At 53.1% G+C, this 230,686-nt stretch carries 212 protein-coding genes, 1 tRNA gene, 3 other RNA genes and 2 pseudogenes (2 of these 218 cut by a window edge); 118 read left to right on the forward strand and 100 right to left on the reverse strand.

Features of this window, described 5'->3' with window-relative positions; translation table 11 throughout:
- The 3 genes from NXS97_RS22125 to NXS97_RS22135 all read right to left on the reverse strand — a co-directional run.
- Positions 1–116, reverse strand: the 5' end (the start) of a protein-coding gene (locus NXS97_RS22125; RefSeq protein WP_014593955.1) for a glycosyl transferase. The gene continues 1,105 nt to the left of window position 1, outside the view; 116 of the gene's 1,221 nt are visible here — the first part of the coding sequence; it begins with the start codon at positions 114–116; its stop codon lies off the left edge, out of view.
- Between the two features lie 40 nt (positions 117–156).
- Positions 157–945, reverse strand: a complete 789-nt coding sequence (locus NXS97_RS22130; protein ID WP_116219958.1) for a mannosyl-3-phosphoglycerate phosphatase-related protein — start codon at positions 943–945, stop codon at positions 157–159.
- A 353-nt stretch (positions 946–1,298) separates the two neighbouring features.
- Positions 1,299–1,523 (reverse strand): DUF2525 domain-containing protein, encoded by a 225-nt coding sequence (locus NXS97_RS22135; RefSeq protein ID WP_014605561.1) that lies wholly within the window; start codon positions 1,521–1,523, stop codon positions 1,299–1,301.
- Between the two features lie 308 nt (positions 1,524–1,831).
- Between NXS97_RS22135 and NXS97_RS22140 the strand changes: the two genes are divergently transcribed.
- Both NXS97_RS22140 and dsrB read left to right on the forward strand, forming a co-directional pair.
- Entirely contained in the window at positions 1,832–1,990 is a 159-nt protein-coding gene (locus NXS97_RS22140) for a YqaE/Pmp3 family membrane protein (RefSeq protein ID WP_014605562.1), read from the forward strand.
- A 62-nt stretch (positions 1,991–2,052) separates the two neighbouring features.
- Entirely contained in the window at positions 2,053–2,247 is a 195-nt protein-coding gene (gene dsrB, locus NXS97_RS22145) for a protein DsrB (RefSeq protein ID WP_014593953.1), read from the forward strand.
- Between the two features lie 130 nt (positions 2,248–2,377).
- On the opposite strand, the gene NXS97_RS22150 is transcribed toward dsrB, so the two are convergent.
- The 15 genes from NXS97_RS22150 to fliF all read right to left on the reverse strand — a co-directional run bounded on the left by NXS97_RS22150 (position 2,378) and on the right by fliF (position 16,224).
- The gene (locus NXS97_RS22150) at positions 2,378–4,084 is read right to left on the reverse strand and encodes a methyl-accepting chemotaxis protein (RefSeq protein ID WP_105076882.1); all 1,707 of its coding nucleotides are present in this window, start codon (positions 4,082–4,084) and stop codon (positions 2,378–2,380) included.
- A 135-nt stretch (positions 4,085–4,219) separates the two neighbouring features.
- Positions 4,220–4,855 (reverse strand): transcriptional regulator RcsA, encoded by a 636-nt coding sequence (gene rcsA, locus NXS97_RS22155; protein WP_014593952.1) that lies wholly within the window; start codon positions 4,853–4,855, stop codon positions 4,220–4,222.
- A gap of 628 nt (positions 4,856–5,483) precedes the next feature.
- On the reverse strand, positions 5,484–6,269 hold the full coding sequence (gene fliR / locus NXS97_RS22160; protein ID WP_014593951.1) for a flagellar biosynthetic protein FliR: 786 nt from the start codon (positions 6,267–6,269) through the stop codon (positions 5,484–5,486).
- Positions 6,269–6,538 (reverse strand): flagellar biosynthesis protein FliQ, encoded by a 270-nt coding sequence (fliQ, locus tag NXS97_RS22165; protein ID WP_014605563.1) that lies wholly within the window; start codon positions 6,536–6,538, stop codon positions 6,269–6,271. Before fliQ ends, fliR begins: the two co-directional genes overlap by 1 nt.
- Before the next feature lie 25 nt (positions 6,539–6,563).
- Positions 6,564–7,295: a flagellar type III secretion system pore protein FliP gene (fliP, locus tag NXS97_RS22170; protein WP_105087499.1), complete on the reverse strand. Its 732-nt coding sequence runs from the start codon at positions 7,293–7,295 to the stop codon at positions 6,564–6,566.
- Positions 7,295–7,693 carry a flagellar biosynthetic protein FliO gene (fliO, locus tag NXS97_RS22175; protein WP_014593949.1) on the reverse strand — a complete coding sequence of 133 codons (399 nt, stop codon included), beginning with the start codon at positions 7,691–7,693 and terminating at the stop codon, positions 7,295–7,297. Before fliO ends, fliP begins: the two co-directional genes overlap by 1 nt.
- 1 nt (position 7,694) lies before the next feature.
- Positions 7,695–8,108, reverse strand: a complete 414-nt coding sequence (gene fliN / locus NXS97_RS22180) for a flagellar motor switch protein FliN (protein ID WP_013026182.1) — start codon at positions 8,106–8,108, stop codon at positions 7,695–7,697.
- Positions 8,101–9,108 carry a flagellar motor switch protein FliM gene (gene fliM, locus NXS97_RS22185; protein ID WP_013026181.1) on the reverse strand — a complete coding sequence of 336 codons (1,008 nt, stop codon included), beginning with the start codon at positions 9,106–9,108 and terminating at the stop codon, positions 8,101–8,103. Before fliM ends, fliN begins: the two co-directional genes overlap by 8 nt.
- Before the next feature lie 4 nt (positions 9,109–9,112).
- The gene (fliL, locus tag NXS97_RS22190; protein ID WP_013026180.1) at positions 9,113–9,598 is read right to left on the reverse strand and encodes a flagellar basal body-associated protein FliL; all 486 of its coding nucleotides are present in this window, start codon (positions 9,596–9,598) and stop codon (positions 9,113–9,115) included.
- 129 nt (positions 9,599–9,727) lie between these two features.
- Complete coding sequence (locus tag NXS97_RS22195; protein WP_105076883.1) at positions 9,728–10,996, reverse strand: flagellar hook-length control protein FliK; 1,269 nt, start codon at positions 10,994–10,996, stop codon at positions 9,728–9,730.
- Positions 10,993–11,436 carry a flagellar export protein FliJ gene (gene fliJ / locus NXS97_RS22200; protein WP_013026178.1) on the reverse strand — a complete coding sequence of 148 codons (444 nt, stop codon included), beginning with the start codon at positions 11,434–11,436 and terminating at the stop codon, positions 10,993–10,995. Before fliJ ends, NXS97_RS22195 begins: the two co-directional genes overlap by 4 nt.
- A gap of 28 nt (positions 11,437–11,464) precedes the next feature.
- Positions 11,465–12,826 carry a flagellar protein export ATPase FliI gene (gene fliI / locus NXS97_RS22205; protein ID WP_014593947.1) on the reverse strand — a complete coding sequence of 454 codons (1,362 nt, stop codon included), beginning with the start codon at positions 12,824–12,826 and terminating at the stop codon, positions 11,465–11,467.
- Positions 12,826–13,524, reverse strand: coding sequence for a flagellar assembly protein FliH (fliH, locus tag NXS97_RS22210; RefSeq protein WP_014593946.1), 699 nt, complete (start codon positions 13,522–13,524; stop codon positions 12,826–12,828). Before fliH ends, fliI begins: the two co-directional genes overlap by 1 nt.
- Positions 13,517–14,509: a flagellar motor switch protein FliG gene (fliG, locus tag NXS97_RS22215; RefSeq protein WP_105076884.1), complete on the reverse strand. Its 993-nt coding sequence runs from the start codon at positions 14,507–14,509 to the stop codon at positions 13,517–13,519. The genes fliH and fliG overlap by 8 nt, the downstream gene beginning before the upstream one ends.
- Positions 14,506–16,224, reverse strand: a complete 1,719-nt coding sequence (fliF, locus tag NXS97_RS22220) for a flagellar basal-body MS-ring/collar protein FliF (protein WP_259232801.1) — start codon at positions 16,222–16,224, stop codon at positions 14,506–14,508. Before fliF ends, fliG begins: the two co-directional genes overlap by 4 nt.
- Positions 16,225–16,458: 234 nt before the next feature.
- On the opposite strand from fliF, the gene fliE reads away from it, so the two are divergent.
- Positions 16,459–16,770 (forward strand): flagellar hook-basal body complex protein FliE, encoded by a 312-nt coding sequence (gene fliE, locus NXS97_RS22225; RefSeq protein ID WP_013026173.1) that lies wholly within the window; start codon positions 16,459–16,461, stop codon positions 16,768–16,770.
- Between the two features lie 842 nt (positions 16,771–17,612).
- Complete coding sequence (locus NXS97_RS22230; RefSeq protein ID WP_147301587.1) at positions 17,613–17,903, forward strand: hypothetical protein; 291 nt, start codon at positions 17,613–17,615, stop codon at positions 17,901–17,903.
- Positions 17,904–18,194: 291 nt separating this feature from the next.
- Here the strand turns inward: NXS97_RS22230 and NXS97_RS22235 are convergent, their stop codons facing one another.
- Positions 18,195–18,395 carry a hypothetical protein gene (locus NXS97_RS22235; RefSeq protein ID WP_116219959.1) on the reverse strand — a complete coding sequence of 67 codons (201 nt, stop codon included), beginning with the start codon at positions 18,393–18,395 and terminating at the stop codon, positions 18,195–18,197.
- Between the two features lie 284 nt (positions 18,396–18,679).
- On the opposite strand from NXS97_RS22235, the gene NXS97_RS22240 reads away from it, so the two are divergent.
- Complete coding sequence (locus NXS97_RS22240) at positions 18,680–18,946, forward strand: hypothetical protein (protein ID WP_013026170.1); 267 nt, start codon at positions 18,680–18,682, stop codon at positions 18,944–18,946.
- A gap of 38 nt (positions 18,947–18,984) precedes the next feature.
- Here the strand turns inward: NXS97_RS22240 and NXS97_RS22245 are convergent, their stop codons facing one another.
- Positions 18,985–19,224, reverse strand: a complete 240-nt coding sequence (locus NXS97_RS22245) for a DinI-like family protein (RefSeq protein WP_013026169.1) — start codon at positions 19,222–19,224, stop codon at positions 18,985–18,987.
- A gap of 175 nt (positions 19,225–19,399) precedes the next feature.
- Here NXS97_RS22245 and iraP point away from each other — a divergent pair, with 175 nt between their 5' ends.
- Complete coding sequence (iraP, locus tag NXS97_RS22250; protein ID WP_014605567.1) at positions 19,400–19,696, forward strand: anti-adapter protein IraP; 297 nt, start codon at positions 19,400–19,402, stop codon at positions 19,694–19,696.
- A gap of 135 nt (positions 19,697–19,831) precedes the next feature.
- Here iraP and NXS97_RS22255 read toward each other — a convergent pair whose 3' ends face one another.
- Positions 19,832–20,155, reverse strand: coding sequence for a DUF6388 family protein (locus tag NXS97_RS22255; protein ID WP_014605568.1), 324 nt, complete (start codon positions 20,153–20,155; stop codon positions 19,832–19,834).
- A 243-nt stretch (positions 20,156–20,398) separates the two neighbouring features.
- On the opposite strand from NXS97_RS22255, the gene yedD reads away from it, so the two are divergent.
- Entirely contained in the window at positions 20,399–20,857 is a 459-nt protein-coding gene (yedD, locus tag NXS97_RS22260) for a lipoprotein YedD (protein WP_014593943.1), read from the forward strand.
- Between the two features lie 82 nt (positions 20,858–20,939).
- Here the strand turns inward: yedD and amyA are convergent, their stop codons facing one another.
- From amyA to fliD, 4 genes are all read right to left on the reverse strand, one after another.
- Positions 20,940–22,421 carry an alpha-amylase gene (gene amyA, locus NXS97_RS22265; protein ID WP_014593942.1) on the reverse strand — a complete coding sequence of 494 codons (1,482 nt, stop codon included), beginning with the start codon at positions 22,419–22,421 and terminating at the stop codon, positions 20,940–20,942.
- A gap of 104 nt (positions 22,422–22,525) precedes the next feature.
- Complete coding sequence (gene fliT / locus NXS97_RS22270) at positions 22,526–22,885, reverse strand: flagellar protein FliT (RefSeq protein ID WP_013026163.1); 360 nt, start codon at positions 22,883–22,885, stop codon at positions 22,526–22,528.
- Positions 22,885–23,295 (reverse strand): flagellar export chaperone FliS, encoded by a 411-nt coding sequence (fliS, locus tag NXS97_RS22275; RefSeq protein ID WP_014605569.1) that lies wholly within the window; start codon positions 23,293–23,295, stop codon positions 22,885–22,887. The genes fliT and fliS overlap by 1 nt, the downstream gene beginning before the upstream one ends.
- A 14-nt stretch (positions 23,296–23,309) precedes the next feature.
- Positions 23,310–24,707 carry a flagellar filament capping protein FliD gene (fliD, locus tag NXS97_RS22280; protein ID WP_014593941.1) on the reverse strand — a complete coding sequence of 466 codons (1,398 nt, stop codon included), beginning with the start codon at positions 24,705–24,707 and terminating at the stop codon, positions 23,310–23,312.
- A gap of 253 nt (positions 24,708–24,960) precedes the next feature.
- On the opposite strand from fliD, the gene NXS97_RS22285 reads away from it, so the two are divergent.
- The 17 genes from NXS97_RS22285 (at position 24,961) to NXS97_RS22365 (ending at position 48,297) form a co-directional block, all read left to right on the forward strand.
- Positions 24,961–25,893 (forward strand): flagellin, encoded by a 933-nt coding sequence (locus tag NXS97_RS22285; protein WP_105079421.1) that lies wholly within the window; start codon positions 24,961–24,963, stop codon positions 25,891–25,893.
- A gap of 307 nt (positions 25,894–26,200) precedes the next feature.
- Positions 26,201–27,133 carry a flagellin gene (locus NXS97_RS22290; protein ID WP_014593939.1) on the forward strand — a complete coding sequence of 311 codons (933 nt, stop codon included), beginning with the start codon at positions 26,201–26,203 and terminating at the stop codon, positions 27,131–27,133.
- A gap of 353 nt (positions 27,134–27,486) precedes the next feature.
- Positions 27,487–28,419 carry a flagellin gene (locus tag NXS97_RS22295; RefSeq protein ID WP_105079421.1) on the forward strand — a complete coding sequence of 311 codons (933 nt, stop codon included), beginning with the start codon at positions 27,487–27,489 and terminating at the stop codon, positions 28,417–28,419.
- Positions 28,420–29,283: 864 nt separating this feature from the next.
- Entirely contained in the window at positions 29,284–30,189 is a 906-nt protein-coding gene (locus NXS97_RS22300) for a flagellin (protein ID WP_259232802.1), read from the forward strand.
- 189 nt (positions 30,190–30,378) lie between these two features.
- Positions 30,379–34,071, forward strand: coding sequence for a glycosyltransferase (locus tag NXS97_RS22305; RefSeq protein WP_028715248.1), 3,693 nt, complete (start codon positions 30,379–30,381; stop codon positions 34,069–34,071).
- 125 nt (positions 34,072–34,196) lie between these two features.
- Entirely contained in the window at positions 34,197–37,652 is a 3,456-nt protein-coding gene (locus tag NXS97_RS22310; RefSeq protein ID WP_240678559.1) for a glycosyltransferase, read from the forward strand.
- 85 nt (positions 37,653–37,737) lie between these two features.
- On the forward strand, positions 37,738–38,883 hold the full coding sequence (locus tag NXS97_RS22315; protein ID WP_013026154.1) for a DegT/DnrJ/EryC1/StrS aminotransferase family protein: 1,146 nt from the start codon (positions 37,738–37,740) through the stop codon (positions 38,881–38,883).
- 404 nt (positions 38,884–39,287) lie between these two features.
- Positions 39,288–39,938 carry a NeuD/PglB/VioB family sugar acetyltransferase gene (locus NXS97_RS22320; RefSeq protein ID WP_116219779.1) on the forward strand — a complete coding sequence of 217 codons (651 nt, stop codon included), beginning with the start codon at positions 39,288–39,290 and terminating at the stop codon, positions 39,936–39,938.
- Between the two features lie 26 nt (positions 39,939–39,964).
- Positions 39,965–41,068, forward strand: coding sequence for an FkbM family methyltransferase (locus tag NXS97_RS22325; protein ID WP_014593935.1), 1,104 nt, complete (start codon positions 39,965–39,967; stop codon positions 41,066–41,068).
- Between the two features lie 34 nt (positions 41,069–41,102).
- Positions 41,103–41,339 carry a hypothetical protein gene (locus tag NXS97_RS22330; protein WP_013026151.1) on the forward strand — a complete coding sequence of 79 codons (237 nt, stop codon included), beginning with the start codon at positions 41,103–41,105 and terminating at the stop codon, positions 41,337–41,339.
- Positions 41,340–41,347: 8 nt separating this feature from the next.
- Positions 41,348–42,091 carry an SDR family NAD(P)-dependent oxidoreductase gene (locus tag NXS97_RS22335; RefSeq protein ID WP_019105012.1) on the forward strand — a complete coding sequence of 248 codons (744 nt, stop codon included), beginning with the start codon at positions 41,348–41,350 and terminating at the stop codon, positions 42,089–42,091.
- A gap of 10 nt (positions 42,092–42,101) precedes the next feature.
- Positions 42,102–42,845, forward strand: coding sequence for an SDR family NAD(P)-dependent oxidoreductase (locus tag NXS97_RS22340; RefSeq protein WP_014593933.1), 744 nt, complete (start codon positions 42,102–42,104; stop codon positions 42,843–42,845).
- Positions 42,842–43,669, forward strand: coding sequence for a transketolase (locus NXS97_RS22345; protein WP_014593932.1), 828 nt, complete (start codon positions 42,842–42,844; stop codon positions 43,667–43,669). The genes NXS97_RS22340 and NXS97_RS22345 overlap by 4 nt, the downstream gene beginning before the upstream one ends.
- On the forward strand, positions 43,663–44,628 hold the full coding sequence (locus tag NXS97_RS22350) for a transketolase family protein (protein WP_116219778.1): 966 nt from the start codon (positions 43,663–43,665) through the stop codon (positions 44,626–44,628). Before NXS97_RS22345 ends, NXS97_RS22350 begins: the two co-directional genes overlap by 7 nt.
- Positions 44,629–44,632: 4 nt before the next feature.
- The gene (locus NXS97_RS22355) at positions 44,633–46,042 is read left to right on the forward strand and encodes an AMP-binding protein (protein ID WP_116219777.1); all 1,410 of its coding nucleotides are present in this window, start codon (positions 44,633–44,635) and stop codon (positions 46,040–46,042) included.
- A complete protein-coding gene (locus tag NXS97_RS22360; RefSeq protein WP_072136873.1) occupies positions 46,026–47,105 on the forward strand; it encodes an acyl-protein synthetase in 1,080 nt (359 codons plus the stop codon). Before NXS97_RS22355 ends, NXS97_RS22360 begins: the two co-directional genes overlap by 17 nt.
- Positions 47,095–48,297 carry an acyl-CoA reductase gene (locus NXS97_RS22365; RefSeq protein ID WP_019105011.1) on the forward strand — a complete coding sequence of 401 codons (1,203 nt, stop codon included), beginning with the start codon at positions 47,095–47,097 and terminating at the stop codon, positions 48,295–48,297. The genes NXS97_RS22360 and NXS97_RS22365 overlap by 11 nt, the downstream gene beginning before the upstream one ends.
- 259 nt (positions 48,298–48,556) lie before the next feature.
- On the opposite strand, the gene NXS97_RS22370 is transcribed toward NXS97_RS22365, so the two are convergent.
- Genes NXS97_RS22370 through rfbA form a run of 4 tightly spaced genes read right to left on the reverse strand, consistent with a single transcriptional unit; the run spans position 48,557 to position 51,679 of the window.
- Complete coding sequence (locus tag NXS97_RS22370; protein WP_104933436.1) at positions 48,557–49,399, reverse strand: WcbI family polysaccharide biosynthesis putative acetyltransferase; 843 nt, start codon at positions 49,397–49,399, stop codon at positions 48,557–48,559.
- Between the two features lie 12 nt (positions 49,400–49,411).
- On the reverse strand, positions 49,412–50,278 hold the full coding sequence (gene rfbD / locus NXS97_RS22375) for a dTDP-4-dehydrorhamnose reductase (RefSeq protein ID WP_022623283.1): 867 nt from the start codon (positions 50,276–50,278) through the stop codon (positions 49,412–49,414).
- The gene (gene rfbC / locus NXS97_RS22380) at positions 50,278–50,811 is read right to left on the reverse strand and encodes a dTDP-4-dehydrorhamnose 3,5-epimerase (protein WP_014593928.1); all 534 of its coding nucleotides are present in this window, start codon (positions 50,809–50,811) and stop codon (positions 50,278–50,280) included. Before rfbC ends, rfbD begins: the two co-directional genes overlap by 1 nt.
- Position 50,812: 1 nt before the next feature.
- Positions 50,813–51,679 carry a glucose-1-phosphate thymidylyltransferase RfbA gene (gene rfbA, locus NXS97_RS22385; protein ID WP_022623282.1) on the reverse strand — a complete coding sequence of 289 codons (867 nt, stop codon included), beginning with the start codon at positions 51,677–51,679 and terminating at the stop codon, positions 50,813–50,815.
- A 334-nt stretch (positions 51,680–52,013) separates the two neighbouring features.
- Here rfbA and NXS97_RS22390 point away from each other — a divergent pair, with 334 nt between their 5' ends.
- The 8 genes from NXS97_RS22390 (at position 52,014) to NXS97_RS22425 (ending at position 59,266) form a co-directional block, all read left to right on the forward strand.
- Positions 52,014–52,982: an HNH endonuclease signature motif containing protein gene (locus tag NXS97_RS22390; RefSeq protein WP_014593927.1), complete on the forward strand. Its 969-nt coding sequence runs from the start codon at positions 52,014–52,016 to the stop codon at positions 52,980–52,982.
- A gap of 143 nt (positions 52,983–53,125) precedes the next feature.
- A complete protein-coding gene (locus NXS97_RS22395) occupies positions 53,126–53,848 on the forward strand; it encodes an RNA polymerase sigma factor FliA (RefSeq protein WP_006118887.1) in 723 nt (240 codons plus the stop codon).
- Between the two features lie 51 nt (positions 53,849–53,899).
- A complete protein-coding gene (gene fliZ / locus NXS97_RS22400; protein ID WP_013026139.1) occupies positions 53,900–54,403 on the forward strand; it encodes a flagella biosynthesis regulatory protein FliZ in 504 nt (167 codons plus the stop codon).
- A gap of 203 nt (positions 54,404–54,606) precedes the next feature.
- Positions 54,607–55,593, forward strand: coding sequence for a D-cysteine desulfhydrase (locus tag NXS97_RS22405; RefSeq protein WP_013026138.1), 987 nt, complete (start codon positions 54,607–54,609; stop codon positions 55,591–55,593).
- Positions 55,594–55,726: 133 nt separating this feature from the next.
- The gene (gene tcyJ, locus NXS97_RS22410) at positions 55,727–56,527 is read left to right on the forward strand and encodes a cystine ABC transporter substrate-binding protein (protein WP_014605583.1); all 801 of its coding nucleotides are present in this window, start codon (positions 55,727–55,729) and stop codon (positions 56,525–56,527) included.
- Positions 56,527–57,195: a cystine ABC transporter permease gene (tcyL, locus tag NXS97_RS22415; protein WP_013026136.1), complete on the forward strand. Its 669-nt coding sequence runs from the start codon at positions 56,527–56,529 to the stop codon at positions 57,193–57,195. Before tcyJ ends, tcyL begins: the two co-directional genes overlap by 1 nt.
- On the forward strand, positions 57,192–57,944 hold the full coding sequence (gene tcyN, locus NXS97_RS22420) for an L-cystine ABC transporter ATP-binding protein TcyN (protein WP_013026135.1): 753 nt from the start codon (positions 57,192–57,194) through the stop codon (positions 57,942–57,944). Before tcyL ends, tcyN begins: the two co-directional genes overlap by 4 nt.
- A 236-nt stretch (positions 57,945–58,180) precedes the next feature.
- A complete protein-coding gene (locus NXS97_RS22425) occupies positions 58,181–59,266 on the forward strand; it encodes an acyltransferase family protein (protein WP_014605584.1) in 1,086 nt (361 codons plus the stop codon).
- Positions 59,267–59,444: 178 nt separating this feature from the next.
- Here NXS97_RS22425 and NXS97_RS22430 read toward each other — a convergent pair whose 3' ends face one another.
- Positions 59,445–60,053: an NUDIX domain-containing protein gene (locus NXS97_RS22430; RefSeq protein ID WP_013026133.1), complete on the reverse strand. Its 609-nt coding sequence runs from the start codon at positions 60,051–60,053 to the stop codon at positions 59,445–59,447.
- A gap of 929 nt (positions 60,054–60,982) precedes the next feature.
- On the opposite strand from NXS97_RS22430, the gene NXS97_RS22435 reads away from it, so the two are divergent.
- Entirely contained in the window at positions 60,983–62,065 is a 1,083-nt protein-coding gene (locus NXS97_RS22435; protein ID WP_116219776.1) for an acyltransferase family protein, read from the forward strand.
- A 101-nt stretch (positions 62,066–62,166) separates the two neighbouring features.
- Here NXS97_RS22435 and NXS97_RS22440 read toward each other — a convergent pair.
- A pseudogene (locus NXS97_RS22440) lies at positions 62,167–62,394 on the reverse strand (respiratory nitrate reductase subunit gamma); the annotation flags it as partial.
- Positions 62,395–62,468: 74 nt separating this feature from the next.
- A complete protein-coding gene (putA, locus tag NXS97_RS22445) occupies positions 62,469–66,413 on the reverse strand; it encodes a trifunctional transcriptional regulator/proline dehydrogenase/L-glutamate gamma-semialdehyde dehydrogenase (protein WP_116219775.1) in 3,945 nt (1,314 codons plus the stop codon).
- Between the two features lie 443 nt (positions 66,414–66,856).
- Here putA and putP point away from each other — a divergent pair, with 443 nt between their 5' ends.
- The 5 genes from putP (at position 66,857) to phoH (ending at position 73,185) form a co-directional block, all read left to right on the forward strand.
- Positions 66,857–68,341 carry a sodium/proline symporter PutP gene (gene putP / locus NXS97_RS22450; RefSeq protein WP_014593920.1) on the forward strand — a complete coding sequence of 495 codons (1,485 nt, stop codon included), beginning with the start codon at positions 66,857–66,859 and terminating at the stop codon, positions 68,339–68,341.
- Between the two features lie 190 nt (positions 68,342–68,531).
- Positions 68,532–69,359: an iron uptake transporter permease EfeU gene (gene efeU, locus NXS97_RS22455; protein ID WP_013026128.1), complete on the forward strand. Its 828-nt coding sequence runs from the start codon at positions 68,532–68,534 to the stop codon at positions 69,357–69,359.
- A gap of 49 nt (positions 69,360–69,408) precedes the next feature.
- Positions 69,409–70,530 carry an iron uptake system protein EfeO gene (gene efeO / locus NXS97_RS22460; protein ID WP_116219774.1) on the forward strand — a complete coding sequence of 374 codons (1,122 nt, stop codon included), beginning with the start codon at positions 69,409–69,411 and terminating at the stop codon, positions 70,528–70,530.
- Positions 70,530–71,819 carry an iron uptake transporter deferrochelatase/peroxidase subunit gene (gene efeB / locus NXS97_RS22465; protein WP_028715243.1) on the forward strand — a complete coding sequence of 430 codons (1,290 nt, stop codon included), beginning with the start codon at positions 70,530–70,532 and terminating at the stop codon, positions 71,817–71,819. Before efeO ends, efeB begins: the two co-directional genes overlap by 1 nt.
- Before the next feature lie 577 nt (positions 71,820–72,396).
- On the forward strand, positions 72,397–73,185 hold the full coding sequence (gene phoH / locus NXS97_RS22470) for a phosphate starvation-inducible protein PhoH (protein ID WP_013026125.1): 789 nt from the start codon (positions 72,397–72,399) through the stop codon (positions 73,183–73,185).
- A gap of 68 nt (positions 73,186–73,253) precedes the next feature.
- Here the strand turns inward: phoH and NXS97_RS22475 are convergent, their stop codons facing one another.
- The 5 genes from NXS97_RS22475 to ssuD form a co-directional block, all read right to left on the reverse strand.
- Positions 73,254–74,456, reverse strand: coding sequence for an acyl-CoA dehydrogenase family protein (locus NXS97_RS22475; RefSeq protein ID WP_024471527.1), 1,203 nt, complete (start codon positions 74,454–74,456; stop codon positions 73,254–73,256).
- Positions 74,449–75,909 carry an MFS transporter gene (locus NXS97_RS22480; RefSeq protein ID WP_259232803.1) on the reverse strand — a complete coding sequence of 487 codons (1,461 nt, stop codon included), beginning with the start codon at positions 75,907–75,909 and terminating at the stop codon, positions 74,449–74,451. Before NXS97_RS22480 ends, NXS97_RS22475 begins: the two co-directional genes overlap by 8 nt.
- Before the next feature lie 233 nt (positions 75,910–76,142).
- Positions 76,143–77,552, reverse strand: a complete 1,410-nt coding sequence (locus NXS97_RS22485; protein WP_116219773.1) for an LLM class flavin-dependent oxidoreductase — start codon at positions 77,550–77,552, stop codon at positions 76,143–76,145.
- Between the two features lie 68 nt (positions 77,553–77,620).
- On the reverse strand, positions 77,621–79,033 hold the full coding sequence (locus tag NXS97_RS22490) for an FAD/NAD(P)-binding protein (RefSeq protein WP_022623270.1): 1,413 nt from the start codon (positions 79,031–79,033) through the stop codon (positions 77,621–77,623).
- Between the two features lie 15 nt (positions 79,034–79,048).
- A complete protein-coding gene (gene ssuD / locus NXS97_RS22495) occupies positions 79,049–80,221 on the reverse strand; it encodes an FMNH2-dependent alkanesulfonate monooxygenase (protein WP_259232804.1) in 1,173 nt (390 codons plus the stop codon).
- Between the two features lie 278 nt (positions 80,222–80,499).
- Between ssuD and NXS97_RS22500 the strand changes: the two genes are divergently transcribed.
- The 4 genes from NXS97_RS22500 (at position 80,500) to NXS97_RS22515 (ending at position 84,488) form a co-directional block, all read left to right on the forward strand.
- Positions 80,500–82,386 carry an aliphatic sulfonate ABC transporter substrate-binding protein gene (locus NXS97_RS22500; RefSeq protein ID WP_174260818.1) on the forward strand — a complete coding sequence of 629 codons (1,887 nt, stop codon included), beginning with the start codon at positions 80,500–80,502 and terminating at the stop codon, positions 82,384–82,386.
- A 94-nt stretch (positions 82,387–82,480) separates the two neighbouring features.
- Positions 82,481–83,428 carry a sulfonate ABC transporter substrate-binding protein gene (locus tag NXS97_RS22505; protein ID WP_015700094.1) on the forward strand — a complete coding sequence of 316 codons (948 nt, stop codon included), beginning with the start codon at positions 82,481–82,483 and terminating at the stop codon, positions 83,426–83,428.
- Between the two features lie 324 nt (positions 83,429–83,752).
- Positions 83,753–84,145: a type II toxin-antitoxin system RelE/ParE family toxin gene (locus NXS97_RS22510; RefSeq protein ID WP_089517249.1), complete on the forward strand. Its 393-nt coding sequence runs from the start codon at positions 83,753–83,755 to the stop codon at positions 84,143–84,145.
- Positions 84,135–84,488: a DNA-binding transcriptional regulator gene (locus tag NXS97_RS22515; protein ID WP_089517250.1), complete on the forward strand. Its 354-nt coding sequence runs from the start codon at positions 84,135–84,137 to the stop codon at positions 84,486–84,488. Before NXS97_RS22510 ends, NXS97_RS22515 begins: the two co-directional genes overlap by 11 nt.
- A 90-nt stretch (positions 84,489–84,578) precedes the next feature.
- Here NXS97_RS22515 and NXS97_RS22520 read toward each other — a convergent pair.
- The 7 genes from NXS97_RS22520 to pmrA all read right to left on the reverse strand — a co-directional run bounded on the left by NXS97_RS22520 (position 84,579) and on the right by pmrA (position 88,021).
- Positions 84,579–84,702: non-coding RNA, RtT sRNA (locus NXS97_RS22520), on the reverse strand.
- Between the two features lie 41 nt (positions 84,703–84,743).
- Positions 84,744–84,867, reverse strand: a non-coding RNA gene (locus NXS97_RS22525) — RtT sRNA.
- Between the two features lie 42 nt (positions 84,868–84,909).
- A non-coding RNA gene (locus NXS97_RS22530) (RtT sRNA) lies at positions 84,910–85,033 on the reverse strand.
- Positions 85,034–85,074: 41 nt separating this feature from the next.
- Positions 85,075–85,162: transfer RNA gene (locus NXS97_RS22535), tRNA-Ser, on the reverse strand.
- A gap of 206 nt (positions 85,163–85,368) precedes the next feature.
- Positions 85,369–85,908 (reverse strand): peptide-methionine (S)-S-oxide reductase MsrA, encoded by a 540-nt coding sequence (gene msrA, locus NXS97_RS22540; protein WP_116219770.1) that lies wholly within the window; start codon positions 85,906–85,908, stop codon positions 85,369–85,371.
- A 362-nt stretch (positions 85,909–86,270) separates the two neighbouring features.
- Positions 86,271–87,338 carry a two-component system sensor histidine kinase PmrB gene (gene pmrB / locus NXS97_RS22545; protein ID WP_013026114.1) on the reverse strand — a complete coding sequence of 356 codons (1,068 nt, stop codon included), beginning with the start codon at positions 87,336–87,338 and terminating at the stop codon, positions 86,271–86,273.
- Complete coding sequence (pmrA, locus tag NXS97_RS22550) at positions 87,335–88,021, reverse strand: two-component system response regulator PmrA (protein ID WP_014593911.1); 687 nt, start codon at positions 88,019–88,021, stop codon at positions 87,335–87,337. The genes pmrB and pmrA overlap by 4 nt, the downstream gene beginning before the upstream one ends.
- 885 nt (positions 88,022–88,906) lie before the next feature.
- Here pmrA and otsB point away from each other — a divergent pair.
- From otsB to NXS97_RS22635, 17 genes are all read left to right on the forward strand, one after another.
- Entirely contained in the window at positions 88,907–89,695 is a 789-nt protein-coding gene (gene otsB, locus NXS97_RS22555) for a trehalose-phosphatase (RefSeq protein WP_078828734.1), read from the forward strand.
- Positions 89,692–91,128: an alpha,alpha-trehalose-phosphate synthase gene (gene otsA / locus NXS97_RS22560; protein WP_013026111.1), complete on the forward strand. Its 1,437-nt coding sequence runs from the start codon at positions 89,692–89,694 to the stop codon at positions 91,126–91,128. Before otsB ends, otsA begins: the two co-directional genes overlap by 4 nt.
- 992 nt (positions 91,129–92,120) lie before the next feature.
- Complete coding sequence (gene flhD, locus NXS97_RS22565; RefSeq protein WP_006120236.1) at positions 92,121–92,471, forward strand: flagellar transcriptional regulator FlhD; 351 nt, start codon at positions 92,121–92,123, stop codon at positions 92,469–92,471.
- Positions 92,471–93,049, forward strand: a complete 579-nt coding sequence (gene flhC, locus NXS97_RS22570) for a flagellar transcriptional regulator FlhC (RefSeq protein ID WP_013026109.1) — start codon at positions 92,471–92,473, stop codon at positions 93,047–93,049. Before flhD ends, flhC begins: the two co-directional genes overlap by 1 nt.
- A gap of 130 nt (positions 93,050–93,179) precedes the next feature.
- The gene (motA, locus tag NXS97_RS22575) at positions 93,180–94,067 is read left to right on the forward strand and encodes a flagellar motor stator protein MotA (protein WP_006120238.1); all 888 of its coding nucleotides are present in this window, start codon (positions 93,180–93,182) and stop codon (positions 94,065–94,067) included.
- Positions 94,064–95,338: a flagellar motor protein MotB gene (motB, locus tag NXS97_RS22580; RefSeq protein WP_112900329.1), complete on the forward strand. Its 1,275-nt coding sequence runs from the start codon at positions 94,064–94,066 to the stop codon at positions 95,336–95,338. The genes motA and motB overlap by 4 nt, the downstream gene beginning before the upstream one ends.
- Before the next feature lie 11 nt (positions 95,339–95,349).
- On the forward strand, positions 95,350–97,344 hold the full coding sequence (gene cheA / locus NXS97_RS22585; RefSeq protein WP_029568857.1) for a chemotaxis protein CheA: 1,995 nt from the start codon (positions 95,350–95,352) through the stop codon (positions 97,342–97,344).
- A 23-nt stretch (positions 97,345–97,367) separates the two neighbouring features.
- A complete protein-coding gene (cheW, locus tag NXS97_RS22590; protein WP_259232805.1) occupies positions 97,368–97,865 on the forward strand; it encodes a chemotaxis protein CheW in 498 nt (165 codons plus the stop codon).
- Positions 97,866–98,133: 268 nt separating this feature from the next.
- Positions 98,134–99,696, forward strand: a complete 1,563-nt coding sequence (locus tag NXS97_RS22595) for a methyl-accepting chemotaxis protein (protein ID WP_014605658.1) — start codon at positions 98,134–98,136, stop codon at positions 99,694–99,696.
- A 111-nt stretch (positions 99,697–99,807) separates the two neighbouring features.
- Positions 99,808–101,484: a methyl-accepting chemotaxis protein gene (locus NXS97_RS22600; protein ID WP_014605659.1), complete on the forward strand. Its 1,677-nt coding sequence runs from the start codon at positions 99,808–99,810 to the stop codon at positions 101,482–101,484.
- A gap of 82 nt (positions 101,485–101,566) precedes the next feature.
- A complete protein-coding gene (gene cheR, locus NXS97_RS22605) occupies positions 101,567–102,439 on the forward strand; it encodes a protein-glutamate O-methyltransferase CheR (RefSeq protein ID WP_013026103.1) in 873 nt (290 codons plus the stop codon).
- A complete protein-coding gene (locus NXS97_RS22610) occupies positions 102,439–103,488 on the forward strand; it encodes a chemotaxis response regulator protein-glutamate methylesterase (RefSeq protein ID WP_014605660.1) in 1,050 nt (349 codons plus the stop codon). Before cheR ends, NXS97_RS22610 begins: the two co-directional genes overlap by 1 nt.
- 40 nt (positions 103,489–103,528) lie before the next feature.
- A complete protein-coding gene (cheY, locus tag NXS97_RS22615) occupies positions 103,529–103,918 on the forward strand; it encodes a chemotaxis response regulator CheY (RefSeq protein ID WP_013026101.1) in 390 nt (129 codons plus the stop codon).
- Between the two features lie 9 nt (positions 103,919–103,927).
- Positions 103,928–104,569 carry a protein phosphatase CheZ gene (cheZ, locus tag NXS97_RS22620; protein WP_014593904.1) on the forward strand — a complete coding sequence of 214 codons (642 nt, stop codon included), beginning with the start codon at positions 103,928–103,930 and terminating at the stop codon, positions 104,567–104,569.
- A 202-nt stretch (positions 104,570–104,771) separates the two neighbouring features.
- Entirely contained in the window at positions 104,772–105,923 is a 1,152-nt protein-coding gene (gene flhB, locus NXS97_RS22625) for a flagellar biosynthesis protein FlhB (protein ID WP_014605661.1), read from the forward strand.
- A complete protein-coding gene (gene flhA, locus NXS97_RS22630; RefSeq protein ID WP_014593902.1) occupies positions 105,916–108,009 on the forward strand; it encodes a flagellar biosynthesis protein FlhA in 2,094 nt (697 codons plus the stop codon). The genes flhB and flhA overlap by 8 nt, the downstream gene beginning before the upstream one ends.
- Entirely contained in the window at positions 108,006–108,398 is a 393-nt protein-coding gene (locus tag NXS97_RS22635) for a flagellar protein FlhE (RefSeq protein WP_013026097.1), read from the forward strand. Before flhA ends, NXS97_RS22635 begins: the two co-directional genes overlap by 4 nt.
- A 95-nt stretch (positions 108,399–108,493) precedes the next feature.
- Here NXS97_RS22635 and aqpZ read toward each other — a convergent pair whose 3' ends face one another.
- Positions 108,494–109,189: an aquaporin Z gene (gene aqpZ, locus NXS97_RS22640; protein WP_022623264.1), complete on the reverse strand. Its 696-nt coding sequence runs from the start codon at positions 109,187–109,189 to the stop codon at positions 108,494–108,496.
- Between the two features lie 304 nt (positions 109,190–109,493).
- Positions 109,494–111,224, reverse strand: coding sequence for an arginine--tRNA ligase (argS, locus tag NXS97_RS22645; RefSeq protein ID WP_013026095.1), 1,731 nt, complete (start codon positions 111,222–111,224; stop codon positions 109,494–109,496).
- 629 nt (positions 111,225–111,853) lie between these two features.
- Here argS and NXS97_RS22650 point away from each other — a divergent pair.
- Entirely contained in the window at positions 111,854–112,414 is a 561-nt protein-coding gene (locus NXS97_RS22650) for a VOC family protein (RefSeq protein WP_013026094.1), read from the forward strand.
- On the opposite strand, the gene NXS97_RS22655 is transcribed toward NXS97_RS22650, so the two are convergent.
- Complete coding sequence (locus NXS97_RS22655) at positions 112,411–113,553, reverse strand: MalY/PatB family protein (RefSeq protein WP_013026093.1); 1,143 nt, start codon at positions 113,551–113,553, stop codon at positions 112,411–112,413. The genes NXS97_RS22650 and NXS97_RS22655 overlap by 4 nt on opposite strands.
- A gap of 86 nt (positions 113,554–113,639) precedes the next feature.
- Between NXS97_RS22655 and cutC the strand changes: the two genes are divergently transcribed.
- Positions 113,640–114,392: a copper homeostasis protein CutC gene (gene cutC, locus NXS97_RS22660; protein WP_259232806.1), complete on the forward strand. Its 753-nt coding sequence runs from the start codon at positions 113,640–113,642 to the stop codon at positions 114,390–114,392.
- A 242-nt stretch (positions 114,393–114,634) separates the two neighbouring features.
- Positions 114,635–115,480 carry a hypothetical protein gene (locus tag NXS97_RS22665; RefSeq protein ID WP_014605666.1) on the forward strand — a complete coding sequence of 282 codons (846 nt, stop codon included), beginning with the start codon at positions 114,635–114,637 and terminating at the stop codon, positions 115,478–115,480.
- Positions 115,481–115,483: 3 nt separating this feature from the next.
- Here NXS97_RS22665 and NXS97_RS22670 read toward each other — a convergent pair whose 3' ends face one another.
- Positions 115,484–116,578: a glycerol dehydrogenase gene (locus tag NXS97_RS22670; RefSeq protein WP_014605667.1), complete on the reverse strand. Its 1,095-nt coding sequence runs from the start codon at positions 116,576–116,578 to the stop codon at positions 115,484–115,486.
- 146 nt (positions 116,579–116,724) lie between these two features.
- On the opposite strand from NXS97_RS22670, the gene NXS97_RS22675 reads away from it, so the two are divergent.
- Positions 116,725–117,348: a LysE family translocator gene (locus tag NXS97_RS22675; protein WP_033770444.1), complete on the forward strand. Its 624-nt coding sequence runs from the start codon at positions 116,725–116,727 to the stop codon at positions 117,346–117,348.
- 3 nt (positions 117,349–117,351) lie between these two features.
- Here NXS97_RS22675 and cmoB read toward each other — a convergent pair whose 3' ends face one another.
- The 4 genes from cmoB to NXS97_RS22695 form a co-directional block, all read right to left on the reverse strand.
- Positions 117,352–118,320, reverse strand: coding sequence for a tRNA 5-methoxyuridine(34)/uridine 5-oxyacetic acid(34) synthase CmoB (gene cmoB / locus NXS97_RS22680; protein WP_013026088.1), 969 nt, complete (start codon positions 118,318–118,320; stop codon positions 117,352–117,354).
- Positions 118,317–119,045: a carboxy-S-adenosyl-L-methionine synthase CmoA gene (gene cmoA / locus NXS97_RS22685; protein ID WP_014593893.1), complete on the reverse strand. Its 729-nt coding sequence runs from the start codon at positions 119,043–119,045 to the stop codon at positions 118,317–118,319. The genes cmoB and cmoA overlap by 4 nt, the downstream gene beginning before the upstream one ends.
- A 79-nt stretch (positions 119,046–119,124) precedes the next feature.
- Positions 119,125–119,520: an MAPEG family protein gene (locus tag NXS97_RS22690; protein WP_041457678.1), complete on the reverse strand. Its 396-nt coding sequence runs from the start codon at positions 119,518–119,520 to the stop codon at positions 119,125–119,127.
- A gap of 54 nt (positions 119,521–119,574) precedes the next feature.
- Entirely contained in the window at positions 119,575–120,396 is an 822-nt protein-coding gene (locus NXS97_RS22695; RefSeq protein ID WP_014605671.1) for a DUF72 domain-containing protein, read from the reverse strand.
- A gap of 220 nt (positions 120,397–120,616) precedes the next feature.
- On the opposite strand from NXS97_RS22695, the gene aspS reads away from it, so the two are divergent.
- The 6 genes from aspS to ruvB all read left to right on the forward strand — a co-directional run bounded on the left by aspS (position 120,617) and on the right by ruvB (position 126,097).
- Positions 120,617–122,395, forward strand: coding sequence for an aspartate--tRNA ligase (aspS, locus tag NXS97_RS22700; protein ID WP_024472105.1), 1,779 nt, complete (start codon positions 120,617–120,619; stop codon positions 122,393–122,395).
- On the forward strand, positions 122,395–122,826 hold the full coding sequence (gene nudB / locus NXS97_RS22705; RefSeq protein WP_116219769.1) for a dihydroneopterin triphosphate diphosphatase: 432 nt from the start codon (positions 122,395–122,397) through the stop codon (positions 122,824–122,826). The genes aspS and nudB overlap by 1 nt, the downstream gene beginning before the upstream one ends.
- Positions 122,827–123,065: 239 nt before the next feature.
- Complete coding sequence (locus tag NXS97_RS22710; RefSeq protein ID WP_013026080.1) at positions 123,066–123,809, forward strand: YebC/PmpR family DNA-binding transcriptional regulator; 744 nt, start codon at positions 123,066–123,068, stop codon at positions 123,807–123,809.
- Between the two features lie 36 nt (positions 123,810–123,845).
- Complete coding sequence (gene ruvC, locus NXS97_RS22715) at positions 123,846–124,373, forward strand: crossover junction endodeoxyribonuclease RuvC (RefSeq protein ID WP_013026079.1); 528 nt, start codon at positions 123,846–123,848, stop codon at positions 124,371–124,373.
- Between the two features lie 96 nt (positions 124,374–124,469).
- The gene (gene ruvA, locus NXS97_RS22720) at positions 124,470–125,084 is read left to right on the forward strand and encodes a Holliday junction branch migration protein RuvA (protein ID WP_013026078.1); all 615 of its coding nucleotides are present in this window, start codon (positions 124,470–124,472) and stop codon (positions 125,082–125,084) included.
- Positions 125,085–125,092: 8 nt separating this feature from the next.
- On the forward strand, positions 125,093–126,097 hold the full coding sequence (gene ruvB, locus NXS97_RS22725) for a Holliday junction branch migration DNA helicase RuvB (protein WP_259232807.1): 1,005 nt from the start codon (positions 125,093–125,095) through the stop codon (positions 126,095–126,097).
- Here ruvB and znuB read toward each other — a convergent pair whose 3' ends face one another.
- Positions 126,098–126,883 (reverse strand): zinc ABC transporter permease subunit ZnuB, encoded by a 786-nt coding sequence (znuB, locus tag NXS97_RS22730; RefSeq protein ID WP_013026076.1) that lies wholly within the window; start codon positions 126,881–126,883, stop codon positions 126,098–126,100.
- The gene (gene znuC / locus NXS97_RS22735) at positions 126,880–127,635 is read right to left on the reverse strand and encodes a zinc ABC transporter ATP-binding protein ZnuC (RefSeq protein ID WP_041457677.1); all 756 of its coding nucleotides are present in this window, start codon (positions 127,633–127,635) and stop codon (positions 126,880–126,882) included. Before znuC ends, znuB begins: the two co-directional genes overlap by 4 nt.
- 77 nt (positions 127,636–127,712) lie before the next feature.
- Between znuC and znuA the strand changes: the two genes are divergently transcribed.
- From znuA to lpxM, 3 genes are all read left to right on the forward strand, one after another.
- Entirely contained in the window at positions 127,713–128,660 is a 948-nt protein-coding gene (gene znuA / locus NXS97_RS22740; protein WP_013026074.1) for a zinc ABC transporter substrate-binding protein ZnuA, read from the forward strand.
- Between the two features lie 14 nt (positions 128,661–128,674).
- Positions 128,675–130,006, forward strand: coding sequence for a murein DD-endopeptidase MepM (gene mepM, locus NXS97_RS22745; protein WP_013026073.1), 1,332 nt, complete (start codon positions 128,675–128,677; stop codon positions 130,004–130,006).
- A 113-nt stretch (positions 130,007–130,119) separates the two neighbouring features.
- Positions 130,120–131,094, forward strand: coding sequence for a lauroyl-Kdo(2)-lipid IV(A) myristoyltransferase (lpxM, locus tag NXS97_RS22750; RefSeq protein ID WP_259232808.1), 975 nt, complete (start codon positions 130,120–130,122; stop codon positions 131,092–131,094).
- Positions 131,095–131,123: 29 nt separating this feature from the next.
- Here lpxM and NXS97_RS22755 read toward each other — a convergent pair whose 3' ends face one another.
- The 3 genes from NXS97_RS22755 to NXS97_RS22765 all read right to left on the reverse strand — a co-directional run bounded on the left by NXS97_RS22755 (position 131,124) and on the right by NXS97_RS22765 (position 135,042).
- Positions 131,124–132,356: an MFS transporter gene (locus NXS97_RS22755; RefSeq protein WP_014593881.1), complete on the reverse strand. Its 1,233-nt coding sequence runs from the start codon at positions 132,354–132,356 to the stop codon at positions 131,124–131,126.
- 85 nt (positions 132,357–132,441) lie between these two features.
- Positions 132,442–133,884 (reverse strand): pyruvate kinase, encoded by a 1,443-nt coding sequence (pyk, locus tag NXS97_RS22760; RefSeq protein WP_013026070.1) that lies wholly within the window; start codon positions 133,882–133,884, stop codon positions 132,442–132,444.
- 294 nt (positions 133,885–134,178) lie between these two features.
- Complete coding sequence (locus NXS97_RS22765; RefSeq protein ID WP_116219768.1) at positions 134,179–135,042, reverse strand: MurR/RpiR family transcriptional regulator; 864 nt, start codon at positions 135,040–135,042, stop codon at positions 134,179–134,181.
- Between the two features lie 370 nt (positions 135,043–135,412).
- Here NXS97_RS22765 and zwf point away from each other — a divergent pair, with 370 nt between their 5' ends.
- A complete protein-coding gene (gene zwf / locus NXS97_RS22770; protein ID WP_013026068.1) occupies positions 135,413–136,888 on the forward strand; it encodes a glucose-6-phosphate dehydrogenase in 1,476 nt (491 codons plus the stop codon).
- Between the two features lie 186 nt (positions 136,889–137,074).
- The gene (locus tag NXS97_RS22775; protein WP_015700167.1) at positions 137,075–137,713 is read left to right on the forward strand and encodes a bifunctional 4-hydroxy-2-oxoglutarate aldolase/2-dehydro-3-deoxy-phosphogluconate aldolase; all 639 of its coding nucleotides are present in this window, start codon (positions 137,075–137,077) and stop codon (positions 137,711–137,713) included.
- 54 nt (positions 137,714–137,767) lie between these two features.
- On the opposite strand, the gene purT is transcribed toward NXS97_RS22775, so the two are convergent.
- Entirely contained in the window at positions 137,768–138,946 is a 1,179-nt protein-coding gene (gene purT / locus NXS97_RS22780) for a formate-dependent phosphoribosylglycinamide formyltransferase (protein ID WP_014593878.1), read from the reverse strand.
- A 170-nt stretch (positions 138,947–139,116) separates the two neighbouring features.
- Here purT and NXS97_RS22785 point away from each other — a divergent pair, with 170 nt between their 5' ends.
- Together NXS97_RS22785 and NXS97_RS22790 are read left to right on the forward strand one after the other, a co-directional pair.
- Complete coding sequence (locus tag NXS97_RS22785) at positions 139,117–139,761, forward strand: tellurite resistance TerB family protein (protein WP_041457676.1); 645 nt, start codon at positions 139,117–139,119, stop codon at positions 139,759–139,761.
- A 115-nt stretch (positions 139,762–139,876) separates the two neighbouring features.
- Entirely contained in the window at positions 139,877–141,949 is a 2,073-nt protein-coding gene (locus NXS97_RS22790; RefSeq protein WP_014605680.1) for a prolyl oligopeptidase family serine peptidase, read from the forward strand.
- Here the strand turns inward: NXS97_RS22790 and exoX are convergent.
- Complete coding sequence (gene exoX / locus NXS97_RS22795) at positions 141,933–142,604, reverse strand: exodeoxyribonuclease X (RefSeq protein WP_181134743.1); 672 nt, start codon at positions 142,602–142,604, stop codon at positions 141,933–141,935. The genes NXS97_RS22790 and exoX overlap by 17 nt on opposite strands.
- A complete protein-coding gene (locus NXS97_RS22800) occupies positions 142,604–142,834 on the reverse strand; it encodes a DNA polymerase III subunit theta (RefSeq protein WP_019105100.1) in 231 nt (76 codons plus the stop codon). Before NXS97_RS22800 ends, exoX begins: the two co-directional genes overlap by 1 nt.
- Positions 142,835–142,984: 150 nt before the next feature.
- Between NXS97_RS22800 and copC the strand changes: the two genes are divergently transcribed.
- Genes copC through NXS97_RS22815 form a run of 3 tightly spaced genes read left to right on the forward strand, consistent with a single transcriptional unit; the run spans position 142,985 to position 144,614 of the window.
- The gene (copC, locus tag NXS97_RS22805) at positions 142,985–143,359 is read left to right on the forward strand and encodes a copper homeostasis periplasmic binding protein CopC (RefSeq protein ID WP_024472112.1); all 375 of its coding nucleotides are present in this window, start codon (positions 142,985–142,987) and stop codon (positions 143,357–143,359) included.
- A 4-nt stretch (positions 143,360–143,363) separates the two neighbouring features.
- On the forward strand, positions 143,364–144,239 hold the full coding sequence (copD, locus tag NXS97_RS22810; protein WP_105080286.1) for a copper homeostasis membrane protein CopD: 876 nt from the start codon (positions 143,364–143,366) through the stop codon (positions 144,237–144,239).
- A gap of 27 nt (positions 144,240–144,266) precedes the next feature.
- On the forward strand, positions 144,267–144,614 hold the full coding sequence (locus NXS97_RS22815; RefSeq protein WP_014593872.1) for a YebY family protein: 348 nt from the start codon (positions 144,267–144,269) through the stop codon (positions 144,612–144,614).
- A gap of 352 nt (positions 144,615–144,966) precedes the next feature.
- Here the strand turns inward: NXS97_RS22815 and NXS97_RS22820 are convergent, their stop codons facing one another.
- Positions 144,967–146,511, reverse strand: a complete 1,545-nt coding sequence (locus NXS97_RS22820; protein ID WP_029568847.1) for a methyl-accepting chemotaxis protein — start codon at positions 146,509–146,511, stop codon at positions 144,967–144,969.
- Positions 146,512–147,000: 489 nt separating this feature from the next.
- The gene (locus NXS97_RS22825; protein WP_013026057.1) at positions 147,001–147,705 is read right to left on the reverse strand and encodes a GntR family transcriptional regulator; all 705 of its coding nucleotides are present in this window, start codon (positions 147,703–147,705) and stop codon (positions 147,001–147,003) included.
- A 279-nt stretch (positions 147,706–147,984) separates the two neighbouring features.
- Here NXS97_RS22825 and NXS97_RS22830 point away from each other — a divergent pair, with 279 nt between their 5' ends.
- The 3 genes from NXS97_RS22830 (at position 147,985) to NXS97_RS22840 (ending at position 151,672) form a co-directional block, all read left to right on the forward strand.
- On the forward strand, positions 147,985–149,607 hold the full coding sequence (locus NXS97_RS22830; protein WP_013026056.1) for an alpha-glucoside-specific PTS transporter subunit IIBC: 1,623 nt from the start codon (positions 147,985–147,987) through the stop codon (positions 149,605–149,607).
- On the forward strand, positions 149,604–150,926 hold the full coding sequence (locus NXS97_RS22835) for a 6-phospho-alpha-glucosidase (RefSeq protein WP_116219767.1): 1,323 nt from the start codon (positions 149,604–149,606) through the stop codon (positions 150,924–150,926). Before NXS97_RS22830 ends, NXS97_RS22835 begins: the two co-directional genes overlap by 4 nt.
- A 272-nt stretch (positions 150,927–151,198) precedes the next feature.
- Positions 151,199–151,672 (forward strand): MEKHLA domain-containing protein, encoded by a 474-nt coding sequence (locus NXS97_RS22840; protein ID WP_181901418.1) that lies wholly within the window; start codon positions 151,199–151,201, stop codon positions 151,670–151,672.
- A gap of 38 nt (positions 151,673–151,710) precedes the next feature.
- On the opposite strand, the gene NXS97_RS22845 is transcribed toward NXS97_RS22840, so the two are convergent.
- Positions 151,711–153,255, reverse strand: coding sequence for a methyl-accepting chemotaxis protein (locus NXS97_RS22845; RefSeq protein WP_013026053.1), 1,545 nt, complete (start codon positions 153,253–153,255; stop codon positions 151,711–151,713).
- Between the two features lie 550 nt (positions 153,256–153,805).
- Between NXS97_RS22845 and NXS97_RS22850 the strand changes: the two genes are divergently transcribed.
- Positions 153,806–154,000 (forward strand): hypothetical protein, encoded by a 195-nt coding sequence (locus tag NXS97_RS22850; protein ID WP_014605687.1) that lies wholly within the window; start codon positions 153,806–153,808, stop codon positions 153,998–154,000.
- 38 nt (positions 154,001–154,038) lie between these two features.
- Here NXS97_RS22850 and NXS97_RS22855 read toward each other — a convergent pair whose 3' ends face one another.
- Positions 154,039–155,172, reverse strand: a complete 1,134-nt coding sequence (locus NXS97_RS22855) for an acyltransferase (protein WP_014605688.1) — start codon at positions 155,170–155,172, stop codon at positions 154,039–154,041.
- Positions 155,173–155,353: 181 nt separating this feature from the next.
- Between NXS97_RS22855 and NXS97_RS22860 the strand changes: the two genes are divergently transcribed.
- Positions 155,354–156,100 (forward strand): SDR family oxidoreductase, encoded by a 747-nt coding sequence (locus tag NXS97_RS22860; RefSeq protein ID WP_014605689.1) that lies wholly within the window; start codon positions 155,354–155,356, stop codon positions 156,098–156,100.
- A gap of 37 nt (positions 156,101–156,137) precedes the next feature.
- Here NXS97_RS22860 and NXS97_RS22865 read toward each other — a convergent pair whose 3' ends face one another.
- Positions 156,138–157,055, reverse strand: a complete 918-nt coding sequence (locus NXS97_RS22865; protein ID WP_116219788.1) for a LysR family transcriptional regulator — start codon at positions 157,053–157,055, stop codon at positions 156,138–156,140.
- Between the two features lie 82 nt (positions 157,056–157,137).
- Here NXS97_RS22865 and NXS97_RS22870 point away from each other — a divergent pair, with 82 nt between their 5' ends.
- Complete coding sequence (locus tag NXS97_RS22870; protein WP_013026048.1) at positions 157,138–157,551, forward strand: GNAT family N-acetyltransferase; 414 nt, start codon at positions 157,138–157,140, stop codon at positions 157,549–157,551.
- 34 nt (positions 157,552–157,585) lie between these two features.
- On the opposite strand, the gene mdtI is transcribed toward NXS97_RS22870, so the two are convergent.
- The 5 genes from mdtI to betI form a co-directional block, all read right to left on the reverse strand.
- Entirely contained in the window at positions 157,586–157,915 is a 330-nt protein-coding gene (gene mdtI / locus NXS97_RS22875; protein ID WP_013026047.1) for a multidrug/spermidine efflux SMR transporter subunit MdtI, read from the reverse strand.
- Positions 157,902–158,252, reverse strand: a complete 351-nt coding sequence (gene mdtJ / locus NXS97_RS22880) for a multidrug/spermidine efflux SMR transporter subunit MdtJ (RefSeq protein WP_014593863.1) — start codon at positions 158,250–158,252, stop codon at positions 157,902–157,904. The genes mdtI and mdtJ overlap by 14 nt, the downstream gene beginning before the upstream one ends.
- A gap of 398 nt (positions 158,253–158,650) precedes the next feature.
- Positions 158,651–160,333 carry a choline dehydrogenase gene (betA, locus tag NXS97_RS22885; protein WP_116219766.1) on the reverse strand — a complete coding sequence of 561 codons (1,683 nt, stop codon included), beginning with the start codon at positions 160,331–160,333 and terminating at the stop codon, positions 158,651–158,653.
- 23 nt (positions 160,334–160,356) lie between these two features.
- Positions 160,357–161,829, reverse strand: a complete 1,473-nt coding sequence (gene betB, locus NXS97_RS22890; RefSeq protein WP_013026044.1) for a betaine-aldehyde dehydrogenase — start codon at positions 161,827–161,829, stop codon at positions 160,357–160,359.
- Positions 161,830–161,846: 17 nt separating this feature from the next.
- Positions 161,847–162,440, reverse strand: coding sequence for a transcriptional regulator BetI (gene betI, locus NXS97_RS22895; protein ID WP_014593862.1), 594 nt, complete (start codon positions 162,438–162,440; stop codon positions 161,847–161,849).
- Positions 162,441–162,696: 256 nt separating this feature from the next.
- On the opposite strand from betI, the gene NXS97_RS22900 reads away from it, so the two are divergent.
- From NXS97_RS22900 to NXS97_RS22910, 3 genes are all read left to right on the forward strand, one after another.
- The gene (locus NXS97_RS22900; RefSeq protein WP_014593861.1) at positions 162,697–164,727 is read left to right on the forward strand and encodes a choline transporter; all 2,031 of its coding nucleotides are present in this window, start codon (positions 162,697–162,699) and stop codon (positions 164,725–164,727) included.
- 131 nt (positions 164,728–164,858) lie between these two features.
- Positions 164,859–166,226 carry an MFS transporter gene (locus tag NXS97_RS22905; protein ID WP_019105112.1) on the forward strand — a complete coding sequence of 456 codons (1,368 nt, stop codon included), beginning with the start codon at positions 164,859–164,861 and terminating at the stop codon, positions 166,224–166,226.
- 96 nt (positions 166,227–166,322) lie between these two features.
- Positions 166,323–166,541, forward strand: coding sequence for a DUF1272 domain-containing protein (locus NXS97_RS22910; protein WP_013026040.1), 219 nt, complete (start codon positions 166,323–166,325; stop codon positions 166,539–166,541).
- Positions 166,542–166,687: 146 nt separating this feature from the next.
- Here the strand turns inward: NXS97_RS22910 and rsmF are convergent, their stop codons facing one another.
- The 3 genes from rsmF to yebS all read right to left on the reverse strand — a co-directional run bounded on the left by rsmF (position 166,688) and on the right by yebS (position 172,045).
- On the reverse strand, positions 166,688–168,115 hold the full coding sequence (rsmF, locus tag NXS97_RS22915) for a 16S rRNA (cytosine(1407)-C(5))-methyltransferase RsmF (protein WP_181416448.1): 1,428 nt from the start codon (positions 168,113–168,115) through the stop codon (positions 166,688–166,690).
- A 77-nt stretch (positions 168,116–168,192) separates the two neighbouring features.
- The gene (locus NXS97_RS22920) at positions 168,193–170,832 is read right to left on the reverse strand and encodes a PqiB family protein (protein WP_015700191.1); all 2,640 of its coding nucleotides are present in this window, start codon (positions 170,830–170,832) and stop codon (positions 168,193–168,195) included.
- Positions 170,801–172,045: a membrane integrity lipid transport subunit YebS gene (gene yebS / locus NXS97_RS22925; RefSeq protein ID WP_013026037.1), complete on the reverse strand. Its 1,245-nt coding sequence runs from the start codon at positions 172,043–172,045 to the stop codon at positions 170,801–170,803. Before yebS ends, NXS97_RS22920 begins: the two co-directional genes overlap by 32 nt.
- Positions 172,046–172,256: 211 nt before the next feature.
- Here yebS and NXS97_RS22930 point away from each other — a divergent pair, with 211 nt between their 5' ends.
- The 4 genes from NXS97_RS22930 (at position 172,257) to htpX (ending at position 176,751) form a co-directional block, all read left to right on the forward strand.
- A complete protein-coding gene (locus NXS97_RS22930) occupies positions 172,257–172,757 on the forward strand; it encodes a GAF domain-containing protein (RefSeq protein WP_013026036.1) in 501 nt (166 codons plus the stop codon).
- Positions 172,758–172,853: 96 nt separating this feature from the next.
- The gene (gene proQ, locus NXS97_RS22935) at positions 172,854–173,555 is read left to right on the forward strand and encodes an RNA chaperone ProQ (RefSeq protein ID WP_013026035.1); all 702 of its coding nucleotides are present in this window, start codon (positions 172,854–172,856) and stop codon (positions 173,553–173,555) included.
- Positions 173,556–173,574: 19 nt separating this feature from the next.
- A complete protein-coding gene (gene prc / locus NXS97_RS22940) occupies positions 173,575–175,620 on the forward strand; it encodes a carboxy terminal-processing peptidase (protein WP_014605697.1) in 2,046 nt (681 codons plus the stop codon).
- Between the two features lie 249 nt (positions 175,621–175,869).
- The gene (htpX, locus tag NXS97_RS22945) at positions 175,870–176,751 is read left to right on the forward strand and encodes a protease HtpX (protein WP_013026033.1); all 882 of its coding nucleotides are present in this window, start codon (positions 175,870–175,872) and stop codon (positions 176,749–176,751) included.
- Positions 176,752–176,799: 48 nt separating this feature from the next.
- Here htpX and NXS97_RS22950 read toward each other — a convergent pair whose 3' ends face one another.
- A complete protein-coding gene (locus tag NXS97_RS22950; protein WP_013026032.1) occupies positions 176,800–178,161 on the reverse strand; it encodes an MFS transporter in 1,362 nt (453 codons plus the stop codon).
- A gap of 185 nt (positions 178,162–178,346) precedes the next feature.
- Here NXS97_RS22950 and kdgR point away from each other — a divergent pair, with 185 nt between their 5' ends.
- The gene (gene kdgR, locus NXS97_RS22955) at positions 178,347–179,141 is read left to right on the forward strand and encodes a DNA-binding transcriptional regulator KdgR (RefSeq protein ID WP_013026031.1); all 795 of its coding nucleotides are present in this window, start codon (positions 178,347–178,349) and stop codon (positions 179,139–179,141) included.
- Positions 179,142–179,171: 30 nt separating this feature from the next.
- Here the strand turns inward: kdgR and NXS97_RS22960 are convergent, their stop codons facing one another.
- Positions 179,172–179,408 (reverse strand): YobH family protein, encoded by a 237-nt coding sequence (locus tag NXS97_RS22960; RefSeq protein ID WP_013026030.1) that lies wholly within the window; start codon positions 179,406–179,408, stop codon positions 179,172–179,174.
- A gap of 221 nt (positions 179,409–179,629) precedes the next feature.
- Between NXS97_RS22960 and NXS97_RS22965 the strand changes: the two genes are divergently transcribed.
- From NXS97_RS22965 to rlmA, 5 genes and pseudogenes are all read left to right on the forward strand, one after another.
- Positions 179,630–179,902, forward strand: coding sequence for a YebO family protein (locus NXS97_RS22965; RefSeq protein WP_033765958.1), 273 nt, complete (start codon positions 179,630–179,632; stop codon positions 179,900–179,902).
- An 18-nt stretch (positions 179,903–179,920) separates the two neighbouring features.
- Complete coding sequence (locus tag NXS97_RS22970; RefSeq protein WP_072138808.1) at positions 179,921–180,925, forward strand: MBL fold metallo-hydrolase; 1,005 nt, start codon at positions 179,921–179,923, stop codon at positions 180,923–180,925.
- Between the two features lie 528 nt (positions 180,926–181,453).
- A pseudogene (locus tag NXS97_RS22975) lies at positions 181,454–181,572 on the forward strand (DUF2627 domain-containing protein).
- A 37-nt stretch (positions 181,573–181,609) separates the two neighbouring features.
- Positions 181,610–181,819 carry a transcription antiterminator/RNA stability regulator CspE gene (gene cspE, locus NXS97_RS22980; protein ID WP_001062678.1) on the forward strand — a complete coding sequence of 70 codons (210 nt, stop codon included), beginning with the start codon at positions 181,610–181,612 and terminating at the stop codon, positions 181,817–181,819.
- Between the two features lie 137 nt (positions 181,820–181,956).
- On the forward strand, positions 181,957–182,766 hold the full coding sequence (gene rlmA, locus NXS97_RS22985) for a 23S rRNA (guanine(745)-N(1))-methyltransferase (RefSeq protein ID WP_145031169.1): 810 nt from the start codon (positions 181,957–181,959) through the stop codon (positions 182,764–182,766).
- Here rlmA and NXS97_RS22990 read toward each other — a convergent pair.
- The 4 genes from NXS97_RS22990 to manX form a co-directional block, all read right to left on the reverse strand.
- On the reverse strand, positions 182,763–183,221 hold the full coding sequence (locus NXS97_RS22990) for a DUF986 family protein (protein WP_014593854.1): 459 nt from the start codon (positions 183,219–183,221) through the stop codon (positions 182,763–182,765). The genes rlmA and NXS97_RS22990 overlap by 4 nt on opposite strands.
- Before the next feature lie 89 nt (positions 183,222–183,310).
- The gene (locus NXS97_RS22995; protein ID WP_013026024.1) at positions 183,311–184,156 is read right to left on the reverse strand and encodes a PTS mannose transporter subunit IID; all 846 of its coding nucleotides are present in this window, start codon (positions 184,154–184,156) and stop codon (positions 183,311–183,313) included.
- A 15-nt stretch (positions 184,157–184,171) separates the two neighbouring features.
- Positions 184,172–184,972: a PTS mannose/fructose/sorbose transporter subunit IIC gene (locus tag NXS97_RS23000; RefSeq protein ID WP_026020938.1), complete on the reverse strand. Its 801-nt coding sequence runs from the start codon at positions 184,970–184,972 to the stop codon at positions 184,172–184,174.
- Between the two features lie 44 nt (positions 184,973–185,016).
- On the reverse strand, positions 185,017–185,991 hold the full coding sequence (gene manX, locus NXS97_RS23005) for a PTS mannose transporter subunit IIAB (RefSeq protein ID WP_014605701.1): 975 nt from the start codon (positions 185,989–185,991) through the stop codon (positions 185,017–185,019).
- Positions 185,992–186,492: 501 nt separating this feature from the next.
- On the opposite strand from manX, the gene NXS97_RS23010 reads away from it, so the two are divergent.
- On the forward strand, positions 186,493–188,061 hold the full coding sequence (locus tag NXS97_RS23010) for a TerC family protein (protein ID WP_022623238.1): 1,569 nt from the start codon (positions 186,493–186,495) through the stop codon (positions 188,059–188,061).
- A gap of 81 nt (positions 188,062–188,142) precedes the next feature.
- On the opposite strand, the gene NXS97_RS23015 is transcribed toward NXS97_RS23010, so the two are convergent.
- From NXS97_RS23015 to pabB, 4 genes are all read right to left on the reverse strand, one after another.
- The gene (locus NXS97_RS23015; protein ID WP_042676956.1) at positions 188,143–189,705 is read right to left on the reverse strand and encodes an EAL domain-containing protein; all 1,563 of its coding nucleotides are present in this window, start codon (positions 189,703–189,705) and stop codon (positions 188,143–188,145) included.
- A gap of 213 nt (positions 189,706–189,918) precedes the next feature.
- Positions 189,919–191,283, reverse strand: coding sequence for an L-serine ammonia-lyase (locus tag NXS97_RS23020; protein WP_014593850.1), 1,365 nt, complete (start codon positions 191,281–191,283; stop codon positions 189,919–189,921).
- Positions 191,284–191,469: 186 nt separating this feature from the next.
- Entirely contained in the window at positions 191,470–192,033 is a 564-nt protein-coding gene (locus NXS97_RS23025) for a CoA pyrophosphatase (RefSeq protein ID WP_013026018.1), read from the reverse strand.
- The gene (pabB, locus tag NXS97_RS23030) at positions 192,034–193,392 is read right to left on the reverse strand and encodes an aminodeoxychorismate synthase component 1 (RefSeq protein WP_019105118.1); all 1,359 of its coding nucleotides are present in this window, start codon (positions 193,390–193,392) and stop codon (positions 192,034–192,036) included.
- 109 nt (positions 193,393–193,501) lie between these two features.
- Between pabB and NXS97_RS23035 the strand changes: the two genes are divergently transcribed.
- Entirely contained in the window at positions 193,502–193,687 is a 186-nt protein-coding gene (locus tag NXS97_RS23035; RefSeq protein ID WP_013026016.1) for a YoaH family protein, read from the forward strand.
- A gap of 15 nt (positions 193,688–193,702) precedes the next feature.
- Here the strand turns inward: NXS97_RS23035 and NXS97_RS23040 are convergent, their stop codons facing one another.
- On the reverse strand, positions 193,703–194,047 hold the full coding sequence (locus tag NXS97_RS23040) for a RidA family protein (RefSeq protein ID WP_014605705.1): 345 nt from the start codon (positions 194,045–194,047) through the stop codon (positions 193,703–193,705).
- A 152-nt stretch (positions 194,048–194,199) separates the two neighbouring features.
- On the opposite strand from NXS97_RS23040, the gene NXS97_RS23045 reads away from it, so the two are divergent.
- The 6 genes from NXS97_RS23045 (at position 194,200) to rnd (ending at position 200,890) form a co-directional block, all read left to right on the forward strand.
- The gene (locus NXS97_RS23045; RefSeq protein WP_013026014.1) at positions 194,200–194,367 is read left to right on the forward strand and encodes a hypothetical protein; all 168 of its coding nucleotides are present in this window, start codon (positions 194,200–194,202) and stop codon (positions 194,365–194,367) included.
- Positions 194,368–194,479: 112 nt separating this feature from the next.
- On the forward strand, positions 194,480–196,390 hold the full coding sequence (locus NXS97_RS23050) for an ATP-dependent DNA helicase (protein ID WP_014605706.1): 1,911 nt from the start codon (positions 194,480–194,482) through the stop codon (positions 196,388–196,390).
- 45 nt (positions 196,391–196,435) lie between these two features.
- Complete coding sequence (gene tsaB / locus NXS97_RS23055) at positions 196,436–197,134, forward strand: tRNA (adenosine(37)-N6)-threonylcarbamoyltransferase complex dimerization subunit type 1 TsaB (RefSeq protein WP_015700197.1); 699 nt, start codon at positions 196,436–196,438, stop codon at positions 197,132–197,134.
- Between the two features lie 60 nt (positions 197,135–197,194).
- Positions 197,195–197,788: a Slp family lipoprotein gene (locus NXS97_RS23060; RefSeq protein ID WP_013026011.1), complete on the forward strand. Its 594-nt coding sequence runs from the start codon at positions 197,195–197,197 to the stop codon at positions 197,786–197,788.
- A 204-nt stretch (positions 197,789–197,992) separates the two neighbouring features.
- Positions 197,993–199,669, forward strand: coding sequence for a long-chain-fatty-acid--CoA ligase FadD (gene fadD / locus NXS97_RS23065; protein WP_147301583.1), 1,677 nt, complete (start codon positions 197,993–197,995; stop codon positions 199,667–199,669).
- Between the two features lie 99 nt (positions 199,670–199,768).
- Positions 199,769–200,890: a ribonuclease D gene (rnd, locus tag NXS97_RS23070; RefSeq protein ID WP_013026009.1), complete on the forward strand. Its 1,122-nt coding sequence runs from the start codon at positions 199,769–199,771 to the stop codon at positions 200,888–200,890.
- Positions 200,891–200,941: 51 nt separating this feature from the next.
- On the opposite strand, the gene minE is transcribed toward rnd, so the two are convergent.
- From minE to minC, 3 genes are read right to left on the reverse strand one after another with little or no spacing between them, the layout of a single operon-like run.
- Complete coding sequence (gene minE / locus NXS97_RS23075) at positions 200,942–201,211, reverse strand: cell division topological specificity factor MinE (protein WP_010616394.1); 270 nt, start codon at positions 201,209–201,211, stop codon at positions 200,942–200,944.
- Positions 201,212–201,214: 3 nt separating this feature from the next.
- The gene (gene minD, locus NXS97_RS23080; RefSeq protein ID WP_014593844.1) at positions 201,215–202,027 is read right to left on the reverse strand and encodes a septum site-determining protein MinD; all 813 of its coding nucleotides are present in this window, start codon (positions 202,025–202,027) and stop codon (positions 201,215–201,217) included.
- A 33-nt stretch (positions 202,028–202,060) separates the two neighbouring features.
- A complete protein-coding gene (gene minC, locus NXS97_RS23085) occupies positions 202,061–202,759 on the reverse strand; it encodes a septum site-determining protein MinC (protein ID WP_116219763.1) in 699 nt (232 codons plus the stop codon).
- A 153-nt stretch (positions 202,760–202,912) separates the two neighbouring features.
- Here minC and NXS97_RS23090 point away from each other — a divergent pair, with 153 nt between their 5' ends.
- The 3 genes from NXS97_RS23090 to NXS97_RS23100 all read left to right on the forward strand — a co-directional run bounded on the left by NXS97_RS23090 (position 202,913) and on the right by NXS97_RS23100 (position 204,653).
- The gene (locus tag NXS97_RS23090; protein WP_013026005.1) at positions 202,913–203,188 is read left to right on the forward strand and encodes a YcgL domain-containing protein; all 276 of its coding nucleotides are present in this window, start codon (positions 202,913–202,915) and stop codon (positions 203,186–203,188) included.
- Between the two features lie 295 nt (positions 203,189–203,483).
- Entirely contained in the window at positions 203,484–204,143 is a 660-nt protein-coding gene (locus NXS97_RS23095; protein WP_014593843.1) for a fumarylacetoacetate hydrolase family protein, read from the forward strand.
- A 63-nt stretch (positions 204,144–204,206) separates the two neighbouring features.
- Positions 204,207–204,653: a YcgN family cysteine cluster protein gene (locus NXS97_RS23100; RefSeq protein WP_013026002.1), complete on the forward strand. Its 447-nt coding sequence runs from the start codon at positions 204,207–204,209 to the stop codon at positions 204,651–204,653.
- A 41-nt stretch (positions 204,654–204,694) separates the two neighbouring features.
- Here the strand turns inward: NXS97_RS23100 and dsbB are convergent, their stop codons facing one another.
- Entirely contained in the window at positions 204,695–205,225 is a 531-nt protein-coding gene (gene dsbB, locus NXS97_RS23105) for a disulfide bond formation protein DsbB (protein ID WP_024472129.1), read from the reverse strand.
- 380 nt (positions 205,226–205,605) lie between these two features.
- On the opposite strand from dsbB, the gene fadR reads away from it, so the two are divergent.
- Complete coding sequence (gene fadR / locus NXS97_RS23110; protein WP_013026000.1) at positions 205,606–206,325, forward strand: fatty acid metabolism transcriptional regulator FadR; 720 nt, start codon at positions 205,606–205,608, stop codon at positions 206,323–206,325.
- 39 nt (positions 206,326–206,364) lie between these two features.
- Here the strand turns inward: fadR and NXS97_RS23115 are convergent, their stop codons facing one another.
- Entirely contained in the window at positions 206,365–207,900 is a 1,536-nt protein-coding gene (locus NXS97_RS23115) for a SpoVR family protein (protein ID WP_116219761.1), read from the reverse strand.
- A 503-nt stretch (positions 207,901–208,403) separates the two neighbouring features.
- Here NXS97_RS23115 and NXS97_RS23120 point away from each other — a divergent pair.
- Together NXS97_RS23120 and dadX are read left to right on the forward strand one after the other, a co-directional pair.
- A complete protein-coding gene (locus tag NXS97_RS23120) occupies positions 208,404–209,705 on the forward strand; it encodes a D-amino acid dehydrogenase (protein WP_116219760.1) in 1,302 nt (433 codons plus the stop codon).
- 18 nt (positions 209,706–209,723) lie between these two features.
- Positions 209,724–210,794: a catabolic alanine racemase DadX gene (dadX, locus tag NXS97_RS23125; protein WP_014593840.1), complete on the forward strand. Its 1,071-nt coding sequence runs from the start codon at positions 209,724–209,726 to the stop codon at positions 210,792–210,794.
- Here dadX and NXS97_RS23130 read toward each other — a convergent pair.
- The 6 genes from NXS97_RS23130 to yeaG form a co-directional block, all read right to left on the reverse strand.
- Positions 210,787–211,980, reverse strand: coding sequence for a multidrug effflux MFS transporter (locus NXS97_RS23130; RefSeq protein ID WP_104933416.1), 1,194 nt, complete (start codon positions 211,978–211,980; stop codon positions 210,787–210,789). The genes dadX and NXS97_RS23130 overlap by 8 nt on opposite strands.
- 121 nt (positions 211,981–212,101) lie before the next feature.
- Positions 212,102–213,568, reverse strand: a complete 1,467-nt coding sequence (gene wbaP / locus NXS97_RS23135; RefSeq protein WP_014605710.1) for an undecaprenyl-phosphate galactose phosphotransferase WbaP — start codon at positions 213,566–213,568, stop codon at positions 212,102–212,104.
- Positions 213,569–213,944: 376 nt separating this feature from the next.
- Positions 213,945–214,178: a DUF1480 family protein gene (locus NXS97_RS23140; protein WP_013025994.1), complete on the reverse strand. Its 234-nt coding sequence runs from the start codon at positions 214,176–214,178 to the stop codon at positions 213,945–213,947.
- Positions 214,179–214,254: 76 nt separating this feature from the next.
- Positions 214,255–215,982 (reverse strand): potassium/proton antiporter, encoded by a 1,728-nt coding sequence (locus tag NXS97_RS23145; protein WP_013025993.1) that lies wholly within the window; start codon positions 215,980–215,982, stop codon positions 214,255–214,257.
- A gap of 246 nt (positions 215,983–216,228) precedes the next feature.
- Positions 216,229–217,503 (reverse strand): YeaH/YhbH family protein, encoded by a 1,275-nt coding sequence (locus NXS97_RS23150; protein WP_013025992.1) that lies wholly within the window; start codon positions 217,501–217,503, stop codon positions 216,229–216,231.
- Between the two features lie 92 nt (positions 217,504–217,595).
- A complete protein-coding gene (yeaG, locus tag NXS97_RS23155) occupies positions 217,596–219,530 on the reverse strand; it encodes a protein kinase YeaG (RefSeq protein ID WP_014593835.1) in 1,935 nt (644 codons plus the stop codon).
- Between the two features lie 420 nt (positions 219,531–219,950).
- Between yeaG and NXS97_RS23160 the strand changes: the two genes are divergently transcribed.
- Together NXS97_RS23160 and NXS97_RS23165 are read left to right on the forward strand one after the other, a co-directional pair.
- On the forward strand, positions 219,951–220,700 hold the full coding sequence (locus tag NXS97_RS23160) for a MipA/OmpV family protein (protein WP_013025990.1): 750 nt from the start codon (positions 219,951–219,953) through the stop codon (positions 220,698–220,700).
- 70 nt (positions 220,701–220,770) lie between these two features.
- Positions 220,771–221,622: an aldo/keto reductase gene (locus NXS97_RS23165; protein WP_015700202.1), complete on the forward strand. Its 852-nt coding sequence runs from the start codon at positions 220,771–220,773 to the stop codon at positions 221,620–221,622.
- A gap of 8 nt (positions 221,623–221,630) precedes the next feature.
- Here the strand turns inward: NXS97_RS23165 and NXS97_RS23170 are convergent, their stop codons facing one another.
- Both NXS97_RS23170 and gapA read right to left on the reverse strand, forming a co-directional pair.
- A complete protein-coding gene (locus tag NXS97_RS23170; RefSeq protein WP_015700203.1) occupies positions 221,631–222,509 on the reverse strand; it encodes a D-hexose-6-phosphate mutarotase in 879 nt (292 codons plus the stop codon).
- A 72-nt stretch (positions 222,510–222,581) separates the two neighbouring features.
- The gene (gene gapA / locus NXS97_RS23175; RefSeq protein WP_014593833.1) at positions 222,582–223,580 is read right to left on the reverse strand and encodes a glyceraldehyde-3-phosphate dehydrogenase; all 999 of its coding nucleotides are present in this window, start codon (positions 223,578–223,580) and stop codon (positions 222,582–222,584) included.
- Positions 223,581–223,920: 340 nt separating this feature from the next.
- Between gapA and msrB the strand changes: the two genes are divergently transcribed.
- Positions 223,921–224,331, forward strand: coding sequence for a peptide-methionine (R)-S-oxide reductase MsrB (gene msrB, locus NXS97_RS23180; protein ID WP_013025986.1), 411 nt, complete (start codon positions 223,921–223,923; stop codon positions 224,329–224,331).
- 2 nt (positions 224,332–224,333) lie between these two features.
- Entirely contained in the window at positions 224,334–224,615 is a 282-nt protein-coding gene (locus NXS97_RS23185; protein ID WP_013025984.1) for a YeaC family protein, read from the forward strand.
- Between the two features lie 83 nt (positions 224,616–224,698).
- Here the strand turns inward: NXS97_RS23185 and pncA are convergent, their stop codons facing one another.
- The 3 genes from pncA to sppA form a co-directional block, all read right to left on the reverse strand.
- Positions 224,699–225,307, reverse strand: coding sequence for a bifunctional nicotinamidase/pyrazinamidase (gene pncA, locus NXS97_RS23190; RefSeq protein WP_013025983.1), 609 nt, complete (start codon positions 225,305–225,307; stop codon positions 224,699–224,701).
- A 16-nt stretch (positions 225,308–225,323) separates the two neighbouring features.
- Positions 225,324–226,337 (reverse strand): asparaginase, encoded by a 1,014-nt coding sequence (gene ansA / locus NXS97_RS23195; RefSeq protein WP_013025982.1) that lies wholly within the window; start codon positions 226,335–226,337, stop codon positions 225,324–225,326.
- Positions 226,338–226,422: 85 nt separating this feature from the next.
- On the reverse strand, positions 226,423–228,285 hold the full coding sequence (sppA, locus tag NXS97_RS23200; protein WP_014605713.1) for a signal peptide peptidase SppA: 1,863 nt from the start codon (positions 228,283–228,285) through the stop codon (positions 226,423–226,425).
- Positions 228,286–228,458: 173 nt separating this feature from the next.
- Between sppA and NXS97_RS23205 the strand changes: the two genes are divergently transcribed.
- Positions 228,459–229,010 carry an NAD(P)H nitroreductase gene (locus NXS97_RS23205; RefSeq protein WP_112900350.1) on the forward strand — a complete coding sequence of 184 codons (552 nt, stop codon included), beginning with the start codon at positions 228,459–228,461 and terminating at the stop codon, positions 229,008–229,010.
- A gap of 249 nt (positions 229,011–229,259) precedes the next feature.
- Positions 229,260–230,686 carry the 5' portion of a DNA topoisomerase III gene (locus tag NXS97_RS23210; RefSeq protein WP_116219759.1) on the forward strand. It continues 490 nt past the right edge of the window, so the window shows 1,427 of its 1,917 coding nt (coding positions 1–1,427); its start codon is at positions 229,260–229,262; the stop codon falls past the right edge of the window.

The following is a 230,686-nucleotide window of genomic DNA, read 5'->3' on the forward strand; positions in this document are numbered from 1 at the left end:
AATCCCATTTTGCGCTTACGGGCAAAACGCACCATTTCTTTTTCCAGCGACTCAACGCTGCGGTGCGTAAGATTATGAAAGTTAGTAATTACGCCATTCTGAAAGAAATCACTCATTGCATCATCCTTATGGTTTTGCGAGAGGAACAACAGCCTTTCATGGCTGAGTCAAAAAATGGTCCAGCCCTTCACGCCAGCCTTCAGGGCCGTGATGTGTCGTGCGGAATACGTTGGCATCTTCCGCGCGCTGTAAGGTAACCGGTGTTTTACTGAAGCCTTTGATCACCACGGCATAGTCAACCGCATCCAGCATCGGGGCATCGTTCGGGCCATCGCCCAGGCCAAGGGTGGTAACGTCTTCCCGGTCGGTGTGAGACAGTAGCCAGCGCAAGGCTTCTCCTTTGCCGCTTCTGGCAGGCATGACATGCCAGAAGCGGCCGCCCTGTGTCAGGGAAAGATGATAGTCGGCCAGCGCCGTGCGAAAGCGGCCAAAGGCCTCATCGGTATCCCGCCAGACAATCACCTCTGAGGCATCACGCTGACGGGCGAGGGCGGCATCCGCTTCACTCAGGCCGGTCATGGCGGAAACATCGACATCGCTGAAGTCATGGAAGCCAGTAAAGCGAAACTGCTGTTGTAACGCTGCCAGCACCCGGCAGATTGCGGCATAGTTCATCTTGTCGTCCGGAATGCGTACGCTTTTACTCTCGTTGAGGTACAGCACGGCGCCGTTTTCAGCAATAAAAGCGGTGCCGGCAATACCGAGCTTACGCTGCAGTGGCAGAATCTCAGCGGCGGTTTTGCTGGAGCAAATAATTAAGGGAATGGCGTGCGCGTTGAGTGTATCAAGCCAGTCTGCTGCGGCATCCCAGTTATAGTCGTGGTGGTCAAGCAGCGATCCATCGAGGTCGGTCACTATCATTAGCGATTCATTCAGATTCGGCATCCTGATCTCCTTCACTCCAGTTCGACATTAGTTTTAGTGTAGTTGAGTCTACAGCAGGCTTAGCATTGCGCACCGCAACCCCTATAACCAGGAGGATTCCTAAAACCCGAAGGATAAAATCGGCGATGCCGTCATTTCGTGCAGCGAATATCGCTGAAATAACAAGGCTCAGGGTGAAAGTGGCCAGTTTGAGTTAGGGCGAAATGAGTGAAACGCGCACGGGAAAGGCTTGTTTTGGCGAACGGGAAGCGTACTCTAAACGAGCAATATGAATTCCCTGGTGTAACGAATTGACTGCTTACCTGGCTCGCGCCGGGTATTTTTTTGCGCCGAATTCAGTGCTGCTGCGCTGCCTAGCGGTTTATCTCTGTATAACGACAATCATGAATATCCATTTCAAACTGCTCCGCAGGTTCACGGCACAGCCCTGGCCGAGGGGCATCCGCCCCCGTCACTGACTGCGAGTGTGGGGAAAAGTAGTCCTGCAGTTCACCGGTGCTACCGGGTTCAATAGCCTGCAGCAGGGCGTCCATTTCTTTATCCCGCTCATGCTTTTCGGCTGGGTGGGGAAGCGACATCGCAAACCTCCATCGGCTGGATTGGGTAATAAACATACAATTTAGCGGAAAATGAGAGGGCGGGACAGAAAAAAAAGCCCGCGCTGCGCGGGCAAATGATCCTTGTTACTTTGGGTGTGTTGTATTTCCTGGGGAGGAAAGCAACGAAAAAAAGTTTACCTGTTGTACCTGTTAAACGTCTCGCAGTGAAGTGTCAGGAAACTGAAAATGCGTATTACTCAGATTTACCTGACTTTCTCAGTAATCTGCTAAAAAGGGACTATATTTGATAACAAAACGGTTTTTTATCAATACCTAAAGGAATGGTTATGGACTTACTTCGAATTCTAATCGCAATCTTACTCCCCCCGCTTGGTGTTTTTATGCAGGTAGGTTTTGGGGGAGCATTCTGGCTTAACATCCTGCTGACCCTGTGTGGATACATTCCAGGCATCATTCACGCCGTGTGGGTCATCGCGCGTCGCTAACGCCTGCATTACCCAGGCTCTTCGATTAAACTGTTAACAGGAATGTATCGGGAGAGTGGTAAATGAAGGTAGACGATCGCGTCAGTGTGAAAACGGATGGTGGGCCCCGTCGTACAGGCACCATCCTGGCTGTTGAGCCATTTAGTGAAGGCACCATGTTTCTGGTGGCCCTGGAAGATTACCCGCAGGGCATCTGGTTCTTTAACGAGAGCGGTCATCAGGACGGTGTGTTTGTCGAGCCTTATCCTGCCGACTGACCTTGATATTTAACTGCCAGACCATCACAAAAACGCCCTCTGGCCTGTTCGGCTCAGAGGGCGAGTGTTATTGACAGCGCCGTCAGGCAACGCGCTTCAGCGACGTCGCTGACTCACCGGTCTGCTTTGGCTAAAACGTTTCCCAGTTCTCATTGCCGCTTGTGGCGGCAGCGGGGCGCAAGACAGGCGCAGGCGCCTTAGGTGCGCTATCGGACTGTTGAACAGGTTTTGCTGCTGGCGTATCCTGCAAACGGAAAGCCGCAACCGCCTTGGTCAACTTACCAGCCTGATCTTCCAGAGAGGCAGCCGCAGCCGAGGCTTCCTCAACCAGTGAGGCGTTTTGCTGCGTCACGTTATCCATCTCTGTAACGGCCTGGCTGACCTGCTGGATACCCCGGCTTTGTTCGTCGGACGCGGCGGCAATTTCCGACATGATATCGGTCACGCGACGCACGGCCTCAACAATTTCGCTCATGGTCGTCCCGGCTTCACCTACCTGATGTGAACCGCTGCTGACTAACTTCACTGATTCAGCAATCAGCGATTCAATTTCTTTTGCCGCCTGCGCACTGCGCTGAGCCAGGTTACGGACTTCGCTGGCGACCACGGCAAAACCGCGGCCCTGTTCGCCCGCGCGGGCAGCCTCGACGGCGGCATTTAGCGCCAGAATGTTCGTCTGGAAGGCAATACTGTTGATCACGTTAGTGATCTCAGCAATTTTCTTCGAACTACCGGAAATATCGTTCATGGTTTTTACCACGCCGCTCACCATGTCGCCGCCGCTGCGCGCCTTGCCGGACGCATCTGCTGCCAGTTGGCTGGCGTGATGGGCGTTATCCGCGTTCTGTTTCACCGTCGCGGTAAGCTGTTCCATGCTGGCCGCAGTCTGCTCAAGCGCGGCTGCCTGTTGCTCGGTACGCGATGACAGGTCGGTGTTACCCGCAGAAATCTCACTTGATCCCTGGTAAATGGCGATAGCCCCTTCACGCACCGTGCCAACCGTTTTGACTAGCGATTCCTGCATGCGCTGTAAATTGTCCAACAGTAAGCCAATTTCGTTTCGCCCGTGCGCTGCCGGAGGCGCGGTCAGGTCACCCTGCGCGATACGCTCAATATGGGCCACCGATTTACGTAAAGGATTGATCACAACACGACGGAGAAAAACAAAGGTTATCAGGACCAACACTAGGGAAGCCACGAACGCACAACCCATCGCAATAAAGCCAATTCGGGACTGCTCAGCTGCTGTACTGTTTATCGATGCAGAACGTGAGTCTCGATACTTTATTGCCTTTAAAATCAATATCTTGTAAGCGTTGTCTAGTTTTCGAGTATTGTCGGTTTCCTGCGCGATTATACTTTCAAAACTTCCTTGCTTAGCTGCCTCTATTGCCGGCATAACACCCTTTTCAAGGTACTCCTTAAAACTGGTTTTTAACGGCTCATCTAGCTTAATATCTTCTTGCGTTTTAACACTACGGTTCAAATAAGTGTTAAGGCCACTTTTCGCGTCTTTGATTCGCGCATTAGCTGAATCAAGATTGGCAGCATATGCATCCATTTCTCCAATGCGAGCAGCTGCACCAGCCTGAATGATATTTAATCTTGCTGAACGCATGTGAGATGTACTATCGAAAAGACCGTTACGAACCTGAATTTCATTGGTTGCATCTTTAAGCGATTGATTGCTGAGAACCAGAAAATAACTGGCCAAAGCTATACAGAGCGCGAACAGAAAAAGTATGCCGCCGAAAATCAAACTAAAGAGCGGGACCAGTCTGAGATTTTGCCAAAAACTGACGTTGTGATGTCCTTCATTAACCAGCGTTGTCTTCATTTCCTTGCTCTCTAAAAGGGGCCTGATGAAAAAAACATCGGCAGGAGCAGGAAAAGGTTTACCTCAAAATTGAGATCTGGATCGCTAATCCATAAAAAAACCGGCCTTTTGGGCCAGTTCTTAGAGGGGAGGAGGTTACCTTACGTTGACATAGATACCGGACGTCACATTATCGGTTAAACGCACCACATGATAGATCACTTGCTTATTATGCGTTTTAATTTTTCGCTTTATATTGCCTTTATGCGACGAAACGGTTTTCGCTTTAATTTGCATTTTATCTGATATCTGAATGGTATCATGGCCTGACATCCACATTTTCAGCATATTTGACTCTGTCTGACTTAGCGTAAGAGGGTGGACATCAAGACCCGAAGAAATACGCGGCGACATATTGAGTTTTTTCTGCAAATAAGTACTTAACAATGAATCCAGCGTCGAAGGCTTAATTGCTTTAGATGTAATAATCAAATTTTTTCGAACATACAAATATTCTTCAAAATGAATATTACTAATGGCCATAAAAATAAAAAACAATGTTTCGGGATGCTGGTTAATAACGCTGCGAATGCGCTCGCTGGAGTCGGTTTCATGAATGAAACAGTCTTCGTTAATAAAGACGACGCCAGGTTTTAACTGCTCACATCTTTGCTGTAATTGCTCAATGTCAGATACAGAAGTAATATTTTTCTTCTTAACTCCCTTAGAAGACATATAATCTGATAATCCCAGGCGTGTGTAGTTGCAGGAATCCATAATAATCGTTGGCATGTTAGCGACCCTCACCAATTTGTTATCCGTTTAAATCAACGATGAATTACGCGTTGCGGTACGAGAAGATTTCCAAAGCGCTTTTTTTTATTCTGCTGATGCAGCGTGGCAATGGGCAATAGCCCATAAAAGTCCTCTTCCCTGACCCGGTCTGCAAAAAATTTGTGTTGCTCTGACCTCACACCTGACCTGATATCAACATGATAAGTCGATACAAAGTCGGACTGAGCGAAATGCAGTTTTTTGGGAGCGCTGTCACTATCGCTGAAAACCCAGAGTTTTCTGATAGGACAAATCTTAAAAACATTTATTTCACGAAAGTGTGAAGTCGGTTAGCGAGTTGACAATGCCGGAAAAAACATTTTCTGACAAGAAAAATCACATAAAAATTTTTCTTTAGTAATTTCAACGCATTGCCGATTTTGTCACCAAAACAATCTTGTTGATGACTCGGTTAACCGCCTGACTAAAATACGCGAAGCGCGGTTTAATAAGAATAATTTTAAGACTTTCCGCACGTTTATCAGAATATCCTTAGTTGATTTCTGGGAAATGTGGTTTGAAAAATGTGCGGATAGTTATGCGTTTCTTAAGTATCAAATCAGGATAATAGTTAGATACTTAATGTTCAGACAGGGGACAGTTCTGTCAGGAACTGGGCCAGAAGATCGAATATTTCGCCGAACAGGTGCTCGCAGAAGGGGGCAAGGAGAGGCATCAGCAGGCTGATGGTCAGAATGCCTACTGATAAGGTAATCGGGAAGCCGATCGCGAAGATTGATAACTGTGGTGAAAGACGGTTTAACAAACCCAGGACCATATTTATCGTGAGTAGCAAAACGATCAACGGCAGCGCTAACATCATGCCATTAAGGAAAATCATGCTGCCGGATTTCACCAAAGCCATAAAGGCATTTGCCTGAAGAGGCTCGCCGCCGATAGGCAACGTATGAAAACTGTCCGACAGCAGGGAAATAAGCCACAGGTGACCGTTGAAAGTCAAAAATAAAAGCATCGCCAGCATGTCGAGAAAGCGCGCAAGAACGGGCATATTCAGTCGACTGGCGGGATCGAAAAAGGTGGCGAAAGACAGACCCATCTGCAATCCAATCAGTTCACCGGCGGTACGAACCGCGGCAAAGGCGAACTGCATGGTAAAACCAATGGCAATCCCAATCAGCATCTGCTGAATCAGCAGCATAAAGCCGGCAGGTGAAAACAGCGTCACGTTCACCGGGGGTAAATTTGGGATCAGTATCCAGGTGATCATGGCGGCAAGACCAATCTTCACCCGTTTACTCACCGCTTTTTCACTCAGTACCGGCGCGGTAGCAAGCAGTGCCAGAATACGCACCAGTGGCCAGAAAAACTGACTGACCCAGTGTACGAGTTGGCTACTGTCGAGAGTGATCATCAGCCGATGATATAAGGCAGATTAGAAAAGACGGTGCGGATGTAATCCAACAGCACGTTCAGCATCCAGGGGCCGGCAATGATACCCGTGGTGGCCACTGCAATAATTTTTGGAATGAAAGACAGCGTTTGTTCGTTAATCTGGGTCGCTGCTTGCAGCAAACTCACCAGTAAACCGCTGACCAGCGCGGCCAGAAGCATAGGGGCAGCCAGCAGCAGGGCAACGCGCATGGCTTCCTGTCCCATTACCATTACCGATTCAGGTGTCATGAATTTCTCCTGTGCAATAGAGAGGTCAGGAATAGAAACTTTGTGCCAGCGAGCCAACCAGCAATTGCCAGCCGTCCACCAGAACAAACAACATTAATTTAAACGGCAGCGCAATTGTTGCCGGGGGAACCATCATCATCCCGAGTGCCATTAACACGCTGGCAACCACCAGGTCGATAATTAAAAAAGGAATAAATACGGTAAAGCCAATCTGGAATGCGGTTTTTAATTCACTGGTCACGTAAGCCGGCAACAGAATACGCATAGGTACGGCTTCCGGACCCTCAATCGGCGCTGTATTTGCCAGGCGGGCAAATAACGCTAAGTCAGCCTCACGGGTTTGCCGCAGCATAAATTCCCGCAGCGGCTGTGCGCCTTTATCGATCGCCACATCCATGCTGATTTTATCCTGGCTAAACGGCAGGTAGGCATCCTGATAAATCTTATCGAAGGTTGGCGCCATAATAAAAAACGTTAAAAATAAGGTCAGGCCAAGTAATACCTGGTTAGGCGGCGCGGAAGGCGTGCCCAGCGCATTACGTAGCAGGCCGAAAACAATAATGATGCGGGTAAAGCTGGTCATCATTAACAGAATGGCTGGCAGGAATGTTAACGAGGTAATAAAGACCAGCGTTTGTACCGGCAGTGACCAGCTTTGGCCACCGTTAGCTAATGGCTGACTAACCAGGCCCGGCAACTGGGCATGGGCAACCGGTGCCAGCAACAGCAGCGGCAGAAGAGGGAGCAGTCGACGCATCATGGATTTTTTCCGGGACGTTTAACCAGATTTTGTAATAGCTGACGAAAATCCTGCGGCGCTGCTTTTACCGGTGCGGTTTCATCAGGTGCACCTGGCGGCAACGTATGCAGGTGAGTAATTTGCTGAGCTGTCACGCCCAGTACCAAACGCGCATCCGGCGTATCAACAATCACAACGCGTTCGCGCTGGCCGACCTGCACACTGGCCGTGAGTGTCAGCTCACGGCTGCCCACTTTCTTAGGGGCAAAACCCATGCGGCGTGCCAGCCAGGCACATGCCAGAATCAACAGAATAATGACGACCAATACGCCACTGACCTGGGTCAATACTGAACCTGCCGAAATGGGCGGTGCCTGAGGTGTGGCAGGTTGCAGCGTATGATTCTGGTTATTCATCTTAACGGCTCAGACGACGCATACGCTCTGACGGCGTAATGATATCGGTGATGCGAACGCCATATTTATCGTTGACCACGACGACTTCACCCTGTGCGATCAAATAACCATTGATCAGGATGTCCAGCGGTTCACCCGCCAGCCCATCCAGGGAAACCACGGAGCCCTGCGTCAGACGCAGCAGTTCTTTAATGGTCATTTTGGTGCGGCCAAGCTCGACGGTGAGCTTCACCGGGATATCCATAATCAGGTCGATATCCTGCAACGAACCTGACGCATTACTCGTTTCAAAGCTTTTAAAAACGTCATCACTCTGTGAGGCAGTCGTAGCGGAGCCAACCTGCTCATTCATTGCTTCAGCCCACAGATCGTCCGCAGAGATAGTATCATCGGACGGTTTCTTGCTGTCAGTCATGGGGCTGTTCCTCGTTAAGCGAATTCAAAATCGGGTTAATCAAATGTTCAACACGCAGGGCATACTGGCCGTTAAGCGTGCCATACTGACTGGTTAAAACGGGCACACCGTCCACATGGGCAATAATGCGCTCTGGCTTTTCAATCGGCAGAACATCACCGGGTTTCAGCTGTAAAACGCGCGACAGGCGCAGCGACGTTTCGGCGAAATGGGCAATCAGTTCCAGCTCAGAGTGCTGAACCTGCTTCACCAGATTGTCGCGCCAGTGTGTATCTTCTGACCGCGAGTTTTCCAGCGGTGGATTCACCAGCATTTCACGCAGCGGTTCAATCATCGAAAACGGAATACAGATGTTGAACTCACCCACAAGGTTACCGATTTCAACCTGGAAAGGCGTATTCACAACAATATCGTTAGGTGATGTGGTGATGTTGGTGAATTTCACCTGCATTTCCGAACGCACATACTCCACATCCAACGGATAAATGGCTTTCCACGCATCGCTGTATCCGTCAAGCGCCAGCTTCAGCATGCGGCGAATGACACGTTGCTCGGTATGGGTAAACTCCCGTCCTTCAACTTTAGTCGGAAAGCGGCCATCACCGCCAAAAAGGTTATCGACCGCAATAAACACCAGGCTTGGCGAAAACACGACTAATGCCGTACCGCGCAGGGGCTTCAGATGGATCAGGTTCAGGTTGGTTGGCACCGGCAGATTGCGTGCAAACTCATGGTAAGGCTGAATCTTGATCGCGCCTACGCTGATATCCGGGCTACGACGCAGCAGGTTAAACAGCGCCATACGGAAACTACGGGCAAAACGCTCGTTAATAATTTCCAGCGCCTGCAGACGCTCGCGCACCACGCGACGCTGGGTATTCGGATCATAAGGGCGAATATCGCCCTCAGGTCCGTTTTGTTTCTTTTCTTCTTCCGCGCTGCCGCTGTCGCCGTTAAGTAGCGCGTCAATTTCAGCCTGGGAGAGAATGCTGTCGCCCATTGATTCACCTCAAAATGAAGGCAGTAAACAGTACGTCGTCTACGACCTGCGGAGGTTGACCTTTTACCAGTGGTGGTGCCAGCGCCTGTTTGATTTGATCAACAAGCGCTTGCTTTCCTTGCTCCGTCGCCAGTGCAGCTGCGTTCTGACGAGACAGCAGCAGTAACAGACGACTGCGAACCTCAGGCAGGTAGTCACTCATCCGACGACGCGTTTCTTCATCCGGCAGACGTAGCGTAAAGCCTACGTACAGTACGCGGTCTGGGTCGTTGTCGGGATTGACCAGGTTAACCGTAAATGTATCAAGTGCAAAAAAGACCGGGGCGGGAGGCGGTTCAACTTTCGCGACCTCCGGCTTATCACCCTCATGTTTATTCATCATTCGCCAGACTGCATAGCCTGCCACGCTGCAAGCGGCCAGCGCGACAATCAGTAACACTGGTATTAAAAGTTTTCGTTTGCGGCCTTTGGCTTTCGCGTTATCAGACATTTTTGCAGTAACTTCCTGTGAATTATGGGCAAGCCTCTCGGCTTGCCTGAACAGATTATCGCGTGTCTTAAGTCAAACAATGGCAAGAAAAGACACGGGTTTTACGCTTACCTTCAGCGTTTGTCGCTGTCAGGCAAATGTGTCGACTGCGCCTTTGCCGGTTAACCGGGCCTGAAGAGACTGCGGTACGGCAATGGGCGTAATGTCGTTATCACTGTCCTGGGTGAGGGAGAAGCTGCCGTGCTGTCCGTCGCGACGCGCCTCCTGTTGCTGCTGGAAGCTCTGTCCCTGCGAGAAACTCTCACTGCTTACCTGACTCTCACCCAGGTTAATCCCGCTTTCCGCCAGGGCATGACGCAACTGGGGAAGCGCAGCTTCCAGCGCGGCCCTGACATGGCTATGGCTGGAAACCATATTTAACTGTGCCTGATCGTTATTCAGTTTCAGGCTGATCTGAATCGCCCCCAGGTCTTCAGGATGCAATCGCAGCTCTGCATTCTGCTGGCCATTACGGCTGAACATCACAATTTGCTGCCCCAGTGCCTGCTGCCATTCGTTGCTGCCCAGGTGGGCATTCAGCGTCGGCGTTGACGGTGAGTTCATCGTCGCTGAGGCGCCAGATGACTGCAGCAAGCTACTGGTACTGCTCACCGGCGCGCTGAGAATGGCCTGATTATCGCTGGCTGCCGCTAACGGACGATCGTCCTGCTTACTGACGCTGCTCAGTATCTGCTGAAAACTGCCGTCGGTGGTCAGAGCCGCAGGCGTCACCGCGGTGTTATGACTTGTCGCGGCGGTTGGGCCGGTCACGCTCTGGCTAACCAGACTGGCTTTATTGGCCAGGTTGCCGTCCTGCACCTTCGTGTTTTGGCTCTCTTTGCCATCACCTGTTAGTGCCGTAGTGACCGCCTGCGTCAGCGCTGACAGCGCTGAACGGGGCGCATCCCCTTGCAAATCCGCACCACGGTTCGCTGCGTTGTCTTTCACCGCCTGCTGCAGTCCCGTCGCGGGTAGCATGGCAAAGAGCGCCTGTATATTCTGCATGTCGCTATTGTTAAGGACGGTGGCTGTCAGCTCATCTTTATCATCGGCTGATTTTGTGCCGGCTTTAATCTTTTCCGGTGCAAACAACGCACTAAGCGCAGTCGGCGTTTCCAGCGAAGAGAGTAATGCATTCAACGAGGTGGCCGTTTTATGCTCCGTCTCTGTCGTGACATTTTTATCTGTAGCCGCAGGGTTTTTACCGTGCAGCTTCGCCAGGGAAAGCAGCTGATTTCCCAGGGCGGTGATAAAGTCCTGTGGCAGCGTCTCACCACTGCCTGGCAGGTCTGTGGTGCCTGCTGTGTCAGCAGTGCCGATGGCTTTCGTCGTCAACGCGGTGTTTGGCAGCGTAATCATTCGCCTTTCCTCAGTGCGGCCCGTTGGGCAAATTCATCCATCCGTTTCTGGTCGAGACGGTTTTCTTGTCGTAATGCATTTTCCTCTGCCCGGGTGATCAGAGTTTGATAGGCGTTCAGGCGCTGCTGTTTCTCACGCCAGTTGACCAGCGCCTGTTCCAGCCGTTGGTTCCATTGCTGTAGCTGACTGCGGTGTTGCTCAATCGCCTTCTCCAGCGTCTGGATAAACTGGTGATAGTTGGTCCAGCGATTGCTGGCAATTCCGCTGGACATGTCACTGTTCAGCTTATTGCGGTACTCGTCCTGGTAATCGAGCAACATGGAGAGCTGCTCGTTAGCCGCCTGCTGACCCCGGCGCATATCGCCCAACAACACGGCGGCGCGCTCCAGGTCCTGCTCCGCTAAATCGCGAAGCGTGTCAATAGCATTGGCTGTTTTCATTACGATGTCCTCGTATCAAACGCGCTGACTAGCCAAACAAGGCGTGCAAATGCAGGCAGGCGTCGTCGTACTCACTGCGTTCAAAAATGCCTTGTTGCAGGAAGGCTTCCATCTGCGGGTAAAGCTGAATAGCTTTGTCCAGCATGGGATCGCTGCCTGCGGCATAGGCGCCGACGCTGACCAGGTCACGGTTGCGCTGAAAACTTGAAAGCAACTGCTTGAACTGGCGTACGCGTGCATAGTGATTTTCATCAATCAGTGATGTCATGGCACGACTGATTGACGCTTCAATATCAATAGCCGGATAGTGTCCGGCCTCCGCGAGGCGACGTGACAACACGATGTGTCCGTCGAGGATTGCGCGGGCAGAGTCTGCAATCGGATCCTGCTGGTCGTCGCCTTCGGTCAGAACGGTATAAAAAGCCGTAATGGAGCCGCCGCCATCGATACCGTTACCGGCGCGCTCAACCAGGGCCGGGAGCTTAGCGAAAACAGACGGTGGATAACCTTTAGTGGCCGGTGGCTCACCGATTGCCAGGGCAATCTCACGCTGGGCCATGGCGTAACGCGTCAGGGAGTCCATGATTAACAGGACGTGCTTACCGCGATCGCGGAAGTCTTCTGCAATACGTGTGGCATAGGCTGCGCCCTGAAGACGCAACAGCGGGGAGACATCGGCCGGCGCCGCAATCACCACGGAACGGGCACGGCCTTCCGCGCCTAAAATGTTTTCAATAAAGTCTTTAACTTCACGACCACGCTCACCGATTAACCCGACAACGATCACATCGGCCTGGGTGTAACGCGCCATCATGCCGAGCAGCACGCTTTTACCCACGCCTGAACCGGCAAACAGGCCCATACGTTGACCACGGCCAACGGTGAGCAGGGCGTTGATAGCCCGAACGCCCGTATCCAGGACATCAGTGATGGGCGTGCGCTGTAAGGGGTTAAACGGCGGAGTATTTAGCGCCGCACGGTAGCCAGTTTCCGGTGACGGTAAGCCATCAAGCGGCCGTCCGCTGCCGTCAAGGACACGGCCCAGCAGTTGCGGACCGAGTAAAAGCTGCTTTCCGGCCTGCGGGTTTTCACCGGTAGCCCGGGCATAAACGCGCGCCCCCGGCAGAATGCCGTCCACTTCTTCCAGCGGCATCATCAGCAGTTTCTGACCGTTGAAACCGACGACTTCACTTTCGATTTCGCTGATGCTCTTACCGTCGTTGCGCTCAATCACACAGGTTGAACCCAGGGGCAGCTGCAGGCCGGTCGCCTCCAGTACCAGGCCGGTGGCACGCGTCAAACGCCCATAACGACGAATCGGTTGTACCTGAGAAATACGACTCTCAAAGGCATCAAGCGAGCCAAGCCAGCGGTTCAGACGTGTGGTCATTAAAATTCTCCCGGCGCCGCCAGGCGACACAGTTCCTGCCAGCGAGTGGCGACGCTGGCGTCGAGATCGCCATCTTCGGCGCTGAGCTTGCAGCCGCCAGGGTGCAACGTGTTATCTGCCAGTAAACGCCAGCCGTGAAGATCAAGCGTCGGACCTAAGGTTTGTTCGATTCTCAGCAGATCGTCCGGATGAACGCGCAGTTGAGGTTTACCGCTAAACATCGGCTCCTGCTGAAGCAGGCCCTGGATCTGCCGAAGCAGGGCGCTGCCATCCACCGTTGTTGCCTGCCCAATGACTGAGCGTGCGGCTTCCAGCGCCAGCTGCATCAGACGGGCGGCGATCACGCTGTCCAAAGATTCCAGCGTGTTCTGGAATTCGGTGACCAACTGCTGCATGCGTGCCTGTAAAGGCGCTTGCTGCTGCTGTGCATCGGCCAGACCTTGCTGAAAGCCCGCGTCGTAACCAGCCTTCTGGCCTTCAGCAAACCCCTGCAGATGACCTTCGCTATAGCCTTGCCCGTGCGCCTCTTTACGCAACTGCTGCTGCATATGTTCAAACTGCTGCTGTTGCTCATCTTCTTCAGATTCAAAGATGGTAACCTCGGCTGGCTCTGCTGACATGGCAACGGGCTCTTCTGGACGCCCCAGCTCAACCGGCTGCCACAGCTGCCATGGACGGGCAGAAAATGCATCAGACATAGGTTTCCTCGCCACCACCGATTACCATCTCGCCGGACTCTGCCAGGCGACGAACCACCAGCAGGATCGCTTTCTGTTCGTTCTCGACCGCAGACATACGCACCGGGCCACGGTTGGCAAGATCGTCGCGCAGAATATCTGCTGCACGTGCCGACATGTTTTTGAGGAACTTCTCGCGCAGAGGCTGCTCTGCACCTTTCAGGGCGATCAGCAACTGCTCGGACTCCACTTCCTGCAACAGACGCTGGATACTGCGATCGTCCACTTCCACCAGGTTTTCGAACAGGAACATCTCGTCGATGATTTTCTGTGCCAGCTCGCCGTCGAAGTCGCGAACCGCTTCGATGACCGCCTCTTCCTGATGTGTTTTCATCAGGTTGATGATTTCTGCCGCCGTTCTTACGCCGCCCATCTTCGCGCGCTTGAGGTTGGTGCCGTCGAGCAGGCTGTTCAACACTTCGGTCAGCTCTGCCAGTGCGGCAGGCTGTACGCCACCGAAGGTCGCAATACGCAGCATGACGTCATGACGCAGGCGTTCATCAAACAGCGCCAGGATATCTGCAGCCTGACCCCGTTTGAGGTGTACCAGAATGGTCGCGATAATCTGGGGATGCTCGTCGCGAATAAGGTCGGCAGCCGCCTGCGGCTCCATGAAGTTAAGCGTTTCCATCCCGCTGGTGGTATCACGGGTTTCAAGGATATCCTCCAGCAGGCTTGAAGCACGTTCTTCACCCAGCGCACGGGTCAACACGGAGCGCAGGTAGTCGTTGGAGTTCAGGCTCAGCGCCGCGAACTGCTCGGCATCGGCTTCGAACTCACGCAGCACTTCAGTCAGCTGCTTATGGGATACCTGACGCATGCTGGCCATTGCCGAGCTCAGGTGCTGCACTTCGCGTTGGTTCAGATGCTTAAACACTTCCGCCGCGCGTTCTTCGCCAATGGTCATCATCAGAATGGCGCTTTTTTCAGTACCGGTCAGACTCATAGTTCGTTACCCATCCATTCACGAATAACCAGCGCCACGACGCGCGGATCGTTTTCAGACATGTCGCGGATACGCTGGCTCATGACTTCAGCGCTCATGCGGTTATTAGTTTTGCGTTCCTGCTCCATCTCATCTTTGCTGAGCTGGACGCTGTAAGCTTCCTGATCGTTTTGCTGTGCAGCACGGGCAGCCATCGCTTCTGCAGCCGCTTTCTCAGCTTCTTTCTTACGCAGTACGTGTGGACGAACCGTTTTGCGGTACAGGATGAAGGCAACCAGTGCCACCAGCAGCCACTTACCTGCACTTATCAGCTGGTCAAAGAAGGACTGCTGTTGCCAGAAGGGCAGTTCGCTGACAGTAGGTTCGGTGGTATTGAACTGCGAGTTCACCACGTTGACGCTGTCACCACGTTGTTGTGAATAGCCCATGGCTTCACGCGTCAGGTCTTCAATCTGCTTCAACTGCTGCTCGTTAAGTGCAAGCGCTTTGCCTTTATCATCTTCGCGATAGTTCACCACCACGGCGACGGACAGACGCTGCACATCTCCCACATTCATTTTGGTATGGCGAATGGTGCGATCCAGCTCATAGTTCACCGTGTCATCGCGGCGAGAGTTGGTTGGCACGCTGCTGGCCGAGGCGGTACTGTTACGCTGGCCATTCGCGGCATTGTTCTGGCCATTCGCATTCTGCCCGTTGGCCGCGTTGGTGTTCGGCGCATTGACCGGCGCAGTATTCGCGGGCGCTGGCTGATTAGACAGCGCGCCAGGCACGCCGCCAGGATAAGGGCTGCCAGACTGCTCGCTGGTGCTTGTCTGCTGTGAGCGGATTGACGCATTTTTTGGGTCGCCATTTGGCTGATACTTCTCGTCTGTCTGCTCGCTGGTATCAAAGTTAATCTGCGCGGTAACCTGTGCATGCACGTTGCCCTGGCCCAGAATCGGATTCAGGATAGCTTCAATGCGTTGCTGATAACGGGCTTCCACTTCGGCAGCATATTTAAGTTGTGCGTCATTCAGGTCACGACCCACCGCATCAGAACGCGTTAACAGATGACCGCTCTGATCCACGACGGTGACGTTGCCCGGTGGTAAACCCGCCACGCTGCTGGAAACCATGTGGGTAATCGCCTGAATCTGACCTTCGTCCAGTGCGCGACCCGGTTGCAGCGTTAAGGTTACGGACGCAGAAGGGGCCTTTTGCTCACGCACAAACAGGGTCGGTTTAGGCATGGCCAGATGCACGCGCGCGGTTTTAACCGGCCCCAGTGATTCGATGGTACGTGCCAGCTCGCCTTCGAGTGCGCGCTGGTAGTTAACCTGCTCACTGAACTGGCTGATACCGAACTTCTCTTTATCCAGCAGCTCAAAGCCGACGTTGCCACCCTTAGGCAGGCCCTGTTCAGCCAGACGCAGACGCAGTTCATGCACTTTGTCTTCAGGGACCATCAATGCGCCACCGTTATCGGCAAAACGATAAGGTACATTCATCTGCGTCAACTGCGTGACAATGGCGCCGCCATCCTCGTTTGAGAGATTGCTGAACAGCACGCTGTAGTTAGGTGTCTTGGCCCAGAGGACCAATGCAAACACCACTGCAATAGCAGCGGCGGCGGCGACGATTAAAGGTATGCGTGGATTAGCACGCAGGCGAGCGAGAAGGTCACCGAAGCCTTTCTTGTCTTGATCTTGTGTGGCGGCTGCACTCGCATTCATGACCGATTCCTGCCTGACGTAATTGACCGGGTTAGTTGTGATGGCAAAACAGACTCCCTGACCTGCATAAATAAAATTTCCACTTCAATGCCTGGCATTATTTGATGAAACGCAAAATTCGATGGGTGAATAAGCCACGGTTTTTAGCGCCATTTAGGGGCTTTGTCTTATTGACAATGTGTTAACTTCTCCGCACATCAAAAATCTTCATCTCTTTTCAGTGAGGTAACAGCCATGTCAGTGCAGGCAATCGAGGGTGTTTTACAGCAGTTACAGATGACGTCGCTCCAGGCCAACAACAAGAGTAACGACGTCACCAGCCATATCGACTTCGGTGCGACCATGAAGGCCGCGCTGGATAAAATCAGCGAAACGCAGACTTCTGCACGCACCCAGGCGCAGGATTTCGAAATGGGTAAGCCCGGGATCGCGCTGAATGATGTGATGGTCGATCTGCAGAAATCATCCATCTCGATGCAGATGGGGATTCAGGTCAGGAACAAGCTGGTTTCGGCTTATACCGACATCATGAATATGCAGGTGTAGTCACGTCACTGACGGGGGAATATCAGGTTCGTGCAAGGTGGGCTTTGGGTTGTGGTAGAGCCAGGGCAGAGTGCGTGTTTGTGATAGGGCATCCAGCGCTGCTTTTTCTTATCCTTATTCCTTATCCACGCCGTCATACACCTGATAACCCCTCAGTGAAGGAGTTTGCCGCGGCTGACTGGCGAACAAATTCAAAAGTGTAAAGCGATAAAAACAGACTGACCGACCCCTATACTGGCCACTAAGCCGGTTAACTCACGTCTGGCAACCCGCCAAACGTACGCCTTAAAATTTATTGCCTCCGTAAGAGATAACCTTTATTTACATCACCTGTGCTATCGCAAAAAAAAAGAATTTTTATCCTGACTGGAATTAACGCGCCTGAGTGAAAACAATTATCCTTCACAGGGTTTTGTTTAATTTTCATTTAACTTCCAAACTATTTTTCAAGAGTGTTGCCGCGGTGTCTCGAACAGCAATATAAGGTTTTCTTCAGTTTCAATCCGATGACATCGCTGAGAACAGAAAGATATTTTTCGATAATAAATAAGAAGGGTCGCGGCGGTACGAATGAAAAATGGCTTGGTTTATTTAAACTCCTTTCGATAAAAACGCCGTGTTAATGTGGGTGGCGGTATAGAGGTAAGGCTGTGAACATGTTGCCTCATCCCGCAGTGAAGGCACCTCTGGCAGGGCGTGAGCAGTAAGCCAGGCACGGCCTGTCAGCATAAAGTGAGAATGAGCAGGTTTATAAGAAATAATATCTGATTAAAAGATTTAACTTTTTAAAACAAGTGCTCCGCGTTAATGTAATATCCTTGTTCACCCATCCTTTGGTTAAAATGAAATACTTAATTCAAACTCTGCTCGCTAACTCAAATAGCGGGGGGCAGATTAAATATGAGATTTATTCTGACGTTCAAGGCTCTGACTGTTTAAGCAAGATCCCTGAAGGCACATGCAGGGTGATTTCATATAAGCTGGTCAAGGGCTCTATTCAGTTACTGGATGACGATTTGGATTTGCAGGCGTTATTTGATGCTAACCGACCGGCGCAGGGCGTGTTTTATCCAGATGGGCCTCACCGGGTTAATCTTGAAATGCTGGTGGACTACCTTCATAAACAATCCTGAGTGACGGCGAGCCGTATTTACTTAAAAAGGCGTGATGGCATGCTAACGGGATGCAAACACATCGTTGCGCTTTTTTTTGGCTTTGTAATCTAAATTGCATGCCTCACTCTTCATGCATTTCCTGGCGATAAGGATTACGTCAGGCGAAGTTAAAAATGATACAGGTCTGTTACTGCAGGGACGATACGGATGTAAATATAGGGTATTCGATGACGTGCTTTTTAATGATGAGGCATTGATTGAGCAGGTAAAAGCATGCCCCGGCGCGGAACATGCTCGCGATAAAACCACTCAGGACGCTTTAAAAGGGTCTTTTTTATCATCCTGACTGTCATCATTTTTTCTCGGGACTTCCCCGTGATCCTTAGGTGCATCCTTAGCGGGATGATCGTCTTCCTCATAGGCATTACCTGCATTAGGTGCCGCTTCGGGTAAACCTTTGCTGACATCACCCTCATGTTTACGCTGTTCTTTACTGTTATGTGTATGCATGCTTCGCTCCTTTTTGAGTCTGTTAAGTCTAGTCCAGCTAAACCAGACCGTCACAATTCCCCTCAATCAGTGGGGCTCGCTCAAAAATGGGCACCCTTACTGATAGCGACTAAGCTTACGCATTGACGCTTTGCTTTCATGGTGCTCACTCATCCCCCGTCTTCCGCTCATGTCACTCACGCCAGTGAGTTCCGATTATTCCTAATGCAAAGTCGCTATATTGTTCTACCTTTAAATCTCCAGGCGACATTTTCATTGGATAAACAACCATAAGGAAACACAGCATGACTGATTCAATCGAAACCAAAAGCAAAACAGATTATCTGCGTGACGTGGCATCTCAGCTGAAAGAAATGCGTCACTATGCACAGACGAACACTGAGACGCTTTCTGCACATTGGTTAGCCTTTGACGCCGGCGAGTATAAAGATGAAGGAAACGCAGCCCGCATTGACGCGCTGCTGAACAAACAGGGTACGTTACTGGAAGATCTGGAGACGGCCATTCAGGATATCGAAATCGAAATTAACCACAGCGAGCAGGAGAGTTAAGCGATCCCCCGCTGACTGAGGCGGTGGCGGTTAACGGATTAATCAGCCACCAGCCAGAATTCTGCTTCATCAAACATCTCTTCCACGAGGCGCGCTATTGTCGCCTTCTCGTTCTTACTGAGATCGGTCTCTATCGCATTCCGCTCCATAGGCTTGACCTTAACCTCGATGTCAGGGAACACGCGATGCACCCGTTTCTCTAATTCTGCTAAAATCATCTCACGCGCTCCTGGCAGGCCCGCGACATTACGTTTATCGTAAATTAACTCTACAAACATGTTAACAATCCCTTAAGGGCAAAATCGCTTCGCCATTTTACTGTAAATAAAAACAGTATCAAGCTGATGTTTATCTTAATTCGTTTTTTCCGCGTCGCGTAGAAAAGCACCGTCATCTGGTTTACTCTGAGTGCGTTCACAACACTAAGTGCGCTCACTCACCAGGAGAAGTGCAATGCGACAATTGGTTATAGATATTCTGCTCAAACTAGCAAAAATGGATGTCGACGCTAAGGAACTGACTGCGCAGATAGAAGCACAGTCATTGTTGGTGGCAGCTTTATTGGTCCAGGCGAAACAAGATAACGCATTAACCATCTCCGAAACGGTTCAGGATGCGATAGTGACGGCTTCACGTTCATCATCTGAATTTATGCAGTCGGATATTGATTTACTGCTTACTCACATTAACCGGCTGCTGGCCGTCGCTAAGTATGTTGAAGTGAGAGGCAAAATGGCGCAGGAAGAGTAATGGCAAACGCTGGCGATAAGTGCGTTGTCTGTCGCCAGCGACGCCGAAAAAAGGAGAGGCTCAACGAACCGATCCTGATCATTAACAGGGCGACGAGATCCGCTGTATTTTCATTGTCCCGTTAAGACCTGCTCACTACAGTTCATTTTTAATACAGAATTCTTCCCAGCTCATTCCCAGTGATTCCGCATGCGATCTGAGATAACGTTCTATGGCCTCGGCAGCGACGGCTTTATCCGGCTCAGCCAGCTGGATCGAGAAAATCATACCATCAAGGTTCTTCTGGCGTAAAAAAGCCGCGTAGATGCGTTCAGCATGCCATTCACGTAGTTCACGCAGTGACATATTGGCGGCGCGGGCATCGCTCTCTGTGAGTTCGTCTAATGCTGCCTGGAAATCCGCGTGGGCGGTAAAAAACAGGGCGCGAGCCTCGGCGTAATAAGCTTCTGGAGTTTTCATTGCAGGTTTCCTGATAGGTAGTGCAGGGCGACAGTGTAGCCTGTTGCGTCTGGCTTGTCAGGCTAAGCAGGGCAGGATGAAAAACGGTCAGTTCGCGGTGCTGATATTGATAAATGTTGCCCGTGCGCGATGAAAGCGTCAGAAAATGCAGTTTTACGCTGAGGGCAGCATTCAGATAGCTTGCGCACCTTACCGTAAAAATTATAACGTAGCCGCCATTGACCGGATTTTAGGGATTAAAAAATGAAAAACTGGATGCTGATTGCCACTCTGGCGCTGAGTGGCTGCGCACAAATCAATAGTTATGAGAGTGCGGTGCAAACGCCTGCTCCGGCAAATTTGCAGGGTAACTGGCAGACAGTAGGGCCACAAAGCGATCTGATTAGCGATAAGGCGATTGCCAGTCTGATCGTCAATGCCGATGGCAGCACTCTGGATTGCCGCCAGTGGCAGCGTGTCATTGCAAAACCAGGCAAGCTGACGCAACTCAATGGCGATTATGTCAATGTGACGCGTCAGGTGCGGGTAATGCCGCTGGACGTCGATAACGGTGAGCTGGAATACGATGGTCTTACCCTGCGCAAGGTCGAAAAGCCGACCGTTGAATGCCAGAAAGCAGAGCAGGAAGTGGCAAAACAGCCTAATGCCGACGTTATTCAAAATATCGAGCCTGAAATTATGCGGCCGGCATTAGCAAAATAATTGGCTGAATGCGGTCCAGAGACCGCACTCAGCATAGTCACACGGGTGAATCAGTCAATCTGGTGGCGTTGGCAACCTCTGTTTATGCTTCAACAACCCAGACGCTCACGCTGCCACCATTACAGCTAAACAGCGCGCTGCCATTATCATCGGTGGTAATGGTCTCTGACTTATGCCCAAGATAGTCACGCCACACTTTTCCGGCATAGCCTTCGCCCATCGCAATATGTTTTTCTCCCGCCTCACCGTTTGACATGATCACCACGCAACCGGGCTTTTCCGCCGTGCCGCTTCGGCTAAAGGCTACACAGTTTGGATGATCGAAATAATCGGTTTGTGCGCCCCAGCCAAATAGCTGGCGGGCTCGGATCAGACCTTCGAGTTCGGGAATAACGGGCATATCGACCTGGTGAACGTCGCCATCACCGCCCTCATCCTGATAGCTGGCACCGAAAAGATCGGGATAGAACACTGTCGGTACACCTTGCTCACGTAATAGAATAAGCGCGTAAGCGAGCGGTTTAAACCAGGCTTCAACAGGGGCTTCCAGCGACTGTAACGGTTGCGTATCGTGGTTTGCGACGATGGTTACGGCATGCCAGGGATCGGCCAGAACCAGTGAGTTATCAAAGATTTTGCTCAAGTCGTAGGCGCTGCCCGCTTTAGAGGCCTGATGAAAGTTCATATGCAGTGGTGCATCAAAGAGCATCGTTTTGCCGTCAACCTGGTGGATATATTCCTGCAGTTTGTCGGTTTCAAAAGACCAGTATTCCGCCACGATAAATAAAGGTTCGTTGGCGACTTCCTGAACGTGGTCGATCCACGCTTTATAAAACCACGCCGGGATATGTTTTACGGCATCCAGTCGGAATCCGGTGCAGGGCACCTGTTCCATCACCCAGCGCGCCCAGTATTTAAGCTCTTCGCTTACGGCATTATTACGGAAGTCAATATTGGCACCCATCAGGTAATCGAAATTACCGAGCTCGCTGTCTACCTGGTCGTTCCAGCCCTCTGCGGTGTAATCGTTGATGATCTTAAAAACGCCATTTTCATCGGGGTTTTCAATATGATCGACACCGCTGAAACATTTATAGTCCCAGATGAATTTAGAATACTGTCCTGCCCGGGCAGGGAAGTTAAATCGTGTCCAGGCTTCACACTCTATAACATCAGGGTATATTTCATCGCGATTATCGGGATTAACCCGATTGACCCGAATCTGCTCTTTTTCGTCAGCGCCCATTTTATGGTTCACCACAACATCCAGCAGTACGCCGATATCGTGACTGCGTAACGCATTTACCGCATCCAGTAATTGCTGTTTATCACCGTATTTTGTGGCTTTACTGCCTTTTTGTTCGAACTCGCCTAAATCGAACAAATCATAGCTGTCATAACCCACCGAATAGCCACCGGATTCACCCTTATAACAGGGGGGGAGCCATACCATGTTGATGCCTATATCATTGAGCAGTGAGGCTTTTTCCGTAACTTCCGGCCACAGTTTGCTGCCATCGGGATAATACCAGTGGAAAAACTGCAATAGGGTTGGGTTGTGCATGACGCGTTTCCAGTCAGAGGAGAGGGAACTGGAAGTATGGGATAAGAGTGGAGAAATTACGCGGGTGAATTAAAAATATAGTTTCCACCCGCTAAAGCCGGGCTTTACTGCTCTTTAGGATAAAGAATATTGCCTGCCATATTACCGTAAGAGGTCATAATGTTCTGTTGCTGCGTTGACGTCGTGACCAGAGAGCGCAGCTCTTGCATGCGCTCACCTAATAAGGTTTTCAGCGTAGTTTCGTTATTGAGAATTTGCTCAAGTACGGGGCGAATCTGTGCCCGTTGTAACGCCGAAAGCACACCGGCATCGTTATCACGAGCCACACGCTCGACGCTGCTAACATAGGTGGATTCACAACTCAGTAATGCCTCCCATTGCCCTTGTCTGGCATTTTCCAGCATAGCATTACTGAGCGTGAGTAATTCCTGATACTCTTTTAGCAGCGCGAGTGGGTGACTCATTAAAACGTATCCTGCTGTGGCTGATAGTTAGGACCAATCTGTTTCCAGGCATCGGCGATGTTATTCAGCAAGCCTTCGACTTCTGCAATGGCTTCAACGTCATTATTGAGGTTGGCCTGTAACAAACGGCGGGTCATATATTCATACAGGTTATCAAGGTTGGCAGAAATCTCACCGCCTACTTCATGATTCAGGCCTGCACGTAAGCCATTAGTGATGATATTAATGGCTTTAGATAAGGCGTTTCCTTTACCCGGGATATCGCCTTGCTCAATTAAGATAGCTGCTTTTTTCATGGCGCTCAGCGCGCCATCAAACAGCATCACAACCAGCTGGTGCGGGCTGGCGCTTAACACCGCGCTCTCCACGCCGACCTGGGCATAGGCCTGGGTACCGGACTTAGCGTACATGCTTACCACTCCTGTTATAGTTTAGCGAACTGCTGGGTCAGATAGTTGCCGGTCTGCGTCATAGAGCTGACGAGCGTTGACAGGCTGGTGAACTGCGTTTTATAACGCGCCATCGTTGCAGCGATTTGGCTGTTCACATTGTCATATTGATCCGACAGCTTTTTCAGTGACGTATTAATGCCGTTGGTGGCATTTTGTACCTGTCCGTCGCTGGCCAGAATTTGTGTCAGCTTGTTATTGGTTTGGGTTGCAAAACCGGTGGTTTTACCGTCACCCGTCAAAAAGTTCAGAACATCTGTCGGCTGATTGGTCAGGGCGTTATTCAGCTTGGTGCTGTCTACGGTCAGCTTGCCGTTGACATCCTGCGTGATGCCGAGCTGTGACAGGGTGGTCAGGCTGCCGCCAGACTGTGCGCTGGATAACTGACTGCGCAGGCTGGTCTGAATATTACGCAGCGTGTTATCCCCTAACAAATCCCCATTGCCCGTACTCTGCGACTCACCCGCTTTAACGGCAGTGTATTTCGTTTGATTACCGATCGTGGTCTGCAGCGAATTGTACGCATCAACGTAGGCCTGAATCGCCGCGGTCATGGGCTGATTATCCGTGGCCACCGTTAAGGTTTCTGGCGTATTCGCTGCGGTGGTTTTCGTCAGGTTGAGCGTGACGCCTTCGGGGGCATCAGTAATGGTATTGCTGCTGCGTGTGATCGACACGCCGTTAATCTTTAACTGTGCATCTTTTGCGGCAACCTGTTCGGTCATCGCGTTACTGCTGCCGCCCTGACTGTAATTAATATACTGCGACAGACTGCCATCATTTGAGCTTACCGTCATGGCATTCGCCGTGCCGCTGTCACGCGCAGTCAGGGACAGATAATAGGTATTATCATCGGCTTTAATGATGCTCGCGTTGACGCTGCCTTGCTGCTTATTAATCGCATCGCGAATATCAGCCAGGCTGGTTTGATCCTTGGTCAGTGTCACGGTTAGCGGTGATTTTTGACCGGACTGCGAGATGGTAATGGTGCGTGAAGCCAGGCTCTGATCGCCCAGATCGGTATCTTTACTGGTGGCAGCTTTAGACAGCAGGGACTGAGAAGAGGCCAGCTGGCTCACTTCTACAGAATAGTTACCTGCGGAGGCTTTACTCGCCAGCGTGGCAGTAAACGCGGTGTTTGTGCTGGTCACTTTAGTGGCGGCAATAGTCGATGCATTTTGCAATGCCGCAGCAGCGGTCTGGAATTTTGACAGGCCTGTTTTCACCACGCCCCAGGCGGTAAGCTGGGCATTGTAAGAGGACTGTTGCTTAGTAATTGGCGTCAGCTTAGTCTGTTCAGCTGTTTCCAGACTCGTGTACAGAGTATTGAGATCGAGGTTAGTACCAGCACCGAGTGAACTTATACTTGCCATGGGTTAATCCTTTACGGGTTATACGCTAAGTAGATTGGGTATCGGCAGCGAGTGGCAAAAGATTAGCCTGTTTTTGATAAATTTAATGCGCCAATAAAGGACGCTTCTTTAATTGTCTTCGCGGATTTGCCTGCCAGAAAATTCCTGAAATTTTTCCCTAAAGGTTGCTCAGAGGCTGACGATAATCAGGTTGTCGGTGAGCAAACCGAATTCAGACGCCTTAATCTGGCTCAATTTTTAAAGGAAAAACATCATGGCAGTGATTAACACTAACACCCTGTCTCTGGTTACTCAGAACAACCTGAGCAAATCTCAGTCTTCACTGGGTACTGCGATTGAGCGCCTGTCTTCCGGCCTGCGCATCAACAGCGCAAAAGACGATGCAGCCGGCGAAGCGATCGCTAACCGCTTCAGCTCTAACATCAACGGCCTGACCGTTGCTGCCCGCAACGCCAACGACGGTATCTCTCTGTCGCAGACCGCTGAAGGCGCGCTGACCGAAGTCAACAACAACCTGCAGCGCGTACGTGACCTGACCGTTCAGGCACAGAACAGCTCTAACTCAGCGTCTGACATCGACTCGATTCAGGCTGAAGTTAACCAGCGTATGCAGGAAATCGACCGCGTCACCAAGCAGACCGACTTCAACGGCATCAAAGTGCTGAACACCGGTTCAGGCAGCAGCACCTACAACTTCCAGGTTGGCGCCAAAGACGGTGAAACCATCGGTATCACCATCAGCGCAAGCGACGGTTTTGACCTGGCCTCAGCCGGTCAGTCTGGTACCACCCAGAACACCCGCGCAATGACCTCGGGCGACACTGTAAACGGCAACGCGCGTACCACTTCAGCGATCGGTTTCGACGTGCTGAAAGGTGCCGTCACCGGTGGTACTGGTGGTGCAGCAGCAGGCACCACGCCGCTGGCCGATATCGATAAAGCGATCAAAGCGGTCGACAACCAGCGCAGCCTGCTGGGTGCGTCTCAGAACCGTTTTGAGTCCACCATCAGCAACCTGAACAACACCGTAACCAACCTGACCGCGGCCCGCAGCCGTATCCAGGATGCGGATTACGCAACGGAAGTGTCGAACATGTCCCGCGCGCAGATCCTGCAGCAGGCCGGCTCTTCTGTACTGGCCCAGGCCAACCAGGTTCCACAGACCATGCTGTCTCTGCTGCGTTAATCGCCGCAAAACCTGTATTAATAAAAACGCCCTCAGCAATGAGGGCGTTTTTTTTATTGCCGCGGCAGGCTGATCACAACCTCAACGGATTTAGGCGCGCGGTAAGGTATTGAACAGCGTTTTGAGGCTCTTTTTGTACGAAGTGATGTCCGCTTTAGCAGCACAGACTTAGGTTTTTACGGCAAAGTAATAAAAAAACGACACGAAGAATTAAAGTTTCAACCAGAGCGGGCGATAACAATATTGAAGGCGATAAAGCCGCAGGCCAAATACCTGACCCTGACTTTCTTATTAAAGGACATTCATCATGGCAGTCATTAATACCAATACCCTGTCTCTGGTTACTCAGAACAACCTGAGCAAATCTCAGTCTTCACTGGGCACTGCCATTGAGCGTCTGTCTTCCGGCCTGCGTATTAACAGCGCGAAAGACGATGCAGCCGGCGAAGCGATCGCTAACCGCTTCAGCTCTAACATCAACGGCCTGACCGTTGCTGCCCGCAACGCCAACGACGGTATCTCTCTGTCGCAGACCGCTGAAGGCGCGCTGACCGAAGTCAACAACAACCTGCAGCGCGTACGTGACCTGACCGTTCAGGCACAGAACAGCTCTAACTCAGCGTCTGACATCGACTCGATTCAGGCTGAAGTTAACCAGCGTATGCAGGAAATCGACCGCGTCACCAAGCAGACCGACTTCAACGGCATCAAAGTGCTGAACACCGGTTCAGGCAGCAGCACCTACAACTTCCAGGTTGGCGCCAAAGACGGTGAAACCATCGGTATCACCATCAGCGCAAGCGACGGTTTTGACCTGGCCTCAGCCGGTCAGACTGGTACCACCCAGAACACCCGCGCAATGACCACGGGCGACACTGTAAACGGCAACGCGCGTACCACTTCAGCGATCGGTTTCGACGTGCTGAAAGGTGCCGTTACCGGTGGTACTGGTGGTGCAGCAGCAGGTACCACGCCGCTGGCCGACATTGATAAAGCGATCAAAGCGGTCGACAACCAGCGCAGCCTGCTGGGTGCGTCTCAGAACCGTTTTGAGTCCACCATCAGCAACCTGAACAACACCGTAACCAACCTGACCGCGGCCCGCAGCCGTATCCAGGATGCGGATTACGCAACGGAAGTGTCGAACATGTCCCGCGCGCAGATCCTGCAGCAGGCCGGCTCTTCTGTACTGGCCCAGGCCAACCAGGTTCCACAGACCATGCTGTCTCTGCTGCGTTAATCGCCGCAAAACCTGTATTAACAAAAACGCCTTCAGTTATGAAGGCGTTTTTCATTTGTGTCATATAAATATTCTTCTCAAACGTGTTTGCTCCCGTTTTGCTTTTCCCTCATCCATTGCTTTTTGTGTCGGGCATTCATAGCCCAATGCGGAACAGCGCAATGGCCTTTATGTTGCTGATGAGGTTATTCAGCTACGCCTGAGATTCCATCTCAACAGGTTTTCCAACAGACGATTAAAAAAAACCGTGTCCTGCGTAAAGTTTTGCTCATGACGGGCGATAACAATATTGAAGGTGATGAAGCCGCAGGCCGAATCCAAACCCTGTAATTTTTATATAAAGGATAATTATTATGGCAGTTATTAATACCAATACCCTGTCTCTGGTTACTCAGAACAACCTGAGCAAATCTCAGTCTTCACTGGGTACTGCGATTGAGCGCCTGTCTTCCGGCCTGCGCATCAACAGCGCAAAAGACGATGCAGCCGGCGAAGCGATCGCTAACCGCTTCAGCTCTAACATCAACGGCCTGACCGTTGCTGCCCGCAACGCCAACGACGGTATCTCTCTGTCGCAGACCGCTGAAGGCGCGCTGACCGAAGTCAACAACAACCTGCAGCGCGTACGTGACCTGACCGTTCAGGCACAGAACAGCTCTAACTCAGCGTCTGACATCGACTCGATTCAGGCTGAAGTTAACCAGCGTATGCAGGAAATCGACCGCGTCACCAAGCAGACCGACTTCAACGGCATCAAAGTGCTGAACACCGGTTCAGGCAGCAGCACCTACAACTTCCAGGTTGGCGCCAAAGACGGTGAAACCATCGGTATCACCATCAGCGCAAGCGACGGTTTTGACCTGGCCTCAGCCGGTCAGTCTGGTACCACCCAGAACACCCGCGCAATGACCTCGGGCGACACTGTAAACGGCAACGCGCGTACCACTTCAGCGATCGGTTTCGACGTGCTGAAAGGTGCCGTCACCGGTGGTACTGGTGGTGCAGCAGCAGGCACCACGCCGCTGGCCGATATCGATAAAGCGATCAAAGCGGTCGACAACCAGCGCAGCCTGCTGGGTGCGTCTCAGAACCGTTTTGAGTCCACCATCAGCAACCTGAACAACACCGTAACCAACCTGACCGCGGCCCGCAGCCGTATCCAGGATGCGGATTACGCAACGGAAGTGTCGAACATGTCCCGCGCGCAGATCCTGCAGCAGGCCGGCTCTTCTGTACTGGCCCAGGCCAACCAGGTTCCACAGACCATGCTGTCTCTGCTGCGTTAATCGCCGCAAAACCTGTATTAATAAAAACGCCCTCAGTGATGAGGGCGTTTTTTTATTGCCTGAAAACATGATGTCTTCATGGCTGTGGGTGAAAAAGTGAAACGCTTGCTTGAATGTTAGAGGGATTCATACGGCATTTCACGTCGGTGAGTCTCTGGCAGGTCAGCTCACAGCGTTGAGTATCGAACGCTGACGTAAGGGAATAGACAGAAATATGCTGCGTTGAGGGCCTGGGCTAAAACAGGTGCATATCCTGATGCTGATTCGTTCCTGAAAGTGGTTCTGGCAGGCACGGCTATGACATCTTGCGTTATATCCGTTCATGTTCAGGCCGACTGGCTTTTAAAAGGGAAGCGGTTTGACATGAGATGATGAATAGTAATTATTAACGCAATGTTATTATCACGCCTTTCTGGGAATGGATTATTGAAGATGGAATGCTGAAACAGGTTGCCCGAACAGGCACTGAGATATCACGATGTTTCTTTATTGCAGAAATAACATTTTGTCTCGGTGGTGGCATCATATTAAAGCGGAGACACTTTTCAATAAAACCAGTAAGTGAAAGGTTTTAATACGGAATAAATAGGCGAAAAAATATAACCGCCTATTTAATAACGTTTTTTAATACAGGGGAAAGTGAGCAGGGGAGCGCCTGCTGCCAGGAATACGGTAAGTTTACGCTTCAGTACGTCCCGACCTTGACCTGGGAAGCCTTTTGTAAACAAATTTCAGTTGTCCTCTTTGGTAAAAAAAAAGACTAAAGCATAAAGTTTTAAGCCAGGGGGGCGATAACAATATTGAAGGCGATGAAGCCGCAGGCCAAATCCGAACCCTATAATTCTTTTATGAAGGATAATTATTATGGCAGTTATTAATACCAATACCCTGTCTCTGGTTACGCAGAATAACCTGACCAAATCTCAGTCATCACTGGGTACTGCGATTGAGCGCCTGTCTTCCGGCCTGCGCATCAACAGTGCAAAAGATGACGCAGCGGGTCAGGCGATTGCCAACCGCTTCAGCTCTAACATCAACGGCCTGACCGTTGCTGCCCGTAACGCCAACGACGGTATCTCGCTGTCACAGACCGCTGAAGGCGCGCTGACCGAAGTCAACAACAACCTGCAGCGCGTACGTGACCTGACCGTTCAGGCACAGAACAGCTCTAACTCAGCGTCTGACATCGACTCGATTCAGGCTGAAGTTAACCAGCGTATGCAGGAAATCGACCGCGTCACCAAGCAGACCGACTTCAACGGCATCAAAGTGCTGAACACCGGTTCAGGCAGCAGCACCTACAACTTCCAGGTTGGCGCCAAAGACGGTGAAACCATCGGTATCACCATCAGCGCAAGTAACGGTTTCAACCTGTTCAATACCTCTGGTGCGACGTCTCAGACTACAGGTCAGACTATCAATGGCAACGCCCGTACTACCGCTGCAGAAGGCTTTGACGTACTGAGCGGTACCGTAACAAGCGGTGGCAGCACTGATGGTGCGCCGCTGGCCGATATTGATGCTGCCATTAAAGCAGTCGATAACCAGCGCAGCCTGCTGGGTGCGTCTCAGAACCGTTTTGAGTCCACCATCAGCAACCTGAACAACACCGTAACCAACCTGACCGCGGCCCGCAGCCGTATCCAGGATGCGGATTACGCAACGGAAGTGTCGAACATGTCCCGTGCGCAGATCCTGCAGCAGGCCGGTTCTTCTGTACTGGCCCAGGCCAACCAGGTACCACAGACCATGCTGTCTCTGCTGCGTTAATCGCCGCAAAACCTGTATTAATAAAAACGCCCTCATTTCTGAGGGCGTTTTTTTGCTTAATCGCTTTAATTAGCCCGGTTTACTGTAGCTAATGTCCCGCTAAGTTAGTCGCTTACACTTCTACAATAGTCTGATATGGGTGATCTATGTGCGTGCAGATTTTGCTGATGCACAACCAGAGGATATCAGATGAGCAGGCTTTTAATTAGCATCGACAGATTCGAGCACTTTTCCATTCACGTTAATGAAGCGCTCGATATCATTGATGTTTTTTTGTCCTTAGGATGGCAGGTTGACGTCGTTACCAGTACGTACGGTAAGACGGTGTCATTTGAACTGGAAAGGCTCAGACAGAATCCAGACTTTCGCATCATCAGCGAAAAGCTGGGCACTTTGGCCGATGAGTATGGGCTTATCCTGGTTTACAAAGGTTTTTTTAGCCAGAAACTCCTGTCTTCTGTTGGGTTATTTTCCAGAACCGCGCCCGTTATTTTCCGGCATTTTTACGACTATCACGATGTTTATATGCCATGGGGCGTTGAGCTTGAGAATCAGCTTGCTTCACTCTCTCTCAGCCTGTCGCCGGCGATCTCTGAGCGATTACTCCAGAACGGCCTTCTACCCGGTCAGGTAGAGGTTTTACCCTATACTTTCTCCCCTGCATTCAATGCATTCGGGCAGCGTAGGATTCGCACAGAATTGAAAAAGGTGCTTTATTTTGCGCCTGATATTTCTGCCGAAATGTATGAACTGCAGCAGCAGCTCAAAGCACAAGCAATTAGCCTGGAATGGTTCGATTGCAGCCAGCCTGTTAGCCGTATTGAGCCTGAGTGGCTCAATAATTATGATGCCGTTATCGGTAGTGATGAGATTGTGGCGAAATCACTCATCCTCGGTATTCCTGTGTTTCTCGCCTCTACAAATTATGTTGAAGGCTATTTAGGCGAGCATAATTTTAGTGAGTTCGATAAATCACATTTTACTGTCGTTAACCTGCAGTTTTGTCCTGATGCGGATGAATGGATTGAATTACTCAAACGTGGCTTCAAGGATGCACTGCAGTGGACGCTTGCAAATGAAGACCGCTTCCGGAATCAGTGGGACCTGTCTTGTGCCATCGACAAAATCATTAGCCTGCCACTTGTAGCCAAAAAATGGTCCATGGATGAACGCGCGCATCACGCTTTGCGTTTCCATAGCCAGTCAGTGTTGTCATGGGTAGACAAAAACTATTCTATAGAGCAGTGGCTTAAAGAGAGGCGTATTACGGACGCCCGTCGGGCAGCATTACTCTCGTTTATTGGAGCCGTTCCAGAAAGTGGTCACATCGGCGTCGTCATCGTTAATGAAAAAGGCAACGCAGCTGACTGCAAACGTTCTCTGGCTGCGGTCAGGGAGCAAACACTGCCGCCCTCGACAATAAGCTTATTAAGCGATGATGATGTCGTTTTAGATGAAGGAACTTTTGCGCGATGTGAAAAGGGCTGGCTGGCTGAACTTAACCACTTGCTCAAAGACACAAGTGCGCCTTCCGCATTTATTGTTGTCATGGCGGGAGATGAGCTTTTACCGGATGCCTTGTTGCTCATGGCTGAACACCGTTTGCGCTATCCGGATACCGCCTTCTGGTATTGCGATGAGAGCTTTAACGATGAAAACAATGAACCCGGCGTCATACTGCGACCCGCGCCTAATATCGATCTGTTAAGAAGCACGCCTTACGTGGGCCGCACGCTGATGTTTGACAAACATAAGGCGCAGGCAGCAGGGGGGATCACCGATGAAATGAATCCCCTCGGACTTTATCAACTTCTTTGGCAATGCATTGAACAGCAAGGGCCGGGTGCACTTGGTCATCTGTCAGAAGTGGTGGTAAAGAGCAGTAAAGATAACGGCCGCTGGTTCGAGGAAAGCCATTACAGCGCAGCCTATCAGGACGTTGTTAAAGCACATTTACAACGTTTAGGGATTACGGCATCACTTGACGCCGGGATGAATCTGGGCACGATGCGGGTGCGTTATCACTGGGATGCTAAACCGCTGGTTTCAATTATTATTCCCACCCGCGACCACGCCGCCTTATTACGTACCTGTATTGATACGTTGATGGAGAAAACGCGCTATCCCTATTATGAATTGCTGATTGTTGATAACCAGTCAGTGGACGAACAGGCGTGTGCATTTCTTAACGATCTTGAAAAATTAAATATCGAACAAATCAAGGTCCTACGCTACGACGCGCCGTTCAACTTTGCAGCCATAAATAATCGTGCTGCGGAACAGGCACGAGGCGACATACTGCTGTTTCTCAATAACGACTGCCAAATTACCCATCCGGACTGGCTTGATGCACTGCTCGAACATGCCTTGCGTCCGGAAATTGCCTTGGCGGGCGCTCGTCTGGAGTATCAGGATGGCCGGATACAGCATGGCGGCTTTCTGCTCGGCGTACAGAATGGTGTAGACAGCCCCTGGGATGGGGTTGATGGTGAAGCCAGAGGCTTCCAGCGTTATCTGCAAACTGAGCACAACCTGGCCGCGGTAAGCGCATCTTGCATGATGGTTCGCAAATCGGTCTTTTTTAGTCTGGGTGGATTTGCTGAACAAGAGTATCCCCTGTATTTCGCGGATGTTGATCTGGGCCTACGCGCTTTACAGCAAGGTTACCTGAACGTCTGGACACCATGGTCGCGCGTTCGTCATATGGGCGGAGCAACCCGACTGATGACGGAAAAATTCCATGTGCAGGAAAGACCTTTTCTTCACGATTACAGCAAGCTTCGCAGCCAATGGCGATCGATGCTCTTGCGGGATCCCAGCAATAATCAACAAATGCAGCGGGCAGGTAAAGCGTTCACGCTTGGCGCAGGAACGGCGCGTTTCCAGCAGCCGTTACCGGGGCGCCCCTTGCCGGTTGTGTTAGCGCATCACGTTGACTGGCAGGGATGTGGCAATCACCGTATCGTCCAGCCATTTAAAGCGCTGGAAAGTAATCTGCTGTTAGAAGGCGGTATGACCCAGCAGATTCCCGGCGTCATGGAAGTGGCGCTTCTGCAACCAGACATCATTTTGCTGGAGTCATTAAGTGGAAGCCGCTTCCCTTCAATTATGAAGCAGTATCGGGACGTCAGCGACGCGAAGATCGTGGTGGAATATGATGATTTCCTGCTGAACGTGCCGTTAAAAAATGGCAACCGCAACCACTTTCCCCAGCAGATCGTCAAAAATCTTCGCAAAGTGATGGAGTCCGCAGACTGGGTTGTCGTTTCCACGGCGCCACTGGCTGAGGCTTACAGCCGCTTTCACGCCGATATACGGATCGCGCAAAACCGACTGGCGGAAGCACAGTGGGGGCACTTATTGAGTCAACGTGGTGTCGGGCGTAAGGTGCGTATCGGCTGGGCAGGCGGCAGCACGCACACGGGCGATCTGCAAATTTTATTGCCAATTATCAAGGAGCTGGAAGATAAGGTTGAATGGGTGTTCATGGGGATGAAGCCCCGGGGCGTTCACTGCGAATTCCATCCAGGCGTGCCTTTTGAGATGTATCCAGAAAAACTCGCCAGCCTCAACCTGGATCTGGCGCTGGTTCCTCTTGAAATCAACCAGTTTAATGAATGCAAAAGTAACCTTAGGCTGCTGGAGATTGGCACCTGCGGCGTGCCCATTATCGCGACCAGTATCGAGCCTTATCGCTGTGGATTGCCTGTGACCCTGGTTGAAAACCGGTTTAAAGACTGGATGGGCGCTATCCGCTCGCACTTAGGCGACATGGAGGCCACTTATCATCTGGGCGATCAACTTCGCGCGGCGGTCCATCAGGACTGGTATCTGCGAGAGCATGGACTGAATGAATGGCAAAAGGGTTGGTTAACGCAGTAGCGTTTGAACATCCGAATAAACAGGCACCGCGTTATCGCCAATGACAGAGTCAGCAAGCGTCATTGTGCTTTAGGTGCCTTCAATATCGTTAACAGTGTTACCGCGCCGTACAGGTTGAAACCAGAATGGATAAATTTACCTACCCTTACTTGTTATTGTCCCCTGATTATCGTGAATCTTCACTGGGTATTCAGGTCATGCATCGACTCTGTCATATGATAAATGAGCAAGGCGGTAAAGCCTGGATGGTGAACTGTGAAGTTAATCCTGAATGGAATACGCCGCGCCTGGACGAAAAACAATGGAATGATATTCAGAATAGTGGCCAACCCTGGATAGCCGTTTATCCAGAAGTTACCTCCGGAAATCCGTTATCTGCCCCAGTTAGTGTTCGTTATATGCTGAACAGGGAAGGGATCATCATGAAAAACAGGCTGGAAGCCGGCCCAGACGATCTTTTTTTCTGGTATCGCAGTGAATTTGCAGAGAAAGCCGTTAATCCTGAAATTCTGTGTCTTGAAGCTTACGATCTTGATGTGTTCCGTGACGATAATCCGCATAAAGATTTGCACGTTCTTTATTTGAATCGCATCCCGAAATCGGCTGTTGATTTCAGCCAGCTTCCAGCAGACATACAGATTTTGTCAATGGAAAATCCGCTCACCCTGTCGGAACTTGCACAGTTACTAAAACGGACCAACGTTCTCTACTCTTATGAGTCGTCTGGAACCTGTGCGCTGGCGATTTTGTGCGGAAGCCCTGTTGTAGCACTGAGGGCTGCAGGCTATGAGCACCTTGCTATCAATACGATCACGATACGTGATAATGATGGTGCTGGTATCACGCTAGAAAACTCAGCGGAAGGGATTGCCCGTGCGCGTCAAACCCTCGGCAAAATGCGGGAAAATATATTGGCGCGCCGGGAGACGGGGCAGCGTCAGTTTGAGCGTTTCGTCGCATTGACGCAACAGCAGGCCGCGCAAAAGGATGCAGAAAAACAGCAACACAGTTTGACCCACTGGTTACAGCATCGCAGCGTGCCGCAAACATTATGGCCGGCAACACCTGAGAACATCCCCCGCTTACTGATTGTTATACAGCAGCATGAGGGCGGTGACATACAGCAAACACTTAATACTTTGCTGCCTCAATTTGAACACGCTATTGGCAGTCAGATAGTGATAGTTTCCTCTGATTCAGCTAATACTAAACCGAACTCGCCCTTAAATTATTGCCCTCCTGAACGTTTACTGTCCGTCGTTAACAGCCTGGCAGAGCAAAACGCATTTGACTGGGTTCAGTTCATTCCCGCGGGATGTGATTACAGTGCTCAGGGTATAAGACTGGCTATTGATGCATTACAGGATATCCATCATCTGGCCCTGGTCTATGCCGACGAAGCGATTAAAGAAGTCAATGGTGTGCTGAGCCCGCACTTTAAACCTGCTTTCAATCTGGATCTTTTTTTAAGCGCCCCACATCTCTATTTGCAACGCGGCTTCTTTCATCGTGAAGCCCTTATGGCCATTGGCGGTCTGGACACCGACTATCAGCGTTGTTTTGAACTTGATGCGATTTTAAAGCTACTCATTCGGTTTGATATTGGCGCTATCGGACATTTATCGGATGTCATAGCGCTGATACCGAAAGAGGTCTGCACTGCTACTGCGTCTCAAGAGCAACAGCAACTGCTTCAGCGTTACCTTTTGCAGAGAGGATTTGATCAGGGAAGTGCTACTGCTCAGCCAGGCAAACCGTGGCAGATACAATATGGTAGGAACATCACGCTCTCACTGTCAGTGATTTTGGTAGCGGGAGATAATTTGCCCGCTCTCCAGCGCTGCTTCACTACACTTTATCAGCAAATGCCAACCCAGGCATTTGAGATGCGCGTTGTCGTTCAACCGCACACGTCTGACGAGATTCGAGCCTGGCTCGACTGGCTGGTAAAAAACAATACGGCCGTAATCCACATTGTTGAAAGCCATGAAAGGTCAGACATGATGGCGATTAACAGGGCGAGTCAGCATGCAACGAGTGAATACCTGCTCTTGCTCAATGCCAATACCGCCTTCGTCAGCAGTACCTGGTTTACGGGACTGGTAAACCACGCTCTTCGTCCAGAAGTCGGTTGCGTGGCGCCACAACTGATCAATTTTGATAATCAGATAGTCTGTGCGGGTTATCTTTTAGGGATAAATGGCCTTGCTTTTCCGATGGGATATGGTGAGAACTGGGGCCGTGCAGGTAACCTTTCGCGGCTGCTCAGCGATTGCGATTATTCGGCACTGAGTAAAGATTGTTTACTGATCCGCAACAGCCTGTGGCAACAAACTGGCGGATTTGACACACAGTTTACTCAGCCCTTGTTAGCCAGTCTTGACTTAGGGCTGCGCATTCGCGAAACCGGGCATCTATCGATCTGTACGCCTTACAGTGTGGTAGCAAAAGATCATGTCATCACAGGCTATCCGTCCGAGTGTTTGCCTCAACCTTCATCAGAACTCACTCTTTTTTACCAACGCTGGTTGGCGGTTATTGCCCAGGATCCCGTTTACAGCCTTGGGTACAGCTTGAGTCAACGGCTCTTTCAGCCAGATACAACGTTGAGTGCCAGCTGGAATCCGTTGCATCACCACGGCGTACCTAATGTGGTCTTGATTGTCGGTGGGCAACAAGATGCTACTGTGCAACGTCTGATTTTAACGCTGGAAATGCTTGCGTCAGCGTGCGCACTTCATTTATTACTGCTTGAACGTGTTCCAACGGCACCTGAGTTGTACAGATTAAAGCCCGATGTGCTGCTGATCGCGGGAGAAGTGAATAACGATCTTTGCCAGTGCGTAAAACAGTTCAAACAGCATAGCGCCTGCCAGATAAGCTATGCCCTCAGTGATGACATCAACAGATTTAATCTCAAAATTCTATTTGAAAATGAACTCATCAGCACCTGGCTGACGTCAAGTAGCGCTTATGTCAATTGGCTCAAAAAGCGGCATAAAATGGCCGTTATTCTGCCTAATATTCTTTCAGAGCAATGTCATGATAGAGAAAACCAGCAACATAGCGCAAAACCGCGTGTGCTTTGTATCACCCATTATCTGGAAGAAAAAGATTGCCAGCTGCTTGATGCTGCGATTGTAAGTTATTCAGACCAACTTGACTGGATAATACTGGGCGACTCGCCCAAGGCGTGGTTGCCCTATATTGCTGAAACACATCGTTATTTTGATGAGCGTCGTCTGGTTAAGCAACTGGCATCGCTTTCGATTGATTTCGCTGTCGTACCGCGAAGTAGCATTGATGAAAACCGTTTTAAAGATAATTTTTGCCTGATGCAGTTAGCCGCGTGCTCAATTCCAGCTGTAAGCAGTGATGTGCCTTCTTTAGCGTGTTCACTACCGGGCTGGAAAGTTAAAAACAATGCAGATGCCTGGAAAAAGGCGATTCATTTGCGATGTGAGGCGCCAGACGAAACCATACAGACTGCAAGCCAGTTACAGGCCTCACTTTCTGCGCTTATCGACAGCGAGGACGCTAAAGCGTGCTGGTTTAAAGCATTAGGGTTGAGCAAAAAATAACGGATAACAAGAACCTGTGCCACAGCGGTAAGTCAGCGAGGCGGGTTCTTTATATGAAGCAAAATTAACAGCGGGTGCTTACAGTATGCAAAATAATGGCCAATCGAAAAATGTACTCGTAACAAGCCCGCTTTTGCCGCCGCTTGAAGAGTTTTTACCCTATCTGGAACAAATTTGGCAGAGCAAACAGCTAACGAATGGGGGGCCTTACCATCAGGAGTTAGAAAAAGCGCTCGCCGAGTATCTGGGTGTTGAACATATTTGCCTGTTTGCTAACGGTACACTTGCGCTGGTCACCGCCTTACAGGCGTTACGTGTGACGGGGGAAGTGATTACGACACCCTATTCATTTGTTGCGACATCACACTCGCTTTTGTGGAACGGCATTAAGCCCATTTTTGTCGATATTGATCCTGTCACCTGCAACATGGACCCGGCAAAAATTGAGGCCGCCATTACACCTAATACCAGTGCGATTCTTCCCGTTCACTGCTATGGCATTCCTTGCGATGTAGAGGGTATTCAGCGTATCGCGGACAATTATGGCTTGAAGGTGATCTACGATGCTGCTCACTGTTTTGGCGTTAAGCAGGATGGAGTAAGCGTTCTGAATCATGGTGATTTATCTATCCTTAGTTTCCATGCCACTAAAGTATTTAACACATTTGAAGGTGGGGCGATCGTTTGCCCTAATGCAAGTGTTAAACGCCGCATCGATTTTCTTAAAAATTTCGGTTTCGCTGACGAAACTACGGTAGTGGCTCCGGGTATAAACGGCAAAATGAATGAAGTTCAGGCCGCATTTGGGTTGTTACAGCTCAAGCATCTTGATAATGCATTTGCTCGTCGGGCTGATGTTTACGAAAAATATGTCGCGGCATTGGGTTCGGTGGAAGGGCTGTCGTTCAGTCATCTTCCGCAAGGATTAACATGGAACTACTCATACTGTGCCGTGTTTATCGACGAGCAGTATTTTCCAATGAGCCGCGATGCGCTGTATCAATTATTTAAGCAACAAGATATTTATGTTCGTCGCTATTTCTACCCACTCATTTCAGAATTTCCAATGTATAAAAGTTATGCTTCATCACATCCTGGCAATCTGCCTGAGGCAACGCGCCTGTCTCATCAGGTGCTTTGTTTGCCGATACATCCGAGCCTCAGTGTCGACGATCAAAACAAAATTATTGAGATCATCCTGTCTGTTAGCCAGATGAAAACGGTGGCCTGATTCAGCAGCAGTTATGGATGTTAATAAATAAACATGCCAGAGGTGCGCGTATCTGGCATGTTTGTCTCCTTTACCCCAACTGAGCAACAGGGCCGGCTGGAGATTAGATACCTACGTCCAGACTATTTTTAAAGGGGACAGACAGAACGTTGACCCTCTTTCTCACATGCCAGATGCGACAGCACAACACCATTTTCTGAGCAGCACGATCATTCTGTTCAGCATCACAGCACTCTTTCCCCAGCCTTTTCAGCAAAGCCATGCATTGACTACCTGCTTTTCACTGCCTCCTGAATTATTCAATGTCTTAATTAACGACAGAAAACGTACGGTATTCCCAGCCAGAAACTTGAATCTGGTCTGGTAAATTAGTGCTATTCAGTTTGAGTTAGGTAAAGCAGACAGTGAAATTAGCGATCTATGGTGCGGGTGGACTGGGAAGAGAAGTCTTACTTCTTGCTCAGCAGATTGAAAAACAGGCTCATCGTTGGGATGGTCTGATTTTCATTGATGATATTTCGCCCAATCGTGATGTTAAAGGTATCCCGGTTGTTAGTTTTGACCAGGCGCTGACGCAGCACATTGAAGTGGTTATTGCGGTGGGCGAGCCGTTACTCCGTGCGCAACTCGCTGATAAAACTGCCTCTCATCACCTGGCACTTGCCACGCTTATTCATCCCGATGTTACCGTTACCGAATGTACCCGCGTTGGGCCTGGTTGTGTGCTCGCAAAAGGCGTTTATCTTTCCTGTGATGTGACGCTTGGCAGTAACGTTTATATGCAACCTAACGCCAGCGTGGGGCACGACGCTCAGGTGGGCGATCACGTTGTGATATCTACGTTTGTTACGACTGGTGGCAATGTCGTGATCGGCGATCGCGTATTTATTGGCATGAGTGCGGTCTTACAGCAGAAAATTACTGTAGGTAATGACGCTATTATCGGTATGGGTGCGGTCGTCTTTAACGATATCCGTGAAGAAGGTATTGCGTTGGGGAATCCAGCTCGGGTGATGCGCAATAATGATGAAAAGCGGGTTTTTAAATCACTGTGAACTGCGCTACAGACTCTGAGGTAAGAATGAATTTTTTGTCAGAAATTACAGAACGAGAACACTATTTTTTATCTGCTATCGCGCGGTTCCGCAAAAATGGCCTTCCTGTTGTGCTTTGCGGTAATGGGTATGTCGCCAATGTTTTTAAGAAATTTTTAGATAAGCAGGGTGTGAGTTTATATTGCTCAGCGCTAACGCTTGAGTATATGCCTAACGAAAAACATGAACACATTGAAGTCCGCGCTATTGAAGAGCTGGTTGACCTACCCCAGCGATTTAATTATATAATTGGTTTTCAGACCTGTACTGATTTTTTGATAGAAAAGCTACAAAAAAATGCTGAAGAATTGATAATTTGTGATCCTTCTTCAATCGAAATGTTCAGTGCAGGCATGATTGATTACGATTTTTGTTTTGATAATCGTGACAGCCTTCAGGCTTTATACGACTCGTTCGGTGATGATTTTTCACGGAAAACATTTACAGCTTACCTTAATCAAAGAATTTGCGGTCAGGTTGGTCATCTACTCCCTTATCATAGCGATAATGCTTACTTTAATGATGAACTCGTGACACTTGGGAACGATGAGATTTTTGTTGACTGCGGTGCTTATGATGGCGATACAGTCCTTTCGTTTGTAAAGAATTTACGCGAACTCAACCTTGCACCAGCGAGAAAAATTTATGCATTTGAACCTGACTCAAAAAACTTTAAGAAATTGGTGAGCAATACTAATCATCTGTCAAATGTTTCGTGTATTCATTCTGGCGTGTGGTCGAAGAATGACGAACTGAGTTTTAATGAAAGTGGTGACCAGAATTCAGGGATTGTTGAAGGGGGCAGTCATCATAAAATTTCAGTCTCGAGTATTGACCGTGTTGTAAATGATGAACCTGTTACATTTATAAAGATGGATATTGAGGGTGCTGAACAGCAAGCGCTTAAAGGTGCCGAGGCCACGATTTTAAAGCATAAACCATTACTTGCACTTAGCTTTTATCATCGGCTGGACGACTTGTTTATTATCCCGTCCTACATTAAAGCTTTGCATGACGACTATCGTTTTTGTTTGCGTTGGCATCACCGTAAATATGCATATGACCTTGTTCTTTACGCCTTGCCATATTAACAAAGTACGCTAAAAAGATAATGAGAGAAATACTATGTCTAATATCGAACGTTACAATGCTATTTTTGTAGAAACCTTTGAAGTCGATGCATCCATCCTGCCGGATTACAAATATCAGGATACACCATCCTGGGATTCCGTTGGGCACATGAGCATGATCGCCGCACTCGAAGATACCTTCGATATCATGCTGGATACCGAAGATATTATTGCCTTCTCTTCCTGGTCTGAAGGCAAAGAAATCCTGAAAAAATACGACGTAGAATTATAGGAGTTATTATGCTTCTTGCTGGAAAATGGGCAGTCATAACGGGATGTCTGCAAGGTATCGGCAAGGCAACGCTTGCGACGTTCGCCGCGTCAGGCGCATCAGTTTTTGCCTGTTGCCAGCATGAAGATCCTGATTTCATGTTTTTCATCAAGCAGTTAATGGATGAAAACGACGTTGAGATTGTCCCTGTTTATTTTGATTTACTGAGTGATGAGTCGGTTAAGGCCGCGGCACAACAGATTCAGAAAGCCAAAAAGCCTGTTGAAATATTAATTAATATTGCCGGTGCTAATTTTGATGCGCTTTTTCCCATGATGACGAACGAGCAACTTCATAAAACATTTAGCATCAATTTGTTTTCTCAGCTTGTGTTTACCCAATACATCACGCGTCTGATGCTGCGTAATAAAAAAGGCAGCATCGTTAATATTTCCAGCATTTCAGCACTTGATGGAAATGTCGGCCAGTTGGCGTATTCCGCTTCAAAAGCGGCGTGGTTAGCAGCAACGAAAACACTCTCGGCGGAGCTTGGTCCACAGGGTATAAGAGTGAATGCCATTGCGCCGGGCGTCATCAGCACGCAAATGACGTCAACATTACCGACAGAGGTCATGGCGCGTCAGATGGCCCGCTGCGAATTAAAACGTCCCGGACTGCCTGACGAAGTTGCCAATACATTGCTATGGCTTGCATCCGATAATGCAAGCTATGTAACAGGACAGGTCATTCGTGTCGACGGCGGAATGGGTTGAGGGCACTAGCATGTTGATGAAAAATAAAACGGTATTAATTACCGGCTGCCGTCGCGGTATGGGACGTGCAATGGTTGAAATTTTTGCGGCCAATGGCGCAGACATTTATGCGCATGCCAGAGCAGAAACGGCTGAGTTTCTGGCTGACATGGCGCAATTAGCCGAGAAGTATCAGGTGAACATATGGCCATTATGTTTTGATATGACAGACCATGTCGCAATGAAGCTAGCTGTAAAGCGGCTGATTGCTGATAAATGCTGCCTGGATGCCGTGATTAACAATGCCGGTATTACCCATAACAGCCTTTTTCAAATGACAACTGAAGCACAGTTACGCCAGCAGTTTGAAGTTAACTTCTTTGCGGTGTATTTGTTCAGCCAGTTTATGGTCAAGCTGATGATGCGCCATAAAAAAGGCAGTCTGGTGAATATCGCGTCTACGGCCGGGGAAGATGGCAACCCAGGCAAGTCAGCCTATGGCGCCTCTAAAGCGGCATTGATCGCGATGACAAAATCTGTGGCCGCCGAATTGGGTGAGCATGGCATTCGCGCGAATGCTATCGCGCCCGGTATCACCGATACCGACATGCTGCTAACCATGCCCGAACATATCGTTGAAGCAGCACGTCAAAGCACCGATTTACGCCGGCAAGGGTTGCCTGCCGAAATCGCTGAAACGGCGTTGTTCCTCGCTTCCGATTTATCCAGCTATATCACCGGGCAAACGCTTCGCGTTGATGGCGGTCTGAAATGAATATGTCCATCCAGCAGCTAAAAAAAACCGCGACGGCTACCCGCATTACTATTCTTAAAGCCGCGTATCAGGCACCAAGTGATGGCGTACATATTTCCCCAGCGCTGTCTATGACGGACGTGCTCACCGTGCTGTTTAGCACTGTTATGCGCTATCAACCCGATCGAATCACAGATAAACAACGCGACACCTTTATTTTGAGTAAAGGCCATGCCGCACTTGGGCTCTATGCCACTTTGCACCATCATAAAATCATTACTGAACAGCAGCTGAATAGCTTTGAAATCAATGGTTCCGTGTTACAGGTCCATCCTACCCGGCATGCAGCCTTTGGTATTGATTTTTCAGCCGGCAGCCTGGCGCAGGGAATGAGTTTTGCTATAGGTTTGGCGTTAAGTCGTCGCTTGCAACAGCAGCCGTGGCAGACGTTCGTCGTCGTGGGGGATGGTGAGTGCAATGAAGGGGCGATTTGGGAAGGCGCTTTCATGGCTGCACAGCAAAAGCTGGATAATCTGACGGTCGTTGTTGATCAAAATGGCCTGCAGTCAGATGGATTCACTGCGGATATTATGCGAATGAACCTTCCTGCCTTGTGGTCCGCCTGCGGCTGGCAAACGCTGGAATGTGATGGTCATGATTATCAGGCGCTTATTGATGCTTTTAATGCTCCTCATGAAGGTAAGCCCAAAGTGATTATTGCCCGAACACTGAAGGGTAAGGGCGTTTCATTTATGGAAAATAATAAAGACTTTCATCGCAACCGTTTAAATGAGCAACAAATGCAGCAGGCATTAAGCGAACTTGAACAGGAGGCACCATGCTGAACATTAAACCCGTCTCAGTGCGTTCATGGGCCATGCTAGGTTCCCGCGGTACCTTTGGTCTTGCTCTGCTTGAACTGGCAGCCGACCATCCTAAAATCGTCGCATTATCAGGCGATCTCTGCAAATCGTCTGGGCTTGATCGTTTTGCAAATACCTATCCTGACCGTTTCTTTAATGCCGGCATCGCTGAGCAAAATATGGTTGGTGTGGCGGGTGGACTTGCTGCGGGTGGATACGTACCTTTTGTCACCTCATTTGCGAACTTCCTGACTTTTCGTGCCGCTGAACAAGTGCGACTGAATCTTGGCTACATGGAAGAGAATGTCAAACTGGTCGGACTGGCCTCAGGCCTGGCGACAGGTATGTTCGGAGCCACGCATCATGGTATAGAAGATCTGGCGGCTCTACGCGCTGTCTCAAATATCACCATTCTGTCACCTGCTGACTGTACTGCAACCGCGAAAATGACGGAAGCCGCTTTCCACCATCCGGGCCCTGTCTATCTCCGACTGACCGGCAATATGCGTGCACCTGTTGTTTATAAAGAAAATTTTGACCTGAAGATTGGGCGCGCCATTACCTTAAAAATGGGTGATGAGGTAGCGCTGGTTGCCACGGGCACGATGGTGAGTGTTGCCTTGCAGGTTGCAGATGAACTGCAAGCGAAAGGGATTAATACGGCCGTTATTGACATGCATACCATCAAGCCGTTGGATACTGAAACACTTGATCATTTATTGAATAACAAGCTTGTTGTTACCCTTGAAGAGCACAGTGAAATTGGCGGTTTAGGCAGTGCCGTTGCTGAATATTTCGCACCTAAAAGCACGAAACCCGCTCAACTTATTATCGGTATACCGCAGGGTTATCCACATGCAGGGGATTACAACTGGATGCTTGAGCAGGCCGGACTGACGGCAGCACAGATCACTGACCGTATTCAGACGGAACTGAGGTAAGCCAATGTCTTTCTGGCGCATTGAACAACATGATCCCCGGCAACTCGCTGTGATTGACGATAGCGGTTTACGCTGGCGTTACGCTGAGCTGTTAACGGAAGTGACGCAAATGGAAGGCAGACTTAAGTCTGGACTGCTGATATTCATTCTGTGTCGGAATACCACTGCAACGCTTATTGGCTATCTGGCTTGTCTGCGATGTGGGGCGGTTCCTTTACTGCTTGATGCGGACCTGGATAGCACGCATCTTGCTGAGTTGATTACCACTTACCGGCCGGCGTTTCTTTGGGCTCCCACTGGTCAAGTTCAGGGTGAAAGCCATTATCAAACGCTGGATTATCAGCTCACTGCGACAGGTAAGGCCCCTCAGCAATTACATCCTCAACTCGCCCTGTTGGTTACGACCTCAGGCTCAACAGGAAGCCCTAAACTGGTTCGTCTGAGTCAGCAAAACCTGCAAAGCAACGCCACCAGTATCAGTGAATACCTGGCACTGGATGAAACTGAAAAGCCTCTGGTCCATTTGCCGCTCAATTACGTATTTGGTTTATCTGTTGTTAATAGTCATTTACTGGTGGGAGCGACGCTGATACTGACGCGCTATGGTCTTATGCAGCGTGAGTTTTGGCAGCAGATGGCGTCTGAAAACGTGACTTCTTTGGCAGGGGTTCCCTATACGTTTGAAATGCTGCATCGCTTGCGCTTTTCGCGTATGTCGTTTCCTGCCTTACGCACGCTGACTCAGGCAGGTGGTAAGCTTTCAACTGCGATGCATCAATTTTTTGCCGATTATGCACAGCAGCACAGTAAAAAGTTTGTCGTCATGTATGGCGCGGCAGAAGCGACAGCGCGTATGGCATGGTTGCCTGCTGAGCTTGCACAGTCAAAATGTGGCTCAATTGGTCTTGCCATCCCGGGAGGGAAATTAACACTTCATCGCGAAGATGGGAGTCTGATTACCACTATGGGTGAACAAGGTGAGCTTTATTACCATGGCGATAATGTGATGATGGGATATGCTTCGGACGGAGACGACCTTCACCGAGGTGACGATCTCAACGGGCTGTTAATCACAGGTGATATTGCCACCCAGCACGCGGATGGTTGCTTTTATATTGTGGGGCGAAAAAAACGGTTCCTGAAAATATTTGGTAATCGCGTTGGCTTAGATGAGATGGAGCAGCTCCTCAAAACGCATTTTATTGGACTTGATTGCGCCTGCGTGGGACGTGACGATCAACTTACCGTTTTCATTACCCAACCCGATTTGGCAGATGAAGTAAAACGTTTTGCCTCACAGGTGACAAAACTTCATACCTCTGCCTTCAAAATCAATGTCGTCGACACCCTGGTAAAAACATCCTCAGGTAAAACCCATTACGAGAGGCTCATGGCTGATGAAACCGGGATTTGAAGAGGGATTTATCCCTGCGCCGTTTTCATTACCCAAAGCGGAGAAAAAGGCGTTACTCTTTAAGCGACTGCATGAACTAAGCGTCCATCATCAACGAGATTGTCTGGCCTATCAGCGCATTCTGGCCGCGCAGCAGTGCGATCTCGCATCATTATCTGAACCCGATGCTTTGCCTTTTTTACCCGTTTCACTCTTCAAACAACTTACTCTGAGTAGCGTGCCAGAGGACCATATCGTTAAAACGATGACCTCTTCTGGAACCAGTGGCCAGCAAGTATCACGCATCTATCTCGATAAAAGCACGGCGGCACTTCAACAGAAGGTGTTGATAAAGATTGTCAGTGATTTCATTGGCGCCGCCCGTTTACCGATGCTGATAATTGACTCACCTGCTGTGATGAAAGATCGCGCCATGTTCTCTGCTCGAGGGGCCGGCATTCTGGGGTTTTCCATGTTTGGAGCAGACAGGGCCTACGCGCTGGATGAAGAGATGAATCTCAATCACGATGTGCTGGCTACCTTTCTGCAGAAGCATGCCGGTAAGCCGTTGTTGCTGTTTGGCTTCACGTTTATGATCTGGCAGCATTTTTATAAAGCGCTTGAGGCCTGCGCTGGCCGTTATGATTTATCTCAGGCCACACTTATACACGGTGGGGGATGGAAAAAGCTACAGGCCCAGGCCATTTCTGCGTCCGCGTTTGCGCAGCGCTTAAATTCAGTGTGCGGCATTACCCGCGTTAGTGACTATTACGGCATGGTTGAGCAAACAGGCTGTATCTATATGCAGTGTGAATACGGTCATCTTCATGCCAGCCTTTATTCCGACGTTATTATTCGCGATCCGCAGGATTTTTCAGTGTGTCCTGTTGGGCAGGCAGGCATTATTCAGGTTCTGTCTGCGCTGCCCGAGTCCTACCCGGGACACTCTTTGCTTACGGAAGATGAAGGCATTTTGCTGGGAGAGGATGATTGTTCCTGTGGTCGTATGGGGAAATATTTTCAGGTATTAGGGCGTCTTAAAAATGCTGAGATCAGAGGATGCAGTGATACCTATGGCGGATAAATTCGAACAGGTCACATTCCTGATTGGCGATGCCCAGCGGTTGGCAATGCTTAATAAAGTGCCGGCCTATAAGCCATTTGCGCCAGAAATTATGGGGTTTATTGACACCTTCTCTCAATATCTTTTTCAGTTACCGGACGTTAAGCAATGGAGTGATGTCGCAAGCCTGGCATTCTGGTGTCGACCGGCCTCGCTACGTCAAATGCAATCCCGCTATGCCGGCCTTGAGCACCGGTTAGGCAGAGGGGCGGCATTTCACATCGCGCCGGCGAATGTTGCAGTGAATTTTGCTTATTCACTGCTTGTGGGCTTACTGGCGGGAAACGCCAATGTCGTTCGTCTACCAGGTAAAGATTTTGTCCAGATTTCGATGATCTGCACGGCCCTCAGGCAGGCGCTAAATGACCATCCCCATATTGCCCCCTATATCGTGCTGGTGCGCTACGATAAACAGAAAGACGTGAATGATGCGCTTTCACTGCTCTGTCAGACAAGGTTAATTTGGGGAGGGGATAATACGATAGCGATGCTGCGTCAGTCCCCTTTAGGCCCAAGAGCGCTGGACATCACTTTCGCCAATCGACACTCGTTTTGTGTTATTGGAGCTCAGGGGTATCTTGATGCTGTCAATAAAGAACGCATTGCTAGTGATTTTTACAATGACACATTACACAGCGATCAAAATGCCTGCTCTTCACCTGGATTAGTCGTCTGGCTGGGTGAGAATGCAGAGATTCGCGAGCAAGCTCAACGTATATTCTGGAAACATTTTGACCGAATAGTACAAGAGCGATACACATTGCAAGCGGCGAGTGCAGTTCAGAAGTTGACGCAATTCTGCCTGCTCAGCGCGCAAGTTGACGGGGTAAAACGCTACCCGTTGAGCCATAATCGGTTGATGCGTGTTGAGCTTCCTGCGTTGTCTTCAGAAAGTTTATCTCACAGCGGGACGTGCGGCTATTTTCTTGAATATCAAATTAACACGTTGTGCGAGATTTTACCGTTGTGTAGCGGGACCTGCCAGACGCTGTCATATTATGGAATGGAATCTGCAGCACTGGCTGAATTTATCATGGCGTACAGGCCAGCAGGCGTAGATCGCCTTGTCGAAATAGGTCAGGCTCTTCAATTCACCTTGCAGTGGGATGGCTTTGATTTAATCTATATGCTTACACGCATTGTTAATGTTTGAATCTTTTATATTGTGGGTTCATTCATAACGTACGTAACCAGCTGACAAGACTGCGCGGGTTGTATGGTAAAAAGGTGCTAATAAAGCACCTTTTATATTATTAACAATGGCGTGTTGTAGTTACCCATATTTTTTGAATCTGTTGTTACTCAGAGGGCGATTATTTGATTCGCCTCAGGGCAGATATTCTTATGCAATGGCCTGTAGTGTGCAACACGCGAACTACGCTAAAACATTATCGAATCAGGATAAGCCGTAATTAAACATTCTGGAATTCAGCCTGTAATCCCTGATAATAGGCCGACTTTAGCAAAGATTTTTTCAATATCTCATCGTTTTGGGAAGAGAAAAATGAGTAGTTGATTTTACCCGCCAGAGAAAGTCCTGTGTCGCGCATCATCAGATAACTCTGGTCACCACTTCCAATCTCAGGGGCATAATAATTATTGAGTAAATCGTTACCATTGAGATCAAAGTTTTTATTTTCTTTGAAAAGATCATAAAAGATAGCACTCAAAAAAACGCTCAGATGCTTATTGTTTGGATGACTAACGGTACTATAGCACTGCTTATTTTTAAGCATTGATTCCTGATAAAAGTGGGAATAGTCAAATGCGACTTTCTCTTCCTGAAAAAGTTTGTGATAACGCTTTGCGTCTTCAATGACCATATTATGCTGCTTCTGATTATCATAACTCACTTTATGATATTGAGAAACTGCATCCCCGTGCTGATGGCCTGTTAAATAAAGATGCAGGAAGCGATAATCTACATAGACCATTAACTCCGGGACAGGCGCAGGAAAATAACCTAGTTGAGGGGTGGATACACGGGACTCCATCGTCGGCAGAATACGGATGTCGAAATATGCTGCCAGCTTATCAGTTGAAAGCATCCCCCAGCGTTCTGAGTGATACTGCATATAGATATGATCACAACTTTCAAGTTCATGCATAAGATTGATAACATCCCGTTGCGCATCAAGCTTATAAATGGGCGTATTTACCACCTGCTTAATGGCACCGCGATGAAGATCAGAATAATTACTTAGCAACTGGCCGACAATTTCAAGTTGGCAGTTGCCAATGGTGGCGACTTTCATTGGCTTTAATCCTTACAAAATGCTGGCATATGAAAAAGGAGTTGACTGAGGTTTTAAACAGGTTATCAGTTGCTCCTGCCAGTCGGATGCAGTTATTCCTGCAGAGGTAATATGTTCTGTGTTCAATATACTCCGTGCGGGCCGCGTTGCTGCGGAAGGATATTGTGAACTGGTTATTCCGCGTACGTTAACCTCTTTTTCTGCCGCAACAAAGATGGCTTGAGCAAATTCACACCAGCTCACCGCAATATCGCCACAGTAATGATAAATACCCATATTTTCTGGCGAACCAGCAAGGTGAATCATCGCCTCCGCTAAATCACCCGCGTAGGTCGGACAGCCATACTGATCGTTCACCACATGTAACTCGGAACGCGTCTGCGCCAGACGAAGCATGGTACTGACGAAGTTATTGCCATACTCGCTGAACATCCATGAGGTTCTAATCACAATGGCTTCTGGCAATGCCTCAAATACACGCTTTTCACCTTCCCACTTGCTTAAGCCATAGAAATTAATCGGGCAGGGCGGATCATTTTCGCTATAAGACGTTTTCTTTAACCCATCAAAAACATAGTCAGTCGATATATGAATCAGGCGTGCGTTGACCAGTTTTGCTGCTTGTGCCAGATTTTCAGGACCAATCGCATTCACCTTCAGCGCGCGGGTACGATCGGTTTCTGCTTTATCGACGGCCGTGTAGGCCGCAGCATTCATGATGACATCAGGTTTGAATTTTTTGACGACGCGCATAACCGCACAGCGGTCAGTAATATCCAGCTCTGCCGAACCACACGCCAGCGTGATCCAGTCAGCGGGAAAACGATCCAGCAAGCAACGCCCTAATTGGCCATAAGCCCCTGTAAGTAAAACGCGCATTACACCAACTCCTGCAGTGATAGTCCTTGTTGATCTTTTACCGACAATATCGGCTGTTCTACAGGCCATTGAATTGCAACATCAGGGTCATTCCACATCAGGCAGGCTTCATCCTTAGGGTTGTAATATTGAGTACATTTGTATTCAAAGTCAGCGACGTCCGAAAGGACGACAAAACCGTGCGCGAGTCCGGGGGGAATCCACAGCTGCGTTTTATTTTCTTCAGAAAGCAGAATACTCTCCCACTGACCAAAGGTCGGAGAACCGGGACGGATGTCGACTGCAACATCGAATACTTCGCCCCGCACGACGCGCACCAGCTTGCCCTGGGGCTCTGTTTTCTGAAAATGTAAGCCGCGTAATACATGTCGGCCTGAGCGCGAATAGTTGTCTTGCACAAATTCGAGGTGGGTTTCAAGTAACTCCTGATAGCGACGTTTTTCAAACGTTTCCAGGAAAAAACCACGATCGTCACCATAAACCGCTGGCTGGATGATTTTAACATCGGCAATTTTAGTGGCTTTGACCTTCACGCTATTCCTCCACCAACATTTTTAAATACTGGCCATACTGCGTTTTCCCAAGATATTGAGCGCGTTTTAACAGGGCTTTGTGATCTGTCCAGCCTTTACGCCAGGCAATTTCCTCAAGACAGGCAATTTTAAAGCCCTGACGCTTTTCAATGGTGTGGATGAAGTGTGACGCTTCAAGCAAGCTTTCATGCGTGCCGGTATCCAGCCAGGCAAAACCACGGCCCAGTATTTCGACGTTTAATAATCCATCGTCGAGGTACATTTGGTTTAGCGTAGTGATTTCCAGTTCGCCGCGTTCAGAAGGGCGAACCTGTCGGGCCATGGCGCTCACATTGCTGTCGTAAAAATACAGGCCCGTCACCGCATAGTTTGATTTTGGCGTTGTGGGCTTTTCTTCAATAGAAAGTGCACGGAATTGTTTGTCAAATTCGACAACACCAAAACGCTCAGGGTCCATTACCTGATAACCAAATACGGTGGCACCAAGCTCACGAGTAACAACATCTTCTAGCTTTTTACCGAAGCTTTGACCAAAGAAAATGTTATCGCCCAACACGAGTGCGCAGCGTTCTCCAGCGATAAACGACTCACCAATAATAAAGGCCTGCGCCAGACCGTCTGGCGATGGCTGCACAGCATACTGAAGATTGACGCCAAAATGTGAGCCATCACCGAGTAAGCGTTGAAACCCTGCGAGGTCTTCTGGAGTGGTAATGACCAGGATATCTCTAATCCCTGCGAGCATAAGCACCGAGAGCGGGTAATAGATCATAGGCTTATCGTAGACGGGGAGTAACTGTTTGGAGACGCCGCAGGTTACAGGATGTAATCGAGAACCTGTTCCACCAGCCAGCACTATGCCTTTCATCATTCACTTCCTCTATACCCGATCTGCATCTGCAGAGTGATGGTGAAAGAATACGAGTGTGCAAGTGAAATTAATGGCAAGAATAACCGATAAAAAAGCAGGTAAAGTAAAGGATAAGAACACCGCGCGCCCCTGAACAGAGAGGGAGATAAAACAAACAGGCGTGTTTTGTGTTGCACTAATGCAAATGTTGCAGGGCAAAACGAACGGATTTTGGTCTGGGCCGTAAACAATAAAAAAGTGAACTCAGCGTTACAGTTCATCTCCGCTATGCCGATAATTCCCTTCAGAATGGCTCTAATTTTGATATTACTTTTCATGTTCTGGGGTGGTTATGCGCTTTAACTATGACCTGCTACCGGGCGAACGTCTCTCATTTGAAGAGATCGCCCTACGTTATGCACAACAATACCCTGATGAGAAAGAACTGACCGCGCGTGCGTTGCTGAGTCCTTCAACCAGCTATCGGACGTTAAAAATTCGCGCTGTCTTTGCTCAGGAAGAGAGTAACAGTCCGCTGGAAGACCTGTTGTTCATCGCCAACGATAACGAACGAAAAAATTATCTGCGCCGTTTTGAGCACTATTTGAAACAGCAGCAGCCTTTTCACTATTTTCGTCGGGGACACGAGGATAAAGAGAACAACCGGTGGAAAGTGATTGGGCAGAGCTACGTCTATGCGATGGTCGATCCGCACTCCGCTCAGGCGCAAAACCTGATCAACAGCCGGGGCTATAAGCTGGTTCTGATGCGCGAGGACGAAGAGGATGCCTGGTGGCAGCTGTTCAACGTTCAGTCTAATCCTTGCTTTCCACAGTCACGCCGTATCCAGTTTATTGTGGTACTAAGCACGCCTGAGCACAGAACGCCCGCTGCAGTTATGCCTGGTACGGAAGTCGGGCGGCGGGTGAAAGCCAAAGTGTTGCAGAAGGCCAGCCAGTCAGAGTTTATGGCGGCGGTTAAGGCGCGCTATGGGGCCTGTATCATTACCGGAACCAGCCTTCTCGATCAGCATCAATGGCCCTGGGTCGAAGCCTGCCATATCGATACGCGCGAAAACGAAGAGGGATTTCTCGCAGACAATAGCGTGGATAATGGGCTGTTCCTGCGCAGCGACTTACAGCGGCTTTTCATCAACAGAATGATTAGTATTGATGGTGATTCCGGGCAGGTCCGTTTTCACACGGATGATAAAACACGTGAAAGCATTAGCCCGTTTTATCAGGAGATGGAAGGGCGGGTTTGCGCGCTATGGGAAAACGTTCCCGTAGCCACACGGCAGCGTTTGCTGACATTACGTTAGCCTTCCTGTTCAGAGCGGAGACTTCCGCTCTGAAACATCACAAATTTGAAATAACCTCGGTTTATCCCGCCTATTCTGCCAATCAAAAGCCCTACAGAATTGCATAATCATGCCGATAACTTCATTAACGCAGGGTAGTCAACGTGAACGATCTCTATACCGCCGAAGGCGTGATGGACAAACATTCGCTCTGGCAGCGCTACGTACCACTGGTACGTCATGAAGCACTGCGCTTGCAGGTCCGCCTGCCAGCCAGTGTTGAACTTGACGATCTGCTTCAAGCCGGGGGCATTGGTCTGTTGAATGCGGTGGAGCGCTATGACGCACTCCAGGGTACCGCCTTTACCACGTATGCAGTACAGCGCATCCGTGGAGCCATGCTTGATGAGCTTCGCAGCAGGGACTGGGCACCACGTAGCGTCAGACGAAATGCTCGCGAGGTTGCGGGAGCCATGCATCAGGTTGAACAGATGCTGGGCCGCGCTGCCTCTGAGCAGGAAGTCGCGCAACAGTTGAATGTTTCGATAGAAGAGTACCGGCAGATTCTGTTGGATACCAACAACAGCCAACTCTTTTCGTACGACGAGTATCGGGAAGAACACGGTGACAGTGCGGAACTGGTGACGGAAGGGCACGAAGAGGCCAATCCACTTCATCAGTTGATGGAAGGGAGTCTGCGTGAACGCGTCATTGAAGCGATCGAGGCCTTGCCCGAACGCGAAAAGATGGTGCTGACACTGTACTACCAGGAAGAACTGAATCTGAAAGAGATTGGCGCGGTTCTTGACGTGGGGGAATCCCGAGTCAGCCAACTGCACAGTCAGGCGATAAAACGCTTGCGTGCCCGACTTACGGGAGCGCGCTAGAAGGCTCAGTTCCTGGCGATCTATAAATAATAAGAAATCGGGGACTCAACAGTGGGAGCCAAAACCAAAGCCAGACCTTTAAGTCGTTATCTTAAAGACTACAAACACAGCCAAACCAATTGTTCACACTGTGGCAAAGTTTTAGATCGTATGGCGCTGGTCTTCCGAGGTCAGATCATCAATAAAGAGGCCATCGCACGCATGGACCAAATGATTGATGAGCCGCTTTGGCTAAAACTTCAGCCTGAATTAACGGCGCTTTGCCGTTTTTGCAGCGATATTTTTTGTAATACACATCCTAACTACTTTGACATTATGGCGTTTAAACAATATCTGTTCGAACAGACGGAAATGAGCCCGAGCACGATTCGTGAATACGTGGTTCGCTTACGTCGGCTTGACGATATGCTGAAAGCCAGAAACTTTCCGGCTGAAAAACTGACAGGCAATAGCTGGCATCAATGCCTGGAAGAAGACTTACCTGATGCTGGCAATAATAATTATCGTATTGCGCTGCGAAAGTACGACCAGTTTTTAGGCTGGCAGCAACGTTAAGGGACACAGTGAAATGTCAGAGAGCGTTGCCACTGACATGATGTCTCCCACCCCCATTTTTCCCACTTCGCGGGGGAAAATGGGGATGTTGCGCTGCAGCAGGCTGCCCTCTCTTTTCCCGCGCATTTGAATTCAGGATGATCCTTTCCGCATCTTCTGTAACACTGTAAAGATCACTGCCTTGTGCCCAACGGGAGGCCGCATTGTCCTTACATCTTATCCATCAGTTTCCTCGTATCGAACTTCTGGGCGCGCCCACGCCGCTGGAATATCTGCCGCGTTTATCTGACTATCTTGGTCGTGACATCTTTATCAAACGTGATGACGTGACACCGCTGGCTATGGGCGGTAACAAGCTGCGCAAGCTGGAATTTTTAGCCGCGGATGCCCTCCGTGAAGGCGCTGACGTGCTGCTGACCGCTGGCGCCATTCAGTCTAACCATGTGCGTCAAACGGCGGCCGTTGCAGCCAAACTCGGCCTGAAATGTGTGGCCTTGCTGGAGAACCCGATAGCAACGCACAGTGAAAACTACCTGACCAATGGCAACCGCCTGATGCTGGATCTCATGGATGTCGAGGTGGTGATGGTCGATGCGCTGACCCAACCTGCCGCGCAACTGGCGGAACAGGCGGAGCGGCTTGAAGCGCAGGGCTTCCGGCCTTACATTCTGCCGGTGGGCGGTTCGAATGCGCTGGGGGCGCTGGGCTATGTGGAATGTGCCCAGGAGATTGCTCATCAGAGCGAAGGGGTGGTGGATTTTGCGGCAGTCCTGGTCGCATCAGGCAGTGCCGGAACGCATGCCGGTCTGGCGGTTGGGCTGGAACAGCTGCTGCCGGAAACTGAGCTGGTTGGCGTAACCGTATCGCGTAACGTCGCTGAGCAACGGCCTAAGGTTGACGCACTACGCCAGGCCCTGGCAACGCAGTTAGCCCTAGAGGCGAAGGCACCGGTCACGCTATGGGATGACTATTTTGCTCCGCGCTACGGCGAGCCGAATGAAGAAGGCATGGAAGCGATCAAACTGCTGGCGCGTCTCGAAGGGATTTTTCTCGATCCTGTTTATACCGGTAAAGCCATGGCGGGCCTGATCGATGGTATCAACCAGAATCGTTTTCGCCGGGAAGGGCCGCTGTTGTTTGTGCATACAGGCGGCGCGCCAGCGTTATTTGCTTATCACCCTTCGGTCTGAGACGCAGCGCAAAAAAGGGTTATAATTCAGCCGTTATTTTAACGCCTTAGGTAAAATAACGCCCATAATGACAGAGCGGCAGGCCGTGATGCGCCGCTCAACAGCTCACTTACAAATAATAAACGGGGTAAACATGGCTTTCTCACAGATTCGTCGCCAGGTGGTGACGGGAATGATGGCGGTTGCGCTGGTGGCAGGCTTCAGCGTTAAAACGTTTGCGGCAGACGATTTACTGGCGCAGGTTAAAAGCAAAGGCGAGCTGCGCGTCGGTCTGGAAGGCACCTATCCTCCTTTCAGTTTTCAGGATGAAAAGGGCAAGCTGACGGGCTTTGAAGTGGAGTTTGCTCAGGATCTGGCCAAACACATGGGGGTTAAAGCCGTCCTGAAGCCAACCAAGTGGGATGGCATGTTAGCGGCGCTGGATTCGAAACGCATCGATGTGGTCATCAATCAGGTGACGATCTCCGATGAGCGTAAAAAGAAATATGATTTCTCTACGCCGTATACGATTTCTGGCGTGCAGGCGCTGACGCTGAAGAAAAACGCGGGCAGCATCACTAAGCCAGAAGACCTCGCAGGGAAGAAAGTCGGTGTGGGCCTGGGGACCAACTACGAGCAGTGGCTGCGCGCGAACGTAAAAGGTGTGGATATCCGCACTTATGATGATGACCCAACCAAATATCAGGATCTGCGTTCTGGTCGCGTTGATGCGATTCTGGTGGATCGCCTGGCTGCTCTGGATCTGGTGAAGAAAACGGGCGATACCATGGCGGTAGCCGGTCCGGCATTCTCGCGTCTGGAAGCGGGCGTTGCGCTGCGTAAGGGCAACGAAGATTTACTGAAGGCGATCGATCAGGCCATTGCGGAAATGCAGAAAGACGGCACCCTTAAAAAGCTGTCAGAAAAATGGTTTGGCGCGGACGTTACTAAATAATGCAGGAAAGTTTACAACTGGTGCTGGACTCAGCACCCTTTCTTCTTAAGGGCGCGCTGTTCACGCTGCAGCTCAGTATTGGCGGTATGTTTTTCGGGCTGATACTGGGCTTTTTGCTGGCGCTGATGCGCCTGTCCCGCTTCTGGCCCGTGAACTGGCTGGCGCGTATCTACGTGTCCATCTTTCGTGGCACGCCGCTTATCGCCCAGCTGTTTATGATCTACTACGGTCTGCCGCAGTTTGGCATTGAGCTGGATCCCATTCCCTCGGCGATGATTGGGCTGTCGCTTAACATGGCGGCCTATGCCTCAGAATCGCTGCGCGGCGCGATTGCGGCCATCGAGCGCGGCCAGTGGGAAGCGGCGGCCAGTATCGGCATGACGCCGTGGCAAACGCTGCGTCGGGTTGTTTTACCGCAGGCCGCCCGTACCGCACTCCCGCCTTTGGGTAACAGCTTTATCAGTCTGGTAAAAGATACTTCGCTGGCTGCCACGATCCAGGTTCCGGAACTGTTTCGTCAGGCGCAGCTGATTACCTCACGCACGTTGGAGGTGTTCACCATGTATCTGGCGGCTTCGCTGATCTATTGGGTGATGGCAACCGTACTGTCAGCATTGCAGAACCGACTGGAAGCGCACGTTAATCGTCAGGATCAGGAGGCGAAATGAGTGCTATTGAAGTTCGCCAGTTGGTGAAAAAGTTTAACGGACAAACGGTACTGCACGGCATCGATCTTGATGTCGCCCCGGGCGAAATCGTCGCGATAATCGGCCCCAGTGGCTCAGGTAAAACCACGCTGTTGCGCAGCATCAACCTCCTTGAGGTCCCGGATGCTGGCCGCATTAAAGTGGGTGATATCACCATTGACGCCAGCCTGGGCATGAACAGACAGAAAGAGCGGGTGCGGCTGTTGCGTCAGCAGGTGGGTTTTGTCTTTCAAAACTTCAATTTATTTCCGCATCGTTCGGTGCTGGAAAATATTATTGAAGGTCCGGTGATTGTGAAGCGGGAAGCGAAAGCGGACGCGGTTGCCCGCGCGCGCAGCCTGCTTGAAAAAGTTGGACTCAATGGCAAGGAAGACAGCTACCCACGGCGCCTGTCCGGTGGTCAGCAGCAGCGTGTCGCCATTGCCCGCGCGTTGGCGATGCAGCCAGAAGTCATTTTGTTTGATGAACCGACCTCTGCGCTGGATCCGGAACTGGTGGGTGAAGTACTGAACACCATTCGCGCACTGGCTCAGGAAAAACGCACCATGGTTATCGTGACGCACGAAATGAGCTTTGCCCGCGACGTCGCCGACCGCGCCATTTTTATGGATCAGGGCCGTGTTGTTGAACAGGGCCCTGCTAAGGCACTCTTCAGCGATCCTCAGGAGCCGCGTACCCGGCAGTTTCTGAATAAATTTCTTAATCAATAAACCCGGTGCCGCCAGAAGTTGGCGGCGCTTATTGCGCTGTCTCCCACCTTTATTCTTCTCAGTTTCTTCCGAAAATTTACATTTTGCATAGATTTAATTAACTGATTTTAAGGGTTATTTGTCATCATCTCGCGTCCTGAGGTAACAGATTGTAACTTTTAAGAGCCGCCTGATTTAGACTTCCCGCTAAATATTAATAATTCTTCACAAATTCATTGCACGATCGGGAAGACATAATGAACCAACCCAGGAAGGAAATCCTCTGGATCAATACCCTAAAAGGGGGATGCATTTTACTTGTGGTACTGCATCACTCCATCATTACAACCTTCGCGCCAGCGCTTCATCATTTGACAGCCGGTATCGTACCGGCTCATGCGTGGGTGGCGTTTAATACCTGGCTTTCCCCCTTACGGATGCCGGCATTTTTCTTTGTATCCGGCCTGCTGGCCAGTAACTCGGTGATCAATAAACGCTGGAAAGCGGTCTTCACTAAAAAGTTCAGCAACATCGTTTACCTGTATCTGCTGTGGGGCGTAATCCAGTGGCTGAGTATCCACTACATTTCAACCCACCTGGGCGAGCGGCTGTCCAGCAGCAAAAACGCCGCCTATGCGGATTCGCCAATGGAGTTTATTAAACTGCTGATGCTGTCGATGACCAGCCTGTGGTACCTGTATGCTCTGGCGGGGTTTTTTCTGGTCACTAAACTTTTCCATCGGCAGAAGATGCTGCTGGTGGCTGCGGCAATAGCGGCAAACTACGCCGCGCAGTTTAGCCTGATCCCCGGATGGGGCCCGGCCAGCGTGGCACAGAACTATCTCTATTTCTTACTGGGCGTATTTTTTAGCGCAACGTTAATCGAACTGAGCGGTTTAAAAGGTCGTCACTGGCTCTGGTTGGGCGCAATCGCGGCGATCGGCATTGCCCATCATCTGGGCGGCATATATAAAAACCCGTTCTACAGCCTGCTGACCATCGTCTTTGGTATTGTGCTGTGCCGTTTTCTTAATGCGCATTTCAATATGGCGTGGCTGAACTATATAGGGCGTAACACGCTGCAGATTTATGTTTTGCACCGTATCTTTATCGAACTGGTGGGGCTGAGCGCCATCTCACTGGCGCTGCACTACGGCTGGTTTGGCAACGCGGGTTTTAGCTGGGCATGGGCGTTGCTGATGCCGTTAACCGGCGTGGCAGTCTGCACGCTCCTGTCTTTGATGGTCTGGTCGCTGCTGAACCGGGGGCCGGGACGGATGCTGTTTATTCATCCACGTTTAATCAGTAAACGGCAGCCAGAAACCCAAGCCTCATCATCCTGACGTACCGGGCCAGCATGCTGGCCCGTTTCGTATCCTTTCTCTGGCGGGCACCGCAGGGAGTGAGCATTTCTCCCCCGTTAGCCTGTTCCTGTCGCGTCAGCTGACAGGGCGAGAAGCCTCAGTCGCCTCTGGTCGGGGAAGGGACACTGCATGTTGAGGCTGCTCTTCGCGTGCCGTGTTATGCCGGGAGACAAATGCCTTTGATGACCAGGTGCTGAATCAGAATAATGGTTTTCGCGTCAATGATGATGCCGGCATCAATCATCGCAAGCGCCTCTTGAATCGGCACCTCAATGACTTTGATATCTTCACCTTCAGCAGCAAGGCCTCCGCCCTCGTTAATCCGCATTTCGCGGGTAAAAGGGGCGATGAAAAAGTGCAGACGCTCAGTAACGGAACCCGGGCTCATGAATATCTCGCCAATCTTAGTGACCTCATTCAGCTTATATCCGGTCTCTTCTTCGGCTTCACTTCTTATTGCCTGAATCGGGTCCCGCTCATCAAGCAAACCGGCGCAGGCTTCAATCAGTTCGTAGTGATGACCGATCAAAAACGCAGGCAGGCGGAACTGGCTGGTAAGGATGACCGTTCTGTCATCGCGGTTGTAGAGCAGAATAGTCGCACCGTGGCCGCGATCGTAAGCTTCACGCGTGAAACGCTGTTCTGTCCCATCGGAACGGACATAGGTCATATCGTATTTGGTCAGGGTGCCCCAGTCGTTTGCCAGTATCTGCTGGTTGTTAACGGTCGCGGTGGTGGAAACGGGCGTATAATGCGCATGCTTCATATTGAGATTCCATTGGTAAGTAAGTCTGGAAGAGCCATTCAGACACAGCGTGCCGAGTCGACATTAAAAAAATCACCCCTAAACCTAAACCTAAACCTAAACCTAAAAATGCACTTTTCACCTGTCAGCGATATTTCCGAAAGGAACACCTAAGCGAATAACGTTTAGCGGTGTTTTATCCACGCCCTGTCTTTTTTAAGGTGATATTCGAACCTGAAATAAAGATACAGGCAATATTGCAGGGAAAAATTTAGCCGAAAAGGGCATAAACGAACGATTTTACCTGGCTGAATAAGTCACTCGCGCTAATCAAACACGCACAGTAACGTTACCTGTACTTAAGATGAGTCACCTGACCTGACATAAAGCCAGAAATAAGGTTAAGCAAGCGTTGAGTGTGAAAATTCGCCGGGACGTCATCGTGCGGTGTGGCATCGCGCGATGAAACGTTTATCTGTTGCCGCAACGATAAAGTCATGGATCTGAGGGGCAGGATGCGCGGGGCATTGGGGCCTTTGCGGCAGGATGCCTGCATAGCGCCGCACGGCTTTTGCAGCGCGCGTTCACGCAACAGCGTAGGGCCAGGGAATAAAATACCTCGCCTGTCCTGCGCGACCCAGGCCAACTGATTTAATAAGTGACCTGATGCTTAACGGGCACCAACACCTGGACATTTCTTATTTATTCAGATAAGAACACCTTATTTATTCCGTCGTCTGACAACGATTACCTGCGTTGAAATTAAATCCGGGATAAATGTCAGAAAACATCCTGTATTGTAAAGTACGGTTTTAAACCCTTCCTGGAGGGGGACTTTAAGACTTTCGCTACATTCAGGAGTGCGAGCATAGGGAATACTTTTCGTATAATGATAACGTCGGCAGTTCGAATAACTTGTTTGCACATGACACAGCGACGGAAAAAGCCTGATGACGAAAAGTGAAAAAAAAGATATTGCATGGATTAATACCCTAAAGGGAATCTGTATCCTGCTGGTCGTCCTGTATCACACGGTGTTACCCGGTTTTGAAAGCCGGGTGAAAGATCTGGCCGCAGGTGAATGGGTGGCAGAGATGTGGGTGCAGTTTAATACGTTATTATCGCCGCTGCGCATGCCCGCGTTTTTCTTTGTGTCGGGTTTACTGGCCAGAAATGCCATCATTGACCGCCCCTGGATACATATCGCGACCAGCCGGATGACAAATCTGTTTTATCTCTATCTGCTGTGGGGAGCCATTCAGTGGGGGGCCATTACGGGCATTTCAACGGAAATTACCGGGCAGCGTATTTCACAAAATATCAATGCGGCCTATGCGGGAACCTTTTCTGAGTTCCTGACGCTGACGTTTCTGGCGATGAGCACCTCATGGTATTTATATGCCCTGGGGATCTACTTTCTTCTTGCCAAACTTTTTCAACGTTACAGCTTGCCTTTATTGCTTATGGCCGCAGTGCTTAATTATCTGGCGGTTGAAAAAATCATTCCCTACTGGGGCCCGCAGAGTCTGGCGCAATATTTTGTTTTCTTCATGCTAGGCACGTTCTGGTGTTCGCAGATACTGCGTTTAAGCGAGTGGCGAAGGCAAAACGGACTGCCGTGGTTGTTACTGCTGCTGCTGCTGGCGGGCCTGCCCGCTCTGTTCGATTTCGACAGAAGCCTCTTCTTATCTGTTCTTGCCATCCTCATCAGCGTGGCGGCCTGTCGCGGGTTAAATCAGGTCAGTAGCATGGCGTGGCTCAACTGGATTGGCCGTCACACCTTGCCTATTTACGTCCTGCATCGCATCTTTATTGAGTATTTCGGCATGACGGCCATTTTGTTTGCGCAGCGCCACCAGCTCTTTGCGCTGGCATGGTTTTCGTGGCTGTGGGCCTGCCTCTATCCGCTGGTCATTGTCGCCCTCTGCTCACTGGCGTCCGTTGCCGTCTGGTCGCTGACAAATCATGGCGTCGGGCGCGCGTTGTTTCGCTTCCCGACGCTGATAAAACGGCCTGCGTACCCGGCGGCGTAACCGGGGCAGGGCACGCAGGATGCGGGAACAGAAAAAGGCGTGATGTAAAAAGCGCAATGAACCCGGCCGCTGATAGCGGGACGGGTTGCGGTCAGGCTTAGTTACGCGCGTACCACCTGATAGCGTCGCGTGAAATACTCGACCGGCGCGCTCCAGATGTGCATAAGCCGGGTAAACGGAAACACCAGAAAAATCGTCACTCCCAGAATCAGGTGAATACGATCAATCCCTTCCACCCCGTCAAGCCAGCGTGAGGCGTTGCCCCGCAACATGATCACCACCTGTGCCCAGCCGACCTGTTTCATCATGCCAGGGCCGTCCATATATCGCCCAATGCTCCGCGCAAAAAAAGGGTTCATGCCCGGGCATGAACCTTTAACGTAAGCGATCGGTCTGAAGGACGTTACCCGATTGTCATCAGGCTGGCATTGCCGCCCGCGGCTGCGGTGTTAACGCTGAGCGAACGTTCAATCAGCAGACGTTCCAGCAGCAGATTAGTTTCGCCGCGCGCAAAACCCTGCACCGACACGATGGCACCTTCGCGCGCCGCAACCTGTTCGCACAGGTTGCGGAGCTGGTCGGCATCACCGTGATAGATAACGGCGTCAAAATGCGCAGACAGGGGATCGTTGGAGAGCGTAATGCGGTTTTTCACCGCCGCCGGTAAGGTGCCCAGCAGTGCGCGGTGCAGCTCATCGTCCTGCCACAGTGCCTGGCTGCCTACGCTGGTGACCGCCGCCAGTTGAATCAGAGCATCCTGCTCGTTATCCGCCAGACAGAGTACCTGCTCACGCGGCAGCAACAGGAAGGTATTGCGTTCGCCTGTTGGACCGGGCAGCAGGCGTACCGTGCCTGCCTGAGCCAGCTCGGCATAATGCTGGCACAGTGAAGACAGCTGAGGCTTATCTTTTGCCCACTCGTTCAATGCCTGATGCGCTGCCAGCAGCAGCTGACGCTGGGCATGGTCGGCCGGGCGCTCAGCATCCTGACGGGCGAGGGTGGTGCTGAGTGCGTTGTCCGGGCGATTCGCCAGCAGGCGATACAGATAAAGCGGGCCACCCGCTTTCGGACCGGTACCGGATAACCCCTCGCCGCCGAATGGTTGCACGCCCACCACCGCGCCAACCATGTTGCGGTTAACGTACAGATTGCCCACTTTGGCCGCTGCGGTGACCTGCATGATGGTTTCGTCAATGCGGGTATGGACGCCTAACGTCAGCCCATAGCCCGAGGCGTTAATCTGTTCGATCAACTGCGGCAGGCCACTGCGGGTGAAGCGTACAACGTGCAACACCGGACCAAATACCTCTTGCGTCAGATCGCTAACCTTATCCAGTTCAATCAGCGTCGGTTTCACAAAAGTTCCGGTTGCCCACTCTTTGCTGTCCTGTGGATGATCCTGCGCCGTTTGGAACACCTTAAAGCCTTTATTGCGCATGGCCTGAATATGGCGCTCAATGTTGGCTTTGGCCTCTTTATCGATCACCGGGCCGATATCGGTGGACAGGCGCTCCGGATTGCCCATACGGCACTCCGCCATCGCGCCACGCAGCATTTTCAACGTATGTTCCGCGACGTCCTCCTGAACGCACAGCAGACGCAGCGCAGAGCAGCGTTGACCCGCGCTGTCGAAGGCCGAGGCGACGATATCTATCACCACCTGTTCTGTCAGGGCGGATGAATCGACAATCATGGCATTCATGCCGCCGGTTTCAGCAATCAGCGGAGTGGGGCGGCCTTGGGGATCCAGCCGACCTGCCAGATTACGTTGCAACAGGGTGGCGACCGCCGTGGAGCCGGTGAACATCACGCCACGAATGCGTTCGTCTCCGGTGAGCTGTGCGCCCACGGTTTCACCGAGGCCCGGCAGCAGTTGCACGACGCCAGCCGGGACACCGGCACTCAGTAAGATCTCAACGGCCTGCGCGGCAATCAGCGGCGTCTGCTCGGCAGGCTTCGCCAGCACGCTGTTTCCGGCCGCCAGCGCGGCTGCGACCTGACCGGTAAAAATGGCCAGCGGAAAGTTCCACGGGCTGATACAGACCACAGGTCCCAGTGGGCGGTGCGTTTCGTTGTCAAAATCAAGGCGGACGATGCCAGCATAGTAATAGAGGAAGTCCACGGCCTCACGCACTTCGGCAATGGCGTTGCTGTAGGTTTTACCGGCTTCGCGCACCAGAATGCCCAGCAACTGCTGTAGCTGACCTTCCATTAACTGGGCTGCACGCTCAAGGATGGCCGCGCGCTCCTGCGGCGGAGTGGCAAACCAGATAGGACCGGCATTGACCGCCGCCTCAATGGCCTGGGAAACCTCCTGTTCTGAGGCATGGCGAACGGTACCGACGACGTCCGACGGCGCGGCCGGATTCACCACATTCTGGCTTTCTCCGCTACCAGCAGGGCCGTCAATAAGCGGTTGTGCCAGATAAGGCTCACTCGCGCCGCTCAGCAGAGCACTGGACAGGGAAGCAAGGCGGTGCTCGTTAGCCATATCCAGACCCGCAGAGTTAACCCGGTCGCTGCCATATAAGTCTCGCGGCAGCGGGATCTTTGGATGTGGCAGGCCCAGGGTGCCTTCGCTGGCACCCAGTTTTTCAATTTCACTCACCGGATCGGCGACCAGCTCGTCTATCGGCATGGACGTGTCGGCAATACGGTTAACAAAGGAGGTATTCGCACCGTTTTCCAGTAGGCGACGCACCAGGTAAGCCAGCAGGGTTTCATGTGTACCTACGGGGGCATAGATGCGGCAGGGACGATTGAGTTTGCCGTCTGCCACTTTGCCTACCACCTGATCGTAGAGCGGTTCACCCATGCCATGCAGGCACTGGAACTCATACTGTCCGGGATAATAGTTATTGCCCGCCAGTTGATAGATCGCGGCCAGCGTGTGCGCGTTATGTGTGGCAAACTGCGGATAGATCAGATTGGGCACTGCCAGCAGTTTACGGGCGCAGGCCAGATAAGAAATGTCGGTGTACACCTTACGGGTATAAACCGGATAGCCTTCCAGCCCTTCCACCTGGGCGCGTTTGATCTCGCTGTCCCAGTAAGCGCCTTTCACCAGGCGAATCATGAGACGACGACGGCTGCGTTGGGCCAGATCTGTCAGCTCATCAATCACAAACGGGCAACGCTTCATATAAGCCTGAATCACGAAACCTATGCCGTTCCAGCCTTCAAGCTCGGGTTCAAAACACAACCGCTCCAGCATATCGAGAGACAGCTCTAAACGATCGGCCTCTTCCGCATCAATGTTAATGCCGATGTCGTAAGAGCGGGCCAACAGGGTCAGCGACTTCAGAATCGGATACAGTTCATCCATCACCCGATCATACTGCGCGCGGCTGTAGCGCGGATGGAGTGCGGACAGCTTGATAGAAATGCCCGGGCCTTCATAGATGCCCCGACCGTTTGAGGCTTTACCAATGGCGTGAATCGCCTGCTGATAAGAAACCAGATAGGCTTTGGCATCGCTGGCCGTCAGGGCGGCTTCACCCAGCATATCGTAGGAGTAACGGAAGCCTTTTTCTTCAAGCTTGCGGGCGTTGGCCAGGGCTTCGGCGATGGTTTCACCGGTCACGAACTGTTCGCCCATCAGGCGCATCGCCATATCCACGCCTTTCCGGATGAGCGGCTCGCCGCTCTTGCCAATAATTCGGTTGAGCGAGCGCGACAGGTTGACTTCATTGTGCGTTGAGACCAGACGGCCCGTAAACAGTAGTCCCCACGTCGCGGCGTTCACAAACAGTGACGGGCTGCGGCCAAGATGTGACTGCCAGTTACCGTTGCTGATCTTGTCGCGGATCAGCGCATCGCGGGTGGGCTTATCCGGGATACGCAACAAAGCCTCGGCCAGGCACATTAATGCCACACCTTCCTGAGAGGAGAGTGAAAACTCCTGCAGCAGGCTTTGCACCATGCCGGCACGGCCGGTCGCCCCTTTTTGGTGCCTCAGCTTGTCGGCCAGCTGGTGCGCCAGCTGCTGCGTTTTTTCTGCCAGTGCGGCGGGAAGGCGCGCTTGCTCAAGCAACATGGGAACCGCATCAGTTTCAGGACGGCGCCAGGCGGCTGTCACCGCAGAGCGGGCGACCGACTGCGGCAAAATGTTTTCGGCGAATTCAAGGAAGGGCTGAACCATCTCTTCCGGGGCAAGCTCATCGGACGCTGAGTCGTTAAGCTGCAGGGGGATCTCATCCACCGTTTCACCCGCATCTAACTGGGTCAGATAATTAAAGATCGCCTGTTTAATCAGCCAGTGAGGCGTGCGATCGAGTTTCTGCGCCGCCAGTTTAATACGGTTGCGGGTGGCTTCATCCAGCTTCACCCCCATGGTTGTTGTTCCCATGATTTTCTCTTCCTTAAAACGGTTTTGACCAGAGCATGGGCTGCACTATTACCCATGTTGCAACTTTGTGCAACCAGGTTAAATGTGACCTCGGTTGCACACTTTGAAACCCCTTTTTTAATTAACATTTAAAAGCGGCACAAATCTTGCTGCAAAAAACTCGCCAAAGTTGCAACCCCATTCAATTTAAAGGGTGAAATCATTGCAAAGGTGCAACTTTATTGTGAGCGGGCGCAACCTGTGAGCATTAAAAAGGGATTGAGAGGTGAAACTGATGTGACGGATGTGTTAAATGCATTGTGTGCGCCGTGCCTTTACGGCAGGATACCGCGCCTTAAGGGAAATCGCTTTCTCTTGATGCGGTAACAGCCTGACGCCTTCACGTTCCGAGGGGGGCAGGAAAAAGATTTCTCTCAAGAGATCGGATAATAACGGAGAAACAAATGACAGTAAGTACGCCAATGTTGGTGACCTTTTTAATTTATATCCTTGGGATGGTGCTGATCGGTTTTATTGCCTGGCGCTCAACGAAAAACTTCGACGACTATATTCTGGGCGGACGCAGCCTGGGCAGTGTCGTGACTGCGCTGTCCGCTGGAGCCTCCGATATGAGTGGATGGTTGCTAATGGGATTGCCGGGTGCCATTTTTCTTTCCGGTATCTCTGAAAGCTGGATCGCTATTGGCCTGATTATTGGTGCATGGTTTAACTGGAAGATTGTCGCGGGGCGCTTACGGGTTCAGACGGAACATCATGATAATGCCCTGACGCTGCCTGACTTCTTTACTAGCCGCTTTGAAGATCGCAGCAAAATCTTGCGGGTCATTTCTGCCGTGGTGATTCTGGTGTTTTTCACTATCTACTGCGCATCAGGCGTGGTAGCGGGCGCGCGTCTGTTTGAAAGCACCTTTGGTATGGATTACTCCACCGCCCTCTGGGCCGGTGCCGCCGCCACCATTCTGTATACCCTGGTGGGCGGATTCCTGGCGGTGAGCTGGACGGATACCGTTCAGGCCAGCCTGATGATCTTCGCGCTGATCCTGACGCCAGTCATCGTGGTCATCGCCGTGGGTGGCTGGAGCGATTCGATGGCAGTGATTGAGGCCAAAAACGCTGAAAACGTGGATATGTTCAAAGGCCTGAATTTCGTGGCCGTGCTGTCACTGCTGGGCTGGGGACTGGGCTATTTCGGTCAGCCTCATATCCTGGCACGTTTTATGGCGGCGGATTCACATCGTTCCATTCGTACCGCGCGCCGTATCGGCATGGCGTGGATGATTCTCTGTCTGGCGGGCGCGGTGGCCGTGGGCTTCTTTGGGATCGCCTATTTCCACAATAATCCTTCTCTGGCTGCGGGCGTTTCACAGAATGGAGAGCGCGTCTTTATTGAGCTGGCACGTATTCTGTTTAATCCGTGGATTGCCGGTATTTTACTGTCTGCCATTCTGGCGGCGGTCATGTCCACGCTCAGCTGCCAGCTGCTGGTCTGCTCCAGTGCGCTGACGGAAGATTTGTACAAAGGCTTTTTACGCAAGAATGCCAGCCAGAAAGAACTGGTTTGGGTAGGGCGCCTCATGGTGCTGCTGGTAGCGTTAGTGGCCATCGCGCTGGCGTCGAATCCCGAAAATCGGGTGTTAGGCCTGGTCAGCTACGCATGGGCCGGTTTTGGCGCGGCATTTGGACCGGTAGTCCTGTTTGGCGTGTGCTGGAAACGCATGAACCGCAACGGTGCGCTGGCGGGAATGATTGTCGGTGCGGTCACGGTACTGGTATGGAAACAGTATGGCTGGCTCGGCCTGTATGAAATCATTCCGGGCTTTATTTTTGCCAGTATCGCCATTGTGGTCTTCAGCCTGGCAGGCCGGGAACCTTCTGCAGCGGCCATTGAACGCTTCGATGCTGCCGAGGCAGAATTCCAGACTAAATAAGGCGCGAACGTGTTGAAAAGCCTGCCCTGTAAAGGGCGGGCTTTTTTTTGGCCTGCGTCTGGCACAGACAGTTACGAAATTATTTCACGGAGGAACTTGTTTTTTTCTGAGTGGTAATGATAATCGGTATCGTTCGTTTTTACGTAAATTTACGTCCCATTGACGCTGCTTAACATTCAAGAGGTCGGCGATGTTTGTTCCCTTTCTCATCATGCTGCGTGAAGGCCTGGAGGCAGCGCTCATCGTGAGCCTTATTGCCAGCTACCTGAAAAGGACGCAGCGCACACAATGGTTCCCTGCCATGTGGGCGGGCGTGTTTATTGCCGCTGCGCTTTGCCTTGCGCTGGGCATCGTCATCAACCAAACCACAGGGGAGTTTCCTCAGAAGCAGCAAGAGCTTTTTGAAGGCATTGTTGCGGTGGTCGCGGTCGTCATCCTGACCTCAATGGTGTTCTGGATGCGCCGGGTGGCGCGCAATATCAAGCTGGAACTGGAGCAGGCGGTCGATCAGGCTTTACAGAAATCAGCCGGGGGCGGCCTGGCCCTGGTCCTGATGGTGTTTCTTGCCGTCGCCCGGGAGGGGCTGGAGTCAGTGTTCTTTTTACTGGCCGCCTTCACTCAGGACGTCGGTTATGCGCCGCCGCTGGGGGCCGTGCTTGGCCTGGCGACGGCCGTTGTGCTGGGCATGTTGATCTACTGGGGCGGGGTTCGTCTGAATATGGCGCACTTTTTCCGCTGGACCAGCCTTTTTATTCTTCTGGTGGCCGCGGGGCTGGCAGCTGGCGCTATCCGTGCCTTTCATGAAGCCGGGCTGTGGAACCATTTTCAGCAGGTGGCGTTCGATATGAGTAACACCTTATCGACCCATTCACTGTTTGGCACGCTGCTTGAAGGCATTCTGGGTTATCAGGAAGCCCCCAGCGTAAGTGAAGTGGCCGTCTGGCTGCTTTATTTGATTCCGGCATTATTACTGTTTGTTATGCCTGCACGTGCTGGAACCTCAGCCGCTGCGCGCTAACGCGTTTACCAGGCGCGTCAGGCGCGCCTCTGACTGAATAGGGAAAAATATGAAGAAGCGTTTTCGTCGTCACGCGGTGCTGGCTTCGCTGCTGGCGGTTTCCGGCTCCACACTGGCTGCAGCCATTCCACAGGTTAGCGTGAGTGTCACGGACAAGCAGTGTGAACCGATGTCACTGACGGTTCAGGCGGGCAAGACTCAGTTTCTGATCAAAAACAACAGCCAAAAGGCGCTGGAATGGGAAATCCTGAAAGGGGTGATGGTGGTTGAGGAGCGCGAAAATATTGCGCCCGGCTTCAGTCAAAAACTGACCGCCAACCTTGAAGCGGGCGAATATGAAATGACCTGCGGCCTGCTGACGAATCCGAAAGGCAAGCTGATTGTCCAGGGCGGCGCGGGCAAAAACGTGCAGAAAGGTAAAACAGAACTGATGCAGCTGGCGGGGCCAATCAACGCCTACAAAGCCTACGTGACGGACGAAGTCAACCAGCTGGTGGCGGGAACCCAGGCCTTTACGGATGCGGTGAAAGCCGGAGATATCGAAAAAGCCAAAGCGCTGTTTGCCCCCACGCGCCAGCATTACGAACGTATAGAGCCGATAGCTGAGCTGTTCTCCGATCTGGATGGTCGCATTGACGCCCGTGAAGATGATTATGAGAAAAAGGCTGAAGACCCGAAATTCACCGGTTTTCACCGGCTTGAGAAAGCGTTGTTTGCCGATAATAGCACCAAAGATATGGCGGGCTATGCCGAGCAGTTAAACAACGACGTGCGCGATTTGCAGAAACGCGTTAGCGAGCTGGCGTTCCCCCCGGCCAAGGTCGTAGGCGGCGCCGCAGGGCTGATCGAAGAAGTGGCTTCCAGTAAAATCTCCGGCGAAGAAGATCGTTACAGCCGTACCGACCTGTGGGATTTCCGGGCGAACGTGGATGGCGCGCAAAAAATTGTCGAGCTGTTGCGCCCAGTCCTGAAGCAGGCAAATCCAGCGCTTCTGGCAAAAGTGGATGCCAATTTCGCGAAAGTTGACGCGATTCTGGATAAATACCGCAGCGGTCAGGGTTATGAATCGTATGAAAAACTGAGGCCAGCCGATCGAACCGCGCTGAAAGGGCCGATTACTGCCCTGGCGGAAGATCTTTCTCTGCTGCGTGGCACCTTAGGCCTGGATTGATGATGGATAAGGATAAGGCGTTAAGCCAGCCATCGCGCCGCCGTTTATTGAAAGGACTGGGGATGCTGGGCGGCGCGGCGGCCGTCAGCGGTGGGTGTCCGTTTCATGCTGCGGCCGCCGAAAACCCGGACAGCTTTTCGCCCGGCACGGTAACGCCGAACGCGCGTCAGCAAGTGCAGCCCTTTTATGGCGTGCATCAATCCGGCATTACGACGCCACAGCAGGCGTCAATGATGCTGGTCGCGTTCGATGTGCTGACCCGCGATAAGCAGGAACTGCAGCGTTTGTTCAAACTGCTTACGCAGCGCATCGCGTTTCTGACCCGGGGCGGGATGGCGCCCGCGGTGACCAACCCACAGCTGCCGCCGCTGGATTCAGGCATTCTGGGGGCCGAGATTGCCCCGGACAACCTGACGATGACGGTTTCCGTCGGTCATTCCCTGTTTGATTCGCGCTTTGGTCTGGCGGCGCTTAAGCCGGCCAAACTGCAGGCCATGAGCCGTTTCCCTAACGACTCTCTGGATGCAAATCAGTGCCACGGCGATCTGCTGTTGCAAATCTGTGCTAACACGCAGGACACGGTGATTCATGCACTCCGTGATGTGGTGAAACATACGCCCGATTTGCTCGGCATTCGCTGGCGACGGGAAGGTTTTATTTCCGATCATGCCGCGCGCAGCGCGGGAAAAGAAACGCCCATTAATCTGCTGGGTTTTAAAGACGGCACGGCCAATCCCGATACGCATAACATGGCGTTGATGGATAAGCTGCTGTGGGTAACGGAAGAGCAGGCGGAACCCGCGTGGGCCCGTCACGGCAGTTATCAGGCAGTAAGGTTGATCCGTTTTCATGTGGAAATGTGGGATCGCACGCCATTGGGTGAGCAACAAACGATCTTTGGTCGCGAGAAATTAAGCGGCGCACCACTGGGCATGAAAAACGAGCACGACGTGCCGGATTATCGCCAGGATCCTGATGGCGATGTCATTGCGTTGGATGCGCATATTCGGCTGGCGAACCCGCGCACGCCTGCGACCGAAAGCAGCCTGATGCTGCGCCGGGGCTACAGTTATTCGGCGGGTATTTCAGCGTCAGGCCAGTTGGAAATGGGCTTGCTGTTTGTTTGTTATCAACATGATTTAGAATTGGGTTTTCTGACCGTACAAAACCGTCTGAATGGTGAAGCGCTGGAAGAGTATATACGTCCCTTTGGCGGCGGATACTTTTTTGTATTACCCGGCGTTATCAATGAAAATCATTATTTGGGCCAGTCCTTACTTGAAAGCTGATTAAATTTTAATCACGGCATTCTGTGCCTGACCGCCCAGCGTGCCGTATTTCTGTCTCAGGTTTTTTATCCCCCGCCTGTGTTTTCGCGCTCCGTTTTAAACCGTTGATGCCGCATTGAAAAATAAACTAACTCTCTGTAATACTTGCGTAATTTAATTTAAGTAAGGTTGGCGTTAACGCAGGGTTGAATATTTATTTTTCAATAAAGTGAAAATACTGTTGCAAAATACCAATAAGATGGTTCACTTTACTATGAAAGCGTAATCGGGCGTGTTGATGTCTCACACTGGAGTTCGCGCATGGATAGATGTTTTTACAGCCGTTCAGCAGTAAAAAATATCGCATTTACCCGTGAGGAGGTTTCTTCCTCAACCGCTTTTACACCGCAATGTGTTTTCTCTTTTCAACCTCACTCCTTTTTTACCGGTATACGGCCTGGCTGTTTTGCTGCCGGATATCAATCGTCATGGCCTGTCACGGCTCTAAAGGAAGCCAACTGAAACCTCTAAAGCGTTCACGTAATCGCATCGGGCTTGTTGCCTGAGCGGGAAATGAAACCAACTGTAAGGTGCCACTATGGGAAGACAGAAAGCAGTGATCAAAGCGCGTCGAGAAGCAAGACGAGTGCTTCGCAATGACTCCCGCAGTCATCGTCAGCGTGAAGAAGAATCGGTCACTTCGCTGGTGCAAATGGGTGGGCTGGACTCGATTGGCATGGCGCGCGATGTGCGCGATCGTGCTCCGATTGAAGCCCGCAATGAAGCTCAGGCGCACTATCTCAACGCCATAGAATCAAAACAGCTTATCTTCGCTACCGGCGAGGCAGGCTGCGGCAAAACCTGGATTAGTGCTGCGAAAGCGGCAGAGGCCCTGATTCATAAGGATATCGACAGGATTATCGTTACGCGCCCGGTGCTGCAGGCGGATGAAGATCTGGGATTCCTTCCCGGGGATATCTCAGAAAAATTCGCCCCGTATTTCCGCCCGGTTTACGACATTCTGGTTAAACGTCTTGGCGCATCCTTTATGCAATATTGTCTGCGTCCCGAAATTGGCAAAGTTGAAATCGCGCCCTTTGCTTATATGCGCGGTCGTACCTTTGAAAATGCAGTGGTGATTCTCGATGAAGCGCAGAACGTTACCGCTGCGCAAATGAAAATGTTTCTGACCCGCCTTGGCGAAAACGTCACGGTGATTGTTAACGGCGATATAACCCAGTGCGATTTGCCCGCTGGGGTGCCTTCTGGTCTCGCGGACGCGCTGGCGCGTTTTGAAGAGGACGAGATGGTGGGCATTGTCCGTTTTGGCAAAGAGGATTGCGTGCGTTCCGCGCTGTGTCAGCGCACTTTGCATGCTTACAGCTAGCGTTCGATTGAGTCATGTAGCGACCAAAACCCGGCTTCGGCCGGGTTTTTTATCTCCGTTATGGGGCGCTATTCGCCGCTGCCGATTTGCCAGATAAAGGTAGGATCGCGCCCGTTGACTTCCCAGTCGCCCACGTTACGGCTTTTATAGATCACCGGATTGTGCGAGCCAATCGTTCGGGCATTGCGCCAGTGACGGTCCAGCGCTTTACTCACTCGCGTATCTGACGCGCCAAGCGCGTTAAACAGCTCACTGGCCGCACGCGTCACCCAATCCACGGCCACGACCTGCGCCTTCGCAGCCTCCACTTCTGCCTGGACGTTGGCGGCATGAATCTGCGTTTCATCTTGTCCCTGAATGTGCGTATCAAAAGCCTGTTGCAGCGCGTGCGTGGCCCGCTGCACGGCGGCATCTGTTGCCCATATCCAACTGCTGATCTGTCCCACCACCTGTAAGACCTGCACGTCCTGGCTGACGTGACGGGCATTACCGTGGCTGTAGATTCGTTTTCGGTTTGCTACGCCCTGTGACACGTCCCGCACGATAGCCCGGCCGATCCCGGCCAGCGTCGCCAGTAAGACATGCTGATAGAAGGCGGTTTGATATCGGAAGCGCTCGCTGAAATCATAGACATGGGCAGGTTCCACAACGGCCTGATGAAAACGCGTGGTTCCGCTACCGGTAAGACGTTGACCAAATCCGTCCCAGTCATCCTCTCGCACTACCGCATCCTGATGTGTACTGACCACCGCAATGACATCGCGCTGGTTGTCCGTACGCTTAGCGTAAACATCAATCCAGTCGGCATACAGCGTGCCGGTGCTGTAAAATTTTTCGCCCTCAAGCAGCCAGCCGTTGGCGGCGGGCGACACCTGCGTATTCACGTCTCCTAATCGAACGCTGCCTGTTTCACTCCAGCCGCTCCCGACAATATCACCGTCGATAAACCGATTAAACCAGCGCTGGCGCGCCTCACTGTCGGGCTGGTTAAGACGATCCTCGACAAAGGCCATGTGCGCGCGCAGCGCCTGAGGCAGGTTAGAATCCGCTTCTGCCAGCTCGGTCAGTAAGCGGAACAGTTGTGGCAGCGAGGCACCCAATCCGCCGTTTGCTTGTGGAATACGCAGCGTGCCAAAACCCGCCGCCTTCAGCCAGCGAACCGGCTCGTGAAGCAGGGTACGATTCCGTTCGCGATCGGCAGCGCCTTCGGCGATGCGGGCAAATATGGGGCGGAAACGCGCCGCCAGTGAGGTGTAATCGGGCTCAGACATGGTGTTCTCCGTGTGTTGACTGGTCATCGATATCGTGACGAGTGGGTTCAAACCGGACGACTAACAGGAAAATGATGGGAATAAGGGCGGCCAGTGACACGATCCAGAACATATTGGTGCCATAAGCCGCCTGCAATATGGGCAGAATGAACAGCGCCAGCGCGCTCCCGATGCCCGAGACGGAACGACTAAAACCGACGCCGGTGGCCCGAATGTGCGTGGGATAGGAGAGGGCGGGATAGATCATTAACTGCGCTCCTGGCCCAAAGCCCTCAGCAAACAACCACAGCCCCAGCAGTAAAATGGCAAATACGACGCCGTAGGTTGCAACAGGATGGCCAATCAGAGCCAGTGAGATCAGCGCAATAAACTGCAGGGCAAATCCGGCAATCGCAACATGGCGTGACGGAAATCGCCAGGCCAGACGCATGCCAAGCAGGCCGCCGGTAAAGGCGAACAGCGCGTTAAGTCCTAGCGAGGCGGAGATCGTTTCAAAGACGCCCGCCCCCAGAAACTGCGCCAGGATAGAGGGCAGGAAAAAGGCGACCGCCGTATATTCGAATGAAATACAGGCGTTCATCACCGCCGCCACAACGGTGCGCTCCCGGTAAGGTTTTTGAAACAAGACGCGAAAACTGACCGTCTGGGCGACGGGTTTGGCCGCCGGCTCAGCGCGCTTATCTTCGTGCGCGTGAATGCCGTACGAATCGCGCAGGATTCGCACTGCGCCGCTTAAATCCCCCTGGTTTGCGGCCCACAGCGGAGATTCATTCATAAACCTGCTGCGCACAGCAATGATGAGCAGGGCAGGCACTGCGCCAAACAGCAATGAAGCGCGCCACAGCCAGTCGAGGTGCTCTGCAGGCAGCAGAAAGTAAAGGCCAAAAATAATCAGAAAGCACACCGAAGACGCGGCATACCACATGGGGCACCAGGCGGCGAGCCGCGACGCTTTATTCCCTTTTCCGGAAAATTTCGAAAATTCGGCCAGACAGGCCATCGCGACAGGCAAATCGATGCCCACACCAACGCCCATCAAAAAGCGCGCGCCAATCAGTACCCAGACGTTCGGCGCCAGGCCGGCCGCAATAGCGGACACCACAAAAAAAAGCATGTCCGCCATAAAGACGGAATAGCGGCCATATTTATCCGTCAGCCAGCCCCCGACCAGATTACCGACAATGGTGCCAATCATAATGGATGAGGTGACCAGTCCGGTTAATGTGGGCGTTAAGCTGAATGTTTTCACGACATCATCAATGCCGTAAGACAGGGTGGTCAGGTCGTAGGCATCCAGAAATACGCCGCCTAACGCCAGAAACACGATCCAGCGTGCGTAGCTGTTTTTCTCACTTTGCGTATTAATCAACTTTGCAACGTCGCTGACGGAGCGAATGGGCGTTGAGTGAGGTAAGGGGATCGCGGCATCGTCATCGATATTTAATGTGCTCATTTTATCCTCGTTATTGTCTGTACAGGTGACGCCTTTATATGCAGGAATCGCGATGTAAACAAACAACAAAAAGTGATAACTATTACTTTAATTTCAATAAGTTAATTTGATTTTTGTAGATAAGGGAAATACCGGGTGCGCTGTGACGCATCCGGTAAAATAAGCGGGCAAGGGGACGTGGTGTCAGTCTGCTCAGCGGCAGACGGGCTATCCGAACAGATCGTTAAATCCCTTCATGATGCCTCCGCAGGCACAACCCGGCCTGATACCGAGGTTGTGCGTCGATATCCTGCGCCGGGATGAGGATGTTCAAGGCGGGCGCCCTTAGCAAACAGCTTCTCCCGCAGCGTACCGGGTTGGTAATCCTGTTTATAAACGCCACGTTTTTGCAGTTCCGGCACCAGCAGATCGACGACATCAGCAAAGGTTTCATGCGTGAGGGCATAGGCCAGATTAAAGCCATCCACGTCCGTCTCCTCCACCCAGCTTTGCAGTTCATCGGCAACGGTTTCTGTGCTGCCCACCAGCAGGGGACCAAAGCCGCCAATGCCCACCCAGTCGGCCATGTTTTGCACCGTCCATTCACGCTGCGGATCGGCTGTGGAGAAGCTCTCTACAACAGACTGAATGGCATCGGTATGCAGATGCTTAAAAACCTGATCGGGTTGGTACTGACTGAAATCGATGCCGGTCCAGCCGGAGATCAGCGCCAGTGCGCCTTCATGGCTGACATAGCGTTTGTAATCCTGCCACTTGGCCTGGGCTGCTTTATCGGTTTCCCCCACAATGATCGTTTGCATGTTGAAAATCAGAATACTGCGCGGATCGCGGCCGGCCTCCTCTGCACGACGACGTATATCGGCCACGGTTTTCTTCAACAGCACTTTAGACGGCGCGGCAACAAATACGCACTCGGCGTGTTGTGCGGCGAAGGCTTTACCGCGGCTGGATGCGCCTGCCTGATACAGCACAGGCGTGCGCTGGGGCGAAGGCTCACACAGATGAATGCCCGGTACCTGGAAAAACGTTCCCTGATGATTAATGGGATGCACCTTATTGGGATCGCTGAAAATATGACGCTGGCGATCGCGTATCACGGCATCATCCTCCCAACTGCCTTCCAGCAGCTTGTATACCACCTGCAGATATTCGTCGGCGTAGTCATAACGCGCATCGTGGCTGGTTTGGCTGACCTGTCCCAGATTGCGGGCTCCGCTTTCCAGATAGGAGGTAACAATATTCCAGCCGATCCGACCTTTGGTCAGATGATCCAGCGTCGACATGCGCCGGGCAAACGGATAGGGATGCTCAAAAGAGAGTGATGCGGTCAGGCCAAAACCGAGGTGCTTTGTCACCATCGCCATCGGCGTAATCAGAGCCAGCGGGTCATTGACCGGTACCTGGGCGGCACTGCGAAGAGCAGCATCATTATTTCCGTTGAAAACATCGTAAATCCCCAAGACGTCGGCGATAAACAGGCCGTCGAACTTACCGCGTTCCAACAGGACCGCCAAATCTGTCCAGTATTCCAGATCTTTGTATTGCCACGAGCGGTCGCGAGGGTGCGCCCACAGGCCAGGTGACTGGTGACCCACACAGTTCATATCAAACGCATTAAGGCGGATTTCACGTTGTTTAGGCATAGCAAACTCCTGAGCGGATGCGGCACTGTCGGGCCGCCCACTTCGTTGGGATGAAAAAGGGGGGTAAATTAATTAGTCAGAGAAAGGGGACATCGCTCATGACGCGTGTCATCAGTGAGGTTGAGCAACTGGCGCGCGACGGCCTCAGCATGTGTGGCAACCTGCGGCAGGCCCATTAATTCACCAAAACGTCCGCGCGCCGCAGGCCCGACCACATACAGGTGAGGATTCGCCTGGCCCTGGGGGTTTAGCGTCTGTGACCGGGCATTGACATGAATTCCCAGCGCCAGCGGATCGGACTGAATAACGCCATCCTGAGCCAGCTGGTTGAGTAACGCATCGCGCTCAATCAACGCGCCATGCGCAGGACCGGTGGTGACGATGATCTTGTCCACCTCCAGCGCCTGTACGCCGCCGGAACGCGGTTGCAGGCTGAGCCTGACGGCAGAAGGCAACGCCGCCGCCGCGGTCAGTCGTGCGGCGAGCACGCGGAGTGTGCCGCTGCGTTGGTGGTGCTTTAACACCTGCCCAACCTGGGGGGCAATCCGATAACGGTGAACGTCCCACCATGGCCGCAGATGTCGCAGGAAACGCCGTTGTTCATCCAGCGACAGGCTTTGCCAAATCGCCTGACCGTTGTGACGGACCTCATCGAACACCACCTGCCACGGGATGTGCCTGGCCGCCGCCTGGCGAATTTCCTGTCTGATCCGGCGTAGCCATGCGCGAACGCCCAGAGGTTTGCTGAAATCAATACCAAGATGCCAGCTGAAATTGTCCTCAGTGAGGCTGGAACGCGGAAGCTGACCGCGTCGGGAAAAGACGGTGACTGGCCCGCGATGTCCCTGACGGTCCAGGGTCGCAACCATGTCTGACATGGTTAAGCCGGTACCCACAATGGCAACCCGGTCGTCAGGCGCAATCTGTGACAGGGCACCTTCCCGCCAGGGATCGGCAATCAGTGCAGGGTGAGGTGCCAGCGAAGCCAGGGCTGAGGGAAGTTGAGGCGCGGGATGGCTGATGGCCAGTACCACGATATCAGCATCGAGATGTGCGCCGGATGCGGTGCTGACCGTACCTTGTCGCAGCGCAACGGCGCGGTCCTGCACATGCAACAGCTCAACAGGGGAATGCTGTTTTACTGCACTAAACTGTTCACTGACCCACTGGCCAAACTGCCTGCGCTGCGGAAAAACCGTGCCGTCGTGCCATTCAGCCGCCGCATCCCTGGCAAATGCGGCAGAGGCACGGAACCAGCGCTCAAAGCTGCCTTCCTCGTCGCCGGCGAGTTGCATACGCGAGGCGGGCACGTTGGTGCGATGCGCCGGATCGGTGGTCGAGTAAGCTACGCCCTGGGCCAGCTGCGCGCGGGGTTCGATGACCGTGACGCGCAGGCCCGGGCCGCCCAGACGACCAAGATGAACGGCCAGCGCCGTTCCGCTGAATCCTCCACCCACAATGACAATATGCTGCTCGGACATACACTGCCTCTCTGATTAGCTTGCACTGGCCTGTTTTTCGGGACGACGGTCGCCTCCGATGATTTCGCCAAAAGGACCGGTATTAACCGTGCGCTGTTTATTTCCCGCAGGGGTTGAAAGCGGCAACAGCGGCATCAGCAAATCGGCAACCCGGTGTGCTTCTTCGAGATGCGGATAACCGGACAGAATAAAGTTATCAATGCCCAGCGCCTGGTATTCCCGAATCCGTTCCGCGACCTGCTGCGGATTTCCCACCAACGCGGTACCCGCGCCGCCGCGTACCAGACCGACGCCAGCCCATAAGTTGGGACCGATGCGCAGTCCATCACGCGAGCCACCGTGGAGTGCGCTCATGCGAGCCTGTCCGGTCGAATCCATTCTGGCAAAGATTTTCTGGGCGGCGGCGATGGTGTCTTCATCCAGATGTGCGATCAGCTTATCCGCCGCGGCCCAGGCTTCTTCCTCGGTTTCCCGCACGATGACGTGCAGACGAATACCGTAGGAAAGCGTCCTGCCGCGTTCCTCTGCGCGCTTCCGCACCCCTTCAAGTTTAGCGGCAACCTGCGCTAAGGGTTCGCCCCAGGTCAGATAGGTATCAACCTGACGTGCTGCAACGTCAACCGCTTCATCGGATGAGCCGCCGAAATAAAGTGGTGGACCTTCGGCCTGTACCGGTGGAAAGAGAATTTCAGCCCCTTCCACGTGAATATGTTCCCCGTGATAGTCCACTTTCTCTCCTTTAAGCAGGCGGGAATAGACATCAAGAAACTCACGGGTGACCTGATAACGTTCTGCGTGGCTGAGAAAAATGCCGTCGCCCTTGTTTTCAACCGGATCGCCGCCGGTCACCACATTGATCAGCAAACGTCCTTCAGACAGACGATCCAGCGTAGCCGCCATGCGCGCCGCCAGGCTGGGTGGCTGCAATCCCGGCCGGACGGCTACCAGATAACGAAGCTGTTTGGTAATCGGCACCAGCGCAGAGGCTACCAGCCAGGCATCTTCGCAGCTTTTTCCGGTGGGAATTAAAACGCCATAGAAACCCAGATTATCGGCGGCAAGGGCTACCTGTTGCAGATAGGGCAGGTCTACCGCTCTGCCGCCCTGGGTAGTTCCCAAATAACGCCCGTCACCATGTGTCGGTAAGAACCAAAAAAGATTGATGTTTTTTTCAGCGGTATCAGGCATTAGTAGATTCCTTTATAACGATATTTGAAATTGGCAATTAGAAAATTAATTTTCAGTTATATAGCTTTAAGCAGGATACGTGCCAACAGGTTAAGTTTTTTTTATTTTTTAATATCAATAAGATAGATTTTTATTGCGGCGGCGGCGACTGCTGCAAATGCAGCAATGTGTGAAGGATACTGCTGTATTTGCAGCAAATCACGCTGGGCAGCGGCTCGTTTCTGGCCGCAACAAGGGATATCTTTAGCGCTCTCTCACTCACTCAGCAGGAACGCGCTATGCAACACGCTGGCCCCGATTTAATTGACCCTGCTTCCCTGGCGTTCAGGCATATTCTGGATCAGCTGGCGCCCACGGACGCGACCGTATTAATCATTGGTGAAACCGGCACGGGCAAAGAGGTGATGGCGCGCTATCTGCATCATCACAGCCCGCGCCGCCATGCGCCCTTTATGGCAGTGAACTGCGGTGCGCTAACGGAGAGCCTGGCAGAATCAGAACTCTTTGGTCATGAGAAGGGGGCATTTACCGGCGCGACCGACCGTCATCGTGGCTGGTTTGAGGCCGCGCAGGGCGGGACGTTACTGCTGGATGAAATCGGCGAGCTGAGCCTGCCCCTTCAGGTCAAACTGCTTCGCGTACTGCAGGAAAGGGAAATTACCCGCGTGGGATCTTCTCGCGCAGTAAAGGTTGACGTCCGGGTGATTGCCGCGACGAACCGCGATCTGACGACTGCGATAGCCGAGCGGCGGTTTCGCGAGGATCTCTACTACCGGCTAAACGTCGCCAGCGTTGCCTTGCCGCCGCTGCGCCAGCGGTGTGAGGATATCCCGGTTCTGGCTAACTATTTTCTGCAAAGCTATGCGCGCCGACTGGGGCGACCGCAGCTGCGCCTGAGCGACGAGGCAATGGAAACGCTCAAGGCCCATTCCTGGCCAGGGAATATACGGGAACTGGAAAATACATTGCACAACGCGGTGCTGCTCTGTGAAACACCGCAGGTAGAACCACAACAGCTGCGGCTGGGCACGGTGACGGGCACGGGGCGGGTACAAAAGCAGGATGCGCTTGATGATTTTATTCGCCAGCAGATCCAGTGCAGTGACACGCCACTTTATCCCCGCGTCATTGAGGCACTGGTGAGAAATGCCTATGAACTAAGCCAGGGCAACCAGTTACAGGCCGCGGCGTTGCTGGGGATTAGCCGTAACAGCCTGCGTACGCATCTTGGCCATTACGGCATCATCAAGCCGCGTCGCAGCCTGACGTCAACCCTTTGCACCGCGTCAACAACGGGCGCGCAGGAGCGCGAGTTGCGCATTGGTTATCAAAAGTTTGGCAACCTTGGCATCCTCAAAGCGCGCCAGCAGCTTGAACAGCAGTTGGCCGGGCAAAACGTCAGCATCCTGTGGAGCGAATTTCCCGCCGGGCCTCAGCTGCTGCACGCGCTGAGCCATCGGGAAATTGATTTTGGCACCACCGGCGAAGTACCGCCTTTATTTGCCCAGGCCAGTCACTGTTCTCTGGTGTACGTTGCCTGGGAGCCGCCCGCGCCACAGAGCGTGGCGTTGCTGGTGGCTAAGCACAGTCAGATAAACCAGATGGCAGACTTAAGAGGCAAACGTATTGCCGTAAATAAAGGTTCCAACGTGCATTTTCTGCTGCTGCAAATCCTTGATGAGGCGGGGATGACGCCAGAGGACGTGCGGATTGTGTACGCACCGCCTAAATACCCGCTCACGCCCAGCGATCTGAATGCCGTTGATGCATGGATGATGTGGGATCCTCTGCTGAGCGAGGCAGAAAAAGGGGAACAGCTCCGGGTCATTGCCGACGGCGTAGGACGGGTGAATAACCATCAGTTCTATCTTGCCGATCGCCACTTCGCGAACCAGTCTCCAGACCTTTTAGAAATACTGGTAACCGCGCTGGAGCAGACGGGGCGCTACATTGATGCCCATCCTAAAGAGGCCGCCGGGCTGCTGGCCGGGGAGCTGGGGATGTCTGATCGCGCGCTGCGCCTGGCACTGGCCCGGCGGAGCCACCAGACGCAACCAATGAATCTGGCGATCATTCGTGAGCAGCAAAGAATCGCGGATCGTTTCTACGCGCTGGGCCTGTTTCCCCGCGCGATTAACGTACGTGACGCGGTGTGGTCGCAATGACGTTTTATGACTAAAGATAGAAGTTTTACGCATTAAGGCGTTGAGGCCTGGTTTGCTATGTTGCGCTGACGACAACACCACTCAGGAAAGAGACATGAAAAAAATCATATTCAGCGCACTGCTTGCGGTTGCGCACATTAGCAGCATCGTGACGGCACACGCAGAAGAGAAACCCAGGGTAGTGAATATCGGTTTTCAGAAAGCCAACATTTTTGCCTTACTGAAATACAGGGGCACGCTCGACAGTGAATTCAAAAAGCAGGGGATTGCCGTGCACTGGGTGGAATTTCCGGCGGGACCGCAAATGCTTGAAGGGCTCAACATAGGCAGCATCGATCTGGCCGCAACGGGCGATGCGCCGCCAACTTTTGCGCAAGCCGCACAGGCTGACCTGGTTTATCTGGGCCATTCACCGGCAAATCCACAAACCGAAGCCATAGTGGTGCCTGCGGATTCGACGATAAAAAGTGTCAAGGATTTAAAAGGCAAGCGCGTCGCCCTGAACAAGGGATCGGATGTGAATTATCTTCTGGTATCAGCCCTTGAGCAGGCGGGGCTAAAATACAAGGATATCACGCCGGTTTATCTTCCTCCTGCCGATGCGCGAGCGGCTTTCCAGCGAGGCGCTGTAGATGCATGGGTCATCTGGGACCCTTACCTGGCGGAAGTAGAAACCACCGCCGGCGCGCGGCTGCTTAAAAATGCCGAGGGGCTGGTACCGCACTACACCTTTTATCTGGCCAGCCGCAAATTTGCGGAAGGTCATCCAGACGAGGCCAAAGAGGTTCTTTCAGAGCTGCAAAAGCTGAGCAGCTGGGCCAATAAAAACCAGGGCGAAGCCGCGAAAATTCTGTCTGGCTCGACTGGCCTGCCCGAACCTATCTGGCAGCGCGCGCTGGCAAGAATGCCCTTAGGGGCCGAGCGCATGACGCCGGATGTTTTCAAAGAGCAGCAGGCACTGGCAGATAAATTTACACAAATCGGTTTATTGCCGGTGAAGGTCGATGTCCGCAGCGCGACATGGTCGCTGGATAAAAAGTAACGGGTGAATGTGTTAAAGGGCCTGCCGGGTACACCGGCAGGCCCTTTGTATTGGTAGGGGATACATTTCGTAGTGCGTAATTTTTTGGGGAGCGGCTCGCACTTCGCGTACGCAAGGCGTGAACAGGTGAGTGGGGAATCTGAATCGCTGATAGTGTGGGCGGGTGTTATTCATGGCCAGCGGTAATGGCGATGCGCACCGATTGGATTTCTTGCTTTTTTACAAATAGCTTTAGATCCATTTGGACGTAAGACCAGGGGCCTTTGGCTTGTGAAGTGTAGTAATCATTACTATAATTCTCGCCATAACGAAAAGGGACTTTTCATGGGTTTTACGCTTTATGTTCATAAACGTTTTGACAGAGTGTTTAAAAAAACGCGTCTGACAGACAGCGTCCTGTGTTACGCAGCAGGTGACGTTTTTACTGGCGTGTTTGAGGCTGACTTAGGCGGTGGCGTTATTAAAAAGCGTCTTGCTCTTCACCAAGGCAAGCGTGGCGGCGCGCGAACGGTCATCTTCTTCAGACAAGGCACCAACCTGGTTTATTACGATGGATGGGTTAAAAACTTGTCGAGGAAATACGCTAAAGAAATCGATGAAGATCAGCTGGATACCTACAGGGATGTGGCAAGAATGTTTTTCCGTGCAAATAGTGAAGTGATGAGCCTGCTCGTCAGAAGCGGAATGGTCAGAGAGGTTAAATGTAATGAAAACTGAACCCGCCGAATTGAGTGAACTACTTGAAGATGCGAAAGCGTTTCACGCGTTAGGACTGGCAACAGATGAAGAATTGGAGTCCATAGCAAAGCGCGCAAAAAATCGTGAACTCCGTGCCCGTATTGCATCAGTAAAGCCCATGACAGCAAATGAAATCAAAGACGTGCGCATGCGTTGGGGAATGTCGCAATCGCTTGTGGCGCTCTCATTTGGCATGACGGTCGATAGCGTATCGAAATGGGAGCGAGGTGAAATCACACCGAGCCCACCGGTGATGCGGATGCTACAACTCCTTCGCGATAACGGCCCTGAACTCTTTACCTCTAAGCATCAAGGTATCTAGACGCCGAACCCCGGTCGGGGCTTCTCATCCCCCTCGGCGGAGAATATGTAAAAAAAAGCCTGAACGTGAGTTCAGGCTCTTCTTTGAAGATGGCGGTGAGAGGGGGATTCACTCGCTGCGCTCGCCCTGCGGGTGGCCTGCGGCCATGCAAAACGGCGGGCCGTTTTGTCGAACCCCGGTCGGGGCTTCTCATCCCCCTCGGCGGAGAATATGTAAAAAAAAGCCTGAACGTGAGTTCAGGCTCTTCTTTGAAGATGGCGGTGAGAGGGGGATTCACTCGCTGCGCTCGCCCTGCGGGTGGCCTGCGGCCATGCAAAACGGCGGGCCGTTTTGTCGAACCCCGGTCGGGGCTTCTCATCCCCCTCAGCGCAGAATATGCAAAAAAAAAGTCCAGAGGTTAGTCTGGACTCTTCTTTGAATGTGGCGGTGAGAGGGGGATTCACTCGCTGCGCTCGCCCTTCGGGTGGCCTGCGGCCATGCAAAACGGCGGGCCGTTTTGTCGAACCCCGGTCGGGGCTTCTCATCCCCCTCGGCGGAGAATATGTAAAAAAAAGCCTGAACGTGAGTTCAGGCTCTTCTTTGAAGATGGCGGTGAGAGGGGGATTCGAACCCCCGATACGTTGCCGTATACACACTTTCCAGGCGTGCTCCTTCAGCCACTCGGACACCTCACCGCAAATTGTTGCTGACCGCGCTGGGTCAACGGGGCGCTACTATAGGGAGTCGGCCTGAAACGGTCAAGCACTATTTTTCTCTTTTTTTCTATTCGCTTAAGCTCTGAACGAATCGCGTTAAGGCTGCGCAAATCGCGTTTTTTTGGCGCCAAAAACGCGATATTGCACAGCGTAACAGAAGGGGATATTCGCTGCGTTGCCTGAGCTTACTGCGCGCTTTTTACGCGGTTGGCAAAACTCTTGCGCAGCTTTTGCAGTTTGGGGGGAATCACCGCCATGCAGTAACCGTTTCGCTGACCGGCGCCTTCCCAGTAATCCTGATGATAACCTTCAGCGGGATACCAGGCTTTTAACGGTTCAATGGTGGTCACAACAGGCTCAGCATGATCCTGTTGGGCACGCGCGATGGCCGCTTTGGCTTCGGCTTCCTGCTCCGGCGTCTCAACAAAAATCGCGGAACGATACTGTGTACCGATGTCATTGCCCTGACGATTGAGCTGGGTCGGATCGTGGGTCGCAAAGCTGATGTCCAGCAAATCGCCATAGCTGATCTTTTCAGGATCAAAACCAATACGAATGGCTTCGGCATGACCGGTTGCGCCGCTGCACACCTGCTCGTAGGTGGGATTAGGGCGCGCACCGCCGGTATAACCACTTTTCACTGACTCAACGCCGATCACATCTTTAAAGACCGCTTCTGTACACCAGAAACAGCCGCCTGCGATCACTGCATATTGGATAGCCATAAAATTACTCCTGTCTGGTCTGAAGGAAAGAGGTGGGGATGAGATCGATCGTTTTCAACGTCACACAAGGCATTTCAGGCCATTGCCAGGTTTTAGCGGGGCGATGGCATGGCGTGAGACGAATGATTTAGCGTAGCAGGGATCGATCGCCTGCGCCTGGCGGGCAGCCTGAAGGCGCGGCAGGTTAATGTTTCCTTAATATAAGAAAGCGATACTGCATGAAACATCACTGGAGAGATCGATGAAAACCCCCACCGTATCCGTCAGTTCTGTTCCGTCTCGCAGCCTCAGCGAATATCTAGCCGTGATTATTGCCGCCGGCACAGTGATTGCGTTTCTGGTCTGCTGGTTCAACGGCTAAATCACGCAGTAGCGAAGTTTACCCTGGCGCGGCAGCCTGAACGATCTGGGCGATTTTCCAGCAGGAATTGTCCGCCATGGAGCTGGACAATCCGGCTGACAATACTCAACCCCAGGCCAATGCCGCCGTAGCCGGTATCCATGCGTACAAAGGCTTTACTCAGTTCACCGCGCATACTTTCATCAATGCCGTTCCCTTCATCCTCAATGATGAGCGACAGCCCGGCTGTTGCCTCAATGCGCACAGTAATGTTTCCGCCCGATGGACTGTAGCGATGAGCATTCTCTACCAGGTTACGCAGTAGCATTCTCAGCAAGATGGCATCGCCCTTCACCCGGAACATGTCCTCGACCTCCAGGGTCAGTGTCTGCTCGCGCGTCTCCAGCATTGCACTCAACTCAGCCTCCATCGGCAGGATGACTTCCTCTACTATTTCCACATTCTGATAGCTGCCAGAGGTGAACTGCTGACCTGCACGCGTGAGCTGCAACAGTTGAGAGACATTGCCAGACATCTGATCAAGCCGCTGTAATAACGGTTGTGTATCGACGGCCTGGTTGCGCTGTAACAGTTCAAGATGTAAACGCAGCCCAGCGAGCGGCGTACGCAGTTCATGAGCAACATCGGCAGTAAAGAGGCGTTCGCGTTCAAGACTGGCGGTCAACCGCGCAACAAGTCGGTTAATGGACTGCGTGACGGCATCAATCTCCTGAACGGAGCCTTCAAAGATAATCGGCTCGAGGTTCACCTCACTCCGGCTTTCCAGCTCATGCTGCAGTTGATAAAGCGGGCGCGTGATCCATCTTACCGCCTGATAGCACAGCAGTAGCGTCAGGCTAATCATGACCAGGCTGGGCAGCGCCAGGCTCAGGATGGCTTCACGGACCTCTTTATCCACGTGCTTATCCATGTTGCGGTTAAGCAGGTTGGCTTCCACCAAAAACTGCACCTGCTCTTTACTCTCATGCCAGAGCCAGGCCACGCTGATCAACTGAAAAAACAGCATGATCATGCCAATCGTGAGCATCAGCCGGAAACGCATGGTATTGCCAGAACGGTAGGGATTCATTCGGGTGATGACTCGTTTTCTGCGCGCGGCTGAGATAAGGCATAGCCAAAACCGCGAACCGTTCGGATCGTGGCTTTGCCCACCTTGTCGCGCAGGTTATGAATATGGACTTCCAGCGTATTGGTGGAGGGCTCATTATCAAAGTTGTAGATGTCCTGATACAGCAACTCACGGTGAACCGGATGGCCTGCTTTCAACATCAACCGGGACAGAATGGAAAACTCTTTGGGCGTCAGGTCGAGCAGCACGTCATCCAGATGAATCTGGCGGTGGGTCATATCCAGTGACAGATTACCCACTTCGAGGCGGGAATCGCCCTGGTTGACGTGACGCCTGATCAGCGCGCGAATCCGTGCCAGCAACTCATCCAGCGCAAAAGGCTTAATCAAATAGTCATCAGCGCCGGCATCGAGTCCGGCTATGCGCTCTTCAATGGTATCGCGTGCGGTCAGGATTAAAACGGGCTGCATCTGCTTTTGACGACGCAGGCGTTGCAGTAAATGCAGGCCGTCTTCGTCCGGCAGGCCGATATCCAGCAGCACCAGGCTGTAAAGTCCGCTGGCAAGGTGGGCTTCGGCAGAACGGACCGTTGAAACACCATCGCACACGTAGCCTGCACCTTCCAGCGCCAGTACCAGCCCCTGAAGTAGCAGGGCATCGTCTTCAACAATCAATATTTTCATAAGTTCTGAAACCCTTTACGAATCGGCGCTGGCAGTGAGAAAGGCAGATAAAGCGTGTTTGAGTCCCCATCGCGGGGGTGAACAGGACAAGCGCCCCGGCTATTGTGACCGAAAGCAACGTAAACGCCTATTGCGTCAGGGAATCTCACCCTATTAATCGATGGCAAACGACGCGTAACCTTTACCGAATGCCGCGATAACGCTGAGAGACTGCCTGACGCAATGCCACATTCAGACGAATGGCAACGCCGTATGACGAAAACCTTGCCAGGGCAATAAAGCTGTCGCGATATAGCAAAACATAAAATGCCGCATTGCCAAAAGGACGTAATCAGTAATAGGGGAAAGCGACGCCCAAAAAATGATTTCATACGGAAAGGAATTATTAATCCAGGACGGATGGAAAGTCATTAATTACTATTATCACCGATTAAAAAGCGTTCATGAAACCAACAAAATACCGCCCATCCGTGTACGCGCGAATGAGTTGACAATAATTTTAAACAGTCTGCTGATTAAAGATTAAGAAAACCTTAAACAGGGCCATTTATTACACTTTTATTTCACTGTTGAGCGCTTGATAAAAAGACGGTATGCGCTCAGGGATCGGTCCGGGCCAGTCCAGGGCATTGGAAAGCGAGACGGCTGGCACAGGAAATGCATATTCCTGGCAGAACGAAATTTAGCGACTACACTTTATGGGGCGACAATAGCAGCCAGCGGATTTATCAGCATCAAAACACATTTGTTTTTTGAAAAAGGGTTGTTGAATTGCAGGGTTTTACCACGCAGTCTCCTTACTTCACATGGCCTTGAGCCAACCTCTTGCTGAAACGTCCTCTGCTGTGATGTCCTGATGATGAACCTATTTACAGGAGAAGACACGTGACCCAGATGGCAGATAGTGATGCCTCATTTCCGTCATTGAGCGGCGGTCTGTATGCCTTCTTTTTTGATGTCGATGGCACGCTGGCAGCGATTCAGTCCCAGCCCGATGCTGTATTCATTCCAGAAAATGTCGTCGCAGAACTGCAACGGCTCTCATCGTTATGCCATGGCGCAGTGGCGCTGGTTTCTGGCCGACCTGTCGAACAACTGGATGCGCTGGCGGCGCCTCTGCGGGCACCGGCAGCAGGCGTGCATGGTGCTGAACGGCGCGATGCGACAGGCGAACTGCATCGGGTGACTTTGCCAGATGATGTTGAACGTCCGCTCAAACGCCTGCTTGAGGAGGCGATGGAGCAGTGGCCGGGTACGCAGTTGGAAGCCAAAGGCATGGCTTTCGCGCTTCATTACCGTCGCGCGCCGCAGCACGAACAGGATGTTATGCAACTGGCTCAGGCTGCGGTGGCGCGTTTTAACGGTCTTGCGCTGCAACCCGGCAAATGCGTTGTAGAAATCAAACCCACCGGGATTGATAAAGGCGCAGCCGTCCATAAATTTATGCAGGAAGCCCCATTCTCAGGCCGTATCCCGGTGTTTATCGGGGATGACCTGACCGATGAGAAAGGATTCGCTGCGGTGAATGCCCTGCAGGGAATCTCTATAAAAGTGGGGGAAGGCCCCAGTCAGGCGCATTATCGTTTACATGACGTTACGGATGTCTATGCCTGGCTTGAAACAACACGATTACAATTAGAGCAAGACAACATTGGTAAGGAGTGTAGGTTATGAGTCGTTTAGTGGTTGTATCTAACCGTATCGCCATGCCAAATGGGAACAAAACCGGTGCTGGCGGCCTGGCCGTCGGCATTCTGGACGCGCTGAAGAGCACGGGCGGACTCTGGTTTGGCTGGAACGGTGAGATCAGTGAGTTTTCAGGTGAAGAAGAAAATCCGGTATCGGTAATGGAACATGACGGTATTGAATATGCCTCTTTCCCTCTGAGCCAGAACGAATACGATCTTTACTACTGCCAGTTTTCAAACACCGTTATCTGGCCCGCCTTTCACTACCGGTTAGACTTAGTTCAGTTCCAGCGCGAAGCCTGGGAAGGCTACTGTGAGGTCAATGATGCGGTCGCGCAGCGATTAAAGCCGCTGATTAAGCCGGATGACATTCTGTGGATCCACGATTACCACTTTTTACCTTTTGCCGCTGCATTGCGTCGGGCTGGCATTAACAACCGTATCGGCTTCTTCCTGCATATTCCTTTCCCTACGCCGGAAATTTTCAACGCGCTGCCTCCTCATAAGGAACTGCTGGAGATGCTGTGCGAATACGATCTGCTGGGCTTCCAGACAGAATCAGATCGTGTGGCTTTCCTCGACAGTGTCAGCCAGTTGACCCAGTTGCAGAATAAGGGTGACAAGAAACACCGCGCCTATGGCAATACCTTTATGACAGAGGTCTACCCGATAGGGATTGAACCCGACAGCATTAAAGAGATGGCTGAAGGGCCGTTGCCACCGAAGATGGCCGCGATGAAAAAAGAGCTGGGCGATGCCCGCAACATAATCGCCTGTGAGCGTCTGGACTACTCCAAGGGGTTACCAGAACGTTTCCTGGCTTACGAGGCGCTGCTGGAAAACTTCCCTCAGCATCACGGCAAAATTCGCTATTCCCAGATTGCGCCCACGTCACGCGGTGATGTGCAGGCTTACCAGGATATTCGTCATCAGCTTGAAACCGAAGCAGGGCGCATTAACGGTAAATACGGGACACTGGGCTGGACGCCGCTGTACTACCTTAACCAGCACTTTGACCGTCGTCTGTTGATGAAAATCTTCCGTCTGACCGACGTGGGGCTGGTGACGCCGTTACGTGATGGGATGAACCTGGTTGCGAAAGAGTATGTTGCGGCACAGGACCCGGATGACCCGGGCGTACTGGTACTGTCCCGCTTTGCCGGTGCGGCGAATGAGCTGACCTCGGCATTGATCGTGAATCCCTATGACCGGGATGAGGTGGCCGCTGCGCTGGACAAGGCCATTACTATGCCGCGCACGGAAAGAATTTCTCGCTATAACGATATGATGGCGGTTCTGCGTAAGAACGACATCACCGCATGGCGCGAAAGCTTCCTACGCGATCTCGAAAAGATTGCGCCACGTAGCGCCGATCATGGAATGGCGAATAAAGTGGCCACATTTCCAAAACTCGCCTGATGCCGCAGCAAGCCAGGGATGGCTTGCTGTTTGTCGTATTTGACCCTCGCTTGCCGTCTGCAAACTCTCCTTATGTTTTAATCAGTTACCCTTAACTCAAAGGCGGTCCTGTACCGCGGCAGGACACTATTCCGGCACTTTTGCAGTCAAAATGACCCATTAAAATGTCAAAACACTATTTTTACCTGGTTAAGCTAAAGTTTTGGCGATCCGCGCCGATACTCTTAGTGCACAAATCTATCTTGCCTGCAATTCATTCACGTTATTAATGTAACTCCTTGTTACATCGACGATCACCCTCTAAACACCTTGCTGTCACCCTTTACAACGGATTGCCAGAACGCGCCTAATCCCCATCGCCTGCCGGACATGGCTGTTGCCCCTTACTCTGCAGTAAAACGCTAACTGACTAATTTAAAAACAAATAATTGTTTCTGCTGGCAGCACATTCCACTGCTTTTATGGTTTTGAATGGTTCTAAATAGGGTACAAATTGCATTCGTGAACATAAACCTGACCTCAACGGTCTGATTTGGCTTTTGCGGCAGTTTTGTTGCTAATTAAGTCCTGGTTAGGACAAATCCCTACAAAAAAAACGTAATTTCGCTCAAAAAACACACAGTCAAAATGTGATCATAAAGTATTTCTGAAGAAAAAAGGCTCAAAAGTGTGACCTGTGTCACACTTTATCCAAAATTTCACTGAACTGTCGTTGTATGTGAGGATCAGACGATATAGATTTGCCTTGTTTTCGGATTAGTCTTAAAAAATGTATGAAGGCCTCACGGAAGAAGGTTGAAGACTTAAGAATAAGGTGGACTGAAAAAATTGACTTCTGACCCAAAACACAGGGTCGTAAAAAGAAGCAGCACTCAGAACCATTTGCCTTTTATGTTTAATTATTTTTGCCATCTTTAGATTTACCAACCAGCAGCTCGATACGCAGAGATGTTATCTGCGGTAAGTTACGTCGCGTCTCTCAGGATGGAAAAATGGGTACATCTGAATTACTAAAACATATTTACGATATCAACTTGTCATATTTACTGCTCGCGCAGCGATTAATTAACCAGGAAAAAGCTTCGGCAATGTTTCGCCTCGGGATCGATGAAAAGATGGCAGATGCGTTGTCAGAATTAACCTTACCTGAAATGGTAAAATTAGCTGAGACCAATCAACTTGTGTGTCAGTTTCGTTTTACCGATAGCACCGTTATTAATCGCCTGACGCAGGAATCTCGCGTGGATGATTTGCAACAGATCCACACCGGGATTTTGTTATCCAGCCGTTTATTACGCAGCGCGTCTAAAGACGCCGCGCCTACTAAAAAGAGGGCGGTATAATGGGTGAAAAAAGTATTGTTCAGGAAGCGCGCGATATTCAGCTCGCCATGGAGCTGATTACCCTGGGTGCGCGGTTACAAATGCTGGAAAGCGAAACGCAGCTGAGCCGCGGTCGCCTGATTAAACTGTATAAAGAGTTGCGTGGTAGTCCACCACCTAAAGGCATGTTGCCTTTCTCTACTGACTGGTTCATGACGTGGGAACAAAATATTCATGCTTCCATGTTCTGTAACGCCTGGACTTTCTTACTGAAAACCGGTTTGAGCAAAGGTATTGATGCGGTAATCAAAGCCTACCGCCTCTATCTTGAGCAGTGCCCGCAATCGGACGAGGGCCCGCTGTTGGCGCTGACACGCGCCTGGACCCTGGTGCGATTCGTCGAAAGCGGTATGCTGGAATTATCGGATTGTAAAAGCTGCAACGGCAGCTTTATTAATCATGCACATCAGCCTGTTGGCAGCTTTGTCTGCAGCCTGTGCCAGCCACCATCACGTGCCGTAAAAAGACGTAAACTTTCTGCAGATACTGCCGATATCTTTCCACAACTGCTGGATGAACAGGTTAAACACGCCGTTTAAATTTGTTCGCAATGTGGAAGTCATCCAGCAGCGGTTAATCCCGCTGCTTTTTTTTTGCCTCCACGTGGTGAACATCACCTGGGTTTCTGGCTTAACGTCGACCAACACGTTACGGACGTAAGGATTTTTTGTGCTGATAATTTTAGGTTACATCGTTGTATTAGGTTCCGTGTTGGGCGGATACGCTTTAGTGGGCGGCCATCTTGGCGCGCTTTACCAGCCTGCAGAACTGCTGATGATCGCCGGGGCGGGCGTCGGTGCGTTTCTGGTGGGCAACAACGGTAAATCGATCAAGAAGACCCTGAAGGCCCTGCCGCTCCTGTTTCGTGGCTCGAAATACAACAAAGCGGTCTATATGGATTTGATGGCGCTGCTGTATCGCCTGATGGCGAAATCACGCCAGCAAGGCATGTTGTCACTGGAGCGCGATATTGAAGATCCCGCTCAGAGCGAAATTTTTGCTAATTATCCCCGCATCTTAGCCGATAAACAGTTAGTAGATTTCATCACTGACTATTTACGCCTTATGGTCAGTGGCAACATGAATGCCTTCGAAATCGAAGCATTGATGGATGAAGAGATTGAAACCTACGAACACGAGTGTGAAGTTCCTGCGCAAAGTATCGCAGCAGTGGGCGATGGTCTGCCGGCTTTCGGTATCGTCGCCGCGGTGATGGGCGTAGTGCATGCCCTGGCGTCAGCCGACCGCCCAGCCGCAGAGTTAGGTGCGCTGGTTGCCCATGCAATGGTGGGAACCTTCCTCGGGATTTTACTGGCATACGGTTTTATTTCGCCGCTGGCGTCAGTGTTACGTCAGAAATGTGCAGAAACAACCAAGATGATGCAGTGCGTAAAAGTGACGCTGCTTTCAAGCCTGAACGGCTATGCGCCACAAATCGCCGTCGAGTTTGGCCGTAAAACGCTTTACTCCGCCGAGCGTCCTTCGTTCAGTGAACTGGAAGAGCACGTACGCAACGCGAAGAACCCGGCTAAACAGACTTCGGATCAGACCTCATGAAACATGGCAATCGCCCAATTGTGCTGATTAGAAAGCGCAAACATAAGAAACATGAAGGAGGGCATGGTTCATGGAAAATCGCTTATGCCGACTTCATGACGGCGATGATGGCATTTTTTATGGTGATGTGGCTGCTGTCGATCGCCAGCCCACAGCAGTTGATTCAGATAGCGGAATATTTTCAGACGCCCTTAAAAGTGGCGCTGACGGGTGGACAACGTAGCAGCGACAGCAGCAGCCCTATCCCGGGTGGCGGTGATGACCCAACGAAGAAAGAGGGTGAAGTTAAGAAGGTTGTGGATATGGATGCGCAGAAACGCAAGCTGGATGAGATTCGCCTCAACCGGTTACGTGAAAAGCTCGACCAGCTGATTGAAGCCGACCCGCGCCTGAAAGCACTGCGTCCGCATTTGATCATCAACATGGTGGAAGAGGGGCTGCGTATTCAGATTATCGACAGTCAGAATCGCCCAATGTTTAAAACCGGCAGCGCAGAAGTTGAACCTTATATGCGCGACATTTTGCGCGCGATTGCCCCGGTTCTGAACGACATCCCAAACCGAATCAGTATCGCGGGGCATACGGATGATATTCAGTACGCCGGTGGTGATAAAGGCTACAGCAACTGGGAGCTCTCTGCTGACCGCGCCAATGCGTCACGTCGGGAACTGGTGATTGGCGGACTGGATGGTGGAAAGATTCTTCGTATTGTCGGCATGGCTGACACGATGAAACTGAAAAACCGCGGGGGGGATGATGCCGTGAACCGCCGTATTAGTTTGCTGGTGTTGAACCACGATACCGAAGCCGCCATTGAAAAAGAGAATGCTGAAAGTGATGCCGTGCAGGTTAGCGATCCGGCTGCGTTTGAGAAAATTACCGAACCTTCAGCCTCCATCGGTTCAGCAGCAGATAAAGCGGGTGCAGTGAAAACCGCAACCTCAGCACCGTCCGCCTCGGCAGGCGGTGCGATGAAAACGACAGCGTCTTCGCCGTCCGCCCCGGCGAACGGCACAGTGAAAACAGGCACTTCCACGCAGCCCGCGTCTTCAGCGGGTGCGGTGAAAACAGCAACGTCCGCACAACCAGCGTCTTCGACTGGTGCGGTAACAACCGTATCTCCCGCGCCGTCAGCCTTATCGACGGGTACGGTGATAACAGTAACCTCTGCACCGCCAGCGTCATCGGCTGGTGCGGTTAAAACAACCTCCGCGCCGTCAGCTTCGTCGGCTGGTGCGGTCACTACAGCAGCCCCCTCACAGCAGAGGTGATTCCCGTGAGCATGGACATCAGCGATTTTTACCAGACGTTTTTTGATGAAGCCGATGAGCTGTTAGCGGATATGGAGCAACACCTGTTGGGACTCGATCCCCAGGAACCTGACTCTGAACAGCTTAACGCCATCTTCCGCGCCGCCCACTCCATTAAAGGCGGGGCAGGAACCTTTGGTTTTACGGTTTTACAGGAAACAACCCATATCCTGGAAAACATTCTGGATGGTGCTCGTCGCGGCGAAATGCAGCTCAGCACCGACATCATCAATCTGTTTTTGGAAACTAAAGATATTATGCAGGAACAGCTCGATGCTTATAAAACCGCGCAAGAGCCTAACGCGGAAAGCTTCAAGTATATCTGTGAAGCATTACGCCAGCTGGCGTTAGAGGCTAAAGGTCTGCCGGTTGAAGCGCCGGTGGTGGTTGCCCTTGATGCACCGGTCAGTCAGGCAGAGTCCGCGCAAGCAGGCGCCGACGGCGTTCATCTGCAACTGGTCGATCTGAAAGAAAAAGACATTGATTTGATGCTGGAAGAGCTGGGTAACCTCGGCACAATCAGCGATGTCAAGAAAGGCAGTAACTCGCTTGAGTGCCACATTACGGGCGTTGGCAAAGACGATATCGTCGCCGTGCTCTGTTTTGTGATTGATGAATCCCAGATTCGTTTCCCGGAGGCGGGCGACGCAGCCCCAGCCGCGACAGCGCGCGCCGCTGAGCCTGAGGTGGCCGAAGTACAGACCGCGACCGTTACCGAATTGCCCGTTGCCGCAGCCAAACGCGAAAGCAAGCGTGTTGCCGCACCGGCGAAGACCAGCGAATCCAGCAGCATCCGTGTTGCCGTTGAGAAGGTCGATCAGCTGATTAACCTGGTGGGTGAGCTGGTGATCACGCAGTCAATGCTGGCACAGCGCTCTGGCGAACTGGATCCGGTGGCGCACGGCGAGTTGCTGAACAGCATGGGCCAGCTGGAGCGTAATGCGCGTGACCTGCAAGAGTCGGTGATGTCGATTCGTATGATGCCGATGGAATACGTATTCAGCCGCTTCCCGCGTCTGGTTCGCGATCTGGCCAGTAAACTGGGCAAAGAAGTCGAACTGACCTTACTCGGCAGCTCGACCGAACTGGATAAGAGCCTGATTGAACGCATTATCGATCCGTTAACGCACCTGGTGCGTAACAGCCTGGACCACGGCATTGAATCGCCTGATAAGCGTATTGCCGCAGGAAAAGTCGCGACGGGCAACCTGACGCTGTCCGCAGAACATCAGGGCGGCAACATCTGTATCGAAGTCTCCGATGACGGTGCGGGCCTGAACCGTGAGCGTATTCTTGCTAAAGCACTGTCATCCGGTCTACCGGTTCATGAAAACATGAGCGACGAAGAAGTCGGCATGTTGATTTTCGCGCCAGGCTTCTCCACCGCAGAACAGGTCACGGACGTGTCCGGCCGCGGCGTGGGCATGGACGTTGTGAAACGGAATATCCAGGAAATGGGTGGTCATGTCGAAATTGCCTCTAAACAGGGCAAAGGCACCACAATCCGTATCCTGCTGCCGCTGACGCTGGCCATCCTTGATGGCATGTCTGTACGCGTCGCGGATGAAGTCTTTATTCTGCCGCTGAATGCGGTGATGGAATCATTGCAGCCTCGCGCAGAAGAGTTGAAACCGCTGGCGGGTGGCGAATGTGTTCTGGAAGTCCGTGGCGAATATCTGCCGCTGGTTGAACTGTGGAACGTCTTTGATGTGAAAGATGCCAAAACAGAAGCGACACAGGGCATCGTGGTCATTTTGCAAAGCGCGGGCAAACGCTACGCCCTGTTGGTAGACCAGTTAATTGGTCAGCATCAGGTTGTTGTTAAAAACCTGGAAAGCAACTATCGCAAAGTACCAGGGATTTCAGCCGCCACCATCCTCGGCGATGGCAGCGTGGCGCTGATTGTTGACGTTTCGGCGTTGCAGTCACTTAACCGTGAAAAACGTGTGGCCGGCGCTGCCGCCTGATTGATAACGAAAGGGTAAATAACATGAGTGGAATGGCAACCGTGACAAAAATTGCTGGCGAAACCGTGGGCCAGGAGTTCCTGGTGTTCACGCTGGGTGATGAAGAGTACGGCATCGATATTCTTAAGGTTCAGGAAATTCGTGGTTACGATCAGGTAACCCGCATTGCCAACACGCCGGATTTTATTCGCGGCGTAACGAACCTGCGTGGCGTGATTGTGCCTATCATCGATCTGCGTGTGAAATTTGCACAGGCAGACGTTGAGTACAATGAGAATACGGTCGTAATCGTTCTTAATCTGGAAAACCGCGTCGTCGGTATCGTTGTTGATGGCGTGTCTGACGTGCTGTCGTTGACGCAGGAACAGATCCGTCCTTCACCTGAGTTTGCCGTGACAATGTCCACCGAGTACCTCACCGGTCTGGGTGCGCTCGGCGACCGCATGTTGATTCTGGTTGACATCGGGAAGCTGCTCAGCAGCGAAGAGATGGCGCTGGTCGACAACCTGCGTACGGCATAAGCCTTCTTCACGGGTCAGCCCAGGCTGGCCCGTGAGATTCTGTGTCTTGTGTGCAGCCTGAATCAGTATGATCCGCTTAACCCACGCATCGCTTCCACCTCTCATTTTTCCCCTGTTGTCTGTGACCTGAGCCACTAAAAAACACCCTCAGCTGATATCAATAATTACAAAAGCCCTAATTGCCGCTTTTTTACTGAAGCTGACTAAACCCTCTCTCTTTCCCGCCGATACAGCCCCTGCACTTTACTTTTTATGCTCGGGGAAAAAGATGTTAAAACGAATAAAAGTCGTGACCAGTCTTATCGCGGTACTGATGCTTTTCGGTGCCATGCAGCTGCTGTCAGGCAGCCTGTTCTGGTCAGCGCTGAATAATGATAAAGAGGCCTTTGCACTGTCACAAATTTCCACCCGGAACGTTGCGGCGATGACCGATGCCTATATGGCGCTGAACCAGTCTCGTACCACCCTCAACCGCGCAATGTTGCGCCTGCAAACCAGCCTGGCGTCTCAAATGAACGGCGGCCAGCTGGACAGCCTGACAGAGAAAGCCGTTAACGAGGCGAATAAAGGTGAGCAGTACTTGGCAGAATTTAACGCGATTCCGGAAACACCGGGCGCAGATACGGAAATGCGCGATCGACTGCAAAACGATTTTAAGGCCTATCTGACCGGTCTGCGCGGCATGATCGCCAGCCTGAAAGCGAAAGATCTGGAAGGCATGTTTAAACAAAATATTGAACAGAAGCAGCAGGCGATGCAGGCCACTTATTCCGCATGGCGCCTGAAGCAAAGCGAACTGTCCGCACACGGCGCAGAGCAGAATCAACAGGCCTTCACGCAGATGATGTGGATGCTCGGCATGGTGGGCGTGCTGGTGATTGTGGTTATTCTGGGCTGCTGGTTTGGACTGCGTCAGCTCTTGATTCAACCGCTTCAACGTCTGCTGGTGGATATTCGCACCATTGCTTCTGGCGACCTGACGCAACCCATTCTGGTGGAAGGCCGCAATGAGATGAGCCAACTGGCCGCCGGCATCCATGAGATGCAGCATTCTTTGGTATCGACCGTGGGTGAGGTTCGCAGCGGGTGTGATGCCATTTTCACCGGCGCCAGTGAAATCGCGGCCGGGAATAACGATCTGTCTGCGCGTACGGAAGAGCAGGCAGCTTCGCTTGAACAAACGGCAGCCAGCATGGAGCAGTTAACGGCGACGGTAAAACAGAACGCAGATAACGCACGTCAGGCTTCTCAACTGGCACAAACCGCATCCGAAACCGCGCTGCAGGGCGGTAAAGTGGTGGATGGCGTGGTGACCACCATGCAGGAAATTGCCGGCAGTTCGAAGAAAATCGCAGACATTATCAGCGTTATCGACGGCATTGCTTTCCAGACCAATATTCTGGCGCTTAACGCTGCCGTAGAAGCGGCGCGTGCCGGTGAGCAGGGCCGTGGCTTTGCCGTGGTGGCGGGTGAAGTCCGCAGTCTGGCACAGCGCAGTGCTCAGGCAGCAAAAGAGATCAAAGGGTTAATCGAAGATTCAGTGGCGCGCGTTAACAGCGGCTCGCTTCAGGTTGAAAGCGCGGGCAGCACTATGAATAACATCGTGGGCGCGGTAACACGCGTGACCGATATCATGGGCGAAATCGCTTCTGCATCTGACGAGCAAAGTCGCGGCATCGATCAGGTGGGCCAGGCCGTAACAGAAATGGATCGTGTGACACAGCAGAACGCCTCGCTGGTCGAAGAGTCAGCCGCCGCGGCCGCCGCGCTGGAGCAACAGGCCAGCGCACTGTCCCAGGCCGTATCCGTCTTTAAAATCTCGCGCGTTTAAGTTTCCCCAACCTCTTTTTACGGCCAGCGTGAACCTGTCTTCACGCTGGCCGTAAAGTTCCGCACGTCCGGGCCGATAAACAGAATCGAATTGCTAATGAATGAGGTTTCTATGTTTAGTCGAGTACGTGTTGTCTCCGGTCTTCTCTGTGTATTGGCACTGTTCGCGCTACTGCAAATTTTTTCGGGTGGCGTGTTCTATAAGACGGTGACAGAAGATAAAGAAAATTTTGCCTATAACCAACGTCTGAGTACGCTTCAACGCGCCATGGGCACCTCTTGGGTCGCACTGGTACAGGCGCGAAATACCTTAAACCGCGCCGGGATCCGTTATTTGCAGGATGGGCAAATGGCCGGCTCAGGTGCCACCGTTAAAGAGCTGGTGGCGCTGGCAGATAGTGAATTAAAGCGTGCGGAAGAAGGCTATGCCATGTTCAATGCCAATCTTTCTGAGAAAGGCAAAAGTGCAGAAAACGTACTGACGCTGCAGGCAAACTATAAGCAATTCCATGACGGACTCGCGGAACTGATCGTATTTCTTGGCAACGGTAACTTTAAAGGGTTTGTAGACCAGCCGACACAGAGCTATCAGGACAAATTCCAGAAAGACTACGATGCCTGGCTTAACTACAACCTTCAACTCAGTCAGCAGGGCGTGGATGCCAACAATGCCGCCTATCAACGCATGATTATGCTGGTTGTAGGGACGCTATTGGTCACGCTTTTGGTGATTGTGCTGGTCTGGAATCTGATGCGCAGCCTGCTTATTCGACCGCTCAAAGAGAGCATTGAACATATTCAGCACATCGCAGGCGGCGATCTCACGCAGCCCATCAACATTAGCGTACGTAATGAAATTGGCGATCTGCTGACCTCGCTGCAGGACATGCAACGTTCTCTGGTGCGCACCGTCAGCACCGTGCGAGACGGCGCAGATGCAATTTATACCGGGGCCAGCGAAATCGCCGTCGGTAATAACGATCTTTCTTCCCGAACCGAACAGCAGGCAGCATCGCTGGAGCAAACGGCGGCCAGCATGGAAGAACTTACCGCGACCGTAAAACAAAATGCGGAAAATGCCCGTCAGGCTTCAAAGCTGGCGCTGAATGCCTCTGAAACCGCGCAGCAGGGCGGCAAAGTCGTTGATGGCGTGGTCACGACCATGAAAGAAATTGCCGGCAGCTCACGGAAAATTGCGGACATTATCAGCGTCATTGATGGTATCGCTTTCCAGACCAACATTCTGGCGTTGAACGCAGCGGTTGAAGCCGCGCGAGCTGGCGAACAGGGACGAGGCTTTGCCGTGGTAGCTGGTGAGGTTCGTAACCTGGCCCAGCGCAGCGCACAGGCGGCAAAAGAGATTAAAGGCCTGATTGAAGACTCCGTTGGTCGCGTTAACACCGGCTCAGTGCTGGTTGAGAGCGCGGGCGATACCATGAATGAGATCGTCAGTGCGGTGACGCGCGTGACCGACATCATGGGTGAAATTGCTTCTGCGTCGGACGAACAGAGCCGTGGTATCGACCAGGTCGGTCAGGCGGTGACCGAGATGGATCGCGTAACACAACAGAACGCCTCGCTGGTGGAAGAGTCTGCTGCAGCCGCCGCGGCGCTGGAAGATCAGGCCAGTAACTTAAAACAAGCGGTTTCTGCCTTCAATATTGGTAAAGAAATTGTCACGCAGGCCGTTAACAAGACTACGGCGGCAAAAAATTTACGTTTAGAAAGTCCGTCAGAAGGCATTCGCCAGCCATCACCGCGCGGTGATGAGAACTGGGAAACCTTTTAATTGCCTGGATGGCCCAGCCGCTGAGACGCGGTTGGGCGTAGCAGCAGATGTTCAACAGGTTTAGTTCAGGCCAGGTGCAAAGATGAAGAAATCGACGTTATTAGATCAACCGGAAGCGACGACGCTGCTGTCACAAATGGTGCAGCGTCTGCCCCTGTCCGATACCCATTTTCGCCGTATCAGCCAGCTCATCTATCAGCGTGCGGGTATCGTGCTGGCCGATCACAAGCGCGAGATGGTTTACAACCGTCTGGTTCGTCGTCTGCGCACGCTGAATATCGATGATTTTGGTCGCTATCTGGCCCTGCTGGAAAATGATCCAAACAGTGCTGAGTGGCAGGCGTTTATTAATGCGTTAACCACTAACCTGACAGCGTTTTTCCGCGAGGCGCATCATTTTCCAATCCTTGCGGAGCATGCACGTAAACGTCAGGGAAATTTTAGCGTCTGGAGTACGGCAGCGTCCACCGGCGAAGAACCTTACTCTATCGCGATTACGTTGGCTGAAACCTTAGGCATGGGACCGGGTAAATTCCAGGTACATGCCAGCGATATCGATACCCAGGTTTTGGAGAAAGCCGTGGCGGGCGTTTACCGCCAGGAAGAGCTGCGTACGCTGTCGCCCGCGCAGTTACAGCGTTTCTTTTTACGCGGTACAGGTCCACATGCTGGCATGGTTCGTGTCCGTTCCGAACTGGCGAACATGGTGAACTATACCCAGCTTAACCTGCTGGCAAATGACTGGGCCTTACCGGGACCGTTCGATGCGATCTTCTGCCGCAACGTAATGATCTATTTCGATAAAGAAACACAAGAAAAAATTCTACGTCGTTTTGTTCCTCTGCTTAAGCCCGGCGGCATTCTCTTTGCCGGACACTCAGAGAACTTCAGCCAGATTAGTAAAGAGTTTTGGCTGCGTGGGCAAACCGTGTATGGACTGACGAAGGAAAGATGATGAGCAAAATTACCGTGATGTGCGTAGATGACTCTGCGCTGATGCGGCAACTGATGACCGAAATCATCAACAGTCATCCTGATATGGAAATGGTGGCTACGGCCCCGGATCCGTTAGTGGCACGCGATCTGATTAAACAGTTTAATCCGCAGGTGTTAACGCTGGATGTTGAAATGCCGCGCATGGACGGCCTGGACTTTCTTGAAAAACTGATGCGTTTACGGCCCATGCCCGTGGTCATGGTGTCATCCCTGACGGGACAGGGCTCAGAAATCACGCTGCGCGCGCTGGAGTTAGGTGCGATCGATTTCGTGACGAAGCCGCAGTTAGGCATTCGTGAAGGCATGCTGGCCTACAGCCAGATGATTGGCGACAAAATTCGCGCGGCGGCCCGGGCGCGCCTGCATGTTCGTAACGTTATGCCCGCGCCGGTCACGCTGAAAGCCGGCCCGTTGCTGAGTAGTGAAAAGTTGATTGCCATTGGTTCATCAACCGGCGGCACAGAGGCGATTCGCCACGTTTTACAGCCGTTACCGGCCACCAGTCCGGCACTGCTGATTACGCAACATATGCCACCGGGCTTTACCCGATCTTTTGCCGAGCGGCTGAACAAGCTGTGCCAGATCACGGTGAAAGAAGCGGAAGATGGCGAGCGTATTCTTCCCGGCCATGCCTACATCGCGCCTGGCGCAATGCACATGGAACTGGGGCGCAGCGGGGCGAACTACGTGGTGAAGCTGAATGAAGGCCCCCCGGTTAACCGGCATAAACCTTCAGTGGATGTCTTGTTTAAATCGGTTGCGATTAACGCCGGGCGTAATGCCGTCGGCGTCATCCTGACCGGTATGGGTAACGATGGGGCAGCAGGCATGCTGGAAATGCATCGTGCCGGCGCCTGGACCATCGCGCAAAATGAAGCAAGTTGTGTCGTTTTTGGCATGCCACGCGAGGCGATAGCCAGCGGTGGCGTGAGCGAAGTAGTAGATTTAAGCAACATCAGCCAGCACATGCTGGCGAAAATTAGCGCCGGACAGGCATTGCGTATATAACCAGGCCCGTCCTGCCGGGCGAGATAACACAGGAGTAGATATGGCTGATAAAAACATGCGCTTTTTAGTAGTGGACGACTTCAATACGATGCGTCGTATTGTACGTAACCTGCTGAAAGAGCTTGGTTTCAATAACGTAGAAGAAGCGGAAGACGGCGTTGATGCGCTAGGCAAGCTGAAAGCAGGTGGTTTCGATTTCGTTATCTCTGACTGGAACATGCCAAATATGGATGGCCTGCAACTGCTGCAGACTATTCGTGCCGATGCTGCCATGGCGAGCCTGCCAGTTTTAATGGTGACGGCAGAAGCGAAGAAAGAAAACATTATTGCTGCCGCTCAGGCGGGTGCAAGCGGCTATGTAGTCAAGCCGTTTACTGCAGCCACGCTTGAAGAAAAGCTGGGCAAAATTTTTGAAAAACTGGGTATGTAAGGAGATGTGATGAGCGACCTTCCGAAATCAGCTGAGCAAGCCGCGGCACACGATATCATTTCCCGCATCGGTTCACTGACCCGCATGCTGCGTGACAGTCTGCGTGAGCTGGGGCTGGATCAGGCCATTGCAGAAGCTGCTGAAGCCATTCCTGACGCCCGCGACCGTCTGGACTATGTAGTGCAAAAGACCGCTCAGGCGGCCGACAGGGCGCTGAACAGCGTCGAAGCAGCGCAACCGCACCAGGACAAAATGGAAGCGGGCGCGATTGCGCTGAAAGGACGCTGGGATGCGTGGTTTGAAAATCCAATTGAACTTGCCGACGCGCGCGAGCTGGTGACGGATACGCGTGAGTATTTAGGGGAAGTGCCTACGCACACCTCTTTTACTAACAAGCAGTTGCTCGACATCATGATGGCGCAGGATTTCCAGGACCTTACCGGTCAGGTCATCAAGCGCATGATGGATGTGATCCAGGAAATCGAGCGCCAGCTGTTGATGGTGCTGCTGGAAAACATGCCAGAAGTAAGCGCCGAGAAACGTCAGGTTGGCACCACGCTGCTTAACGGACCTCAGGTCAATGCCGCTGCGCCAGGCGTCGTGGCGAATCAGGACCAGGTTGATGACCTGCTGGACAGCCTGGGTTTCTAACCGCGAGTCTGTCTGGTCATCGCCGATCCGTTAACGGTTGGCGATTGCCGCCCCTTCTAAGATGGCCTGTTTCTGACAGGCCACTTCTCTTTTCTCTTTTGCCATCCGTGAAAGAGCGCGCATTTTTCACGTTTTATCCACGCTTTAACCAAACCCAAATTTGGCATTCTATGCTCAGAATTCCTGCCAACCGAGGTTTGTGGTGTCAGAAAATAGCGACGAAGAAAAAACAGAATCGCCCACGGCCCACCGACTTGAGAAAGCACGTGAAGAAGGCCAGATTCCGCGTTCGCGCGAGTTGACCTCATTACTGATGCTGTTAGCCGGCATCATGATTTTATGGGTCGGCGGTGCCATGATGGCCCACCGGCTGGCCGCGATGGTGTCAACCGGATTACGATTTGACCATGCCATGGTGACCGATGACAAAATCATCATTGCGCATGTGGGCAATCTGATTATGCAGGCCATTGCGGCGCTGCTCCCGCTGCTGGGCGGGCTGGTTCTGGTCGCGATTGCCTCGCCAATGCTGCTGGGCGGCGTGGTGATCAGTGGAAAATCCATTAAGGTCGATTTTGGCAAACTGAACCCGCTGTCTGGTTTAAAGCGTATGTTTGCCGCTCAGGCCTGGACCGAACTGTTTAAAGGCATCCTGAAGACTATTCTGGTCGGTTGTGTTGCAGGCTGGTACGTCTGGAGCCACTGGCCCGATATGCTGCGTCTGATTGCCGAATCACCGACAACGGCACTGATTCACGGCATGGATATGATTGCCATCTGCTGCTCGCTGGTCATGCTCGGGTTGATCCCCATGGTGGGGTATGACGTTTTCTGGCAACTGTACAGCCATTTTAAAAAGCTGCGCATGTCGCGTCAGGAAATTCGTGATGAACACAAACAGCAAGAGGGTGATCCGCACGTGAAAGGGCGCATCCGCCAGCAGATGCGCGCAGCCGCCCGACGTCGCATGATGGCCGATGTTCCCAAAGCCGATGTTATCGTCACCAACCCAACGCACTACTCGGTTGCCTTGCAATATAACGAGAAAAAGATGAGCGCGCCGAAGGTCATCGCCAAGGGCGCAGGGGATATTGCCTTACGCATTCGTGAACTGGGCGCGGAACACCGTATTCCGGTTCTGGAAGCGCCGCCACTGGCGCGTGCGCTGTACCGACATACTGAAATTGGACAACACATTCCGGGTGCGCTCTATGGCGCCGTCGCGGAAGTGCTGGCCTGGGTCTGGCAGCTACGTCGCTGGAAGCGCGAAGGTGGCCTGATCCCGGTAAAACCTAAAGACCTGCCGGTCCCGGCAGAGATGGACTTTGCAGGAGAGAACACAAACGATGGCTAATCTGGCCGCTAAATTACGCCTACCGGGCAACTTCAAAGATATGCAGTGGCAGGTGCTTGCTGGCCCGGTACTGATCATCATGATTTTATCGATGATGGTTCTGCCGTTACCGCCATTCATCCTTGATCTGTTGTTCACCTTCAACATCGCCTTGTCGATCATGGTGCTGCTGGTGGCGATGTTTACCCAGCGCACGCTGGAGTTTGCGGCGTTTCCAACCATCCTGCTGTTTTCGACCTTGCTGCGCCTGGCGCTTAACGTTGCCTCAACCCGTATCATTTTACTGGACGGCCACACCGGGGCCGCCGCCGCCGGACGGGTGGTGGAAGCCTTTGGCCACTTCCTGGTCGGGGGCAACTTTGCCATCGGTATTGTGGTGTTTATCATCCTGGTGATTATCAACTTTATGGTTATCACCAAAGGTGCTGGCCGTATCGCTGAAGTGGGCGCGCGCTTTGTTCTTGACGGGATGCCCGGTAAGCAGATGGCCATCGACGCCGACCTGAATGCCGGTCTGATTGGTGAAGATGAAGCGAAACGCCGCCGTGCTGAAGTCACCCAGGAAGCCGACTTCTACGGTTCAATGGACGGTGCCAGTAAGTTCGTACGTGGTGATGCCATCGCGGGCATTTTGATCATGGTAATCAACGTGATTGGCGGGCTGTTGGTCGGTATCGTGCAGCACGGCATGGATGCAGGACATGCGGCAGAAACCTATACGTTGCTGACTATCGGTGATGGTCTGGTTGCTCAGATCCCGGCGCTGGTTATCTCGACTGCGGCGGGTGTTATTGTGACGCGCGTGGCAACCGATCAGGACGTCGGCGAGCAGATGGTTGGCCAGCTGTTTAAAGATCCTCGCGTACTGATGCTGAGCGGCGGCGTAATCGGATTGCTGGGCCTGGTGCCGGGCATGCCGAACTTCGTTTTCCTGCTGTTTACGGCGGCCTTACTGGGGCTGGCATGGTGGTTACGCGGCCGCGAAATGCAGCCGAAAAAGAGTGTCGAATCACCCAGCAGCCTCACCAAATCTATGGAAACACCCGCATCGGCCGAGGCGTCCTGGACCGATGTTCAGCTGGAAGATACCCTGGGAATGGAAGTGGGCTATCGCCTGATTCCGATGGTCGATCATAATCAAAACGGTGAACTGCTGGGGCGTATCCGCAGTATCCGTAAGAAGGTGGCGCAGGACGTCGGCTTCCTGCCACCGGTGGTGCATATCCGTGACAATATGGAATTACCGCCGGCCCGCTATCGCATTTTGATGAAGGGCGTAGAAATTGGCAGTGGTGACGCGTATCCGGGGCGCTGGATGGCGATTAACCCCGGCACCGCAGCGGGCACCTTGCCGGGTGAAGCCACCGTCGATCCGGCGTTTGGCCTGGCGGCCGTGTGGATTGATGGCGCGCTGAAAGAGCAGGCCCAGATCCAGGGCTTTACCGTGGTCGAAGCCAGTACGGTGGTGGCAACCCATCTTAATCATCTGATTGGTCAGTATGCCAGCGAGCTGTTTGGTCGCCAGGAGGCGCAACAGCTGCTAGATCGCGTCTCGTCTGAAATGCCTAAACTGACTGAAGATCTGGTGCCGGGCGTCATTACCCTGACAACCCTGCATAAAGTGCTGCAAAACCTGCTGGTGGAGCGCGTCTCTATTCGCGACATGCGCACCATCATTGAAACGCTGGCAGAGCACGCGCCGGTTCAAAGCGATCCGCAGGAGTTGACCAGCGTGGTGCGTGTCGCGTTGGGTCGTGCAATCACCCAACAATGGTTCCCGGGCAACGGTGAAGTTCAGGTTATTGGCCTGGATGCTACGCTGGAACGCCTGTTACTGCAGGCTCTGCAGGGCGGTGGTGGACTGGAGCCGGGGCTTGCCGATCGTCTGCTGGCCCAGACGCAGGAAGCCTTACAGCGTCAGGAGATGATGGGCGCGCCGCCGGTCTTACTGGTAAACCATCCATTACGTGCTTTACTGGCGCGCTTCCTGCGTCGCAACATGCCGCAGCTGGTGGTGCTGTCCAACATGGAATTAAGCGACAATCGTCAGATTCGCATGACCGCCACCATCGGAGGCAAACAATGAGATCGATGATGCTGTTTGCACTGCTCCTGCCGCTGTCTGCCCAGGCCGCTGACGGCGCCTGGAGCGCCAGCGCGGCGGGCCCGCTGATGGCCAATCGCGGTAGCTGGCAATCCTCACAGCCCTTAACGCCGCCGGGCGACGTAAAAGGGGCAATGACCGTGGTGAACTGGCGCTATCAGCTCACCCGGCCTGCGCCATCGGGCCTGCAGGTCCGGCTTTGTGCGGCGCAGCGCTGTACCGAACTGGACGGTGCCAACGGCGCGACGCGGGGTCTGACCGGCGTGACCGCGGATGAAACATTGCATATGGTGTTTGGTTTCGCTGGAAGCGGCAGCTTACCGCCCGGGCTGAAAGTGGTCAGTACAGACGTGACGGTTAATTACCAGTAAGCCTGATTATTTCATTGTTAAGACAGACCGGCAGCGATCGTGCAGGCGTGCACGATCGCTGCCGGTCTGCATAATGAAGTCATTTTCGCATTAAATCAGTCTGTGCTTCGCAGCAAAAAACGAGAGATCAACCCGCCAGCCACACCGCCCACCATCGGCACCAGCCAAAACACCCACAGCTGCTGCAAGGCCCAGGTTCCCTGGAACAGCGCCATCGCCGTACTGCGCGCCGGGTTTACCGACGTATTGGTCACGGGGATGCTAATTAAATGAATAAGCGTTAAGGCCAGGCCAATGGCGATGGGCGCGAAACCCGCGGGCGCGCGTTTATCGGTCGCCCCCTGAATAATGATCAGGAAAAAGGCGCTGAGTACCAGTTCAGTGACCACTGCTGCACAAAGGCTGTAGCCCCCGGGAGAGTGTTCGCCAAAGCCGTTAGCCGCGAACCCGCTGGTGGTGGCATCAAAATCAGACTGACCACTTGCAATCACATACAGCACGGCCGCCGCCGCGATACCGCCCGCGACCTGCATAATGATATAGGGCAAAATGGCCTGATATCCGATACGGCCGCCCGCCCATAAACCCAGCGTGACGGCAGGATTAAAATGGCCGCCCGAAAGATGACCAACAGCAAAAGCCATCGTCAGTACGGCAAGGCCGAAAGCCAGAGCCACTCCGGCAAAGCCAATCCCGGTTTGCGGAAAGGTTGCCGCCAGCAGGGCGCTTCCACAACCTGCCAATACTAACCAGAATGTGCCGATGAATTCGGCAAACGCTTTTTTAATCATCAACTTAGTTTCCTTTCTCGTTAACAGGTCAAGACCTGATGAAATGCGGGCTTATAGTAGAGCGCGCGCATCAGAAAGGAATAACCCCATGATCTTACGCAGATAAACAGGACATTATGGCGGCATGGGCCAGTTTGTCCGTTGCTATGCATCATGATGTCTGGTTTTCAGGCGATAGCGGGCCGATTCATATCGTGGGCAGAGCAGGCGGCGAAAACAACGGTCGCGGAAATCATGACGCGGCGGCGGGGAAGGCAGCGAAGGCAGGCGCCGGGCCACGGTGGGCACTCAGCGCCTGAAGAGGTTACATGCGATCGACGGTTTTGATACCCAGCGTGTCCAGCCCCAGTTTCAGGGTTTTGGCGGTCAGGGCAGCAATCTGTAACCGGCTCTGACGGGTCGCTTCATCTTCGGCCGCCAGAATCGGGCAATGCTCGTAGAAGCCGGAGAACAGGCCAGCCACGTCATAGAGGTACGCACACATCACATGCGGCGTGCCGTCACGGGCAACCTGAGTAATGACTTCTTCAAACTGCAGTAGGCGTGTAGCCAGCAGGGCTTCACGATCGTCCGTCAGGGTGATGTCGGCCTGAATCGCGTCGGCTTCAATACCGGCCTTACGGAATACCGACAGGACACGCGTGTAAGCGTACTGCATATAAGGCGCGGTGTTACCTTCAAACGCCAGCATGTTGTCCCAGTCAAAGATATAATCCGTGGTGCGGCTCTTTGACAGATCGGCATATTTTACAGCGCTGACGCCGACGACTTCCGCAAGTGCACGCCGCTCTTCTTCGCTCATCTCCGGGTTTTTTTCGCTGACCAGCGAGTAAGCACGATCGTAAGCTTCATCCAGTAGATCCGAAAGTTTGATGGTGCCGCCGCTGCGGGTCTTAAACGGACGACCGTCTTTACCCAGCATCATGCCAAATGCATGGTGCTCAAGCGGCACAGATTCAGGCACATAACCGGCTTTACGCACGATGGTCCACGCCTGCTGTAAATGCTGATGCTGGCGCGAGTCGATGTAATAAATCACCCGATCGGCATGCAGCGTTTCGTAGCGGTATTTGGCGCAGGCAATATCGGTAGTGGTGTAAAGATAGCCGCCGTCTTTCTTCTGAATGATGACGCCCATAGGCTCACCTTCTTTATTCTGGTATTCATCCAGAAAGACCACGGTCGCACCTTCGCTCTCAACGGCTAACCCTTTCGCTTTGAGGTCGGCAACAATACCCGGCAGCATGTCGTTGTAAAGGCTCTCGCCCATGACATCTTTGCGGGTCAGCGTGACGTTAAGGCGGTCATAGATATGCTGGTTCTGGCTCATGGTGATATCAACCAGCTTTTTCCACATCTGACGGCAGTAGTCATCGCCGCCTTGTAACTTCACCACGTAGCGACGTGCGCGCTCAGCAAATTCCGGATCTTCATCGTAGGTGCGCTTGGCTTCACGGTAAAACCCTTCTAAGTCAGCCAGCGCCATTTCGGCATGGTTTTCGTTCTGCTGTTTCTCAAGGAAAGCTATCAGCATACCGAACTGCGTTCCCCAGTCGCCAACGTGGTTGGCACGGATGACGTTATGGCCCAGAAACGCCAGAGTGCGGACAGCGGCATCACCAATAATGGTGGAGCGGACGTGGCCGACGTGCATTTCTTTCGCGACGTTCGGGGCAGAGTAATCCACGACGATAGTCTGAGGTTCAACGCAGGCAACGCCGAGTCGCGGATGCTGAAGGGCATTCCTGGCATGTTCTGCCAGCCAGCCACGATCGAGAAAGATGTTAATAAACCCGGGTCCGGCAATCTCAACCTTGCTGGCAATACCGGTAAGATCCAGATGTTGAATAACAGTTTCAGCTAATTGTCGCGGCGCCTGGCCCAGTTTTTTAGCCACGGCCATGATGCCGTTTGCCTGATAATCACCAAACTGAACTTTGGCCGACTGGCGAACCTGAGGTTCGCAATCGGAGGGAGCACCAGCCAGCACCATAGCCTGACTGACTTTTGCGGAAAGAAGCGCCTGAATATTCACCGGGTTACCTTACATATGCTAAGAAAAGCACGCTGACAGCGCAGCGCGCTTCATCCTCATTCTGCCGGAGGCGATAACCAGAGTAATCACCAGGCAGAACGGAAAAAAATGAGGGGAAAAGTATACGTGAATTGTCAGCTTGAGTCAGTAACTGGATAAACGCGGAGAAACAGAGCTGAGGATGTTTCCCAAAGGATTAGCGGCGGCGCGCGCGGCGCGCATTTTTAACGCTTTTGTCTTCTCGCACCTTCCAGTGGCGCGCAAGGGCAAATCCCATCAGTGCGATCAATGTTGCCACTACGATGAGCATAGTCATAAAAACTTTCCTTATAATGGTATTGATGCAAATTTATAAGAAAGGTGACGCGGCTGCAATCATGTTGGCGGTAAATGGGAATTGTCTTATGGTATTAATTAACGTCAATTTAAACAGATGGTTAGGTGGTTTATGTCAACTTAAGGGTGGATCTAAAAAGAAGATAAGTCTGAATTGAAAGCGTAATTTATCTGCTTTAATGGAAAAGAATCACGTAAATAAGATGAATCTCACCATTATGTCGTTTAGGATTTAATGCTAACAATGAGTTACGATATTTAAGTCTGTAAATTTTAGAGGGGCAGAGGCAACCGTGAGCACCACCTTTCCATCAGAACTGGACGATTTACGCGAAGATTTGGCCGCTTTCGAACAACGGTTACAAAGTTTTTCACAGCGACTCGGATTAGATAATGCCGGACTCGATGTCGATCATGTCGCGGTTCGCTGTCACCAAAACACCACCGCCGAACGTTGGCAGCAGGGTCTGGCGAAAATGGGCCAGCAATTTTCGGCAGCGATGATCAATGGTCGTCCTGTCTGCCTGTTCAAACTGCATCAGCCGCTCCAGATTGCCGGCTGGCATATCGACGTGGTGGAGTTACCCTGGCCCGGCGAGAAACGCTATCGCCATGAAGGCTGGGAGCATGTGGAAGTGGTATTAAGGGGCGAGCCAGAAACGCTTGGGATGCGGGCAATGGCGTTGCTGTCCGACCATGCACTGTCCCAACCCGGTATTTCGTTCAAGACCAGCTCGCCAAAAGGGGAAAATGAACGTTTGCCTAATCCTACCCTCGCAGTAACCGACGGGGAAACCACGATAAAGTTTCACCCGTGGAGCCTGGAAGAGATCGTGGCCAGTGAGCAGTCTTAACCCAGGGCGTCAACCGCGCGTTTAAGCCGCTTTGCCGCTTCTTCCAGCAGCGCGCGTGGGCAACCGAAGTTGATACGCACGAAACGATCATCGCCAAAATCGCGACCCGGTGAGAAACCCAGCCCGTACTTTTCAAAATAGAGTGCCGGGCTGGCAACCGGCAATGCGCTGGCATCAATCCAGCCGAGATAGCTGCCTTCTGGTGACACCATCGAGAGTCCGGGGAGCGCATTGACCTGTTCAACCAGCCAGTCACGATTACCGCGCAGATAGTCCAGCTGTGCATCAAGCCAGTCATCATTGTCGCGCCAGGCAACCTCTGCGGCCACCAGTGCCAGAATATCAACCGAGGGAACGATGCCCTGGCGGACGGCGTTGAAACGTTCACGCAGTGCCGGGTCAGGGATGATGGCGACGGATGCGCCCAGGCCTGCGATGTTAAAGGTTTTCGAGGGCGAAAGCAGCGTGACGCTGCGCCGCGCGGCATCGTCGCTCAGGGAGGCGAACGGGATGTGCTGCAGGCCCTGTGTTAACAGCAGGTCGCAATGGATTTCGTCAGAACAGACAATCAGGTCGTGCTGCTGAGCAAACGCCAGCTGGGCCTCCAGCTCTTCCCGGCGATAAACCGTACCGCCAGGATTCTGGGGATTACACAGCATCAACAGCTTTTTGTCCTGCATTTTCCCTTCGGCCGCGCTCAGGTCCATGACCCAGCGCCCGTCCTGTAATATTAATGGCAGACTCAGCTGGTCGCGTTCCGCCAGTTTAGCGGCAGAGCGAAAAGGGGGATAAATCGGTAAGGGTGCCACGGTACCTTGCGGTGGCTGAGTAAAGGCGCGGACCGACAGATTTAAGCCGCAGACAACGCCGGGCAAGACAACAACCCATTCGGGATCGACCTGCCAGTGATAACGTGATGCACAGCGGGCGATAAGGGCCGCAATCAACCCCTGGGGCTTATCGCCATAGCCGAAAACGCCGTGGTCAACGCGGGCTTTAATGGCTTCAATGATACGCTCAGGCGATCGGAAATCCGTATCGGCGACCCACAGTGGCAGAATATCCTGACCCGCATATTTGTGCCATTTAAGACTATCACTGTGACGGCGGTCTATCCGTTGGTCAAAATTGAATGTCATAGTTAGTTTTCCACGTAAACTGTTCTAAGGGATAAGCGTACCTGACGAATTTGGCGTGAACAGGAAGCCATGTAAAGGAGAAGACAATGACGACACTGGAAATTTGTTGCTATGGGGTGGATTGTGCATTAACCGCCCAGCAGGCGGGAGCCGATCGCATAGAGCTTTGCGCCGCGCCGCGTGAAGGCGGGCTGACGCCTTCTGCAGGCATGCTGGAGGTCGCCCGTCGTGACATTTCAGTTCCGGTGCATCCTATTGTTCGCCCTCGCGGTGGCGACTTTTGCTATTCCAGCCGTGAATTTGAAACGATGAAGTCAGACGTGGCGCGTATCCGTGAGCTGGGTTTTCCCGGCATCGTTCTGGGCATGCTGGATGAAGATGCCAATATCCATGCCACTCAGATGCGACAAATCATGGCCCTGTGCGACGGGATGGCGGTGACTTTTCACCGCGCCTTCGATCTGTGCCATCGGCCCAAGCGTTCGCTTGATGTGCTGACGGATTTTGGCGTCAGGCGCATCCTGACATCTGGCCAGCAACAAAGCGCGGAAAACGGAATTGCATTATTGAGGGAACTTAATGAATACAGCGCAGGTCCAATCATTATGGCCGGTGCTGGCGTTCGCCTCAGCAACCTGCAAAAGTTTCTGGATGCGGATATTCGCGAGGTACACAGCTCGGCCAGCCACCTTGTGGCATCCCCGATGCGCTACCGTAAAGTGGGTGTTTCCATGTGTTCCGAAGCCGAAATTGATGAGTTCAGCCGCAACTGCGTCGATGGCGATGTCGTTGAGGCAATGAAAAGTGTGATGCAAATGAATACCGCCCGGGTGGCCTGACTCATGACCAGTTTTGCCGCGCAGCACGCCGATTGATGACGTGATGTTTGCAAGTACCAAACCCCAGTAAATTTGCTGGGGTATTTTTTGCCCAAAATTCCTTCAGCGCCCTTTATCGTCGTGCCCGCGAGGCTGAATTCAGTCGCTGCTGGCGCTGAGAGAAGAATTCCACTTTCCATCATCCGTCGGTTCCTGCTATTTAGGGTAAACCGTTTACGACATTGACGTCCGAGGTGCACACCATGCGATGCGTTCTGCTGTCCGCTGTGATTACGTTATTCTCCTTTCCCACCGCATGGGCCGCAGCCTCATGTCAGCCATACAGTAAAGCGGTGACCAACAGCAATAACTGGATCCTGCTGGGCGGCAGTGCCAAAGGTCAGGTGCGTCAGGTGATCGCCGGCGAGTTTGGTAAAGACGTCAACTCACAGAAACGGGTACTGGGGCAGTTTGATCGCTGTGGCGATCTGCTGGTGGCGGACATCAGCTATGACAAAAATGAGCGTAACGTCATCCTGAGCATGGAACAGCACCTGGTTCGGGTTCAGGACGGCTGGGTTGCGGAATATGCCTATCTGGTTAAAGTCATCAAGCAGGGCAGTGAAGTGGTGGTCGATAACCGTCAGGGCACCATTCAGTGGCAGAAGGGCAAAAACGGCAACATCATCAGCGCATCGGATAAATTTATCAGCATGGGTAAAGACGGGTTTACGGATACGACTTACCGTTATGATAAACGTTTCCACTTACTAAAAAGTATTGCGCGAGGTACCGATCCCGTCAGCAACGGGGAATACCGTTATGAGTGGAATCCACAAGGCCTGGTCACCCGTTCGACCTCTGCCCGCCGCAAAGATACCTACACCTATGATAACCAGTGGCGGGAACGGCGCCTGAATGGCACCGCAACGACAGACGTCAGCACATTGCGCACCGTGGATGAATGCCAGTTCTGGGATGAGAAGGGCAACTGCACGCTGAGTTATCTGAATGAAACGGAAGTGTTCGAGAAAGGGACGATTCAACGCCACCTCAGCGCAGTCTATAAATACCAGTACTGGGATAAACCCGCTGAGGTGACGGAATAGCCGTTATTTTACCGTTTGACTGAACGCATCCAGCCCCAGCAGCGCATGGGCAATTTGCTCCGGTGCTAGGTTGGGGTTAAGGTTTTTCAGCGTATCGCCTTCACTGTTTGCCAGTGCGCCTATTTTCACCAGATTTTCCCAGCTTTCGCCCTCCAGATGCATCTCTTTCAGGGTGGTGGGCATCTTGATCGAGCGATAGAAACGGATGTAGCGTGCGATCTCCTCGTCCGGACGCTGCTCCAGCACCATCTGGGTTAAGGTACCGTAGGCCACTTTCTCGCCGTGGGTGAGATGATGGATATCGCCTTCAATAGCAGTAAAACCATTGTGAATGGCGTGCGCAGCTGCCAGGCCGGCATTTTCGAATCCCAGGCCCGACAGCAAGGTATTCGCTTCCACCACCGCTTCCACCGCCGGCGTCACGCGTTTTTCCGAAACGGCAACATAGGCACTGTAACCCCAGGTCAGCAGGGTTTCCTCACAGGCACGGGCGATGGCTAGCCCGGCAATGGTCGGATCGCCATTGACCATCGATTTGGCATGGCTGCGGGCTACCGCCTGGGCTTCCACCCAGGTTGCGAGGCCATCCGCAATGCCCGAGGCAAACAGGCGGGCAGGCGCAGCGGCACAGACGGCGGTATCCACCAGCACCAGATCGGGGTTCTTATTGTAGAAGCGATAGCTCTCAAACACGCCGCTGTCAGAATAGATAACGGAGAGTGCGCTACAGGGCGCATCGGTAGAGGCAATCGTGGGAACGATCACCACCGGTTGTTGGATCTCATCAGCCACTGCCTTAACGGTATCCAGCGTTTTACCGCCGCCCAGCCCGATGACCACGTTGCAGTTCTGCTGTTGCGCCTGCTGGCTCAACCGGGTGATTTCATTACTGGACGCCTCGCCATTGAACTGCTGGCGCACCACGTTCACGCCCGCCTTTGTGAGCGTGGCCTGAGCCCGTTCACCGATCAGTCCCCAGACGACATCGTCCGCGACCACAAAAGCCTGAGTACCCAGTTCGGTGACGTAGCTCCCCAGTTCATCGAGTACGCCTGCACCTTGCACATATTTGCGCGGTGACGAGAAAATAAATTTCATAAACGTTGCTCCTGGTTGCATAAATCATGGCCGTGATCGGCCCGTTGATAAAGCCCTTAAAAGGGTAGCAGCTAATGGGGGTTTGCTGGCTGTACAGACAAAAAACCGCTTGTTATTGTGAGCGGATGTTTACCGGGGATACGCTTATGACGGCTTCGTTGCTCTCTTTCCTGCTGGCTATTATTATTTTGACCCTGACGCCGGGCTTTGATACGGCGTTGATCCTGCGATCGGCCGCCGCACAGGGCTGGCAGCGTGCCAGTGCCACGGCGCTGGGCGTGGCAACCGGCTGTTTGCTCTGGGGCATTGCGGTAGGGCTGGGATTAGGCGCGCTGCTGCTGGCGTCGGAGATGGCTTATAACCTGCTGAAGTGGGCTGGCGCCGCTTACCTCCTCTATCTGGGCATTAAGCTGCTGTGGCATCCGCGCGCCCAAAGCGTGTCAATGCATGCCGAGGCCGCGGCTCAGCAACGTCATCTTGCCTGCTTCACGCGTGGATTATTGGGGAATCTGCTGAATCCCAAGGTGGGCGTTTTCTATGTGACTTTTTTGCCCCAGTTCATTCCGCAGGGCGCCTCTGTCCCGATCTGGTGCAGCCTGATGGCGTTGACGCACATGCTGGTGGGGTTGGCCTGGAGCACGGTGCTGATCGGCAGCAGCCACTATTTTGCTGAGCAGTTAAAACGGCCACGGATAGTCAAAATCATGGACCGTTTAACGGGCTGCGTCTTTATTGGTTTTGCGGCGAAACTGGCGCTGTCTCGCCGCTGAGGGTCAGGGTTTGGTGGCAACCAGAACGGCACGCAGCGGTGCGGGATAACCTTCAATGGTTTTGCTGCTGTCGTCAGGATCCAGAAATTCGGCCAGTGATTCACTGGTCATCCAGCTGGTACGACGTTGCTCTTCCGTCGAGGTCAGGGCAAAGTCGACAATGCGCACGTTAACAAAGCCACACTTCTCCAGCCAGCTTTTCAGACCCTCGGCTGAGGGAATAAAATAGACGTTGCGCATCTGCGCATAGCGTTCGCCCGGCACCAGCACCTGGTTCACATCGCCTTCGATCACCAGCGTTTCCAGTACCAGCTCGCCGCCGCTGACCAACTGATTTTTTAGCTGAAGGAGGTGATCAAGGGGGGAGCGGCGATGATACAGCACGCCCATCGAAAAGACCGTGTCGAACGCCTGGAGCGCCGGCAGTTGTTCAATGCCCAGCGGCAGTAAATGGGCGCGACGGTCATCATTCAACAGCTTACGCACGGCTTCGAACTGGCATAAAAACAGCTGCATGGGATCGATACCGACAACCAGATGCGCACCCGCACCGATCATCCGCCACATGTGGTAGCCGCTGCCGCAGCCGACATCCAGCACGGTTCGTCCGGCCAGCGAGGAAATATGAGGCAGCACGCGCTCCCATTTCCAGTCAGAACGCCATTCGGTGTTAATCTCCGTTCCGTACAGGGAATAAGGGCCTTTGCGCCACGGCATCAAATTGCGTAGTAGTTTCTCAATGCCCTGACGATGACGATCGCTGATGTCATCCCGATCGGCGCTTACGCTGTTCAGCAGGTCCAGCCGCTGGGGTTCCAGCAGCGGTAAGTATTCCAGCGACTTGTACCAGTCACGGAAGTGCCCGTGCAGATTCTCCCGCTGCCAGTCGCTAATCTGTGCAGGCAGCACGTCAAGCCATTTTGCCAGGGGGCCAACGGCGATTTGCTGATAAAAACGGCCAAAGTCGATCATTTTAATGCCACCAACGAACCAAAATTAAAGCACTGAAACCATAATTCAGCGTGCGAAAAGCCCGCCTGCTTAAGACGAGCCTTATGCGCTTCCACACTGTCGGTCAGCATGACGTTTTCCAGCATGCTGCGCTTCTGGCTAATCTCCAGTTCGCTGTAGCCGTTGGCGCGCTTAAAGTCATGATGCATGTTAAACAGCAGTTCGCCGACGTCACGATCTTCAAAGCTGAATTTCTCCGAGAGGACCAGGGCTCCGCCGGGATTCAGCCCCTGCCAGATTTTACTGAGCAGCGTAAGACGGGCAGGCGGCTCAAGAAACTGCAGGGTGAAATTGAGCACCACCAGAGAGGCATTCTCAATCTCAATGTCACAGATGTCCGCTTCCACCACGGTAACCGGCGTGTCGGCGCGAAAGGCATCGATATGGCGGCGGCAGCGTTCGACCATGGCCGGAGAGTTGTCTACGGCGATAATCTGGCAGCCTGGCACGTGAATATTACGACGCACCGAAAGTGTGGCGGCACCGAGTGAGCAGCCCAGGTCAAACACCTGGCTGTTGGGCTGGACGAAGCGTTCTGCCAGCATGCCAATCATCGAAATGATATTGGAATAGCCGGGCACCGAGCGCTGAATCATGTCAGGAAACACTTCAGCGACACGTTCGTCAAAGGTCCAGTCGCCCAGTTTTTCAATGGGCGCAGAAAAGAGTTGATCGCGATCAGACATATCGAAAATCCGAAGAGACGGCGGAAAGGGCGCTATTCTGGCAGAAACTGCCGCGGCCTGCACCCTTTAAGCCGCAACATTAATGCAGGCTGAGCACCAGTTGCCAGGGGAGATAGATGAGGTTAAAAATCACCATTCCACTCAGGCCAAACAGGGTCAGCATCATGCCGTATTTGCGTCCACTCATCACGTCTTTACGCAGGCCATAAGCATGCAAAAAACGGCCAACAAAAAACACGATGCCCGTCAGGTGAACCATCCAGACATCCGCCCCGTTCATCTCAAGCGTGATCAGCAGCAGCAGTGCCAGGGGAATGGTTTCAACGGCATTGCCATGAATGCGGATGGCCCTGTTCAGGTCGTGATGACCGCCATCCCCAAAAGCAACATGATGTTTACGCCGAAAGCGGACGACATTGAGGGTGAACTTCATTATCAGTAACGCACCGATAACCACATATAACGCGCTAATCATCATGGATTCCTTTTTTATTCATATCACCAGAGGGGGCGAGGCTGCCCATCGCTATCAGAATAGCGAATCCTGTTGCGGCCAGTCAGGTCCGGGACCGATGCTGGCATCAATTTTTTGTAATGCCGGCCAGAGCGCCTGCACCAGCGGAAACACCTGTCCCATATCGGGCGTGTGGATAAACACCAGAGGGTCACTTTGCGTGTGCCATTCGGCCAGCTTGGCCAGCCAGATTTGAAACAGTGGCAGGCTTTCTTCCAGGTTGTCGCTGCCGACAAAACGGATCATGGGGCGCGACCCGGTTAACAGTGCATGCGGCGGAACGCGAGGCTTTTGCTGGCGGGCGTGAAGTGCCGCCGGGCTTTGCGAGGTTGAGGCATGAACCGGACGGCTGTCCAGCACCACACGATTGACGCCGCGCTGCAGCAGGCCGCGATTCAGCGCGCGCTCAGCCTCGCCTTTGGCAAAAAAGGCGGCATGGCGGACTTCGACGCCGTAAGAGAAATGGGTGGGCAGGCTGTCCAGAAAGCGCCAGAGATCGTTCAGTTGCGCAGGGGAAAAGCTGGCGGGCAGCTGCAGCCAGTACTGACCCATGCGGTCGGCGAGCGGTGCCATCAGGCGAAAAAAATCCGTTACTAAGTCGTCGGTATTTTGCAGGGCGGCCTGATGGCTGATGCTGCTGGGAAATTTAAAACAGAAACGAAACTGGTCATGGGTCATATCCCGCCAGCGCAGGACCGTTTCCGCATCAGGCAGCGCATACAATGTGGTATTGCCTTCCACCGTGCCGAAATAACGCGCATAGTCAGCCAGGGTTTCGATTCCCCATCGCTTCCAGTGCGCGTGATGCCATTGTGGCAAACCAATACGAAGTGTCACGCCTGATTCCCGCCTTTGAGTGTGATGGTAATTATCCTGTAACGCAGTATATTGACGCAAACAGGTGAAAAGCGAACAGGAAATGCCGCGCTTTAACGTGGCTCCACTTATCCTGTTTGCCTTTTTCCATTATAATAGCGGCCTTTTTTGCGACAGCACCCCACAAGGTGACGCGGCCTGGTGCTGTCAGCTGCAGCGGCGAAGTTAAAAGGATAGTGTTATGCGTACAGAGTATTGTGGACAGCTCAATCTGTCTCATGTAGGTCAGCAAGTCACGCTTTGCGGCTGGGTCAACCGTCGTCGCGATCTGGGAAGCCTGATTTTTATCGATATGCGTGACCGTGAAGGCATCGCACAGGTTTTTTTCGATGCCGATCATCAAGACGCTTTCCAACTGGCATCTGAACTGCGTAACGAATTCTGTATCCAGATTACCGGCACCGTGCGTGCCCGTGACGAAAAAAACAGAAACAGCGACATGGCCACGGGTGACGTAGAAGTCTTTGCCCACGCGCTGAACATCATCAATCGTGCTGAACCGCTGCCTCTGGATTCTAACCAGACCAACAGCGAAGAAGCACGTCTGAAGTACCGTTATCTGGATCTGCGTCGTCCTGAAATGGTTGAGCGCTTAAAGACTCGCGCTAAGATCACCAGTTTTGTCCGTCGTTTTATGGATGACGCTGGCTTCCTGGATATCGAAACGCCGATGCTGACGAAAGCCACCCCGGAAGGCGCGCGCGATTACCTGGTGCCGAGCCGCGTGCACAAAGGCAAATTTTATGCGCTGCCTCAGTCACCGCAGCTGTTTAAACAGTTGCTCATGATGTCGGGTTTCGATCGCTATTATCAGATTGTTAAATGTTTCCGTGATGAAGACCTACGCGCAGACCGTCAGCCCGAATTTACGCAGATCGATGTGGAAACTTCCTTCCTGACCGCACCTCAGGTGCGTGAAATTATGGAGCGCATGATTCGCGAACTCTGGCAGAGCGTGAAGGGCGTGGATCTGGGTGAGTTTCCGCAGATGACCTTTGCCGAAGCCATGCATCGCTACGGTTCAGACAAACCCGACCTGCGTAATCCCATGGAGCTGGTGGACGTGGGTGATCTGCTGAAAACCGTTGAGTTCCAGGTATTTTCTGGCCCGGCTAACGACGAGAAAGGCCGTGTTGCCGCGCTGCGTGTTCCCGGCGGCGCGCAGCTGAGCCGTAAGCAGATTGATGAATACGGCAAATTTGTTGAGATTTACGGTGCCAAAGGCCTGGCCTGGATGAAGGTAAACGAACGTGCGAAGGGCCTGGAGGGCGTACAGAGCCCGGTAGCGAAATTCCTTAATGCCGATATCGTTGAAACCCTCCTCAGCCGCACGAGCGCGCAGGATGGGGATATCATCTTCTTTGGTGCCGACCGTGCCAAAGTGGTGGCCGATGCGCTGGGCGCACTGCGCCTGAAAGTGGGACGTGACCTGCAAATCACCGACGACAAAGCCTGGGCGCCGCTGTGGGTTGTCGACTTCCCGATGTTTGAAGAAGATGACGAAGGTGGGCTGGCTGCCATGCACCATCCGTTTACGGCACCGAAAGAGATGAGTGCGGAACAGCTGGCAGCCGATCCAACCCAGGCCGTAGCGAATGCTTACGACATGGTGATCAACGGTTATGAAGTCGGCGGCGGATCTGTGCGTATCCACAACGGTAACATGCAGCAGACCGTGTTTAGCATTCTGGGCATTGAAGAGCATGAACAGCGTGAGAAGTTCGGCTTCCTTCTGGATGCACTGAAGTACGGCACGCCGCCGCATGCAGGCCTGGCATTTGGTCTGGATCGCCTGACGATGCTGTTAACCGGCACCGACAATATTCGTGACGTTATCGCGTTCCCGAAAACCACGGCAGCGGCCTGCATGATGACGGAAGCGCCAAGCGAAGCGAATCCGGCGTCACTGCTTGAGTTAGGCATTCAGGTCGTCAAGAAAGATAAGCCTGAGACGAAGTAATGCCGTATAAACATCCGGTTTCTGTGTTAGTGGTGGTTGTGGCGCAGGATAGTGGCCGGGTGTTAATGCTGCAGCGCCGTGATGACCCGGATTTCTGGCAATCGGTCACCGGCAGCCTGGAAGCGGATGAGTGTCCGCTGCAGGCGGCCGAGCGAGAAGTCGGTGAGGAGCTGGGGATTGATGTAAAGGCCGAGCAGCTAACGATTGAAGACTGTCAGCGTGAAATCGACTTTGAGATTTTCCCGCACTATCGTCATCGTTATGCGCCGGGCACGACGCACAACCGTGAACACTGGTTCAGGCTGGCCTTGCCTACAGAGCGTGATCTGTTGCTCACCGAGCATCTTGCCGCGCGCTGGCTCGATCCCGCCGCCGCCGCTGCCCTCACGAAATCCTGGAGTAATCGCCAGGCGATTGAAGAATTTATCTGAATGCTCGCCGCTGCGCGTTTTTCCCGTGGCGAAGGCATTAGGTTTTATGAATCGGGTGGGTTTTCAATGAACGCACCGAACAATATCGACAGTCAGGCGTAATCGGCGCCGCGAGGGTGTCCACCGCCAGCGCACCGCAACGGATCGTACTTCTGTACGTGGGAATTGCGGGTACGGCCTGGGGACACGTTCGCACGTAAGATAGCCTGCACCCAGTAAAAGATCGGAGAAAATGCAACATGGCTGGACACAGTAAATGGGCGAATACCAAGCACCGTAAGGCCGCTCAGGACGCCAAGCGCGGTAAAATCTTTACGAAGATCATTCGTGAGCTGGTCACGGCTGCCAAACTGGGCGGCGGCGATCCGGGCTCCAACCCGCGCCTGCGTGCGGCAATGGATAAAGCGCTGTCTAATAACATGACGCGCGATACCATGAACCGTGCCATTGCACGCGGCGTAGGTGGCGAAGATGACTCCAATATGGAAACCATCATTTATGAAGGTTACGGTCCGGGCGGATCGGCCATCATGATTGAGTGCCTGAGCGACAACCGCAACCGTACCGTGGGCGAAGTGCGTCACGCCTTCACCAAAACGGGCGGCAACCTGGGTACCGATGGCTCCGTCGCCTATCTGTTCAGCAAAAAAGGCGTAATCTCCTTCGCACCCGGTCATGACGAAGATGCGGTGATGGAAGCGGCGCTGGAAGCGGGCGCAGAAGACGTGGTCGGTTACGATGACGGCGCGATTGACGTGTTTACCGCATGGGAAGAGATGGGCACGGTGCGCGATGCGCTGGAAGCGGCGGGCTTTAAAGCCGACTCCGCCGAAGTGGCCATGATCCCCTCGACCAAAGCCGAAATGGATGCGGAAACCGCGCCTAAACTGCTGCGCCTGATCGATATGCTGGAAGACTGTGACGACGTGCAGGAGGTTTACCATAACGGCGAAATCTCCGACGAGGTGGCGGAAACGCTTTAATGCTGTACCGCTGCACGCTCAGGCTGGAGACGCGTCATGTCGATTATTTTAGGGATTGACCCTGGCTCACGCGTGACCGGTTATGGGGTGATTCGTCAGACTGGCCGCCAGCTCACTTATCTGGGCAGCGGCTGTATTCGTACCAACACAACAGAGTTGCCTGCGCGTCTGAAGCTGATCTATGCCGGAGTATGCGAAATCATTACGCAGTTCTCGCCGGATTTTTTTGCTATCGAGCAGGTGTTTATGGCGAAGAATGCCGATTCTGCCCTGAAACTGGGGCAGGCGCGGGGGGCCGCGATTGTGGCGGCGGTTAACCATGATCTGCCGGTGTTTGAATATGCCGCGCGCCAGGTCAAGCAAACGGTCGTTGGCACCGGTGGCGCAGAAAAAAGTCAGGTGCAACACATGGTGAAATCGCTGCTGAAACTGGCGGCGAATCCCCAGGCCGATGCCGCCGATGCGCTGGCTATCGCCATCACGCACTGTCACGTGGCCCAAAACGCGGCGCGCATGAGTGACAGCAAGCTGGTGCTGACCCGCGGCCGGTTGCGTCAGAGTTAACAACCCTTACGTCGTCATCGCTATCAGGCTGGATATTCATCCAGCCTTTTTTATGGTATAAATTCCGCCACATACTTTGGATAAGGAAGGCTTCAGGTGATTGGTCGTTTACGGGGCATTATTCTGGAAAAGCAGCCACCGCTGGTGCTGCTGGAGGCGCACGGTGTCGGCTATGAAGTCCATATGCCAATGACCTGTTTTTATGAGCTGCCCGATCTTAATCACGAGGCGGTGATCTTTACTCAGTTTGTGGTGCGCGAAGATGCACAGTTGCTGTTTGGCTTTAACAGCAAGCAGGAACGTGCACTGTTCCGTGAGTTGATTAAAGTCAATGGCGTTGGGCCTAAGCTGGCGCTGGCCATTCTGTCGGGCATGTCGGCACAGCAGTTTGTGACGGCGGTTGAAAAGGAAGAGATTGCCGCGCTGGTTAAACTGCCGGGCGTGGGCAAGAAAACCGCTGAACGTCTGGTGGTGGAAATGAAAGACCGCTTTAAAGGCATGCATGGCGATCTGTTTGGCGGCGATTCGGCCTTTACGCTGACCACGCCGGGCCCGGAGCCAGAGACCAACGATGCAGAATCGGAAGCGGTTGCAGCGCTGGTGTCGCTGGGGTATAAACCGCAGGAAGCGAGCCGCATGATCAGCAAAGTTGGCCGTCCTGACGCGGATTGCGAAACGTTGATCCGTGAAGCGCTCCGCGCCGCTATTTGAGGTAATTCATGATTGAAGCCGATCGCCTGATCTCCGCTGCCAGCATTAACGAAGAAGAGGGCCTCAACCGCGCCATTCGTCCAAAGATGCTGACCGAATATGTGGGCCAGCCGCAGGTGCGTGAGCAGATGGAAATTTTCATCAAGGCGGCACAACTGCGTGGTGATGCGCTGGATCATTTATTGATTTTTGGCCCTCCCGGGCTGGGCAAAACGACGCTGGCCAACATTGTGGCCAACGAGATGGGCGTTAATCTGCGCACGACCTCCGGCCCGGTGCTGGAAAAAGCGGGCGACCTGGCCGCGATGCTGACCAACCTCGAACCTCACGATGTGCTGTTCATTGATGAAATCCATCGTCTTTCACCGGTCGTGGAAGAGGTACTTTATCCGGCTATGGAAGACTATCAGCTGGATATTATGATTGGTGAAGGCCCGGCTGCGCGTTCCATCAAACTGGATCTGCCGCCCTTTACGCTGATTGGCGCCACCACGCGGGCAGGCTCGCTGACGTCACCCCTGCGCGATCGCTTCGGCATCGTGCAGCGTCTGGAGTTTTATCAGGTAAAAGATTTACAGCACATTGTGGGACGCAGCGCCGCCTGCCTTGGTCTGGCACTCAGTGAAGAAGCCGCCCTGGAAATCGCCCGCCGGTCACGCGGAACGCCACGTATTGCCAATCGCCTGTTACGTCGGGTAAGGGATTTTGCTGAGGTGCGCGCGAACGGTGTACTGAGCGGTGATGTCTCGGTGACGGCGCTGGATATGCTGAACGTGGACAGCGAAGGCTTCGATTATATGGATCGAAAACTGTTGCTGGCCATTATCGATAAATTCACCGGTGGGCCGGTAGGGCTGGACAACCTGGCGGCAGCGATTGGCGAAGAGCGGGAAACCATCGAAGACGTGATTGAGCCGTTTTTAATTCAGCAGGGCTTTATTCAGCGCACGCCGCGCGGCCGGATGGCCACGCAGCATGCCTATCGCCACTTTGGTATCACCAAAGAAGCCTGATCACAGCGCCGGTTGGCGCACCATGCTGAAGAGAAAAAGGATGGCGGCGCACAGCACGACGGAAGGGCCGGCGGGCGTGTCATAAAACGCCGAGAAGGTTAAGCCGCCGGTCACGGCAATCACGCCAATCAGTACGGCCACCGCCGCCATCATTTCGGGTGAACGCGCAAAGCGCCTGGCGGTGGCAGCCGGAATGATCAGCAGCGATGTGATGATCAGCGCACCAACAAACTTCATCGCCACACCAATCGTCAGTGCGGTTACCAGCATCAGCATCAGCCGGGTGCGTTGAATATTCACGCCGTCAACCTGTGCCAGTTCAGGGCTGATTGTCATCGACAGCAGTGCGCGCCACTGCCAGGCCATAACGGCCAGCACGAATATCACACCTGCAGCCATGGCCCAGAGATCGCTGGGCGTTACCGCCAGCAAATCGCCAAACAGGTAGGCCATCAAATCCACCCGGACGTTCGACATCAGGCTTACCACGACCAGTCCGAGCGAAAGCGCACTGTGCGCCATGATGCCCAGCAGCGTATCTATCGCCAGATGCGGGCGACGCTCAAGCCAGACCAGACCCAGTGCCAGACAGACCGTGACCAGGATCACGGCATAGTAAGGGTTGACGTTGAGCAGCAAACCAAAGGCGACGCCGAGCAGTGAGGCATGCGCCAGCGTGTCGCCGAAATACGACATCTTGCGCCAGACGACAAAAGAGCCCAGGGGGCCCGCCGCCAGCGCCAGCATCACGCCGCCCAGCCAGCCCGGAAGCAGTAATTCAATCATGATGGACCCGGTCCTTTGCGTAATACGATACGTCCCTGAAGGTCGTGACGGTGATTATGGTGATGACGATAGATAGCCAGTTCCTGCGCACCGCGCGGGCCGAACATGGCAATAAATTCGGGATGCTGCGACACCGCCTCAGGCGTACCTGAACAGCAAATGTGATGGTTAAGGCACAGGACCTCATCCGTTTTCGCCATGACTAAATGCAAATCATGGGAAACCATGAGCACGGCGCAGTTCAGCTCGTGTCGCAGTTGATTGATCAAATCGTAAAGCGCGACCTGCCCGTTGACATCCACACCCTGCGTCGGTTCATCAAGCACCAGCAACTGAGGCTGATTGAGCAAGGCGCGAGCCAGTAACACGCGCTGCGTTTCGCCGCCCGACAGTTTCTGCAACGGCGAGGTCAACAGGTGACCCGCCTGAACGCGTTTCAGGGCAGGCAAAATATCCTGATTGCGCGCACCGCGCGACAGGCGCATAAAACGTTCGACCGTGACCGGCAGCGTGGGATCGATATGCAGCTTCTGTGGCACGTAGCCGATGCGTAAGCCCGCACTGCGACTGACCCGACCGGAGGAGGGCGCAAGGAGGCCAAGCACCACCCGGACCAGCGTCGATTTGCCCGCGCCGTTAGGACCGAGCAGGGTTAAAATTTTACCAGGATGAAGTTCCAGACTCACGCCAGATAAGACCTGACGTTGATCAAAACCGATGGATACGTTTTCAAGTGTGACAAGTGATGGCATAAGATTTACAGGTTGCACAGAATTTCGAATGTTATAATATCACATCCAATCTGTTGATGACGAAGGAATGACGCATTATGTTACATAATAAAAAAGGGGGCTTTTTGACCCTGACGGCGATGGCTTTCGCCACCTCTGCTGCCTTACCCGCTCACGCCGATATTGTGGCCTCCATTAAGCCCGTTGGGTTTATCGCCTCGGCCATTGCTGACGGCGTCACACCCGTGGAGGTTTTGCTGCCGGATGGCGCATCCGAACACGATTATGCCCTGCGCCCCTCTGATGTAAAACGCTTACAAAACGCGGACTTAGTTGTTTGGGTTGGCCCTGAAATGGAAGCCTTCATGACAAAATCTGCGGCGTCTCTGCCGGAAAAAAAGAATCTTGAGATCGTGCAAATTTCCGGCGTAAAACCCTTGCTACTGCGTGGAGGTGAAGACGATGATCATCACGACCATGATGACGCAGAGCACGATCATGATGAAGCGCATCATCACCATCATGGTGAGTTTAATATGCACTTGTGGATGTCACCAGAGATAGCGAAAAAAACCGCGGTTGCAATCCACGGAAAATTATTGGAACTTATGCCGCAGGATAAAGCCAAACTTGACGCCAACCTGCAGCATTTTGAGGCAGAATTAGCGGACACAGATAAGCGCATTATCTCACAGCTTGCCCCCGTTAAAGATAAAGGGTATTTCGTTTTTCACGACGCTTACACGTACTTTGAAAAACACTACGGTCTCTCGCCTACCGGGCATTTTACCGTTAACCCTGAGATTCAGCCGGGTGCACAGCGCTTACATCAAATTCGAACACAGTTGGTTGAGAAAAAGGCCGTTTGCGTCTTTGCTGAGCCACAATTCAGGCCGGCGGTCATCGATGCTGTTGCCCGTGGAACCCAGGTGCGTAAAGGCACGCTTGATCCGCTGGGTACAGACATCAGCTTAGGAAAAGACAGCTATGTGAAATTCCTCTCACAGCTGTCGAGCCAGTATGAGACCTGCCTGAAAGGAGCATAGAGGAATAGTTCAACGTGCAGCAGATAGCCCGCTCTGTCGCCCTCGCATTTAATAATTTGCCGCGCCCCCACCGCGTTATGCTGGGATCGTTAACCGTAGTGACTCTGGCCGTCGCCGTCTGGCGGCCTTACGTCTACCATCCCAGTAATGATGTGACGCCCATCGTCAAAACCATCGAACTGGACAAAAACGAATTTCGTACACTGCTTCCCGAAGCCAGTGAACCCATCGACCAAAGTACTCCAGAGCCGGATGAAGAACTCCCTGCAGATGATGTCGATCAGGACGTCGCCGACAGTGCCGGCACGCATGAATACACGGTTTCTTCTGGCGATACCCTGAGCAGTGCACTTAATCAGTACGGCATCGATATGGGGGACATTAACGCCCTGGTCTCCAGCGATCGCGATCTGCGTAATTTGCAGGTCGGGCAGCAGCTCAGCTGGACATTAAACGATGACGGCGCGCTGAACACCTTTAGCTGGGAAATTTCGCGTCGTGAAACCCGCACCTATACGCGCACGGATAGCGGCGGCTTCAAAATGCAGTCGCAGATGCAGCAGGGCGAATGGCGCAACAGCGTGATGCAGGGTGAGATACACGGCAGCTTTGCCGCCAGTGCCCGTCGGGCCGGTCTAACCAGTGGCGAAGCCAGCAGCGTGATCAAAGCGATGCAGTGGCAGATGGATTTCCGTAAGCTGCGGGCAGGCGATAAGTTTAGCGTGCTGATGTCGCGTGAAATGATGGACGGCAAGAGCGCACAAAGCCAGTTGCTGGGGGTGCGTTTGCGCAGTGGCGGTAAAGATTATTACGCCTTCCGTGCTGATGACGGCAAGTTCTATGACCGCAGCGGTGCAGGACTGGCGCGCGGCTTTATGCGCTTCCCCACCGTCAAACAGTATAGGGTGTCCTCTAACTTTAATCCCCGCCGCCTTAATCCTGTGACGGGTCGCATTGCGCCGCACAAAGGCGTTGATTTCGCCTTACCGATCGGTACGCCTGTGCTGGCGGTCGGTGATGGTGAGGTCGTGGTGGCGAAAAACGGCGGCGCCGCCGGAAACTATGTGGCTATCCGGCATGGTCGTCAGTACATGACGCGCTACATGCACCTCAAGAAAGTGTTGGTGAAGCCAGGTGAAAAAGTGAAGCGTGGCGACCGCATTGCGCTGTCAGGCAACACAGGCCGTTCTACTGGCCCGCACCTGCACTTTGAGATCTGGATTAATAACCAGGCGGTCAATCCCTTAACGGCTAAGCTACCGCGTATGGAAGGCCTGACCGGTAAAGAACGGACGCAGTACCTTACCCAGGTGAAAGGCTGGTTACCTCAGCTGGGGCTGAAGTAAGTTTTTCGCTAAAATCGACGGCATTGCCGTCGATTTTTTTATCTCTGGCGCAGGATGATTGCAAATTTACTCGTCGCCACTATCATTAGCCCGTCATTGATTGAGGCGAGTGCATGGAAACCCGTAAAAAAAATAACAGCGAATTTATTCCCGTTTTTGAACGATCTTTTTTAAAGCCTAAATACTGGGGCAGCTGGTTGGGTATTGGTGCACTGGCAGGCATCGCCCTGATGCCCGCCACCGTGCGCGATCCGCTTCTGGGGCGGCTGGGCAAAATGGCCGGAAAGCTGGCGAAAGGCGCGCGTCGTCGTGCGCTGATTAATCTCTATTATTGCCTGCCTGAATTAAGCGAATCTCAACGCGATGCGATCGTTGATCAGATGTTTGCCACAGCGCCACAGGCGATGGCCATGATGGCTGAGTTGGGGATGCGCGATCCGGCACAAATTCGTCAGCGCGTTGAGTGGCACGGTCGGGAAATTATTGACCAGTTGCAGGCCGACAAGCAGAACGTTATTTTTCTGGTACCGCATGGCTGGGCTGTCGATATTCCTGCTATGCTGCTGGCCTCAGAGGGCCAAAAGATGGCAGCCATGTTCCACAATCAGAGCGATCCGCTGTTGGACTATGTCTGGAACCGTGTCCGTCGCCGCTTTGGTGGCCGTATGCATGCGCGCAATGATGGCATCAAGCCGTTTATCAGTTCGGTTCGTCAGGGCTACTGGGGCTATTATCTGCCTGACCAGGATCACGGTCCGGAGCACAGCGAGTTTGTCGATTTCTTTGCGACTTATAAAGCCACTTTGCCCGCGGTGGGGCGACTAATGAAAGTCTGCCGTGCCCGCGTTGTACCACTGTTTCCGGTCTATAACGGTGAAAGTCACAAACTGGAAATTTATGTTCGCCCTCCCATGGACGACTTACTTGACGCGGATGACCGCCAACTGGCGCGCAGGATGAATGAGGAGGTGGAGGTGTTTGTGCGTCCGCATCCGGAACAATATACCTGGATACTCAAGCTGCTGAAAACTCGCAAAGAAGGTGATATCGAACCCTACTCGCGCGACGAGCTTTATCCACGTAAATAATTATCAGGCCGCATTGCGGCCTGAAAGCTTCAGAGAGGCGTTACTTTTGCGTGACGTTTACGTTCACGCAGGAACATCAGCACCAGCCCAAACCACATCACGCCGCTGATAAAGTTGATTAGGCTAAACCAGATGACCCCACCGTTGAAATAGAAGTGCTTCGCTAACTCAATGCCGATAGCCAGGGTCAGAATACTGACCATGCCCAGCATGGCCGCCACGCTGCCTTTTCCTTCATCACTGGCATACAGTGTCAGACGATAAAGTCCTGCATTGACCATGCCGCCGCCAAAGGCATACAAACTTAGTCCCGCCGTGATAAAGAGATAGCTGTGCGCGTCAATCAGGGTAGCTGACAGGGCAAGGCTCAGGCCCAGCAGTATCGGCCATGCTGCAAACTTTACTGGCTGCTCTATCGGCATGCGGCCTACCACCTTACTCAGCGTCACATTGCCCGCAATCATCGCCAGAAAAACCGGAAGCTGGAGCAGGGCATACTGCATGCGGGAAAGGCCCTCATCGCGCATTAAAATCACGGGTGACAAGGCAACCCAGGTCAGAATGGGAATGAATACCAGCCCGATAGCAAAGGAGCCATACATCACCTGGCGATCTTTCAAAAGACGGCCGTAATTACGTGCGAGCACGGGCAGCGCAACAGACTGAGTGCGATCGCCTGCGGTTTCAGGCATCACCCGCCATAAAACGAGAAAAGCCACGGCGCTGCAGGCGGCAAACAGCCAAAACATACTGCGCCAGCTGCCTACGGTTAGCCAGGCTGCACCCGCCAGCGGTCCGGCGAGCGGGGCGAGCAGGGCCACATTCGCCATGAGCGCCATAATCCGCACCGCTAAGGCTTCTTCAAACGCTTCCTGAATGGCGGCATAGCCCACCGCGCCGATGAAGCACAGACTGATGCCCTGCACAAAACGCAGGCTGACAAACTGCTGAATATCGCTTACCCAGGTTGTGAGAATGCAGGCGGACGCAAAAAAGAGAATGCCGAATAGCAACACGGGCCTGCGGCCATATTTATCCGATAGCGGGCCGAGTAACCACTGGAGCACGACGCCGCCCAGTAAGTAGGCCGTCAGAGAGGTTGATACCCATTCTGCGCCAACGTTGAATTCGGCGGTGACCAGTAACATGCCGGGTTGGATCATGTCGTGCGCAATATAGGTTGCAAACTCGTAGAGCACCATAGCCAGTGGGAACAGCATTATGCGCCCCGTAAGCTGGCTGATGGGTTGATAACGGGCCATCTGGCCTCCTTGTGGAAAAACAAAAACGCGACTGCAGGGCAGTCGCGTTTCCAATGGTAATACAGGTGATGGGAAAAAGGCGGAATTAATCGACGCGCAGCACACGACCTGTGTTGGTTGTTCCGGTTGCGCCCATCACATCACCCTGGGTGACCACGACAAGGTCACCCGACAGCAGAAAGCCTTTATCACGCAGCAGATTAACCGCGTCGTGCGCGTTTGCTACGCCCTCATTATTGCTGTCGAAGAATACCGGCGTTACGCCACGGAACAGCGCCGTAATGTTCAGCGTGCGCTCGTGGCGCGACATGGCAAAAATCGGCAGGCCAGAGGTGATGCGCGAGGTCATCAACGGCGTACGGCCTGATTCCGTCATCGTAATAATGGCGGTCACGCCCTGCAGATGGTTGGCCGTGTACATGGCTGACATCGCGATGGCTTCTTCGATGTTGTCAAACTGCACGTCAAGGCGGTGTTTAGAGACGTTCACGCTGGGGATTTTTTCTGCACCCAGACACACTTTTGCCATCGCCGCGACCGTTTCAGCCGGGTACTGGCCTGCGGCGGTTTCAGCAGAGAGCATCACGGCATCGGTGCCGTCCAGCACGGCGTTGGCAACGTCCATGACTTCAGCGCGGGTGGGCATTGGATTGGTAATCATGGATTCCATCATCTGGGTTGCCGTGATGATGGTACGGTTAAGCTGACGGGCGCGGCGGATAAGCGCCTTCTGAATACCCACCAGTTCCGGATCGCCGATTTCAACGCCAAGATCGCCACGGGCCACCATGACCACGTCTGAGGCCAGAATGATGTCGTCCATCGCCTCCTGCGAGGCAACGGCTTCAGCACGTTCTACCTTCGCCACCATCAGCGCATCACAGCCTGCGTCGCGCGCCAGACGGCGCGCATAGTGCATGTCTTCACCACAGCGCGGGAAAGAAACGGCCAGGTAATCCACATTGATTTTGGCTGCGGTGATGATGTCTGCTTTGTCTTTTTCGGTCAGGGCTTCGGCTGATAACCCGCCGCCCAGTTTGTTGATCCCTTTATTGTTGGAGAGCGGGCCGCCTACCGTAACTTCAGTAAAGACTTTTACGCCCTGAACTTCCAGCACCTTTAACTGTACGCGACCATCATCCAGCAACAGAATATCGCCAGGCACCACGTCTTCAGGCAGACCTTTATAGTCGATGCCCACGCGCTCTTTGTCGCCTTCGCCTTTACCCATCGCCGCGTCCAGCAGGAAACGATCGCCGACGTTCAGGAACACTTTGCCTTCTTTGAAGGTCGAGACACGGATCTTAGGGCCTTGCAAATCGCCCAGAATGGCAACATGACGTCCCAGTTTTGCGGCAATCTGACGGACTTTATCAGCACGCAACTGATGATCTTCAGCCGTGCCGTGGGAAAAGTTAAGACGCACGACGTTGGCGCCAGCTGCAATGATTTTTTCGAGGTTGTTGTCGCGGTCAGTGGCTGGGCCGAGGGTAGTTACGATCTTGGTTCTTCTTAAACGTCGAGACATAGGGATTCCTTTGGAGTTTGGAACTGAGCTGAATCGTTACATTTTAAGGTGTTAGCCCATCAGATACTGCTTACCACACAGAGGTATTATTATACATTCGAGTGTGTCAGAACTGTGGCACTGCGCCATAACCCTGTCGAGAAAGGGCGATTTTGTTAGATACAATACTGAGACTCATCAAGGAAGTCATCCCCCTCACGGCATTAGCGAAAGCTTAATTGACCAGGCGCATATGATGTCACTTTTCCGATCGCTTTTACGCGGTATCGGGAAAATGAACCCAGGGCGCAGAGATCAGACGCTATCGTTATCGGCAATGGCAGGTTTGTCGTAACGAGATGACTTTAGCGCCTCTTTTACCCGCTTCAGGTTCTGCCTGAAAGCGGGCCCCCGTTCCAGGGTAAAACCGGTCGCCAGCAGGTCGACCACGGTGAGTTGAGCCAGCCTGGACACCATCGGCAGATAGATATCGGTATCTTCGGGCACATCGACGAGCAGCGCCAGCGAGGCCTCATGGGCAAGCGGCGATCCGGCTGAGGTAATGGCGATAACGGTCGAGCCGTTGGCCTTTGCCATCTGCGCTAGCTCAACCATGTTGCGGGTACGGCCGGTATGAGAGATCAAAACAAACACCTCTTTGTCGCGGCTGTTGATACAGCTCATTCGCTGCATCACCACATCATCTGACCAGATAACCGGCAGGTTGAAGCGTAAAAACTTGTTGAAGGCGTCGTGTGCCACCACAGCGGAGGCACCTAAACCAAAAAAAGTGATTTTATCGGTATGCGTCAGATAGCTCACGGCCTGCTGCAGCGCGGCAAGATCGAGATGCTCCCGCACCCGCTGAAGCCCGGCCAGGGCAGAATCGAATATTTTCTCACTGTAACGCTCAACGCTGTCATCTTCCTGTACGTCCCGACTGAGCCAGTTAGGGGACTTGACCAGCGCCTGAGCAAGTTGAAGCTTGAAGTCGGGAAAACCCGCCGTGCCAAGATGGCGGCAAAACCGGTTGACGGTGGGCTCACTCACTTCCGCCGCCCGTGCCAGCGTAGCAATACTGGAATGTATCGCCTGCTCCGGAGAAGCAAGGATATGTTGTGCCACTTTACGCTCTGACTTACTGAGCGCACTCATCTGCACCCGAATTTTATCCAACATAGTCCTGACCTGATAAGCGTGGAATATCTGTTAATATGAATAATTACTGTTGTTACAGGAAATTAACGGAGAATATACTCCGCCTGACCGAGGTGGGCGCAAGGTCTGATAAGTCTGCGGCCCTTTTTTTTGCGATAATCAGGCCCGTACTGGATTTTAACCAGACAATATTTGACACAGAAAAATAACTGAAAGCGCACGTGTCAACATACCCCAGACGCTAATTGGGTGCAGAGTTAGCGTCGTGACGCCGCAGGCTGGTTTACCTGGCCTGGGGAAAAAAGTACATTGTGCTGAAAGAAAATGACAACTTGGACCCGGTGCTCAGGACGCAACGCCACCGGGACAATCCTGCAACGAGGAGAGGAAAATGGCGGTAACACAAATAGCCCAGGCATGCGATCTGGTAATTTTCGGCGCCAAAGGCGATCTCGCCCGTCGTAAACTGTTGCCCTCGCTGTATCAGTTAGAGAAAGCGGGCCAGATTCATGAAGAAACCCGCATCATCGGCGTGGGCCGTGCCGAGTGGGATAAAGCCGAATACACCAAAGTGGTGCGTGAGGCGTTAGAAACCTTCATGAAGGAAAAGATCGATGAAGCACTCTGGGACAAGCTCAGCAACCGTCTCGATTTCTGTAACCTTGATGTAAACGATACGTCGCACTTCCCACGCCTGGGTAAGATGCTGGACCAGAAAAGCCGTACCACCATTAACTATTTTGCCATGCCGCCCAGCACCTTCGGCGCGATCTGTCAGGGACTGGGCACGGCAAAGCTGAACGCTAAACCCGCGCGTGTTGTCATGGAAAAACCGCTCGGTACCTCGCTGGAAACCTCAAAAGAAATTAACGACAGCGTGGGTGAGTACTTTGATGAGAGTCAGGTTTTCCGTATTGACCACTATCTGGGCAAAGAAACGGTTCTTAACCTGTTAGCGCTGCGCTTTGCTAATGCCATTTTTGTTAATAACTGGGATAACCGCACGATCGATCACGTGCAGATTACCGTGGCGGAAGAAGTGGGTATTGAAGGACGCTGGGGCTACTTTGATAAAGCGGGCCAGATGCGCGATATGATTCAGAACCATCTGTTACAGGTTCTGACGATGATCGCCATGTCACCGCCTTCCGATCTCAGCGCCGACAGTATTCGTGATGAAAAAGTGAAAGTGCTGCGCTCGCTGCGTCCTATCGATCAAACCAACGTCCGCGAGAAAACGGTACGTGGTCAGTACACCTCTGGCTTCGTTCAGGGCAAGAAAGTGCCTGGCTATCTTGAAGAAGAGGGTGCCAATAAGACCAGCGCCACCGAAACCTTTGTGGCTATTCGCGTGGACATCGATAACTGGCGTTGGGCAGGCGTGCCGTTCTACCTGCGTACCGGTAAACGTCTTCCGACCAAATGCTCAGAAGTCGTGGTGTATTTCAAAAACCCGGAGATGAACCTGTTTAAGGATTCCTACTCCCAGTTGCCGCAGAACAAACTCACTATTCGTCTGCAGCCTGATGAAGGCGTGGATATTGAGATCCTGAACAAAGTGCCGGGTCTTGATCACAAACACAAACTGCAAACCACCAAGCTGGATCTGAGCTACTCAGAAACCTTCAATCAGTCTCATCTGGCCGATGCCTATGAGCGCTTATTGCTGGAGTCCATGCGCGGTATCCAGGCGCTGTTTGTGCGTCGCGATGAAGTGGAAGCGGCATGGACCTATGTGGATTCCATCATCGATGCCTGGGCAGCCGACGGCGACTCATCCAAGCCTTATCAGGCGGGAACATGGGGGCCGGTGGCCTCTGTGGCAATGATTACCCGTGATGGCCGCTCCTGGAACGAATTTGAATAACCACCCAGCCCGCCGCGAGCGGGCTTTTTTTTGCACCAACTCTCAAAAATGAACTGCCGTTTTAAAAATCTTTCCCGGTCATAGACGGGCAAACGGCGGATCCTGTATGGTAGTAGCGCTGTTAACCGGGCTGGCCTGGCGATGTCTTCGCCGTGCTGCTCCCAATGTTATCCATCAGGGGACGTGATGAAAAACTGGAAAACGAGTGCCGAACAGATTCTGAAAACCGGACCGGTCGTACCGGTGATTGTGGTTAACAAGCTGGAACATGCCGTTCCCATGGCTCAGGCCCTGGTCGCCGGTGGCGTCAAGGTACTGGAGGTCACGTTGCGCACCCCTGTGGCGATGGATGCCCTGCGCGCCATCATTAAAAACGTACCTGACGCCATTGTGGGAGCCGGCACCGTGCTTAACACCCAACAGCTGCAGGAAGTCACGCAGGCGGGTGCCCAGTTCGTCATTAGCCCGGGGATTACCGAGTCTCTGCTTAAGGCCGCCGTTGAAGGCCCGATTCCGCTGATTCCCGGCATTAGCACCGTGTCAGAATTGATGACCGGCATGGACTATGGTTTGCGGGAATTCAAGTTTTTCCCTGCGGAAGCGAACGGTGGAGTAAAAGCGTTGCAGGCCATCGGCGGGCCTTTCCCTCAGGTACGCTTCTGCCCGACGGGCGGTATCTCACCGACAAATTACCGCGACTATCTGGCTCTCAAAAGCGTGCTCTGTATCGGCGGTTCCTGGCTGGTGCCAAACGATGCACTGGAAGCGGGCGACTGGCAGCGAATCACGCAACTGGCGCGCGACGCTGTCGCTGGCGCGGAGTAATCTCCGGCGGGAAGTCAAACGCGAGCGGTGAGTCACTGACTCACCGCAATGGTACTATCCCTGAACGCTGACAGCCGCCGCGCTGGCAACGGCACGCGCAACGGCTTCTTCAGTTGTATCCGCACTGGCCAGGGCAACACCTAAACGGCGCTGACCGTCGATTTCAGGTTTGCCAAACAGGCGCAGCTGCAAACCTGAACCCAATGCCGCCTCCACATTGACGAACTGCACGTTCTGACTGGTCAACTGCGGCAGGATAACAGCTGACGCGGAAGGACCATACTGGCGAACGGCGCCAATCGGCAGGCCAAGGAACGCACGCACATGAAGCGCGAATTCAGACAGATCTTGTGAAATCAGCGTCACCATACCGGTATCGTGCGGGCGAGGGGAGACTTCGCTGAACACCACTTCGTCGCCGCAGACAAACAGCTCTACGCCAAACAGCCCATAGCCACCCAGCGCTTTCACCACGGTTTCCGCAATGTGCTGCGCACGCTGCAGCGCCAGCTCACTCATCTGCTGAGGTTGCCATGATTCACGGTAATCCCCGTCTTCCTGGCGATGACCAATGGGGGCACAGAAATGAATGCCGTCAACGGCACTGATCGTTAACAGGGTGATTTCAAAATCAAACTTCACCACGCCTTCCACGATAACGCGCCCGGCACCCGCACGGCCGCCTTGCTGCGCATAGTCCCAGGCTTTTTCCAGCTGGCTGGCATCCCGGATAAAGCTCTGACCTTTACCTGAAGAGCTCATCACTGGCTTCACGATGCACGGAAAACCAATTTCGGCGGCGGCAGACACGAAATTATCTTTGCTGTCGGCAAAACGGTAGTGGGAAGTGGGAAGCGCGAGCTCTTCTGCTGCCAGACGGCGAATGCCCTCGCGGTTCATGGTCAGGCGCGCCGCGCGGGCCGTCGGCACGACGTGCTGGCCTTGCTGCTCCAGCTCCAGGAGTTTTTCAGTCGCAATAGCTTCAATTTCGGGTACGACGAAGTGAGGCTTTTCCTGCGCAATCACCGCGGCCAGCGCGTCACCATCCAGCATATTAATCACGTGGCTGCGATGAGCAACATGCATGGCAGGTGCATCAGCGTAGCGGTCAACGGCAATCACTTCCACACCCAGGCGCTGACATTCCAGCGCAACTTCTTTCCCCAGTTCACCGGAGCCCAACAGCATTACGCGCGTTGCACCAGGGCGCAGCGCAGTTCCAAGAGTCGTCATAAATTCCCCTAAAATCGAAGCAGTCAAAATGCGCGCGCAGTATATACGAAAACGTTTGCGTTCTCACCCTTCAGCTTGTTTGCCTGGGTTTGCGCTACTTTTCCTGCTCTGACGTTTCCTGACATCTTTTTGGTAATGATGTTGTTTCTGAATGGTAAAGGGATATGATGATGAACAACTGGCTGCAACAGATTCAATCGGTACTGGCTAAAAAAAGCAGCGAGGGTAAATCCAGCGGAGGATTAAGCGATATGCTGGCGCCGGGGGCTTTAGGCGGGCTGGCAGCCATGCTGGTGGCCAGTAAGTCATCCCGAAAGTTGTTAACGAAATATGGCGGTCAGGCTTTGATTATCGGCGGCGGGGCCGCGGCGGGTGCCGTGCTGTGGAACAAATATAAGCAGCGGGTACGCGAAACGCATCAAAACGATCCCGGCTTTGGTGCGTTGCAAACGCCAGTGGATCAGCGGGCGGAGCGGCTGGTGACCGCGCTGGTTTTTGCTGCTAAAAGCGATGGCCATATTGACGATCGGGAACGCGCGGCGATTGAGCATAATATTCACGAGGCTGGCTATGGTCAGGATGCCGAAAAACTCATCCAGCAGGCCATGCAGCGACCGCTGGACCCCGAGTGGCTCGCGGCGGACGTCAAAAATGAAGAAGAGGCGCTTGAACTCTATTTTCTGAGCTGCGCCGCCATTGATGTGGACCACTTCATGGAGCGCAGCTATCTTTCCGCCCTGGGCGATGCGCTAAAAATCCCGCAGGATGTGCGTGACGGCATTCAGCAGGATATCCTGCAGCAGAAAGCGGGCTAACCGCACAGGGCCAGCGATATGGCCCTGCACAACCTCACATTACCTTCACTTTACTTGGCATCTCTTTACATTAGTGCCACGCTTAGTGTTCATTACATTCAGCGGGACGGATGACATGAAAGCACCGAGCGCAAAAAAAATCCCTTACGAATTATCGCTGCATGGCGAAACGCGCATCGACAATTACTACTGGCTACGTGACGACAGGCGTGAAAACAGCGAGGTGCTGGACTATTTACGCGCTGAGAATAATTACGGCCAGAAAATCATGGGCTCACAACAGCCCTTACAGAATCGCATTCTGCATGAGATTATCGATCGCCTGCCGCCGCAGGACCACTCAGTACCCTATGTGAAAAATGGTTATCGCTATCAAAGCCGGTATGAAAGCGGCAATGAATATGCCGCCTATTACCGACAGCCCGCTGACAGCGATGAGAGCGACCCGTGGACACTGCTGCTGGATGCGAATCAGCGCGCATCACACAGTGATTTTTATACCATGGGCGCACTGCACATCAGCCCGGATAACCGGGTGCTGGCAGTGGCAGAGGACTTCCTTTCCCGGCGGCAGTACGGCATTCGTTTTCGCAATCTGGACAGTGGGAGTTGGTATCCGGAAGTGCTTAACGATGCCTCGTCCAGCTTTGCGTGGGCGAATGATTCACGCACCCTCTATTACGTTCGTAAACATCCGCAAACCCTGTTGCCTTATCAGCTATGGCGGCATGAGTTGGGTACGCCCCAGCACGACGATCGGCTCGTGTACGAAGAAAAAGACGATACCTATCACCTCAGCATTCATAAAACCACGTCGAAACAGTTCATCCTGATCGTGCTATACAGCACCAGCAGCAGCGAGATTCAGCTGATCGATGCGGATTTCCCGGACGCCCTTCCGCAGGTTTTTTTGCCCCGGCGGCGCGATCATGAATACAGTCTTGATCATTATGATCACACGTTCTTCATCCGCTCGAATCGCGAGGGTAAAAATTTCGGACTCTACCGTAGCCATTATCTGGATGAAGCGCGCTGGCAAACCGTGATCCCCGCGCGCGACCATATCGTAATGGAGGATTTCCAGCTTTTTCGTGACTGGCTGGTGGTAGAGGAGCGCCAGCGTGGGCTGACCAGCCTGCGGCAAATCAACTGGGAGACGGGAGAAACCAGCGGCATTGCGTTTGACGATCCCACTTACGTTACCTGGCTGGCTTACAATCCTACGCCGCGCACCAGTAAGCTGCGCTATGGCTATTCGTCCATGACCACGCCCGCCACGCTGTTTGAACTGGATATGGATACGGGGGAACGTCGCATCTTAAAACAAAGTGCGGTCAAAGACTTCAATCCGGATGAGTACAAAAGCGAGCACCATTGGATCACCGTTTCTGACGGCACAGAAGTGCCGGTCTCGCTGGTGTACCACCGCACCCATTTTCAGAAAGGGCAGAACCCCATGCTGGTGTATGGCTATGGCGCCTATGGCAGTAGCATGGACGCTGACTTTAGCGTCAGTCGGCTCAGCCTGCTGGACCGCGGGTTCATCTATGCGCTGGTGCATGTGCGAGGCGGCGGGGAAATGGGGCAGCAGTGGTATGACGGTGGCCGCCTGCTCAATAAGATGAACAGCTTCACCGATTTTATCGACGTGACAAATGGGCTCGTGGCGCGTGGATTCGGGCACCCGGACCGGCTCTATGCGATGGGAGGAAGTGCAGGGGGATTGCTGATGGGCGCAGTCATGAATCTGGCACCCACGCGCTATCACGGTGTGGTTGCGCAGGTGCCTTTTGTTGATGTGCTCACCACGATGCTTGATGAGTCTATTCCACTGACGACCGGGGAATATGACGAGTGGGGCAATCCGAATGACGCAGAGTACTATCGCTATATCCGGCAATACAGCCCATATGACAACGTTGCGGCGAAAACCTGCCCCCACCTGCTGGTGACAACCGGCCTGCATGATTCACAGGTACAATACTGGGAACCGGCAAAATGGGTGGCTAAGCTGCGTGAATATAAAACCGATGATAACCTGCTGCTGCTCTGCACCGATATGGACTCGGGGCATGGCGGTAAGTCTGGGCGCTACAAGGCCTATGAAGGCGTTGCCCTGGAGCTCACCTTCATCATCGCCCTTGCTCAGGGCAGTTTGCCTCCGGCCGCGCTTACGGAAGCTGACTAAGACACTTGCGCAGCGCCTGCCGTAACGGTGGGCGCAAATCTTTCACGTTATCCAGCATCCATTTCAGGTAACCCGGATCTTTTCGGGCCACCATGGCCAGCGCCTGACCACGATATTTACCAAACGGCAGCACATCATCACGCTGCGCGGCAGGCTGCGAGCGCAGACTCATTTCGTCCGCACGCCAGCCGGACAGTTCCATAATTCGAATGAGCAGCGCGGCCGTCACGTAGCAGTCGTACAGCGCCCGGTGAGCATGCAAATCCGCTGGCGGCGTCACATCCAGCTTGAGGCTGTGCCGGAGCGCCTGATTACCGTATTTAATGCCGGGCCATAGCTGACGAGCCAGCGTCATGGTACAGATCCACTCGCCGTGCATTTCCGGCAACATCCGGCGGTCAAAGCTGGCGTTGTGGGCCACGTAAAAGGGACTGCCGTGGTAGCGCAGGATGGCCTCTTCAATGGGCGGTTTGCCCATCACCATTGCTTCAGTAATGCGGTGCACGGCCATGGCCTGACGACTGATGGGGCGATCGGGTGAGACAAGATCGCTCATTGGATTGACGATTTGGCCGTCGATCACATCTACCGATGCAACCTCAACCACGCCGCCCTGCAGTCCGCAGGTTTCCGTATCGATAACGCGTAGCATCATTATTTCTGTTTAGGCTCGTAGGGCAGGCGTGACAGGTTGAGAGAGGCCTGGCGGTAATGCATTAAACGCTGACGAAACCAGTCCCGCAGGGCTTCAGGTTGTTCGTTGGCGACCATTTCTGCCACGACAGGCATGTTGTAACGCTCTTTAAAAGCAACGCCTGCTGCAGCCAGATCGACATTGACTTTGTCTTTCTCTTCCTGCGACAGCAAGGCAAGGTTGTGACTCATGATATTCTCCCGATAAGCGTGACCAAAAGTAATGTTTTCCTCCTCCTGGCGCAAGGGACAGGATAGCATTGCTGGCCTCGACAGTTAAATTTCAGCGGCGTATTCTTGCGCCACGTTCGTGGCCTTTGCCGCCGTTAACAGGATGAAGAGATGAAAAAAACCGCGATTTCACGTGGGGTGCTGGCTCTGATCGCCACCGGCACAATGGTGTTTAGTCAGCTTGCACTGGCGCACGCCCACTTAGCGTCGTCGGTGCCGGCAGCCAACGCGGCGGTAACGCCTGCGCCGCAACACATTACGCTGAGCTTCACCGAAGACGTTGAAGCCGCATTCAGTGGCGTTGACGTCATGAATGCACAGCATAAAGCCGTGGGTGAAAAGGCCCGGCTGGATGGCAAGCAGCACGACCGCCTGCGGGTTGATTTTGCCCAGCCGCTGGCGCAGGGCGCTTATCAGGTAAACTGGCACGTGCTGTCCGTTGACGGGCACAAAACGCACGGAAGCTATATCTTCACCGTGAAATAAAACCGTGACTCTGTTGTGGCTGGTGCTGCGCGCACTGCATTTCACGGCATTAATGTTGCTGGTTGGCAGTGCCTTTTACAGCAGGTTGCTGGCACCGGTTGCCTTTCGAACCTCGCTGGCCGCGCGATTATTTCCGCTAATGAAGTGGAGTACATGGCTGGCCCTGCTGTCGGCACTGGCGATGCTGGCCACACAAAATGTGTTGATGAGTGGTGACTGGCACAATTTGTCAGAGACGGCTGTGTGGCTGGCGGTATTTTCAACCCGCTGGGGCTCCGTGTGGCAATGGCAGCTCCTCTTTTCGCTGTGTAGCGTGGCTGCGATTGTCATGCGTGACCGCCCCCGTCAGCAGGTTTGGCTGTTAACTGGCCTGCTACAGACTGGCTGTCTGGCGCTAACGGGCCATGCCGCCATGCGCGAGGGTATCGCCGGGCTCCTGCAACAAAGTAACCAGGCCTTACATCTCCTCGCCGCCGCCTTTTGGGCGGGCGGGTTAGTGCCTGTGCTGGTGTTGATGCGCATGGCGCGTAACATCGAATACCGGACAGCCGCAATCCGCACCATGATGCGTTTTTCCCGTTATGGTCACGTTGCCGTCGCCTTAACGATAATTACCGGTGTCGTTAACAGCCTGCTGATTGCCGGGGCGCCAGCAAACTGGCATCTCAACGATTATGTTGTACTGTTGTTGTGCAAAGCAGGGCTGGTCATGCTTATGGTGCTGATTGCGCTCTGGAATCGTTACTGGCTGGTGCCGCGCTTTCACATTGCGGGCCTTGCCGCACAACGACTGTTTATTCGCATGACCCAGCTGGAAATTGTGCTGGCATGCGGCGTAGTGGGGTTGGTCAGCGTGTTTGCTACGTTGTCACCAACCTGAATGATGAAAACCCCATAAAGGTAAGTTATGTTGCTGAAGAAAGCGATCCCCACACTGCTGTTATTAACGCTGGCTGGTCAGGCAGCAGCGGCACAAATCATCACCGTCAGCCGTTTCGAAATTGGTAAAGACAAGTGGCCGTTTAATCGTGAAGAGGTGATGCTGACCTGTGAGAAAGATGGATCGCTGTTTGCCATCAATCCCAGCACGCTGATGCAGTACCCGCTTAATGAGAAGGCGGAGGCTCAGGTCAACGCTAAGCGGGTGAAGGCACAGCCCATCAGCGTGATTCAGGCGCCGGATAAAGCGCATCCGGATCGGATGATGAGTCTGCAACCTGTCGTGGATCGTGCACAGGCGCTGTGCACAAAATAAGACGATGCAGGCAAGAGTGCGCAAATTTGTCTTACGGGTCACAAACCTGTCGGGTTTATGGTCTGAGCCGCGGCGCTGGCTGGAAAATCTGGCGCGTTGTCCTACGCTTTAGAAGCAAGGCGAAAGCCTCTATTAATGCCAACTTTTAGCGCACGGCTCCTTGAGAGCCATTTCCCTGGACCGAATACAGGAATCGTGTTCGGTCTTTTTTTGCCTTTCAACGCTCACCATGACGGCCCAGACAGCGGGGATGGTGTTCACCAGACCGCACGCTACTGGCCCGGCTCACGCAACAGGATGGCAGAAACGAAACCGGCGCGATCGCGTTTCTCCCTCCTGTGCGAAAGGGCGTTTACACCCGGAACGCTTCTACCATACCGCGCAGCGCGTGTGCCTGCTCAGAAAGGGATTGTGAAGCGGACGATGATTCCTCAACCAGTGCGGCGTTGTTCTGAGTAACGCTGTCCATCTGGCCCACGGCGACACTCACCTGAGAAATCCCCTGCATCTGTTCGGAAGAGGCCAGCGAGATCTCATCCATAGCCGTTGCCAGTTCACCCACCATGTTAACAATTTTCAGGATACTTTGACCGGTTCCACTCGCGACGGTTACGCCGGTTTCAACCTGCTGAACGGCCTGTTCAATCAAGGTTTTAATTTCCTTCGCGGCAGTAGCACTCCGCTGGGCCAGATTTCTGACTTCGCCAGCCACCACGGCAAACCCGCGCCCCTGCTCACCGGCACGCGCGGCCTCAACGGCAGCATTGAGCGCCAGAATGTTGGTCTGAAAAGCAATGCCTTCAATCACGCCGGTTATATCACGAATCTTCGCAGCACTGTCTGAAATGTCTTTCATGGTTGCTGACATCCGTTGCATATCTGCTTCGCCGCGTTGAGCCAGATTGGCCGTTTCGCGAGCTGATGTGGCTGTATGCTGTGCCCCGGAGGCATTACTCTTCACCGTCGCGGTTAACTGTTCCATGCTGGCAGCGGTTTCCTGAAGCGCGGCAGCCTGCTCTTCGGTACGGGACGATAATTCGGTATTTCCTTGCGCGATTTCATCGGCGGCAAGCGCAACGTTAGCTGAAGAATCTTTGATTTCGACAACCAGGCCGCGAAGTTTAGCCTGCATTCCGTCAAGGGATGCCAGCAGACTTGACGTATCCTTAGGACGCAGGTGCACCACCGAGGTCAGATCGCCGTTAGCAATGGCCGCCGCAATGGTTTGGGCCTGAGCAGGCTCGCCCCCTAACTGGCGCATCAGTAAACGGGTAATCATCCATCCGGTGGTGACAGAAAAAACGACGGAAAGCAGGCCCAGGATAACCAAAACGAGTGTTGAGGTTCGGGTTGAACGATTATTTTCTTCCACCGCGTTGCGACTGTTATTCAACTGAACGTTGGTCATTTCACCAAGTGAACTGAGTAACGCACGCTGAGCAGGACGCACCGTCACCATCAGATAATTTGTGGCTTCCTGAGGACGGTTATCCAGGCCAAACTGACCGGCCTTTTCCAGACCGGAAATCACCTGCGCTTCATTGGCCTGAAGTTTTTCCAGCGCAGCACGTCCGGCGGGCGTGGAATCCTTACGCATGATTGTTTCAAGCGCTTCACGATTTTTTAAGTAAGCTGCTTTTTGCAGTTTCAGCCTCTCCCACTCTGGCTGCATGGCTTTCGCATCGCTGAGAAGCGCGAGGTTTCTCGCGGCAATCGCCATGTCTCTCAGTTCATCTCGCATATCAACGGCGAGCTGATATTTTCGCATCTTAACATTGACCGCATCATCCATACCGGTGCTGGCGGAATGCAGTGCTTTAAAAGAAATAGTAATACAGATAATAAAAAGCAGAATTAACAGGCCAAAACCGATTGCCAGACGCGTGGAGATTTTCATCTTAGAATTCCTGAAAGTTAAGTTCAGGGTTCTTATCGGCAAAACACGTGTAAAAAATTAATAAAATAGACATATTTCTGAAACAGTAAATTCCGCAAGCAGGGTGGAAGTTTCCAGAGTAATGGTCCTTTAAAAGGACTTATAAGTTCAATTAATCAATTGAATGCAGGTAATCAGGAGAGGGTAATTGATATTTAAAATGCTTTTAGTAAACACAGCAGCGCGCTGGCGCGATATATGAACGGCGAGGGCAGCACTGCGCTGACCTTAATTTGAAATAAGTCTTGTCATTTTCCTAATGTGTGGCGTTTTTCGTAAATGCACAGATAAGACGACACGTTCACCCGTCCCCAATAAATATAGCGTCCTGCTGCAGGGTGTTAGCCAGATTCACTCTCACGCAAGGCACCTGTGATTCGAACGGGCGATTATATTACACCTGAGAAGCGCTCTGGCGCATTGATGAAGCGTACTGACATCTCTGATCACTCAACCCGTGCGTCGTAGATGGTAGTTAACCTGATAATCGTGGGTGTTTCTGTACATCACGGCGTAGTTGATAAAAGAGCCCGTATTGCTGTATGAAAGCGAGTCGACTCTGAGTAGGAGGGTTTTTTCAGCGATATCCATCAGGTGCGACAGGCGCTTATCGGATAAAACCGGTCTTAATGACTCATAATTGCCCTCTAAAACAATGCCACACTCCTGCTCGATATAGTCAAATTTAGATTTTTCCAAATGGGCCAGGCTAAGGTCAGGGAATATTTTCACTGGCATATAACTTTCTTCGAGCATCAGCAGCTTTTCATCAACATAACGTAACCGACGTGAGAAAAAGAGGCGTTCACCACTGTTTATGCGTAACTGATCGGCTATGGCGGGAGGGGCGGCGATTAACTCGAACGCCAGTACCTTACTGATCACCTCTTTTCCCTGCAGACGTAAGACTTCTGCCAGCCCGGTGAGCGAACTGGTTTCATGACTGATATCCTTTGCGGACACGTAGGTTCCGCTGCCATGCCGTCGCTCCAGCAACCCCTCTCTGACCAGTAAATCTATTGCCTTACGCAAGGTCATTCTCGCCACGCCAAACTCTGTGGCGAGCACTTTTTCAGCCGGAATAGCACTCCCTACCGCGACAAAGGGCGAATTTAGCCGGAGACGCAGTTTGTCAGCGATAAATTTATAGATCACTTTTGTACCTCCTGAGAGGGAGACATAACCGTCAACAGGCCTGGCATAAAGTTAATGCGTGCAGGGGGATAAATAAATAAATTTTTTATTTCCTTTAGCCGCGCTGTGAGATGTCTAGTTATTGCCATGAAAATAGACGTCATGATGAAAATTAAAACCATGAGGGCGCTCACGAAGTCGTTAATGTCCCACTCTGCCAGAGGCGTGACTGCCTTATTTTGGCTGCGTTTACATTGACTTTAACGATATATCCTTAGAATCGTTACGTGAGGAACTTAAATGCTCAGTCAAATACAGCGCTTTGGCGGCGCCATGTTTACGCCGGTATTATTATTTCCCTTCGCCGGCATTATCGTTGGTCTTTCCATTATGTTACGCAACCCTTTATTTGTAGGGGAAGCATTAACGCATCCAGAGAGTTTATTTAATCAAATTGTCTTCATTATTGAAGAGGGCGGATGGACGGTTTTTAGAAACATGCCGTTAATATTCGCGGTTGGCCTCCCGGTGGGGTTGGCAAAACAGGCTCAGGGGCGAGCATGTCTGGCCGTTGTCGTCAGTTTTTTAACCTGGAATTATTTAATTAATGCCATGGGCAGCACCTGGGGCGATTTTTTTGCCGTCGATTTTTCCAAAGGAACAGAAGCCGGAAGCGGACTGGCCATGATCGCGGGGATAAAAACACTGGATACCAGCATCATCGGTGCCATCGTCATTGCCGGTCTGGTGACGGCTCTGCACAATCGTTATTTTGAAAAACCGCTTCCGGTTTTTCTGGGTATTTTTCAGGGCTCATCTTTTGTCGTCATTGTTGCCTTCTTAGCGATGATCCCCTGTGCCTGGTTAACGCTGTTTGGCTGGCCCAAAATTCAAATGGGCATCGAGTCGCTTCAACAGTTTTTACGCGATGCGGGCGCGGTTGGCGTGTGGGTTTATACCTTTCTGGAACGTATCCTGATCCCGACAGGACTGCACCACTTTATTTATGGGCCTTTTATCTTTGGCCCGGCAGTGGTTGAAGGCGGCATCCAGGTTTACTGGGCAGAGCATCTGCAGGCCTTCAGCCAGAGTACGCAACCACTCAAACAACTGTTTCCTGAGGGCGGTTTCGCGCTTCATGGCAACGCAAAAGTCTTCGGCGCAGTGGGTATTGCGTTGGCGCTCTATTCGACAGCCTCAGCGCGTCACCGGGTCAAAGTCGCAGGGTTGTTAATTCCGGCCACGTTGACAGCCGTTCTGGTCGGCATCACTGAACCCCTGGAGTTTACCTTCCTGTTTATTTCGCCTCTGCTGTTTGCGGTGCACGCTGTGCTGGCCGCCAGCATGGCGACAGCAATGTATATGTGCGGTGTGGTGGGGAACTACGGTGGCGGCTTACTGGACCAGTTTCTGCCGCAAAACTGGATCCCAATGTTCCCTAACCATGCCGGCATGATCTTTACCCAAATCGGTATAGGCCTGGTTTTCACGGGGCTCTACTTCGTGGTTTTTCACCAACTCATCCTGCGGCTGAACCTGAAAACACCCGGTCGAGAGGACAGTGACGTCAGGCTTTACAACAAGGCCGACTATCGGGCAGCGCGAGCAGCGCCAGCTTCCCCGGGCGGGCATAACCCGCAACGCGATCAGGCTTGGGGTTTTCTGAATGCGCTGGGTGGGGCCAGCAATATAGCCAGCATCAACAACTGCGCCACGCGCCTGCGGATAACACTGGTCGATGAGGCCAAAACGCAGAACGATGCCGCGTTTATGGCGCTGGGCGCCCACGGTGTCGTCCGGCGTGGCAACAGTATTCAGGTCATTGTGGGCTTACAGGTCCCCCAGGTGCGCGAGCAACTTGAAAGCCAAATGAAAGACCCGGCCCGGTCTGAAGCAACACTTACCATGGAGAAACCTTTATGAAGACATTCTCAGTTTTAATTGCGGGCGGCGGTAGCACCTTTACGCCGGGTATTGTGCTAATGCTCCTGGCGAACCGGCACCGCTTTCCTTTACGCCAGCTGAAGTTTTACGACAATGACGCGGCCCGTCAGGAAACCATTGCCCGGGCCTGTAAGATTATCTTGCAGGAACAGGCACCTGACATTGTGTTCAGCTATACCACCGATCCGCAGGAAGCATTCAGCGACGTCGATTTTGTCATGGCGCATATTCGGGTGGGTAAATATCCCATGCGTGAGCAAGATGAAAAAATCCCCTTGCGTCATGGTGTTCTGGGCCAGGAAACCTGTGGGCCGGGTGGTATTGCCTATGGCATGCGCTCAATCGGCGGTGTCCTTGAGCTTGTCGATTATATGCAACAGTACTCACCCGACGCCTGGATGCTGAATTATTCCAACCCGGCCGCCATCGTGGCTGAGGCAACGCGACGCCTGCGACCTGAAGCTAAAATCCTGAATATTTGTGACATGCCGATTGGTATTGAAAGTCGGATGGCAAAAATTGTCGGTCTGCAAGACCGCAAGCAAATGCGGGTGCGCTACTACGGGCTCAATCATTTTGGCTGGTGGACCGCTGTTGAAGATTTGAAGGGGAATGATTTAATGCCACAGCTGCGTGAGTACGTGGCAAAGTACGGCTATGTTCCGCCCTCTGTATCGTCATCAGTGGAGTCCAGCTGGAAGGATACTTTCCTGAAGGCGCGCGATGTGCAAGCGCTGGATCCCCAGACGTTGCCCAATACCTATCTGAAATATTATTTGTTCCCAGATTATGTGGTCGCGCATTCCAACCCTGAACGCACCCGCGCTAATGAGGTCATGGAGCATCGTGAAAAGCAGGTGTTCAGCGCCTGCAGGGCAATCACCGATGCCGGGCATTCATCCGCCGGAGAGTTGGAAATAGACGAACATGCTTCCTATATTGTCGATCTGGCGACCGCGATCGCCTTCAATACCCAGGAGCGTATGCTGCTCATTGTGCCTAATCAGGGCGCTATCCCCAACTTTGATGCGGACGCTATGGTGGAAATTCCCTGTCTGGTGGGGCGCAACGGTGCGGAACCCCTTCAGGTTGGCGACATTCCGACTTTCCAGAAGGGGTTAATGAGTCAGCAGGTTGCGGTCGAAAAGCTCGTGGTGGAGGCATGGGAACAGCGCTCCCGGCACAAGTTATGGCAGGCCATTACCTTATCTAAAACGGTACCAAGTGCCGCCGTTGCAAAAGCGATTCTCGACGATCTTATCGAGGCAAATAAAGCCTTCTGGCCGCCGTTGAGCTAGAGCGCCCGTCAGCCAGCCTGGGTTCGCGTTCAGGCTGGCTGTCTTTAGCGCAGACAGGGCAAACCAGGAGAATCGAATGCCGTGAGGGATAACCCTGTGGATCGCGCGAGAGAGTCGTCAATATTCCAGTGTGCATTGCGCGGCAGTGCAGTCCTGAGCTCGGCGTGCCGGGACTGCACTGCCGCGTCATGCCTCTCCACCGTTGCGCGTGCTTGATTTTCAGCGCGCATCCCGCCACATTAGCTCCTCGTATCCTGCCGCTTGCAAAGGAGATGATCGTGTCGACTGTACCCCTACTGACCTTACTGAAGCGTATTGATGAACGCTACCGATCGCTCACCGGACATGGGCTTTACTGTCCTCATGATATCGATGACCGTTATCAGTGGCTGCATGAACAGGCGCCGTACAGCATTCTTGCCCACAGTACCGCAGCCGATCCCGTGTTTGTCTATGCCAATCGTTGTGCTCTGAACTGCTTCAAATACAGTGCGGAAGAGATACGGCAACTGCCGTCACGACTCAGTGCCGGGCCTTTCGACAGGGAAGCACGACAGCGCCTGCTGGATATTGTCAGACGCGATGGCATTGCCACCGGCTACAGCGGACCGCGTGTCGATAAGCAGGGCAAAAGCTTCATTATCTACGATGGCGAAGTCTGGCAGTCAGACGGACGCGATGAGGCGGGATGGGGCCAGGCCGCACTGTTCTGGCCCAGCCCCCGTCACGCGTTGGCAGCGTTCTGATCGGCGCGACGACGCCTTTCTGCCGTGTGCTGACAGGCTTATACCCGGAACGCTTCTACCATGCCGCGTAATGCGTGCGCCTGTTCAGAAAGAGACTGAGAAGCAGAGGATGACTCTTCAACCAGCGCCGCGTTGTTCTGGGTGACGCTGTCCATCTGGCTGACGGCGACGCTCACCTGAGAAATGCCCTGCATTTGTTCGGAGGAGGCCAGTGAGATCTCATCCATCGCGCTGGCCAGGTCGCCGACCATGCTGACGATTTTGAGGATGCTTTCACCTGTACCGTTGGCGACTTTGACGCCGCTGCCAACCTGTTCAACCGCTTGCTCAATCAGCGACTTAATCTCTTTTGCTGCGGTCGCGCTGCGCTGGGCCAGGGTGCGGACTTCACCTGCGACAACGGCAAAACCCCGGCCCTGTTCGCCAGCACGCGCGGCCTCTACCGCGGCATTGAGGGCCAGGATATTGGTCTGGAAGGCGATGCCCTCAATAACGCCGGTGATATCGCGAATTTTAGACGCGCTCAGCGAAATGTCGTTCATGGTTTCCGACATCCGGTGTACGTCGCTTTCGCCACTGCGCGCCAGCACGGCGGTCTCACGGGCAGTTGATGCAGTGCTTTGCGCACCGGCGGCGTTACTTTTCACCGTGGCGGTGAGCTGTTCCATACTGGCTGCGGTTTCCTGCAGGGCGGCGGCCTGCTGTTCGGTCCGGGAGGACAGCTCCGTGTTCCCCTGGGCGATCTCTTCCGCTGCCAGCGCAACGTTACCCGAGGTCTGTTTGATCTCTGACACCAGAGCACGCAGTTTAGCCTGCATACCATCCAGTGAAGCCAGCAGGCTGGTGGAATCATTACGGCGGAGCGTGACGCTGGCGGTCAAATCGCCCGAGGCAATCGCGGCCGCCAGTTCCTGGGCCTGGGCAGGCTCACCGCCCAACTGGCGCATTAATACCCGGGTGATGACATAGCCGGTGGCGATGGAGAACAGCACGGAAAGCACGGATAAAAACACCAGCGTCAAGGACGCCCGGCTGGTTGCCACGCTGTTAACTTCCACCGCGTTGCGGCTGTTATGCATGAGAATTTCTGTGGTTTTGTTTAGCGCATCCAGCATATTGCGTTGCAAGGGGCGCAAGGTCTCCATGAGATAACGCGTCGCTTCATCTCGCTCATTCTTCAGCCCCAGTTGCCCGGCAGCTTCGAAAGCGCTCATCACCGTGCCTTCCAGTTCTTTAATGTGGTTTAAGGCAGCCTGTTCTTCAGCCGTGGACTGGCTCTGCATGATCACCTCGAGCGTTTCACGGTTTTCCGCGAACAGTTTTTTTTGCGCTTCAAGACGCTCCCATTCAGGCTGCATTTCCTTAACGTCGCTCAACAAGGCCAGATTTCGCACGGCTATCGCCAAATCCCTGAGTTCGCCGCGCATATCAAGAATCAACTGGTACTTCCGCATTTTGACATTCACGACCTCATCCATTCCGGTTTTAGCGTTATGCAGCGAGTTAAGTGAGACAGAGGTGCAGATAATGGAAAGCAAAATTAACAAACCGAAACCGGTTGCAAGACGAGTGGAGATTTTCATAAATATGTTCCCGATGGATTGCTGTTTTGTTCTCTATCGGCACGCGTCAGGAAAATGATTAACAAAAAGGCCAAAATTTACATAAGTATCGTTAATATTATTATTTTGAATTTAAAAAATGATCTTAATCAATAGATGACGATATTTTTGTTATGTCTTGAATATCGTAAGGTAATGGCCGAAAAATATGCAATGGGTTGATGTATTGAGTCAGGTTGAGGGGGCGTTTTTTATTAAATCATAAATTTAAATGGTGGTTGCCACTAACCCGGATCGACGGGCAGCGAAGGGCAGACATGACCTCGTAGCGGGCCTGGATCTGCGCTCGCCACTCTGTTGCTCATCAGTGATCCCGTCACGCTACCCAACAGATCAAACTCTGAAGTGACGGCGTTGGGTAAGGTGTGCCTGTGCGACGAACACAGCGCGTATACGTCCGATAAATATGTGATCGGGGTAACAATCTTGACATGAATTTTAAGTTTATCAGACAGTTCATTACGCCAGTTTCTTCACTATAGCGACTCCATTCACAGCATGGGAAAGCACAATGAGGAAACCGTTAGCAGTGGCCTGGTTGTTTTTGATCATTTCATTCGGCGCAACGGCGCAAAGTCTGACGCACAGCAGGGCCGATCCCGCCCATTATGCGGGATTAAAGACGCACAGCAGCATCGCAGATACGCCGGAATCACCGGATGAGCATGTAAGGGAGAGGCAGCACGACGTGGGTAAAGCATTGTGAAGTAAAAAAATGGCTCGCCAGTGCGAGCCATCTTTTCATCAGCGTGCAGGCCTGGGCGCCAGAAACTTCTTGCCCAGTTTTATTCCCGGTTTTTCCACACAGTTAAACAGTAATGATGCCAGCGCGTAGGTCACCGGAATCGATACGGCACAAACAATCAAAAAACGCGTCAGATCATTTTGATACTCAATGTCCGTTTGATTGAGCAACAGCGCAATGGCCGGGATCACGATCAGCAGATGCAGCAAGTAGACCGAAAACGACACATCGCCCAGCCATGTACTCAGACGGTTGTTTAACACCTTACGCGGAATGCGGATCAGTTTTGCCATCAGGCTGCTTTCCTGATACTGCCAGAGCACGGCCGCCATACCGATAATCATAAAGGCTTCCAGCATCACCTGCAGCTTAATGGCACCCAGCCCAATCAGCACGCTTACGGCCGGTCCGGCAAGGGCAAACAGCACGTACAGCAGGGATTTACGGCGTACCGCTTCAGCCAGCAGCATGCCTGAAATAAACATATTCAGTTTAATCAGAATCATTGACGGCATTTCAAAGGCTTCATAGTAGTCGGGCAGCAGGTAACGGCCTGCGCAACTCAGCGCCATCATGCTTAGCAGGGCGGTCGCGTAACCGAAGCGCATCACCGCCAGCATCATAAACGGAAACAGCAGATAGAACTGCATTTCCAGCCCAATGCTCCAGTCGGGCAGCGTGGTATTGAATCCATAGGCGGGCAGCACGCCAAACAGGAATGACAGATGCGTCAGCACGTTCATGAACGACTGATCCGCATAGCGTGAGGATTCTGTTGCGGTCCCGGAATAAAACTGGGCAATGGTATCGCGCATCTCACCAAACCAGGGGCCATAGATCAGGGCAACCGCCAGCAGCAGATAATAAAGCGGGGCAATGCGGAAAAAACGGCGTAACCAGAATTTTTTAATGGTTTCCGCGCGTTGCCAGGGCTCCTTGTGCTGGCGTTCCACATAGTTTTTTGCCATCAGATAGCCCGAAAGCAGGATAAAGAGATCCACGCCAATGCCGGGTGAGGAGATCAAGGTAATATGGCAATGGATAAGCAGACTTATGTGTCCCAGCAGTACCCAAAGAGAAGCGATGCCGCGTAACCCCTCCAGTTCCGTGGACCAACCTCGTGTCGCAGACATGGTAAAACCCCGTTAATCAGTTAGTTATACTTGCACTAAGGCGGTAACTAAGCCCTAACGTGGTGGTTAAGTCCACCCGTTGAGAAAAAAGTGAGAGGATTCTGACGCTGTGGTTAATAATTAATCGGCGAGATAATGCGCTCGCTGATTATTTATGGCGGTTCAAACGGGAGCACGCAAGATGAATAAGCACGGCAATACATTGTTGATCACCGGTGGGGGAACGGGCATTGGGCGCGCACTGGCGCATCGCTGGCATGACGCCGGGAACAAGGTGATTATTACCGGACGTCGTCAGGACGCGCTGGACGAAGCGGCGGCCGGACGAGAAGGCATAGCGACCTGGGTTTTAGATGTCACCGATGCGGATGACGTCAGTCACGCCATTCCTCTGCTGCTCCAGACGTATCCGCACCTGAATGTTTTAGTCAACAATGCTGGCGTCTTTAGCCCTGAGGACATCACTTCACGCCGCGACCTGAGCGATGTTGTGAGAATGACCGAAACCAATTTTATTGCGCCCGTCAGGCTCACTGATGCGCTAATCGATCACCTGAGTGCTCAGCCCGCTGCGGCTATTATTAACGTGTCGTCCGGGCTGGCATTTGTCCCTTTCCCTGCTTCGCCGACCTACAGCGCCACTAAAGCGGCACTTCACTCCTATACCGCAGCCCTTCGGCCGCTGTTAAAAGGGAAGGTTGAGGTGATTGAGATTATCCCGCCACAGGTGCAAACCGAGTTAGCGCCCGGGCAGTCTCAGGATCCTGACAGCATGCCGCTTGATGCCTTCGCCGATGAGGTTATGACGTTATTGCACAGCGGCACAACGCCCACCGAAGTCTGTGTGGAACGCGTGCGCTACTTTCGCGAGGCCGAAGCGAAAGGGCAGTTTGATGAGGCATTGCAGATGCTGGTGCAATACAGCTAAGCCCCGGCCAGGCGCGAGGCGACAACGCGAGCGACGATTACGCTGTTCCACTGATTTCGTGCAGCCAGTCTGTGAGGTCGCGCTCAAGCGTTCCTGCCTTTGCGACCTCAGGCGAGAACAGGCAATACTCTGAGCCATCTTCCACAAACCCCATTGGTGCGGCCAGTATGCCGCTTTGAATATCATCTTTAACGAGCGGCCAGGGTCCAATGGCTACGCCGATCCCGGCTACCGCCGCCTGCAGGCTAAAATAAAAATGTTCGAAACACTGCTGCACGTTAACGGGAGCCGGTATCTGCATCGCCGTCGCCCAGACCTGCCACGCCTCCGGGCGGCTTCTGGAGAGCAGTAAAGGCGCGTCCGGATTCAAACCCGGACGCTCGCTGTCGAACCAGACCGTGACGCGATCGGGGCGGCAGACCGGTCCCACCTTTTCCCTGAACAAGTGTTCGATATGGCAGGGCGATACGTGAGTAAAATCATTGCGGCGCAGCGCAAAATCAATCCCCTGATCAAACGAGAATGCGCCACTGGCCGCGACCAGATGGATTTCATTTTTACCGAAGCGCGCCTCAAAATCGCCCCAGCGTGGAATCAGCCAGCGCATTAATAACGTGGGCTCACATGACAGCACGCGCTGGCGCGTTCCCGCGCGTAAGCGGTTTACGCTGCGGGAGATCATGGCGAAGCCGTGACTGACCGCGTCAGCCAGCTGTTCGCCTGCTTCTGTCAGACAGACTTTCCGGTTACGACGCGCAAACAGCGCAACACCTAAATCCTCTTCAAGTACGCGCACCGCCCGGCTGACAGCACCGGGCGTAAGATGCAGTTCGTCTGCTGCACGGGCAAAACTTTCGAAACGCGCCGCCGCTTCAAAACAGCGCAGCGCCATTAACGAGGGCAGGCGGTTGCCTGCTACAGGTGAGTTTAACTCACCCTTTGGCGCAGAAATCATCGTTATATCTCGCGTTTTTTCACCATTAATATCAATCAAACCGAGAAGGGTTGGATATTTATATTACCAGGGGGTCAGTAACGTGGACTATATCATTCGGGAAGAAATACCGTCTGTAGAAACCTATCGCCACATCAGAGTGAGCGCAGGATTAAGTGACAAAACGGAACAGGCCGCAAAGACGGGGTTAAGAAACGGTTTGTACAGCGTGGTGGTTTGCCATCAGGACGCGCCGGTTGGCATGGGAAGAGTGATTGGCGACGGAGGCTGCTTTTTTGTCATTACCGATATTGCTGTGCTGCCACAACATCATAAAAAGGGGGTGGGCGATCGTATTATGACGGCGTTAATGGCCTGGATAGCGCGCCATGCGCCGCCCTCCGCCTACATCAGTTTGATTGCCAGTCATGGCTCGCCGGGTTTTTATGCCCGTTATGGTTTCGAACCGGCATTGCTGCCAGAACGTGCGGGCATGTTTTTGCGAATCCAGGGATAAAGATGAAAAAGGGGACGTCAGCGTCCCCCTGTTATCAGGCCAGTTTCAGAATGATCATGCCCAGCAATAACAGCACAAGCCCCACCCAGCCCTTGAGGTTGAGCCGCTGACCAAACAGTATCCATCCTGCTGCCACGGTCGCGACGATACCAAAGCCGCCCCACAGGGCGTAAGCAACCGACAGATCGATGCCTTTAACCGCCTGAGACAGCGCGCTAAACGCCAGCAGCACGCAGGCCAGAGACAGCATTCCCGGGAGGATTTTTTTAAAGCCGTTGCTGTACTTAAGCAAAATATTTGCGGCTATCTCCAGCAGGACCGCCAGTGCCAGCCAGGCAAAATGGATCACATCAGGCAGGATCATGTTCTGCCTCCTTCACCTCACCGCTGCCGACTTTAATGAGCAGAATGCCCGTCATCAGCGTGATCAAACCGCAGATTTTCATTAACGACAGGGTTTCATCAAAAAGCTGCACGCTAAATAAGGTGATCAGCAGAATGCCAATGCCCTCCCAGAGCGCGTAAGCCACACCCAGCGCAATGCGCTTGATGGCGAAACTCAAAAAAAAATAAGAACAGGCAATCATCCCCAGCATGACCACATAACCCAGCTGACTCTGATTCAGGCTGGACCATTTCATAGTCAGGGTACCTATAATTTCCGTAACAATAGCGAGTACTAATAATCCCCAGGCGCGCATGGGTTTTCTCCATCAATCGACGTCATGATTTACCGTGATGCGTAACGCAACGGCAGAAAAGAAGTTGGCTGGCAGAAAGGGGACTAAAGGGCGCTGCGCCAGTGCTGATCGACGGCGTTAACGCTGACAGGTGCGAGGGTAAAAAGGGGGGTAAAAAGAGTAATGAACATCCTGCTCATAATTAAACAATGCATCCACGTTGTTGCTTCTCTTCAGTGGACGGGGAAAGCCTCCGGTAATGAACACAGTAGCGTTATATCATTAAAACCGCCCCAGGCACAGCCTGTTTGTTCGGGTTTTTGACAAATATCAGGTCAATATTGCTGGGGTTTAGGCACGGTTGCGTTTCGGCAAAAAAAAAGCCGGACAGCAGTCCGGCTTTGATGTCGTAGAAAACCTTACGCTGGGCGCGCGGGTTCCGTACGAACGGGCGCTTCGCCCGCCACATAGTAGTCAGCCGTGCTGCGTGGCAGAGCATCAAGTCCACGAATGCAGTCGGCAATTTTTTCACCGATCATAATGGTGGTCGCATTCAGGTTACCGGTGATGATCAGCGGCATAATTGAGGCATCGACAACGCGTAATCCCTGGAGTCCGTGAACGCGGCCTTCACCGTCAACGACCGACATCTCGTCATTGCCCATTTTACAGGTGCCGCAGGGATGATAGGCCGTTTCGCCGTGATTACGGACAAACTCATCCAGTTCTTCATCGGTCTGGCATTCAATGCCCGGACTGATTTCACGTCCGCGGTATTTATCCAGGGCCGGCTGATTAATGATCTCACGCGTAATGCGGATGGCATCGCGAAATTCGTGCCAGTCCTGCTCATGAGACATATAGTTGAACAGGATCGCAGGATGGCGACGTGGATCGCGCGATTTCAGGCGCACATGACCCCGGCTCGGCGACCGCATAGAGCCAACGTGACACTGGAAACCGTGCGCATCTACCGCATTTGACCCGTTATAGTTAATCGCGACCGGCAGAAAATGGTACTGAATATTCGGCCAGCTAAACTCTTCGCGGCTGCGAATAAATCCGCCTGCCTCAAACTGGTTGCTTGCCCCGACGCCGGTGCCGTTAAACAGCCATTCCGCGCCAATCTTAGGCTGGTTCCACCATTTCAACGCCGGATAGAGCGAAACCGGCTCTTTGCACTCGTACTGCAGGTACATTTCCAGGTGATCCTGCAGATTTTCACCCACGCCTGGCAGGTCATGTACCACCGGAATATCGAACTGGTTCAGCAACTCGGCTGAACCCACGCCGGAACGCTGCAGGATCTGAGGGGAGGCAATGGCCCCTGCACACAGCAAGACTTCACGGCGGGCGTGAACCGTATGCAGCGTATTGCTGTCGCCGATCAGGTACTCGACACCTATTGCACGCTTGCCTTCAAACAAAATGCGATCGGTCGTGGCATGCGTAACGATTTTCAGGTTGGCACGATTTTTCGCCCTGTCCAGATAGCCGCGCGCGGTGCTTGAACGACGACCTTCAGGCGTGACAAAGCGGTCCATTGGACCAAAGCCTTCCTGCTGATAGCCGTTAAGGTCATCGGTACGCGGATAGCCGGCCTGAACGCCTGCCTGAATCATCGCCTCAAACAGAACGTTATTGCCTTTCTTCGGCGTGGTCACGCTGACCGGACCCTCTCCGCCGTGGTAATCGTTGGCGCCCGTATCACGGGTTTCTGATTTACGGTAGTAGGGCAGACAGTCCAGGTAGCTCCAGTTTTCCAGACCGGGCATGGACGCCCAGTTGTCCAGATCCATGGCGTTACCGCGGATGTAACACATGCCGTTGATCAGTGATGAACCGCCCAGGCCTTTGCCTCGGCCACACTCCATCCGGCGGTTGTTCATGTAAGGCTCAGGTTCCGTTTCGTAGGCCCAGTTATAACGTTTTCCCTGTAAAGGGTAAGCCAGTGCCGCAGGCATCTGGGTTCGGAAATCAAAACGATAGTCGGGGCCGCCCGCTTCCAGCAGTAAGACATTCACATTGCTGTCTTCGGTCAGTCGGGTAGCCAGGACATTCCCTGCGGATCCGGCTCCAATGATAATGTAATCAAATTCCATTCGTCGCTCCTCAGGTAGGGGGATTAAAATACAGACTGAAAACGCGTCAGTTCTACCTGAACCGACTTCACCTGGGTGTAATTTTGCAGCGTCATCAGGCCGTTTTCACGTCCCACGCCAGAGTGCTTATAGCCACCAACCGGCATTTCGGCGGCAGATTCACCCCAGGTGTTAATCCAGCAAATACCGGCTTCAATCTGATGGATCACGCGGTGCGCGCGGTTAAGGTCTTGCGTGACCAGGCCGGCAGCCAGACCGAATTCGGTGTCATTGGCCCGACGTATCACTTCGTCTTCAGAGGTGTAGCTCAGAATTGACATCACAGGACCAAAGATTTCCTCACGGACAATCTTCATCTCGTCACGGCAGTCGCTGAATACGGTGGGTTCAACCCAGGCGCCCTGATCAAAGCCTTCGCCCGTTAAGCGTTTTCCGCCACACAGCAGACGTGCGCCTTCTTCGACGCCAGAGGCGATAAAGCGCATGACGTTGTCGCGGTGGCTAAAGCTGACCAACGGGCCAAAGTTAGTCTCAGGATCGCGCAGGTCGCCCGCTTTGATGCGCGCAACGCGCTCAAGAATTTTGGCTTCAAACGCCGACTGCAGCCCGGCGGGAATAAACACGCGCGTGCCGTTAGTACATACCTGGCCTGAACTGTAAAAGTTAGCCATCATGGCGATATCCGCGGCGAGATCGAGATCGGCATCATCAAAGATGATCAGCGGTGACTTACCGCCCAGCTCCATCGTAACGTCTTTCAGCGTAGAACCGGCCGCGTTCGCCATTACCTTCTTACCGCTGACGACGCCGCCAGTGAACGAGACTTTATCAATGCCAGGATGTTCGGTCAGCAGCTGGCCGGTCACCGCGCCGGTTCCCGGTAGCACGTTGAACACGCCATCCGGCACGCCCGCTTCCGTGTAGATTTCAGCCAGTTTCAGGGCCGTAAGTGGCGTGACTTCACTGGGCTTGAAGATCATGGCGTTGCCGGCGGCCAGAGCAGGCGCTGACTTCCACAGCGCGATCTGGATCGGATAGTTCCAGGCACCGATGCCCGCAACAACGCCCAGCGGTTCGCGGCGGGTATAAACAAACGAGGTATCACGCAGCGGAATTTGCTGGCCTTCCAGCGCAGGGATCAGCCCAGCGTAATATTCCAGTACGTCGGCACCGGTCACGATGTCCACGCTGGAGGTTTCACTGAACGGCTTACCGGTATCAAGCATTTCCAGCTCAGCCAGCTCATCATTGCGCTCGCGCAGGATATCAACCGCACGACGCAGAATGCGTGAACGTTCCATTGCGGTCATCGCTGCCCAGATCTTTTGTCCTTTTCTGGCAGCGGCGACGGCACGATCGACATCCTCGCGTCCGGCGATCTGAACATCAGCCAGAACCTCACCGTTGACCGGATTGATGCTCTGGAAGGTTTCTCCAGAGGTGGCGGCAACGTAGGTACCATTGATGTAGAGTTGTTGCTCGTTGAATCGGGACATAATTTCTCCTGGTTCCGTTACTCGTGTTCGCCAGCTAACTGCTGACGAATGAATTGGGTGGTCAGTGTTCGGGCGGTGGCGGCGTCAAACGGCTTGCCACTCAACGCGGCGCGTAACCACAGACCGTCGATCATGGCCGCCAGCCCGTACGCGGCAAGACGGGCCTTTTCCTTTGGTAACTGGCGGCGAAATTCAACCGCTAAAGAGGAAAACAACCGCCGGTGGCTGACCCGTTCCAGACGTTTGAGCTGCGGCTGATGCATGCTGCTCGACCAGAAATCAAGCCAGGCTTTCATTACCGCACGTTCGATCTGACTTTCGTCGAAGTTGCCGTCAACGATAGCGCGTAGCCGGACCTCTGCGGAGGCCTCTGTCAGGGACGCCAGTCGACTCGCGACCGCCTCACGTAGCTGACGCGTCACATCGCGCATGGTGGCTTCCAGCAGGCCGTTCTTATCCTTGAAGTAATGACTGATGATGCCCGTTGAAACCCCTGCGCGCCGTGCAATCTGGGCAATGGTGGCATCATTAATACCCACCTCATTAATTGTTCCCAGCGTTGCATCGATCAGCTGCCGACGTCGTATTGGCTGCATCCCTACCTTTGGCATGACTCTCACTCCAGCCTGAAACCGAACCCCTATTTAAACTTTTTTTGATTGGATGTTCAATATAAATAGAATCCTTGTTAGGATGATGTGTCCTAAAAGTTGAGTAAGTGAAGCGGTAAGTGTGGCAGATTTGCTAGTTTTGACCAGAATGTAACAGCAGGAAACGAAGCGTAAAAACACACGACGCCGGGACGCCGGATTATCCAAACAGGATGATCCCTTGCAAAATTTACACGCCAACAACCAGAGGTAAACGATGACGAGTCCACCTAGTAGTGAAAAAGACAGAATCAATCCTGTAGTGTTTTATACATCGGCGGGATTGATTCTGACCTTTTCACTCATCACCATTTTGTTCAGTAATGAAGCCGCAGGCTGGATCCTCAAGGCAGTCAACTGGGTATCTTCCGCGTTCGGCTGGTATTACATGCTGGCGGCCACGCTCTACATTGTGTTTGTGATTTACATGGCCTGTTCCCGTTTCGGCTCAATCAAGCTGGGGCCGGAGCAGTCAAAGCCAGAGTTTAGTGTACTGAGCTGGTCGGCGATGCTGTTTGCTGCCGGTATCGGTATCGACCTGATGTTTTTCTCGGTAGCCGAACCTGTTTCGCAATATATGCAGCCGCCGGAAGGTGCAGGGCAGACCATGGAGGCGGCCCGCCAGGCGATGGTCTGGACGCTGTTCCATTACGGCTTAACCGGGTGGTCAATGTATGCCTTGATGGGGATTGCGCTTGGCTACTTCAGCTACCGGTATAATCTGCCGCTCACCATTCGTTCGGCGCTGTATCCCATTTTTGGCAAGCGCATCAACGGGCCGATTGGGCACACGGTTGATATCGCCGCCGTTATCGGCACGATTTTCGGTATCGCCACCACGCTTGGCATCGGTGTTGTGCAGCTCAATTACGGGCTGAAAGTGTTGTTTGATATTCCGGAAGGGTTAACTGCCCAGACCGCGCTGATCGTTTTATCGGTGGTTATCGCCACCATTTCAGTGACCTCCGGTGTGGACAAAGGTATCCGTATTCTGTCGGAACTGAATGTCGCCCTGGCGCTCTGCCTGATTCTGTTTGTTCTGTTTGCAGGCAACACCAGTTTCCTGCTGAATGCGCTGGTGCTTAACGTGGGAGACTACATCAACCGCTTTATGGGCATGACGCTGAACACCTTTGCCTTTGACCGGCCAACGCAGTGGATGAACAGCTGGACGCTGTTTTTCTGGGCCTGGTGGGTTGCCTGGTCGCCGTTCGTCGGCCTGTTCCTGGCGCGTATCTCTCGCGGCCGTACCATCCGTGAATTCGTTCTTGGTACGCTGGTGATTCCTTTTACCTTTACGCTGCTGTGGCTGTCCGTATTCGGTAACGCGGCCCTGTATGAAATTATTCACGGCGACGCCGGTTTTGCACAGGAAGTCATGACGCACGCCGAACGTGGCTTCTACAGCCTGCTGGCGCAGTATCCGGCGTTTAAGCTGAGCGCATCGGTCGCCACCATTACCGGCATGTTGTTCTACGTCACCTCAGCGGATTCCGGATCGCTGGTGTTAGGTAACTTCACCTCAAAGTTGAAAGACATTAACAGTGATGCCCCCAACTGGCTGCGTATTTTCTGGTCGGTAGCCATCGGTGTCCTGACGTTAAGTATGCTGATGACCAACGGCATTACCGCGCTGCAAAACACGACGGTTATCATGGGGCTGCCATTTAGCTTCGTGATCTTCTTTGTGATGGCGGGGTTGTATAAATCACTTAAGGTTGAAGATTACCGCCGCGCCAGTGCTTCACGTGAAACTGCACCCTATCTGGCCCATGCGACCGATCGTCTGACCTGGAAAAAACGCCTGTCGCGCCTGATGAACTATCCTGGCTCGCGTTACACGCTGAAGATGATGGAAGAAACCCTCTTCCCCGCCATGCAGGAAGTGGCGAAAGAGCTGGAGCTGCGCGGGGCTAAGGTTACGCTGGACAGGGTTGCGGCCAATGACGAACATCCCCTGGGTTATCTGGACCTGCGGGTGCAGCTGGGCGAGGAGCAGGATTTCCTCTATCAGGTCTGGCCTCAGCAGTACTCTATACCGGGCTTTACCTACCGCGCGCGTAGCGGAAAATCGACCTATTACCGGCTGGAAACCTTCCTGCTGGAAGGCAGTCAGGGCAATGACCTGATGGACTACAGCAAAGAACAGGTGATTATTGATATCCTCGATCAATACGAACGCCATCTTAACTTTATCCATCTTCATCGTGAGGCACCGGGAAACAGTATTACCTTCCCTAACGCCTGAGTCAGCAGCCCGTAAGCCATGCGGTTTACGGGCTTTTTTTATAGTCGGAATTGTCCCGACCTAAACCGTGACAAAATCAACTATGGTTAACTCTGACAGGACACCGACCAACGGGGTAGACAGGGAGTCTTATGCGAAAAATACTCAGAACATTTCTGCCGCTTTATACCACGACGCTGTTAATGCTGCTGGGTTCGGGCTTGCTGACCACCTATGTGTCACTTCGCCTGGCGCATGAAGCGGTAAACGGTGCCTTAATCGGCGCGATTATTGCCGCCTATTACATTGGCCTGGTGATTGGTGGAAAAGTGGGACACAACCTGATTGCCCGCGTCGGCCATATTCGCGCTTACGTCGCCTGCGCCGGGATTATCACAGCCTCGGTAATAGGGCACGGGCTGACGGACTTTATACCGCTGTGGGTTTTCCTGCGTCTGATTATCGGCCTGTGCATGATGTGTCAGTACATGGTGCTGGAGAGCTGGCTCAATGACCAGGCGGAATCTTCCCAGCGCGGCCTGATTTTTGGCTTCTATATGGTGGCGACCTACCTTGGCTTAAGCAGCGGTCAGGTGGTCCTGACGCTGCAAAGCGGGTTTGGTATTAACACGCTCCTGATCGTGGCGCTCTGCTTTGCGCTTTGTCTGGTGCCCATTGCGCTGACGACGCGCACGCACGTCCGGCCCATGTCGCCTGCACCGATGGAGCTGGGCTATTTTATTCGCACCATTCCTAAGTTGCTCAGTACCACCCTGTTAACCGGCATGGTGGTCGGCGCGTTCTATGGTCTGGCGCCGGTCTATGCCAGCAGCAAAGGGTTCAGCGACGCGCAGACCGGTATCTTTATGAGCCTGACCATCTTCGCCGGACTCGTCTCGCAGTTTCCGCTCAGCTGGCTGTCCGATCGCTATGACCGCCAGCGACTGCTGTTTTATATCTCACTGGTTTTGATGCTGGCCTGTTTGCCGCTGGTCTTGCTGCCAAATCTTCCCTTTAACTGGGTACTGGGTATCGCGTTTGTCGCCAGCATGGTGCAGTTTGCGCTTTATCCTTTACAGGTTGCCCTGGCTAACGATCAGGTGGCTGCCGAGCAGCGCGTTTCCCTGACGGCCTGTCTGCTGATGGCATTTGGCATCGGGGCCAGCATCGGTCCCTTACTGGTGGGTACATTGATGCAGCCCTTCGGCAGCAACCTGCTCTATCTGTTCTTCACCCTGTGTACGCTGCTGATTGCCGCACTGAGCTTCATGAAAACGCCGCAGCCGTTACCCACCACCGAAGTACCCCTGCCGCACGTGGTGTTGCCAGACAGCCTGGCGACATCGCCCTTAGGCGCGGCGCTTAATCCGGTGCTGGAAGACGAGGCGATTCAGGCGGCGATGGTCAACAGTGATGAGATAAACGAGGACGAGGAAGGCGGCGAAGATGATGGCGGGGACGAGAATGATGACGACCCTGGCACGAATAAGACGCTGACTCAGTCATCTCCGCCCCGATGAACAACGGCCCTGAACGTGCCGCTGGCACGATGAAAATCCTCGACAAGGTGCGCGGGTTTTGTCACGCTGAAAGCCGAAATCGCCGAGGAAGATGCCATGCTGGAACTGCGCCCTAACTGTGAACGCTGTGATATTGATTTGCCTGCGGCATCCCACGATGCGCGCATCTGTTCGTTCGAGTGCACGTTTTGCGCCGCCTGCGCTGAGCAGCACCTTAAAGGGCGGTGTCCGAACTGTGGCGGTGAACTGGTCCGGCGTCCTGTCCGGCCTGCCGCTAAGCTGCTGACGCACCCTGCCAAAACGCGTCCCGCCTGAGGTCATGACATCACAACGCCGGCTTCTGCCGGCGTTCTTCCGTTCTCATTACCGCCTGTCGTGCCCGCTTACCTCCCCGAATCACCCCTTTGCAAGGTGAAAATGGAATGATTTCGTGACAGTGTCACTAAGGGCGAGTGGGGCAGTTACCGGAACAGCCTGCCGTCGCGTACCAACTCGCGCGGATAGCTGTTTTTAATACGGCTGCCAACACGTTTAGCCAGCCCGAGCGGCTGATCCTGATAGGTCACTATCATTTCATCCCGCGTGGGGACGCTTTCAGGATAAATATCGCGACCGCGATACCACTCTTCAGCTTCAGCTTCGTTTAGCGCAAACGTCTGATCGGGGCGCGGGGAGGCAAGGGCAATGACGGCCTCGTGTTGCCAGCGATAGCCTTTCGCAAAGGTTTCGGCCAGCTTCAGGCCAATCCGCGAGAAACGGACCTTACCTAACAGCGGTGTCACACCGGCCGGGAACAGCCAGATCTCCTTATCGCGCTGCCAGAGCTGAAGGTTGTCATCCCACTGAATCGCCACCTGCGCCGCCGACGCTACAATCTCGCTTTCCAGTTTGCGACTGACGTGGCTGAACGGCAGCTTACCCACTTTATAGGTCGGTTCAGGTAGCCGTGTGACAGAGGCGGTTTTACGCAAGCAGGCGACAAAGAACCCTTCGCTGTCGAACAGGTGCGGGAAAACGTGAAGATAACCTTCAGGCGTCGCTGCCCGCTCCGCCCCGGCAAATAACCCATTCAATGGGGCGATTTCAACGGCGTCCGGATAGCGCGCCAGCAGCCAGGCGACAACCTGTTGGTTCTCAATCTGATTAAGTGTGCAGGTAGAGTAAACCAGCTTACCGCCGGGCTTGAGGGCGTGGAACGCGCTTTCGATAAGGTCGCGCTGAGTCTGCGCGATAGTCTGCGTGCTGGTCAGCGACCAGTTTTTCAGGGCATCAGCATCTTTACGCATGACGCCTTCACCCGAACAGGGCGCGTCCAGCAAAATGGCATCAAACTGTTCCGGCAGCGCAGGCCCAAAGACGCGAGCATCAAAGTGGGTCAGGGCGCTGTTGGTTACGCCGCAACGGGTTATGTTGGCATGAAGCACTTTGACCCGGCTGGCGGAAAACTCGTTGGCCAGAATAACGCCCCGGTTGTGCATGCAGGCGGCAATCTGGGTGGTCTTGGAGCCGGGGGCAGCAGCCATATCCATGACGCTCATGGCATCGGGCTGGGCCGCAAACAGTGCTGTCACCGGCAGCATTGAGCTGGCTTCCTGGATATAAAACAGGCCGCTCAGATGCTCCGCAACGCTGCCCAGCGGCAGGCTTTCGTCCTCGCGATTTATCCAGAATCCTTCCGCACACCAGGGAACCGGCGTCAACTGCCAGCCGTAATGCGCGGTTTGTGTCAGAAAGTCACTAACGCCGATCTTTAAGGTGTTAACGCGCAGGCTGCGACGTAATGGCTGCAGGCTGATGTCAATAAACTGCTGCAGGTCAGTATCATCGGGCAAGCTCTGGCGTATCAGATCGAGGAATTCGGCAGGGAAGCGTGAGGCGGAGTCGGACACGGATAAGTTCTCTTTGAGGCAAAGGCGGCAGTGTAGCACGCCAAAAGAAAACGGGCAGCCTGGGCTGCCCGTATGGCTTAAGGTTGATTCGGGTCGGGGATCGCCGTTCCCCAGTTACGCCAGTCTTTAGGCGGTTCATCCTGCAGCAGGAAGTGTTTGTTTGACGTTGCCTGAGGTGCCAGCGGCACGGTCGGCGGCGTAGCAAACTGAATACCGCCACGGATAAACTGCTGGAAGGTGCCGGTTTTCACCACGCCGCCAATCAGGCCAAAGTCCAGGTTATAGCCCGAGGCCAGCCAGAACACCGAATTGTTGCGGACCAGGTGCTGGTATTTCTTACTGATACGCAGCGCGATTTGTACGCGGTCTGCCATATTCCCCAGCGATGTACCGGTCACCGTGCCCACTTCTACCCCGCGGAACAGCACCGGCGTACCCAGCGACAGGGAACCCGCTTCGGTCGCATCCACATAGATGTTCAGGCCGTTAAGGTAACGTGAATCCGTGATGGTGCTTTCCTGCAGCTCAAAGGTGCGCGCGCCACGGCCTTTACCCGGATCGACGTTGACATAAGGCTGGAGGATCGTTTCCAGATGATTTACACCTGCGGCAGAAATTTCTGGCGATACCACCGAGAAACGGCTGTCGACGCGGGCAAAACTCTGCACATATTCAGGGTAGAGTACGGCCTTCGCCACCACCTGATTGTTGTCATCGCTCAGCGACAGCGACTCGATTTGTCCCACGTTGATACCGAGGTAACGAATTGGCATGCCGGCGGACAGCTTGCTGGCGTCATAGGTATGTAACGTAATCTGGCTGCCCACGGCCCGTGCAGCCGTTTCAGACGGATAAAGCACGCGCTTCGCGCCTTTATCAATTTTCGCGCCCGTCAGGTTGTCGAAGCTAATGGCGCCTTTCAACGCCCGGTTTAGCGGCGAGGCCTGCACGGTTAACCCACTGCCGTTAAGCTGAACGCGTGCGCCGCCTTCTGCCCAGAACACACTTTCAGCAGAGAGCAGTTTGCGGTATTCCGGTTTGATGTGGACCGCGATATCAAACGCATCAGCGCGCGGGGTGACTTGCGTAATTTCACCGACCTGGAATTTACGATAGAGCACAATTGAGCCGGCCTGAACGTCTGGCAGGCTTTTCGCCGTCAGCATCAGCGTGGTGGATGGGCCATCGCCGGTAATGCCTTCTTCCGCGCGTTCAGCATCGGCAAAGAGGGGATAGGCCGTCTTAGGTGCGCCTTGTTTACCCGGCTCCAGACGAATACCGCCATCGACCCACTCGCGGGCGCTGGCGCCCAGCACCTGCATGCCATCCAGGCCGAATTTCACGTCAAGGCGACTGTTCACAATGAATTTACTGTCGCCGTGGACCAGTTGGCGCTGGTCAGGATTGACCGCGACAACAAAATTAACGCCGTTTGCATCCAGATCCCGGGAAATTACCTGACCAATTTTTAGTCCGTGCAACATCAGGGGTTGGCCGGCATCGATGCCGTAGCTTTCGGGGGCGCTCAGTTTCACGGTGAGAACATTGGGTTGCTGCAGCAGCGTTTTATTGGGTGCGACCACCGTAAAATGCTGCTGCGGTGCACCATCGCCAGGCACCAGCTCAAAGGTGTTACCGGTCAGCAGGCTGCTCAGGCTGGTATCCGTGAGGCTGAGTTTGGGGCTGCGCATCTCAATACGCGTGCCTTCACGCATCAGCCCCACGACTGAGGGATCGATCGTCATCTCACCGGTCACTTTACCGCCATCCTGCAGGTTCAGCTTGGTCAGGGTGCCGACTTCTAAGCCCTGATACATCAGCGGTGTACGGTTGGCTGAGAGATTATCCCCGCTGGGCAGATCCAGCGATATCAGCACGCCACGCTGGCTGTGAGCCAGGTCGGGATAGAGCTGATAGTTCTGATCGGTTTTGGCGGCTTCCGCGCCCTCAGGCGAGTCAAAGGCGATAGCGCCGTTGACTAAGGCTGACAGGCTTTCTAGCTGTACTCTGGCCCCGCTCAGGCTGACGTCTGCATTCATTCCTGACACATTCCAGAAGCGGCTGCTGGTTTTCACCAGGTTCACGAAGCGCCGCTCAATCAGGACGTCAATCGACACGCCGTTGTTCTGATTGTTAATGCTGTAATCGTAGACACGGCCCACCGGGATTTTGCGGTAATACACTAACGAGCCGGTGTTCAACGAGCCGAGGTCGGATGAATGCAGGTGAATCATGAGCTCACCGGTATTCACGCGGTATTTCGGTTGGGTATCCAGCGCGGTAAAGGTGTCACTTTCTTTACCATCGCCTGGCATCATGCCGATGTAGTTCCCCCCCACCAGCGCATCCAGACCGGAAACCCCCGCCAGTGAGGCTTTTGGCGTGACCAGCCAGAACTGCGTATTTTCACGCAGCGCATCGCGCATGTCGCTCTTAATGCTGGCCTTGATCTGAATCTTTTTGTAGTCGTCGCTAAGATTGATGCCCTGCACAGTACCGACTTCCACGCCCTGATAGCGGATAGGCGTGCGGCCGGGCACGATGCCATCGGCCGTCTGGAAATTGATGGTGATGGTCGTGCCGCGCTCTTGAAAATTGGTCCAAAGCAGCCAGCCCGCAATCAGCATTGCGATAATGGGCAGAAGCCAAAAAGGTGAAATTTTACGCTTGTTGCGCAGCGTAGCATTAGTCGGTGTAGTCGGCGTTTCCTGTTGCATGTGCATCCCAGAGCAGGCGGCTATCCAGCCACTCAACGGCCATAATGGTCAGGATCACTGCCGCGCCAAAATAAAACGCAGCGGGTCCCATGGTAAAAGCCAGTAGTTGATCGCGATTGACCAACGACATGGTTAGTGAAATGACAAACAGATCCAGCATAGACCAGCGTCCAACCCAGGTCACAAAACGTAGCAGACGAATGCGGGTTTTCAGGCCCTGTTCGCAGCGGAAATGGATACTGAGCAGCAGCGCCAGCATCACCAGCACTTTGGTGAAGGGAACCAGAATACTGGCGATAAACACCACGGCTGCGACGGGCACGTTACCGGATGCCAGAGACAGGATGCCGGAGAAGATCGTGTCTTCACGGCGCGATCCGTTCAGGTACACCACCGAAATCGGCAACAGATTGGCGGGAATCAGCAGCACAATTGACGCGATAAGGGCGGCCCAGGACTTTTGTAAGCTGTGGCGGCGCCGAAAATCAAGCGGCGTATGACAGCGCGCGCAGCGGCCGCGGGCGTCAGGAATATCGGTGTAGTGGCAGTTAAGGCAGACCTGAAGATCGTCACGCCGCGTCACCTGGTGCGACTGGGGATAAAAGTGCTCCCAAAGCTGCTCCATGTTCAGATGAATCAACGTAATGACGCTCAGCACGGTTAGCGCCACATAGGCGACCAGCCCATAGCCTAATTCGAGGTCGGCGTAATCCTGGACTTTTATGGAGGCGACGGCGATGCCAATCAAAAAAATATCCAGCATCACCCACTCTTTGAGCTTATCGAGCATCAGCAGCACCGGGCGCAGATTCATCCCTAAACGCTCACCCAGGGCCAGATAGCCAATGCCTGCCACCAGCGTCACCGGCGCGCCGATAGTACAGAACGCCACCATCGAGGCGGTCAGGACATTGCCCTGTAGCGTCATCTGAACGATACCTTCCAGTACGCTGGCGTCAATGCGCATGCCCAGCAGGCGAATGTCGATAAGCGGCATGCTAAAAGCAAAAGGCATCAGCACCAGCATCGTGGCCGCCATCGCCAGCAGACGTGTCATTGACCAGTCGCGGCCGCTCACAATTTGCGCGTTGCAGCGGGGACAGTGGGCTGACTGATACGATTTCACATCTGGTAAGGAAAAAAGGGTATCGCATTGCGGACAACGCTGATAACGTGCCTGAGGCAATGTCTGGCTGATAGCGTGAATTTTCATAAATTAGTGCATGTTTCGCTTATTGTGATTAACGCAAAGGGTCAGTAAGACATCGCCTGGGTACCTGTCTCGGGTATCACGCTTCGATCCACAGAATGTTAAGGTTATAGTAACTAACGCTATGATTCACCTTATGGCTATGGATTTTTAGTGCTTATTTTTAACAAGCGGAGTGGTTAGCCGCTCGGATGTCACTGGTAACGGTTGAATAATGAACAAAACTGCCTTTTACGCCGATTTAGATCGCGATATGCGCGCCTTACTGGCGGGAGAAACGGCGTTCCTCGCTGCAATGGGTAATTTTAGCGCGCTGTTGTATGAACGTCTCGAAGGCGTGAACTGGGCAGGTTTCTACCTGCTAACGGAAGCCGATACGCTGGTTCTGGGCCCGTTCCAGGGGAAAATCGCCTGCGTGCGCATTCCCGTGGGCAAAGGGGTTTGCGGCACCGCACTGGCGCAACAACAGGTGCAGCGTGTTGATGATGTCCATGCTTTCCCTGGCCATATCGCCTGCGATGCCGCCAGTAATGCAGAAATTGTGATTCCTCTGAAAATAAACGGTCAGGTTGTCGGCGTACTGGATATCGACAGTGTGGAATACAATCGCTTTGATAGTGAAGATGAAAAAGGGCTGGTCGCCTTGACTAACGGGCTTTGCGACGTGCTCGCGAACAGTGACTTAGAAAAATATTTGCAGCTGACGCGTAGCTAATCGACTGGATTGCATGGCATTTGGCGATGTTGTCATTATAATGTCGCCTGTTCATGCCTGCTCTGGTCGGCAAACCCGTAGTAATCAGGAAATTTCATGGAAAATCAACCTAAGTTGAATAGCAGTAAAGAAGTCATTAGCTTTCTGGCGGAGCGCTTTCCGCACTGCTTTAGCGCTGAAGGCGAAGCGCGTCCGCTCAAAATCGGTATCTTTCAGGATCTGGTAGAGCGCGTTCAGGGCGAAATGAACCTGAGCAAGACGCAGTTGCGTTCGGCCTTGCGTCTTTATACCTCTAGCTGGCGCTATCTGTACGGTATCAAAGCGGGTGCCACCCGTGTGGATCTCGATGGAAACCCCTGTGGTGTTCTTGATGAGCAGCACGTGGAGCATGCCCGTAAGCAACTCGAAGATGCCAAAGCGCGTGTTCAGGCACAGCGCGACCAGCAGCGAGCCGCTCGTCGCGAAGCCGGTGAAGGCGAAGAGGGTGCCAGCGCACCACGTCGCCCACGCAAGCCTGCTCCGCGTAAACCGGCAGAAGGTGAGGCCGCGCGTAAGCCGCGTCCACAGTCTGCTGAGCGTCCTACTGCATCGCAGAATCGCAAACCGGCACCACGCCCGGAGCAGCAGGCTAAACCCATCACTGATACCTCAACTTTGCAACCCGGCCAGAGTATTAAAGTTAAAGCAGGCAAAAGTGCGATGGACGCAACCGTTCTGGAAGTGTCGAAAGACGGCGTCCGGGTACAGCTCGCTTCCGGCATGGCAATGATTGTGCGCGCAGAACATTTGCAGTTCTGAAACGGAGGCTGACCCCGGCATGAACACCCTTTTAAAAGTTGGATTGATTGCGGGCCTGCTGTTGTCAGGCCCTTCCTTTGCGGCCGAGAACATTACACGTGCCGATCAAATTCCACAGCTGCATGAAGATCCGCAGGATGCGACGGTAAGCGAGCGCGTGACGTCGCGTTTTACCCGTTCTCACTATCGTCAGTTCGATCTTGACGGCGCCTTCTCGGCCAAGATTTTTGACCGCTATCTCAATATGCTCGACTACAGCCACAACGTGTTGCTGGCGTCGGACGTTGCACAGTTTGCCAGCAAGAAGACCCAACTGGGTGATGAGCTGCGTAGCGGTAAGCTGGATATTTTTTACGATCTTTATAATCTGGCGCAAAAACGCCGCTTTGAGCGCTATCAGTATGCGCTTACGGTGCTGGCGCGTCCGATGAACTTTACCGGCAATGACACCATCGATATTGACCGTTCTAAAGCGCCTTGGCCGAAAGACCAGAGTGAGTTGAATGCGCTGTGGGACGCCAAGGTCAAATACGATGAGCTGAGCCTTAAACTCGCCGGTAAAGACGAAAAAGAAATCCGTGAAGTGCTGACCAAACGTTATAACTTTGCCATCCGTCGTCTGGCGCAAAGCAACAGTGAAGATGTATTCCAGCTGGCAATGAACGCTTTTGCCCACGAAATCGATCCGCATACCAACTACCTTTCACCGCGTAATACGGAGCAGTTCAACACCGAAATGAGCCTGTCGCTCGAAGGGATTGGTGCCGTGTTGCAGATGGATGATGACTATACCGTTATCAACTCTATGGTGGCCGGTGGTCCGGCGGCGAAAAGTAAAGCGATCACCGTTGGCGACCGCATCGTCGGCGTCGGTGAGCCTGGCAAGCCAATGGAAGACGTTATCGGCTGGCGCCTGGATGATGTGGTCGCCAAAATCAAAGGGCCGAAAGGCAGCAAGGTTCGCCTTGAGATTCTGCCTGCTGGCAAAGGCACTAAGACCCGTATTGTGACCTTAACGCGTGAGAAAATCCGTCTGGAAGATCGCGCGGTTAAAATGAGCATTCACACTGTCGGTAAAGAAAAAGTCGGCGTGCTCGATATTCCTGGCTTCTACGTTGGCCTGACCGATGATGTCAAAGTGCAGTTGCAGAAGCTGCAAAAGCAGAACGTTGACAGCATCGTCATCGATCTGCGCACCAACGGCGGCGGCGCACTGACCGAGGCGGTTTCGCTTTCTGGCTTGTTTATTCCAAGTGGCCCGGTTGTTCAGGTCCGTGATAACAATGGCCACGTGCGTCAGGATAGCGACAACGACGGCATCGTTTATTACAAAGGCCCGCTGGTGGTGCTGGTTGACCGCTTCAGTGCTTCTGCATCAGAAATTTTTGCAGCGGCAATGCAGGATTATGGTCGTGCGCTGATCGTCGGCGAGCCCACCTTTGGTAAAGGCACCGTTCAACAGTACCGGTCACTGAACCGCATTTACGATCAGATGCTGCGTCCGGAATGGCCTGCGCTGGGTTCGGTGCAGTATACGATTCAGAAGTTTTATCGTATCAATGGCGGCAGTACGCAGCGCAAAGGCGTGACGCCGGACCTGTTGATGCCAACCGGTGTTGAAGCGGCGGAAACGGGCGAGAAGTTCGAGGACAATGCGTTACCGTGGGACAGCATTACGGCCGCGACCTACACCCGCACAGGTGATGTCAAGGCGCTGGCGCCACAGCTGACCAAAGAGCACGATGAGCGCATCGCTAAGGATCGCGAGTTCCAGTACATCATGAAGGACATCGCCCGTTTTAACGCCATGAAAGACAAGCGCAACATTGTGTCGCTCAATCTTGCCCAGCGCGAGAAAGAGAACCACGAGGAAGATGCGCTACGTCTGGAACGCATTAACGCGCGCTATCAGGCTGAAGGTAAAAAGCCGCTGAAGAGCCTTGATGATTTGCCGAAAGACTATAAAGAGCCCGATCCTTATCTGGATGAAACGGTAAAAATTGCCAATGACCTGGCGCAGCTGGAAAAATCCTCACCTGAGGCACCGGCAGCCAAAACTAACTAACGGCATAACCCGGGTTACCCAAGCACCGCCCAGCGCGGTGCTTTTTTTTATCATTAATTTGGCAGTGATAAGCGTCGTTAATGTGTTCGTCTGAGCGGTTTCCGAGAGGTTGCGCGAAAGGTTGTGTCATATTGTAAAGTTATGTCTTTTTAGACACTTAAACGTTAAGGTCGCTTGAAAACCCGCACAATGCTCATAGGATATGTATCCGCGCATGAGCGCATGAACTACTGAGGAAGATTAACCGTTATGATGCGTATTGCTCTTTTCCTGCTGACCAACCTGGCTGTGATGTTGGTATTCGGGCTGATTCTCAGCCTGACAGGAATCCAGTCAAGCAGTGTTCAGGGCCTGATGATAATGGCAGGCTTGTTTGGCTTCGGCGGTGCGTTTGTCTCACTGCTGATGTCGAAGTGGATGGCGCTACGTTCAGTTGGCGGTGAAGTGATTGAGCAACCGCGCAACGAAACTGAGCGCTGGTTAATTGACACGATTGGCCGACAGGCACAGCAGGTCGGTATTGCTATGCCCCAGGTCGCTATCTATCACGCGCCGGATATCAACGCGTTTGCAACCGGTGCGCGCCGTAATGCCTCGCTGGTGGCGGTTTCTACTGGCCTGCTACAAAACATGAGTCGTGATGAAGCTGAGGCGGTGCTGGCGCACGAGGTGGCGCACATTGCGAATGGCGACATGATCACCATGACGCTGATTCAGGGTGTGGTGAACACCTTTGTTATCTTTGTGTCGCGTATCCTGGCACAGATTGCGGCGGGCTTTATGTCCGGCAACCGTGATGGCGAGGAGAGCAGCAACGGAAATCCGCTGGTCTACTTTGCTGTCTCGATGGTGCTTGAACTGGTATTCGGTATTCTGGCCAGCATCATCACAATGTGGTTTTCACGTCATCGTGAATTCCATGCCGATGCCGGCTCGGCCAAACTGGTGGGGCGCGAAAAAATGATTGCGGCTTTGCAGCGTCTGAAAACCAGCTATGAGCCGCAGGAACCCAGCAGCATGATGGCGTTTTGTATTAACGGAAAAGGAAAATCATTTAGCGAACTCTTTATGTCGCATCCACCGTTAGATAAACGAATCGAAGCGCTGCGCAGCGGTGAATACCTGAAGTAACCCTCACGAAAAAGGCGACGGCAACGTCGCCTTTTTTTATCGCTGAACTCAGGCTTTCATTCGTGACAGGCTGAGAAGGGCGGCGACGGTAGAGAATCCTCCCGCTAATAACAGCGAGGCATGGGTTCCGCCATTTCCCATCAGATTGAACATCAGCGCGACCAGCGCCGCGCCGCTGCTCTGGCCCAGTAATCGCGCCGTGCCTAACATACCGCTGGCACCGCCGCTGCGGTTGCGCGGCGCAGCAGTGACGATTGTATGGTTGTTTGGCGACTGAAACAGGCCAAAACCGGCTCCGCACAGCATCATGCGCCAGATAATATCCATGTCGTCAGGTTGGGCAGGCAGCCGGGCCAGCAGGAACAGCCCGCTGGCAAACAGTGCCAGACCAATGCCGCCGAGCAGACCGGCATGGACCCGCTCAATCAGGCGGCCCGCAATGGGTGAAAGCAGCATGGTAGCAAGAGGCCAGGGCGTCAGCAGCAGGCCTGTTGCGACTTCATCGCGACCCAGTACGCTTTGCAGATAAAAAGGCAGAGAGACCATCGCCAGCATTTGTGCACAGAAAGAGCAGACGGAAGTGCAGATCGACAGTGCGAAAATGGGAATACGCAGCAAGTCAACCGGCAGCAGCGGCACCTCCATCCTTAACTGACGACGGATAAAGAAATAACCGACCAGGATGATCACCACAATTTCGCTGGCGATCAGCCAGTGGGGCTGTCCCTGCGCAAATCCCCCCAGAGCCGAAATCAACAGCCCGAAAAAAAGCGCATTCATCACCGCACTGGTGATATCGAACTTCTGGGTTTTTGCCCGTTGTGGGTTATCGGGCAGATAACGCAACGCCAACCAGAGTGTCACTGCACCCAGCGGCAGGTTAATCAGAAATAACCAACGCCAGCTGGCAACAGAAAGAATGGCTGCCGCGACGGTGGGACCGGCAGCGGTTGAGATCGCCACCAGCAGTGCATTGATGGCAATGCCCCGACCCAGATAGCGAGGAGGATAGATAATGCGTATCAGCGCTGTATTAACGCTCATGACCGCAGCACCGCCAAGCCCCTGCAAGACACGCGCAACGGTCAGCATCGTCAGCGTGGATGACAGCGCGCAGAACACCGATGTCGCGGCAAAGACCACCAGGCCGAACTGATAAACGCGGCGGTATCCAACGATATCGCCTAAAAAGGACAGCGACAGCAGTGAAGCCACAATCGCGATCTGATAGGCGTTAATGACCCAGACCGACTGGGCCGGGCTGGCCTGCAGCTCACGTGAAATGGTTGGGAGAGCCACATTGGCAATTGAGCCGTCTAACACCGCCATGATGAGGCCAATGGCGATTGTCAGAATAGCCCAGTACCGTTGTGGCACAGGAAGTCCGCCGTCAGAAGAAGAGAGTGACATAGAGGCTAATATTAAAGAGTGTGAATATCATCATGCTAATCAATTGGCGGACAAAATGCACCGCGCCGGAATGAAAAATATATTTTACAGATGTTACAGACCTTGAAAGTTTGCCGGAGCGAGGCGCCGCAATCTATACTGCAACCCCGTTCCGTTTTTTTTGAAACACGTATTCAAGGTGAGCAATGGTTCCTGATTCAAAGGACAAACAACCTGATTCTGTCTCTTCGGTGCAAAAGGTGTTTGGCATTTTGCAGGCCTTAAGCGAAGAGCGCGATCACGGCATTACCGAACTGGCTCAGCGGCTGATGATGTCTAAAAGCACCGTTTACCGTTTCCTGCAAACCATGAAATCACTGGGCTATGTCGCCCAGGAAGGGGAAAGCGAAAAATACTCACTGACGTTAAAACTGTTTGAGGTGGGATCGAAAGCGCTGCAGAACATTGACCTGATCCGCAGTGCCGATGTGCAGATGCGTGAACTGTCCCGGTTAACCAAAGAAACGATCCATCTGGGCGCGCTGGACGAGGACAGTATTGTCTATGTCCATAAGATCGATTCGCTGTATAACCTGCGCATGTCGTCACGTATTGGCCGCCGCAATCCGCTGCACTCAACCGCGCTGGGTAAAGTGTTACTGGCGTGGCGCAGTCGGGAAGACATTAACGACATTTTGCAGCGGATAACCTTTACCATTAATACCGCGAATACGCTTTCTGACGCCGGCGCGCTTATTGACGTCCTGAGTCAGGTCAGGAAGCAGGGTTATGGTGAGGATAATGAAGAGCAGGAAGAGGGCGTTTGCTGCATCGCCGTGCCCATTTTCGATCGTTTCGGCGTGGCCGTCGCGGGGCTGAGTATCTCTTTTCCTACGCTGCGCTTCCCGGCATCGAACAAGCACACTTACGTGGCAATGCTGCATGAGGCGGGACGCCGTCTTTCCGCTGAGCTTGGTTACCACGATTACCCTTTAAACTGAAAAAGCGGGCCGTGGCCCGCTTCAGTGCGATCAGTTATCAATCACGTCGCCACTCTTTTTCAACAGCGGGCAGTCGGTAACGCCCACGACGCCGCTGTCGGTGTGCAGATATTGTGCCGTGATCATGCCCCGTGCGGTCAGGTAGTTACACTTCAGGCCCAGACCTGCGGCATTCTTGTTACTTCCGGCCAGCACGCCATATCCGGTAAACAGCATGGCCAGCCAGATGATTCCCACAACAACAATTGCCCGAATGAACAGTTTCATTGTATCTCCTTATGATACCCAACGCAGTGTTCCAGTGACTGCTGCTTAACATGATGTACAGGGGCAGCATGCCTCGCTTTTAAAAGGGATGCGATCAGAGATAACTGAAAGAAGCAGATTGATACACATCATTTACGTCACCATTATCTTTTACTGCGCCACAGGGTAGAATGGCGGGTCGTCCCCTTTATTGTGATTTCACCTGGTATCTTGAGGCAGTTATGAATGAGTTAGCCGCTAATGCGGGTCCTGTGGTCAGCTTTGGCGTGATGGGAATCGTGCTGATTGTGGCATTGATGCTATGGTTCTATGTTAACCGCGCCAGCGTTCGGGCAAATGAACAGATTGCGTTGCTGGCGTCACTGTTAGAAGAGCAAAAGAAACAAAACGCGCTGCTTAAGCGGCTGATCGAGAAGCAAACGGGTGCCGCCGAGCAAAAAGCGGAAGAGCAGGCGGAAAGCAATGATTTTATTCGCCTGATCCCGGAACGTTAAATCCTGCATGGAGGCCGGATGGCCTGGAAAAATCCCTGGTATGACAGCAGTAAACCCCATCATACGCCGGAGGGGTTTCGCAACCCTGAACCTGATATGCGCCAACAGGGTGACCTGAAGCGCTGGCGTAAGGAACGTAAAGCGCAGGGATTACCGCATCCGCCTCAGCAGGGCTATGATGGTTTTAGGGCGCAGTGGTGGCAACCCGTCGACCTGAGCGGTGACGACGATCGCATCTGGTGGCTGGGCCATGCTGCGCTGCTGTTGCGGCTGAATCAACGCTATATTCTGATTGACCCCGCACTTTCCCGGCGGGCATCGCCATTGCCGTTTCTGGGGCCGGAACGCAAAACCCCTTCGCCGCTGACGATCGACCAGTTGCCACATCTGGATTACGTGTTGATCTCCCACAGCCATTACGATCATCTGGATAAGCCGACCATCAAGCAGATCGTACGCCACTTTCCAGAGGCGGTTTTTGTGGTTCCGCTGGGTCTGGCAGACTGGTGTCACCGCCGTGGCGTGAAGCAGGTGCATCAGCTTGACTGGTGGCAGCAGAAAGCCTTCGAGGGTATTCAGTTTCATGCGGTTCCGGCCCGCCACTGGAGTATGCGCACGTTAACTGACCGCAACCGGTCATTGTGGTGCGGCTGGGTCATCCACACCGCGTCGCTGCGCTTTTGGTTCTCGGGGGACAGTGGCTACACTGAAAACCTTCATGCAATTGCCGCGCGTCTCGGGCCGTTTAATCTTGCCGCGCTGCCCGTCGGTGCCTATGAACCCCGCTGGTTTATGGCGGGGCAACATATGGATCCTCAACAGGCGGTGTCGCTCTGGCATGCAATAGGGCAGCCTCTCACGATCCCTGTTCACTGGGGCGTCTTTGAACTTGCTGATGAATCGCTGGATGCGCCCCCGGCAGAATTGCTGCGGGTCTTACAACAACGTGGGGAAGCAAGCAGGCATTTTACGCCCTGGCAGATAGGCGAGAGCCGCAGCCTGAGCTATATCGACCAGGCGTAGTCCGAGGTAATAACCTTTCCTTCTGACGCCACGGGATTCTGGCTGAAATCAATATTCCTTCACGGCCCCCGGCAGGCGTAATTCAAAAAACGCCTGCATGCAAGCTGTAAGTGATTGCGTTAACGCTCAACTTATGATTTTACTGGAAATAAAATTTATATTTGTACGAAATAGAATTTATTGTACAAGCCTGCTGCAATAGTTTACCCGCGCTTCACTTATCGGCTCCTTTATTTGGTGCAACTTTGCCATATTAGTGCAATGTTATTTTTTTAATGTTATCCCTCTGGCTGGACGGCCGAGACGGCGTCAGATATCACCCTGTCTGGGCAGAAAAGCATTATATTATAGGGTTGTTGTGACTATTAGTGGCGTTCAGTACACAGGCTTATGTACCAGAAAGTACATTCTCTGGGAGCTGTCTTGCAAATATGTGAAAAGCGCCGACCGTGTTTATAAAAATGGCTTGCCATTATTTAGCGGATATGTGATAACAATTCGTGGGTTAAACGAGGTACAGTTCTGTTTATGTATGGCATCTTCAGTAAAGAAGTTACGAGTAAAGACGTTGACGTTGAATACCGCTTCCTTGCCGAACTTTAATCAGTGCCTCATTCAGTAATGTCTCTGTTTTATCTGTAGGTTAGCCTCCGGGCAAAATAAACACTTTAAGGAATTAGTAAAATGGCAAAGATTAAAGGTCAGGTTAAGTGGTTCAACGAGTCTAAAGGCTTCGGTTTTATCACTCCAGCTGACGGTAGCAAAGATGTATTCGTACACTTCTCTGCTATTCAGGGCAACGGCTTCAAAACGCTGGCCGAAGGCCAAAACGTTGAGTTCGAAATTCAGGACGGTCAGAAAGGCCCAGCAGCGGTTAACGTTACTGCTATCTGATTTCGCCTCAGACGGGTGCCATGCACCACAGTCTCAGATATTAAAGCCTTGGCCAACTGGCCGAGGCTTTTTTTACGCTTTCGCTATTGTTTCCCGTCAAGTACACTTCCGCGCGTTAATCTTTGCCGGAGCGCCTGATGTCTTTGAACTGCCCACTTTGTCACTTCCCCCTGACCCTGACTGACCGCAGCTGGCGCTGTGAAAATCGCCATCAGTTCGATCAGGCGAAAGAGGGCTACGTCAATTTGCTGCCCGTTCAACATAAAGGTTCACGTGAACCGGGCGACAGTGCAGACATGATGCAGGCGCGACGTGCGTTTCTGCAGGCCGGTCACTACCAGCCTTTGCGGGACAACGTGGTTGCTGTCCTTAACCAGCATCTGAACCAACCGGCTGCGCAGATTCTGGATATCGGCTGTGGAGAAGGGTACTACACGGGCGCACTGGCCAGCGAGCTCGCGCCTGAGGGCCAGGTTTATGGTCTGGATGTGGCGAAGATGGCCGTCAGGCTGGCGGCAAAGCGTTACGCCCAGGTTTTATTTTGCGTGGCATCAAGCCACCGCCTGCCGTTTGGTGATGCTTCGCTGGATGCGGTGGTCCGCATTTATGCGCCCTGTAACGAGACTGAGCTCAGCCGGGTCATTAAACCGGGAGGCTTTTTACTCACGGTCACGCCCGGGCCTCATCATCTTCAGCAGCTTAAGGCGCTGATATACCGCGACGTTCAACTCCACGCCTCGGAAGAGAAAAGCTACCAGGGATTTCGTCAACTCGCCCAGCATCGTTTAACGTATCCAATGGCGTTGAGCGGGCAGGCTGCCACCACCTTGTTGCAGATGACGCCCTTTGCCTGGCGCGCGCGACCTGATGTGTGGCAGAGCTTAGCGGAACGTACACAGTTTCCCTGCGACGCAGACTTTATGATCACCCTGTGGCAACGCGATTAGCGTGCCTCTACCAGGGTCTGGTAAATGCGTTCCAGATCGTCAAGCTGTTGCACGGCGATAAGCAACCGCCGCTGCTCAAGCTGCATCACCAAAATACCGTCCTCGGAAAGATTGATGCTCTGTATCTGTGGATACGTTGTCCATCTGCCGGCATAAAACAGCCCCTGACTTTTCATCAGCAATTTGGGGCGGCGCACCCAGAAAAGCCAGAACGATAAAAAGCACAGCACCATCAAAAGCGTGGTCGTGAGTTTCGGCCCCTGATGGGTCAGATTGTTCCACAACAGAATGAGCAGTAAGCCAATAAAAATGAGGCTGTCTGCTTTGTGTTGGCGTTGGAGCGGGACACGTAAAAGCGCAGGGCCATGACGACGTGGCAGCACGGCTTCAACGTAAATAGCCAATAACAGAAGGGCAGCGATGCAGAGGGCGATGACGATGTCGGTCAATGACATTCTTCTTCCTTTACTGATTAAAGCCGGGCGTGAGTCACGCGACCACAATCTGAAAACATCGGGAGCCGCGGCTCCCGATGTGATGCCGGTTACAGCCCGAGCAAACCAATCCAGTAGCCAAAAATACCGATAGCAAAAAAGCCCACAATGATCCACAGGGCATTGACCTTACGGCGCAGCAGCCACATACAGGCGAAGGTCAGCAGGAGCGGTACGATCCCCGGCATCAGCTGATCCAGAATCGACTGCACGGTTGTCACCGTGGTTTTTCCGGTTTGATCGGTGATGCGTGAAACCACCAACGGAATGTTGACGTGCGTCCACTTATTGACCAGCGCCCCCATGACAAACAGGCCGAGTATGGATGCCCCCTCGGTCAGTTTTTGCAGGAAGCCACCGCCCATATCGCTGACGATATCAATCCCCTTACGGTAACCATAAGCGACGCCGTAATAACGGGTTAACAGACGCGCCAGGTTAAACAGGATAAAGAACAGCAGCGGACCGAGCAGACTGCCGCTCATTGCAATCCCCGCGCCTAATGCCGCAAACACGGGACGAACGGTTCCCCAGAAAATCGGGTCACCAACGCCAGCCAGCGGGCCCATCAGGCCCACTTTGATGCCGTTGATGGCACCGTCATCAATCGCGGCACCGTTGGCGCGCTGCTCTTCCATTGCCATCGTCACGCCCAGCACAGGCGCGGCGACGTAAGGATGTGTATTAAAAAACTCCAGATGGCGTTTGATCGCCTGCTTACGATCGTCATTGTTTTCAGGATAAAGACGGCGAATGACCGGCACCATTGAGAAACAGAACCCCAGCGCCTGCATACGTTCAAAGTTCCAGGAGCCCTGAAAGAGGTTTGAGCGTAAAAACACAGCGCGTACGTCACCCGGCGTCAGTTTCTTTTCGACTTTTGTTATATCAACCATGTTGTCACCTGTTCCTTAATCGAGTTCGTTGTCGAGGTCGTTAGCTGACGGTGATGCCGCAGGCGCACCGGCTGCGCGGTTATATTTCGGGCTGAGCTGGATATAGAGCACCGCCATCACCACGCCAATCACGCCCAGTGCCACCAGGTTAAAGCTGGTAAACGCGGCAGTAACGAAACCCAGATAGAAGAACGGCATCAGGTAGCCTGCGCGCATCATGTTAATAACCATGGCATAACCCACCACCACGATCATGCCACCCGCGATGTTCAGGCCGTTGGTGACCACCTCCGGAATAGAGCTGAGCAGGGAGTGAACCGCATCCGTTCCTACCGAGATAGCCACAATCAGCGCCGGAATCGCGATGCGCATGGCCTGAAGCAGTAAGGCGGAAACGTGGATCCATGAGATGGCCGTGAGGTTGCCTTTCTCCGCCGCTTTGTCAGCGGCATGCTGGAAGGCTACGGTCAGCGTACGCACGATGATAGTCAGCACCTGACCGGCTGCCGCCAGCGGAATAGCCAGGGCGATACCGGCACCGACGCTCTGTCCACCGGCAATCACCAGAATGGTGGAGATAATCGAGGCCAGCGCAGCGTCCGGGGCAACCGCAGCACCGATGTTCATCCAGCCCAGCGCAATCATCTCCAGCGTACCGCCGATGATGATGCCCGTTTTCATATCCCCCAGCACAATGCCAATCAGCGTACAGGCGACTAACGGACGGTGAAACTGGAACTCATCCAGGATCGAACCCATCCCGGCAATACAGGCGATGATAAAGATTAATACAATTTGAAGTGTGGTTATTTCCATCATACTGCTTGTCCTCTACAGGATAGAAAAAGACGGCTGGCGCGTTATGCGCTCACCTTTGCCACCAGATCCATCATTTTTAGTTTTGGATCGCCCGAAACTTTACGCACCTCAAGTTCGATGTTGCGCGCGTTAAGCTGGCGAAATGCGGCGATATCTTTTTCATCGACCGAGACGGCATTGTTGACCTGGGTTTTACCCTGGCGAAAAGCCATGCCGCCAATGTTAACGCTCTTGATATCAACCCCTTGCTCAACAATCCGCAGGACATCCGTCGGGTTGGTAAACAGCAGCATGACCCGATCCCGGGCATATTTGGGGTTATTCCAGACGCGCACCATCTTATCGACGCCCACCACATGCGCGGTGACGCCCGGTGGTGCCACCTGGGTTAACAGCGTTTTGCGCACGTTGTCGTTGGCCACTTCGTCGCTGACAACGATGATGCGGCTGACGTTGGTTTCCTTGGTCCAGCGTGTAGCGACCTGCCCATGAATCAGGCGGTCGTCGATGCGCGCCAGGCAAATATTCATATGGTCGTCGGGGGTGAGAGGGCGACTGGCATGCGGGGCGCTGGCCGGGGCGGAGGGCGAGGCGGCAACCGCTGCGGGTTTTTCTTCAGGTTGTGCTTTTAAGGCTCTGACGCCTTCGCGACCGGTTTCTACCGCAATGGCCACCAGTTCGTCAAAAGAGGGGTTATCATCCCGCGCCATCAGGGTTTCCACCAACATGGGAATGTTTACCCCGGCGACCACCTCATAATGTGTTTTATCAACGACCAGCCGGCTGGCTGCATTGAAAGGGCTGCCGCCCCAGGTATCAACCAGAAAAAGCACGCCCTGTGAGGTGTCCAGTTCTGTCAGTCTTGCCTGATATTTCTCAATCAGCGTGTCCGCGTTTTCTCCCGGGACAAAATCAATCCATCCCACATTTTCCTGTTCGCCTAAAAGCATCTCTGCCGTTTTTAGCAGCTGCTCCGCTGCCCAGCCGTGTGTACCAATTACAAGAGCAATGGTCACGTGCTACCTCCGTTCGCTTGTTAGTTCCTCAGAACCTGAGGAACCGTTAAGAATTATCGCGTTAACAATATCCAAATCTTGTTAATGTGATTTAACCTGACTTCAACATTGCAGGGATAACTAACTCACTACGTGATGCCGGATTTATTTTAGTGTCCGAAAAAATAAATTTTGTGACATTGGTTGGTTATTTGCAGCATGAAAGAGGGAAGTTGAGTTTTTATGTCACTCAATGCCGTCTGGCGAAAATGTAAAAACAGGAAAATTTTTTGACCTCGTGGTACGAACTGATACATTAGCGATCTGTTTATTATTCAGGAGTAGCGGGCAGCAGCCCACCCTTATGGATCGTCACCGACGTTGCTTAACCTTGTCTTTGCGCTCTTCAGCGCGCCAATTTACGCCAGACCGCGTTTTCTCTGCTTTTCCGGGCTTCTCTCTGTCACGTCCTTCGACGCGGGCATGCGTTAGCGTAATCACATCCTTTTTCTGGAGTCACTAATGGAATTTCTGTTCGACCCCTCAATTTGGGCGGGATTGCTCACGCTCATCGTGCTGGAAATCGTACTCGGCATTGATAACCTGGTCTTTATTGCCATTCTTGCGGATAAGTTGCCTCCTAAGCAGCGTGATAAAGCGCGGTTAATTGGTCTTTCTCTGGCACTGGTGATGCGCCTGGGGCTGTTGTCACTTATCTCCTGGATGGTAACCCTGACGCGCCCTCTGTTCAGCGTGGGGGATTTTAGCTTTGCCGGACGCGATCTGATTTTGCTGGCGGGCGGGATATTCCTGTTGTTTAAGGCCACCATGGAACTGCATGAGCGGCTGGAAAACCGTCAGCTGGAAAACAGCGGTAACCGTAGCTACGCCAGCTTTTGGGCGGTGGTGACCCAGATTGTCATACTGGATGCGGTCTTCTCACTGGATGCCGTGATAACTGCGGTAGGGATGGTGAATAACCTGCCGGTCATGATGACTGCGGTCGTGATTGCGATGCTGGTGATGCTGCTGGCTTCCAAGCCGCTAACCAAATTCGTTAACGCGCATCCTACTGTTGTGGTGCTGTGTCTGAGTTTCCTGTTGATGATCGGCCTGTCACTGGTGGCTGAAGGCTTTGGCTTTCATATTCCGAAAGGCTATCTGTATGCGGCGATTGGTTTCTCGATTCTTATCGAGTTGTTCAATCAGATTGCCCGTCGCAACTTCATTCGTCATCAGTCCCATCGTCCGATGCGTGAGCGCACCGCCGAGGCCATTCTGCGGTTGATGGGGGGACGTAACCGGGTGCAGAGCGCACCTGCGAGCACTGAAGAGCAGGCGATTGCCGTCGCGATGCCGCAGGAAGCGTTTAAAGATGAAGAGCGCTACATGATTAACGGCGTACTGACGCTGGCGTCACGTTCCATCCGCAGCATTATGACACCGCGCGGCGATATCTCGTGGGTGGATGCCAACCGTCCTGTGGATGAAATTCGTATTCAACTTCTGGATACGCCGCACAGCCTGTTCCCGGTGTGTCGGGGGGAACTGGATGAGATCATCGGCGTGGTCAGAGCCAAAGAGCTGCTGGTGGCGCTGGATCACGGCGTTGACGTCGCGACCTTTGCCGCCAGCACACCGACGATTATTGTGCCGGAAACGCTTGACCCGATTAACCTGCTCGGCGTGCTGCGTCGTGCCAAAGGTAGCTTCGTGATTGTGACTAACGAGTTTGGTGTGGTGCAGGGCTTAATTACGCCGCTGGACGTGCTGGAAGCGATTGCCGGTGAATTCCCGGATGAAGATGAAACGCCGGATATCATCATGGATGGCGACGGCTGGTTAGTAAAAGGCGGCACTGACCTGCATTCTCTGCAGCAGCTTCTGGACTTCCATGAGCTGGTGAAGCCGGAGGAAGATCATGCTTCGCTGGCTGGCTTGTTGATTGCGCAAAAAGGGCAGTTACCTAAGCCCGGCGACGTGATCGATATCGAACCGCTGCACTTCCAGATTATTGACGCGACGGAGTACCGCATTGATCTGGTCCGGGTAACAAAAGATCAGCGTGACGACGACGAAGAAGAAGGTTAAGGCCACACCTGAAGATAAAACGCATCACGGAGTGATGCGTTTTTTTTGCGCGGAATAACGCGATGGCACACTTTTATCGCATTACAGGCCGAGGGTAAGCTGGTGCTGACGCAACCATTCCGGGAAGTCCTCCAGCGGCATGGGGCGGGCAAAGTAATAGCCCTGTAAATGTTCCACGCCCCGATCCCTCAGATAGTGGGCCTGTTCCTCGGTTTCAACGCCTTCCGCAACCAGACTGATGTTCAGGCGCTGTGCCAGAGAAATCACCATATCCGTCACGATGGCGTTGATGGCATCTGTGCCAATTGACGCGGTAAAAATTTTATCCAGCTTTAACACGTCCGGCTGCAAATCTTTCAGGTAGGACAACGAGCTGTGCCCGGTGCCGAAATCATCAATCGCCAGACGCACCCCAATGTCGTGCAGTTGAGAAATTACGGCCTGATCGACGACGGGCAGCGCATCACGTTCGGTTAATTCAACAACCAGCGTGGGAACGGGCTCGGCGGGCCACCAAAGCGTTTGCAGGTCTTCCAGAATGGCGCGGTCGCGGAAGTGGCTGGCAGCCACGTTAATGGCAATGTGAAAATGAGGGCTATGCGGAAGGTCGGGTAAGGCTTCGACAACGCGGTTCAGTACAAAGCGGGTTAACGGCTTAATCAGGTTCTGACGCTCAACAAGAGGGATAAAGACGTCAGGCGGAATCCAGCCCTGCCGAGGATTGTGCCAACGCAACAGTAGCTCAATGCCTTCACACTCAGACGTACGGGCATTGATCAACGGCTGGCAGTAAACCATAAACTCCCTGGCCGTAATGCCGTAACTAATCTGCCAGCTCAGACTCATACGATTGGCGGTCGCCAGCCAGACCACGTAGCCAATCAGTAAACTCAGCATCAGCGCCAGCGGCAACTGCGAGGGTAAAGATTCCAGCGCCAGGCGGGAAGGTGACGGACCATAGAGCGTCACGGTGTAAGGATAACGCAGTGAGGCCTCGGTATAGGTGACTTCATCTTCAGAAGGCTGCGTGGACTCAATCAACGGATTACCGTATTCCAGGCTTTTACCGTTGACGTTAAAAATGGCCCGTTCAACCCAGGGCGCCTGCGGCTCCAGCAGGTAGCTGCTCATTAATTCAATATTAATGGCCTGAAGAATGCCAGAACGATTATCCAGCGTCGTTGGCGTCCACAGTAATAAAACGGGTGAACCTTTAAGCAGATACTCATCCGTGGATAACACCATGCGCCGATCGTTAAGGGCCAGTTCGGGGTAGGTCTGACTAAATGAGATGTCCCGGGTGCCAAAAATACTGGAACAGTAGAGCGTGTCCCCATCGACCAACAGAACAGCGCGCACCGTTTGTAGTGACGAAATCTTTTCAATTAATGGAAAACGGGCATCCTGGCAGGGCATACCCACCAAGCCCAGCATGTTGTTCGCTGAGACGTCGAGAGGTGAAAACATGCGATCGAAACGCGTGATCGCCGTGTCGGCAAAGCTGATTGCTCGCTTTTGAATACGTGATTTTTCTTCAAAATAGCGAAAAGCCAGCGTTAATGTAAGAACAATCGAAGCAATCACCAGCGCAATAAGCAATCGCTTACGTCTGTATTGTCCACCATATTGCTGGGCCATGAACATCAAGAATCACCTTCCCAAAACCAGAAAATAGATATAGCTGGGTTGTTATCGGCACGGCCCGAAGCAAATTTAGGACCTGAGCGTAAAATGAAAGGTCATAAAAAAAGGAGAGCGACCCGAAGGTCGCTTTAACATTGTTAATATTTATAGCAGGCAGGGCTGACTAATGCACTGGTTAAAAAGCAGAAAGTTAGAAACAAATCTCAAAAAATATTAGTCACACTGAACTTTTATCGCCAGTCCGCCGCGGGAGGTCTCGCGATATTTGGCATTCATGTCTTTTCCTGTCTCGTACATGGTTTCAATGACCTTATCCAGCGAAACGCGCGGCTCGCTGGTGCGGCGCAGGGCCATACGTGCAGCGTTGATGGCCTTCACGGAGGCAATGGCATTGCGTTCAATGCAGGGCACCTGGACCTGACCCGCCACGGGATCGCAGGTCAGACCCAGATTGTGCTCCATGCCGATCTCCGCAGCGACACAGACCTGCTCTGGGCTGGCACCTAACAGTTCCGCCAGACCCGCTGCAGCCATAGAACAGGCAACGCCCACTTCGCCCTGACAGCCCACTTCGGCACCGGAGATAGAGGCATTCATTTTATAAAGAATGCCGATCGCGCCGGAGGCGAGAAAATAGCGAATAAAGATATCGGGCGTCACCGGTTCGATAAAGTGGTCGTAGTAGGCCAGCACGGCTGGCACGATGCCGCAGGCACCGTTGGTTGGTGCGGTGACCACACGCCCCCCGGCGGCATTCTCTTCATTTACCGCCAGGGCAAACATGTTAATCCAGTCAATGACGACCATGGGATCGTTAGAGTGCTTGGCAGAGGAGATCAGCAGGCGGCGCAGTGACGCGGCGCGGCGCGGCACGCGCAAGGGACCGGGCAGCACGCCTTCGGTATTCAGGCCGCGATCGATACAGGCCTGCATGGTTTGCCAGATTGTTGCGAAATAGGCGTTAATGTCGTCACGTGAATGCAGTGCCAGTTCATTTTTCATCACCAGCCCTGACAGGGAAAGCCCGGTTTCACGGCAGTGCGACAACAACTCTTTTGCCGAGTGGAAAGGCCAGGGAACCGAAACTTCATCCAGCGCAGACTGACCAAAATGCTCTTCATCGACAATGAAGCCGCCGCCAACGGAGTAATAGGTTTTTGACAACACCAGCAGATCGCCCGAAAACGCCAGCAGGCGCAGGCCATTTTCATGCAGAGAAAGGTTCTCGCTGCGGAAGACCATGCCGCCTTCGCGAGGAAAATCGACTTCATGCGCGCCTTTCGCAACCAGCAGACGTTCCCGCTGCTGCACGTCTTTGATAAAGGCAGGAATGGAATCAATGTCTACGCTGTCAGGTGACTCACCCGCCAGGCCCATGATGATAGCGATATCGGTATGGTGACCTTTACCGGTCAATGACAGGGAACCATAGACATCGACGGCGATGCGTGTCACCTCATGCAGTTTGCCCTGTTCAGACAACAGATCCACAAACTGCTTACCCGCTTTCATCGGACCGACCGTATGAGAACTGGATGGGCCAATGCCCACTTTAAACATGTCAAAAACCGAAATCATGGGTGACACTCCTCACAAAAAAAACTTACCCTGCCGTGGCAGTTTATGGCGCTAATAGTAAACGGCGAAGCAGGATGAACGCGCTGCTTTTCGCATGAAATAAACTAATTAAAACCACGAAAAAAAATTATAGTGTGAGATCGCGCGGAAGCCCGTAAACAGGGTTAAAAATGAAAGCTGCGTCAACTAAAACGCAATTTGCTGACTCAGTGAACGAATAATGCCTGCTGTCATGCCCCAGACCAGGTAATCCTGATAGCGCGACAGCCACACAGGATGGCGAATACCGGCGCGGTAGTAGTCAAGCTCTGCGTAGCGGCTGAGGCGCAACGCTTCGGTCAGGGGCATTTCAAAAGTACTCACCACTTCATCGGGGTTAATGCGCAGCGCGAGGCGGTCCGGGATGATGCCTAACACAGGCGTGACCTGAAATCCTGTGCTGCTGGTCACCGCAGGCAGGCAGCCCAAAACCTCCACCTGAGCGGGTGAAATACCCACCTCTTCCTGCGCTTCCCGCAAAGCGGTAGCGACCAGCGAACCATCTTCGGGGTCCTGCATGCCACCGGGAAAGGCCACCTGACCGGCGTGCTTACGCAGCCCGTGTGAACGCTGGGTCAGCAGAAGACCGGGCTGCTGACGTGCAACAATGGGAATTAACACCGCCGCATGGCGCCCAGAAAGCGGCTGCGTAGGTTGCTGAGGGGGCTGCAGCAGAAAGCGGGTGCGGAAATCCGCCAGCGTCAACGCCATTCAGGCCCCTTTTTCCAGCGCGGGCAAAATGCGGCTGACCTTATCCAGGGTTTCCTGATATTCCGATTCCAGCTCGCTGTCGGCCACTAAACCGCCGCCAGCCGAACAGTAGAGGTGATGATCTTCGGCAATCAACGTACGAATCGTAATACTGGTGTCCATACGACCACATACACTCAGATATCCGATGCTGCCACACCAGGCGTTACGGCGTTGCGGTTCCAGTTCATCGATAATTTCCATTGCACGAATTTTCGGCGCACCCGTAATCGAACCGCCGGGAAAGCAGGCGCGTAACAGATCGCAGGCCTGCAGATTTTCGGGCAGCGTGGCGCGAACGGTGCTGACCAGATGATGCACGGCCGGAAAGGGTTCCACCACAAACAGTTCGGGTACGCTTACGGAACCGGCCACGGCGACCCGGCCTATATCATTACGCAGCAGATCGACAATCATCAGATTCTCTGCCCGGTCTTTGGCGGACGTCCGCAGACTTTCGGCCTGGGCGGCGTCCCGCAGCGGATCGCTGTCACGCGGGCGCGTACCTTTAATCGGGCGGGTCGTAATGACGTGTTGATCCAGCGCCATAAAGCGCTCGGGGGAAAGGCTGAGAATGGCGCTCTCCGGCAGGCGTAAAAAAGCGCTGAAAGGCGCGCGATTAGCCTGATTCAGCAAGCAGAACGCACGCCATTCGTCACCCTGATAACCGGCCTTGAAGCGCTGTGACAGGTTGACCTGATAGCAGTCACCCGCCTGGATATAGGCCTGGACCTTGCGAAAACGTTCCGCGTAGTCATCAACGCTGAGGTTAGCGGACCATTCGCTGGTCAGTGAAAACGGCGCGCTTTCACGTGTGGGCCAGCCTTCCAGCCAACTGAGCCGCTGCGCAACATCCTCTACAGCAACCAGGGTCAATGTCTGACGATGATGATCGGCAATTAACGCCCAGTTGTAAATGCCCACCGCCATATCCGGCGTCTGCAGATCGGCGGTGGCGATCTGAGGTAACTGCTCAAAGCGCCGTCCCAGGTCATAGCCAAACAGCCCCAGCGCGCCGCCCACAAAGGGTAAATCCGGATGGCGTGTTGGGGAGATGCCCAACGCGTTGCAGTAGTGCTGCACGAGAGAGAGAGGATCGTCCTCACTGTTTTCATGGCCATGTGCATGGCGAATTTCTGTTATCCTGCCACGCGTCGTCAGTGTGGTAAGGGGATCGGCGGTCAGGATATCAAAACGGTTATCGCTGTGATCGGCGTGCCCTGACGACAGCAGCATCGCCCATGGCAGATGCGCAATACGGGAAAAATAGTGCGTAAGGGCGTCAGGAGAATAACGTAGGTTATGAGTTTGAACGTTCATTGAGCACAAAATCTGACATCAGAAATGCCGTTAGACTGACATATTTTTTCCTGACTGGCACCTGTTTGTTCCCCATGAAATAATGGCAGCCCTAAAGCAGGAGTGAAACATGATTACAGGATTACCCGCACTTTCACACGACCAGCAGCAACGCGCGGTAGAACGCATTCAACAGTTAATGGCAGAGGGCATGTCCAGCGGCGAGGCGATAACCCTGGTGGCGCAGGAAATTCGTGAAAGTCACACCGGAGAACTGATTCGGGCGCGCTTCGAAGATGAAGACGACGAAGGCTGACGCCCGGAACCGGGGTTAACGCGCGGCGATAATTTTTATTTCGACTTTATACTTCGGATTCATTAAGGCTGCCTGAACCGTGCAGCGCACCGGGGCATTGCCGGGTGAAACCCAGGCGTCCCAGGCGCGGTTCATTGCCGCAAAATCAGCTTTATCGACCAGAAAAATGGTGGCATCCAGGATTTTGCTTTTGTCACTGCCCACGCGTGTAAGCAGGGCGTCAATCACCGCCAGCGCATTGGCGGTTTGCGCTTCGGCATCCGCATCAAGGTTTTCAGGCACGCTGGTATAATAAATCGTGTCGTTATGAACAACCGCTTCGGACATACGATGTTCGGGATCAATGCGCGTAATGCTCATCATCTTCTCCTTATTTTTTTGGACGCTTAGCCTGACATATTCCCGATGCCATTGTCATCCATTGCAAACGCCTGCGGGCGTCGGTCGCGCATCGTGGCCGGAAAAATGGTATAAAACGTCGCTTATCAGTTCAGGACTCCTAGGAAGAAGGCATGGCGAATACGCAATATCTGTTTTGGGTGATGTTTGGCGCACTGGCGCTGCTGTCTGTAGTGGTGTCAACTTTTGTGGGCATGTCGCGTACGGCCAGACAGGGGTTTATCACGCTGGCGGTTTTATGGGTGATCCTGGCGGCGGGTGCGCTTTATATCAGTCATTAGCGGCATTCCCTGCATCCAGCTAGCATAATGGAGACGCCCGCGTCAGCAATTTCCTTAAGGCGGGAAAGACTGACATAATATACAGTGTTTTTTGCCGGAATTGAGAGGATACGTGGCAGACGATTTTGCATCAGATGGCGCGCTGGCAAAGCGTATTACGGGGTTCAAACCGCGTGAAGCACAGCGTGAAATGGCCCAGGCTGTCACCGAGGCCGTGCAGAGCAGCGGTGAGCTGGTTGTTGAAGCGGGCACGGGGACGGGCAAGACCTATGCCTACCTGGCACCGGCGTTACGCGCCAATAAAAAAGTGATTGTGTCCACGGGCTCAAAAGCCCTGCAGGATCAGCTTTATGCTCGCGATTTGCCCACCATCGCTAACGCGCTAAAATTTACCGGTAAAACGGCGCTGCTTAAAGGGCGATCTAACTACCTGTGCCTGGAGCGGATGGATCAGCAGTCTGCCACCGGCGGCGATCTGAGCGTTCAGTCGCTTACCGACCTGGTGACGCTGCGCGCCTGGGCCTCACACACCGTCGACGGCGATATCAGCGCCTGTGCAGACGTGACGGAAGACAGTCCGATATGGCCGCTGGTGACCAGTACCAATGACAACTGTCTGGGAAGCGATTGCCCGCAGTATAAAGCGTGTTTTGTCGTCAAAGCGCGCAAGAAAGCTATGGATGCCGATGTCGTCGTCGTCAATCATCATCTTTTTCTTGCCGATCTGGTGGTGAAAGAGGGGGGCTTCGGTGAGCTGATCCCTGAAGCGGACGTCATGATTTTTGATGAAGCCCATCAGTTACCGGATATCGCCAGCCAGTATTTCGGTCAGCAGATCTCCAGCCGTCAGTTAGCCGATCTGGCGAAAGACATCATTATTGCCTATCGCACCGAAGTGCGTGACGTTCAGCAACTGCAAAAATCGGCCGACAGGCTGGCTCAGTGCGCTCAGGATTTTCGGCTGGCGCTGGGCGAACCCGGCTATCGCGGAAATCTGCGGGACTTGCTCAGTGATAACAACATCATGCGCATGTTCACGCTGCTCGATGATGCCCTGGAACTGTGCTATGACGTCATTAAACTCTCACTCGGGCGTTCTGCGCTGCTTGATGCGGCCTTTGAACGCGCAGCGCTTTACCGTACGCGACTGAAGCGCATACGATCCATCAGCGAACCGGGATTCAGTTACTGGTATGAATGCACATCGCGTCACTTTGTGCTGGCGCTAACGCCGTTATCCGTGGCCGAACGCTTCCGGGAAATGATGGATGACCGCAAAGCGGCATGGATTTTCACCTCAGCGACCCTGGCCGTCGATGAAAAGATGGACCATTTTGCCGATCGGTTAGGCGTGAGCAAGGCGAAGAGTTTGATTCTCAGTAGCCCGTTTGACTACTCACAGCAGGCATTACTGTGCGTTCCACGCAATCTGCCGGAACCGAATCGTCCCGGTGGCGCACGCCAGCTGGCTAAAATGATGAAACCCTTGATCGATGCAAATAAAGGCCGCTGCTTCTTCTTATGTACCTCACATCTGATGATGCGTGAGCTGGCGGCCGAGTTCCGCGCCTCCATGACGTTGCCTGTGTTGGTGCAGGGCGAAACCAGTAAAGGGCAACTGCTGAAACAGTTTATCGAAAAGGGCAATGCTCTGCTGGTGGCTACCAGCAGCTTCTGGGAAGGGGTGGACGTACGTGGCGATGCGCTCTCGCTGGTCATCATCGACAAGCTGCCGTTTACCTCACCGGAGGATCCGCTGTTAAAAGCCCGCATGGAAGACTGCCGTTTGCGGGGAGGCGATCCCTTCAGTGACGTGCAACTGCCCGACGCCGTGATTACGTTGAAACAGGGCGTTGGCCGTTTGATTCGCGATACTGACGATCGTGGCGTGCTGGTGATTTGCGACCAGCGTCTGGTATCCCGGCCTTATGGCGCGCTGTTTCTTAACAGCCTGCCGCCCACTCCACGCACGCGGGATATCGCGCAGGCTATTGCCTTTATTCGTCAGCAACCTGACGCGTAATTTTATGCTAAGATGCGCGCCGTTTTTGAATCCTCTGAGGTCGTTATGTCGGTCCGAATTTTAGCGCTGGATACAGCGACAGAAGCCTGTTCTGCAGCCCTGCTCAACGGGCAGCAGATTGATGCGCGCTTTGAGATCGCGCCGCGCGATCACACCCAACGAATTTTACCCTTAGTGGCAGAACTGCTGCAGTCTCAGCAGTTGGAACTAACACAACTTGATGCGCTGGCATTTGGCCGCGGTCCGGGCAGCTTCACCGGCGTGCGTATTGGTATCGGGATCGCTCAGGGGCTGGCACTGGGCGCGGCGTTGCCCATGGCGGGGATCTCTACGCTGGCCACGCTGGCGCAGGGTGCCTGGCGGCTGCACGGTGCCACGCGGGTATTAACCGCGATAGATGCCCGTATGGGCGAAGTCTACTGGGCCGAGTATCAGCGTGATGAGCAGGGTCACTGGCAGGGTGAAGCGAGCGAGAGCGTACTGTCGCCCGCCGCGGCCTTGACGCGGATGCAGGCGCTGGAGGGCGAATGGTTTACTGCCGGAACCGGCTGGCAGGCCTGGCCAGATCTGCAGCAGGGCCATGCCCTTCAGCTGGTTAACAGCCATGTGGAACTGCCTGCGGCAGAAGATATGTTGCCCTTGGCCGTCGCCGCTTTGCAGCAGGGCGCGACGGTATTGCCTGAGAACGCAGAACCCACCTATCTGAGAAACGAGGTGGCCTGGAAAAAACTGCCTGGACGCTGAAACGTGACGCAACTTATTGTTATCGGAGCACTCTAAACAGCAACTTTCAGGAGAATACCCATGTCAATTCGTCGTCACGGTGTTGCCGGTCTGCTACTGGCCTGCGCCCTGGTTTTAAGTGGTTGTGTTTCAGTGCCGGATAACATTAAGGGCAATTCCGCCATGCCCCAGCAGGACTTATTGCGGGTGATGAAAGATCCGGCCATCTATGTCGGTCAGGAATCGCGCTTTGGCGGCAAGGTGGTTAACGTGTTCAACCGTAACGGCAAAACCCGGCTGGAAATAGCGACGCAGCCGCTGGATGAGGGCGCGCGTCCCGTACTGGGCGCCAGCTCTGTGGGTCGCATCTATGCCGACATTCCCGGCTTCGTCGATCCGACGGATGTCAAAGATCAGTACGTTACGGTGCTCGGTACGATTAAGGGCACGGAGCAGGGCAAAATTGGCGAGGCCACCTATCAGTTTGTGGTCATCGACGTTCGTGGCTATCAGCGCTGGCATCTGACGCGCCAGATTGTTGCGCCTCCGCAGCCCATTGACCCGTGGATTTGGTATGGCCCGACGCGCCATCGTGGGGGCTACTGGGGACCTAACCCGTACTGGGGAATGTATAACAGCGGGCCCGCACAGGTTGAAACTATCCTGACACAGTAAGCATTACCTGTTTTATTCAGCCCGGTAGCGGTGCTCGCTGCCGGGCTTTTTATTTGTATTGTCTGCAAAGACGAAATTTAGTGATGGACTTCGCAACCTCAACATGACAAGAAGAGCAAACTGGTACAATCAGTTAAAATATTGTTAACAAATGCGATTGTCGAGGCGGCGATGAGTACACAACAAGATTATCGGGGTGAATCCTTGAATAAGGTTTGGCTAAAACGCTACCCGGCAGACGTCCCTGCCGAAATTAATGCTGATCGTTACCGCTCTCTGGTTGATCTGTTTGAGCAGGCCGTTGCCCGTTACGCCGGGCAACCTGCTTTTTACAACATGGGTCAAAAGATGACCTATCGCCAACTGGACGAAAAAAGTCGGGCCTTTGCCGCCTATCTGCAACATGAGTTGAAACTGAAACAGGGCGACCGTGTTGCCCTGATGATGCCTAATCTGCTGCAATATCCGGTTGCGCTCTTTGGCGTTTTGCGGGCCGGAATGGTCGTGGTCAACGTCAACCCACTCTATACGCCGCGCGAATTAAAACACCAACTTAATGACAGCGGTGCCAGCGCGATCGTTATTGTCTCTAACTTTGCGCATACGTTAGAAAAAGTCGTCAGCGAGACCGCGATCATACACGTTGTTCTGACCCGCATGGGCGACCAGCTTGCACCGGTCAAAGCCACCCTTGTGAACTTTGTGGTGAAGTATGTGAAGCGACTGGTACCAAAGTACCATTTGCCGGGTGCGATAGCGTTTCGCCACGTACTGGAAGCCGGAGAGAAAATGCCGTATCAGCGCCCGGATGTCAGTAATGAGGATCTGGCGTTTCTGCAATACACGGGCGGCACGACAGGCGTGGCGAAAGGTGCCATGCTGACGCACCGGAATATGCAGGCAAACCTTGAACAGACGAAAGCCACCTACGGCAAGCTGTTACGGGATGGCAAGGAGTGCGTTGTCACAGCGTTACCGCTTTACCATATCTTTGCGCTGACCGTTAACGGCTTGCTGTTTGTTGAGCTGGGTGGGCAGAATCTGCTGATCACCAATCCGCGTGATATTCCCGGTTTTGTTAAAGAGATCGCCAAATATCCGTTTACCGCCATTACCGGCGTGAATACGTTGTTCAACGCGCTGCTTAATGACGATGGCTTTACCAAACTCGATTTTTCTACCCTGCGCCTCTCTGCCGGGGGCGGGATGGCGGTACAAAAGGCAGTCGCTGAGCGCTGGGAAAAACTCACCGGCCACTATTTACTGGAAGGCTACGGTCTGACCGAGTGCTCTCCGCTGGTCTCCGTCAATCCTTATGACATCAGCTGCCACACGGGCAGTATTGGCTTACCGGTGCCCTCAACGGACGTGATCATTCTGGATGAAAACGGCAATGAAGTGCCAACCGGAGAGCCCGGCGAATTGTGTATCCGGGGTCCGCAGGTGATGCATGGCTACTGGCAGCATCCGGAGGCCACGGCAGAAGTCCTGAAAAATGGCTGGCTCCACAGCGGGGATATTGTTACCGTTGACCACGAAGGATTTATCCGTATCGTGGACCGCAAAAAGGATATGATTCTGGTGTCAGGTTTTAACGTCTATCCGAATGAAATTGAAGACGTTCTGATGCAGCATCCCAAAGTGCGCGAAGCGGCTGCGATTGGCGTGCCCAGCGAACTGTCGGGCGAGGCGGTGAAGGTCTGTGTGGTGAAGAAAGATCCCTCGCTGACCAAAGAAGAGCTGCTCGATCACTGTCGTCGTCAGCTCACCGGCTACAAAGTGCCGAAAATCGTTGAGTTCCGCGATGAACTACCCAAAACGAATGTAGGAAAAATTCTGCGTCGTGAACTGCGCGACGAGGTGAAAACCCACACGGGTTGATTCACCGTCAGGATTCAGGTTGAACGCCGGCTCTGTCCGGCGTTTTTATTGCTTTTAACATGGAGCACCGCACGTTGTCGGCTGCGGTGAAAACTGAACGTGAACTATTCCCTGATCGATAACGATGATCGCCTGGCCGAGGTGTGCAACAAAGCACGCCAGCATACGGCCGTCGCCCTGGATACGGAATTTGTCCGTACCCGTACCTACTATCCACAGCTGGGACTGATTCAGCTGTTTGATGGCGAACAGCTGGTGTTGATCGATCCGTTACCTGTCCGTGACTGGTCACCGTTTATCGAACTGTTAACGGATACCCGCGTCACGAAATTTTTGCACGCGGGCGGCGAAGATTTGGAAGTCTTCCTGCACCGTTTTGCTGTATTGCCACAGCCGATGATTGATACACAGATTCTGGCGGCCTTTAGCGGTCAACCGCTTTCCTGGGGATTTGCCTCCATGGTGGCGCACTTTACCCAGGTCGAATTAGATAAGAGTGAGGCGCGCACGGACTGGCTGGCGCGTCCGCTGACGGAACGGCAGTGCCAGTATGCCGCTGCCGACGTGCATTACCTGTTGCCGATTGCTCATCAACTCATGCAACAGGTTGAGCAGGCAGGGAACATGGCGGCGGCGCTGAGCGAATGTGAAAACCTGTGCCAGCGTCGGCTGGATAGCTTAGCGCCGGAAGATGCCTGGCGCGATATCACCAATGCCTGGCAGCTGCGTCCGCGCCAGCTGGCGGCGCTGCAACGCCTGGCGGCCTGGCGGCTCAAGGTTGCCCGAGAAAAAGACATGGCAGTGAATTTTGTGGTGCGGGAAGAGAACCTGTGGAAAGTCGCCCGTTTCATGCCGGGCTCGCAGGGTGAGTTAGATCACCTGGGCTTATCTGGCCATGAGATTCGTTTTCACGGCAGGGCGATGCTGGCGCAGGTCGCAGACGCAGCCGGACTGGCTGAAAGCGAGCTGCCGCCGCCGTTAAGCAATCTGGTCGATCATGTGAACTATAAGCGGGCGTTTAAAGCGATCAAAGCACTGGTGCAGCAGGTAAGTGAGCAGAGCGGGTTTAGTCAGGAGCTGCTGGCATCGCGCCGACAGATCAATCAGGTACTGAGTCAGCACTGGGGGCTGAAGCCACAAAACCGCGAACCTGAACTGTTAACTGGCTGGCGAGGCGACGTGCTGAAACCCGGCATTATGACCATCCTTGCCGAGATGTAAGAAATTTCCCCTGCCAGTACAGCGCAGGGGAAAATCAGGAAACGGTCGACGTCATTTAGGCACGTCTTCCGTTTCGGGTAGCGTGACGTTCAGTTCCAGAATGGAGATATCATCCCCTTTCTGGTCGAGTTGAACCGTCACCATGTCCGGATCAATCTTCACGTACTTGCAAATCACTTCGAGAATGTCGCGCTTAAGTTGCGGAAGATAGTGGGGCTCACTGTCGCCCCTTCTCCGTTCTGCCACAATAATCTGTAGCCTTTCCTTGGCTATGTTGGCAGTGTTCTTCTTCCGGGATAAAAAGAAATCAAGTAATGCCATGGTTTATCCCCCGAACAGGCGTTTCAGGAAACCCTTCTTCTCTTCTTCAATAAAGCGGAAGGGGCGACTTTCACCGAGTAACCGGTCAACGGTATCGGCATAGGCTTTACCAGCATCAGACTCACCATCGAGAATTACCGGCTCACCCTGGTTAGAGGCACGAAGAACCGACTGGTCTTCCGGGATGACGCCGACCAGAGGAATACGCAGGATTTCCAGAACATCTTCCATGCTCAGCATATCGCCACGATTCACGCGGCCAGGATTGTAACGGGTCAGCAGCAGATGCTCTTTAACCGGTTCCTGGCTGGTTTCCGCACGGCGGGATTTGGAAGAAATAATACCGAGAATACGGTCAGAGTCGCGTACAGAGGAAACTTCCGGGTTCGTGGTGATGATGGCTTCGTCGGCAAAATAGAGCGCCATTAACGCACCGGTTTCGATGCCGGCCGGCGAGTCACAAACGATGAAGTCAAACGCCATCTCTGCCAGATCGTTCAGCACCTTCTCAACACCTTCGCGGGTAAGGGCGTCTTTGTCGCGGGTCTGTGAGGCAGGCAGAATATAAAGTTGTTCTGTGCGCTTATCACGAATCAATGCCTGGTTCAGCGTGGCATCACCCTGAATGACATTAACAAAATCATAAACCACACGGCGTTCGCAGCCCATGATTAAATCAAGGTTACGCAGGCCGATATCAAAGTCGATGACAACCGTTTTTTTGCCTTTCTGCGCTAAACCGGTGGCGATGGCCGCGCTTGACGTGGTCTTACCAACGCCCCCTTTACCGGATGTAACTACAATAATGCGTGCCATAAATGTTGATTTCCTTAACGAAAGAAAAGGGGCCTAATTAAGTGTCTGGATAGTCAGCGCGCCGTCCTGAAGGCAGAGGCGTGCCGCTTTAGCAAAAAACGCTTCGGGGATTTGATCCATGATCCAGTACTCCCCGGCGATAGAAACCAACTCTGCTGCCAGGTTGGTGCAAAAAATCTGGCAATCTCTGTCACCGCTGGCACCCGCCAGCGCGCGGCCGCGCATCATGCCATAGATATGAATATTGCCATCGGCAACCAGTTCCGCGCCGGCGCTGACGCTGCTGGTGACAATCAAATCCGCATTGCGGGCATAGATTTGCTGACCAGAACGCACCGGCGTGTTAACGATGCGTGTTTTCGCCACCAGCGCTTCCGTCGCAACGGGTTTTGACTCCGGCTCCGGCGCTTCGCGCTTGTGGCTCTTTTTACCTTCGGCCAGCACCGGAAGACCGACGCGGGCGATCATTTTTTTCAGCGCCTCGTCTTTGCATCCACTGACGCCGACGATACGGAGCCCCGTTGCGCTGACGGCCTGCTGCATCTGTTTCCAGTTTACGGCCGCATCAAGGGCCGCAACATTCAGCACCACGGGTGCGTTTTTCAGGAAATCTGGAGCCTGGTCAATTTTGTCCTGTAGCGCTTTGCGGATCACCTCTGGCTCATGGTGATGCAAATGAACAACGGACAAGGTAAAACTGCTTCCCTTAAATTCGATTGGCGATTGCGGCATCTGTCCCGACTCAGTCCTGTTTTACTACCCTGTGCTAAGCGATCATAAAAGCATCGTTAAAGCGCGATCGGCGAATATTCGAAGTACTGCAAGCATGTTATAGTTACCGCTATATTCAAACAAGCCTCACGGCTGGTTAATTCGAGTAAAAATATGTTTTGTGTGATCTACAGAAGTCCCGTCCGCGACCAGACTTATCTCTACGTTGAAAAAAAAGACGATTTTTCGCGCGTTCCTGAGGCCCTGCTAAAAGGCTTTGGTAAGCCTCAGTTAGCGATGGTGGTGAACCTGGCCCAGCGCGACAAACTGGCCAATGCGGACATCAATAAAGTGAAGCAGGGGTTAAGCGAGCAGGGATATTATTTGCAAATTCCACCACCCATCGAAAGTTTGTTAAAAACGCATCTCGAACTGGATAGAAAAGATTAACTCGGATTGTTCCTTTAATATAAATTTTGCAGGGCCGTCATCAGCAAATTTATATTCCCGTGAGGCTGAATAATAATTGCACAGTCGCGCCGCTGCGGCGCGCTGTTTGCAACCTGACCGGTCAGATGAAGGCGGCGACGCACAAATAGCCTGGCTGACTTATTGACAATTCTCGCGCATCTGTCAGGTTTATGCATCTCAGTGATAGCTGGCAGGCTGGCTTTAGGTGTTGTCTGTCAGTAACGTCAATCCGCCGACATGACTGGCATTTCGGCACTCTAAGCAGGGGATTAGCATGTATCAGCATCGTAACTGGCAAGGCGCTTTGTTAGATTATCCCGTGAGCAAAGTGGTTTGCGTGGGCAGCAACTATGCGAAACACATCAAAGAAATGGGCAGTGCGACACCGACCGAGCCGGTTATTTTTATTAAGCCGCAAACGGCCTTGTGCGATCTGCGCCAGCCTTTATCTGTTCCCGATGCGTTTGGTGAAGTGCACCACGAAGTTGAGCTGGCCGTACTGATAGGCACCACCCTGAAGCAGGCTTCAGAAGCGCACGTGGCGCAAGCGATCGCCGGTTACGGTGTGGCGCTGGATTTAACCCTGCGTGACCTGCAGGCAGGCTTAAAAAAAGCCGGGCAGCCGTGGGAAAAAGCGAAAGCCTTTGATAACGCCTGTCCGGTCTCGGGATTTATTCCGGTCGCTGAGTTCTCAGGCGACCCGCAGAATACCGAGCTGAAGCTGGTGGTCAACGGTGAGGTTCGCCAGCAGGGCAACACCGCCGATATGATCCACAAAATTCTGCCGCTGATTGCACATATGAGTCAGTATTTTACCCTGCATGCGGGTGATGTCATCCTGACCGGCACGCCTGAAGGCGTGGGGCCGATGCGCTCGGGCGATACGCTTGAGGTTTCTGTTGCGGGCCACGGCATCAGCACGCGGGTACTCTAAAACTTGCATCATCGCGTCAATATCTTTATAAGGTGCGGTTTAGGCTAAATCTGGACAATCATCATGACTGAAACCCCTTTCTGGCAACATAAGCGCCTGGCACAAATGAGCGATGAGGAATGGGAATCCTTGTGTGATGGTTGTGGCCAGTGCTGCCTGAACAAATTACAGGACGCCGATACGGATGAAATCTATTTCACCAACGTCGCCTGTAATCAGCTCAATATAAAGACCTGTCAGTGTCGCAATTACGAACGTCGGTTTGAATTTGAAGAAGACTGTATCAAGCTGACGCGCGAAAACCTGACCACCTTCAACTGGCTGCCCCGTACCTGCGCCTACCGGCTGCTGGGCGAGGGGAAGCCGCTCCCGGCCTGGCATCCGCTGCGCGCGGGCTCCAAAACCGAGATGCATGCTCAACGTATTTCGGTGCGTTATATTGCGGTGCGAGAAAGCGAAGTGCGTGACTGGGAAGATCACATTATTGATAGGCCGGATCGTAACGGCTGATGCACATACATTAAAGGCTGCCAGTGGCAGCCTTTTTAACGTTAGCGGCCAAATAAATCCCGGCGCTTAGGTTTTAACGGCTGCGCGATCAGAACCAAAATGCCGACCAGCAGATAGGCAGCGAAAACACCGATCATCCACTGTGGCATGCTGAGCGACAGGAATTCCCACCCACGATCTGAACAGTCTCCGCTGGCGACGAACACCGACGGTAGCCATTTATCCAGCGGCAGCCACGTTGGAAAACGGGCCGCGAAATCACAGGTCACAAAAGGATTGGGATGCAGCAGGATCATCGTGTGTTCGTAAGACAGCCGCAGGCCTTCCCAGGCGCTGTAGATCCAGACCAGAATGGCCACCAGCCGTAACGGTGAACGTGGCAAAAGAAACCCGATAAGCCCTGCAGCCACTACGCCAAACAGCGCACAGCGCACATAAATACACATTACACAGGGTTTGAAGCCCAAACCATACTGGAACCACAACGCCGTAAGCTCCAAGGCCAGTGCAGAGAGGGCCAGTAATAACCAGGCCCCGCGACCACGCGAACATTGGTTTAAATATCGCAACATATTGCATTCCCTGTAAACGTTAATGCCCCGCAGTGTAAACCAAAAGTCGCTGCGCGCCATCCTGCGTTGGGTAAAAATTATGTACAAACATGACCTGGCACTGATCCAGATTAATGACTTAACAAAAATTCTGATAACCGCGTGATATTGATGTTCTTTTGCGCGTTAAATCCCGCAAGCAAGGGAACCGCGTGGTGGCAATGCGCCCGCCCAAAACGCTGAGGTAAGGCTGGCGTAAATACGGCCGTAATGATCGCGGTAATCTGTCTTAATTTTGTGCTAAACCGCGCTTTTAATGGTTGTGCAGTCTGTATCCGCTATAGGGCGTCTGGTATGATGAGTCCCCATTACGATCCAGAAAGCAATGAGAACACACAGTTATGGTTATTAAGGCGCAGAGTCCAGCCGGATTTGCTGAAGAGTATATAATTGAAAGCATCTGGAACAGCCGTTTTCCGCCTGGATCCATTCTTCCTGCTGAACGTGAGCTTTCTGAACTGATTGGTGTAACACGTACCACATTGCGCGAAGTGCTGCAGCGTCTGGCGCGTGACGGCTGGCTGACGATTCAGCACGGCAAACCTACTCGCGTGAATAATTTTTGGGAAACCTCGGGTCTTAATATTCTTGAAACCCTGGCGCGTCTCGATCATGACAGCGTACCCGCCCTGATCGATAACCTGTTATCTGTCCGAACCAATATTTCTTCGATCTTTATCAGTCGCGCCTTACGCCATTATCCAGAGAAGGCACGCGAGGTGCTGGAAGCCGTAAACAGTGCTGAAGACCAGGTAGACAGCTATACCGAACTGGATTACCGGGTGTTTCGCGGGCTGGCGTTCGCATCAGGCAACCCAATTTATGGCCTGATCCTCAATGGGCTGAAAGGGCTTTACACCCGCGTTGGACGCCACTACTTTTCCAACCCGGAAGCGCGTAAGGTGGCACGCGATTTTTATCAAACGCTGCTCAACCTGTGTGACAAAGAGCCTACTCAGGACGAAATCGTTGAATGTGTCCGTCGCTATGGTCGTCAGAGTGGCGATATCTGGCATTCGATGCAAAAAACGTTGCCGGACGATTTAGGCAGCAAACGTTAATAAAAAACCGGACATGGCGTCCGGTTTTTTTTATTCCGCTTAAAGCGGGGCGTTGCGCGGTGGATTACGGTCCAGTAGCTCAACGCTCCCGTCTTCGTTTTGCTGTTCCAGAATAACGTCAAATCCCCATAGTCGTTGCACGTGTTTAAGCACTTCCCGGCGGCTTTTGTCCAGCGGCGCACGGCTCTGCGGGACATAGCGCAGCGTCAGGGAACGATCGCCGCGCAGGTCGACGTTGTAAACCTGAATGTTGGGCTCCAGGTTACTCAGGTTGTACTGAGCGGAGAGCTGTTGACGAATCGCACGGTAGCCCGCCTCATCGTGGATGGCAGCGATCTCCAGAAAGTTATTACGATCGTCATCCAGTACGGTAAACAGGCGGAAATCGCGCATAACCTTTGGCGACAGGAACTGACTGATAAAACTTTCATCCTTGAATTCCCGCATCGCGAAATGCAGGGTTTTTAGCCAGTCAGAACCGGCAATATCCGGGAACCAGTAACGATCTTCTTCGGTTGGCGACTGGCAAATGCGCTTGATGTCCTGGAACATCGCAAAACCTAATGCATAGGGGTTAATCCCGCTATACCACTGGCTGTTATACGGTGGCTGATAGATGACGTTGGTATGGCTGTGGAGAAATTCCATCATGAAGCTCTCGGACACTTTGCCTTCATCGTACAGGTGGTTCAGGATGGTGTAGTGCCAGAAGGTGGCCCAGCCTTCATTCATGACCTGGGTTTGTTTCTGGGGATAGAAATACTGGCTCACCTTACGCACTATGCGCAGAATCTCCCGCTGCCAGGATTCGAGCAGGGGTGCGTTCTTTTCCATAAAGTAGAGCAGGTTTTCCTGCGGCTCTGAAGGGTAACGCGCGGCCTCAACCAGCGTGGCTTCTTTCTCTTTGCGCGGCAGCGTACGCCAGAGCGTGTTCACTTGACTCTGCAGATACTCTTCACGGCTTTTTTGCCGCGCTTTCTCTTCCTGCAACGAAATTTTCTGGGGACGCTTGTAGCGATCAACACCGTAGTTCATCAACGCGTGGCAGGAATCAAGCAGGCGTTCCACTTCTTCAACCCCGTAACGCTCCTCGCAGTCAGAAATATAATTCTTTGCAAACAACAGATAATCCACGATGGAGCTGGCATCGGTCCAGCTACGAAACAGGTAGTTATTCTTGAAGAAGGAGTTGTGCCCGTAGCAGGCGTGCGCCATCACCAGCGCCTGCATGGTCATCGTGTTCTCTTCCATCAGATAGGCGATGCAGGGATTGGAATTGATCACGATTTCGTAAGCCAGGCCCTGCTGGCCGTGCTTGTAGCGCTGCTCGGTCTCAATAAATTTTTTGCCAAAAGACCAGTGCGAGTAGTTAATGGGCATCCCTACGCTTGAGTAGGCGTCCATCATTTGCTCTGAGGTGATCACTTCTATTTGGTGCGGGTAGGTATCCAGACCGTAGTGTTTGGCTACGCGGTCGATTTCAGCGAGATAGACATCGAGCAGGTCGAAGGTCCAGTCGGGTCCATCGCTGATGCGTTTGCTGTCCATGAGTGAATCGTCAAAGATTGTTGTCATAGCGCACCTCTGTTTTGGCGAACGGACTCACGCGGTGGGGTTGCCCGTTGCGATTTATTTAAGGCTCTTCCTGAGAAAGGGAACCCAAAAAAACTGAGTGAACATATCAATGATAGTTCACTGTCGCTTATCCGATCCGGGAACTCAAACGAATTCTTTGGCAGAAAAATCATTTCAGGTTTAAGGGGTTGGGATTAAATAGCTCTACCGACTACATTGCAGGTATTTATTAGCACAATATTCTGGAATTGGGCCAAAAGGCGCGCTTTGAATGATTCTCCTGAAAGTGGTGGAATTAACTATAGACAATGTCATTTATGCCTGCTTTTTTTACTATTGGCGCATAACTCTCTGAATTTAAGTGGGTGAAATGATTTTAGTTACCTGCGGATGAAAAAAGAGGTGAAATAGTTGAATTGTTTAGAGGATGTTTCCACTTTGTGATCACACTGAATGTAAACCATTGCACAGTGGATTATGCTTTTTAATTTCGCGGGGGACTTATGCACGTAGTGATTCTTGGGAGTGGCGTAGTAGGGGTAACGAGCGCGTGGTATCTGGCGCGTGCCGGACACCAGGTCACCGTGATCGATCGTCAGCCTCAGCCTGCGATGGAAACCAGTGCCGCCAATGCCGGGCAAATCTCCCCCGGTTATGCTGCCCCCTGGGCGGCGCCGGGCGTGCCGCTTAAAGCGATGAAGTGGATGTTTCAGCGCCATGCGCCGCTGGCTATCCGTCTGGACGGCAGTCGCTTCCAGCTCGAATGGATGTGGAACATGCTGCGCAATTGCGATATGCGTCACTACCAGCAAAACAAAAGCCGTATGGTCCGCCTGGCCGAATACAGCCGTGACTGTCTCAAAGCGTTGCGTGCGGAAACCGGCATCGCCTATGAAGGTCGTCAGGGCGGCACGCTGCAGCTGTTTCGAACCCAGCAGCAGTTCGACAGCGCCAGCAAAGATATTGCGGTGCTACGCGAGGCCGGTGTGCCCTATGAATTGCTGGAGGCGCACCAGCTGGCCAGCGTGGAACCGGCACTGGCAGCAACACAGCATAAACTCACTGGCGGCTTGCGCCTGCCTAACGATGAAACCGGCGATTGCCAGCTTTTCACGCAGCGTCTGTCCAAAATGGCTGAAGAGGCTGGCGTTGTCTTCCGGTTTAATACGCCGATCGATCAGCTCCTGCGTGACGGTAATCGTATTTATGGGGTGAAGTGCGGTGAGGAAGTGATCAAAGGTGACAGCTATGTGGTCGCGCTGGGATCCTACTCAACCTCATTGATGAAAAACATCGTCGATATTCCTGTTTACCCGCTCAAAGGCTATTCCCTGACCATACCGGTGACCAATCCCGATGCCGCCCCGGTTTCAACGATCCTCGATGAAACCTATAAAGTGGCGGTGACACGCTTCGATAACCGTATTCGCGTCGGCGGTATGGCGGAGATTGTGGGTTTTAACACCAAACTGCTTGAGGCGCGTCGCGAAACGCTGGAGATGGTGGTCACAGATCTCTATCCTGAGGGGGGAGATGTCAGTCAGGCCAGCTTCTGGACCGGTCTGCGTCCCATGACGCCAGACGGGACGCCGGTGGTCGGTGCCACGCCGCTTTCGAATCTTTTCCTGAATACCGGCCACGGCACCTTGGGATGGACAATGGCGTGCGGCTCCGGTCAGTTACTGGCTGACGTCATATCCGGTACCTCATCCGCGATAGCCGCGGACGATCTTACCGTCTTTCGTTATTTACCCGGTTTTGCGGCGACCCGATCGCCGCTTCGTAACGTTAACGCAGTACGTTAAGCCTTCAGGGAGAGGAATATGTCACGTCCAATTGTCGCGACCATCGATCAACAGGCGTTGCGACATAATCTGGCGATTGTGCGCCGGGCGGCCCCGACGTCACGCGTCTGGTCAGTGGTAAAAGCCAACGCTTACGGTCACGGCATCGCCCGCGTATGGGAAAGCCTGTCCGCCACGGATGGTTTCGCGCTACTCAACATGGAAGAGGCCATTTTGCTGCGCGAGCAGGGTTGGAAGAAGCCGATATTGCTGCTTGAAGGCTTTTTTCACCCTGACGATCTGGCATTGATTGATCGCTACCGGCTGACGACCAGCGTGCACAGCAACTGGCAAATTCACGCCCTAGCAAACGCCACGCTCTCTGCGCCCGTTGATCTCTATCTCAAGATCAACAGCGGCATGAACCGGCTGGGGTTTCGTCCTGAACAGGTCAACGGAATCTGGCATAAGCTGCGTGCGCTCGAAAATGTCGGAGACATTACCCTGATGGCGCACTTTGCCGATGCGGAAAATCCTGACGGAATCGTCGAGCCGCTTAAACGCATCGCACAGGCTACGGAAGGGCTGGACAGTCCAGTGTCATTATCCAATTCGGCCTGCACGTTGTGGCATCCTGAAGCGCATTACGACTGGGTACGTCCGGGCATCATCTTGTATGGCGCTTCGCCAAGCGGGAACTGGCAGGATATCGCCAGCAGCGGGCTAAAACCGGTCATGACACTGAGCAGTGAGATTATCGGCGTACAGCAGCTGCAGGCCGGTGATGGCGTCGGCTATGGTTATCGCTATCATGCAACCCAGCCGCAGCGTATCGGCGTGGTTGCCTGCGGTTATGCGGACGGCTATCCACGTCATGCGCCGACAGGAACACCTGTTGCCGTTGACGGGATAATGACGCAGGTTGTCGGCGCGGTTTCGATGGATATGATAACGGTGGATCTCACGCCGTGCCCGCAGGCTGGCATTGGCTCGTCCGTGGAGTTATGGGGGGAAAATGTCAAAATCGATCAGGTGGCGAAAGCAGCCGGAACGGTGGGCTATGAGCTGATGTGCGCGCTGGCCCCACGCGTTCCGGTTAAAATCAGTTAACGGCGGTAATCCGGCTTTGCATTTTCTTACTGCAGCGCCAGGCCAGGAAGGCCAGCGCTGCGCCCAGCAGCATCATCAACGTTAATGACAGTTTCTCCGCTACCGGCAGAGCCACCACGATCAGGCTGCCTGCTGCGCCTCCCGCCATCTGGATAAATCCCTGCAGCGCCGAGGCCACGCCTGCCTGCTGCTGATAGGGTTCCAGCGCATAGCTGGTGGCTGGCCCAACGGTGAAAGCCAGCCCGGCTACGGCGACCGCCACCGGGAACATATACAGCGCCCAATGGAACTGCAGGCTGTCAGGCAACAAGGTCATTCCCGCCACGAGCAGAACGGCACCCGTCAACATGGTGATAAAACCGATGGCAAGGCAAAACGGTCGGCCCGCTTTGCGAATCGCTTTATTCACCACCACGCTGACCAGCATGATCCAAAAACCATTTGCACCAAAGGCAAACGAGAAGGCCAGAGGCGAAAGTCCCCCTTCGGTCATTAATACCTGCGGGGCCAGCGAGACATAGGTCAGCACCATCCCCAGCGCGCCGGCATTGGCAAAGGCAAACGCCAAAAAGCGCGGCTGGCGAAGAATCGCGGCGTACTGGTTTACCGGAAGGCCCTTCACGCGCAGCGTATCCGCCGGACGCGTTTCAGGCAGCCAGATGATGACCATCAGCATCACGACTGTCGCATAGGCACACAGGAACCAGAACGGCGCGCGCCAGTCGAAGGCGCTGGCCAGAATGCCACCCAGCAACGGCGCCAGAGCAGGCACAATATTCAGTGCCCCGTTCAGGAAGCCGTAAGCCCGGGCGGCGTCATCACCACTGAGTCGGTCACGCACGCCGCTAAAAGCCACCACCGCGCTGCAGCAGACCGCGCAGCCCTGAACCAGTCGGGCAATTAAAAATAGCGGGAAAGTGGTCGCCGTCGCGGCAATGACGCTGCCGGCGATGTACAGCGCCAGGCCCAATAAGGCGACGGGCTTACGGCCATAGTTGTCCACCAGCGGGCCACTGACCAACTGTCCCAGCCCCATAATCAGTAAGAAAAGCGGGATCGTGGTTTGTACCAGGGCGACGGGCGTCGATAAGCCTTCAGCAATCTGCGGCAGCGTGGGTAAATAGAGATCAATGCCTAAAGGTGCCAGCAGCACCAGGCTCAATAGCAATAAGGTATATTTTTGCATAGCAACCAGAGGGTAAACGTTCGATAAAGCGAGGAAAGAGGGTAATGATTAACAGCGAAAAAGGAAAGCAAATTACCTGGAGAAATGGCGATGCCTGCTGAAACAGGCATCGCATGCTAAATCAGTAGGCGCCGTCGCGGCGGAAAACCACACCGGCCGTTTTAAACAGGATGGCGATGTCTGTCCATAACGCCCAGTTTTTAACATACCAGGAGTCGAAATAGACGCGGGTGTCGTAATCGATATCGTTACGTCCGCTGACCTGCCATAGCCCAGTCATACCCGGTTTCGCCATCAGGTAGTAATCCACATCGCCGGCGTAGCGCTCAAGCTCAGCCTCAATTACCGGACGCGGCCCCACCAGGCTCATCTCCCCGCGGATCACGTTCCACAGCTGCGGCAGCTCATCCAGGCTGGTTTTACGCAGGAAGCCGCCGATGCGGGTAATACGCGGATCCTTCTTGAGCTTAAAGTCTTTGTCCCATTCCCGACGCGCTTCTTCACTGGTTGCCAGCAAGCTTTCCAGCACCTCTTTGGAATTGGTCACCATTGAGCGGAACTTCAGACATTTGAACTTTCTGCCATCCTGCCCGATACGTTCGTGACCATAGATGGCATTGCCCCCATCACGCTTGACCATATAGCAGAGCAGGGCAAAGACCGGCGCCAGGAACAGCAGCAGTAACGACGCCACAACAATATCGAAACTGCGCTTCAGGAAACGTGACGAATGCTTTGCCAGGTTATTACTGACGCGCAAAATCATCACTTCATGGCTAAAGATAAACGACATATCCGTGCCGTAAAGCGGGACGCCACGCAGGGTTGGGATCACCGACACTGACCGGCAGTTCATTTTTGACAGAAACTTCAACCAGCGATCGCGCTCCGGCTGCTGCTCGTACTCCATCGCGACAATAAACTGCACGTTGTCGCGATCGATGGTGCTCCAGTTAATATCGTTGGCAGAAATGACCGGTACGCCATTCACGCTCTGCTGCAGCGGCGCATCTTCTACGGAAATAAATGCCTGAACGTTATATCCCAGGATTTCTTCACTTTGTAAGGCCGCATAGGCTTCGGTAGCGTTACGGCCAGAGCCAATAATGATGGTTTCTTTTTGCCACTGACCGGCTTTATTAATGGCACTTTTAACGCCTGCACGCAGCAGCGGCAGCAGCAGCAGGGCATAGCTCCAGCTGAACACCCACACCATGCGGGAGAAGTCCCATTTAGAAAACGCGATTAATGCCAGATCGAGCAGGGAGAAAACAACCAGTGTTTTCACGATTTCTTTCAGTTCGAACCAAAAGGGTTTGCGGTAGGTGTAGTGACGCAGGCGCATCCAAAACCAGCCGGTACATAATACCGACATAATAAACTGCGCAATAAAACGGTTTTCAATTTGATGCGGCGGAATAAACGCATCCAAATCTCCCCAAATACCCTGCACGGTAGCGGCAGAGAGAAACAGCGCCAGGTTCAGCGCAATAAGGTCTGAAAAACTCAGTGCAAACTTTACCAGAATATTCTTACGAAGACCGCTCCATGAGCGACTCGCATTGTTTATTACCATTGTACTTGCCATAAAACCTGCTCTCTTAATTAAGTAAAAGATGGCCTGACCAGAATCAAGTACGCGTTCAGGGGTTAACGACTGAAAACCCGAAACCGGGATGTTTTCAGTTTGTTACAGTCATTAGAGCCATTGATGCTACAAATAAACCGTTACTAAGCGTGATTTGAGTCACGTAAAATTGCAGCACTGAAAGAGAGTATGCAGGAGATATTTGACGGAGTTAATACGGAAGAATTCTTAAAAAACCAGGTGAAAATTGCGCAGAATTGGCTTAAATGGCTGATTTGGAAAATAATATTTTAAAAGTATAACCTATAAGCCGTGCGGCCAGGGCCACTTTTTAGGAATTACCGCCAAATCAACTGACTGGCGGTAATACTCAGGCTCAGGCCGGTTCTTTTAATACCCACCGGTCTTGCTGCTTATCGTAGTGAGCGATATGTAAAATGACCTCTTTATCGTCGATCCATGCCGGAACGCTGGTGTCGTGATCCCAGCCGTCGAGCTGATAGCTCAGTCCGGGGTTGGTGTGGCAGGGAATACTCACTGTCAGCGGTTTTTCGCTGCTGAATTCTGCATCGACAATTTCGTAGCGACCAATTTTAACCACGTGACCCATGGATAACTCCCGTTTTCACTGAATGTTATAAAAGCGTAGTGCAATTCAGCCCATTTAACGCGCCAGCGAAGTAAGATTATTCTTTGTCTTCACTTGGGCGCACACCAATTTTCACAATCTGATTATCTTCTTTTTCCGCCACGGTCCAGGTCAGTTGATTCCATTCAACCTGATCGCCCACGACGGGCGTGCCACCCAGCATGCCAAGCATCAGCTGCCCGAGCGATTGTTGAGCATTGGTCTGTTCGTCCAGTTCAAGGCCGTAAATTTGCGCCACGTCGTTCAGGCGCGCGTCGGCATCCAGAATAAAGTCACCAAAGAAACGCTGATCCAGCGCGACGGGCGGCGACTGACTGAACATTTTTCCTAGCGCAGGCAGGTCACGCTCGCGTCCAATCACGCAGATAACGTCGTTTTCTTTTAATCGTGTCGCCCCGTTGGGATGCATCAGCACATTATCCCGAAACAGGGCAGCAATGCGGGTTTCACGCGGCATCTGTAAATCACGCAGCGCAGCGCCCACGCACCATTTGTCGGCACTGAGCTGGTAAACAAACTGCTCCCAGGGATTTTCCGGGTGGATATCTAACCCAATTCGGCTGACAGGCGATGCCGTGGGCGGTACCACCACTTTGGCTTTTTTTGCCGCATAGCCCAGAGAGGTGCCCTGCAGCATCAGGGAGACCAGCACGACAAAGAAGGCGATGTTGAAATAGAGTGATGCGTTTTCAAGTCCGGCCATCATCGGGAATACCGCCAGGATGATCGGAACCGCGCCCCGCAGGCCTACCCAGCTGATAAAAATCCGTTCACGGCCTGTAAAACCGCGGAAGGGCAACAGGCCGATAAACACGGAGAGGGGGCGCGCAACCAAAATCAACCACAGGGAGAGGATCATTGCCGGAACCGCAATATGCCAGAGATCGGAAGGTGTGACCAACAGGCCCAGCACGATAAACATCCCTATCTGACTGAGCCACGCCATACCGTCAAAGGTTTGCAGAATGCCAAATCGGTTACGGATGGGGCTGTTACCCAGTAAAAAGCCGCACAGATACACGGCCAGAATGCCGCTGCCTTCCAGCACCGTTGTCAGGGCGAACACCAGAATCCCGCCGCTGAGTGCCAACAAGGGATACAGGCCGGGTGCCAGGTTGATGCGGTTTATGAGCTGCTGCAGGGCCCAGCCGCCGCCCAGTCCAAGTACGATGCCCAGGCCGAACTGTTGGATGAGATGCACGAGAAACATCCAGTCAAGACCGGTTTTGCCCTGCTCGATCATTTCAATCAGCGTGATAGTGAGAAACACGGCCATGGGATCGTTGCTGCCTGACTCAATTTCCAGCGTTGAGCTGACGCGTTCGTTCAGGCCTTTATCCCCAAGCAGTGAAAAAACGGCTGCCGCATCGGTAGAGCCAATAATGGCACCGATCAGAAAGCCCTGCATCATATCCAGCCTGAAGAGCCAGGCCGCGGCCACGCCGGTCAGGCCAGCCGTAATCATTACGCCTACCGTTGCCAGTGACAGGGCCGGCCCCAGCGCCACCTTGAAGGAGCTGGCTTTGGTACGCATCCCACCGTCCAGCAGGATAATCGCCAGGGCAAGGTTAGAGATAAGGTAAGCGGCGGGATAGTTATCGAAGGCGATGCCGCCAATGCCATCCACGCCGGCCAGCATGCCCAGTGCCAGAAATATCACCAGAATAGGAATGCCAAGACGGGATGAAAAAGAGCTGAGTAAGATACTCGACGCAACCAGCACGGAGCCAATAATAAAAAGACTATAAACAATAGTGTGGTTCAAACGCGGTCTCCTGAGATTCGGCAGTCAATGTCAGCTAATGTGTAGAAACATCCATGCTATCTCTGCAAGATAATGTTTTATCAATGAGTTGTCATGGTCATTTTGCAATTTATATCAATTGCTAATGCCTTGGTTAATCCGGTTAAACGATATTAATAGAGGAGTTGGAGGAGTTGTTGCAGGAAAGGCCATGTTTTAACAGGTTATTACGCAAAAAAAAAGCCGACAGAGCGTCGGCTTGATGTGTCAGGCTTCCATCGCCTGCTTGTGAAACAGTTCACGGAAGACCGGATAGATATCCTCCGGCTCGCGAATGTGCTGGATCGCAAAGTTATCAAATACAGACTGCAGATGTTCATATTCGCGCCACAGTGTCTGATGCGCGCGACGCGTGATTTCAATGTAGGTGTAGTAACGGACGACCGGTAAAATGTTCTTTGCCAGAATCTCATGGCACAGGGGGGAATCGTCGGCCCAGTTGTCACCATCGGAGGCCTGCGCGGCATAGATATTCCACTGTGCCGGATCGTAACGCTCTTTCACCACGTCATCCATGAGCTTAAGGGCACTCGACACGATAGTGCCGCCGGTTTCCTGTGAGTAGAAAAACTCCTGCTCATCAACTTCTTTCGCCTGAGTATGGTGGCGAATGTAGACCACCTCGACATTTTTATAGGTTCGACTCAGGAACAGATAGAGCAAAATATAAAAACGTTTTGCCATGTCCTTGGTGGCCTGGTCCATTGAACCCGAAACGTCCATCAGACAGAACATCACGGCCTGGCTGGACGGCTCAGGGCGTTTTTCAAAATTTTTATAGCGTAAATCAAACGTATCAATGAAGGGCACCCGATCGATACGTGCTCGCAGCTCGGCAATTTCTTTGCGTAAGCGCTCCTCTTCGAGCAACTGAGCCGGTTCAGATTTTTCAACCGTCGTCAGCGCATCCTCAAGCTCATGCAACTGGCGGCGCTTACCTGCGGTCATCGCCGTACGGCGCGCCAGCGAGTTCTGTAGCGAGCGTACCACGCTGATGTTGGCCGGTACGCCATTAGACGTAAAACCGGCGCGGTGGGTTTTATACTCATTCAGCTGGCGATGCTGGTTTTTGCGCAGGTTGGGCAGGGCCAGGTCTTCAAACAGCAGGTCCAGATATTCGTCTTTAGAAATCTGAAAAACAAACTCATCCTGACCTTCACCGTCCTGACCGGCGTTGCCCTGGCCTGAACCGCTGCCACCGCCGCCCTGCGGCCGCTCCACGCGGTCATTTTGCACAAAGTGATCGTTACCGGGATGGACGCGGTGGCGCTGCCCGCCGCGTCCCTGATGGAAAATAGGTTCGTTGATGTCATCAATCGGAATAGAAACGGATTCGCCACTGCTGACGTCGGTGACCGAGCGTTTGTTAATGGCCTCGGAGATCGACTGCTTAATCTGAGACTTGTAACGACGCAAGAAGCGCTGGCGGTTGACCGCGCTCTTGTTTTTACCGTTTAGTCGGCGATCGATAAAATAGGCCATGATGTTCCCCCAAACTACATTGCAAGCAGGCCGGGTTGTCCCGACCTTAAGAGACCGGTGCTATCCCGCACCGGTTTGCTTACAGACTCTGATCAGGACGATTTACGCACGCGCAGATACCATTCACACAGCAGGCGAACCTGTTTGCGGGTATAGCCTTTTTCCATCATGCGATCGACAAAATCATCGTGTTTCTTCTGCTCATCCGTAGAGGTTTTCGTGTTAAACGAAATAACCGGCAACAGCTCCTCGGTATTTGAGAACATTTTTTTCTCAATCACCGTACGCAGTTTCTCATAACTGGTCCAGTTTGGATTGCGGCCGTTATTGTGCGCACGCGCACGCAGCACAAAATTGACAATTTCGTTGCGGAAGTCTTTAGGATTACTAATCCCGGCAGGCTTCTCGATTTTCTCCAGTTCCGCATTGAGCGACTCACGGTCAAAAAGCTGTCCGGTGTCAGGGTCGCGATATTCCTGATCCTGGATCCAGAAGTCGGCATAGGTAACATAGCGATCGAAAATATTCTGACCATATTCGGAATAGGATTCCAGATAAGCCGTCTGAATCTCTTTACCAATAAACTCAGCGTATTTCGGAATTAAATAACCTTTAAGGTGCTCAAGGTATTTTTCCGCCTGCTCCTGTGGGAACTGCTCGCGTTCAATTTGCTGCTCCAGCACATAAAACAGGTGAACAGGGTTGGCTGCCACTTCAGTGTGATCGAAGTTGAAGACGCGGGACAGAATCTTAAAGGCGAAACGCGTTGACAGCCCGTTCATCCCTTCGTCGACGCCAGCGTAATCATGATACTCCTGCCAGGACTTCGCCTTAGGATCGGTATCTTTCAGGCTTTCACCGTCATACACACGCATTTTTGAGTAGATACTGGAGTTATCCGGGTCCTTAAGTCGCGAAAGGATGGAGAATCTCGCCAGCGTTTCCAGGGTGCCTGGTGCGCAAGGCGCGGTAGACAGCTCACTGTGGTTCAGCAGCTTCTCATAAATCTTAATCTCTTCGGACACGCGCAGGCAGTAAGGCACCTTAACAATATACACACGGTCAAGGAACGCCTCGTTGTTTTTGTTGTTGCGGAACGTTACCCACTCAGATTCGTTCGAGTGGGCCAGAATGATACCGTTAAACGGCAGGGCGGAAATGCCTTCTGTACCGTTGTAGTTACCTTCCTGGGTGGCGGTCAACAGAGGATGCAGCACTTTAATCGGTGCTTTAAACATCTCCACAAATTCCATGATGCCCTGGTTAGCCCGGCACAGCGCGCCCGAGTAGCCGTAAGCATCGGGATCGTTCTGCGCATGGTTTTCCAGTTTACGAATGTCCACCTTACCGACCAGCGCGGAGATATCTTGGTTGTTTTCGTCGCCCGGCTCTGTTTTAGCAATGGCTAACTGCTCCAGAATCGACGGCCACACTTTCACCACTTTAAAGCGGGTGATATCCCCGCCGAAATCATGGAGGCGTTTAGCCGCCCATGGCGACATAATGGTGCCAAGGTAGCGGCGCGGCACGCCGTACTCTTTTTCCAGAATATTGGCGTCTTCCTGAGGATTGAACAGGCACAGTGGATGATCGTTAACCGGGCTCCGTTCGCCATCGGCGCTCAACACATAGATAGGAACGCGTTGCATCAGGGATTTGAGACGTTCCGCCAGCGAGGATTTACCGCCCCCGACCGGACCCAGCAGATAGAGAATTTGTTTCTTCTCTTCAAGGCCTTGTGCCGCGTGTTTCAAATAAGAGACGATCTGTTCAATCGCTTCTTCCATACCGTAAAACTCTTCGAACGCCGGGTAACGGCCCATTACCCGGTTAGAAAAGATTCTGGAAAGACGTGGCTCCTGAGCGGTGTCCACCATCACGGGTTCACCGATTGCCATTAACAGTCGCTCTGCGGCGTTGGCGTATGCACTGCGATCCTGTTTACAGATTGTCAGAAATTCCTGCAGTGTGAACTCTTCGTCCTTGGCAGCTTCATAACGCTGACGATAATGATCGAATATATTCATAGCGATGCCCGTCCTTTCGTTTTTAGCACAGGTAAAGGAGCAATAATCAGTGCTCGTACAGCTCCCGGAAGATATTATCTGTTAGTACAGCAACCCTTATGCCAACCTGATCATTGTTATCGGGATGCACAACATTTATGACGACACTCTTGCAACAAAACCTCGGGTATTAAGTTTAACTGTAGAAGGCATTCAGAAAATTTCATCATAGATTTTTGATTAGTGAGCCACATATCAATAACAAAATCATTTTGTTGCGAAACCTTTTTGACAGGGTAATGGCGAATTTGTGATGCCTCCAACCCGGTTATGCCACATTCCGCCATAAATGCGGTAGATGATTTTCATATAAGGTTAATTCAGTCTGTAAAAAGCGTTAGACTGTATGAGTGATTGTTATATTTATGGAATGAATAAATTGTGAACCAATTCAAACTTAACACGCTTATCGCGCTTATCCCTTGTTATTTTCTGGGGCATTCAGTACAGGCCGCACCTTTATCGCTTGGCGCATCAGTGATTTATGCCCAGTCGCCTTACCGGGGTGGGCAGGACCGCTATTTGCCGGTGCCCATCATCAATTATGAAGGAGAAAACTTCTGGTTTAACACGCTGCAGGGCGGCTATTACCTGTGGAAAGACCCGCAGGATCAGCTGTCTCTGACCCTGCTCGGCTCGCCTCAGGAGTATGACCCCGGTGATAACGATCTGGGGGATATGAAAGGGCTGGATAAGCGCCGTATGACGCTGATGGGCGGGGCAACCTACCGACATACTGCAGACTGGGGGATTATCCGTACCTCACTGCTGGGCGACCTGCTCAACAACAGCAACGGGATCATCTGGGACCTGACCTATCTCTACCGCTTCAACTTCGGTGACTTTACCCTGACACCGGGCATCGGGGCGATGTGGAATAGCGCGAACCAAAACCGCTACTACTATGGTGTTTCCGGCAATGAGAGCGATCGCACCGGCATCAGCCGCTACCATCCTGATGACAGCTGGTCGCCCTATGCTGAGCTGAATGCCAGCTACAGTATTACGCCGCAGTGGAATGCCAACCTGTCCGGTCGCTATACGCGTTTTGCCAGTGAAATCAAAGACAGCCCTATGGTCGATAAAAGTGGGCAGTTCACAATCTGGACCGGTGTCAGTTACAGCTTCTGATTTGCACCCTAAGAGGGCAGGCGTTGCCCTCTGATCGTTTGTCTGCTCTACAACAGTGCAGGAGAGTCAAATGGCACAACGTCTCGATGTTGCGGGTCACCAGGGCATCCCGGCTATTGGCCTCGGAACCTGGTACATGGGCGAGGACAGCGCTCGCCGTCAGCAGGAAGTCACAGCGCTTCAGGCGGGTCTGGATGCAGGCCTGAAAATTATCGATACGGCAGAAATGTATGCCGATGGCAGAGCGGAAGAGGTGGTCGGCGAGGCATTAAAAGGGCGCCGCGATAGCGCGCTGCTGGTATCGAAAGTCTACCCATGGAATGCCGGTGAAGATGATGCGATAGCGGCCTGCGAAGCCAGCCTGGGCCGTTTGCAAACCGACCGTATTGATCTCTATCTGCTGCACTGGCGCGGCAGCGTCCCGTTGGAAGAGACGATTCGCGCCATGCAAAGGCTTCAACAGCAGGGGAAGATTGTTCACTGGGGCGTTTCAAATTTTGACAGCGATGATATGGACGAGCTCTGGGCCGAACCCGGGGGCGAAGCATGTGCGACGAATCAGGTCCTTTACCATCTCGCCTCTCGCGGTATTGAGTACGACCTGTTACCGCAGTGTCAGCAGCGTGCTGTGCCGATCATGGCATACTGTCCGTTGGCACAGGCAGGGCGGCTGCGCAGCCATTTGTTCTCTGAGCCCACGCTGGTCGCTTTGGCTCAGCAGAAAGGCGTGACGGTTGCACAGCTGCTTCTGGCGTGGGTAATCCGCGCTCCCGGCGTGATGGCTATTCCTAAAGCCAGTTCCCTTCAGCACGTCCGGGAAAATGCCGCGGCACTGGATATCACCCTGAGTGATGAGGCGTGTTTCCTGATCGACAAGGCTTTCCCGCCACCGCGGCATAAAATGCCCCTGGACGTGGTGTGAATTAAGCGTTAATTCACTTTCCCTTTCAGACGGATCGTGGTGGCCAGCCGGGCCGGTTTTTCGCCCGCGCTGCGTAACGGTTTGCTGATTCGCGCCGTTTCCACGCACACCATGGTTTTATACCCTTCGTTGGGCATGTCCGTCATACTGCAGGAGAGTTCGACGCCGGGGTTCCACGTGACAACGTCACTATGATGGTGGTGATAGACTTCAATCTGGCGCTTTCCAGCCTGATCGTTAATCACCGAACAGTCATTGGCCGAGGTGAAAATACGGTCAACCCTGGTGGTAAAGCGCTGTTTGCCGTCGCCCGTGCCTGGCTGATTGTCGTTAACCTTGTCGATATAGTGCTCACCCAGACCCGACACCTCTACGCCGTTGATATCCGCCACGTTAAAGTAGCTGTGCAGGGCGGCGGTGGACGTGTAGTCGCCATAGGCTTCCAGTTCGATCTCACAGTGCTGCCCCAGGCGGAAACGGGCGATTAACGTGAATTCATGTGGCCACAGCTTTAAGGTTTGCGGATTACTTTCCAGCACCAGCGTCAAGATAACGCCATCTTCGTTTTCGTCATGGGCGGACAGCGTCCACGACTGGTTACGGGCAAAACCGTGTGCGGGTTCACCTGCGGGGCCAAACCAGGGCCAGCAAATGGGAATGCCGCCTCGAATCGCTTTGCCTGGTGAGAAGGGGCTTTTGTCACTTAGCCACAGGACAGGTTTCTCCCCGCTGGGCTGCCAGGCGATGAGATGCGCGCCCTGTAACGTGATAGCTGCGCGCACGCGGGGATGACTAACGACGATAGTCGGAAGTTCGCCCACCTGACGCTGTGACAGGTAAGGCGTAATCTGTTTAATGACGGGAAGAGAAAAAAGTTTGTCTTGCATGCCCGACTCCTTACGAAAGGGATCAAAAAAAGGGTGACCGAAGTCACCCTTATTCTCTAGTGTCTGGCTGCCTTATTTAGCAGAAACCAGCGCAATCAGGTCGAGAACTTTGTTTGAATAACCGGTCTCGTTATCGTACCAGGAAACCAGTTTAACGAAGTTGTCATTCAGCGCGATACCCGCTTTCGCATCGAATACTGAAGTCAGCACTTCGCCGTTGAAGTCGGTAGAAACCACGTCGTCTTCAACGTAGCCCAGCACGTCTTTCATTTCGCCTTCTGCTGCTGCTTTGATGGCTGCACAGATTTCTTTGTAAGATGCGGCTTTTTCCAGACGAACGGTCAGGTCAACAACAGAAACGTTTGGCGTCGGAACGCGGAACGCCATACCTGTCAGCTTGCCATTCAGTTCTGGCAGCACTTTACCTACGGCTTTGGCCGCACCGGTAGATGAAGGGATGATGTTCTGAGACGCGCCACGACCGCCACGCCAGTCTTTGTGAGACGGGCCATCAACGGTTTTCTGCGTTGCAGTCGTTGCGTGAACGGTGGTCATCAGACCTTCCACGATACCGAACTTGTCATTGATCACTTTTGCCAGTGGTGCCAGGCAGTTAGTGGTACAAGAGGCGTTAGACACGATGTCCTGGCCCTGGTACTTGTCGAAGTTTGCACCACGAACAAACATTGGGGTGTCATCTTTAGACGGACCGGTCAGAACGACTTTCTTAGCACCCGCAGTGATGTGCTTACGTGCCGTTTCGTCGGTCAGGAAGATACCGGTTGCTTCAGCAACAACGTCAACGCCGACTTCATCCCACTTCAGGTTAGCCGGATCTCTCTCAGCAGTAACGCGGATTTTCTTACCGTTAACAACCAGAGCGCCGTCCTGTACTTCAACGGTGCCGTCGAAGCGGCCGTGAGTAGAGTCGTACTTCAGCATGTACGCCATGTAATCAGCGTCCAGCAGGTCGTTGATAGCAACGATTTCGATGTCAGAGCGCTGTTGAGCAGCACGGAAAACGATGCGACCGATACGGCCAAAACCGTTGATACCTACTTTGATAGTCATATATTCCACCAGCTAGTTGTTAGTGAATAAAAGGTTGGCTGTAAAATTACAAAAACCTTACCAGGCGTCAAGCGGAATCGTGTCAATTGTTGCGACAGGTCAATCCACCAGACAGGAATTATTGGGGCCGCAACCGCTTGCGCTCAGCGGTAAACGGCGTGCTCTGTTGAATCCTTCGCCGAATATATAGGGATATGCCAGAGAAAAGGTGATCGAGTTCACAAATCCACCTTGTGAGATACTGACTGAAGGGTTGAGCACAAAAAAAGACCCGATTAATGTTGATCGTTTGTTAGAATACTAGTCGATTTTTACAGAATGACATCCCGGAATTGCTCAAATGCCTAAAGAAACCGCACCCGAAGCAAAAATTGCCCAACTGACTGAGATGCAACGCTATGTGACTCAACAGCGAGGAACGGAGCCGCCTTACAGCGGTGCCCTGCTGCATAACAAGCAGGAAGGGATTTATCACTGCCTGGTCTGCAATGCGCCGTTGTTTTTGTCTGATACCAAGTACGATTCAGGTTGTGGCTGGCCGAGTTTTTATCAGCCAGTAAGCGATGAGGCCATTCGCTATCTGGAAGATAATTCCCATGGTATGCAGCGCATCGAAATCCGCTGTGGCAGCTGTGATGCACACCTGGGGCATGTTTTCCCGGATGGCCCCCAGCCGACAGGCGAGCGTTACTGCGTCAATTCTGCCTCGCTGAACTTTACAGATCAGCAAGGTGAGGAGACCCAAGGATAATCATGAAACAGCAACTTGAAGCCATGCTTGAAGCCCTGACGCCTGAAATTTATGAGCGTCTGGTTGTGGCCGTTGAAACCGGAAAATGGCCGGACGGCGTAGCGCTTACCCAGCAGCAGCGTGATAACAGCCTGCAACTGGTGATGATGTGGCAGGCACGTCATAACGATGCACCTCAGCATATGACCATCGGAAAAGACGGTGAGATGGTCACCAAATCGAAAAGGCAGCTGAAAGAAGAGTTTGGTATCGAACCAGACGTCACGCGTATCAACCTGCATTAAGTCTGATAAAGTGCTTCTGTCAGGGTGCTGACAGAAGCGTTTAGCGTGGATGACGGGCTGGCACGCTGCCAGCCCGGAGCACGTCAGACAATGACCGCACCCTGGGCGGCCATCTGGGCCAGTGCGATGTCGCTGTCTTCAGGATTCAAATTCACCCCGCGGCAGCCTTCGGCGACCACGTCCACCTGATAGCCCAGTTCCAGTGCATCCAGAACGCTGTATTTCACACAGTAATCCGTTGCCAGCCCCAGCATAACCAGATGGCTGATGCCGCGTTCACGCAACCAGCTGTCCAGCTCCGTTTTACGGCGATGGCCGTTATCAAAAAAAGCGCTGTAGCTGTCGACATCCTGATCCTGGCCCTTGTGAAAAACAGCATCAAACAGGCTGCGATCGAGACCAGGATGAAAATCAGCGCCCGCCGAATGCTGAACACCATGATCGGGCCACCAGATTTGAGGCAAACCGTTGAGCTCACCCAGGGTATAAACCGGCTCGCCCGAGACAGAAGCAAAGCTGCCATGATTGGCCGGGTGCCAGTCCTGCAAGGCCACTACGCATTCGCCTTTCTCATGAAAGGCACGGGCATAGCGATTTGCTACCGCGACGGTGTGATCGCCTTCTCTCACGGCCATTGGGCCGCCGGGGCAGAAGTCGTTCTGAATATCGATAATGATCAGTGCCCGTTTCATTCCCGTTTGCTCCGTTTTAGTCTTCTGTCAGTTCGCCACGCAGGTTTTGCTGCATTTTGGCACGGATTTGCTCGCTTGAAAGATCCTGACTTAACAGATAGTGAAGTTTGGTCAGGGCCGCTTCTACCGTCAGATCAAAACCGCTGATCACGCCTGCATGCTCCAGCGCATTGCCCGTCGCGTAGCCGCCCATGTTAACTTTGCCGGAAATACACTGCGTCAGGTTAACGACCACAATGCCGCGCTCGCTGGCCTGCTGCAGTTCAGAGAGAAACTCAGCGTTCTGCGGCGCATTACCCACGCCATAAGAGCGCAGAATAAGGGCTTTAACCGGCTGGCGCAGGAAGTTGCGCACCACATCGGCGGAAATGCCGGGGTAAATGGTAACCACGCCAATAGGCTGTGGCGTAATGGTATGAACGATGAGTTCACCTTTCCCCTGTGGCGCGGGTGGCGTGTTCAGACGACGAATGTGGATGCCGGCTTCCAGCAGCGCAGAAAGGTTGGGTGAGGCAAAGGCATTAAACCCGTCAGCATGCGCTTTTGTGGTGCGGTTACCGCGATAGAGCGTGTTATTGAAAAACAGCGTCACTTCATTAACCGGATAGTTAGCGGCGACATAGAGTGAATTTAGCAGGTTTTGCTGACCGTCCGAGCGCAGTTCTGCCAGGGGGATTTGCGAGCCGGTTACGATGACAGGCTTGGCCAGGTTCTCCAACATAAACGACAGGGCAGAGGCGGTAAAAGCCATGGTATCTGTACCATGCAGAATCACAAAACCGTCGTAGCGATCGTAATTACGCCGGATATCTTCGGCAATTGACTGCCAGTCCTGAGGCGTCATATCGGACGAGTCGATCAGGGGCTGATATTCGTGAATCGTAAAGTCAGGCATTTCCGGGCGATGGAATTCCGGCATTTTTGCCAGCTCTTGCTGCAGGTGACCTGAAACCGGAATATAACCTTGAGCGGAACGTTGCATACCGATAGTACCGCCCGTATAGGCAACGTAAATGTTTTTCTTTTGCATAGGTGTACTCAGACTTGCCGTAAAACGCGCAGTATAAGGGCAATGGCAGGGAAAAGCAGCCCGACCAGCGGTCGGGCTGAGAGGTTTATCGCACTTCGCCGCAGGTCAGGCAGAAGGCATAGCGGTTTTGTGGATCGTTAAGATGGTCGAACAGGCCAGGCTGACGTCGCATTGCACTCATTACGTCGAACATCGGCGCAGGCAGCCAGGCTTTGATCGGGTCAGGCAGAACAGCCTGCACGGAGGCATTCATTTGATTGAGCATCAAATCAATAAAGCCGGGATCTTCCTGGTACCAGTCAAGCTGCGGCTGGGAAACCTTCGCCAGTTCAGCGGCTTTTTTCACTGCGTCATCAAAATCCCCCAGCGCATCGACCAGGCCATTGGCTTTCGCATCACTGCCGGTCCACACATGTCCCTGGGCGATGGCGTCAATTTGCTCCGGCGTTTTGTGACGCGAGGCGGCAACCAGACCAACAAAGTTGTGATAGCCGTTTTCGATGGTCAACTGCATAAGCTGTTGAACTTCGGGGGGCAGCGCCTTAGTGCTGGCGACGTCCGCCAGAGGCGATGTCGCCACGCCGTCCGTGTGCACACCAATACTGGCCAGACTGTTCTCCAGGGTATTAATTACGCCGAAGATGCCAATAGAGCCGGTCAGGGTACTCGGGCTGGCGATGATGTAGCTGGCTGGCGTTGAAATCCAGTATCCACCGGATGCCGCCATGCCGCCCATTGAGACCACTATCGGTTTCCCGGCCGCTTTCGCTGCAGCCAGTTCGGCACGGATGGCCTCCGAGGCCGTCACGCTACCGCCCGGGCTGTTGACCCGAAGAATGATCGCTTTGATTTTCGGATCCAGGCGTGCATCACGAATCTGCGCCGCCGTGGTATCGCCCCCGACGTTGCCCGGCGTTTCATCGCCATCCATGATGGCGCCGCTGGCCATGATCACGGCAATATTGCCTTTCTGCTGAGTGGCGTCCGGTTTCACGTTGTAGTCATAAATACTGACGCTGCGATAATCGCTACTCTGCTTATCGAAACCAAAGGTCTTGATTAACATCTGATCGGCATCGGCCCGTGAACCCAGAACGTCGACCAGTTTGTTATCCAGCGCGTATTGACCCGTATCACCTTTAACGGCCTGCAGGCCGGCGATAATGGCCGTTGCACCAGGGAACAGCTGCTCAGGCGTAATCTGACGGTTAGCCGATACGGTGTTCAGGTAATTTTGCCAGAGTTGGCCAACCCAACGGGTATCCGCATCGCGCGCTGCAGGTGACATATCGTCGCGCAGGAAAGGCTCAACGGCAGACTTATAGGTTCCAACACGGAAGACGTGTGAATTAACTTTCAGCTTTTCAAGCAGCGTTTTGTAGTACAACCCGTTGGTGGCGAAACCATGCAGGTCAACCGTACCCTGGGGCGAGAGGTAGATTTTTGTTGCATAGCTTGCAAGGTAGTACTGAGCCTGGCTGTAGCTGTCGCCCAACGCATAAATCGGCTTACCGCTTTCCCTGAATTCGCGCAGCGCTTTGCCCACATACTGCAGCGAGGGCTGATCGCCACCGGCAAAGTCACGCAGGTCCAGCACCATGCCTTTGATATTACTGTCATCCTTTGCCTGACGAATCGCATCGACCACGTCAAACAGGGAGTTTTCCTGCAGTCGGTCACTGCTGGTGCCTAACAGCTGACGGCCAATTTTGCTCAGGCGATTACTGACGGAAGGCTTATCGACCAGCACACCGGTCAGGTCAACTTTTAGCGCACCTTGCTGTATGGGAGCAGAATGACTGCCTGAACCACTTACCTGAAGCCAGATCCCGACACACACGACAATTAAAAAAATCAGGAATAAATTAAGAATTAATTCCCTGATAAAGTTCAGCACTCGCCAGATCCCGCGGAACAGGCCAGCAATTATTCGCCACAATGTGCGCATCACACTCTCCATATTGATATAACCGGAAATCGCCGCTTAGCGGTCCAGGTCTCCGTTGACGACCTCATCCTAAAGAGCGGCGAAACAAAAGTCAGCAGGAAATCACCCTGGACTGTTACAAAAAATCCACCTGTGCCAGGATTACGCATGCTTTTACCCCACTGGAGAAAAACATGGATGCACTTGAATTACTGGTTAATCGCCGTTCGGCTTCCCGTCTGGCGGATCCGGCTCCCGGCGGCGAGGCGCTGGATAACATTCTGCGCGCAGCCATGCGCGCGCCCGATCACGGCACCTTACAACCGTGGCGCTTTATCATAGTTGAAAACAGTGGACGCGATCGCTTAAGCCAGCTTCTGGAAAAGGCGGCACGTGACAATCAACTGGATGACAAGGCCATCAATAAAGCCAGCCAGGCCCCGTATCGTGCCCCAATGATCATTACGGTTGTGGCCCATTGTGAACTGAACCACAAGGTGCCACGCTGGGAGCAAATTGCATCTGCAAGCTGTGCCGTGATGGCTATGCAAATGGCCGCGGTCGCACAGGGATTTAATGGTATCTGGCGAAGTGGGGCCTGGACTGACGATCCCCAGGTACGCGAGGCCTTTGGCTGCCGTGAGCAGGACGCGATTGTGGGCTTTCTCTATTTAGGCACGCCCCAGCTGAAATCCAGCACCACCGTGATACATCCCGACACTGCGCCGTTCGTGCGCTATTTCTGATCGCCCCTGAGCGGGTTTGCGCGGTTATTGTGCGAACAGTTCAGCATTGAACCCGGCGCGCTTATCAGCAGCGCGCCGCCAGGCTACCATAGCGCTGCTTCATCTGGCAGCGCATACTCTCTTCCAGCCTGTGCGCATGATGTAACCGTTCTTTGGAGTGAGGCGCAGGCATCATGTTGCCGACTGTTTGTTGACCGGTAGTGCGTTGTCATCATTGTTGTTTGCTGACGTTAAGGATTACCCGATTTAATGCGTTTGTTTATTGCAGAGAAACCCAGCCTTGGACGGGCCATTGCCGATGTACTGCCTAAACCGCACCGGCGTGGTGAGGGCTTTATCGCCTGCGGCAATGACCAGATTGTCACCTGGTGCGTGGGGCATTTACTGGAGCAGGCGCAGCCTGATGTGTACCACAGCCGCTATGCGCGCTGGTCGCTGGTCGATCTGCCGATTATTCCTGAAAAATGGCGTTTGCAGCCGCGTCCTTCGGTGGCAAAACAACTCAAAGTGGTGGAAGGCTTACTGGCCCAGGCCGATGAAGTGGTGCACGCCGGCGATCCGGACAGGGAAGGCCAGCTGCTTGTGGATGAAGTGCTGGATTACCTTCAGCTTCCCGCTGAGAAACGCAGTAAAGTGCAGCGCTGTCTGATTAACGATCTTAACCCACAGGCTGTGGAGCGGGCTATCAACCGGCTGCGTGAGAATCGCGAATTTATTCCCCTCTGCGTGTCCGCGCTGGCGCGAGCACGTGCCGACTGGCTTTACGGTATTAATATGACCCGCGCCTGGACGCTGCTGGGCCGGAATGCGGGCTATGATGGCGTGTTGTCCGTTGGACGCGTACAAACGCCGGTGTTGGGGCTGGTGGTGCGACGGGATGAAGAGATCGCGAATTTCGTCCCAAGGGATTACTTTGAAGTGAAAGCGCACATCGTCACGCCGGATGAGAGCCGGTTTACCGCCAACTGGATCCCCAGTGAAGCCTGTGAACCCTGGCAGGATGAAGAAGGTCGCCTGCTGAAACGCTCACTGGCGGAACATGTGGTGGCGCGCATCAGCGGTCAGCCCGCTATCGTTACCGCCTACAGTGACAAGCGAGAAAACGACATTGCGCCGTTGCCGTTTTCACTCTCCAGCCTGCAAATCGAGGCGGCAAAGCGCTTTGGTTTGAGTGCACAGGCGGTGCTGGACATCTGCCAGCGGTTATATGAAACCCACAAGCTGATCACCTATCCACGTTCTGATAGCCGCTACTTACCCGATGAGCATTTTGCCGGCCGTCATGCGGTGCTCAATGCGATCCAGTCCCATCAACCCGATCTTACTCCACCAGCAGACTTTGATGCAGATCGAAAAAATCGCTGTTGGGATGACAAAAAAGTGGATGCGCACCACGCCATTATTCCTACCGCGCGCGCCAGCGCAGTGAAACTTAATGAAAACGAACAGCAGATTTATGGACTGGTTGCGCGTCAGTATTTGATGCAGTTTTGTCCGGATGCCGTGTTCCGCAAATGCACCATCGATCTGGATATCGCGGGCGGTAAATTCTTGGCTAAAGCGCGCTTTCTGGCGGAGGCGGGCTGGCGTGCGCTGTTGGGTGGCAAAGAGCGCGATGAAGAAAACGATGGCATGCCGCTGCCTGTTGTAGCGAAAGACGATGAGCTGCTGTGCGA

It is taken from the genome of Pantoea sp. B623 (assembly GCF_024814475.1).
GTDB classification, from domain to species: Bacteria; Pseudomonadota; Gammaproteobacteria; order Enterobacterales; family Enterobacteriaceae; genus Pantoea; species Pantoea ananatis.

Excerpts from the sequence above, each read along its gene's own strand:
- NXS97_RS22130 (WP_116219958.1), bottom strand. The coding sequence starts at position 945 with ATGCCGAATCTGAATGAATCGCTAATGATAGTGACCGACCTCGATGGA.
- NXS97_RS22135 (WP_014605561.1), bottom strand. The coding sequence starts at position 1,523 with ATGTCGCTTCCCCACCCAGCCGAAAAGCATGAGCGGGATAAAGAAATG.
- NXS97_RS22140 (WP_014605562.1), top strand. The coding sequence starts at position 1,832 with ATGGACTTACTTCGAATTCTAATCGCAATCTTACTCCCCCCGCTTGGT.
- dsrB (WP_014593953.1), top strand. The coding sequence starts at position 2,053 with ATGAAGGTAGACGATCGCGTCAGTGTGAAAACGGATGGTGGGCCCCGT.
- NXS97_RS22150 (WP_105076882.1), bottom strand. The coding sequence starts at position 4,084 with ATGAAGACAACGCTGGTTAATGAAGGACATCACAACGTCAGTTTTTGG.
- rcsA (WP_014593952.1), bottom strand. The coding sequence starts at position 4,855 with ATGCCAACGATTATTATGGATTCCTGCAACTACACACGCCTGGGATTA.
- fliR (WP_014593951.1), bottom strand. The coding sequence starts at position 6,269 with ATGATCACTCTCGACAGTAGCCAACTCGTACACTGGGTCAGTCAGTTT.
- fliQ (WP_014605563.1), bottom strand. The coding sequence starts at position 6,538 with ATGACACCTGAATCGGTAATGGTAATGGGACAGGAAGCCATGCGCGTT.
- fliP (WP_105087499.1), bottom strand. The coding sequence starts at position 7,295 with ATGCGTCGACTGCTCCCTCTTCTGCCGCTGCTGTTGCTGGCACCGGTT.
- fliO (WP_014593949.1), bottom strand. The coding sequence starts at position 7,693 with ATGAATAACCAGAATCATACGCTGCAACCTGCCACACCTCAGGCACCG.
- fliN (WP_013026182.1), bottom strand. The coding sequence starts at position 8,108 with ATGACTGACAGCAAGAAACCGTCCGATGATACTATCTCTGCGGACGAT.
- fliM (WP_013026181.1), bottom strand. The coding sequence starts at position 9,108 with ATGGGCGACAGCATTCTCTCCCAGGCTGAAATTGACGCGCTACTTAAC.
- fliL (WP_013026180.1), bottom strand. The coding sequence starts at position 9,598 with ATGTCTGATAACGCGAAAGCCAAAGGCCGCAAACGAAAACTTTTAATA.
- NXS97_RS22195 (WP_105076883.1), bottom strand. The coding sequence starts at position 10,996 with ATGATTACGCTGCCAAACACCGCGTTGACGACGAAAGCCATCGGCACT.
- fliJ (WP_013026178.1), bottom strand. The coding sequence starts at position 11,436 with ATGAAAACAGCCAATGCTATTGACACGCTTCGCGATTTAGCGGAGCAG.
- fliI (WP_014593947.1), bottom strand. The coding sequence starts at position 12,826 with ATGACCACACGTCTGAACCGCTGGCTTGGCTCGCTTGATGCCTTTGAG.
- fliH (WP_014593946.1), bottom strand. The coding sequence starts at position 13,524 with ATGTCTGATGCATTTTCTGCCCGTCCATGGCAGCTGTGGCAGCCGGTT.
- fliG (WP_105076884.1), bottom strand. The coding sequence starts at position 14,509 with ATGAGTCTGACCGGTACTGAAAAAAGCGCCATTCTGATGATGACCATT.
- fliF (WP_259232801.1), bottom strand. The coding sequence starts at position 16,224 with ATGAATGCGAGTGCAGCCGCCACACAAGATCAAGACAAGAAAGGCTTC.
- fliE (WP_013026173.1), top strand. The coding sequence starts at position 16,459 with ATGTCAGTGCAGGCAATCGAGGGTGTTTTACAGCAGTTACAGATGACG.
- NXS97_RS22230 (WP_147301587.1), top strand. The coding sequence starts at position 17,613 with ATGAAATACTTAATTCAAACTCTGCTCGCTAACTCAAATAGCGGGGGG.
- NXS97_RS22235 (WP_116219959.1), bottom strand. The coding sequence starts at position 18,395 with ATGCATACACATAACAGTAAAGAACAGCGTAAACATGAGGGTGATGTC.
- NXS97_RS22240 (WP_013026170.1), top strand. The coding sequence starts at position 18,680 with ATGACTGATTCAATCGAAACCAAAAGCAAAACAGATTATCTGCGTGAC.
- NXS97_RS22245 (WP_013026169.1), bottom strand. The coding sequence starts at position 19,224 with ATGTTTGTAGAGTTAATTTACGATAAACGTAATGTCGCGGGCCTGCCA.
- iraP (WP_014605567.1), top strand. The coding sequence starts at position 19,400 with ATGCGACAATTGGTTATAGATATTCTGCTCAAACTAGCAAAAATGGAT.
- NXS97_RS22255 (WP_014605568.1), bottom strand. The coding sequence starts at position 20,155 with ATGAAAACTCCAGAAGCTTATTACGCCGAGGCTCGCGCCCTGTTTTTT.
- yedD (WP_014593943.1), top strand. The coding sequence starts at position 20,399 with ATGAAAAACTGGATGCTGATTGCCACTCTGGCGCTGAGTGGCTGCGCA.
- amyA (WP_014593942.1), bottom strand. The coding sequence starts at position 22,421 with ATGCACAACCCAACCCTATTGCAGTTTTTCCACTGGTATTATCCCGAT.
- fliT (WP_013026163.1), bottom strand. The coding sequence starts at position 22,885 with ATGAGTCACCCACTCGCGCTGCTAAAAGAGTATCAGGAATTACTCACG.
- fliS (WP_014605569.1), bottom strand. The coding sequence starts at position 23,295 with ATGTACGCTAAGTCCGGTACCCAGGCCTATGCCCAGGTCGGCGTGGAG.
- fliD (WP_014593941.1), bottom strand. The coding sequence starts at position 24,707 with ATGGCAAGTATAAGTTCACTCGGTGCTGGTACTAACCTCGATCTCAAT.
- NXS97_RS22285 (WP_105079421.1), top strand. The coding sequence starts at position 24,961 with ATGGCAGTGATTAACACTAACACCCTGTCTCTGGTTACTCAGAACAAC.
- NXS97_RS22290 (WP_014593939.1), top strand. The coding sequence starts at position 26,201 with ATGGCAGTCATTAATACCAATACCCTGTCTCTGGTTACTCAGAACAAC.
- NXS97_RS22295 (WP_105079421.1), top strand. The coding sequence starts at position 27,487 with ATGGCAGTTATTAATACCAATACCCTGTCTCTGGTTACTCAGAACAAC.
- NXS97_RS22300 (WP_259232802.1), top strand. The coding sequence starts at position 29,284 with ATGGCAGTTATTAATACCAATACCCTGTCTCTGGTTACGCAGAATAAC.
- NXS97_RS22305 (WP_028715248.1), top strand. The coding sequence starts at position 30,379 with ATGAGCAGGCTTTTAATTAGCATCGACAGATTCGAGCACTTTTCCATT.
- NXS97_RS22310 (WP_240678559.1), top strand. The coding sequence starts at position 34,197 with ATGGATAAATTTACCTACCCTTACTTGTTATTGTCCCCTGATTATCGT.
- NXS97_RS22315 (WP_013026154.1), top strand. The coding sequence starts at position 37,738 with ATGCAAAATAATGGCCAATCGAAAAATGTACTCGTAACAAGCCCGCTT.
- NXS97_RS22325 (WP_014593935.1), top strand. The coding sequence starts at position 39,965 with ATGAATTTTTTGTCAGAAATTACAGAACGAGAACACTATTTTTTATCT.
- NXS97_RS22330 (WP_013026151.1), top strand. The coding sequence starts at position 41,103 with ATGTCTAATATCGAACGTTACAATGCTATTTTTGTAGAAACCTTTGAA.
- NXS97_RS22335 (WP_019105012.1), top strand. The coding sequence starts at position 41,348 with ATGCTTCTTGCTGGAAAATGGGCAGTCATAACGGGATGTCTGCAAGGT.
- NXS97_RS22340 (WP_014593933.1), top strand. The coding sequence starts at position 42,102 with ATGTTGATGAAAAATAAAACGGTATTAATTACCGGCTGCCGTCGCGGT.
- NXS97_RS22345 (WP_014593932.1), top strand. The coding sequence starts at position 42,842 with ATGAATATGTCCATCCAGCAGCTAAAAAAAACCGCGACGGCTACCCGC.
- NXS97_RS22350 (WP_116219778.1), top strand. The coding sequence starts at position 43,663 with ATGCTGAACATTAAACCCGTCTCAGTGCGTTCATGGGCCATGCTAGGT.
- NXS97_RS22355 (WP_116219777.1), top strand. The coding sequence starts at position 44,633 with ATGTCTTTCTGGCGCATTGAACAACATGATCCCCGGCAACTCGCTGTG.
- NXS97_RS22360 (WP_072136873.1), top strand. The coding sequence starts at position 46,026 with ATGAAACCGGGATTTGAAGAGGGATTTATCCCTGCGCCGTTTTCATTA.
- NXS97_RS22365 (WP_019105011.1), top strand. The coding sequence starts at position 47,095 with ATGGCGGATAAATTCGAACAGGTCACATTCCTGATTGGCGATGCCCAG.
- NXS97_RS22370 (WP_104933436.1), bottom strand. The coding sequence starts at position 49,399 with ATGAAAGTCGCCACCATTGGCAACTGCCAACTTGAAATTGTCGGCCAG.
- rfbD (WP_022623283.1), bottom strand. The coding sequence starts at position 50,278 with ATGCGCGTTTTACTTACAGGGGCTTATGGCCAATTAGGGCGTTGCTTG.
- rfbA (WP_022623282.1), bottom strand. The coding sequence starts at position 51,679 with ATGAAAGGCATAGTGCTGGCTGGTGGAACAGGTTCTCGATTACATCCT.
- NXS97_RS22390 (WP_014593927.1), top strand. The coding sequence starts at position 52,014 with ATGCGCTTTAACTATGACCTGCTACCGGGCGAACGTCTCTCATTTGAA.
- tcyJ (WP_014605583.1), top strand. The coding sequence starts at position 55,727 with ATGGCTTTCTCACAGATTCGTCGCCAGGTGGTGACGGGAATGATGGCG.
- tcyL (WP_013026136.1), top strand. The coding sequence starts at position 56,527 with ATGCAGGAAAGTTTACAACTGGTGCTGGACTCAGCACCCTTTCTTCTT.
- tcyN (WP_013026135.1), top strand. The coding sequence starts at position 57,192 with ATGAGTGCTATTGAAGTTCGCCAGTTGGTGAAAAAGTTTAACGGACAA.
- NXS97_RS22425 (WP_014605584.1), top strand. The coding sequence starts at position 58,181 with ATGAACCAACCCAGGAAGGAAATCCTCTGGATCAATACCCTAAAAGGG.
- NXS97_RS22430 (WP_013026133.1), bottom strand. The coding sequence starts at position 60,053 with ATGAAGCATGCGCATTATACGCCCGTTTCCACCACCGCGACCGTTAAC.
- NXS97_RS22435 (WP_116219776.1), top strand. The coding sequence starts at position 60,983 with ATGACGAAAAGTGAAAAAAAAGATATTGCATGGATTAATACCCTAAAG.
- putA (WP_116219775.1), bottom strand. The coding sequence starts at position 66,413 with ATGGGAACAACAACCATGGGGGTGAAGCTGGATGAAGCCACCCGCAAC.
- putP (WP_014593920.1), top strand. The coding sequence starts at position 66,857 with ATGACAGTAAGTACGCCAATGTTGGTGACCTTTTTAATTTATATCCTT.
- efeU (WP_013026128.1), top strand. The coding sequence starts at position 68,532 with ATGTTTGTTCCCTTTCTCATCATGCTGCGTGAAGGCCTGGAGGCAGCG.
- efeO (WP_116219774.1), top strand. The coding sequence starts at position 69,409 with ATGAAGAAGCGTTTTCGTCGTCACGCGGTGCTGGCTTCGCTGCTGGCG.
- efeB (WP_028715243.1), top strand. The coding sequence starts at position 70,530 with ATGATGGATAAGGATAAGGCGTTAAGCCAGCCATCGCGCCGCCGTTTA.
- phoH (WP_013026125.1), top strand. The coding sequence starts at position 72,397 with ATGGGAAGACAGAAAGCAGTGATCAAAGCGCGTCGAGAAGCAAGACGA.
- NXS97_RS22475 (WP_024471527.1), bottom strand. The coding sequence starts at position 74,456 with ATGTCTGAGCCCGATTACACCTCACTGGCGGCGCGTTTCCGCCCCATA.
- NXS97_RS22480 (WP_259232803.1), bottom strand. The coding sequence starts at position 75,909 with ATGAGCACATTAAATATCGATGACGATGCCGCGATCCCCTTACCTCAC.
- NXS97_RS22485 (WP_116219773.1), bottom strand. The coding sequence starts at position 77,552 with ATGCCTAAACAACGTGAAATCCGCCTTAATGCGTTTGATATGAACTGT.
- NXS97_RS22490 (WP_022623270.1), bottom strand. The coding sequence starts at position 79,033 with ATGTCCGAGCAGCATATTGTCATTGTGGGTGGAGGATTCAGCGGAACG.
- ssuD (WP_259232804.1), bottom strand. The coding sequence starts at position 80,221 with ATGCCTGATACCGCTGAAAAAAACATCAATCTTTTTTGGTTCTTACCG.
- NXS97_RS22500 (WP_174260818.1), top strand. The coding sequence starts at position 80,500 with ATGCAACACGCTGGCCCCGATTTAATTGACCCTGCTTCCCTGGCGTTC.
- NXS97_RS22505 (WP_015700094.1), top strand. The coding sequence starts at position 82,481 with ATGAAAAAAATCATATTCAGCGCACTGCTTGCGGTTGCGCACATTAGC.
- NXS97_RS22510 (WP_089517249.1), top strand. The coding sequence starts at position 83,753 with ATGGGTTTTACGCTTTATGTTCATAAACGTTTTGACAGAGTGTTTAAA.
- NXS97_RS22515 (WP_089517250.1), top strand. The coding sequence starts at position 84,135 with ATGAAAACTGAACCCGCCGAATTGAGTGAACTACTTGAAGATGCGAAA.
- msrA (WP_116219770.1), bottom strand. The coding sequence starts at position 85,908 with ATGGCTATCCAATATGCAGTGATCGCAGGCGGCTGTTTCTGGTGTACA.
- pmrB (WP_013026114.1), bottom strand. The coding sequence starts at position 87,338 with ATGAATCCCTACCGTTCTGGCAATACCATGCGTTTCCGGCTGATGCTC.
- pmrA (WP_014593911.1), bottom strand. The coding sequence starts at position 88,021 with ATGAAAATATTGATTGTTGAAGACGATGCCCTGCTACTTCAGGGGCTG.
- otsA (WP_013026111.1), top strand. The coding sequence starts at position 89,692 with ATGAGTCGTTTAGTGGTTGTATCTAACCGTATCGCCATGCCAAATGGG.
- flhD (WP_006120236.1), top strand. The coding sequence starts at position 92,121 with ATGGGTACATCTGAATTACTAAAACATATTTACGATATCAACTTGTCA.
- flhC (WP_013026109.1), top strand. The coding sequence starts at position 92,471 with ATGGGTGAAAAAAGTATTGTTCAGGAAGCGCGCGATATTCAGCTCGCC.
- motB (WP_112900329.1), top strand. The coding sequence starts at position 94,064 with ATGAAACATGGCAATCGCCCAATTGTGCTGATTAGAAAGCGCAAACAT.
- cheA (WP_029568857.1), top strand. The coding sequence starts at position 95,350 with ATGGACATCAGCGATTTTTACCAGACGTTTTTTGATGAAGCCGATGAG.
- cheW (WP_259232805.1), top strand. The coding sequence starts at position 97,368 with ATGAGTGGAATGGCAACCGTGACAAAAATTGCTGGCGAAACCGTGGGC.
- NXS97_RS22595 (WP_014605658.1), top strand. The coding sequence starts at position 98,134 with ATGTTAAAACGAATAAAAGTCGTGACCAGTCTTATCGCGGTACTGATG.
- NXS97_RS22600 (WP_014605659.1), top strand. The coding sequence starts at position 99,808 with ATGTTTAGTCGAGTACGTGTTGTCTCCGGTCTTCTCTGTGTATTGGCA.
- cheR (WP_013026103.1), top strand. The coding sequence starts at position 101,567 with ATGAAGAAATCGACGTTATTAGATCAACCGGAAGCGACGACGCTGCTG.
- NXS97_RS22610 (WP_014605660.1), top strand. The coding sequence starts at position 102,439 with ATGAGCAAAATTACCGTGATGTGCGTAGATGACTCTGCGCTGATGCGG.
- cheY (WP_013026101.1), top strand. The coding sequence starts at position 103,529 with ATGGCTGATAAAAACATGCGCTTTTTAGTAGTGGACGACTTCAATACG.
- cheZ (WP_014593904.1), top strand. The coding sequence starts at position 103,928 with ATGAGCGACCTTCCGAAATCAGCTGAGCAAGCCGCGGCACACGATATC.
- flhA (WP_014593902.1), top strand. The coding sequence starts at position 105,916 with ATGGCTAATCTGGCCGCTAAATTACGCCTACCGGGCAACTTCAAAGAT.
- NXS97_RS22635 (WP_013026097.1), top strand. The coding sequence starts at position 108,006 with ATGAGATCGATGATGCTGTTTGCACTGCTCCTGCCGCTGTCTGCCCAG.
- aqpZ (WP_022623264.1), bottom strand. The coding sequence starts at position 109,189 with ATGATTAAAAAAGCGTTTGCCGAATTCATCGGCACATTCTGGTTAGTA.
- NXS97_RS22655 (WP_013026093.1), bottom strand. The coding sequence starts at position 113,553 with ATGACATTCAATTTTGACCAACGGATAGACCGCCGTCACAGTGATAGT.
- cutC (WP_259232806.1), top strand. The coding sequence starts at position 113,640 with ATGACGACACTGGAAATTTGTTGCTATGGGGTGGATTGTGCATTAACC.
- NXS97_RS22665 (WP_014605666.1), top strand. The coding sequence starts at position 114,635 with ATGCGATGCGTTCTGCTGTCCGCTGTGATTACGTTATTCTCCTTTCCC.
- NXS97_RS22670 (WP_014605667.1), bottom strand. The coding sequence starts at position 116,578 with ATGAAATTTATTTTCTCGTCACCGCGCAAATATGTGCAAGGTGCAGGC.
- NXS97_RS22675 (WP_033770444.1), top strand. The coding sequence starts at position 116,725 with ATGACGGCTTCGTTGCTCTCTTTCCTGCTGGCTATTATTATTTTGACC.
- cmoB (WP_013026088.1), bottom strand. The coding sequence starts at position 118,320 with ATGATCGACTTTGGCCGTTTTTATCAGCAAATCGCCGTTGGCCCCCTG.
- cmoA (WP_014593893.1), bottom strand. The coding sequence starts at position 119,045 with ATGTCTGATCGCGATCAACTCTTTTCTGCGCCCATTGAAAAACTGGGC.
- NXS97_RS22690 (WP_041457678.1), bottom strand. The coding sequence starts at position 119,520 with ATGATTAGCGCGTTATATGTGGTTATCGGTGCGTTACTGATAATGAAG.
- aspS (WP_024472105.1), top strand. The coding sequence starts at position 120,617 with ATGCGTACAGAGTATTGTGGACAGCTCAATCTGTCTCATGTAGGTCAG.
- nudB (WP_116219769.1), top strand. The coding sequence starts at position 122,395 with ATGCCGTATAAACATCCGGTTTCTGTGTTAGTGGTGGTTGTGGCGCAG.
- NXS97_RS22710 (WP_013026080.1), top strand. The coding sequence starts at position 123,066 with ATGGCTGGACACAGTAAATGGGCGAATACCAAGCACCGTAAGGCCGCT.
- ruvC (WP_013026079.1), top strand. The coding sequence starts at position 123,846 with ATGTCGATTATTTTAGGGATTGACCCTGGCTCACGCGTGACCGGTTAT.
- ruvB (WP_259232807.1), top strand. The coding sequence starts at position 125,093 with ATGATTGAAGCCGATCGCCTGATCTCCGCTGCCAGCATTAACGAAGAA.
- znuB (WP_013026076.1), bottom strand. The coding sequence starts at position 126,883 with ATGATTGAATTACTGCTTCCGGGCTGGCTGGGCGGCGTGATGCTGGCG.
- znuC (WP_041457677.1), bottom strand. The coding sequence starts at position 127,635 with ATGCCATCACTTGTCACACTTGAAAACGTATCCATCGGTTTTGATCAA.
- znuA (WP_013026074.1), top strand. The coding sequence starts at position 127,713 with ATGTTACATAATAAAAAAGGGGGCTTTTTGACCCTGACGGCGATGGCT.
- lpxM (WP_259232808.1), top strand. The coding sequence starts at position 130,120 with ATGGAAACCCGTAAAAAAAATAACAGCGAATTTATTCCCGTTTTTGAA.
- NXS97_RS22755 (WP_014593881.1), bottom strand. The coding sequence starts at position 132,356 with ATGGCCCGTTATCAACCCATCAGCCAGCTTACGGGGCGCATAATGCTG.
- pyk (WP_013026070.1), bottom strand. The coding sequence starts at position 133,884 with ATGTCTCGACGTTTAAGAAGAACCAAGATCGTAACTACCCTCGGCCCA.
- NXS97_RS22765 (WP_116219768.1), bottom strand. The coding sequence starts at position 135,042 with ATGTTGGATAAAATTCGGGTGCAGATGAGTGCGCTCAGTAAGTCAGAG.
- zwf (WP_013026068.1), top strand. The coding sequence starts at position 135,413 with ATGGCGGTAACACAAATAGCCCAGGCATGCGATCTGGTAATTTTCGGC.
- NXS97_RS22775 (WP_015700167.1), top strand. The coding sequence starts at position 137,075 with ATGAAAAACTGGAAAACGAGTGCCGAACAGATTCTGAAAACCGGACCG.
- purT (WP_014593878.1), bottom strand. The coding sequence starts at position 138,946 with ATGACGACTCTTGGAACTGCGCTGCGCCCTGGTGCAACGCGCGTAATG.
- NXS97_RS22785 (WP_041457676.1), top strand. The coding sequence starts at position 139,117 with ATGAACAACTGGCTGCAACAGATTCAATCGGTACTGGCTAAAAAAAGC.
- NXS97_RS22790 (WP_014605680.1), top strand. The coding sequence starts at position 139,877 with ATGAAAGCACCGAGCGCAAAAAAAATCCCTTACGAATTATCGCTGCAT.
- exoX (WP_181134743.1), bottom strand. The coding sequence starts at position 142,604 with ATGATGCTACGCGTTATCGATACGGAAACCTGCGGACTGCAGGGCGGC.
- NXS97_RS22800 (WP_019105100.1), bottom strand. The coding sequence starts at position 142,834 with ATGAGTCACAACCTTGCCTTGCTGTCGCAGGAAGAGAAAGACAAAGTC.
- copC (WP_024472112.1), top strand. The coding sequence starts at position 142,985 with ATGAAAAAAACCGCGATTTCACGTGGGGTGCTGGCTCTGATCGCCACC.
- NXS97_RS22815 (WP_014593872.1), top strand. The coding sequence starts at position 144,267 with ATGTTGCTGAAGAAAGCGATCCCCACACTGCTGTTATTAACGCTGGCT.
- NXS97_RS22820 (WP_029568847.1), bottom strand. The coding sequence starts at position 146,511 with ATGAAAATCTCCACGCGTCTGGCAATCGGTTTTGGCCTGTTAATTCTG.
- NXS97_RS22830 (WP_013026056.1), top strand. The coding sequence starts at position 147,985 with ATGCTCAGTCAAATACAGCGCTTTGGCGGCGCCATGTTTACGCCGGTA.
- NXS97_RS22835 (WP_116219767.1), top strand. The coding sequence starts at position 149,604 with ATGAAGACATTCTCAGTTTTAATTGCGGGCGGCGGTAGCACCTTTACG.
- NXS97_RS22840 (WP_181901418.1), top strand. The coding sequence starts at position 151,199 with ATGATCGTGTCGACTGTACCCCTACTGACCTTACTGAAGCGTATTGAT.
- NXS97_RS22845 (WP_013026053.1), bottom strand. The coding sequence starts at position 153,255 with ATGAAAATCTCCACTCGTCTTGCAACCGGTTTCGGTTTGTTAATTTTG.
- NXS97_RS22850 (WP_014605687.1), top strand. The coding sequence starts at position 153,806 with ATGAGGAAACCGTTAGCAGTGGCCTGGTTGTTTTTGATCATTTCATTC.
- NXS97_RS22855 (WP_014605688.1), bottom strand. The coding sequence starts at position 155,172 with ATGTCTGCGACACGAGGTTGGTCCACGGAACTGGAGGGGTTACGCGGC.
- NXS97_RS22860 (WP_014605689.1), top strand. The coding sequence starts at position 155,354 with ATGAATAAGCACGGCAATACATTGTTGATCACCGGTGGGGGAACGGGC.
- NXS97_RS22865 (WP_116219788.1), bottom strand. The coding sequence starts at position 157,055 with ATGATTTCTGCGCCAAAGGGTGAGTTAAACTCACCTGTAGCAGGCAAC.
- mdtI (WP_013026047.1), bottom strand. The coding sequence starts at position 157,915 with ATGATCCTGCCTGATGTGATCCATTTTGCCTGGCTGGCACTGGCGGTC.
- mdtJ (WP_014593863.1), bottom strand. The coding sequence starts at position 158,252 with ATGCGCGCCTGGGGATTATTAGTACTCGCTATTGTTACGGAAATTATA.
- betA (WP_116219766.1), bottom strand. The coding sequence starts at position 160,333 with ATGGAATTTGATTACATTATCATTGGAGCCGGATCCGCAGGGAATGTC.
- betB (WP_013026044.1), bottom strand. The coding sequence starts at position 161,829 with ATGTCCCGATTCAACGAGCAACAACTCTACATCAATGGTACCTACGTT.
- betI (WP_014593862.1), bottom strand. The coding sequence starts at position 162,440 with ATGCCAAAGGTAGGGATGCAGCCAATACGACGTCGGCAGCTGATCGAT.
- NXS97_RS22900 (WP_014593861.1), top strand. The coding sequence starts at position 162,697 with ATGACGAGTCCACCTAGTAGTGAAAAAGACAGAATCAATCCTGTAGTG.
- NXS97_RS22905 (WP_019105112.1), top strand. The coding sequence starts at position 164,859 with ATGCGAAAAATACTCAGAACATTTCTGCCGCTTTATACCACGACGCTG.
- NXS97_RS22910 (WP_013026040.1), top strand. The coding sequence starts at position 166,323 with ATGCTGGAACTGCGCCCTAACTGTGAACGCTGTGATATTGATTTGCCT.
- NXS97_RS22920 (WP_015700191.1), bottom strand. The coding sequence starts at position 170,832 with ATGCAACAGGAAACGCCGACTACACCGACTAATGCTACGCTGCGCAAC.
- yebS (WP_013026037.1), bottom strand. The coding sequence starts at position 172,045 with ATGAAAATTCACGCTATCAGCCAGACATTGCCTCAGGCACGTTATCAG.
- NXS97_RS22930 (WP_013026036.1), top strand. The coding sequence starts at position 172,257 with ATGAACAAAACTGCCTTTTACGCCGATTTAGATCGCGATATGCGCGCC.
- proQ (WP_013026035.1), top strand. The coding sequence starts at position 172,854 with ATGGAAAATCAACCTAAGTTGAATAGCAGTAAAGAAGTCATTAGCTTT.
- prc (WP_014605697.1), top strand. The coding sequence starts at position 173,575 with ATGAACACCCTTTTAAAAGTTGGATTGATTGCGGGCCTGCTGTTGTCA.
- htpX (WP_013026033.1), top strand. The coding sequence starts at position 175,870 with ATGATGCGTATTGCTCTTTTCCTGCTGACCAACCTGGCTGTGATGTTG.
- NXS97_RS22950 (WP_013026032.1), bottom strand. The coding sequence starts at position 178,161 with ATGTCACTCTCTTCTTCTGACGGCGGACTTCCTGTGCCACAACGGTAC.
- kdgR (WP_013026031.1), top strand. The coding sequence starts at position 178,347 with ATGGTTCCTGATTCAAAGGACAAACAACCTGATTCTGTCTCTTCGGTG.
- NXS97_RS22960 (WP_013026030.1), bottom strand. The coding sequence starts at position 179,408 with ATGAAACTGTTCATTCGGGCAATTGTTGTTGTGGGAATCATCTGGCTG.
- NXS97_RS22965 (WP_033765958.1), top strand. The coding sequence starts at position 179,630 with ATGAATGAGTTAGCCGCTAATGCGGGTCCTGTGGTCAGCTTTGGCGTG.
- NXS97_RS22970 (WP_072138808.1), top strand. The coding sequence starts at position 179,921 with ATGGCCTGGAAAAATCCCTGGTATGACAGCAGTAAACCCCATCATACG.
- cspE (WP_001062678.1), top strand. The coding sequence starts at position 181,610 with ATGGCAAAGATTAAAGGTCAGGTTAAGTGGTTCAACGAGTCTAAAGGC.
- rlmA (WP_145031169.1), top strand. The coding sequence starts at position 181,957 with ATGTCTTTGAACTGCCCACTTTGTCACTTCCCCCTGACCCTGACTGAC.
- NXS97_RS22990 (WP_014593854.1), bottom strand. The coding sequence starts at position 183,221 with ATGTCATTGACCGACATCGTCATCGCCCTCTGCATCGCTGCCCTTCTG.
- NXS97_RS22995 (WP_013026024.1), bottom strand. The coding sequence starts at position 184,156 with ATGGTTGATATAACAAAAGTCGAAAAGAAACTGACGCCGGGTGACGTA.
- NXS97_RS23000 (WP_026020938.1), bottom strand. The coding sequence starts at position 184,972 with ATGGAAATAACCACACTTCAAATTGTATTAATCTTTATCATCGCCTGT.
- NXS97_RS23010 (WP_022623238.1), top strand. The coding sequence starts at position 186,493 with ATGGAATTTCTGTTCGACCCCTCAATTTGGGCGGGATTGCTCACGCTC.
- NXS97_RS23015 (WP_042676956.1), bottom strand. The coding sequence starts at position 189,705 with ATGTTCATGGCCCAGCAATATGGTGGACAATACAGACGTAAGCGATTG.
- NXS97_RS23020 (WP_014593850.1), bottom strand. The coding sequence starts at position 191,283 with ATGATTTCGGTTTTTGACATGTTTAAAGTGGGCATTGGCCCATCCAGT.
- NXS97_RS23025 (WP_013026018.1), bottom strand. The coding sequence starts at position 192,033 with ATGGCGTTGACGCTGGCGGATTTCCGCACCCGCTTTCTGCTGCAGCCC.
- pabB (WP_019105118.1), bottom strand. The coding sequence starts at position 193,392 with ATGAACGTTCAAACTCATAACCTACGTTATTCTCCTGACGCCCTTACG.
- NXS97_RS23035 (WP_013026016.1), top strand. The coding sequence starts at position 193,502 with ATGATTACAGGATTACCCGCACTTTCACACGACCAGCAGCAACGCGCG.
- NXS97_RS23040 (WP_014605705.1), bottom strand. The coding sequence starts at position 194,047 with ATGAGCATTACGCGCATTGATCCCGAACATCGTATGTCCGAAGCGGTT.
- NXS97_RS23045 (WP_013026014.1), top strand. The coding sequence starts at position 194,200 with ATGGCGAATACGCAATATCTGTTTTGGGTGATGTTTGGCGCACTGGCG.
- tsaB (WP_015700197.1), top strand. The coding sequence starts at position 196,436 with ATGTCGGTCCGAATTTTAGCGCTGGATACAGCGACAGAAGCCTGTTCT.
- NXS97_RS23060 (WP_013026011.1), top strand. The coding sequence starts at position 197,195 with ATGTCAATTCGTCGTCACGGTGTTGCCGGTCTGCTACTGGCCTGCGCC.
- minE (WP_010616394.1), bottom strand. The coding sequence starts at position 201,211 with ATGGCATTACTTGATTTCTTTTTATCCCGGAAGAAGAACACTGCCAAC.
- minD (WP_014593844.1), bottom strand. The coding sequence starts at position 202,027 with ATGGCACGCATTATTGTAGTTACATCCGGTAAAGGGGGCGTTGGTAAG.
- minC (WP_116219763.1), bottom strand. The coding sequence starts at position 202,759 with ATGCCGCAATCGCCAATCGAATTTAAGGGAAGCAGTTTTACCTTGTCC.
- NXS97_RS23090 (WP_013026005.1), top strand. The coding sequence starts at position 202,913 with ATGTTTTGTGTGATCTACAGAAGTCCCGTCCGCGACCAGACTTATCTC.
- NXS97_RS23095 (WP_014593843.1), top strand. The coding sequence starts at position 203,484 with ATGTATCAGCATCGTAACTGGCAAGGCGCTTTGTTAGATTATCCCGTG.
- NXS97_RS23100 (WP_013026002.1), top strand. The coding sequence starts at position 204,207 with ATGACTGAAACCCCTTTCTGGCAACATAAGCGCCTGGCACAAATGAGC.
- dsbB (WP_024472129.1), bottom strand. The coding sequence starts at position 205,225 with ATGTTGCGATATTTAAACCAATGTTCGCGTGGTCGCGGGGCCTGGTTA.
- fadR (WP_013026000.1), top strand. The coding sequence starts at position 205,606 with ATGGTTATTAAGGCGCAGAGTCCAGCCGGATTTGCTGAAGAGTATATA.
- NXS97_RS23115 (WP_116219761.1), bottom strand. The coding sequence starts at position 207,900 with ATGACAACAATCTTTGACGATTCACTCATGGACAGCAAACGCATCAGC.
- NXS97_RS23120 (WP_116219760.1), top strand. The coding sequence starts at position 208,404 with ATGCACGTAGTGATTCTTGGGAGTGGCGTAGTAGGGGTAACGAGCGCG.
- dadX (WP_014593840.1), top strand. The coding sequence starts at position 209,724 with ATGTCACGTCCAATTGTCGCGACCATCGATCAACAGGCGTTGCGACAT.
- NXS97_RS23130 (WP_104933416.1), bottom strand. The coding sequence starts at position 211,980 with ATGCAAAAATATACCTTATTGCTATTGAGCCTGGTGCTGCTGGCACCT.
- wbaP (WP_014605710.1), bottom strand. The coding sequence starts at position 213,568 with ATGGCAAGTACAATGGTAATAAACAATGCGAGTCGCTCATGGAGCGGT.
- NXS97_RS23140 (WP_013025994.1), bottom strand. The coding sequence starts at position 214,178 with ATGGGTCACGTGGTTAAAATTGGTCGCTACGAAATTGTCGATGCAGAA.
- NXS97_RS23150 (WP_013025992.1), bottom strand. The coding sequence starts at position 217,503 with ATGGCCTATTTTATCGATCGCCGACTAAACGGTAAAAACAAGAGCGCG.
- yeaG (WP_014593835.1), bottom strand. The coding sequence starts at position 219,530 with ATGAATATATTCGATCATTATCGTCAGCGTTATGAAGCTGCCAAGGAC.
- NXS97_RS23165 (WP_015700202.1), top strand. The coding sequence starts at position 220,771 with ATGGCACAACGTCTCGATGTTGCGGGTCACCAGGGCATCCCGGCTATT.
- NXS97_RS23170 (WP_015700203.1), bottom strand. The coding sequence starts at position 222,509 with ATGCAAGACAAACTTTTTTCTCTTCCCGTCATTAAACAGATTACGCCT.
- gapA (WP_014593833.1), bottom strand. The coding sequence starts at position 223,580 with ATGACTATCAAAGTAGGTATCAACGGTTTTGGCCGTATCGGTCGCATC.
- msrB (WP_013025986.1), top strand. The coding sequence starts at position 223,921 with ATGCCTAAAGAAACCGCACCCGAAGCAAAAATTGCCCAACTGACTGAG.
- NXS97_RS23185 (WP_013025984.1), top strand. The coding sequence starts at position 224,334 with ATGAAACAGCAACTTGAAGCCATGCTTGAAGCCCTGACGCCTGAAATT.
- pncA (WP_013025983.1), bottom strand. The coding sequence starts at position 225,307 with ATGAAACGGGCACTGATCATTATCGATATTCAGAACGACTTCTGCCCC.
- ansA (WP_013025982.1), bottom strand. The coding sequence starts at position 226,337 with ATGCAAAAGAAAAACATTTACGTTGCCTATACGGGCGGTACTATCGGT.
- sppA (WP_014605713.1), bottom strand. The coding sequence starts at position 228,285 with ATGCGCACATTGTGGCGAATAATTGCTGGCCTGTTCCGCGGGATCTGG.
- NXS97_RS23205 (WP_112900350.1), top strand. The coding sequence starts at position 228,459 with ATGGATGCACTTGAATTACTGGTTAATCGCCGTTCGGCTTCCCGTCTG.